The following is a 164,998-nucleotide window of genomic DNA, read 5'->3' on the forward strand; positions in this document are numbered from 1 at the left end:
AATTCCTCGGCCGCCTCCTCCCCGAACTCATCGGCACCAAGGGCGCCGGACTCGGACGCACCGCCCTGCGCACCGGCCTCAAGGAGGGACTGGAGAGCAGCGCGGCTCAGGGCGCCAAGTACGGTGACGAACTCGCGGACGCGCAGAAGGCGGCCAAGGCCGGGGACACGCCGAAGGACTGGAGCGGCCTCGCCAAATCCACGGACCACGTCGGGGAAAAGGCGATTCACGCCGACTCCGTGGATCCGAAAGCGGCCCAGGAATTCCTGGACAGCGAGTATCCGTGGCTGAAGGACGTCAACCAGACCGGTATGCCGGGTTACACCCAGAACTGCAGCCATAACGTGGTCGCGGTGGACCGCAGGCTCGACGGTCAGGAAGTCGTCGCGACCCCGAGGGACAAGCCCGACCACGTCGAGCCGTCATACCTGGGCTCGTCGAGGGCGAAGGGCCACTACGACATGGTCAACAGCTACGATGACATCATCAAGGACCTCCAGTCCCGCGGAGACGGCTCCCGCAGTGTCGTGTACATCAGCCGCCCGGACGGCTCGGCGCACGTCTTCAACGCCGTGAACACCAAACACGGTGTCGTGTTCCTCGACGGCCAGAGCGGGACGCTCGGAAATCTGGAGAAGAACGTCTCGTCCATCGGCCATATCCCTTATCGCGACGGAGTCAAATAAATGGTGACCAAAGATCAGGCCGTCTCGGCGGGCGCCCATTTCCTGAAGACATCCGCTTATCCGGAGCAGGCGGATTCCGTGGTCATGCTCCCGGACACGGCCATCGAATTCCCCTACGGGTGGACCGTCCGCTTCGATTTCAAGGAGCACATCGAGACGGGCAACCCCGCGGCGGCCCCGTTCACCTCGGTCATCGTCGTCCCGCACTCCGGCGCGGCCGCGCACTTCCCCCCGTCCCACCTCCCCGTGGCCGACTACATGGAGTTGTGCGCCGCGGGCAACTGGCCCCCCAAGAAGGGATAGCGAGGTGTCCGTCCCTCACGACCGCGCCGCCGCCTGGCTGAACGCCACCTACGGCGGCCTCGTCGCGCCGGCCGCCCCGCACCCGGTGCACGAGACGTCCACCGCCTGGCTGGTCGCGTGCCGGGCGGTGCCGCAGCCCGGCTACCCCGACACGCCGATGCTGGCGGCCTCCGTGGTGGTGCCCAAGGACGGCGGTTCCCCGTTCCACCCCGCGCCGAGCGACCCGCTCGCCGACCTGGCCCCGGCCGCCTCACCCGAGGAGGCGGCGCGCCGGGTCGAGGGACAGTCCCTCCGGATCAACTCCCGGGGCAGCACGGTCGCCCTGCACAGCGCGATCAGCGGCGCCCCGTCGGTGCCGCTGCCCTGGCGGCCCTCCGACGAGGCACCGGGCTGGGTGGCGCGCTTGAAGCGCCGCTACTTCCCCGACTTCACGCGGGTGCCCGTCGACAGCTGGGACGACGTGGTCAGGGCCGTCACCGAGCCGGGCCCGGACACGCGGGGCGTGGTGTGGGTACGACGGGAGATCGGCGGCCGGGAGGCGACCGGCAACCTGCTGTACGCGCACAACAACAAGGGCCAGGTCGTCCTGCTGGACGCCCTGACGTCGTCGCTCGCCCGGCTCGACACGGATCTGGTGCGCGAGCTGGTGCTGCTCCGGGCCCTTCCCGCGGCGCAGACACCCCGGCGGCTGCCCTGGGAGCGGCCGGCGACGGACTTCGCGTCGGCGGTCGACAAGGCCCGGCTCTGGCTCGACGACGCCTACCACGGCCAGGTCGTCCTGGACGCGCCGACGCCGCAGGACGAGACCGCGCGTGGCTGGGTCTTCTCCTGCAACACGGTCCGCTTCCTGCGCGACGGCCGCTGGCAGGACGCCCTCCTCGACGCCACCGTCGTCGTCCCCAGGGACGACACCGCGCCGTTCGGCCTGCCCTACTCGGATCCCTGGGCGTGGCTGGCCCGTTGGGACGCGGGTGAGAACCCGGGATCGGCGGGCCTGCCCGTGGCGCCCCAGCCCGGCCGCGCCTCCTGGTTCGAGCCGACGCTCTCGGAGCTGGGCTCGGTCCTCTCCACCTCCGAGCACGAGGACTGGGACGGCGCGCTGGAGGCCCTGTCCGTCCTGCCCGACGAAGCGCGCGCGCTGGTCTGGGTGCGCCGCACGGACGGCCGGTCCCGGGAGGCCGTGGGGTGGCTGGTGACCGCGCGCAAGATCGCGGGCGGCCTGATGCTGATCGACGGGGCGACCGGCTCTCCCGCGAAACCCGATCCGACGGGCGTGCACCGGCTGCACGTGATCCGGTACCGCTGAGGCGGGGCGCGGTACGGACACTTCCGTTCGGACGGCATCGCGCACCCCACCCCCGTACGCGTTCCTGGTCTGCGTGGACACCCCCGTGCCGGTGGCCGGTCCGCGGGCACCGGGGCTGCCGCCCGACGCCGGCATGCGGTCGACGATCCGGTCGTCGACCGCCCGCCGCCCGGAGGACGTCCCGCTGGCCCGCGTCTTCGCACCGCGCACCGAGCAGCGGTGGGGGCGCGGGACGCCACGGCCCCTCCGGATCCACGACGGGCACGGGCGGCAGGCCGCGGTGCTCCGTCCACCCGGCCGCTGCGGACACCATGACGTGCACGCCGCCGACGGCACCGTCCTCGCCAGGATCACCCGCCGCCCCGGCCGGCTCCTGACCTGGCCCCGCCGCGTCCGCTGGTCCGCGCGCCTCGCCACCGCGGCGCATCCCGTCACGGGCAGGGAGGGCACCTGGTACGTCTGCCTCACCTACGGGGTGACGGCCCCCTCGTGGTTCCCCCACGCGCTCCGCGCGACCCTGTACGCGCTCATCGACGGCACCACGGACGACCCCGCGTTCAGCAGACCCGTCCGCGCCCACCGGCGCGCGCAGGGCACCGGCACGGTCCTGGACCACCGGGGCGTCAGCGAGGTCCACCGCCTCGACCCACGCCACCTGGACGCCCGGGTCGCCTATGCCCTGGCGGTCCTGCAGATCCGGGAAGGCGGGGGCCGGTCCGTCACCCCGCTCCGACGGGCCCTCCGTCGCCCGCCCGTCACCACTTGCCCAGCACCCCCCGCCAGGTCCACCCCGAGCTGAGGACCACCTTCAGCAGCGGGTTGCGCATGTCCCGCGAGTCGAAGCGGAACGTCTCGACCTTGCGGCGGCGGCCGTCGGGGCCCCGCTCATAGGCCCACTTGCGGGAGACCGCGGTCGAGGGCCCACGGCCGTACCGCTTGCCGCCGGTTTCGGGTGCCCTGTCCCACCGCTCGTCGAGCGTCAGCACCTCGCCCTTCTCGGCCACGAAGCGCATCCGGGTCTTCAGGGTCATCCTCAGCTCGGGCACCTGCCACTCCGCCACCAGGTCGGCCTTCTCCTGGGGGAGGGCGTTGCGCACGCGGAACGGCGTGCCCGCCCCGTTGAGCGCGAGCAGCGCGGCGCGGACCTCCGTGGCCGGCAGCCGTTCGACCCCGCTCTCGGGGTACCGGGTACCGGTGCGCTTGTCCCGGTACCTGCTCCAAAGGCCCATCACCGGCGCTCCGTTCGCGTTTCCGGCCGTACCGTGCGCAGGAAGTCCTGGAAGTCCCCGAGGACGGTGTCGTGCTCGGCCGCCGTGGCGGTCAGGGCCAGCCGGATCACCGCCCGCTTGTGCGGATCCGCCACGTCCGACAGGGTCAGGTACACCTGCGACTGGACGAGGTCGCGTCGCGTGTCGCCGGTGACGGCCGAGAAGAGCAGCCGCTGCGTCAGCGCGGGCGCGTCCTCGGAACCGACCTCCTGCCGGCCGGTCACCTCCACCGGCCCGGCGACCTGGCGCAGGTGCTCCACCGACGCGTCCGCGAGGTCGGCGAGGGTCGCCGTGGCCGGCGGGACCTCGCCGTCGATGGTGATGTTGGCGCTGAACCCGGCGTCCGCCTGCGGACGCACGGCGGCGAAGGCCACTCCCTGCGCTTCGAGCACCTCAGGACTGGCCGGGAGCCAGCCGTCGGGCAGCCGGAACTCGATCGGCACCGGCAGTGTCGCGGGCATGTCGTGCCCTCCTTCCGTGGGGGACGTGGGCGAGTACATCAGAACCAGCTGGTGACGGTGTCCTTGACCGAACCGGCGGCGTCGCCGACCACGTCGAGACCGTCGCCCACCGCGTCGGCGGCGGCACCGACGCTCTTGGCCACCTTCTCCGGGTCGACGGTGATCTCCAGTCCCAGGCTGCCGCCGACCGGGAGGGAGGCGCCCGCGTCCGCGCCGATCGTCCACACCCCGGTCTGCTCGTCCTTCTTCCAGCCCGCCCAGGCCTCCGCACCCGGCCCCTTCCATGCCTCGGCCGTCCCGCCGATGCCGATCCCGGCGACCTCCACACCGCCGGCGACCCCGGCCTTCCCCCCGGCGAAGGCCTTCGCGCCCACGGTGACCTCGTTGCGGGTCAGATTGAGGTTGGTGCTGGCCTCGGCTCCGGCGAATCCCTCGGTCCGCCCGTAGACACCGGCGTACGGCCCGTACTCGGCCCGGCCCTCGGCCAGGGCCCGGATGCCCACGGACGCCTCGGCCTTGGCGGTGAAGCCCTTCTCCGTGAACCCCCCGGTCGCGGTGGCTCTGGCTCCCCCGTAGACGTCGGCGATCCCGGAGAGCTTCCACTGGCCGTTGGTCAGGGTGCCTTCCGCGGTCGCGTGGAAGAGGTCGGCGTACGCCTTGAACGACGCCTCCTTGCCGTACTTGGGCCCGGTGACGGTGTAGCCGACATCCGGTCCGGTCACCGTGAACGTGCTCTCCGAGACCCACCCGGAGATCTTCAGGCCCTCCTTGGCCGCCGCGGCCTCGGCCTCGTACCTCTCGATGTCGCCGTAGGCCTTGCCGTTGAAGCCGGTGAGGGTGCCGTCGTTGAGGTCGGAGTCGACCACCACGGCAGCGAGGGCGATCTCGACGCCCTTGTCTGCCTCCCCCACGTCCTTCACGAGCTGGTCGACGCGCTGCTGCCAGGAGGCCACCGCCTTGCGGACGCTCTCCTGGTAGTCGGGGTCGTGGACGTAGGCGGTGCGTTCGCCCTGGGTCAGCTTCTCGGTGTCGAAGGTGACCACGCCCTGGTCCGACACCTTCATGCCGGCCTCGACGGCGTCCTGGCGGGCCGACCGGAGCTTGCCGCGCAGGTCGACGAACTGCGTGTGCGCGTCCCGCAGCAGCGAGGCGATCCCCTTGGCCTCGACCTGGGCGTTCTGGAACTCCTTGAGTGTGGTGTCGAAACGCCGGTTGGCCGCGTACGCGCTCAGCCCCACCCAGGAGTCGCCCAGCGTGATGCCGTGCACATCCCGCTGGTAGGCCTTCTCCTGTTTGGCGAACTCCTCGGCCATCCCGTCCCAGCGGTCGGCGGCCGCGGTGAGCGTCGACAGGTCGGTCGTCATGATCTCGTGGTACGTCGGCATGGGGCCCCCGTCATGCGTGGTCGGACTCGGTCGGAGTCGGTTCGCGGAGTCGGTTCGCGCAGGCGGTACGCGCAGGCGTCGCGCGACCGGACGCGCGGACTCAGTACCCGTCGAGGTTCGACGACTGACGGATGCCGTTGCCGACGCCGAGGTCCGTGCCCTGCAGCACGGTGTTGGTGCCGCGCAGCGCCGCCTTCTCCGACGCGAGCCGGTTCATCAGGTTCGTCACCTGCTCCCCCCACGTCGTGTGGGCCTTCTTGAGCGCCCCGGAGGTGAGCCACCCGTCGCCGTCCTTCGGCTGGAACGCCTTGACGGCCGTGTCCGTCTCGGTGTCCGCCCAGTCACCGGCCTTGCGCGTGTCGGGCTCGATGTTCTCCTCGATGGCCTTGGCCGCGGCCCTCTTCTGGGCGGGCGACGAGGCGAGGTCCTTCCGGCCCCCGGTGGGTGAACCCCCCGGATCGAGCGGAATCTGGTTCAGCCGCATGCCCAGGGGGCCCTCGGCCCCACCGACGCCTGTGTGCTGTTCCCCTGTCGGCTGTGTCATGACTGCCTTCCCCCGTGCGCTCGGCCGGCGTACGGCGGGCAGACTAGCAACCGTTTCTTTCATCGCGTTCGCATACCTGTGCCTGTGACACGAGTGCTACACGAGTCCTACGGGACCACCCCGCATTCGGCATGCGAAAGGGCCCGTACGACCGAAGTCGTACGGGCCCCTTCAGGCCTCTTCAGGTCAACTGACCCGGGTCAGGCCGACCCTCAAGCGAGTGGACTCACTTGGTGATCTTGGTGACCTGGCCGGCGCCCACGGTGCGACCACCCTCACGGATGGCGAACTTCAGGCCCTCTTCCATGGCGACGGGCTGGATGAGCTCCACCTTCATCTCGGTGTTGTCACCCGGCATGACCATCTCGGTGCCCTCGGGGAGGGTCACGACGCCGGTCACGTCCGTCGTACGGAAGTAGAACTGCGGACGGTAGTTGTTGAAGAACGGCGTGTGGCGGCCACCCTCGTCCTTGGACAGGATGTAGGCCTGCGCCTCGAACTCGGTGTGCGGGGTGACCGAGCCCGGCTTGATGATGACCTGGCCGCGCTCGACGTCCTCGCGCTTGATGCCGCGGAGCAGCAGACCGACGTTCTCACCGGCCTGGCCCTCGTCGAGCAGCTTGCGGAACATCTCGATGCCGGTGACCGTGGTGGAGGTCTTCTCGGTCTTGATGCCGATGATGTCGACGGTCTCGTTGACCTTCAGGACACCACGCTCGATACGGCCGGTGACGACCGTACCGCGACCGGTGATCGTGAAGACGTCCTCGATCGGCATGAGGAACGGCTTGTCGACGTCGCGCTCCGGCTCCGGGATCGCGCTGTCGACGGCGTCCATCAGCTCCAGGACGGACTTGCCCCACTCGGCGTCGCCCTCGAGCGCCTTGAGCGCCGAGACCTTGACGACCGGGACGTCGTCGCCCGGGAACTCGTACTCGGAGAGGAGCTCACGAACCTCGAGCTCGACGAGCTCCAGGATCTCCTCGTCGTCCACCATGTCGGCCTTGTTCAGGGCGACCACGATGTACGGAACACCGACCTGGCGGGCCAGGAGCACGTGCTCCTTGGTCTGCGGCATCGGGCCGTCGGTGGCGGCGACCACCAGGATCGCGCCGTCCATCTGCGCGGCACCGGTGATCATGTTCTTGATGTAGTCCGCGTGACCCGGGCAGTCGACGTGGGCGTAGTGACGCGCCTCCGTCTGGTACTCGACGTGCGCGATGGAGATGGTGATACCGCGCTGACGCTCCTCAGGAGCCTTGTCGATCTGGTCGAAGGCCGAGGCCTCGTTCAGGTCCGGGTACTTGTCGTGCAGCACCTTGGTAATGGCGGCCGTGAGGGTCGTCTTACCGTGGTCGATGTGACCGATGGTGCCGATGTTGACGTGCGGCTTAGTCCGCTCGAACTTCGCCTTCGCCACTGGGGTCCTCCTGTGGAGTGGTTCTGTACGCCTTACTTCATCGGCGCCAGGTGATCTTTGCTGGAAAGCCCGGGCCTCGGGGCAAACATCCAGGAATGCGGGTGTTTGCCCCGTGAGGCTCCGGAGTCAAGCCTACGGCGTGGAAACGGAGTGCGTTACTCGCCCTTGGCCTTCGCGATGATCTCCTCGGCGACGTTCCGCGGAACCTCGGCGTAGGAGTCGAACTGCATCGAGTAGCTGGCGCGACCCGACGTCTTGCTGCGGAGGTCGCCGACGTAGCCGAACATCTCCGACAGGGGCACGAGGCCCTTGACGACACGGGCACCCGCCCGCTCCTCCATGGCCTGGATCTGGCCACGGCGGGAGTTGATGTCACCGATGACCTCGCCCATGTAGTCCTCGGGCGTGGTGACCTCGACGGCCATCATCGGCTCGAGCAGCACGGGGCTGGCCTTGCGCGCGGCCTCCTTGAAGGCCTGCGAACCGGCGATCTTGAACGCGAGCTCGGAGGAGTCGACCTCGTGGTAGGCACCGTCGAGCAGCGTGACGCGCACGCCGGTCATCTCGTACCCGGCGAGGATGCCGAACTGCATGGCCTCCTGCGCACCGGCGTCCACCGAGGGGATGTACTCCTTCGGCACACGGCCACCGGTCACCTGGTTGACGAACTCGTAGGACGTGTCGCCACCCTCGATGGGCTCGATCGCGATGATGACGCGAGCGAACTGGCCGGTACCACCCGTCTGCTTCTTGTGGGTGTACTCGACCTTCTCGACGGCCTTGCGGATCGTCTCGCGGTAGGCGACCTGCGGCTTGCCGACGTTGGCCTCGACCTTGAACTCACGGCGCATCCGGTCGACCAGCACCTCGAGGTGCAGCTCGCCCATACCACCGATGATGGTCTGGCCGGTCTCCTCGTCCGAGTGGACCTGGAAGGACGGGTCCTCCTCGGCCAGGCGCTGGATGGCGACACCCAGCTTCTCCTGGTCGCCCTTGGACTTGGGCTCGATGGCGACCTGGATCACCGGCGCCGGGAAGTCCATGGACTCCAGGATGACCGGCTGCTTCTCGTCGCAGAGCGTCTCACCGGTGGTGGTCTGCTTCAGGCCCATGACGGCGACGATGTCGCCGGCGCCCACCGAGTCGATCTCCTCACGCTTGTTGGCGTGCATGCGGTAGATCTTGCCGATGCGCTCCTTGCGGCCCTTGACCGAGTTGAGCACGGCGGAGCCGGACTCGAGGCGGCCGGAGTAGACGCGCACGAAGGTGAGCTTGCCGAGGTGCGGGTCGCTCATGATCTTGAACGCCAGCGCCGACAGCGGCTCGTCGTCGGACGGCTTGCGCTTGATGACCGTCTCCGGGTCCTTGACGTCGTGGCCCTCGATGGCCTCGATGTCGACCGGGGACGGCAGGTAGCGCACGACCGCGTCGAGCAGGGGCTGAACACCCTTGTTCTTGAACGCGGTACCGCAGAACACCGGGGTCACGGTGGTGCCGGTGCCCTTGCCGGACGCGATGGTGATACGACGGATCGCCGCGTAGAGCTGCTCCTCGGAGGGCTCCTCGCCCTCGAGGTACAGCTCCATGAGCTCCTCGTCGTTCTCGGCGACGGCCTCGAGCAGCTTGCCGCGCCACTCCTCGGCGGCCTCGGCGTGGGTGGCCGGGATGTCGACGGTGTCGTACATCTCACCCTTGGTCGCCTCGGCGGACCAGACGAGGGCCTTCATCTTCACGAGGTCGATGACGCCCTTGAAGTCGGCCTCGGCACCGATCGGCAGCTGCATGACCAGCGGCTGGGCACCCAGACGGTCGCTGATCATGTCGACGCAGCGGTGGAACTCGGCACCGGTACGGTCGAGCTTGTTGACGAAGCAGATACGCGGAACGCCGTAGCGGTCCGCCTGACGCCACACCGTCTCGGACTGGGGCTCGACGCCGGCGACGCCGTCGAACACCGTCACGGCACCGTCGAGCACGCGCAGGGAGCGCTCCACCTCGACGGTGAAGTCGACGTGACCCGGGGTGTCGATGATGTTGATGGTGTGGTCGACGTCTTCCAGCGGCCAGTGACAGGTGGTGGCAGCAGAGGTGATCGTGATGCCACGCTCCTGCTCCTGCTCCATCCAGTCCATGGTGGCAGCGCCGTCGTGGACCTCACCGATCTTGTACGAGACACCGGTGTAGAACAGGATCCGCTCGGTGGTGGTCGTCTTGCCCGCGTCGATGTGGGCCATGATGCCGATGTTGCGCACCTTGGCCAGGTCAAGCGAAGTGGTAGCCATAAGGCTTCAGTCTTCTCTCGGTCTCGATGTGGACTGCGACTACCAGCGGTAGTGCGCGAAGGCCTTGTTGGACTCGGCCATCTTGTGCGTGTCCTCGCGCTTCTTCACGGCCGCACCGAGGCCGTTGGAGGCGTCGAGCAGCTCGTTGAGCAGACGCTCGGTCATGGTCTTCTCGCGACGGGCGCGGGAGTAACCGACCAGCCAGCGCAGCGCCAGGGTGTTGGCACGGCCGGGCTTGACCTCGACCGGGACCTGGTAGGTGGCGCCACCGACACGGCGGGACTTGACCTCGATGGTCGGCTTGATGTTCTCGAGAGCGCGCTTGAGCGTGATGACCGGGTCGTTGCCGGTCTTGTCGCGCAGGCCCTCCATGGCGCCGTAAACGATCCGCTCGGCGGTCGAGCGCTTGCCGTTCAGCAGCACCTTGTTGATCAGGGAGGTCACCAGAGGAGAACCGTAGACCGGGTCGATGATGACCGGGCGCTTCGGGGCGGGGCCCTTACGAGGCATTCTTACTTCTCCTTCTTGGCGCCGTAACGGCTGCGAGCCTGCTTGCGGTTCTTGACACCCTGGGTGTCGAGCGAGCCGCGGATGATCTTGTAGCGAACACCCGGCAGGTCCTTCACACGGCCGCCGCGCACGAGCACGATGGAGTGCTCCTGCAGGTTGTGTCCCTCACCCGGAATGTAAGCGGTGACCTCGATCCCGCTGGTCAGACGCACACGCGCGACCTTACGCAGGGCCGAGTTCGGCTTCTTCGGGGTGGTCGTGAACACACGCGTGCAGACGCCGCGACGCTGAGGGGAACCCTCGAGTGCGGGCGTCTTGTTCTTCTCGACCTTGTCCTGCCGGCCCTTGCGGACCAGCTGCTGGATCGTAGGCACTACTTCTCCGGTTTCTGTGTGCCGATGGGTACAGCTAACCTGGAACGTCGCCGACCCACGCGGTCGGGTGTGTCGAATCCCGCGGACTCTCGCCGCCAGGCAGAAAGAGGCGCAGATTACGGTGGCCGCTCTCGGGCCCCGGTGCGGTCGAAGGCACGCACGAGGGCCAGGGCACACCCCAGGCACAAGGTCTGAGCGTACCCAGCGCACTCACTCCGGTCAAAACAGAGGCAACGCCACCGGCGCATGGGGGCTGCGGGCCGGGTGACCTGCGCTCCCGCGAGGGTGTGCGCCTATATCACGGGACCAGTGGGCCCGCAAGCGGAACGCCCACCGCCGCGGAGGTCCTGTGCTGTCCCCGGGCGTGCGTGTGTTGTGGGGGTCGGCTACCCGCGCAGGGTGCTTTCATGCGCCGCCGGGGTCTCCGGAGGCGCCGCCGGGTTCCTCGCGGGAGGCGCCGGGTCGGTGGTGGGAGGTCTCGGGTTCGCGGCGGGAGACGCCGGGTTCTGCGGGGGCGGCGCCGTCGCCGTGTCGTGGCCCACGAAGTACGTCGGCCGGTTCTGTACGGCCGTGTAGATGCGGCCCACGTACTCGCCGAGCAGGCCCACGCAGATCAGCTGGACCGCTCCGATGAACAGGACGCCGGTGAAGAGGGAGGTCCAGCCGGGGACCGTGTGGTCGAACGCGTGGGCGCCGAGGGTGTAGACCATCAGGCCCAGGCAGACCAGGAAGGCGAAGCCGCCGAGCCAGGTGGCGATCCGCAGCGGGGCCGCGGAGAAGCCGGTGACGCTGTCGACGGCGAGGCGGATCATCCGGCCGAGGGGGTACTTGCTCTGGCCGGCCGGGCGCGGGGCGCGCTCGTACGTCACGTGGCCGCTGGGGAAGCCCAGCCAGGGCACGAGCAGCCGGTACACCCGCTGCTGGTCCGGCAGCGCCTTCAGCGCGTCCACGGCCGCCCGGCTGAGCAGCCGGAAGTCGCCGGCCTGGGCGGGGACCGAGGGCCCGGCCAGGCGGCGCACGAGGCGGTAGTACAGACCGGCCGTCCACCGCTTGAACCCGGTGTCGCTGGCCCGGTCGGCCCGGATGCCGTAGACGATGTCGAGCCCCTCGCCGCGGGCCAGGGCCAGCATGTCGGGGATCTTCTCGGGCGGGTCCTGGAGGTCGGCGTCGATGCTCACCACGTAGGCGCCGACCGCCCGGTCCAGGCCGGCGGTGAGGGCGGCCTGGTGGCCGGAGTTGCGGCGCAGGCCGATCACCCGCAGCTCGGGCCAGCCGAGCCGGAAGGCCGCGAGCAGGTCGGCGGTACGGTCGGTGCTGCCGTCGTCCACGGCCACCACCTCGTAGCCGACGCCGAGGTCCGCGAGGACCGGGCGCAATCTGCTGACCAGCGCCGGAAGGACCTCTTCCTCGTTGTACATCGGTATGACGACCGACAAGACGGTCGGAGGAGTTGTTGTATCCATTGCCTCAGCCACCCGCCCCTCCCCCAACCCCTGGTGCGAATGTGCGACTCTGTTGTGATCTTATGACAGACACTTCACGATCATCCGGACAGTCGTTCCTCCCCGGGTTCCGGTGATCGGGGCCGAGGGGGACCACTCTCATGAGCACGGCTTCCAGTGACGCGGCGACGGATTCCGCCGTGCCCGGCGAGCAGGAGGCACGGCCACGCCGTGTCCGCCGCCTCGCCCTGCCGGCCGGTGTACGACCGTACCTTGCCCCGCTGATCCTGTACGGCGTCACGAAACTCGTCGGGCTCACCGTCTTCGCGTTCCTGCTGGAGGCCGCCGGGGACTACCGCAAGAAGGAGCCGCGGTTCGGCGGTGGCGCCCACTGGTGGGACGTCCTCGCCACCTGGGACGGCTGGTGGTACCTCCAGGTGGCCGAGAAGGGGTACGACCCGCGCCCGCTGGAGCGGCTCGATCCCGGGGGCCTGTTCACGGTCAAGCAGAACTCCGTGGCCTTCTTCCCGCTGTACCCGGGCCTGATCCGGGGGGTGTCGGAGGTGACGGGGCTCGGGCTGTTCGGGTCCGGGATCCTCGTCTCGGTCGTCGCCTCCTTCGTCGCGGCCGCCGGGATCTACGCCGTGGTCTCGCTGCTCGCGGGCGCCCGCGCGGGCACGATCGCCGCCGGGCTGTGGGCGGTGGCGCCCGGCGCGGGCGTCGAGTGGGCGGTGTACTCGGAGTCCCTGTTCGTGGCGATAGCGGCCTGGTGCTGCTACTGCGTGATGAAGCGCCGCTGGGTGGCGGCAGGACTGCTCGCCTTCGTGGCCGGACTGAACCGGCCGACCTCCGCCGCGCTCATCGGCGCGGTCGGGCTCGCGGCGCTGGTGACGCTGGCGCGGCGGGAGAGCAGACGCGAGCACGGAGTGGCGGGACCGGTGTACGCCATGGTCGCCGCGCCGCTCGGGCTGCTCACCTACGTCACCTGGGTGGGCCTGAGCATGGGCGACCTGACGGCGTACTTCACGCTCCAGCGCGAGGGCTGGGCGCACTACTTCGACTTCGGCGCCTACACCCTGGACGTCCTGGGCAACACGGCTGTCGGCCACCACAACTACCTGTTCGCCTTCTCCGTGCCCGACCTGCTCGCCGTCCAGCTGGTGCTGGCGCTGCCCTTCCTGATCGCGCTGATGCTGCGCAAGAAGCCGCCGCTGGTGCTGGTCGCGTACACGCTGGCGAGCATCGTCACCGTGCTGGGCACCCAGCAGATGTTCGGCAACACCCCGCGCTATCTGCTGCCCTGCTTCCCGCTGCTGCTGGCCCCGGCGGCGGCGATGAGCCGGCTGAAGCTGCCGAGCCTGGTGGTGTTCTTCTCGACGGCGGCGCTGGCGTCGGGGTGGTACGCGCACTACGTGATGTTCGAGCTGGGGATCCCGTAGGCCGGCCGCTGGTGCGTGGCCCGGCCGGCCCGGCCCGGAGGGACAGACGGCCCGGGCCGACGGGCTCGGTTTCCCGCGGGAGGTCCCGTGGGAGACCTGCCCGGTAGGAGGCCTGCCCATGGCACGGCCGGCTGGGCTCGGCTCCCCGCGGGAGGCGAACCCGCTGCGGGACCGGCGGTCAGCTTCCGGCGACCGCCGCCAGGAACAGGATCGCCAGGACGAGCGCCCAGCCCGCCACGGACAGCCAGCCCAGGACGAGGCCGGCCATGGCGAAGCCGTCGCCGCCCTCGCCGGTCCGGCGGATCTCGGCGCGGGCCGAGTGGCCGAGGATCACCGCGGGGACACCGGTCAGGCCCATGGTCATCGTGGTGAGGACACCGCAGACCATGGAGCCGACCGCCTTGCCGTTGGTGGGCGGGGGCGGTGCGGGCAGGAACGTGCGCGGCACGGGCGGGCCACCGAACGCCTGCGCCGGCGCGGCGGAGGGCTGTACGGCCACCGGCCCCTGCGGCAGGTCGGCGATGAGCAGGGACAGCTCGGCGACCGTACGGGCCTCGTAGGCCCGGCCCACCCGCCGGTCGAACTCGGCCTGCTGGAGACGCCCCTCGGCGAACCCGGCTCTGAGCACGTCCACGGCGCGCTCGCGATCCGCGTGGGACGCGAGCATCGACGGACCGCTCTGCGCCTGCCACGGCTGCCATGGCGACGGATACGACACGGACACCTCCCCCGGACGGCTTGAATGCCTCCATCATTCCCCTACGCTCCGGGTGCCGCGATGGTTCCCCCGCACGAACCGCCGATTCCGTCAGGTGATGTGGCGGGGCTCACCTCGCCCGGCGGGGCGTCCCACGGGCCTCGCGTTCGGCCGCGAAGACGTCCTCCAGGCGGAAGAGCTGGGCACGGCCCGCCTTGCCGGCCGGTTTGAGGCGGCCCAGCTGGACCCACTTGCGGATGGTCGCGGGGGCGACCCCGGCCTCCTGGGCGGCCAGCGGGCCGGGGATGAGCGTCGGCCGTTCGGGGTGGTTCCTCGCGTCGCTCACCGGACCGCCGCCTTCCACTCGCCCTCGTCCCAGGTGTGCCGGTAGGCGGGATCGTCGTGGCAGCCGCAGTCCGGCTCCGGACAGCGGCAGGCCGGATTGATGCAGAGGACGGCGCCCCGGTCGGGGAAGGCCCGCAGCGACACCGAGTCGCACCAGGGACAGCGCCCGGGCATCCGCACCACGGTCTCGGTGTCCCCCAGCGCGCGGGCGCACCGGCGCGCCATCCGCCGCGTCTCGTCGCGCACGTGCGCGGCCAGGACGGGGTCGGCGGCGATGCCGTCGAGCAGGGCGGCGATCCGTTTCAGCCGCTCCGGCACGGGCGCCCGGCGCGGGCGGGGCAGCCCGAGGCGGTCCCGCACGGCCTCCTCCAGCTCCACGACGCCGTCGGATATGTCACGGATGGCGTCGGAGATGTGCAGCCGCAGGGGCGCGGCGCTGTGCCCGGGGGCGACGAGTCCGTGCTGCTGCTGGAGCAGCAGCGCCTCTTCCCGCTCCTGCCGCAGTCGGGCGGCGAGGTCGGCGGGGGGTGGGGGCGGCGCCGGGCGGTGGGCGGGGGCCGCACGGCCGGGGACCAGCTCGGCGGCGAGCTCCGGAAGTTGCCGGAGCAGATGGGTGATCCAGAGGGCGGCCTGGGTGGCGGTGGGATGGGAGTCGGCGAGGTGGGGGTCGGTGGGGTGGGGGGCTGGGGGGCGGGAGTCGGTGTGGCGGGAGCCGGTGGGGTCCGGGGCCGTGGGGTGCGGCCCGGCGGCGGGCGGGTCCGTCGGGTGCGGTTTTGCCACGCGCGGGTCCGTCGGGTGCGGCTTGGCCACATGCGGGTCCGTGGGGTGCGGCCTGGCCGAGTCGGCGTCGGCGGGGTGGCTTCCGGGAGCCCGGTGGGCGGCCGGGCGCTCCCCGGACACTCGGTCTGTCGGCGGGCGACCCGCGCTCGGTCGGTTCTCAGCCAAGGAGGCCTCCCTGAAGGGCGGTCGCGGTGGTCGGACCCGGCACAGGGGCTGGAGCCGGCGGGGTGGTCGGACCCGGCACAAGGGCGGCAGCCGACGGGGTGGTCAGGCCCGCCATAGCGGTCGAGGCCGACGCTGTGGTCAGGCCCGTCGTACCGGTCGAGGCCGACGCGTCGGCGCGCCCGGGGACGGCGGCGCGGCCGGAGACGGCGGCGCGGCCGGAGACGGCGGGGCGCCCAGCGGCGGCCGGAGCGGACACGCCTGCCGGAGCGGAGGACGGCCGCGGCGCGAGGGCGGGGCGGACCGGTACGGCGACCGGGCGGCCCGAGCGCCAGAGGCGGCCTCCGCAGACCCCGTCGAACCAGTTCTCCGCCGGGGCCACCGCCTCCTCACAGGCGCGACGCACCGTGCAGCCGGCGCAGGCCCGCAGCGCGGGGGCGGCCTCCTTGGCCTTCTTGGAGAAGACGATCCGCGGGGAGAGCCCGGCACAGGCGGCGGCGGACTGCCAGCCGACGGCACGGGACGGGCGTGGGCGATCCGGTGGGCAGGAACGGGTTTCGGGCATGGACATGGGACCCCCCTGTCGGTTCGGAAGACGGTCCGTGAGCGAGCCGTACGAAGTGAACGTCCCCCAGGGTTACAGATTGCGTGCGCGCCCGCAACGAGTTCTGGATCACCGAGCTCCGCCACCCTCGCGAAATCTCCACGAAGCTCCACGAAAAACACCCACCTTCTTCAGTGCTTGCACGAGAGCACGTAATTCCGCGCGCGCAAGCAAGCTAAACTCTTGCCACCCCCGAAGGAAGCGAGCAGAGACATGACCAGCCAGGATCTGGACGCGTTCGCCGCGTGGGTCGAAGACCTCATGCGCGACCGCGGCTACGACATCGACAGTCCACGCGGCGGCGGAAAGTCGCGGATCGCGGACGAGGCGGGCGTGCACCGCGCGGCCGTCACCCGTCTGCTGCAGCGCCAGAGCATGCCCGACCTCGAGACCACGCGCCGCCTCGCGCGTGTGCTCGGCGTCCCGGTCCGCGACATGCTCATCCGCTCCGGCCGGCTGACCGCCGAGGAACTCGCCGACCCCCACGACTACTTGGCCACCCCCGCGCCCAACGCGGAGTTCGGCCGCCGCCCCACGCTGGAGGAGGTCGCCGACCTGCTCGGCGTGCCCGCGGACCGACGGGAGATGTTCGTCAGAGTGGTGGAGCAGTTCCTGCCCAATGACGACGAGATCGCGGGGCAGCAGGAGCGCGAGGAGCGGCGGGTCCTGATGGAGGCGGCGACGGCGGCGTCCACCAGCGCCGACTGATCCCCCTCGGCCGATCCCCACCACGGCCGCAGGAGACGCCGACTACGGGCACCCGTGGGCCGACGGGTGCACCTCGTGGACGCCGTACGCCCAAGAGACGGGGACACGTCATGGACGTCGGGGGACGTCCGACGCAGTCCCGCTCCCGCCCCAGCCTCGTCATGGACGCCGGGCACCGTCCGACGCGGTCCAGCTCCTGCCCGGCCTGTGACGGTGGGCACCCTTCCCCGCGTAACGCACGCGCCGCGCGCCGCCGCCTACGCACGCGCGCGCAACCCTCCCTCGACAGCGCACCGCGGGTCCCCTCCCCAGCCATCGCAGCGCACCCCCTTCCCCCGCGCCCCGACCTCCCCCCACAACCCCGGCCCCCACGAGCCCCCACGTCTCCCCCACTCCCACCGCGTGCTTCCGCCCCTCCCGCGCCTCTCGGCGCGATTGCCTCGCCGATTTAGTTGCGTGCGCGCACGCTCGTCTGTCACAGTTGGTGCAGCGGCGGAGCTGTGCCCGCGGCCCCCCAGCGGGCCGCACCCGCCGCCGCACGCCGGGCCGAGGCGCCGCGCGCCTCCCCTGACCGCCCCCGCGCGGCGCCCGCCCGGCGGCTCTCCCCTTCTTCCCGGCGAGGTGACCCGGCATGACCACACCCACCCCACCGAGCGCCTTCCCGGACGTCGAGGCCCTGGTCGTCGACATCCTGGAGGCCGACTCGGCCCTCTCCACGGCGCTCGTGACCGTCGATCCGCCGTCGGACTTCGACGGCAGGACCGCCGCCGTGCTCGTCAACCGGCGCGGCGGCGCCTGGGTCGGCGAGCTCCACGTCGACCAGCCGCTGATCGAGCTGGAGGTGTACGGCCCGACCAAGCAGGCCGCGCACGTCCTGGCCAACTCCGCCCGCCGCGCGCTGATGGCCGCGGCCGGCAACCGCTACGGCACCAACCTCATCACCGAGGTGGAGGAGCAGGACGGCCCGCGCTGGCTGCCCGACTACCTGTACAGCGCGGCCAACCGGTACGTGACCGTGCTCAAGGTGTTCATCGACGTCTACTGACGCACCCCGCGCGGCCCGGCCCGCCCGTACGCCGCGCCCCACAGACCGAAGGCCCCGCCCGTCCCCGACCGGCGGGGCCTTCGCCGTACCCGGAGAGGCCGGGGACGGCACCCCGCATCACCACCCCTCTAAAAGGAGACCCACCCATGGCAGGCACCAACTCCTCCGAGATCCGCATCGCCGGAGTCGGCCGGCTCTACGTCGCCACGGCCGACACCGACATCCCGACCACCTTCTCCTCCGACACCTCCACCGACTGGGCCGGCTGGAAGAACCTCGGCTTCACCTCCGGTGAGGGCGTCACCTTCAGCAAGAAGGACAAGCTGGAGCCGGTCGACGTGTGGCAGGCCGTCAGCCCGGTGCACTTCGTGTACTCGGACCGCGACCTGACGCTGAAGTTCTCGCTGCTGCAGTTCAACGAGGACACGCTGCCGTTCTTCATGGGCGGCGGCGGCGTCACCGCCGTGACCGGCGCCACGGGCGTCTACCAGTACGACATCGCCGACCGTCCGTACGCCGACGTGCGCGCCCTCGGCCTGGAGTTCACCGACGTCCGGGCGAGCGACGGCACCACCCCGGTGACCTACCGCTTCGGCATCCCGCGCGGCCAGGTCACGGCGGCCGACGACATCAAGCTGGCCCGCAAGTCGCCGGCCCAGCTCGGCATCACCTTCACGGCGATGGCCTCCGGCGACGGCTCGGCGCTGGCCAGCTTCGTGATGAAGGACGCCTCGTACGCCGCGTCCTGACCCACCGGGGTGGGGCGGGCCCTCCGCCCGCCCCACCCCGGGCCCCCTCCCGCTCACCCGCTCACCTTCGACATCCGGCTTCACGGACCCGAGGAGTACCCATCACCATGGCCCGTTTCGACGTCAACGCCGCCCGCGCCCAACGCCTGGAAGCCCTCGGCCGCACCTGGTCGTTCGAGCTCGACGGCGAGAGCTTCACCCTGCCCACGGAGCTGACCCGCGCCACCGCGAAGGCGCTGCGCAAGCTCGACGACAACGACGTGGACGGGCTGCTCGGGCTGCTCATGGGCGAGCAGCAGTTCGCCCGCTTCGAGCGGCACGAGGTCACCATGCAGGACATCGCCGCCATCCTGGAGGCCTACGGCAAGGAGACCGGGCTCGGCCTGGGGGAAGGCTGAGCCTCGTCGGGTTCGTGGACGAACACGCCGAGGCCCTCGAAGCGGACCTGCTCCGCTACTACGGCATCGACCTGCTCGACTGGCACCGGGACCGCCTCTCCGCGCGGCGGCTCTCGGTGCTCATCAAGCACCTGCCGCGGGACAGCGCCCTCAACCGCGACCTGTACGGCGAGGCCGCCGAATGGTCGGTGACGGACCATCTGCTGGCCGCCGCCGTGGACCATCTGGCGGCGGCGAACTGGATGTTCGCCTGCGTCAACTCGGACGAGCACGACCAGCCGGAGCCTCCGGCGCCCGTGCCGCGCCCGGGTGACGGGCCGGGGCCGACGGACGAGGACGGTCCCTGGAACGACGGGACCGACGGGACCGACGGCAAAGACGCCGGCCGGACAGCGGGCGGGGCGGGTGCGGGGACCGGGGCCGGCACGGCCACCGGACCCTCGACCGGCGTCGCTCCGCACGGCGCCCAGGCCGACGCCCAGGCACCGTCCGCGGTCCAGCTGGCCCGGTTCTTCGCCTGAGCCGGGGCGGGACCGGTGGTGACGCTCACCGGGATCCCGGTGCCCCCGGCTGCTCGTCCCGGCGCCGGCCGGCCGCCCGGCCCTCCATTTCGTCGGCGAGGGCCCGGGCCCGGTCCGACAGCCGGCGGCGTTCGTCGCCTCCGGCCCCGGACGGGTCGGCCGGATCCTGCGCGGAGCGCTCCGCGGCTTCCGTACGGCGTCCCCTGTCCCGCCCGGCGGCTCCCGTGTCGCCGGGCCGGTCCAGCGGGGGAACGCTGGGGCGGCCGTTACGGCGGACCACCGGACGCCGCTCCGCGGGTGCCGACCGCTTCTCCCGCACCTCACGGGCGGAGAGGAGGAAGTCACCCGAGGACTCACCCGAGGGGCCTGCGGACTCGTCCCCGGCGCCTCCGAGCCCGTCGGGTCCGTCGCCGTCGCGTCCGTCCTGTCCTTCCCGTCCGTCCTCGTCCTCCCGCCGGTCCGAGGCCGGCCGGAGCACGTTGCTCCTGCTCCCCCGCGGGGGCGCGGTCACGGGGACCGGCGCGCCGTCCGCCACGGACCGCTCGCGTTCGCCGCGCTGCTCCACTCGTGTCACCTCGGAAGGGGGCCGCAGCAGCTGGACGTACGGGAGCTGGATGACCTCGCCGCCGGGCTCGCCCTCCGCCCGTCGTGCCCTGCGCGGGCGGCGGCCGGTGCGGGCGTCCTCCTGGCCCTGGAGGTAGGCGGCGGTGATCCGTTCCTCGTAGGCCCGGCGGATCGCGGGGAGCTGCTCGGCGACGACGTCGGCCCAACCCGCGCTGTAGGCGGCCGTTTCGCGGCGGTCGAGCTCGGCTCGCGGCAGGGTCACGAGGTCTTCCGGGTCGTAGCCGTGACGGAGGACGAGCTCGGAGACGCGGGCGATGAGATGTGGAAGATCGGGAGACTGTTCCAGCCAGTCGATCAGATGATCATGTCGCGCATTGTTGGCGTCGCCGTCCACCCCGTTGGCCTTGCTCTCGTCCCCTGTCTCTCCGCGCCCCCCGCGCGCGGACGGCCACCCGTCGCCGTCCACCGTCGTCCGACGGGCCCTCAGGTCGCTTGCGGGGCCCTGTAGTTCGTGCGTTCCCTTACCGACGGGAGAACGGCCGGATCCTACTCCACGAACCTGACACAAAATTCAGTGCACCCTGCATCGCCGCAGGTCCGGACCGCAGAATCACGGAGAGTCCTCGGCAAACACGGAACGGCACCACGTCATTACTCGTACACTAGTTCGAACGGACGCTTCGTACACCCCAGGAGCGTCATCAGCACCACAGCCCAGCGGACAGACCGGAAAGCAGGCCCGACATGGCGACTGGCACCAGCAACTCCCCGAAGCAGCCGATCGACACCTACACCCGCCTCGCCCATCTCCTGCACACCACGGCCCCCGACAGCGAGGCCCTGCTCGACCGGGTGTACGAAGAACTGCTCGCCCGGGAGTCGCGCGCCTACGCGGCGGGGTGGTCGGACGCGCTGACGGAAGCGCGGCGGGCGGGCCACCCACGACGCCCGTAGGGACAGGCCGGGGAGACGACGCCGGATCTCCGGCGAGCGGGGACCGGCGCACCCGGAACGCCGTAACCGTCAGAACAACAGAGCGACCACTTGGCCCACGGTCATGGCGAGCCCGAGCAGCAGGACCGGCACCCCGAAAAGGACGACCCCGGCACCTCTCCAGACCAGGGTCCGCGCCGCCAGTGTGCAGACCGCGACGTCCGGGTTCTCCGGGTCGTGGACGACCTCGATGCGCCGCGGATCGCCGCCGATCCCCGGCGCCGCGTAGTCGGCCCTGATCTCGTGTGCGCCGCCCTCCAGGTCGGTGTAGCGGAAGTACTTCCGCCGACCGGTCCCGCGGTCGAACAGCGCCACGACCGCGACCCCCCGCTTTCTCAGCACCCAGCGTCGGCGCGCCGCCACGGCCGCCGGCCCGACGAGAAGGATGCCGAGGGCGAGCGGCATCACTCCCGTCGCCCACAGCAGCGCCCGGAACGGCCTTCCCGCCAGGGCCAGCCCGGCGATACCGGCGAGATAGACCGCGAGGACAGCGAACTCCTGCGCGCGCATGCGCCGATTCCGGCGCCGGGCGGTCTCCGACGTGCCCGTCGGCAGCACGTCGACCAGAGACGCCCCGCCCTGTGGCGGTCCCGTCTCCGACCGCTCCCGGTTGATCACCTCGACGAGGCGCGCCGCCGCTGAGGCGTCCCGGCCTTCCACCACGAACACCGGCCCCGGCCCGCCGTCACCGCCCCACAGCGCCACCTCGACCGACCGGCCGCCGCGCCCCGTCACCCGGGCCCCTTCGACAGCCGCCATCGGTATCCGCCGACGCGCTCCCTTCTGCAGCAGCCAGACGGCCCTGGCCTCGAGCCAGATGCTCTCGCCCTGTCCACGGAGCGTGATCGACGGCAGCGGGGCGGGCGACGGCGACGGCTCGGACCGACGGGGCATGACTACCTCTTTCCCAAGGCCAGTGGGCGGTCGTGCTCGCTGCACAGAGTCCCACAACCCTCCCGGCCGGGCACTGCGTTCGCGCAGCCGGCACCCAAGCGAGGAGAAGCCCGTGTCCACACCGTCCGAACCCGTCGACCTGAAGGAACTCAAGAAGAAGCAGGACGACCAGCAGACCCAGATCGACAACCTGACCTCGTCACTCGACGGCAAGCTGACCTCCGCCGAGTTCGGAACAAAATGGGACGAGAAGAAGGAGCAGGCCGACAAGCAGGCGAAGAAGGAGAACAACAAGTTCCTCGACGATTACGAGGGCTTTCAGGCCACGGCGCTCACCGGCCAGAAGTCGGAAGCGAACATCGCCAAGGAAGAGGTCAACGGCCTCAACGCCGCGGTCAACACCCTGGCCCTGTCGTTGGTCGCACTCGAGTTCTCCTGGAGCCTGTTCAAGATCGAGTTCAAGCCGCTGTTCACCCCCCGGTGGGTCGACAAGGTCAACCAGGCCATCGGCCGGTTGCAGGACCGGCGCGGCTGGAACAACCCCGAGGGCGACGCCCAGCGGGAGCTCGACCAGATCAAACTCGCCACGAGGCACCTTCAGAACCGAGCCCACGACGCACACGTCCGGATCGCCAAGACGAACCTGCGCATCGACAAGCTCCAGGGAAAGATCAACGCGGACCGGCGCGCGCTGCGGGAGACCCTGCGGACCAACGACAGGTCGGCCCGTTCCATGCCGCTCGGAAACCTCTCCGGGACGGAAGCCGACATCCGGCGGCTCGAAATCCGCGTCCAGGCCCTGGTGCGTGCCCTCTGACACCCTCGCGGCCCTTCATCTGACCGCCGACACCAGGGAGCTCCGTATCCATGTCCCTTTCCCGTTCACTGCAGAACACGTCGTCGACACTCAAGAACTTCAAGACCCAGGCGGACGGCGCCGGCCGCGCCGTCGACACCCTGAAGAGCAAGGCAGGTTCCGGCGCGGGCGAACTCAAGCGCCTGAAGAGCTCGGCCCAGGAGGCCGAGAAGGAACTGAAGGACCTCAAGACCGCCTCCGACCAGGCCGAGAAGTCCATCTCCAAAGCCGGGAAGACCGGTTCCACGGCCGGCAAGAACCTCGGCAAGTACGAGTCCGGGGCGAGCAAGGCGGCCAAAGGCCAGGACAAGATGAACAAGTCGATGAAGGGCAACTTCTTCGGCATGCTCATGGACCTGCTCATGCCGCTCATCGAGAAGGTCGTCGAGATGGCGACCAGGTCGAAGACCATGCAGAAGGTCCTGCAGACCGCCTTCGGCGTGATCAAGTCGGTGATCAGCAGCGTCATGAAGGCCATCGGGCCGATCATGAAGAACGCCGCCAAGCTGATCAAGTCGGTCTGGAACGGCATCAAGACGGCGATCTCCAAGGTCGTGAAGGCCGTCGCCACCGTCATCAAGACCTACGTCAACATCTGGAAGAAGGTCATCAGCACCGCGCTGAAGGCGATCAAGACGGTCGTCTCCAGCGTCTGGAAGGGCATCAAGGCCGTCATCTCCCCGGTCGTCAACTGGGTCAAGTCGGCGATCCCGAACGCCTTCCGGGCCGTCAAGGACAAGCTGTCCAGCATCTGGGGCGGCCTCAAGGGCATCGCGAGCCGGGCCTTCGACGGCATCAAGAGCGCGGTGAAGGGCCCGATCAACGCGGTCATCGGCATCATCAACCGCGCCATCGGCGCCCTCAACGGCATCAAGGTCTCGATCCCCGGCTGGGTCCCGGGCGTCGGCGGCAAGACCTTCGGCGTCAGCCTGCCGAAGATCCCCATGCTGGCCACCGGCGGTGTCGTCATGCCCCGCTCCGGCGGTGTCCCGGCGATCCTCGCCGAGGCCGGTGAGGCGGAGGCCGTCCTGCCGCTGAGCAAGCTCGACCGGCTGCTGCGGCGGGCCGCCGCCCAGGGTTCGGCGTACGCCGGGGCCGCCGGGAGGGGTGGCGGCGCGCTGCACATCGAGCACTACCACGCGGCGGAGAACAGCAGCCCGCAGCGGACCGCCGACGCGCTGATGTTCCTGGCGAAGGCACGCGGATGAGTGCCGTCGTGACAGCGGCGGGGCCCGCCGACCTGTTCGCCGGCGTCGCCTCGGCCCTCCGTTCCTTCCGGGCCGGCGTCGCGGGGAGCGGCAACACGCTGCGCTCGCTGACCGAGGGCGTCAAGAAGGCCGCCACCGGCACCGCCGGCGTCCGCTCCGCCACCGACCAGACCGCCACCGCCGTACGCCGGACCAAGGCCAACGCCGACGCCGCCGCCCGCTCAGTGGCCAAGGCCGGCAAGACCGCGACCACCGCGGCCACCGGTGTGAAGTCCGTCGGCGGCAAGGCCAGGGGCTCCACCCGTTCCGTCCGCAAGCTCCTGGCGGCGGCAGGCGGCGTGGTGGCCCTGGTAGGCGGCCTCATCGGCGTCGCCGGGCTCCTCGGCCCCGCCCTCGGCGCCTTCGGCACCGCCATGACCATCGGCGCGGGCGTCATGCTCGTCATCAACGCCCTCACCCGCGCCAACCCCATCGGCTTCGTCACCGGGCTCCTTCTCCCGGTCGCCGGCTGGCTGATCGCTCTCGCGATGAACTCCGAGACCGGGCAACGGCTGATGGAACAGCTCGCCACCCTCGTCCTGAAGTACGTCGAGGGCTATCTGACCGTCATGACCCCGCTGCTCAAGGGCATCGCGAGCGCGCTGAACACGTACGTCACCGGCTACCTCGGGGTGATCACCACCGCGCTCACCGCCATCGGTGCCCTCGTCGGCACCGGGTTCGCCGTGCTGAAGGCGCTGACCACCGGGGACACCCGGGCACTCAGCGGCAAGGTGTCGTCGGTCTGGCGGGGGTTCAAGGACGCGGTCAAGCCCGCCCTGCGGTGGATCACCCAGGACATCCCCCGGATGTTCACCCGGGTCAAGGAGGCCACCTCCAGCACCCTGGACGCGCTGGGGAAGTTCGTCACCACCGGCGCGCAGACCGTCGCCGGCGTGGTCAAGGGCCCGATCCAGGGGCTGATCGCCTTCGCCAACTGGGTCATCGACAAGCTCAACTCCCTGAGCTTCTCGATCCTCGGCAAGAAGTTCGGCGTGGACCTGGACAGGATCCCGATGCTCGCCGAGGGCGGTGTCGCCGTCCCCGGCGCCTCCCGCCAGGCCGGCAAGGTGCTGCCGCTGAGCGCGCTGGAACGCCGGCGGGAGCTCGCCCGCAGACACCGGACCGCCGGTGAACACCGGTACCACATCAAGGAGTTCCACGAGAGCCGGGGCGCCGGCGCCCGAGGCACCGCGGAAGACCTGCTCTTCCTCGCATCCGCTCACGCCTGCACATGACAGTGAGGTGACGGCCCCATGGCCGAGACGACGACAACCGCATACACCGAAGACGTGGCCCCCGGCTCACTCATCACCCGCGACGGGCAGATGCAGTGGGCCGGACTGCTGATGGGCCCCGGCACCCCGTACGAGATCGACCGTGCGGGCCTGAGCGGCTGGGAGGACCTGCCGGAGTACGACGCCTCCGACGCCGACCACCCCACCGCGCACGGCGCCTGGCCCGGTGCCCGCTACGCCAGGCCGCGCAAGATCGGCGGCACGGTGTGGACCGTCCCCCAGCAGGACGAGGCCGCCTCCTCGCTCGCCGCGATGCGCGCCCTGCGCCAGGCGCTGATGCTCGGCGACTCCGAGCGCTGGCTGGCGGTACGGCTGCACGGCGAGACCCTGGCCGTGCGGGCCCGGGTCAGCCAGCGCGTGCTGGCCGCCGACCGGACGTACACCACGCAGGGCGTCTCCCGGGCGTCCGTGCAGTGGTACGCCACCGACCCGCGCCGCTACTCGGTCACCGAGCAGACCGCGGTCACCGGCGCCCCGCAGCCGGAAAGCGGTCTGACCTGGCCGCTGACCTGGCCGCTGTACTGGGGCCAGACGGCCTCCACCGGTGATGTGAACGCCGACAACACCGGCTCCGCGCCCACCCATCCAGTGATCGCCTTCACCGGTCCGTGCGTCAACCCGACGGTGACCGACCGCGCCTCCGCCCGCCGGCTGCGCTACCTGATCACCCTCACCGCCGGCGACGAGCTCGTCGTCGACACCGCCGCCGGCACGGTCACGCTCAACGGCACCGCCTCCCGCCGCAACACCGCCGACGCCGACAGCAGCCCCGAGGAACTGTTCGCCTTCGAGCCGGGCCGTGCCCAGCTGGCGTTCCGGCCGGACACGTACGACACGGGCGCCCGGATGACCGTCCGCTGGCGCGGGGCGGAGTGGTGATCCGATGACCGTACGAGCATCCTGGCTCACCGAGATCGGCCAGACCCGGGAGGACACCCGGGTCACGCTGTCCGGTCTGCTCACCCCGAACGGCCTGGTGGCGGAGAACATCCCGCTCAAGGCCCGGGGCGGCATCGTCCCCGGCGGCTTCGCCCTCACCGGCACCACCGGCGGCATGACCTTCACCGTCGGCACCGGCCGCGCCTTCGTACAGGGCGGCCGGACCGCCCAGGGCGCCTACCCGGTGGCCGTGACCGAGCCGGAGACCCTGACGGTCACCGACGGGGACGCCCTGTACAGCCGTATCGACCTCGTCGAACTGGTCGTGCGGGACGACGTCCACGACGGCACCGGCGCCACGGAGGCCGTCGTCCGCCTGGTCAGGGGCGCCCCGGCGGCCACCCCCGTGGCACCGAGCAGCCCCGACGGCAGCGCCCTGCCGCTCTACCAGATCAGGGTGCCCGCCGGGGCCTCCGCCGGTTCCGGCGGCCTGGCCTGGGAGAGCGCGGTCACCAGCCTGCGGTACCCGACGGTGGCCCTCGGCGGGATCGTCCCGGCGAGCGGCTTCGACGGCGCGTACGCCGGACAGTACCGGGACAACGCGGGCGTCCTGGAGCGCTGGTACGGCACCGCCTGGGTGCCGTACCCGAAGGGCGTCGGCGGCATCGCCCCGGCCGGCACGCTCACCACCGGAAGCTACGCCGGCCAGTACCGCGAGGACGCCGCCGGACTGCTCCAGCGCTGGGACGGCTCCGCCTGGCGGTACGCGGAGGGCCGTACGACCGTGCTGCTCAGCGTCTCGCAGACCACCGCGCAGTCGGTGCCCACCGGCGCGTGGACGCAGATCAGCATGCAGAGCACCGACGTGGACGACGCGGCCGGCTGGTCGGGCTCGAACACCTACACGGTGCCCAGGACCGGCTGGTGGCGGGTGTCCTGCTCCATCACCTGGTACACGGAGGCCACCTCCGGCAACCGCGGCGCGCGCATCTACCAGAACGGCTCCGGCGTCCCGCGGGGCACCTGGCTGATCGGCGCGGGTCCGGGCGCGACCAGCGTCGGCGGCAGCTGCCTGCTCCGGATGACCGCCGGAGACAAGCTCGCCCTCTACGGGCTGCAGCAGTCGGGCTCCACCATCACCACCCTCGGCGGCTCCGGCTACGCCACCAACCTCACGGCCGAATGGCTCAGGTCCTGACGGGCCTTCGGCTTCCCTGTCCCTTCCGCAGACCACAGGAGACCCGCAGATGAACCTGCGCAGCTCATGGGTGGCCGAGACCGGCCAGACCCGCGAGGACACCCGTCTGACCCAGATCGGCGCGACCACCCCGGCCAATCCCCTCCAGGTCCGTTCCGGCATCCTCCCCGGCTCCTACGACGGCCAGTACCGCCTGTCGGGCTTCTGGATGGAGGGCCACGCGGGCAGCATGTCCGCGACCGTCCACGAGGGCCGGGCCGTCATCCAGGCCGACGGCGGCCAGGGCGCCTACCCGGTCGCGCTGGCCGAGCCGTTCCCCCTCACCTTCGCCGCCGGCCAGGCGCAGGACCGCTACGACATGGTCGTCCTGCGGATCTATGACGACCTCTACGACGAGTCCGGTCTCACCAAGGCCGCCGTCGAGATCGTCCAGGGCACGCCGGACACCAACCCGGTGGAGCCCGCCCTGCCGGACATCGTGCTGCCGATCTACCGGGTCCGGGTCCGGGCCGGCGTCAGCGCCGGCAACGGCGGCATCAACTGGAACAACGACGCCCTGGACCTGCGCGTCCCGACCGTCGCGGTCGGCGGCATCCTGCCCGTGGTCGGCGACACCGGCAACGGCGCCTACCCGGGCCAGTACCGCGACGCCGGCGGCGCGCTCCAGCGCTGGGACGGCTCCGCCTGGGTGTCGTACCCGAGCGCGCTGGGCGGCATCGCCCCGGCCGGCACGGTCACCACGGCCAGCTACACCGGCCAGTACCGCGACAGCTCCACCGGGCAGCTCCAGCGCTGGAACGGCTCGACGTGGGTGCCGTACCAGCCGGTGCCGACCTGGACCGACTACACGCCCAAGTGGGGCGCGGAGACGGGCACCGCCCCCACCGTCGGCAACGGCACCCTCGCCGGCTCGTACGTGAAGATGGGCACCCTCGTGCACGTCCGGATCTACCTCAAGATCGGTTCGACGACCAACCTGGCGGCGCAGGCCGCCAACGGCAACTGGAACTTCACCCTGCCGGTCGCGCCGGTCTCCTCGACCTGGAAGCTGGACGGCCGGGTGCTGAACGTGCTCGGCTTCGACACCTCCACGGGCCTGCAGTACCCGGGCAGCGGGCTGCTGTCGGTCACGGGCGGCGGCACCGTGCGCAACCTGCGCGAGTCCCTGAAGCAGGCCAACGCCTTCTGGGACAAGGGCTTCCCGTTCGCGTGGGCGGCCGGCGACGTGCTCTCCATCCACGGCACCTACGAATCCGCCTCCTGATCCGGCCGCACCTCGAAGGACTCGCCATGAACGCACGCTCCGCCTGGCTGTCCCCCGACGGCCAGACCCGGCAGGACACCCGGGTCACCCAGGTCGGCGCCGTCACCCCGGTCACCGACATCAAGGGGCGCTCCGGCGTCCTGCCCGGCTCCGAGGGCGGCCAGTACCGGGTCACCGGCCTGTGGCTGGCCGGCACGGCCGGGACCATGTCCGCCACCGTCGGCGTCGGCCGGGCCGTGATCCAGTCGACGGTCGCCCGCGGCGCCTACCCGGTCGCCGTCACCGAACCGGTCCCGCTCACCTTCGCCGACGGCGACCCGCAGTACGGCCGGATCGACCTGGTCGTCCTGCGGATCCACGACCACGACCACGACGGCTCCGGCCGCTACGAGGCCGCCGTCGAGATCGTCCGGGGCCAGGCGGCGGCCCAGCCCGTCGCGCCCACGGCCCCCGACACCTCGCTGGCGCTGTTCACCGTCGCCGTCCCGGCCGGCCGGAGCGCCGGCAACGGCGGCATCGACTGGGACAGCGCCCGCGTCGACCTGCGCCCCACCACCGTCGCGGTCGGCGGCATCCTCCCGACCCGCTCCGACGACACCGCGCCCGGCGGCTACCCCGGCCAGTACCGGGACGTCAACGACACGCTCCAGCGCTGGAACGGCACCGCCTGGGTGCCGTACCCCAAGGGCGTCGGCGGCATCGCGCCCGCCGGCGCGGTCACCACCGGCAGCTACACCGGCCAGTACCGCGAGTCGTCCACCGGCGTCCTCCAGCGCTGGAACGGCTCGGTGTGGGTGCCGGCCGTGGTGACGCCCCTGTACACGGGGTCCCTGGACGCCGGGTACACCACGTCGACCACGTACACGGCCGCCCTGAGCGACACGGCGGTCACCGCGCTGTCCCTGAACTTCACCGCTCCGGGCACCGGCGCGGTCCTGCTGCACTTCGGCGCCCGCATGACGACGAAGGACAGCAGCACCGCCACCGCGTACATGGCCCCGCAGATCAGCCAGGGCGGCACGGTGACCTTCGCGCCGAACGACGAGTACGCGGCCGTGTACGGCGGCGCGGTCGGCGCCTCGGTCGCGACGATGTGGCGGCTGTACAACCTCACGCCCGGCACGGTCTACACGATGACCGCCATGCACCGCTCCAGCGACGCCGCGGTGGCCTGCTGGTTCGACAGCATCTTCCTGCGCGTCGACCCGATCAACTGATCCGCCCCCTCACGGAAAGGAGTCGACATGCCCGTACGCTCCGGATGGCTGTCCCCCGACGGCCAGTCCCGCGAGGACACCCGGCTCGTCTCGCTCGGCGCCCTCACCCCGACCTCGCCCGTCGCCACCCGCTCCGGCATCCTGCCGGGCTCGGCCGACGGCCAGTACCGCATCTCCGGCTTCACGCTGACCGGCACGACCGGCACCATGAGCGCCACGGTCAGCCCCGGCCGGGCCGTCGTGCAGAGCACCGACGCCCGGGGCGCCTACCCGGTCGCGCTGACCGAGTACCTGCCCCTCACCTTCGCCGACGGCAACGCCCAGTACAGCCGCATCGACCTGGTCGTCCTGCGCGTCCACGACGACACCTACGACGGCTCCGGCCGTCACGAGGCCGTCGTCGAGATCGTCGAGGGCACGGCCGCCGCCCTCCCGGCGGTTCCCGCCGCGCCCGGCCTGTCCCTTCCGCTGTACGAGGTCCTGGTGCCGGCGGGCGCGAGCGCGGGCGCGGGCGGCATCGCGTGGAACACGGCGGTCACCGGGCGCCGTACGGCCACGGTCGCGGTCGGCGGCATCCTGCCCGTCACCACCGACACCACCAACGGCTCCTATCCCGGCCAGTACCGCGACCTCGGCGGCCAGCTCCAGCGCTGGAACGGCACCGCCTGGGCCGACTACCCGGTCCTGCCCACCTGGCAGAGCTGGACCCCGGCGTGGACCACCAACTCCGGCGCCGCCACGCCCGCCTACGGCAACGCCTCGCTCAACTGCCGGTACGTGAAGTTCGGCACCACCGTGCACCTCCACTTCTCGATCACGTTCGGCAGCACCACCACCTACGGCACCAGCCCCACCACCTCGGACAACTGGCGCTTCTCGCTGCCGGTGGCCGCGTCGGCGACCCACCCGCAGATCGGCTTCGCCGAGCTGGGCGCCGCCAACGAGACCCGTGCGCTGGCACGGATGTACTGCGGCACCGCCACCACCTTCGAGATGCAGGTGTCCACGGGCCGGCCCAACGCCACCGCCTTCGCCAACACCGGCTCCGTGGACGCCCTGACGCCCTGGACCTGGGCGAGCGGCAACACCATCCGGGGCACCGCCACCTACGAGGCCGCGTCATGACGACCACCAGCCCCTACCGGGCGATCTTCTGCGACCTGCTCACCGACCGCACCATCGACATCCTGCCCCTGCGCGACGTCACCGTCGACGACTACATCGGCAAGGCCGGCTCGCTCTCGGGCACGATCCCCGTGCCCAACGAGGAGATGGCCGTCCGCGTCCGCCGCATCGAGGAGGGCCGCACCTCGGTCTACCTCCAGCGCGGCAACGACCTGTGGTGGGGCGGCATCATCTGGACGTCCACCCTGCAGAGCGACGACCGGGGCGTCCTCACCCTCGGCATCCAGGCGGCCACCTTCGAGTCCTACGCGGGCCGCCGCCGCATCCGGGCCGCCACCCCCGTCTACGACCCCCTGTACAAACTGGAGTTCAAGAACAGGTACCAGCTGGACATCGTCCGGGGCCTGTGGACCGACCTGCAGAACGCGCTGCCCGGCGGCAACATCGGCGTCACCTACGGCGACGAGCACTCCGGCGTGAAACGGACGGTCACCTACCGGGACGGCGACGAGACCGTCTACCTGGAGGCGATCGACGCGCTCGCCGGCCTGGAGAACGGCTTCGAGCACCACATCGCCGTCTACCGCGACCCGGCCACCGGCGCGCGCGTGCGCCGGCTGCGACTGGGCAGCCCGAAGATCGAGATCGGCACCAGCGACCTGGTCATGGACCGGCCGGGCACGATCCTGTCGTACTCCTTCCCGCGCGACGCCACCCGTGGCGGCACCACCGCCCGTGCCCGCGGCGCCTCCACCAACACCAACCAGGCCGAGGAGTCCCGGCCGCTGGCCTCCCGGGTCGCGGTCGCCACGGAGCTGATCGGCGATACCGGCGCCGGCTACCCGCGCATCGACCTGTCCTCCGACCACAACGAGATCACCGACGGCGCCACCCTGAACGCCCTGGCCGGCGCCGAACTCGCCTCGGCCACCGGCGCGGTGGTCATCCCCGAGATCACCGTCCGTCTCGACGACCTGGTGCCGCCCGCGCTGCTCGGCCGGACCGTGCGCATCCGGATCACCGACGAGTGGTGGACCGAGGGCCTCGACGCCCGCTACCGGATCATCGGGGTCAAGGTCAGCCCGGCCCAGCGCGGCCGGCCCGACACCGCCGAGCTCTACCTGGAGGAGGCCTGATGCCCCAGCTCCCCGAAGACATCATCGACCGGCTGACCCAGATGGAACGCCGGATCCAGCAGCTGTCGACGGCCGTCAACAGCCGGCCGGCACTCAACAAGGTCTCCGGCGGCGGGGTCGAGATCACCGACGGCGGCTACCTGGCCGTACGGCCGCCGGACGGCGGTCCGGCCGTGTTCGCCGTCGGATCGTGGAGCGGCGACGAGTACGGCCTGGCCATCCGCCGCCAGACCGGTTCCCTCGCCCTGAGCCTGCACAACGGCGACGGCTCCAGCACCTCGCTCCAGCCGCTGCGGATCTTCGACAACGGCGGCCGGGAGATCTTCGCCGACGACGTCAACACCGGCGGCATCGCCCGGCCCTGGATGACCATGCTGCCCCCGCAGGACAGCTCGACCGCCCGCTGGCCGCAGACCACGGCGACCGCCTGGACCACCGTCGCGATGTCGTACAACGTCGTCTGGCAGCCCAAGATGCGGCTCATCGTCAGCACCAAGGTCAGCTCCGGCGGCGCCGGCTCGGTCCAGGTGCTCGTCAACGGCGCCGAGTGGGGCACGGTCGTCGCCGCCGGCACGGACTTCGACCACACCGGGCCGATCAGCAGCGACTTCCCGTCGGTCTACGGCACGACGGTCAAGTTCGAGATCCAGGCCAGGGCCACGACCGGCACCGTCTACGCCAATCCCGTGCTCATGCACGGCCGCCAGAGCTGACCCCGAGGAAGGCACCGCACCATGGACATCGACACCAGCCAGCCCTGGGGCGTCGCGATCGACTACGCCGGCCGCGCCACCCTCACCGAGGCCGGCCACACCATCCACGTCAACGTCTCCGACACCAGCCTCAACAGCATCATCGCGCCGGACTCGATCACCGGGACCTACTCCCCCGTCAACATCACCGCCCAGTTCACCGAGACCGGCGACAACGGGGCCCTGCTGCGCGGCACCGGCAGGGTCACGGTCATGCCCGTCGGAACGGCCCCGGTCGTCCCCGACCAGACGGCCGTGCAGCGAGCGGTCGCCGCGGCACTGGCCGACTTCCGGGCCAACCGGGCGGCGTACGTCGCGCTGTGCGCCGCGTGGGCGACGGACGAGGGCGGCGACGACGGCGACCCGGACACCGGGGGCGGCGAGACCGACACGGGCACCGGCGACGAGACCGACACCGGCACCGGCGGTGACACCTCCACCGAGACCGGAGGTGAGACGGACCCCGGCACCGGCCTCTGACCCACGCCCCGGTCACCCCACGCACCCCGAGCCACTCCCGCGGCCGGGGTTTTCTCATGCCCGCACCGCCCCCAGGGAGGCACCGCCCATGGCCAACCCCCTCTCCGCCACCGCCCTCGCGTCCGCCCTGCGGGCCGAGGGCGTCACCGTCGTCGAACACGCCGGCTGGCGCACCAACAACCGCAACCACAAGGGAAGCTGGGGCCCCGTCAACGGCGTCATCGTCCACCACACCGTCACCACCGGCACCAGCGCCACCGTCAGCCTGTGCTTCAACGGCCACGCCGACCTGCCCGGCCCGCTCTGCCACGGCGTGATCGCCAAGGACGGCACGGTCCACCTCGTCGGCAACGGCCGGGCCAACCACGCCGGCGTCGGCGACCCCGACGTCCTCGCCGCGGTCGCCGCCGAACGCGCCACCCTGCCCGCCCCGAACCAGCGCACCACGGACGGCAACGCCCACTTCTACGGCTTCGAATGCGTCAACCTCGGCGACGGCAAGGACCCGTGGCCCGAGGCCCAGCTGGAGGCCATCGTGCGCGCCTGTGCCGCCCTGTGCCGGGCGCACGGCTGGAGCGCCCGTTCGGTCATCGGCCACAAGGAGTGGACCAGCGCCAAGATCGATCCGCGCGGCTTCGCCATGACGGATCTGCGCGCCCGCGTCGCCGCCCGGCTGACCAGGGCACCGGCCACCCCCGGCACCGGTGCCGTCCAGCCCGTCCACCAGCCCTTCCCGGGCGCCGCGTGGTTCCGGAAGCAGCCCCGGTCGGCGATCGTCACCGCCATGGGCAAGCGCCTGGTGGCGGTCGGCTGCTCCGCGTACGAGGACGGCCCCGGCCCGCAGTGGACCGAGGCCGACCGCAGGTCGTACGCCAAGTGGCAGCGCAGGCTCGGCTACACCGGCGCCGCCGCCGACGGCTGGCCCGGCGCCAAGTCCTGGGCGGCGCTCAAGGTCCCGTACAGCTCCTGAAGACACCCTGCCGAGCGCCCCGGCCCCGCCGGAAAGTCCCCCGAACGTCCTTCGAGAAACGAGGTCGCCGTGTCAGACGCCGCCAAGCGAACCCTCCGTACCGTCGTGCAGTCCGCTGTCGGCCTGTGCGTCCTGCTCCCGGCGGTCGTCGACGCCGTCGGCGTCCCCGCGACGCTGCCCTGGGTGGCCGGCGCCCTGACCGTGGCGGCGGGCGTCACCCGGGCCATGGCCGTCCCCGCGGTCCAGTCCCTGCTGCCCGCGTGGCTGCGCACGGACGCCCCACCGACCGAAAAGAGCAGCGCGTGAACGAATCCCCCTCCCTCTCCGACCCGGCCGTCGTCGCCGTCGAACTGGAGCGGCTGCGCGGCACCGTCGAGGCCGGCTTCGCCCGCGCCGACGGCCAGCTCGCGCTGCTGGTGCAGCGCAGCGACCAGACCGACAAGCAGCTCGCCGACCACGAACAGCGCCTCGACGCCCTGGAACGCTCCCGTTGGCCGATCGCCAGCATCGGCGCCCTGGCCGCGATGGCGACGGCGGCCGTCGCCCTCTGGGAGCTGACCGGACGGTGAACACGCCGAAGGGCGGTCCCCCCGTACGTCACGTACGGGGGGACCGCCCTTCGACTCATGCCCGCTTACTGGTTGTACGGACCGTAGTCGTAGTCCTCCAGCGGAACGGCCTGGCCGGAGCCCGTGCCGAACGGCGAGTAGTCGATGTCGTCGTAGCCGACGGCCGAGTACATCGCGGCCTTCGCCTCCTCGGTCGGCTCGACCCGGATGTTGCGGTAGCGGGACAGACCCGTACCGGCCGGGATGAGCTTACCGATGATGACGTTCTCCTTGAGGCCGATCAGGGAGTCGGACTTGGCGTTGATCGCCGCGTCCGTGAGCACCCTGGTCGTCTCCTGGAAGGACGCCGCCGACAGCCAGGACTCCGTGGCCAGCGAGGCCTTGGTGATACCCATGAGCTGCGGACGACCGGAGGCCGGGTGACCGCCCTCCTGGACCACACGACGGTTCTCCTGCTCGAACTTCGAGCGCTCGACCAGCTCGCCGGGCAGCAGCTCGGCGTCGCCGGACTCGATGATCGTCACGCGGCGCAGCATCTGCCGGATGATGATCTCGATGTGCTTGTCGTGGATCGACACACCCTGCGAGTTGTACACCTTCTGGACCTCGCCGACCAGGTGGACCTGGACGGCACGCTGGCCCAGGATGCGCAGCACGTCGTGCGGGTTGGTGGCACCCACGGTGAGCTTCTGACCCACCTCGACGTGCTCGCCCTCGCTGACCAGGAGTCGAGCACGCTTCGAGATCGGGTAGGCCGTCTCGTCGCTGCCGTCGTCCGGCGTGATGACGATCTTCTTGGTCTTCTCGGTCTCCTCGATCCGCACGCGGCCGGAGGCCTCGGAGATCGGGGCGACACCCTTCGGGGTACGGGCCTCGAAGAGCTCGACGACACGCGGCAGACCCTGGGTGATGTCGTCACCGGCCACACCACCGGTGTGGAAGGTACGCATCGTCAGCTGGGTACCGGGCTCACCGATGGACTGGGCGGCGATGATGCCGACCGCCTCACCGATGTCGACCAGCTTGCCGGTGGCCAGCGAGCGGCCGTAGCACATGGCGCAGGTGCCGACGGCGGACTCGCAGGTCAGGACCGAGCGGGTCTTGACCGTCTCCACGCCGTGCTTGACCAGCTCGTCGATGAGCACGTCGCCGAGGTCGGTACCGGCCGGGGCCAGCACCTTGCCGTCGACCACGATGTCCTCGGCGAGGCAGCGCGCGTACACCGACGTCTCGACGTTGCCCGTCTTGCGCAGGACACCGTCGTCGCCGCGCTCGGCGATCGCCAGCTTGAGGCCACGGTCGGTGCCGCAGTCCTCCTCGCGGATGATGACGTCCTGGGAGACGTCGACCAGACGACGGGTGAGGTAACCCGAGTCGGCGGTACGCAGAGCGGTGTCCGCCAGACCCTTACGGGCACCGTGGGTGGAGATGAAGTACTCCAGCACGGACAGACCCTCACGGAACGACGCCTTGATCGGACGCGGGATCGTCTCGTTCTTCGCGTTCGACACCAGACCACGCATACCGGCGATCTGACGCATCTGCATCATGTTGCCTCGTGCACCCGAGTTCACCATCATGAAGATCGGGTTGGTCTTCGGGAAGTTGTCGTTCATCGCCTCGGCGACCTCGTTGGTCGCCTTGGTCCAGATCGCGATGAGCTCCTGCGTGCGCTCGTCCTTGGTGATCAGACCGCGCTCGTACTGCTTCTGGACCTTCTCGTCCTGCGCCTCGTAGCCCTTGACGATCTCCTTCTTCGCCTCGGGAACGACGACGTCGGAGATGGCGACGGTGACGCCGGAACGGGTGGCCCAGTAGAAGCCGGCCGCCTTCAGGTTGTCGAGCGTCGCCGCCACGATGACCTTCGGGTAGCGCTCGGCGAGGTCGTTGACGATCTCGGAGAGCTGCTTCTTGCCGACCTCGTAGTCGACGAACGGGTAGTCCTCGGGCAGCAGCTCGTTGAAGAGCGCACGACCCAGCGTGGTCTTCAGACGGAAGCTGTCACCCTGCTGCCACTCCGGCTCGCCCTCCTCCTGCGCCGGCGGGGTCCAGCCGCGCGGCGGGATGGTGCCGACCGGGAAGCGGATGTCGATCCTCGACTGGAGCGAGAGCTCGCCCGCGTCGAAGGCCATGATCGCCTCGGCGACGGAGGAGAAGGAGCGGTCCTCACCCTTGACGTCCCGCATCTCACCGTCGGTGGTGAGGAAGAACAGACCGAGGACCATGTCCTGGGTCGGCATCGTCACCGGACGGCCGTCGGCGGGCTTGAGGATGTTGTTCGAGGACAGCATCAGGATGCGGGCCTCGGCCTGCGCCTCCGCGGACAGCGGCAGGTGCACGGCCATCTGGTCACCGTCGAAGTCCGCGTTGAACGCGGTGCAGACGAGCGGGTGGATCTGGATGGCCTTGCCCTCGACCAGCTGCGGCTCGAAGGCCTGGATGCCGAGGCGGTGCAGGGTGGGCGCACGGTTCAGCAGCACCGGGTGCTCGGCGATGACCTCTTCGAGGACGTCGTACACCACGGTGCGGCCGCGCTCGACCATGCGCTTGGCGCTCTTGATGTTCTGCGCGTGGTTCAGGTCGACCAGGCGCTTCATCACGAACGGCTTGAACAGCTCCAGCGCCATCGCCTTCGGCAGACCGCACTGGTGCAGCTTCAGCTGCGGACCGACGACGATCACGGAACGCGCGGAGTAGTCCACACGCTTGCCGAGCAGGTTCTGACGGAATCGACCCTGCTTGCCCTTCAGCATGTCGCTGAGGGACTTCAGCGGGCGGTTACCGGGACCGGTGACCGGACGGCCACGACGGCCGTTGTCGAACAGCGCGTCCACGGCCTCCTGGAGCATGCGCTTCTCGTTGTTCACGATGATCTCGGGCGCACCGAGGTCGAGAAGGCGCTTCAGGCGGTTGTTCCGGTTGATGACACGGCGGTACAGGTCGTTCAGGTCGGAGGTCGCGAAACGGCCACCGTCCAGCTGCACCATCGGACGCAGGTCCGGCGGGATGACCGGCACGCAGTCGAGCACCATGCCCTTGGGGCTGTTGCTGGTCTGCAGGAACGCGGAGACGACCTTGAGGCGCTTGAGCGCACGGGTCTTCTTCTGGCCCTTGCCGGTGCGGATGATCTCGCGGAGCCGCTCGGCCTCCTCGTCGAGGTCGAAGGACTCCAGGCGCTTCTGCAGCGCCGCGGCACCCATCGAGCCGTCGAAGTACGTGCCGAAGCGGTCACGCAGCTCGCGGTAGAGCAGCTCGTCGCCCTCGAGGTCCTGGACCTTGAGGTTCTTGAAGCGGGTCCACACCTCGTCGAGACGGTCGATCTCGCGCTGGGCGCGGTCGCGCAGCTGCTTCATCTCGCGCTCGGCGCCTTCGCGCACCTTGCGGCGCACGTCGGCCTTGGCGCCCTCGGCCTCGAGCTCGGCCAGGTCGGTCTCGAGCTTCTTGGCGCGGGCCTCCAGGTCGGCGTCCCGGCGGTTCTCGATCTGCTGCCGCTCGACGGAGACGTGCGCCTCCAGGGAGGGCAGGTCACGCGTACGGCGCTCCTCGTCGACGTACGTGATCATGTACGCCGCGAAGTAGATGACCTTCTCGAGGTCCTTGGGAGCCAGGTCGAGCAGGTAGCCCAGCCGGCTGGGGACGCCCTTGAAGTACCAGATGTGCGTGACGGGGGCGGCCAGCTCAATGTGGCCCATCCGCTCACGGCGCACCTTGGCGCGGGTCACCTCGACGCCGCAGCGCTCACAGATGATGCCCTTGAAGCGGACGCGCTTGTACTTGCCGCAGTAGCACTCCCAGTCCCGGGTCGGACCGAAGATCTTCTCGCAGAAGAGTCCGTCCTTCTCGGGCTTGAGGGTGCGGTAGTTGATGGTCTCGGGCTTCTTGACCTCGCCGTGGCTCCACTGACGGATGTCGTCAGCGGTAGCCAGACCGATCCGGAGCTCGTCGAAGAAGTTGACGTCGAGCACTATGCGTCAATCCCTCTCAGGGTTGTAAGTCTTGGGGTCTGAAACGGGGGTCCCGGGGCCGGCGGGCCTTGATCGCTCAAGGCCCGCCGGACTCCCGTCAGACCTCTTCGACGCTGCTCGGCTCGCGCCGGGACAGGTCGATGCCGAGCTCCTCCGCAGCGCGGAAGACGTCCTCGTCGGTGTCGCGCATCTCGATGGACATGCCGTCCGAGGACAGCACCTCCACGTTGAGGCACAGGGACTGCATCTCCTTGATGAGCACCTTGAAGGACTCGGGGATGCCGGGCTCAGGGATGTTCTCGCCCTTGACGATGGCCTCGTAGACCTTCACGCGGCCGGTGACGTCGTCGGACTTGATGGTCAGCAGTTCCTGGAGGGCGTACGCGGCGCCGTAGGCCTCGAGGGCCCACACCTCCATCTCACCGAACCGCTGGCCACCGAACTGGGCCTTACCACCCAGCGGCTGCTGGGTGATCATCGAGTACGGACCGGTCGAACGGGCGTGCAGCTTGTCGTCGACCAGGTGGTGCAGCTTCAGGATGTACATGTAGCCGACCGAGATCGGGTCCGGGAACGGCTCACCGCTACGGCCGTCGAACAGCCGCGCCTTGCCGGACGGGAGCACCATGCGCTCGCCGTCGCGGTTCGGGATGGTGTGCTGCAGCAGACCCGCCAGCTCGTCCTCACGCGCACCGTCGAACACCGGGGTGGCGACGTTGGTGCCCGGGGCGACCTGGTCGGCGCCGATGGCCTGCAGGCGCTGGGCCCACTCGTCGGCGAGACCGGAGACGTCCCAGCCGCGGCTGGCGAGCCAGCCGAGGTGGATCTCCAGCACCTGTCCCGGGTTCATTCGGGACGGCACACCGAGCGGGTTGAGGATGATGTCGACCGGGGTCCCGTCCTCGAGGAACGGCATGTCCTCGATGGGCAGGATCTTGGAGATGACACCCTTGTTGCCGTGACGGCCGGCGAGCTTGTCACCGTCGGTGATCTTGCGCTTCTGCGCGACGTAGACGCGCACCAGCTGGTTCACACCGGGGGGAAGCTCGTCGCCCTCCTCGCGGTCGAAGACGCGCACGCCGATGACCTTGCCGGTCTCGCCGTGCGGCACCTTCAGCGAGGTGTCACGGACCTCACGGGCCTTCTCACCGAAGATGGCGCGCAGCAGGCGCTCCTCGGGCGTCAGCTCGGTCTCACCCTTCGGGGTGACCTTGCCGACGAGGATGTCACCGGCGATGACCTCGGCACCGATACGGATGATGCCGCGCTCGTCGAGGTCGGCGAGGACCTCCTCGGAGACGTTCGGGATGTCCCGGGTGATCTCCTCGGGGCCGAGCTTGGTGTCACGGGCGTCGACCTCGTGCTCCTCGATGTGGATCGAGGAGAGGACGTCGTCCTGCACGAGGCGCTGCGACAGGATGATCGCGTCCTCGTAGTTGTGACCCTCCCACGGCATGAACGCCACGAGCAGGTTCTTGCCCAGCGCCATCTCGCCGTTCTGGGTGGCCGGACCGTCGGCGAGGACCTGGCCCTCGATGATCCGGTCGCCCTCGTTGACGATGACCTTCTGGTTGACCGAGGTGCCCTGGTTGGAGCGGGCGAACTTGGCCAGGCGGTACGTGATGTACGTGCCGTCGTCGTTGGCGGTGGTGATGTAGTCCGCGGAGACCTCCTGGACCACACCCGCCTTCTCGGCCTTGACCACGTCGCCGGCGTCGACGGCGGAGCGGTACTCCATGCCGGTGCCGACGAGCGGGGACTCGGACTTAATCAGCGGCACGGCCTGACGCATCATGTTCGCGCCCATGAGGGCACGGTTGGCGTCGTCGTGCTCGAGGAACGGGATCATGGCGGTCGCGACCGACACCATCTGGCGCGGCGAGACGTCCATGTAGTTCACGTCGTCGGGCGCGACGTAGTCGACCTCGCCACCACGGCGGCGGACCAGGACGCGGGCCTCGGCGAACCGCAGGTCATCGGTGAGCGTGGCGTTGGCCTGCGCGATGACGAAGCGGTCCTCCTCGTCGGCGGTCAGGTAGTCCACCTCGTCGGTGACCTGGCCCTCGACGACCTTGCGGTACGGGGTCTCGACGAAACCGAACGCGTTGACGCGACCGTAGGAGGCGAGCGAGCCGATCAGACCGATGTTCGGGCCTTCGGGGGTCTCGATCGGGCACATACGGCCGTAGTGCGACGGGTGCACGTCACGGACCTCGAAGCCGGCCCGCTCACGGGACAGACCACCCGGGCCGAGCGCGGACAGACGACGCTTGTGCGTCAGCCCGGACAGCGGGTTGTTCTGGTCCATGAACTGCGACAGCTGGCTGGTGCCGAAGAACTCCTTGATGGAGGCGACGACCGGCCGGATGTTGATCAGCGTCTGCGGCGTGATCGCCTCGACGTCCTGAGTCGTCATGCGCTCGCGGACGACGCGCTCCATACGCGCCAGGCCCGTACGGACCTGGTTCTGGATGAGCTCGCCGACGCTGCGCAGACGACGGTTGCCGAAGTGGTCGATGTCGTCGGTCTCGACGACGATCGACTCGCCGCTGTCGCCGACCGTCTCGGTCTCACCGGCGTGCAGCTTCACCAGGTACTTGATCGTCGAGATGATGTCCTCGACGGTCAGGATGCCCGCGTCGAGCGGGGCGTCCGCACCCAGCTTCTTGTTGACCTTGTAGCGGCCGACCTTCGCGAGGTCGTAGCGCTTGGGGTTGAAGTAGAGGTTCTCAAGGAGCGTCTGCGCGGCCTCACGCGTGGGGGGCTCGCCCGGACGCAGCTTGCGGTAGATGTCGAGCAGCGCGTCGTCCTGGCCCTGGGTGTGGTCCTTCTCCAGGGTGGCGCGCATGGACTCGTACTCGCCGAACTCCTCGAGGATCTGCTCGGTCGTCCAGCCGAGCGCCTTGAGGAGGACGGTCACCGACTGCTTGCGCTTGCGGTCGATACGGACGCCGACCATGTCGCGCTTGTCGATCTCCATCTCCAGCCAGGCACCCCGGGACGGGATGATCTTGGCGGAGAAGATGTCCTTGTCGGACGTCTTGTCGATGCTGGAGTCGAAGTAGACACCCGGGGAACGGACCAACTGCGACACGACGACACGCTCGGTGCCGTTGATGACGAAGGTGCCCTTGTTGGTCATGAGCGGGAAGTCGCCCATGAAGACCGTCTGGGACTTGATCTCGCCGGTCTCGTTGTTGGTGAACTCGGCCGTCACGAAGAGCGGAGCCGCGTACGTGAAGTCGCGCTCCTTGCACTCGTCGATGCTGTTCTTCGGCGGCTCGAAACGGTGGTCGCGGAAGGTCAGCGACATCGACCCGGAGAAGTCCTCGATCGGGGAGATCTCCTCGAAGATCTCCTCGAGGCCGGACTTGGTGGGGACATCCTGACCGTTCTCGAGAGCCTCCTCGACGCGAGCCTTCCACGCGTCGTTGCCGAGCAGCCAGTCGAAGCTCTCGGTTTGCAGCGCGAGAAGGTTCGGAACCTCGAGGGGCTCCTTGATCTTTGCAAAGGAGATGCGCAGCGGGGCGGTGCTGGCAGCGTTGTTCGTATTCGCGGTCGAGGCGTTGCGCGAGGCGGCCAAGAGGGGGTCCTTCCGAGGGCTCGGACTCACTACGCGCGTACCGGCCCCTCCCCCCACACAGAGACAGAGATCCCAGGTCAGAGATGTCTGTAGTCGGTGTCAAGGCGAGGGCATGCCCCTGGTGACGGGCAGGGGACAGCTAACAGGCAGCGCAAAGGGTCAGTGTAGCCACTTGGCACACTGATGTCCAGTGCGGGTTCTTTGCGACCCTCGTTGCTCTCAACGCCCTCGGTCTGCTGGCCCTCAACGCACGGTGATACTGCCCTCTTCGCCGTCGATCCATGCCTCGGATTCGGATCCTTGTGACGACGCGTCCTGAGAATTGCGCGCTGCGTGCGGTTCGTCAAGGCCCCCTTGCCCGAACGGGGGTTCCCGGAGACACGACGAAGATCACCATACCCCCCGCGTACGCGGGTGCAAGGCAACCGTGGCCACGCCCCCGGAACGCCGAAGAGCGACCACCCGGATGGATGATCGCTCTTCGGTGCGCGGGCGTTACAGCCCCCAGGGGACTGTTTCAGCCTTTGCTCGCGGCCGTCGCCGGCCGCAGGGTGTTACTTGACCTCGACGGAGGCGCCGGCGCCCTTGAGGGCCTCGGCGGCCTTCTCCGCGGCGTCCTTGGCGACCTTCTCGAGGACGGGCTTCGGGGCGCCGTCCACGAGGTCCTTGGCCTCCTTCAGGCCCAGGGAGGTCAGCTCACGCACGACCTTGATGACCTGGATCTTCTTGTCGCCGGCACCGGTGAGGACGACGTCGAACTCGTCCTTCTCCTCCTCGGCGGCGGCGGCCGGGGCACCCGGGGCGCCGGCGGCGGCAACGGCGACCGGGGCGGCGGCGGTGACGTCGAACTTCTCCTCGAACGCCTTCACGAACTCGGAGAGCTCGATGAGGGTCATCTCCTCGAACTGCGCGAGCAGGTCTTCCTGGCTGAGCTTCGCCATGACGGGCGATCCTTCCACTAATTCGGCTGGTGCCGGATGTACATGTCTGGCGGGCGTACGTTCGGCCCGCTACGACCGCTGCTCGAGACGGGCTGTCTCAGGCGGCGGTCAATGCGCGAGCCGAGTTACTCGGCACCGCCCTGCTCGTCCTGCTTGGCGCGCAGCGCGTCCACGGTGCGGACGAGCTTCGACGGCAGCGCCTGGAAGACAGCGGCAGCCTGCGACTGCTTGCCCTTCAGAGCACCGGCCAGCTTGGAGAGCAGAACCTCGCGGGACTCGAGGTCCGCAAGCTTCTTGATGTCGTCGGCGGACAGCGCCTTGCCGTCAAGGACACCGCCCTTGATGACGAGGTTGGGGTTGTCCTTGGCGAAGTCACGAAGACCCTTCGCCGACTCCACCGGGTCACCGGTGACGAAGGCAACCGCCGTCGGACCGTTGAACAGGTCGTCGAGCGTCGAGATCCCGGCCTCGTTGGCCGCAATCTTGGTCAGCGTGTTCTTCACCACGGCGTACTGGGCGTTCTCACCGAGCGAACGGCGCAGCGTCTTCAGCTGCGCCACGGTGAGACCCCGGTACTCGGTCAGCACGGCGGCGTTCGAGCTGCGGAACTGCTCCGTCAGCTCGGCTACCGCGGCAGCCTTGTCGGGCCTTGCCATGAGCGTCGGCCTCCTTCCGGGTGATGACGACCGCTCGGAAGGGGCTGGGACAAACGAAACGCCCCGGCGCAGGCGCACGGGGCGTAGCTCGACCAAACGAATTCCATGGGGCGGAGTCCGTCCGGGAGCACTTCCACTGTCACCTGCGCGGGTCGTCCGCATTTCAGCGGATCCTTCGGCCACCGCACCCTCTCTCGAGTGCACGGCAACGACCAGCGGTCTTTGGCTTCGGTAGGAGCGTACGGGAACGGGGCGCTGTCAAGCAAATCCGCCCGTACGGGGCTCTCAGCCCCCTGCCTTCCTCATCTCCTCGGCCATGTCGACGGTGTCCGAGGCGGGCGGCGCCTTCACGGTCACCGGCTTGCCGAGGTCGCGCAGGGTGACGGTGACATCGAGCTCGCCGTGCCGCCCGAAGCCCCGCATGCGCAGCTGCCTGGTGTGCTCCGCGTCGTCGATCCACACGTCCATGGTCAGCTCGTCGACGCCCGCCTTCTCGTACTGCGCGAGGGCCTGCTCGCGCCGCTGGCGGACGTTCTTGTCCTCGTCCGCGTAGGAGGCCCGGATGGCGTCGAGGGTGGCCGTGCCCTGGTAGTGCGTGGTGCGCACGCCCCCGACGGTCTCGGTGCCGGTCTTCTCCAGGTCGTCGGCCGCGGTCAGGAAGGCGCTCTCCTGGGCCGGGTTCTGCCGGACCTTGTCGGCCATCGGACCGGAGTCGACCGCCAGGCCGCCCGGGGTCGTGGACCTGCCCGGCGCACCGAACTTGATCCAGTGCTTGCCGTCCTCGTTGGCCTCGTCGCTGCCCCAGTACACCGCCCCGCCGACCAGCCGGACCTCGCCGGTGCCCTTGTCGGGCCCACTCAGCACCACCGACTTCAGGCTCATGGCCGGCGGCTCGGTCGCGATCGCGCCCTCGGCCTCGATCCGGCCCTCCTCCGGCATGCGGCCGGTCATCCGGTAGCGCAGGGAGGTGAGCTTCTCCGTCTTGTCGGCGGCCCGGGCGACGGCGGCGGCCCCGGCGGACGCGTCGCCCCCGCCCTCCGTACCGCCGTCCGGGCCCCCCATCGCGCCGCAACCGGCGACGAGCAGCGCGGACAGCGCGAGGACACCGACAGAAGACCTCATGCAATTCCCCCCGGGAAACCAGCACAGTGAACACACGGTCGATTCACAGCAAGGGTGTGAAGGTATCCCAGAGGGGCGGGTGGGGTCCTGTGAATTCCCGCGGGGCTCAGCTGCCGCCCTGCTCCTTCAGCAGCACGGTGAAGTCCGCGGTGTCGCCCGCCGGAGGCGCCTCGACCCGAACCTCGGTGCCGTAGTCGCTGTAGTACGCGGTCTGGCGGTACTCCCCGGTCGCCGTCCGGCCCTTCTCGACCTTCTTGACGAGCAGGTCCCGGTCGTCGACCCAGATGTCGACGGTCTCGCTGCTGACGCCGGCCCGCTCCAGCTGCCGCCTCAGCGCGGCGTCGGCCACGTCCTCCACGTCCACCGTGCCGGAGTAGTGCGTGGTGGCCCGTCCGTCCACGCTCTCCGCACCGACCGTGTGCACGTCGTCGGAGTGCAGCAGCAGCTTCACCGACTGGTCGGGGGTGATGTTGCGCATCTGGTCCGCGAAGTCGGCGCCGGCGCCGAGGCCCGCCAGATCGTCGTACGCGTATCTGACCCAGTGCCTGCCGCCGGTCTTCGCGGCGAGTGCCTCGCCCGTCCGCGCGTAGTAGGCGTCGGTCAGGTAGCGGGCCTCCATGGTGGTGATGCCGAGCTCGCTCATCGCCTCGGCCGTCGTGCCGCCCGTGTACGTGATCGTGAGGGTGCCGGTGAGGCCCTCGTCCCAGCCGAGGGCGCCTGCGGCCCTCAGGGAGAGCGTGGTGCCCATGACGGCCGTGGACCTCACCCGGGCCGACGCGGCCCGTCCGGTGGCCCGCTCGGCGGATCGCAGGGCGGTGAGGGACGCGGGCGCCGCCCGGTGCTCCTCCTCGGACTGTCCCGGGGAGGAGCAGCCGGCCGACCCGGTCAGTACGGCCGCCACCACCAGCGCGATTCCCCCACGGCCCGTCGTCCACTTCATCGGTCCCCCTGTGCGATTCGCCGTGTCCGCACGCTAACCCAGGTCAGGGCACCCCCGTACGGGAACGGGAAACGGGCCCCGCACCTGAAGGTGCGAGGCCCGTGACCGACTTCGGTGAGCGCTGGGGCTCAGACCGCCGCCGGGTCCTCCTCGACGAGGAGGTTGCGGGTGCGGTTCGGGTCGACCGGAATGCCGGGGCCCATCGTGGTGGTGATGGCGGCCTTCTTGATGTAGCGACCCTTGGCGGCGGACGGCTTCAGACGGAGGATCTCCTCCAGGGCCGCGCCGTAGTTCTCCACCAGCTTGTCGTCGTCGAACGACGTCTTGCCGATGATGAAGTGCAGGTTCGAGTGCTTGTCGACGCGGAACTCGATCTTGCCGCCCTTGATCTCGGTGACGGCCTTGGCCACGTCGGGGGTGACGGTGCCGGTCTTCGGGTTCGGCATCAGACCACGCGGACCGAGCACGCGGCCGAGGCGGCCGACCTTGCCCATGAGGTCCGGGGTGGCGACGACGGCGTCGAAGTCCAGACGGCCCTTCGCGACCTCGTCGATCAGTTCGTCGGAGCCGACGATGTCGGCGCCCGCGGCCTCCGCGGCCGCAGCACGGTCACCGGTCGCGAAGACCAGGACCCGGGCGGTCTTGCCGGTGCCGTGCGGCAGGTTCACGGTGCCACGGACCATCTGGTCGGCCTTGCGCGGGTCGACACCCAGACGGAAGGCGACCTCGACGGTGCCGTCGAACTTGGTCGTGGAGGTCTCCTTGGCGAGACGGACGGCCTCGAGCGGGGCGTAGAGCTTCTCCCGGTCGACCTTGGCGTCCGCAGCGCGGAGAGACTTGCTGCGCTTGCTCACTACTGCTCCTGTGTGTTCTGAGGAGTCGTGGTCCGGGCCGAGCAGGCCCTCCCACGTGCGGCCGAGGCCGCGTTTCTACGAAGGTGCTACGGGGCTGGGGGTCAGCCCTCGACCGTGACGCCCATGGAACGCGCGGTGCCGGCGATGATCTTCGCGGCGGCGTCCAGGTCGTTGGCGTTGAGGTCGGGGAGCTTGGTCTGGGCGATCTCGCGGACCTGCGCCTCGGTGATCTTGGCGACCTTGGTCTTGTGCGGCTCGCCCGAGCCCTTCTCGATGCCCGCGGCCTTGAGGATCATCTTGGCGGCCGGCGGCGTCTTGGTGATGAAGGTGAAGGAACGGTCCTCGTAGACCGTGATCTCCACCGGGATCACCCAGCCACGCTGCGACTCGGTCGCGGCGTTGTAGGCCTTGCAGAACTCCATGATGTTGACGCCGTGCTGACCCAGCGCCGGGCCGACCGGCGGAGCCGGGTTGGCGGCGCCGGCCTGGATCTGGAGCTTGATGAGCCCCGTGACCTTCTTCTTCTTGGGAGGCATAGCTCTCCGGGTCCTTTCGGTTCGGGTCCTGCCCGCGCTCGGGGACCACCCGGACGCAGGCATACCGCACAACGATAACGGGTATAGATGCGCGGCTGAAAACCGAGCAGGTCAGACCGGCTGCGAAGAGCCTGTCTGACCTGCCCGGAAGCGGTAGTTCCAGAAAAGCGTCCCGTGCGGGACTAGTTCTTCTGGATCTGGTCGAAGCTCAGCTCGACCGGGGTCTCACGACCGAAGATCTCCACCAGACCCTTGACCTTCTTGGAGTCGGCGTTGATCTCGTTGATGGTGGCCTGCAGCGTGGCGAACGGGCCGTCGGTGACGGTGACCGAGTCGCCGACCTCGAAGTCCAGCACCTGGACCTCGACCTTGCGCTGCGGAGCCGGCTTGCCCTCGGCCTCGGCGGCCTCGCGGGCGGCCTTCTCCTCGGCCTCCGGGGCGAGCATCTTGACGATCTCGTCCAGGGTCAGCGGGTACGGGTCGTAGGCGTTGCCCACGAAGCCGGTGACGCCGGGGGTGTTGCGGACGACGCCCCAGGACTCGTTCGTCAGGTCCATGCGGACGAGGACGTAACCCGGCAGCTTGTTCTGCTTGATCGTCTTGCGGTCGCCGTTCTTGATCTGGACGACCTCTTCCTGCGGCACCTCGGCCTGGAAGATGTAGTCCTCGACGTTCAGCGAGACGGCGCGCTGCTCCAGGTTGGTCTTCACGCGGTTCTCGTAACCGGCGTAGGTGTGGATCACATACCACTCGCCGGGCAGCGTGCGCAGCTCCTCGCGCAGGGCGGCGACGGGGTCGACGGGCTCGGCCGGCTCTTCCTCGGTCTCGGCCTCGTCGGCTTCTTCCTCGTCCTCCGCGACGGCCTCGTCGGCCTCTTCCTCGTCCTCGACGTGGAGGGCGGCTTCCTCGGCGGGCTCCCCCGCCTCGGCGTCGGCAGCCTCGAACTCGTCCAGGTCCTCGTCCGCGCCCTCGACGATGTCGAGCTCGTCGGCAGCCGACTCGTCCGGCTCGATGGCGTCGTTCAGGTTCTGGTCAGACACGGTGGCTGCTTCTTCCTGGATACATAGGGGTGGAACACGCGAAAGGGGCGCCGATCACCCGGCGCCCTTCGCTCTCGGCTCAGCCGAAGACGTACTTGGCGGCGTGGCTGAGTCCATAGTCAATCACGGTCACCAGGCCGATCATGATGACGACGAAGATGATCACCACGGTCGTGTACGTCGTCAGCTGGCTCCGCGTCGGCCAGACGACCTTGCGAAGCTCCGCGACGATCTGGCGGTAGAAGAGTGCGAGCCGCTTCAGCGGACCCTTCTTGGCCCGCTTGCCGCCCTTACGGGTCTTTTTCTTGGCCTCAGGGACCTCGTCCTGGGCATCAGGCGTGTCGATGGAGCCCACGGCATCCGCCATTCGTCCTCACCTGTTCCCGGGTCGTGGCCGTGCCGCGCCCGGTCTGAGCCGCACGGCGGTGCATTGCTGTACGTACATGCGCACACATCCTGGCGAAGGTGTGTGTAGCAGGGCCGGAGGGACTTGAACCCCCAACCGCTGGTTTTGGAGACCAGTGCTCTACCAATTGAGCTACGACCCTTTGTGTGTCCCCCAACGTACCGCATCCGGCCGGATGCTCGGTGTGCACCGGTTGCGGCACGGCTGTTGAAGGCCAACGACGTAGGAGTGTACGTGGTCCGGGGCGCCTCGTCGAACGGAAAGTGCCCAGCGAGGCGCCCCTGGTGGAAGATCGTCGGGAAATCACCGGAAGATCACGCAGGCCACCACCGGGTTCATGGGCGGATACGGACGCGTGTTCAGCGGTTTGCCCGTGCATGTTCAGTCTGTGAAACCCGCGTGCCGGGCCGGTTTCCTGTCTGAAAACATGGGTTCCATGAGCGCTGCAACCCCTCCCACCGAGCGCCGGGTCTCCGCCCGCGTCGGCGCGATCTCCGAGTCCGCCACCCTCGCCGTGGACGCCAAGGCCAAGGCCCTGAAGGCCGCCGGACGTCCGGTGATCGGCTTTGGCGCCGGTGAGCCCGACTTCCCGACCCCGGACTACATCGTCCAGGCCGCGATCGAGGCCTGCAAGAACCCGAAGTACCACCGCTACACGCCGGCCGGCGGACTGCCCGAGCTGAAGGCCGCGATCGCCGCCAAGACCCTGCGCGACTCGAACTACGAGGTCGACCCGGCCCAGATCCTGGTCACCAACGGCGGCAAGCAGGCGATCTACGAGGCCTTCGCCGCGATCCTCGACCCGGGCGACGAGGTCATCGTCCCGGCGCCGTACTGGACGACGTACCCGGAGTCGATCCGGCTGGCCGGCGGTGTGCCGGTGGAGGTCGTCGCGGACGAGACGACCGGCTACCGGGTCTCGGTGGAGCAGCTGGAGGCGGCGCGCACGGAGAAGACGAAGGTCGTGCTCTTCGTCTCCCCCTCCAACCCGACCGGCGCGGTCTACAGCGCGGAGGAGGCCGAGGCGATCGGCCGCTGGGCCGTCGAGCACGGCCTGTGGGTCCTGACGGACGAGATCTACGAGCACCTGGTTTACGGCGACGCGACGTTCACCTCGCTCCCGGCGGTCCTGCCCGAGCTGCGCGACAAGTGCATCGTGGTCAACGGCGTCGCGAAGACGTACGCCATGACGGGCTGGCGGGTCGGCTGGATCATCGGCCCCAAGGACGTCGTGAAGGCCGCGACGAACCTCCAGTCGCACGCGACCTCCAACGTCTCCAACGTGGCGCAGGTCGCCGCGCTGGCCGCCGTCTCCGGTGACCTGGACGCCGTGGCGACGATGCGGGAGGCCTTCGACCGCCGCCGCAAGACCATCGTCCGGATGCTCAACGAGATCGACGGCGTGGTCTGCCCCGAGCCCGAGGGCGCCTTCTACGCGTACCCGTCGGTGAAGGCGCTGATCGGCAAGGAGATCCGCGGCAAGCGCCCGCAGGACTCGGTGGAGCTGGCCGCGCTCATCCTGGAGGAGGCCGAGGTCGCGGTCGTCCCGGGCGAGGCCTTCGGCACGCCGGGCTACCTGCGGCTGTCGTACGCGCTGGGTGACGAGGACCTCGTCGAGGGCGTGAGCCGGATTCAGAAGCTGCTGGCCGAGGCCAGGGACTGACACCTCACGCGCGGAGGGCCACCCCGGGACGTTCCGGGGTGGCCCTTCATCGTCCGTGCGAGCGAGACCGTTCGTGCGAGCAGGACCACGTTCGTGGATTCCGCTTCCGGGAGGGCCGGGACGTACGGCAGGATCCTGGGATGGAGCGTGTACGTGATGTCTCTGAGCTGCCGAAAGCCCATCTGCACCTGCACTTCACCGGATCGATGCGGCCGACCACCCTGCTGGAGCTGGCCGACAAGTACGGGGTCCACCTGCCGGAGGCGCTGACCGACGCGCTGAACAAGGGGGAGTCGCCGAAGCTGCGGGCGACGGACGAACGGGGCTGGTTCCGCTTCCAGCGCCTGTACGACGCGGCCCGCTCGTGCCTGAGGGAGCCCGAGGACATCCAGCGCCTGGTGCGGGAGGCCGCCGAGGAGGACGTGCGGGACGGCTCGGGCTGGCTGGAGATCCAGGTCGACCCCACGTCGTACGCCCCTCGGCTGGGCGGTCTGATCCCGGCGCTGGAGATCATCCTGGACGCGGTGGAGACCGCCTCGCGGGAAACCGGGCTCGGTATGCGCGTCCTGGTGGCCGCCAACCGTATGAAGCACCCTCTGGACGCCCGCACCCTGGCCCGCCTGGCCGTCCGTTACGCGGACCAGGGCGTGGTGGGCTTCGGCCTCTCCAACGACGAGCGCCGGGGCTTGGCGCGGGACTTCGACCGCGCCTTCGCCATCGCCCGGGAGGGCGGCCTGCTGTCCGCCCCGCACGGAGGCGAGCTCACCGGCCCCGCGTCGGTCCGCGACTGCCTGGACGACCTGCACGCCTCACGCATCGGCCACGGAGTACGCGCCGCCGAGGACCCCCGGCTCCTGAAACGCCTCGCCGACCGGGGCGTGACCTGCGAGGTGTGCCCCGCCTCGAACGTGGCCCTGGGCGTCTACGAGAAGCCGGAGGAGGTCCCCCTGCGCATCCTCTACGAGGCGGGCGTCCCCATGGCCCTGGGCGCGGACGACCCCCTCCTCTTCGGCTCCCGCCTGGCCGCCCAGTACGAACTGGCCCGTCGCCACCACGGCTTCACCGACGAGGAGCTGGCGGAACTGGCCCGCCAGTCGATCCGGGGCTCGGCGGCCCCCGAGGACGTCAGGCGCAAGCTCCTGGAGGGTGTGGACGCCTGGCTGGCCTGAGCGCCGCCCCGACTGTCCGGACAGGCCAGGCGCGGCCTCGGCCCTACAGGCCGACGCCCACCATCACCGGCTCGTTGACCAGCGTGATGCCGAACGCCTCCCGCACCCCGGCCACGACCTCCCGCGCCAGTGCGAGCAGGTCCTCGGTCGTCGCCTCGCCCCGGTTGGTGAGGGCGAGGGTGTGCTTGGTGGAGATGCGGGCGGGTCCGCTGCCGTAGCCCTTGGTGAAGCCCGCCTTGTCGATCAGCCAGGCCGCGGAGGTCTTGGTGTGGCCGTCGCCGGCCGGGTAGGCGGGCGGCTCCACGCCGTCGCCGAGCCGCTCCTTCACGCGCGCGTGGAACACGGCGAAGTCGGCGTCGGTGAGGATCGGGTTGGTGAAGAACGACCCGGCCGACCAGGTGTCGTGGTCCTCGGGGTCGAGGACCATGCCCTTGCCGGCCCGCAGCTTCAGCACGGTCTCCCGCGCCTCGGCGAGCGGCACACGGTCGCCGGGCTCCACGCCCAGCGCGCGGGCCGTCTCGGCGTACTTGAGGGGCGCCGAGAGCCCGTCCGCGTCCTCCAGCTCGAAGCGGACGTGCAGGACGACGTACCGGTCGGGGTCGGCCTTGAAACGGCTGTGCCGGTAGGAGAAGGCGCACTCGTCGTTGCCGAGGGTGACGGTCTCGCCGGCGCGGCGGTCGTACGCGATGACCTCGGTGATCGTGGAGGAGACCTCCTGGCCGTACGCGCCCACGTTCTGGATGGGGGTGGCGCCGGCCGAGCCGGGGATGCCGGCCAGGCATTCGACGCCGGCGAGTCCGGCCTCCACCGTGCGGGCGACGGCGTCGGTCCACACCTCGCCGGCCGCCAGCTCCAGCGTCGTACCGGTGAGCTCGAAGCCGGTGGTGGCGACGCGCAGGGCGGTGCCCGCGAAGCCCTTGTCGCCGATGACGAGGTTGGAGCCGCCGCCGACGACGAGCAGCGGTGTGCCGTCGGCGTCGGCCTCGCGCACGGCGGCGACCACCTCGGCGTCGGTCGTCGCGGTCACCAGCCGGGTGGCGGGACCGCCCAGCCGGAAGGTGGTCAGCGGGGCGAGCGGGGCGTCGTGGAGTTCCAGCACGCGCCCAAGCCTACGAGACGGCACCGACAGCCCCGCCCGCCCTCACGCACGCGTAAGGGGCGCCCCCCGAGGGGAGAACGCCCCTTACCCACACCACGGACGTCGCGGCTCAGGCCAGCCGCACGACGGCCCGCGACATCCCGAGCACCTTCTGCCCGCCGCTGGTCACCGTCAGGTCGACCCGCACGGTGTTGTCGTCGAGCTTGGCCGCGACCTTGCCGCCGACCTCGATCACGGCGCCCCGGTCGTCGTTCGGCACGACGACGGGCTTGGTGAAGCGGACGCCGTAGTCGACGACCGAGCCCGGGTCGCCGGTCCAGTCGGTGACGACGCGGATCGCCTCGGCCATGGTGAACATGCCGTGCGCGATGACGTCCGGCAGGCCCACCTCCTTGGCGAACCTCTCGTTCCAGTGGATCGGGTTGAAGTCCCCGGAGGCGCCCGCGTACTGCACGAGTGTGGCGCGGGTCACGGGGAACGACTGCGCCGGCAGCTCGGTGCCGACCTCGACGTCGTCGTAGGCGATCTTCGCCGTCATGTCAGCCCTCCTCGGCCGCGCGGGCGACCAGCTTCGTCCAGGCGGTCACGACGTGCTCGCCGGCCTCGTCGTGGACCTCGCCGCGGATGTCCAGGATGTCGTTGCCGGCCAGGGACTTGATGCCCTCGATGGTCGAGGTCACGGTGAGCCGGTCACCGGCGCGCACCGGCCGCCGGTAGGCGAACTTCTGGTCACCGTGCACCACCCGGCTGTAGTCCAGGCCGAGCTGCGGGTCCCGGACGACCTGTCCGGCGGCCTTGAAGGTGATGGAGAACACGAAGGTCGGCGGGGCGATCACATCGGGGTACCCGAGCGCCTTGGCGGCCTCCGGGTCCGTGTACGCCGGGTTGGTGTCCCCCACGGCCTCGGCGAACTCGCGGATCTTCTCCCGGCCCACCTCATAGGGGTCGGTGGGCGGGTAGGTCCGCCCCACGAAGGACTGGTCGAGCGCCATGGGCTCGGCACCTCCTGGATTGCTCTACTGACCGGTACTGGTCGCTCAACGACGCGAGGCCGCCCCCGATCACTCGGGGACGGCCTCGCATACGAGCCTGATTTATCGCGTTTCGCGGTGCGCGGTGTGCGCGTTGCAACGCGGGCAGTGCTTCTTCATCTCAAGACGGTCCGGGTTGTTACGCCGGTTCTTCTTGGTGATGTAGTTCCGCTCCTTGCACTCCACGCAGGCCAGCGTGATCTTCGGGCGGACGTCGGTGGCAGCCACGTGAGTGCTCCTTGACGAACGGATGGGACAATTCAACGCAAGAAAGAGTAGCCGATCGAAGGACCGACCCCACAATCGGCTACTGTCAGTAGCGGTGACCGGACTTGAACCGGTGACACAGCGATTATGAGCCGCTTGCTCTACCGACTGAGCTACACCGCTTTGATGCGATCGGACCCCGCCTTGCGGCGGGAACCTCTCACACCAGAGCCCCAATACGGAATCGAACCGTAGACCTTCTCCTTACCATGGAGACGCTCTGCCGACTGAGCTATTGGGGCGAGCGATGAAGACATTACACGGTCCGCCGCCGTTCACCCAAATCCGTTCCGGGGGCCCGGCCCCACCCCACCCGGGGCTCTCTGTCCGGGCCTGCCCAGGACCGTTTCCCATGGGTACCGCCGGGCCCGTGAGCCCCTCCGGCCCACCGGGGCACACCGGTACGACTATTGCGCTCCTCCCCGACAGCACCGGACGGCCGCCCTAGGCTCGACCCACTCTGCGTGATCTTGCCCCGAGCCCCGAGCCCGGGCCCCGAGCCCTCCTCACCGCCGAGCCACTGGAGCGCGATGCCCGACAGCCAGCCGCAGCCGCCCCACTCGCCGTCCGCGTCGTCGCACTCGTCCTCGTCCGCGTCGTCCTCGTCGCCGTCGTCCTCGCCGTCCGCTCCGTCGCCGGACGGCCGGCCGGACCCGGATGCCCTCCTGCTGTGCGGCGCACGCCTCACGGACGGCCGGACCGTGGACGTACGGCTGGGCCACGGGCGCATCGAGGCGGTCGGTACGGCCGGCAGCCTGGCACCCGGTCCCGGCGCCGGCGCCCGCGTGGACCTCGGCGGCTACCTGCTCCTGCCCGCACCCGCGGAACCCCACGCCCACGCCGACACCGCCCTGACCGCCGACACCGACGGGCCCGCCCCGAACGCCCCCGAGGACGTCCAGCGCCGTGCCACGGAGGCCGCGCTGCTGCAACTCGGCCACGGCGCGACCGCCCTGCGCGCCCACGTGCGGGTGGGCGACCTCCAGGGGCTCGGCGCGCTGGCCGCCGTTCTGCAGGCCCGGCGTGCGCTGCGCGGACTCGCCGAACTGGCGGCCGTGGCGATGCCCCGGGTGCTGACCGGGGCGGCCGGCGCCGACGGGCTCGCGATCCTGCGCGACGCGATGAAGATGGGCGCCTCCGTGGTGGGCGGCTGCCCGGACACGGACCCCGATCCGACCGGCTACGTGGAGACCGTCCTGGAGGTCGCCTCCGAGCACGGCTGCCCCGTCGACCTGCACACCGACGCCGCCGACCCGGCCCGCCTTGCCCGCCTGGCCGCGATGGCCGGCGGTCTGCGCCCGGGCGTCACCGTCGGCCCCTGCACCGCCCTCGCCCACCTCCCCGCCGAGGCCGCCACCCGCACCGCCGACCAACTGGCCGCCGCCGGCGTGACGGTGGTCTGCCTCCCCCAGGGCGGCTGCGGCGCGGTGGAACGCCGCGGCACCGCCCCCGTACGGCTGCTGCGCGCGGCCGGCGTCCGTGTCGCGGCCGGCAGCGGGGCCCTGCGGGACGTCTGCAACCCCGTCGGCCGCGGCGACCCCCTGGAGGCCGCCTACCTCCTCGCCTCCCGCCACGGTCTGCGCCCCGAGGACGCCTACGACGCCGTGAGCACCTCCGCCCGGGCGGCCCTGGGCCTCCCCGAGGTCCGCGTGGAGGCGGGGTTCCCCGCCGACCTCCTGGCGGTCCGCGGCGACCGCCTGCCGGCCGCGCTGTCCCTGGCGTACAGCCGCATCGTGATCCACCAGGGCCGGGTGGTGTCCCGCACGAGCGCGGTCCGTGAGTACTGCGACTCGGCGGCGACCGTGGTGCGCGGGCTGCCGCGGCAGGGGTGGGGTGAGGTGCCGTAGGGACCCGTGCCGGACCGCCTGGCGTCCGCTCAGGCGTTCGAGCTGGGCGGCGGGTGGGGTCGTCGGGGCGTACGGTCGGAAGCATGCGCATTGTCATCGCTGGGGGACACGGTCAGATCGCGCTGCGGCTGGAGCGCCTGCTCGCCGCGCGCGGGGACGAGGTCGCGGGGATCATCCGCAGGGACGAGCAGGGCGACGACCTGCGGGCCGTCGGCGCCGAACCGGTCGTACTGGACCTGGAGTCTGCGTCGGTCGAGGAGGTCACCGAGCGGTTGCGGGGCGCGGACGCGGCGGTGTTCGCGGCGGGCGCGGGCCCGGGCAGCGGAACGGCCCGCAAGGAGACCGTCGACAAGGGCGCGGCGGTGCTGTTCGCGGACGCGGCGGTCCGGGCGGGCGTACGGCGCTTCGTGGTCGTGTCGTCGTACGGCGCCGACCCCGGCCACCCGGGTGGGGAGGTCTTCGACGTGTACCTGCGCGCCAAGGGCGAGGCGGACGCGTACGTCCAGGGTCTGGAGGCCCTCGACTGGACGATCCTGCGCCCGGGTTCGCTGACGGACGACGCGGGCAGGGGGCTGGTCCGGCTGGAGGCGCACACGGGCCGCGGCTCGGTGCCGCGCGACGACGTGGCCGCGGTCCTGGCGGAGTTGCTGGACACCCCGGCGACGGCCGGCCTGACCCTGGAACTGGTCGGCGGGTCGACGCCGGTGTCGGTGGCGGTGAAGTCGGTCGCGGGGAACTGATGTTCGCCCGTACAGGTCGTCCGTACAGATCGTCCGTGCAGGTCGTCCGTGCAGGTCGTCCGGTCAGAACAGGGGCAGCTGACCGGGCATGTCGGGCACGACGTACCCGTCCAACGACGGCTGGACCGCGCCCAGTTGTGCCGCCCTGCGGGAGCCGGGGCAGGAGGTGAGCTGCCCGCTCTCCCGTGCCCCCGGTGGGTCGTGCCGGGCGAAGCGGCCGGCGACGACGGCGATCTCGCGACGGCACTCGGGGCACGTGCTGCGGCGGCTGGACATGGGGCAAGTCTGCCCCAGTGCGCCACGCGGGTGCGCCTCGCTACCGCGGGCCCCGCGCGCCCCGCTCGCCGCGCGGAAGTGCGCCCCTCTCCCTAGCATCCGTACATGTGGCACATACCTTCGAGGAACTCGTGGAGAAGCAGCGCGCGGCCGACGAGGCGCACGCGAGGGTCCTGCACCTGCGGGACACCTACGGCGCGCCCACGGCTGCCCCCTGGTCGGAAACCCAGACCGACACCTACGAAACCGCGTGGCGCGCCTGGCGCGACCTCGCCCGGGACGTCCAGGCCGCGGTGACCGAGTACGCCAAGGACGAGGGCAGATCGCGCACGGACGTCGAGGCGGACGTGAAGAGGACCGCGAAGAGCCCCGAGGAGGCGCCTTCCGGGCAGGACTGACGACCCAACTGACGACCCGCTCCACCCGGCCCCGAGCGGCCGAGCGGAAGCGGGCAGATCGAGCGGCGACGCCACCCGCGCCGTGACATCGTGATGCCATGACCGTCGAGGTGCGCCCCGCTTTTGTCTTCGAGGACGTCCGCACGGTGCTCGGCCCGAAGTCGCCGACGGCGAACGTCTGCTGGTGCCTGAGCTACCGGATCCCGTCCAGGCTCAACAACGAGCTCCGCGGACCGGCCCGGGGTGAGTACGTGGCCGAGCTGTGCCGTACCGGTCCCCCTCCGGGGGTCCTCGCCTACGACGGCGACGAGCCGGTCGGCTGGGCCGCGGTGGCACCGCGCTCGGAGACCTCCTTCGCACGCAACCGCAAGATCCCGCACGTCGACGGCCTGCCGGTCTGGTCACTGTGGTGCATCCGCGTACGCCCTGGACACCGGAAGAAGGGCATCTCGCACGCCCTCATCACCGGCGCGGTCGCGTTCGCCCGTTCCCAGGGCGCCCCGGCGATCGAGGCGTACCCCCTCGACAACGGCGATGCCAGGGTCGACCTCACGATGGCGTACGCCGGAATCCGCAGGAACTTCGAACGCGCCGGCTTCACCCACGCCGCCGACACCACCTCGGTCCTGGCCGGCCATCCCCGCATCCTGATGCGACGGGACCTGCGCTGACGATGAGGAGGCGTATCGGGGTACGACGAAGGGCCCGTGACCTGCTGGACAGCAGGTCACGGGCCCTTCGTTCCGTGTGGCGGCGCCAGGATTCGAACCTGGGAAGGCTGAGCCGGCAGATTTACAGTCTGCTCCCTTTGGCCGCTCGGGCACACCGCCGGGTTTGCTGCAGTTCGAACCGCTTTTTGGCGGTGCTCCCTGGCAACGACGTAAACGATACCCGATGGGGAGGGGTGCTCCGCCACCTGGATTCCGCGCCGCCGGGACCGAGCCGGGTGGCTAGGCTTGTCCGGATGCGGCCCGCGTCTTACGCCGGGCTCGGCGACAGCCCCACGGACGCCGACACGCACCCGATACGTCACCCGATACAAGGAGCCACAGGACATGGCCGACTCCAGTTTCGACATCGTCTCGAAGGTCGAGCGGCAGGAGGTCGACAACGCCCTCAACCAGGCCGCCAAGGAAATCTCGCAGCGCTACGACTTCAAGGGCGTCGGCGCCTCGATCTCGTGGTCCGGTGAGAAGATCCTCATGGAGGCGAACTCCGAGGACCGGGTGAAGGCTGTCCTCGACGTCTTCCAGTCGAAGCTGATCAAGCGCGGGATCTCGCTGAAGGCGCTGGACGCCGGTGAGCCCCAGCTCTCCGGCAAGGAGTACAAGCTCTTCGCGGAGATCAAGGAGGGCATCTCCCAGGAGAACGCGAAGAAGGTCGCCAAACTCATCCGCGACGAGGGCCCCAAGGGCGTGAAGGCCCAGGTGCAGGGCGACGAACTGCGCGTCAGCTCCAAGAGCCGCGACGACCTGCAGGCCGTCATCGCCCTGCTGAAGGGCCAGGACTTCGACTTCGCGCTGCAGTTCGTGAACTACCGGTAGGCACTCGTACCGGTCACCCGGTGCTGCCGGTGACGAGGAGCAAGAGGAAGGGTGGGCGCCGGCCAGGGCCCGCCCTTCCCGCCCGTCGGCAGCCGGTCAGGGGCGCGCTCAGTCGCGCGAATGGCCGAACAGGATGCGGTAGACGATCAGGAGCACGAGGGATCCGCCGATGGCGGCGGCCCAGGTGGCGCCGTCGTAGAAGTCCTTGGTGATGGGGTGGTCCAGCCAGCGGGCCGATATCCAGCCGCCGATGAACGCGCCCGCGATGCCGATGAAGGTCGTGCCGATGAAGCCGCCCGGGTCCCGGCCCGGCAGCAGGACCTTGGCGATGACTCCGGCCAACAGCCCCAGAATGATCCAGCTGATGATGCTCATGCCCTGAACCTGCCCTTCCGCGCTGTGCCCGCACTGTCCCGGTCCTGTGACGTCGCCCCGGACCGGCTGTGCGTTCGTGCGTCATGCGCCGTTCTCGTCGTGCGTGGGGAGCGCCTCGTGGTCTGTCGAGCCGCGCCCTGTCGATGCGTGCCCTGCGTTCCGGCGTACCGGTTCATGCCGTGTTGAGCTGGACGACGCCCTGGTGGCGTCCCATGGTTTCGCCGCTCAGTAAGGTGCGGCCCATGACACAGTCCGGTCCGGCCGCCGAACTGCGGCGCACCCTGGGTGTCGGGGACGCCGTGGTCGTCGGGCTCGGCTCGATGATCGGCGCCGGCATCTTCGCCGCCCTCGCTCCCGCCGCGCACGCCGCCGGCTCCGGACTGCTGCTCGGGCTCGCCCTCGCCGCACTGGTCGCCTACTGCAACGCCACGTCGTCGGCCCGTCTGGCCGCGCTCTACCCGGCCTCGGGCGGCACCTACGTGTACGGACGCGAGCGTCTCGGTCCGTTCTGGGGGTATCTCGCGGGTTGGTCGTTCGTGGTCGGGAAGACGGCCTCCTGTGCGGCGATGGCTCTGACGGTCGGGGCGTACGTCTGGCCGGGGCAGGCGCACGCGGTGGCGGTCGCGGCCGTGGTGGCGCTGACCGCGGTGAACTACGGCGGCATCCAGAAGTCGGCCTGGCTGACGCGGGCGATCGTGGCGGTGGTCCTGGCGGTCCTCGCCGCCGTGGTCGTGGTCTGTCTGGGGTCCGGGGAGTCCGACGCCGGGCGGCTGGACGTCGGGGCGTCCGGTGGCGTCGGCGGGGTGCTGCAGGCCGCCGGTCTGCTGTTCTTCGCGTTCGCCGGGTACGCGCGCATCGCGACCCTCGGCGAGGAGGTACGGGATCCGGCGCGCACCATCCCCCGCGCGATTCCGCTGGCGCTGGGCATCGCGCTGGCCGTGTACGCGGGTGTGGCCGTGGCTGTCCTTTCGGTGCTGGGGGCAGGGGACCTCGGGCGCGCGGCGGCGCCGCTGGCCGACGCGGTGCGGGCGGCCGGCGTGCCGGGGCTGGTGCCGGTGGTCCGGGTCGGGGCCGCCGTGGCAGCGCTGGGTTCGCTGCTCGCCCTCATCCTGGGCGTCTCGCGTACGACGCTGGCCATGGCGCGGGACCGCCATCTGCCCGGCGCGCTGTCCGCGGTGCATCCGCGCTTCCAGGTACCGCACCGGGCCGAACTGGCCGTGGGCGCGGTGGTCGCGGCCCTGGCCGCCACGGTGGACGTACGGGGCGCGATCGGATTCTCCTCCTTCGGTGTGCTGGCGTACTACGCGGTGGCCAACGCCTCGGCGTGGACCCTGGATCCGGCTCCCCTGAAGCGGGCGCTGCCCGCCGTGGGTCTCCTCGGGTGCGTGGTGCTGGCGTTCGCGCTGCCGGGGGCGTCGGTGATCGCGGGGGCGGGCGTGCTGGCGGTGGGTGTGGTCGCGTACGCGGTACGGGGGCGGATGGCCGCGGGGCGGCGGTAGGGCCGCCGAGGTGGGCGACCGCGCATCCGTACGGTGAGGTCGGCGCTCAGGCCGTCCCGGATATCGGAACGCGCGCCAGGGACGGGCGGGGGCCGTGCCTCCCGCCGGTCGGATGTGCGCCTGTTCGTTCTCGGTCATGCGTTCATGATGCGGGGCGCCACTGACATCCGGGGCCGGCCTGTGGACAACCGGCCGGTTGTGGACAACGGGAGGTCGAAGGGCCCGCGTCGGGGGTCGGTGGCGTCCGCGCCCGCCGGGGACGCGGCTGGGGTCAGCGGGCGGCGAACGGCTGGTCCGTGGGAACGATCTCGCGCCCCAGCGGGAGCAGGGAGACCGGGATCAGCTTGAAGTTGGCGATGCCGAACGGGATGCCGATGATCGTCAGGCAGAGAGCGACGCCGGTGACGATGTGGGCCAGGGCCAGCCACCAGCCGGCGAGGATCAGCCACAGCACGTTGCCGAGGCAGGAGGGGGCTCCGGCGTCGCGGCGCTCGACCGTGGTGTGGCCGAAGGGCCAGAGGGCGTAGACGCCGATACGGAACGCCGCGATGCCGAACGGGATGCCGATGATCGTCACGCAGAGCAGCAGGCCCGCCAGCATGTACCCGAGGAAGAGCCAGAAGCCGCTGAGGATGAGCCAGATGACGTTCAGGATGGTCTTCACTGGTGGTGTCCTGCCATCTTCTCGAGACGGGCGATGCGCTCCGCCATCGGCGGGTGCGTCGAGAACATCTTGGACAGTCCCTGGCCCGGCCGGAACGGGTTCGCGATCATCATGTGGCTCGCGGTCTCGATGCGGGGCTCGGGGGGCAGCGGGAGTTGTTTGGTGCCGAGTTCGAGCTTGCGCAGGGCACCGGCGAGGGCCAAGGGGTCGCCGGTGAGCTGGGCGCCGGAGGCGTCGGCCTCGTACTCGCGGGAACGGCTGATGGCGAGTTGGATGAGGGATGCGGCGAGCGGACCCAGCAGCATGATCAGGAGCATGCCGAAAAGGCCGGGGCCGTCGTCGTCGTCCGAGCGGCCGATGGGGATGAGCCAGGCGAAGTTGACCAGGAACATGATCACGGAGGCGAGGGCGCCGGCGACCGAGGCGATGAGGATGTCCCGGTTGTAGACGTGGCTCAGCTCGTGGCCGATGACGCCGCGCAGTTCGCGCTCGTCGAGGAGGCGCAGGATGCCCTCCGTGCAGCACACGGCCGCGTTGCGCGGGTTGCGGCCGGTGGCGAAGGCGTTGGGGGCCTCGGTCGGGGAGATGTACAGGCGGGGCATGGGCTGGCGGGCCTGGGTGGAGAGGTCGCGGACCATGCGGTAGAGGCCCGGGGCCTCGAACTCGCTCACGGGGCGGGCACGCATCGCGCGCAGGGCCAGCTTGTCGCTGTTCCAGTAGGCGTAGGCGTTGGTGCCGAGCGCGATCAGGACGGCGACCACGAGCCCGGCGCGTCCGAAGAAGCTGCCGATGACGATGATGAGTGCGGACAGTCCCCCGAGGAGTACTGCGGTCCTGAGCCCGTTGTGCCGGCGGTGCACGGTACGCCCTCCAAGTCGTGCGGCAGGGGAACCCTTCGCTTGCTGATCTTGCCTCTGGTCTGCGATGCCACTGGTGTCGTGGTGTCACGTCCAGTGGAACCTCCCGGTTTGGTCAACGCCAGGCGAACAGCACTAGTTCCCTTGTGCCTCCGAGGGCATGCGCGGGCCGTCCGGGTGAGGGGCGCCGGAACGGATCAGAAGAGGGCCGTGTCGGCGAAGCGCAGGACGAGCTGGGGTGCTCCGGAGAGGGCGAGGCCGACGATCGCGGTGAGGGTGAGGGCGGCCGTGAGGGGCGCGGGGACGCGGTGCTGGACGGGCTCGCCCTCGGGGGCGCGGAAGAGCAGCGCCGTCCACTGGAGGTAGTAGTACAGGGCGATGACCACGTTGACGGCCATGACGACCGCGAGCCAGCCCAGGTCCGCGTCGACGGCCGCCGAGAAGACGGTGACCTTGGCGAAGAGGCCGATGATGCCCGGGGGCAGTCCGGCGAGGCAGAGCAGGAAGAAGGCCAGGAGGAGGGCGGCCAGGGGGTTCCTCGCGTACAGGCCCCGGTAGTCCGTGAGGCGGTTCGCCGGACTCGTACGGCCGACCAGGGCGGCCACCGCGAAGGCGCCCAGGTTCACGGCGCCGTACATGAGCGCGTAGGCGACGGTGGAGCCGATGGCGTGGTCGGGGTCGTCGGTGTACGCGGCGGCGGCGATCGGGACGAGGAGGTAGCCGGCCTGGCCGACGGAGGACCAGGCGAGGAGGCGTACGGCGCTGTACGCGCGCGTGGCCTGCTGGCGGAGGGCGCCGACGTTGCCGACGGTCATGGTGAGGGCGGCCAGCGCGGCGAGGGCGGGGCCCCAGACGTCGGCGTACGAGGGGAAGCCGACGACCGTGACGAGGATGAGGCCGGAGAAGCCGACCGCCTTGCCGACGACGGACAGGTAGGCGGCGACGGGCAGGGGGGCGCCGATGTAGGTGTCGGGGACCCAGAAGTGGAAGGGGACGGCGGCCGTCTTGAAGGCGAAGCCGATGAGGGTGAGCACCACACCGGTCTGGGCGAGGATGTGCAGTTGGCCGTCCACGTCCTGGATGCGGTCGGCGATCCGGGTGAGGTGGAGGCTGCCGGTCGTGGCGTAGACGAAGCTGATGCCCAGGAGGCTGACGGCGGTCGCGGTGACGGAGGACAGGAAGAACTTCAGGGCCGCCTCGGACGACCTGCGGTCGCCGTGCCGGATGCCGACGAGGGCGAAGGCTGGCAGGGAGGCGACCTCCAGGGCGACGACGAGGGTGGCGAGGTCACGGGAGGCGGGCAGGAGGGCGGCGCCCGCGGCGGAGGAGAGCAGCAGGAACCAGAACTCCCCCTCGGGCAGGCGCCCCCGCGCGTCCTTCAGGGCGGTGACCGACAGAAGGGCGGCCAGCAGTGCGCCGCCGAGGACCAGGAACTGGATGACCAGGGTGAAGCGGTCGGCGGTGTAGCTGCACACGCGCGGGTCGCCGGTCAGGCAGAAGGTGGAGCGGTCGCCGTCCAGGAGGGGCAGCAGGAGGGCCGTGGACACGGCGAGCCCGGCGACGGAGAGCCGGCCGAGGAGCGGCTTCCTCGCCTCGGGCAGGAACAGGTCGGTGACGAGGACGGCGAGGCCGACGACCGCCGCGAGGGTGGGCGGGGCGATCGCGAGCCAGTCGACGGACTGGACCAGCGACTCGGACTGGGCCAGGGGCTGGGCCAGGGGCTGGGCCAGGGAGCTCATCGGGTGCCTCCTGCGAGGAGCTGCTGCACGGCCGGGTCGGTCAGGCCGAGGAGTGCCTTCGGCCAGAGGCCGGCGACGACGGTGAGGACGACGAGCGGCGTCCAGGCCGCGAACTCGTAGCCGCGGACGTCGGTGAGGCGCGGGGCGTCCTGGCGGACGGCGCCCATGCAGACGCGGCGGACCACGACGAGCAGGTAGGCGGCCGTCAGCAGGGTGCCGAACGCGCCGATCGCGGTGAAGGTGAGGAAGGCGGGGCGGCTGAGGCCGTCGGCGGGGTCGAAGGCGCCGAACAGGGCGAGCATCTCGCCCCAGAACCCGGCGAGGCCGGGCAGGCCGAGCGAGGCGACCGCCGCGAAGGCGAGGAGGCCGCCGAGGCGCGGGGCCCTGCCGTACAGGGCGGCGCCGGTCTCCTCGGCGAGGGTGTCGAGGTCGGTGGTGCCGGTGCGGTCCTTCAGGGCGCCGACCAGGAAGAACAGGAGGCCGGTGATGAGGCCGTGGGCGATGTTGGCGAACAGGGCGCCGTTGACGCCGGTCGGGGTCATGGAGGCGACGCCGAGGAGGACGAAGCCCATGTGGCCGACGGAGGAGTAGGCGATGAGGCGCTTGAGGTCGCCCTTGGCGCCGCGCTTGGCGAGGGCCAGGCAGGCCAGGGACCCGTAGATGATGCCGACGACGGCGAAGGCGGCGAGGTAGGGCGCGAAGGTGTGGAAGCCGTCGGGCGCGACCGGGAGGAGGATCCGGACGAATCCGTACGTACCCATCTTCAGCAGGACGCCGGCGAGGAGGACCGATCCGACGGTCGGGGCGGCGGTGTGGGCATCGGGCAGCCAGCTGTGCAGCGGCCACATCGGGGTCTTGACCGCGAGCCCGATCCCGATCGACGCAACGGCGATGACCTGCACGGATGTGGTCAGCGACCGGCCGTTGTCAGTGGCGAGTGCCACCATGTCGAACGTGCCCGCCGTGATTCCGACCAGGAGCAGGCCCAGCAGCATGACGACGGACCCGAGCAGCGTGTACAGGATGAACTTCCAGGCCGCCTGGGTCCGGCCCGCACCGCCCCAGCGGGCGATGAGGAAGTACATCGGGATCAGGACCGTCTCGAAGGCGAGGAAGAACAGCAGCAGGTCGAGGACGGCGAAGGTGGCGAGCGTGCCGGACTCGAGGACGAGCAGCAGCGCGACGAAGGCCTTCGGGCTCGGGCCCGCGGGCAGGTTGAAGTACGAGTAGAGCGCGCAGAGGAAGGTCAGCAGCGCGGTCAGGACCAGAAGGGGGAGGGAGATGCCGTCGATGCCGAGGTGGATGCGCACGTCGAGTGCGGGGATCCAGCTGATGTCGGTCGTGGCCTGCATCTTCGACGGCTGGTCGTGGTCGAAGCCGAGCGCGAGGACGAGCGCGGCGATGAGGATCGCGCCGGTCACGGTCACGCCGTGCCGCAGCACGGCCTGCTCGGGTGACTTCCCCCTCAGCCCGGGCGGGGCCGGCAGGAGAGCGGCGGCGGCGCCGAGGAGCGGGCCGACGACGATGAACGCCAGAAGGAACTGCATCACGGACTCGCTGATATCGATCACGCCTGCTCACGCTCCCGTGGCGACGAGGAGGACGGCGACCGCCAGGACGACGGTGCCGGCGAGCAGCGCGCTCACATAGGTCTGGACGTTGCCGGTCTGGGCGCGCCGTACGGCGGTGCCGAGCCAGCGGGGCAGGGTGCCCGCGCCGCGTACGTAGGTGTCGACGACCTCGCGGTCGAGGAACCGGACGAGGCTCGCTGCGGCCTGCACCGGGCGGACGAACAGGGCCCGGTAGACGGCGTCGAGGTGGAAGCCGACGGCCGCGTGGCGGTGCAGCGGGCCCAGCAGGAGCCGTCCGGGGTCGGCCGGGTCGGGGGCGGAGGCGATGTCTCCGTAGGCGGGCGTGTGGGTCGCGATGGCCTCGGCCTCGACCTGCCCGGCGTCACCCTCGGGGTGGGCGGCGACCGCGCCCAGGGGTGTGCGGGCGGTGAGCGCGGTGGTGTGCCGCCAGGCGGCGTGGACGGCGAGGCCGCCGACGAGGGCGGCGCCCGTACCGAGGACGGAGGTGGTGAGGGTCGGGGCGAGGTCCTGGCCGTCGAACCAGTCGGGGAGCGAGCGGTAGGCCAGCCCGCCGAGGGCGAGGGAGGGCACGGCGAGCACCCACAGGACGACGGTCATCGGCAGCGGCTGCCGGCCGTGGTCGGGGGCCTCGGTGCCCCGGCCGCGGAAGGCCAGCAGCCACAGTCGCGTCGCGTAGGCGGCGGTGAGGAGGGCGGTGAGCAGGCCCGCGGCGAGGACGATCCAGCCCGCGGCGGCGGGGGCGTGCTCGGTGTGGCCGGTGGAGACGTGCTCGGCGGCGCCGAGGACGGATTCCTTGGAGAAGAAGCCGCTGAAGGGCGGGATCGCGGCGAGCGCGAGGAGCGCCACGGTCATCGTCCAGAAGGCGTCGGGGACGCGGTCGCGCAGGTGGCTCATGCGGGACATGGCGGCCAGCGAGTTGGTGCCGGCGGCGTGGATGATCACGCCGGCGGCGAGGAACAGCAGCGCCTTGAAGGCGCCGTGCGAGAGGAGGTGGAAGACGGCGGCACCGCGGTCGCCGACGGCCAGGGCTCCGGTCATGTAGCCGAGCTGGCCGATCGTCGAGTAGGCGAGGACGCGCTTGATGTCGTCCTGGGCGAGCGCGGCGAGACCCGAGCCGGCCATCGTGACGGCGGCCATGACGGCGAGGACGACCATCGCGGCCTGGGAGGCCTCGAACACCGGGAGGAGACGGGCGATGAAGTAGACACCGGCGGCGACCATCGTCGCGGCGTGGATCAGCGCGGAGACGGGTGTCGGGCCCGCCATCGCGTCCGGAAGCCAGGAGTGCAGCGGGAACTGCGCGGACTTGCCGGCCACGCCGGCCAGGAGCAGCAGGGCGATGAGCGTCGGGTGGTCGAGTCCGCCGTGTGCGACGGCGCCGAGGACCCGCGTGACGCGGAAGGAGCCGGCGTCGGTGGCGAGGGCGAACAGGCCGATGAGGAAGGGTACGTCGCCGAGCTTGGTGACGAGGAAGGCCTTGATCGAGGCGGCGCGGGCCTCGGGGGTCTCCCAGTAGTGGCCGACCAGGAAGTAGGAGCAGATGCCCATGACCTCCCAGCCGACCAGCAGCACGATCAGGTCGCCGGAGTAGACGACGAGGAACATCGCGGAGGTGAACAGGGAGACGAGGGCCGCGTAGGAGGGGTAGCGAGGGTCGTCGCGGAGGTAGCCGGTGGAGTAGATCTGCACGCAGGTGGCGACGAGGCCGACCAGGACGGCGACGAGGGCGGCGAAGCCGTCGATGTGCAGGGCCAGCTCGATCGGGACCGAGCCGGTGGGCGTGAGTTCGGTGGCCGCGTCGACGGCCGCGTCGCCGCCCTGGCGGACGGCGACCAGGACGGCCACGACGAGGGAGGTGAGGGTCGGCAGGACGGCGAGCGGGCGGACGAAGCCGGGGGCCGTACGGCCGAGGAGCAGGCCGGCGACGGCGCCGAGGAACGGCAGGAGGGGGACGAGGACGGCGAGGGTGGTCGTGGTCACGCGGTGGCCTCAGCCTTCTCGGTCCGCTCGGTCGGCTCGGCCGTGTGGGTGTCGCTGTCGGGGCCGTCGCCCGGGTGGCTCTCGTGGCCCTCGGCGGTGTCGCGGAGCTTGTCGATGTCCGCGGTGCCCCGGTTGCGGTGGACGGCGAGGACGATCGCCAGGCCGATGCCGATCTCGGCGGCGGCGATGGCGATGGTGAACAGGGTCAGGGCCTGGCCGGAGTGCAGGGTCTCCTCGGCGGCCCTGCTGAGCCAGACGTCGAAGGCGACGAGGTTGAGGTTGACGGCGTTGAGCATCAGCTCGACCGACATCAGGACCAGGATGGCGTTGCGGCGGGCGAGGACGCCGTACAGGCCGGTGGAGAAGAGGAGGGCGGCGAGGACGGCGGGATAGGCGAGGTGCATCAGCGGACACCTTCCGTGTCGGCCTTGTCCTCGCCCGGGTTGCGCGCGCCGGACTTGCCCGGGCCGGGCTTCCCCGCGTCGGACTTGCCCGCGCCGGGCGTCTCCGCCTTGGCCTTGCGGGAGAGGACGATCGCGCCGACCAGGGCGGCGAGGAGGAGGACGGAGAGGGCCTCGAAGGGGAGGACCCAGTGCTGGAAGAGGCTCGCGCCGGTGACCTTCGTCGAGCCGGCGGCAGGCCCGTCGAGGTCGATCCAGGTGGCGCGGAAGGCGTCGACGACGACCCAGACCAGGGCGGCCGCGGCGGCGACGGCCACGGCGAGGGCGGCCCAGCGGTTGCCGGAGTCGGCGTCCGGGGAGCGGCCGATGGGGGCCCGGGTGAGCATCAGACCGAACAGGAGGAGGACGACGACGGAACCGACGTAGATGAGGACCTGCACCCAGGCGATGAACTCGGCGGTGAGCAGCAGGTACTCGACGGCCAGGCCGCCGAGGGCGACCACCAGCCACAGGGCGGCGTGGACCAGTTGCCGGGTGGTGACGGTGACGAGGGCGGCCCCGAAGGTGACCAGGCCGACGAGGACGAAGGCGATCTCGACGCCGGTCGGGGAGAGGAAGCCGTGGGCTTCGGCTGCGAGGCTCACGCGTCCCCCTCCTGTGGGTCGGCCTGGGCGGCGGCCAGCTTCTCGGCCGTCTTGCGGGCGGCGGCGATCTCCTTGGGTTCCTCCGCGCCGGGGTCGAGGGCGGGCGGGGCCGGGACGGTCCACATCCACTCGCGGAGCTTGTCGCGTTCGTGGGTGAGGTCGCGGATGTCGGTCTCGGCGTACTCGAACTCCGGGGACCAGAACAGGGCGTCGAAAGGACAGACCTCGATGCAGATACCGCAGTACATGCACAGGGAGAAGTCGATGGCGAAGCGGTCGAGGACGTTGCGGCTGCGTTCGCGGCCGCCGGGGGTCGCCGCCGGGATCGTCTCCTTGTGGGAGTCGATGTAGATGCACCAGTCGGGGCACTCACGCGCGCACAGCATGCAGACCGTGCAGTTCTCCTCGAACAGGCCGATCACACCGCGGGTTCGAGGCGGGAGGTCGGGCTGGGTGTCCGGGTACTGCTCGGTGACGGTCTTCCTCATCATCGTGCGCAGGGTGACGGCCAGACCTTTGGCGAGGCCGCTGCCGGGGATGCGGGGCCGGGTGGGCGGGACAGGCTCGGCCATGGCTACTGGATCACCACCTTGACGATGCCGGTGAGGGCGATCTGGGCGAGGGAGAGGGGGACGAGCAGGGTCCAGGACAGCTTCTGGAGCTGGTCCTCGCGCAGTCGGGGGTAGGTGACGCGGAGCCAGATGACCAGGAAGGCGAGCAGCGCCGTCTTCAGCAGGGTCCAGACCCAGCCGAGGCCGTCGGCACCCCAGGGGCCGTGCCAGCCGCCCAGGAAGAGGACGGTGGTCAGGCCGCAGAGGACGACGATCCCGGCGTACTCGGCGAGGAGGAAGAGGGCGAAGCGGAGACCGGTGTACTCGGTGTACGCGCCGAAGATGATCTCCGAGTCGGCGACGGGCATGTCGAAGGGGGGCCGCTGGAGTTCGGCGAGGCCGGCGACGAAGAAGACGATCGCGCCGACGATCTGCCAGGGCAGCCACCACCACTCGAAGGCGTCGAGGATGCCGGGGATCGACACCGTCCCGGCCGCCATCGCCACCGAGGCGGCGGCGAGGAGCATCGGGAGTTCGTAGGCGAGGAGCTGGGCGGCGGTGCGCAGGCCGCCGAGGAGGGAGAACTTGTTCGCGCTGGCCCAGCCGGCCATCAGCGAGCCGAGGACACCCACGCCCATCACGGCGAGGACGAAGAAGACACCCGCGTCGACGACCTCGCCGACCGCGCCCTCGCTCGGGCCGATCGGGATGGCGAGGAGGACGAGGAGGTACGGGAGGAGGGCGACGGCGGGGGCGAGCTGGAAGATACGGCGGTCCGCGCCCGCCGGGACGACGTCCTCCTTCTGCGCGAACTTCACGCCGTCCGCGATCAGCTGGGCCCAGCCGTGGAATCCGCCGGCGTACATCGGGCCGAGGCGGCCCTGCATGTGGGCCATCACCTTGTGCTCGGTCTGGCCGATGATCAGGGGGAAGGTGAGGAAGACGACGAAGACGACCAGGAGTCGCAGGGCGACGTCGAGAGCGTCGTTCACTGCGGGCCTCCTTGGGGGTTCGCCGGGGGTGTGGTGTCGGGGGTGTCGTCCGTGTCGGGGGTGGGTGCCTTCTGGGGAGACGGCGCCTTCTCGGGAGACGGCTCCGCCTCGGGGGACGGCGCCTTCCCGGGAGTCGGCTCCCTGTCCGGGGCCGACGCGGGCTCCGGCGCCGACCCGGCCTGCGGGGCCGACCGGGACTCCGGCACCGACCCGGACTCCGGCACCGGCTCGGACTCCGGCCGCTCGGGGACGGTCCCTGCCGGCTTCGGCCGCTCGGAGTCGGCCCCTGCCGGCTTCGGCCGCTCGGAGTCGGCCCCTGCCGGCTTCGGCCGCTCGGAGTCGGCCCCTGCCGGCTTCGGCCGCTCGGAGTCGGGCTCCTTCCGCTGTGGTTCGTCGAAGGCCGGGCGGGCGTGGTGCCAGGGGGCGTCGGAGCTGCGGGGGCCTGCCGGGGAGGGCGGGGGCGCCGGGGACTCTCCGGCAGGCGTCGCCTCAGCGGCCGGCGTCCGCTGCGATGACGACCCCTCGCTGACGCTTCGGGACCGGCGCGGTCCGGCCGTGCTCCGGGGCGGGCGCGAAGCCGACGGTGCCGGGGCCGACGCCGCCGGGGAAGCCGAAGCCCCCCAAGCTCCCGTACCCGCCGTACCCGTCGACGGCGCGGGCGTCGTGGCCCCTGCGGCCGTCGGAGCAGAGGTGCCCCCGGTCACCGCGCCCGACGTGGGTTCCGTGCCCGTCGCGGGTTCCGGCGTCGCCGCCTGGCTGACCGAGCCCTCGGCCGCCGTGCGCGTCCGCCGTACCGGGCGCTCTCCGGCTGCCCGCGCGGGACGTTCCGCGGTGCCCCGGGCCGGTCGTTCGCCGGCCGCGCGGCCCGCCGCCGCGCCCCGGGCCGGGCGGGCCGGGGCAGGCGGGAGCTGGCCCTTGAGGGGGCCCCACTCGTTCGGGTCGGGGACGCCAGGGGGGAGCATCTGGCGGCGCTTGGGGCCGCCGTGCTCGGACTCGCCGGGTTCCTTGGCGCCGGGCCAGGCCTTGGCGACGCGCGCCGCGAGGACGAAGTCCTTGCGGAGGGGGTGGCCTTCGAAGCCCTCCGGGAGCAGCAGGTGGTCCAGGGCCGGATGCCCCTCGAAGACGACGCCGAACATCTCGTGGGTCTCGCGTTCGTGCCAGGCGGCGCCCGCGTAGACGTCGACGGCTGAGGCGAGGGTGGGGGCCTCGTGCGGGACCGTCGTGCGCACCAGCAGCCGGCGGACCGGCGAGAGGGCGACGACGTGGGCGGAGACGCGGAAGCCGGTGCCCGGTTCGTCGACCGCGCTGAGCCAGTCGAAGTAGGTGCAGCCCAGACGGTCGCGGGCCGTCTCCAGCGCCGTGGTCCAGGCGGCCGGGGGGACGTCCACCGTCAGGACGTCGTACGCCTCCTCGGCCGTGGCGTCCGGGCCGAAGAGCTCCTCGGCGGGGGTGGGCAGCCAGCCGACGGAGGTCATCGGTCCGCCTCCCCGGAAACGCCGGACGGCGGCTGGACCAGACCGCTCTGCAGCGCGGCCGTCGACGGGCGGGACGTGCCGTACCGCTCGCCCAGCGACTCGCGGGCGATCTTCTCCTGGAGCTTGAGGATGCCCTGGAGCAGCGCTTCGGGGCGGGGCGGGCAGCCGGGGACGTAGACGTCCACCGGGATGATCTGGTCGACGCCCTTGGTGACGGAGTACGAGTCCCAGTAGGGGCCGCCGCAGTTGCTGCACGCGCCGAAGGAGATGACGTACTTCGGCTCGGGCATCTGCTCGTAGAGGCGCTTCACGGCCGGGGCCATCTTGTCCGTGACCGTGCCCGAGACGACCATGAGGTCGGCCTGGCGCGGGCCGGGGGCGAAGGGGATGACGCCCAGGCGGATGAAGTCGTGGCGGGCCATCGACGCGGCGATGAACTCGATCGCGCAGCAGGCGAGGCCGAAGTTGAAGACCCACAGGGAGTAGCGGCGGCCCCAGTTGAGGACGACCTTCATCGGCTCGGGGGCGAGGCGGGCGAGGGCGCCCAGCCGCTTGGGCTCCGGGAGGTACACGGGCTCGGAAGGAGCGGGGGTCACGTCCATGCCAGGACGCCCTTCTTGTAGGCGTACAGCAGGCCCACGGCCAGGAAGCCGAGGAAGAGGAACATCTCCACGAGGGTGGTGGCGCCGTAGCCGGGGGCCGCGAAGACCGTCGCCCAGGGGAAGAGGAAGATCGAGTCGACCGCGAAGATCACGTAGAGGAAGGCGTAGACGTAGTAGCGGACCTGGGTGTGGGCCCAGCCCTCGCCGACGGGGTCGACGCCGCACTCGTACGTCAGGAGCTTCTCGGGGGTCGGGACCACGGGGCGCAGCAGGCGGCCCGCGCCGAAGGCGACCGCGACGAACAGCACGCCGACAGCGGCGAGCAGTCCGACGACCGCGTAGGAGTGGAAGTAGTCCGACGCGACGACGACCGTGGAATCCCTCAACGTTTCGTGCGACGTCTGCGGCACCGTCCGTCCCTCGCTCCCCGACCTCGGCCTGTTCGACGATCTGTACGCACGGGAGTCTAGGGCCTGATAAAAGCACGGTAAGCAGCCCGTCTCGCCCGGGGCAACGGGGGTGGGGCTTTCCCCAGGCGACGGAAGGGGCGTACTGCATGGCGCGGCGGCGCGCCGCGCGGCACGCTAACCCATATGACCGCATCCCAGTCTGCCCCCGGAGCCGGGCAGCACCACTCCTCCCCCAGAGCCGGGCACCCGCCCGCTCCCGAAGCCGGACACCCGCCCCTTCCCGGATCCGGGTACCCGCCCGGCCCCGCCGCGGTGCGCCCGCCCGTCGTGTCCGTGCCGGTGGCCGTGCCGGTGCCCGGCCGGGGGGCGGTGGGGCGCGAGGACCGCCTGCCGCCGGCCCGTCTCGCCTACGACGCGCACACGTGGAAGGAGATCGCGCATCTCCTGGCGAACCTGCCGATGTCGCTCTTCGGCTTCACGTACGTGATGACGGTGCTGTTCACCGGCGCCACGTTGACGCTGACGGTGGTCGGACTGCCGCTGCTCGCGCTGGGGCTGCTGGGGGCGCGGCTGATCGGCCGGTTCGAGCGGGGGCGGGCGCGGCTGCTGCTCGGGGTACGGGTCGACGAGCCGAGCCCGCTGCCGTTACGCCGGGCGGGCAACGTCTTCCAGGGGATGTGGCTGGCGCTGAGGGACCCGGTGGCCTGGCGGACGGTCCTGTACGACTTCATCCGGCTGCCGTGGGGCCTCGTCACGTTCACGGTCGTCTTCACCTCGCTGTTCGTGCTGTGGCCGGTGCTGCCGTTCGTGGCGCGCGGGCTGGCCAACGCGGACCGCGCGATGGTCCGTGCCCTGCTGTCCCCGTCCGACGAGCTGGAGCGGCGGATCGCCGAACTGGAGTCCGACCGGGGGGTCGTGGTCGACACGGCCGCCGCCGACCTGCGGCGCATCGAGCGGGACCTGCACGACGGGGCGCAGGCCCGGCTCGTCAACCTGGCGATGGGCCTGGGCCTGGCCAAGGAGAAGCTGCTGGAGGACCCCGACGCGGCGTCGGCGATGGTCGAGGAGGCGCACGGCGAGGTGAAGCTCGCCCTGCAGGAGCTGCGGGACCTCGCCCGGGGCATCCATCCGGCCGTCCTGACCGACCGGGGCCTGGACGCGGCGCTGTCGTCGGTGGCGTCGCGGTGCACGGTGCCGGTGACGGTGACGGCCGACCTGCCGTCGAGGCCGGCGCAGGCCATCGAGGGCATCGCCTACTTCACCGTCTCCGAGCTGCTGCAGAACGTCAGCAAGCACAGCGGGGCGCGGTCGGCCTCCGTCGACGTGTGGCGGGTGGAGAACCGGCTGCTCATCCAGGTGTCGGACGACGGCCGGGGTGGTGCGCGGCTCGACGGCGGCACGGGGATGCGGGGGCTCGCGGAGCGGCTGGGCGCCGTGGACGGCCTGTTCGTCGTGGACTCGCCGCCGGGCGGCCCGACGACGGTGACCGCCGAGCTGCCCTGGCGGGACCGGACGGAGCAGCCGGGCCGGACGGATCAGCCGGACCGGCCGAGCCGGCCGAAGCGCGCGGGGTAGGGAAAACCCCCCGTCCAAGACGCCGACGGACTCCATGGTCCGTGCACCCGCCACCGAGCAGGCTGGAGGTAGGGGGCGACACCTGACGAACGCCCGGCTGCGACGGGCGGGCGGAACCCACGGTCCGCGGCCCACCGGGTCCGCGGCCCACCGTGACCAACCGGGAGCGGCCCACCGGGGCCGGCCCGCCGACCGTCGGGAACCCGCCGACACCCCGCGGACGAGACGAGTAGAACGGACGACGCCGATGGCCACGCAGTACAGCGAGTACGGGGAGTTCACCCGGTACACGGACGGGTCCGCGCACGGTCCCGGCGACGGACGCCGGCACCGGCTGCCGCTCGCGCTGCGGGCGCCGGTCGAGGCGCGGGCCTGGCGCGAGTTCGCCTATGTGCTGCTGGGCCTGCCGATCAGCGTCGTGCTGTTCGTGTTCGCGGTGACGATGCTGTCGCTGGGCGCGGGGCTGCTGGTGACGTTCCTCGGCATCCCGGTGCTGGCGGCGGGGCTGGCCGGCTGCCGGGGCTTCGGGGCGGTGGAGCGGACGCGGGCGCGGGCCCTGCTCGGCCTGGAGGTGGCCACGCCCGAGCCGCTGCGGCCGCGCGCGCGGGGCGCGCTGGCCTGGATGGGCGCGATGCTCAGGAGCGGCACGTCCTGGCGGCACGTGCTGTACGCGGTGCTGCACCTGCCGTGGGCGGTGTTCTCCTTCTCCGTCGCGGTCGCCTTCTGGGCGTACGGCTGGGCGATGCTGACGTATCCGCTGTGGTTCTGGCTGTTCCCGATGTACGGCGGGCAGGGCGGGCTCCAGCTGTACGGGGACGAGCAGCACCGGGTCTACCTCGACAACCCGTTCGAGATCACCGTGACCGCATTGGTGGGTCTGCTGTTCACGCTGGCCACGCCGTGGATCGTGCGGGCGCTGACCACCGTGGACCGGGTGATGGTGCACGGACTGCTGGGGCCGTCCCGGCTGGCGTCGCGGGTGGTGGAGCTGGAGTCCGACCGGGGGGTCGTGGTGGACGCGGCGGCGGCCGACCTGCGGCGCATCGAGCGGGACCTGCACGACGGGGCGCAGGCGCGGCTGGTGGCGCTGGCGATGGACCTGGGGCTGGCGAAGGAGAAGCTGCGCGAGGACCCGCAGGCGGCGGCACGGATGGTGGACGAGGCACACGGCGAGGTGAAGACGGCGTTGCAGGAACTGCGGGACCTGGCGCGGGGCATCCACCCGGCGGTGCTGACCGACCGGGGCCTGGACGCGGCGCTGTCGGCGGTGGCGTCCCGGTGCACCGTGCCGGTGCAGGTGGAGGTCGACCTCACGCAGCGGCCGGCGCCGGCCATCGAGGGCATCGCCTACTTCACCGTCTCCGAGCTGCTCCAGAACGTCAGCAAGCACAGCCGGGCGCGGTCGGCCTCGGTCGACGTGTGGCGGGTGGAGAACCGGCTGATGGTGCAGGTCGTCGACGACGGCGTGGGCGGCGCGGACACCTCCGCCGGGTCGGGCCTCGCGGGCCTGGCCGGCCGGCTGGACGCGGTGGACGGAATCCTGGTGGTGGACTCACCCGTGGGCGGCCCGACCCGGGTGACGGCGGAACTGCCGTGGCGGTCGGTCTAGCCGGGGACGGCGACCGGGTCCGGCCCCGGTAGGTGCTGCGGGCGGGGCGGCGATCGGGTCAGGCCCCGGTAGGTATCACCCGCCGAGGCCGCGATCGGGTCCGGTCCCGGTAGGCAGCACCACCCACCAGGACCGCGGTCGAGTCCCACCCCGGTAGGCACCACCCACCGGCACCGCGGCCTCCTCTCCGTCGGGCCGGTTGGCGATCGGGCACGCGCCCTGGCACGCTGCTTCCCCTTCGTGCGGATCGGGGGCGGTGCGGTGGCCGGGTACGGGATTCTCGGGCGGATGCGGGGGCGGGCGAACGGGCGGCGGGCGATGGCCCCCGGGCCGCTGCCGGTGGACGGCGGTGCGGCGACCGCGCCGCCGGCGACGGGTACGCCCTTCGACCACCGGGTGCGGGTCCTGGTGGAGATACGCGACGACCCCGACGAGATCGCGCTGGCGCAGGAGGTCGTCGGGGGGTTCGGGTGGCCGATGCGGGCGCCGAGGGCGGGTGAGGGCCCGGCGGGGGGTGTGGCCGCCTCGCACGTGGCCCGGGTGGTCGAGGTACGGCTGCTGGGGGCGCGGCGCGGGATCGCCGCGCAGGCGGCGCACGAGCTGGACCGGCTGGCCCGCGGCACCGGGCTCTCGCTGGTCGTGCGGGAGGCCGCGCTGATCCGCAGGGCGGAGGAGCCGGGGCAGGAGTGGGAGGTCGTGCCGGTCGCCGTCTCCCCGCGGGAGCGGGTGCGCGCCTTCTTCGCGGGCGGCGACAAGGACGACCGGCCAGAGCACGTCATCTGTGTGCCGGCCGGGTCGTCGTCCCCGACGCCGGACATCGCCTCCCTGTCCACCGCGCTCGACCCCCAGCCGTTCGTCGCGGCCGAGTACCGGCTGCGGCGCCTGACCTTCCGGCCGTCGATGGCGGCGCTGCTGGTCGTCGGCCTCGGTCTGCTGGGCACGGTGGGCCTCGGGAGCCTGATCCACGTGACCGACCTGACGCCGGGGACGGCCCGGAGCCTGATCCGGCCCCTCGCTCTCGCCCTCTGCCTGACGCTGGCCTGCAGCGTGGGCTCGTTCGGGCTGGCGCACGCCGTCCGCTACTCCACCGCGCTGCGCCTCGCCCTGCCGTGGACCCTCCCGCTGGCCCTGCCCGTCCTCCTGGCCGGCGTGCCCCGGGTCGGCGGTGTCGTCCAGGACAGGTACCTCGCGCACTTCGACCTCCCCGGCGATCCCGTGACCACCGGCTGGTGGGACTCACTGCGGGCCGGTGTGTTCACCTGTCTGTGCGCGCTGGCCGGTTTCCTCCTGCTCGTCGGGACAGCGGGCTTCGTGCACCGCCTCGGCGCGCGGGCCGGTGCCCCGTTCTCGCACTCCCTGCTGCTCGGCGCCCTGTACGGCACGGTCGCGGCGCTCCTGCTGTCGGTCGTGGCCGTCGGCCGGGTCGACGTCGTCGCCGCGGACGACCGGCACGCCCTCGCCGAGGGCCGCACCCCGGACGGCCTGTACGGCCTCGAACCCGAGTTCGTCTGCGTCCGCCCCACCACGAGGACACCCCCCGTCTACGGCACCCTCCCGCCCGCCACCCGCCCCGTCGTCACGTTCGGTCCGTCCGGTGACCGGGTCTCCCTCTGGGACCCGGAAACCGGCCAGTCCCTGAGCATGCGGCTGGAAGACGCCGTTTTCGTGCCGGCCGGGACGCAGAAGGGCCGGTCGGTCTGTCCACAGGCCCGGTAGAGAAGCGCGATTAGCGCGATACTGAGGGCCGACGACGGACGCGGGTGCGCTGGGGGGCCGGAATTCGTGGAGGACAGGGTGCGGGTGGTCATCGCCGAGGATTCGGTGCTGTTGCGGGAGGGGCTGACCCGGTTGCTGACCGACCGGGGGCACGAGGTGGTGGCGGGGGTCGGGGACGCCGAGGCGCTGGTGAAGACGATCAGCGAGCTGGACGCGGAGGGTGCGCTGCCCGACGTCGTGGTCGCCGATGTCCGGATGCCGCCCACGCACACCGACGAGGGGGTGCGGGCCGCCGTGCAGCTGCGCAGGGCGCACGCGGGGCTCGGGGTGCTGGTGCTGTCGCAGTACGTGGAGGAGAGGTACGCCACCGAACTGCTGGCCGGTTCCAGCCGGGGCGTGGGCTATCTGCTCAAGGACCGGGTGGCCGAGGTGCGGGAGTTCGTGGACGCGGTGGTGCGGGTCGCGCGCGGTGGTACGGCCCTGGACCCGGAGGTGGTGGCGCAGCTGCTCGGGCGCAGTCGTAAGCAGGACGTGCTCGCGGGGCTGACCCCGCGGGAGCGGGAGGTCCTGGGGCTGATGGCCGAGGGACGGACGAACTCGGCGATCGCCAGGCAGCTGGTGGTGAGCGACGGAGCGGTCGAGAAGCACGTCAGCAACATCTTCCTCAAGCTCGGCCTGTCCCCCAGCGACGGCGATCACCGGCGGGTGCTCGCGGTCCTCACGTACCTGAATTCCTGAAGCCGGTGCTGTCGGCGTGCGGTCGGCCGGCCGGTGTGTGACACGAGAACCGGCGGGTCGGCCGGAGCGTCTTTCCGGCACAGTGCCGGAGGGCGGGAAATCATGGCCAGTCGGGGCGCCGGGCCGTCTCGGGACGGTGTCCGTCATACGAATGGCCGAGGGAAGGCGACCCTTGCAGACGTAGGGTTGATCCAGGGAGGGCCTTCGGGAAGGCCCTCCCGGACAGCCACCTCGAGGGAGGTCCAGTTCAGTGACCAGTCAGGTCAGCAGCCCAGCGGAACAGGCCGACGAGACCGTCGTGGGAGAGCAGCGCAAACCGGGCGGGACGAAGGATGTCCGTCGTCTCGACCGGGTGATCATCAGGTTCGCGGGGGACTCCGGTGACGGTATGCAGCTCACCGGCGACCGCTTCACCTCCGAAACGGCGGCGTTCGGCAACGACCTGTCGACCTTGCCGAACTTCCCCGCCGAGATCCGCGCGCCCGCCGGCACCCTCCCCGGCGTCTCCTCGTTCCAGCTGCACTTCGCCGACCACGACATCCTCACCCCGGGTGACGCGCCCAATGTGCTGGTCGCCATGAACCCGGCGGCCCTGAAGGCGAACATCGGCGACGTGCCGCGCGGCGCGGAGATCATCGTCAACACCGACGAGTTCACCAAACGGGCGATGCAGAAGGTGGGCTACGACAGCTCACCGCTGGAGGACGGGTCACTCGACGGCTACCAGCTCCACCCGGTGCCGCTGACGACACTGACCGTCGAGGCTCTGAAGGACTTCGACCTCACCCGCAAGGAGGCCGAGCGCAGCAAGAACATGTTCGCGCTCGGCCTTTTGTCATGGATGTACCACCGGCCGACGGAGGGCACCGAGAGGTTCCTGAGGTCGAAGTTCGCGAAGAAGCCGGACATCGCGGCCGCCAACATCGCCGCCTTCCGCGCCGGCTGGAACTTCGGCGAGACCACCGAGGACTTCGCCGTCTCCTACGAGGTCGCCCCGGCGGCGAAGACCTTCCCGGTCGGCACGTACCGGAACATCTCCGGGAACCTCGCGCTGGCCTACGGCCTGATCACCGCCTCCCGTCAGGCGGATCTGCCGCTGTTCCTGGGCTCGTACCCGATCACCCCGGCCTCGGACATCCTGCACGAGCTGAGCAGGCACAAGAACTTCGGCGTGCGGACCTTCCAGGCCGAGGACGAGATCGCGGGCATCGGGGCGGCGCTGGGGGCGGCCTTCGGCGGGTCGCTCGCCGTGACCACGACGTCCGGTCCGGGGGTGGCGCTGAAGTCGGAGACCATCGGGCTCGCCGTCTCCCTGGAGCTGCCGCTGCTGGTCGTGGACATCCAGCGTGGCGGGCCGTCCACCGGGCTGCCGACCAAGACCGAGCAGGCCGACCTGCTCCAGGCGATGTACGGCCGCAACGGCGAGGCCCCGGTCCCGGTCGTCGCGCCGTGCACGCCGGCCGACTGCTTCGACGCGGCTGTGGAGGCCGCCCGGATCGCGCTCACCTACCGCACGCCGGTGATGCTGTTGTCCGACGGCTACCTCGCCAACGGCTCCGAGCCCTGGCGGATCCCGGAGCTGGACGAGCTCCCGGACCTCAGCGTGCAGTTCGCGCAGGGCCCCAACCACACCCTGGAGGACGGCACCGAGGTCTTCTGGCCGTACAAGCGCGATCCGCAGAGCCTGGCCCGGCCGTGGGCGGTCCCGGGCACACCGGGCCTGGAGCACCGCATCGGCGGCATCGAGAAGGAGGACGGCACGGGCAACATCTCGTACGCCCCCGCCAACCACGACTTCATGGTCCGCATCCGCCAGGCCAAGATCGACGGTATCGACGTCCCGGACGTCGAGGTCGACGACCCGCACGGGGCCGGAACCCTGGTCCTGGGCTGGGGATCCACCTACGGGCCCATCACCGCCGCCGTACGACGGCTGCGGGCGGCCGGGGAGTCCATCGGGCAGGCGCATCTGCGGCACCTGAACCCGTTCCCGAAGAACCTGGGCGCGGTGCTGAAGGCGTACGACAAGGTCGTGATCCCCGAGATGAACCTCGGCCAGCTCGCCACCCTGATCCGGGCCCGGTATCTGGTCGACGCGCGCTCGTACAACCAGGTCAACGGCATGCCGTTCAAGGCGGAACAGCTCGCCGCGGCGCTCAAGGAGGCCATCGATGGCTGAGACGTCCACGGAGGCCACGGGCACGATCGAGGCCCTCTCGCTCGTGCCGAAGGCCGAGGCCAGACAGTCCATGAAGGACTTCAAGTCCGACCAGGAAGTGCGCTGGTGCCCCGGCTGCGGCGACTACGCGATCCTCGCCGCGGTCCAGGGCTTCATGCCGCAGCTGGGCCTGGCCAGGGAGAACATCGTGTTCGTCTCCGGCATCGGCTGCTCCTCGCGCTTCCCGTACTACATGAACACCTACGGCATGCACTCCATCCACGGACGGGCACCCGCCATCGCGACGGGCCTGGCCGCCTCCCGGCGGGACCTGTCCGTCTGGGTGGTCACCGGCGACGGCGACGCCCTCTCCATCGGCGGCAACCACCTCATCCACGCCCTGCGCCGCAACGTCAACCTCAAGATCCTGCTGTTCAACAACCGGATCTACGGCCTCACCAAGGGCCAGTACTCCCCCACCTCCGAGGTCGGCAAGATCACCAAGTCCACGCCGATGGGCTCGCTGGACGCGCCCTTCAACCCCGTCTCCCTCGCCATCGGCGCCGAGGCGTCCTTCGTGGCACGCACCATCGACTCCGACCGCAAGCACCTCACGGAGGTACTGCGCCAGGCCGCCGCCCACCCGGGCACGGCACTGATCGAGATCTACCAGAACTGCAACATCTTCAACGACGGCGCCTTCGAGGCCCTCAAGGACAAGCGGTCGGCCGAGGAGGCCGTGATCCGGCTGGAACACGGCCGGCCGATCCGGTTCGGGAGCGACCTGTCGAAGGGGGTCGTGCGGGACACGTCCACCGGCGACCTGAGGGTCGTCACCGTAACCCCGGAGAACGAGGCCGAGGTGCTGGTCCACGACGCGCACTCCGCGTCCCCGACCACCGCCTTCGCGCTGTCCCGGCTGGCCGACCCGGACACCCTGCACAACACGCCGATCGGGGTCTTCCGCGCCGTCGAGCGGCCGGTCTACGACACGCAGATGGCCGAACAGCTGGACGCCGCGATCGAGCAGCGCGGCAAGGGCGACCTGGCGGCGCTGCTGGCCGGCGGGGACACCTGGACGGTCGTCGGCTGAGAGAGGCCGGACCCGTCGTGGATCACGAGGCCCGGGACGTCGGTTCCCGGGCCTCGTCGTATGCCCGGCGGGCCTTCTCGACGTCGGCCATGCGCTCCCGCGCCCATCCGGCGAGCCCGCGCACCTGTTCCGCCGCCTCACGGCCGAGGTCGGTGAGGGAGTAGTCGACGCGGGGCGGGATGACCGGCTTGGCGTCGCGGTGGACCAGGCCGTCGCGCTCCAGGGTCTGGAGGGTCTGGGTGAGCATCTTCTCGCTGACGGCCCGGCCGAACCGGCTGATCACCCGGCGCAGCTCGCTGAACCGATGCGGGCGGTCGAGCAGTTCGATCAGGACGAGGACGCCCCAGCGGCTGGTGACGTGCTCCAGGACGAGACGGGACGGGCACATGCCCCCGGAGTCCGGCGCTTCCCCCTGCATGCTTACGGTCATGCCAGTACCTTACTTCAAAGTGGGTACTTTCGCATAGTTAGCGCAACTCCTAGGGTTAGTGCCAGACCGCACCCCCCAAGGAGTTGTGAACCATGAGCATCGTCGTCACCGGAGCCACCGGCCACCTGGGCCGCCACGTCGTGGAGCAGTTGCTGGAGAAGGTTCCGGCCGAGCAGATCACCGCCGTCGTGCGGGACGAGGCGAAGGCCGCCGATCTCGCGGCCCGTGGGGTGAGGCTCGCGGTCGCCGACTACAACGCGCCCGAGACCTTCGACGGCCTGTTCGCCGCCGGGGACAAGGTGCTGCTGATCTCGGGCAACGAGTTCGACAAGGGCCGCCCGCGGCAGCACCAGGCCGTCATCGACGCCGCCGGGGCGGCCGGGGTCGCGCTGCTCGCGTACACCAGCGCTCCGGGTTCCCTGACCGCCGCGCTGGCCGACGACCACCGCGCCACCGAGGAGGCCCTGATCGCCTCCGGCCTGCCTTACACGCTCCTGCGCAACGGCTGGTACCACGAGAACTACACCGAGCAGCTCGCCCCGGTGCTCGAACACAACGCGGTCGTCGCGGCCGCCGGTGAGGGCCGGGTGTCCTCCGCCGCCCGCGCGGACTACGCCGCCGCCGCGGTGGCCGTACTGACCGGTGAGGGCCACGAGAACAAGACGTACGAGCTCGGCGGCGACGAGGCGTGGAGCTTCGCCGAGTACGCGGCGGAGCTGAGCCGGCAGACCGGCAGGGAGATCGGCTACAGCGCCGTGTCCACCGAGGCCCTGACCGGCATCCTGACCGGCGCCGGGCTGCCCGAGCCGCTCGCCGCGGTACTCGCCGGGGTCGACGCGTCGATCGAGAAGGGCGAACTGGTCGTCTCCACCGGCGACCTCTCCCGCCTGGCCGGCCGCCCGACCACCCCGCTCTCCGAGGCGATCACGGCGGCGCTCAAGGGCTGACCTCACGGGCCTCACGGGCTGACCTCACGGGAGCCCGGCCAAGGGGCCGGAACCCGTCCGGCTCCCGGGCGGCGTCCGCCCTGACGGCCCTCCGGCCCGAGCACCCCCGCCTGTCATGACCGTATGCCGATACGGGCATGACAGGCGGGGGTGCTCGGCGTTACCTTCGTGCACGCATGCCCACGCACCACGCATGCCTGTCGTCAGAAGGAGGGCCGATGGCCGGGACGTCTAAGGGTGAGGGCCGGACCGGCCTGCTGAACGGCTTCGCGGCCTACGGGATGTGGGGGCTCGTCCCCCTCTTCTGGCCCCTGCTCAAGCCCGCCGGGGCGGCGGAGATCCTCGCCCACCGGATGGTGTGGTCCCTGGTGTTCGTCGCCGTCGCGCTGGTCGTCGTGCGGCGCTGGGCGTGGGCGGGTGAGCTGCTGCGACAGCCGCGCCGGCTGGCACTGATCGCGGTCGCCGCCGCCGTGATCACCGTCAACTGGGGCGTCTACATCTGGGCCGTGAACAGCGGGCACGTCGTGGAGGCGTCCCTCGGCTACTTCATCAACCCCCTCGTCACCATCGCCATGGGCGTGCTGATCCTGAAGGAGCGGCTGCGGCCCGTGCAGTGGGCGGCGGTCGGCGTCGCCTTCGCCGCCGTGCTGGTCCTGACCGTCGCCTACGGCCGCCCGCCGTGGATCTCCCTCTGCCTCGCCTTCTCCTTCGCCCTCTACGGGCTGGTGAAGAAGAAGGTCAACCTCGGCGGCGTCGAGTCCCTGACCGCCGAGACCGCGATCCAGTTCCTGCCCGCCCTCGGCTACCTGCTGTGGCTGTCCGCCGACGGCGGCTCCACCTTCGCGAGCGAGGGCGCCGGGCACGCCGCCCTGCTCGCCTCCACCGGCATCGTCACCGCGCTCCCCCTCGTCTGCTTCGGCGCGGCGGCGATCCGCGTGCCGCTGTCCACGCTGGGCCTGCTGCAGTACCTGGCGCCGGTCTTCCAGTTCCTGCTCGGCGTCCTCTACTTCGGCGAGGCCATGCCGCCCGAGCGCTGGGCCGGGTTCGCGCTGGTCTGGCTGGCCCTGACCCTGCTCACCGGGGACGCGCTGCGCACCGCACGCCGGACGGCCCGCACGCTCGCCGCCGGGACCGGTACGCCCCGCGCCGTCCCGGCGACGGGCGTCGCCGACGCCGTACGGACGGCGGACAGCGCACCTTCCGGGCGGGAGGCACCCACGGCGCCCGCCCCGTCCTCCGTCACCGCCCCGTCACCGGTCACCGAGCCGTCCCGGAACACCGAGCCGCAGTCCGCCGAGCCGTCACCGATCGCCAAGCCGTAGCGGGAACTCGCGCCGACGGGCGGGAGGTTGTACGCGAGGACGCGCGGCGGCGGGTCGTGCACGACGACGCGCGGCAGGCGGAGGCGTGGGTTCAGGGCGCCCGGAGCCTATAACTGGTGGCATGACGCAGACACCCGCACCCGTGCACTGGAAGCTCGTCGTCGACAGCGCCGACCCGCACGCCCAGGCCGACTTCTGGGCCGCCGCGCTGCACTACGAGGTCGAGGACAACAGCGCGCTCGTCGAGCGGCTGCTGGAAGCCGGGGCACTGCCGGGCGAGGCGACGGTGGAGTTCCACGGCCGGCCCGCCTTCCGGGACCTGATCGCCGTACGGCATCCCGAGGACCCGTTCGACGCGGACAGCGGGACCGGGCTGGGGCGGCGGTTGCTGTTCCAGCGGGTGCCGGAGGCCAAGTCGGTGAAGAACCGGCTGCATCTCGATCTGCATCCCGGCGACGGGCGGCGCGAGACCGAGGTCGAACGGCTGACGGCGCTGGGGGCGAGCGTGCTGCGGGAGGTGAGGGAGCCGTCCGGGAGCTGGGTGGTGATGGCGGATCCGGAGGGCAACGAGTTCTGCGTGCAGTGAGCGCGTGCGCCCGGTGCGCGCACCCGGGGACGGGTACCGCGTGCGCGCGCCCAGGCACGTCCGGCGGGCACGTACCGGGCGCGTTCACCGGGCAGGCGGACGCGCTCCGCTATCTGAACTGACTGTCCAGATAGCCCTCTTGACGGAGAGTTGGCCACAGCTTCACCATCCAGGCACCCCATTCACTGCGGGTTCCCCGTGGCCACCCCATGGGGAGCCCCTGCGGAACTCGGAGCCCCCCACCATGAAGCTCTCCGTCTCCGGGCGGGCGACGGCGGCCGCCGTCGTCGCCGCCGCCACGCTGCTCGCCACCGGATCCACAGCCGGCGCGGCGCCCGCCCCCGAGCCCGCCACGGTCGCCGCGGCCCCCGACATCCCGGTGGCCGACGTCAAGGCGCACCTGACCCAGTTGCAGTCCATCGCCACCGCCAACGGCGGCAACCGCGCCCACGGCCGCACCGGCTACAAGGCCTCCCTCGACTACGTGAAGGCCAAGCTGGACGCCGCCGGATTCACCACCACCGTCCAGCAGTTCACCGCCTCCGGACGCGTCGGCTACAACCTCATCGCCGACTGGCCCGGCGGCGACGCCAACCAGGTCGTCATGGCCGGCTCGCACCTCGACAGCGTCAGCTCCGGCGCCGGCATCAACGACAACGGCACCGGCTCGGCGGCCGTCCTGGAGGCCGCGCTGACCGTGGCCCGTACCGACTACCAACCGACCAAGCACCTGCGGTTCGCCTGGTGGGGCGCGGAGGAACTCGGCCTGGTCGGCTCGCGGTACTACGTCAACAGCCTGTCCGCCGCGAACCGGGCCCGTATCAGCGGCTACCTCAACTTCGACATGATCGGCTCACCGAACCCCGGTTACTTCGTCTACGACGACGACCCGGCCATCGAGAAGACGTTCAAGGACTACTTCACCGGCCTCGGCGTCCCGACCGAGATCGAGACCGAGGGCGACGGCCGCTCCGACCACGCGCCCTTCAAGAGCGCGGGCGTCCCGGTCGGCGGCCTGTTCACCGGCGCCGGCCGCACGAAGACCGCGGCACAGGCGGCCAAGTGGGGCGGTACGGCCGGGCAGGCCTTCGACCGCTGCTACCACTCCTCCTGCGACACCACGGCCAACGTCAACGACACCGCGCTGAACCGCAACGCGGACGCGCTCGCGTACGCGGTGTGGACACTGTCGGCGTAGACCCGCGGGATGCACCGTCGGGGTGGAACGGCGGGTGACACCGTCGGCGTGGAACGCCGGGTCACTCCCGCGGAAGCGCCCCCGAGGCGCGGGCCCGCTCGGACAGCCGGGTCATGCGGGCGCGCGCCGACTCCAACTGCTCGGCCTCCTCGGCGGCCGGCCCCTCCTCGAGGGTCAACTCCGTCCACAGGGCCAGGAGTTCGGTCCCCAGATTGAGGCCCTGCAAGGGGTCGCGTACGGCACGCCAGGCCGCCACCGCGCTCTGGACGTTGCCGTACGCGGCCTCCGCGTCGTGGGAGCGGCGGTGGATCCGGGCCAGGTCGAGGGAGAGATGGAAGGAGCGGAGCGGGTCACCGGCCAGGTAGGCGATGTACGCGGTGAGTTCGCGCAGCCGCAGTACCTCCGGGTGCTCCGGCCCCAGCGTCCCCGAGGCCTCCGTCACGGTCCGCTCCGCGAGCGCCGCCGCCGCGTCTATGCGGCCCGCCCGCACGGCCTCGTTGATCTGCGCGATCGGCTCCCCGAGGACGGCGGGCGCGCCGCCGCCCCCCGGAAGCGTGCGCGGGTCGTCCCCGAGCACGGCCTCCGCCACGGCGTCGAAGCCGCGGGCGGGAGTGGGCTTGGGGTCGGGGTCGAGGTCGGGTCCGGACCCGGCGTTCAGGCCGGCTTCGGGGAAGAGGACGGGGGCGGGAGCGGACTCGGGGACGGGGGCGGGGACGGGCGTCGGCTCGTCAGCGGGACCAGGGGCAGGGGCCGGCTCGGCGTCCGTGGTGAGGCCGGTGTCCGGGGCCGGCGGCGCGTCCATCGGGGGCGGCGGTCCGAAGACGCCCGTCGGGGCGGTGACCGTGCCGGGAGCCGGGACGTCGTCCTGCGGCTGCGGCTCGCTGACCGCGCGCAACGGGAAGGTGGGAGCCGTGTCCCTCACCGGTTCCTGCACCGGTTCCTGCACCGGTTCCGGCACGGACCGCAGGAGGTGCGTGGGCTGGTCCCGCTTCTCCGGCTCCCTCTGCGGAGCCACCCCCAGCGGTTTCCCCGCGAAGTGGCTGGAACCGTCCGGGTCGACGCGCAGCGGAACGACGTAGCCGATGCGCTCGTCGTGGACCGTGGCGGCGACCGAGTGCCCGGTGGCGAGGGCGATGCGGTGGAGGTGGGCGAGGACGGCGTGCTGGACCTCCTGGCCCTCGGCCGTCACGACGGGGACGCCGCCGATCGTCGCCGGCCCGCCCCCGGGGACGTGCACGTCGAGCGGCGCCACCACGGCGGCCGGACCCCCGGCGTGCTGCTGTTCCCGCTTCTTCTCGCGGCTGAGTCGCGACATGGGTTCCCTCACTCGAACACGTCTCCCGTGCACGTACCTCGTGCTCATAACCCGTGCACCGGTACGTACACGTACTGTTGAGTCTCTCCGCCCGCTCCCCGTCCTGACGTCACCGCGACGTCACAGCCTCGTTGCAAGGGCCGGCCGTCCCGAGGGGGAGGACCCGGCGGGGCGACGGGGCCGAGCCGGAGCCGGGCCGGGGACGGAGCCGGGCCGGGGCCGGGCGCGGACGAGGAGGAGCACGGATCATGCGGACGACGGACGGGCAGCGCGGACCGGAGATCTGGATCCGCGGGCCGGTGGCCGCACCGGAGCCGGCTCCGGGACCGGGGCCGTACGGGTCCGTGGCCGCCTCCGCCGCCACGCCCCGGCGCTTCTCGTGGCTCGCCACCCACGGCGGGGCCGGCACCTCCACGCTCGCCACCGTCTACGGCGGCCATGACTGCGGACGCGACTGGCCCGGCCCGGACGCCCCCGTGTCCGTGCTGCTGGTCGCCCGGACGCACGCGACCGGTCTGGAGTCCGCCCTGCGGGCCCTGGAGGTCTTCCGTCGCGGGCAGGCCCCGCCCGGCCTCGACCTGGACGCGGTCGTCCTGGTCGCGGACGCCCCGGGCCGTCTGCCCCGCCCGCTCGTCCAGCGGGTACGGCTGATCGAGTCGGTCATCGACGTGTACCGCGTCCCCTGGGTCACGTCCTGGCGCCTCGGCGACCTCTCCGGGGCGCCGCCCCGCGCGACGGAACCGCTGTCCCGCCTCACCGGCGCGAGCACGCGGCGGGCGCGCTGAACCCGCCCGCGCCCACGGCGCCGTCCTCGCACCCGGCACCGCCTCCCGCGTCCGCCGCCGGGACCGCCGCCGCCGTACGGGAGGGGCGGCTGCGGGCCGTCGACGTCGTCGCGGGTGCGCTGGAGCGGATCCGGCGGGCCGACCGTGCGGTGTGCGCGTTCGCCGAGGTGTGGGAGGAGACGGCGGTGGCGTCGGCGGGTGAGGTCGACGCGCGGGTCGCCGCGGGTGAGCGGCTGCCGCTGGCCGGAGTGCCGATCGGCGTCAAGGGGCGGTACGGGCTGCGGGCGGCGGGGCCGCTGATCGACGCCGGGTGTGTTCCGGTGGGGGCGACCGCCGTGCCCGGTCCCGGAACTCCCTGGCAGACCTGGGGACTCGGTGCGCACGGCCGTACCGTCAATCCCTGGCGGGCCGACCGTACGCCGGGCGGCTCCTCGGCCGGCTCCGCGGCGGCGGTCGCGGCCGGTCTCGTCCCGCTCGCGACCGGCAGTGACGGGGCGGGTTCGGTGCGGATCCCGGCGGCGTGGTGCGGGATCGTCGGCCTGAAGGTCACCAACGGCCGGTTCCCGTCGGCCGACCGTACGGGGCTGGCGGCGCCGGGGGTGCTCGCGCGGTACGCGGCGGACGCCGAGGCGTACTGGCGGGTGATGACCGGGGAGCCGTCGGCCGTCTCCCCGCCGCGGGGCCCTCGTCCGCCGACCGCCGTCTTCTCCGCCGACCTCGGTTTCGCCGATCCCGACCCGGGGCTCCTGGCCCTGGCGCGCGCCGCCGCCGTGCGTCTCGCGGACGCCGGTGCCGTACGGCTGCCGCGGCCCGGAGCACCGGTACGGCTGGTGGACCCCGCACCCGCCTGGCTCGCGCTGCGTGCCCCACGCGCCGCCGACGCCGGTACCGGGACCGGCCCCGCAGCGGCCGTGCGGGAGGTCAACGACCGGCGGCTGGCCGACGTCTTCGCGCGGGCCGACCTGCTGCTGACCCCCACGACCCCTTATCCCCCGCACGGCCACGAAGGGCCCGGTGAGCGTTACTCGACGGCGCTCACCTGGGCGTTCAACCTGAGCGGGCATCCGGCGATCAGCATCCCGGCCGGGGTCGGCACGGACGGGTGCCCGGTCGGGCTCCAGGTGGTGGCGGCGCACGGGAGGGAGGCGCTGTTGCTGGCCGTGGCGGCGGCCGCCGAGGCGGAGGGCGGGGTCCCGGTACCGCCGACGGAAACCACTGGCGCACCTGGTTGCACACGCATATAATGCACATGCGCTTTATCGTCGTACGCCGACAATTTGGGGGATCACCATGAGCACCCGCCGTTTCCTGTTCGTGCTGGGCAGCGCTCGCAGCGAGGGCAACACCGAGCTGCTGGCCCGCCGGGCCGCCGAGCAGCTGCCCGCCGATGTGGAGCAGGAGTGGCTCGACCTCACCGAGCACCCGCTGCCCGACTTCGAGGACCTGCGCCACGACGAGGACCACGTCCGCCCGTCCGGGGGCAGCGCGGCACTGCTGCTCGACGCCACGCTCGCGGCGACGGACATCGTGATCGCCTCGCCGCTGTACTGGTACACGCTCTCCGGCCAGACCAAGCGCTACCTGGACTACTGGTCGGGCTGGCTGCGCACGCCCGGCCTCGACTTCAAGGCGACGCTCGCCGGGCGCACCCTGTGGGGTGTCAGCGCCCTCGCCCACGAGGAGGAGGTGGTCGCCGAGCCGCTGATCGGGGCGCTGCACAACTCGGCCGCGTACATGGGGATGCGGTTCGGCGGGGTGCTGCTCGGCAACGGCAGCAAGCCCGGTGACGTTCTGAAGGACACGGAGGCGCTGACGCGCGCGAAGACCTTCTTCGCGCAGGAGGCGCCCCTCGCCCGCTTCCCCTACGAGACCGAGTGACGGCAGCGGCTACGCGGTGATGTCCTTCGCCGTGAAGCGCGCCCAGGCCGCCGAGCCGAAGACGGCCACGTACAGGGCCTGGAGGCCGAGGTTCTTCTGGAGTTCCTCCCAGCGGACCGGGTCGCGCATCAGGTCGGCGAAGGACAGCCAGTAGTGCGGGAAGAGGTACGGCTGGATGGCGTGCAGCTGCGGGATCTGGTCGAGGATCTGCACAGTGGTCAGCAGGCCCACGGTCGTCGCCATCGCCGCGATCCCGCTGTTGGTGAGCGTGGAGACGAACAGGCCGAGCGCGGCCACGCCCAGCAGGGACGCGGCGACGACCAGGGCGATCAGCAGGGTTCTGAGCAGGCCGTCGGCGAAGCTGATGCGCGTCCCGGAGATGGTCGTGAGGTCGCCGAGGGGGAACAGCAGCGCTCCGACCGCGAGCGCCGAGACCGCGACGACGAGGGTGGCCAGCAGGCAGAACGCCGCCATGGTCACGTACTTGGCGAGCAGGAGGCGGGTGCGGCCGGCGGGGGCGACCAGGAGGTAGCGCAGGGTGCCGGCGTTCGCCTCGCCGGCGACCGCGTCACCCGCCACGACGCCGACGGCCATCGGCAGGAAGAACGGGAGCGTCGCGGCCAGCGCGGTGAACACCAGGAACAGGCCGTTGTTGGTGATCTGCGCCATGAACGCCGGCCCCTCGCCACCGCCGCCCTGGGGGCCGGCCGTCGAACCGTCACCGGTCTCGATCCGGACGGCGATCCCGACGAGGACCGGCACGGCCGCCAGCACGCCCAGCAGGGCGAGGGTGCGCCAGCGCCGCAGGGTGATGAGGAACTCGCTGCGGAAGAGGCCGAGGGTCCACAAGGGGCCGGCCGTCCGGACGGCTTCGGTGTGCGCCGGTGCCGGTGTCGTCGTGTCAGCCCGCGACATCGAACCCCTCCCCGGTCAGGGCCACGAACGCGTCCTCCAGGGAGGCCCGTTCCACGCCGAAGCCGCGGACGCGGACGCCCGCCGTCACCAGAGCGGCGTTGAGGTCGGCCGGCTCGCGGTCGGTGGGCTCGCCCGTGACCCGGTCCTCACCGACGACGACGTCGCCCACGCCCTGTTCCTTCAGCACCCGGGCCGCGTCCACCGTGTCCGGGGTGGTCACGACGAGCCGGCCCCGCGCCCGGGCGGCGAGGTCGCCCACCGGGCCCTGGATGAGAAGACGCCCGCGTGCCATCACGGCCGCGTGCGTGCAGACCTGCTCGATCTCGTCGAGGAGGTGGGAGGAGAGGAAGACGGTGGTGCCGTCGGCGGCCAGCTCCCGGACCAGGACACGGATCTCGCGCATGCCCTGCGGGTCCAGACCGTTGGTCGGCTCGTCGAGGACGAGCAGGCGGCGGGGCTGGAGGAGCGCGGCGGCCAGGCCCAGTCGCTGCTTCATGCCGAGCGAGTACGCCTTCGCCTTCTTGCCGGCGGCGGCCGTCAGCCCCACCCGCTCCAGCGCCTGCGCCACGCGGTCACGCCGGGTGCGCGGGTCGGCGGTCGGGTCGGCGGCGTCGTAGCGCAGGAGGTTGTCGCGGCCGGAGAGGAAGCCGTAGAGGGCGGGGCCCTCGATGAGGGCCCCGACGTGCGGCAGGACGGCGCGGGAGGCGTGCGGCATGGGCCGCCCCAGCACCCGCGCCGTGCCGGAGGTGGGCTCGATCAGGCCCATCAGCATGCGGATCGTGGTGGTCTTGCCCGAGCCGTTCGGACCGAGGAAGCCGAAGACGCTGCCCGCCGGGACGGCCAGGTCGAGGCCGTCGACGGCGAGCTGTCCGCCGCGGTAGCGCTTGGTGAGGGCGCGGGTGTGGATGACGGTGTCCTCCGCACCCGGCGCCGCTGCGGGCGCCTCCGCCGCGCCGTCGTCCATCGGCTCCCCCGATCGTCGCTTCTCGTCAGGGTACTTACTGCCCCGCGTCGGCCGCCTTGACGAGGGCTTCCTTGGTGACGGCGCCGACGTAGACCTTGCCGTCGTCCGTGACCAGGGCGTTGATCAGACGGGTGGAGAAGACGGTGCCGGAGCCGAACTTGCCGGTGACCTTGTCGCCGAAGGAGTCCAGGAAGCCGCCGAGACCGCCCGCGTCGGGGAGGTCGCCGGAGGACGGAACGCCTTCACCGCCGGTGTCGAAGGTGGCCACCGAGGTCCAGCCCTCGCCGAGGACGTCGAGACCGGCGAGGTCCCGGCCGAGGTCCTCCTCGGGGAGCTTGCCCGAGGGCTCGGGCACCTCGGCCGTGTCGTCGGCGTCCCCCTCGGTGACCTCCGCGCCCTTGGGCGGGGTGAAGTCGAAGGTCGAGGCGGCCGGCCTGGCGAAGCTGACCTGGGTGAAGCCGGCGTCCACGACGGCGGCACCGCCGCTCGCCGGGGTCAGGGTGAACTTCAGCGGCAGCCCGGTGCTCGCGTCCACGGCCACGCTGATCGCGCCGACGGTGGACCCGGACTGCCTGGGCTTGACCAGCAGCCTGTAGGCGTCGCGGCCGGCCACCTGGACGGTGCCGTCGACGGTGACGGACGTGGTGTCGTCGACGGCCTTCAGGGCCTCCTCGGCGAGCTCCTTGGGCGTGGCGGGGACGGGCGTCCCGGCGTCCTTCGCGCCCTCCTCGACGGTGGAGTGGTACACCTCGTTCGAGGCGCTGTCGTACCCCCACACGTCCTTGCCGTTGTGGATGACGCTGTACTCGGCGGCGTTCTCCAGCAGCGAGAGCTTCTGCCTGTCCGGACCGTCGGCGGCGACGCGCAGGGTGTGCGTGCCGGAGGCGAGTTCGGTGAGCTTGGCGGACGGGTCGGCGGACGAGCCGCCCTTCTCCCCCGTGGCGCCGGAGAGCAGCCCGCTCTCCAGTCCGCCCAGGTCCGGCAGGCCCAGATCGGTGCTGATCTTCACGGTGCCGGAGAGCTGCTGGACGTCCGAGGCGGCCATCTTCTCGATGAGCTGCTGTGCGCTGATCTTCGGCAGATCGGGGTCGCCCGAGTCGGCCAGCGCCGGGACGAGCCCGATCGTCGCCGCCGCGACGCCCGCCACGGTGACCGGAACGACGTACCGCACGGCCTTGCGCCGTCCGACACGCGGGTCGTCGGCCTCCCCGGCGTGCGTGCTGTCGTCGGATGCGTACGGTGCCATGTGTGCCTTACCTCCGTCGTCGGCGGCGGCTGGTCATCTCGCGAGGGTCCCCACCCCGAGCCGCCATTCTCACCCGAATCGGTGAGGAGTGGTGATTTCCGTGGTTTCCATCTGACCAAATCGGCCGGCCACATACGTCAACCCGAGGACTCAACTCCGCGTACGCCTGCGGTATGACACGGGGTGGGGCGGGCGGGGGTTACCCGTAGGGGTGGGGGCGGAAGCGGGGACGGGACGGGGGCTGGAGACGACTCGGCCCGACGGCTGACCACCTCACCCGGCCCGGTGCACCACCGCGTCGCACAGTTCCATGAGCGCCGCCTTGGCCGCGCACTCGCGCAGCGGCGCCAGCGCGGACCGCGCCTCCTTCGCGTACCGCACGGTGTCCCGCCGGGCCTGTTCCAGCGCCGGGTGGGCCCGGAGGGCCGTCAGCGCCTCGGCGTGCCGGGCGTCGTCGCTCAGGTCGGAGTCCAGCAGCTCGCAGAGCGCGATGTCCTCGGGCAGGGACAGCCGGGCCGCCCGCTCCCGCAGCCGCAGCACCGGCAGCGTGGGGATGCCCTCCCGAAGGTCCGTGCCCGGCGTCTTGCCCGACTCGTGCGAGTCCGACGCGATGTCCAGCACGTCGTCCGCGAGCTGGAAGGCGACCCCGAGCCGCTCGCCGTACTGCGTCAGCACGTCCACGACCGTCTCGTCGGCGCCGGACATCATCGCCCCGAACCGGCACGAGACCGCCACCAGCGACCCGGTCTTCCCGCCGAGCACGTCGAGGTAGTGCTCGACCGGGTCCCGGCCGTCCGTCGGCCCCGCCGTCTCCAGGATCTGGCCGGTGACCAGCCGCTCGAACGCCTGCGCCTGCACCCGCACCGCCTCGGGCCCGAGGTCGGCGAGGATGTGCGAGGCGCGGGCGAAGAGGAAGTCGCCGGTGAGGACGGCCACCGAGTTGCCCCAGCGGGTGTTCGCGCTCGGCACCCCCCGCCGGACCGCCGCCTCGTCCATCACGTCGTCGTGGTACAGCGTGGCCAGGTGGGTGAGCTCCACCACCACGGCCGAGGGCACCACGCCCGGCCCGTACGGATCACCGAACTGCGCCGCGAGCATCACGAGCAACGGCCGGAACCGCTTTCCGCCCGCCCGCACCAGGTGCTGGGCGGCCTCCGTGATGAAGGGAACCTCACTCTTGGTGGCCTCGAGCAAGCCTTCCTCGACAGCCGCCAATCCGGCCTGGACATCGGCTTCCAGAGCCTGGTCCCGCACGCTCAGCCCGAACGGCCCGACGACGGTCACGAGGGGTCTCCTGTCTGCTGGTGTCTACTGGCGATTACACGGTTTGTCGATAGGTCGCTGCCATCACTCGAGTCAGCGTATCCGGTCACGTTTCGATCACCGATAAGCCCCCACGTCCTCCGGGTCCCCCCGTCGCCCGACCGGGAGGCGCCGGGAGGTGTCCGGATGAGCCCGGGCGGCTTCGGATCACGACCGGTATGTTTCCGATCAATCGATACGAACGGACATTCATCGACTGACCGGGAAGTCTCGATTCATGTCCCGGGCGGCGGCGCACGTCGCGTCCGGCGACCGGCGTCCTCCCGGCCGTGCCCATGCCGCTCCGGCCGGCCGGAATCTCCGCCTCCGCCTCGGTGGCCCGCGGCGCCGCGGTCGCCCACCCGACCGCCGTCACCCGGCCGAGCGAAGGCACGCCGCGGACCACGCGGTCGCCCCTGCCGCGGTCGACCCAGTCGCGGTCGGCCCAGTCGCGGTCGACCGAGTCGCGGTCGCCCCCACCGCGGTCACGCCTGCCGCGGTCACCTCCGCCGCGGCAGCCGCCGGTCCGGCCGCACCGGCCGCCGCACCCCGGCCGCACCGCGTGACGGACCCCGCCCACCGGCCTCTCCGGGGTCCCACTGCCGCACATCCGCACGCCCTCGACAACGACGCCCACGGGAGCGGGGGTTCCGTTCTCGTCGTAGAGCCGTCGAGGCATCGAGCCGTGCGGCCGTGGAGCCGTGGGCATACGTGGTCGGCGGAGACGGGCTCCCGCGTGACCGGAATCACGGAGGGCGGTCGCCCCGGAGCAGGGAAGCCGGGGTGCCGGGATCTCCCGCGAGGGTCCGCGCACCCGTGCCGCCCGTCGCGAGCGCCCGACCGTGCTCCACGAGCCGCACACCTCTCCTTGTCGCGCCCCTTAAAAGGGACTTGATGTTTATTGTCCGATTCACCCCTCTTGTTAGGGCGGGTGACTTGGCTCACTCGGCGGTCGATGGGGCGACCCGTATCGGACGCTGTTATTCCGCTTTTCCCGTACGTGAGTTGACGTTTGCCGACAGCAAAGGATCAAGCACCCCATAGACCTCTGATCAAGGTCAATACGGGTGTTCTGTGAATCCGGTACTTGTTCCGGACATGTGCTCTCGCATACGTTCCCGGCCAGTCGGGCGGACGCCTAATCCTGCCGCCGCCCTTCACCACCCATCGACGAACACTCGCGCACGGCAGGAGCGGGGGAACCAGGCAGGACGCCGGGGCCGTACGTCACGCACGTACCGGACCCGGCTCGGGGTGAAGTCGCGCCGCCGTACCCCACGGTGGCCGGCCGGGCACCTCCCGCCCGAACCCGACAGCTCACCTCGCAGGCGCCGGAGAGGAACCTCGCCATGTCCGCCACCGCTCAGCCCCGCCGCGTCCGCACCCGTCTCGCCCGCACCGTCGCCGTCGTCTGCACCGGCGCCGCCGTGCTCGCCCTCCCGCTGGTCGGCGCGACCAGCGCCTCCGCGGCCACCACGTCCTCGTCCACCACGATCGCCGGGTACCCCAACAACCTCGACGGCTGGATCCGCGAGTCGCTCGCGATCATGGCTGAGCGGGGCATTCCGGGCACCTACAACGGCATCTACCGCAACATCATGCGCGAGTCGTCGGGCAACCCGAAGGCCATCAACCTGTGGGACTCCAACGCGGCCGCCGGCACCCCGTCCAAGGGCCTGCTCCAGGTCATCGACCCGACCTTCGCCGCCTACCACGTGCCCGGCACCCTGTACGACCCGTACGACCCGGTCGCCAACATCACCGCGGCCTGCAACTACGCGGCCGATCGCTACGGCTCGATCGACAACGTCTTCGGCGCCTACTGATCCCGGCTCCCCCAGCGGCACTCGGCGCTGCCCAGCGCCGCCCAACGTTGCTCAGCGGCGCGCGGTGGCGCTCCTGAGTGCTCGCTCGCGGGCACTCAGGGGAAGAGGCGTTCGAGGACGACGGCCACGCCGTCGTCCTCGTTCGACGTCGTCACCTCGTCGGCCACCGCTTTCAGTTCGGGATGGGCGTTGGCCATCGCGACGCCGCGTGCCGCCCAGTCGAACATCGGGATGTCGTTGGGCATGTCCCCGAAGGCGAGCGTGTCCTGCGCCCTCAGGCCCAGGTGTTCGGCGGCCAGCGCCAGACCCGTCGCCTTGGTGATGCCGCACGGCTGGAGCTCCACCGTGCCGGGCCCCGACATGGTGACGGTCGCGAGCGAGCCGACCACCGAGCGGGCCGTCGCCGCCAACTCGTCGTCGCACAGGGTGGGATGACGCAGCAGCACCTTGCTGATCGGCGCGCACCACAGGTCGGCGCGCGAGGCGACGCGCAGGGCCGGCAGGGTCGGGTGCGGCATCCGGTAGCCCGGCTCGATGAGCGTCAGCCCGTCGACGCCGTCCTGGTCGACGGCCGCGTACACCTCCCCGACCTCCGCCTCGATCTTGCCGAGCGCGGTCTCGGCCAGTTCCCGGTCCAGGGTGACCGACCACAGCAGGCGGTCCGCGCCGGCGTCGTACAGCTGCGCGCCCTGTCCGCACACCGCGAGCCCCCTGCTGTGCAGGTTCTCCAGCAGCGGCCGTACCCGGGGTGCCGGGCGGCCCGTCACCACGAGGTGGCGGGCCCCGGCGGCCGCCACCCGCGCGAGCGCGTCGAGCGACCGGTCGGAGAACGTGTCGTCGCCGCGGAGCAGCGTTCCGTCCAGGTCGGTGGCGACGAGGGAGTACGCGCAGCGCGCGGCATGTGCGAGGGAGGCGGCCATGATCAGAGAATACGGATCCCGGCGGCCCCCAACTCACCGTCGGTTCAGTCCGAAGCGGCGCCCCCGGGCTCCTTCGGGGGACCGCGGGAGAACAGCGCGGGCGAGGACTCGGCGGGGTCGCGGCGGGCGAGAAACGGCTTTCTGCCGCAACGCCGGGTACGGACCGGTTAAAGGCGTCTGCACCGGTTGGCAACAACTTGCTCCGCTACCTACCGCCCGAACTGCCTGGAGCGGTACCGTCCAAGAGTCCAGGGGGGACTTGATCGGGGGGTCAGGTTGAGCAGTGGACGTATTCGTGTGCTGAGGGCGGACGACCTCGGCGAGGGGGAACGGGAGCGGTGGCGGGCGCTGCGCGCCGCGTCCACGGTTGCGCGCAATCCGTTCATGGAACCGGAGTTCACCGACGCCGTGGGCCGCGTACGGTCCCGCGCGCGGGTGGCGGTGGTGTACGAGGGGCGTGAGCCGGTCGGCTTCCTGCCCCACGAGCGGGGCCGGCTCGGCCAGGGCCAGGCCCTCGCGTACGGCGTCTCGGACGCCCAGGGAGCCGTGCTGAGCCCGGGAATCGGACTGAACGCGGACGAACTGATGCGGGCCTGTTCCCTGTCGAGCTTCGCCTTCGACAACCTGGAGGCGGAACAGGGGCTGTTCGTCCCGCACGCGGCCGCCGAGTACGCGGCCTACGTCATCGACGTGGAGAAGGGGTACGAGACCTACGAGTCCGTCCTGCGCGCGCAGTCGCCGAAGTTCCTGAAGACGACGCTCGCCAAGGAACGCAGGCTCGGCCGCCAGGTGGGCCCGTTGCGGTTCGTGTTCGACGAGCGTGACCCGGCCGCGCTGCGCACGCTCATGGCGTGGAAGTCGGCGCAGTACCGCAGGACGGGCCGCCGGGACCGGTTCGCGCAGGACTGGATCATCCGGCTCGTGCACGCGCTCGCCGAGACGCGCGCCCCGGAGTGCTCCGGCACGCTGTCCGTCCTGTACGCCGGTGAGCGGCCGATCGCCGCGCACTTCGGACTGCGCTCGGCGACCGTCCTGGCCTGCTGGTTCCCGGCGTACGACCCGGAGTTCTCCAAGTACTCGCCCGGCCTGGTGCTGCATCTGCGGATGGCCGAGGCGTCGGCCGCCGAGGGCGTCGGCCTGCTCGACCTGGGGCGGGGCGCGGCCGAGTACAAGGACTCGCTGAAGACGGGTGAGCTGCCCGTCTACGAGGGCGCGTGGACGCGTCCGGGGGCGGGCGCCGCGCTCTACTGGCTCAGCCGTGAGCCAGCGCGCCGGGCGCACCACTTCGTCCGGAACCGGCCGGGGCTCGCGTCGGTGGCCGCCCGGATCCTGAAGAACGCGGGCCGGCTGCGACGGTCGTGACCCGGTTCGTGGCGGGGAGGCGCCGGGGCGGGAGAGAGGCCGTGGCGGGCAGAGGTGTCGTGCTCGGGGAGAGCTGTCGTGCACGGGCAGAGGTCATGGCAGGGGAGGTGTCGTGGCAGGAAGTGGAGCCGTGGCGGGTCAGGAGCCGTGGCGGGGAGAGGTGTCATGGCAGGGGGACAGTCGATGAGATCAGGGGGGTTCATGTCCCGCGCACGTGTGGAGCAGGAGATCCGGCGGTTCCTCGCCATCAAGCCTGTTCAGGTCGCCGAGCTGGACCTGGAGGGCGCCGAGGCCGTCCTCAGGCCCGGTCCCGGCAGCCCGCCCGTCACCGACGGGGAGGTGTTCCTCCTGGTCAGAAGGGGTGGCCGACCGGTCGGCACGCTGCTCGGGCGGGTCCCGGAGGGCGCCGACCCGAAGACGGTCCTGGCCGGTCCGGCCCGGGAGCGGTTCGCCGAGGAGCCCGCGGGGGCGAACGCCGCGGGCTCCACGGCCGCGCCCCCGCCTCCCGTCCCGGACACCACGGTCGTCATCGCCACCCGTGAACGCACCGACCGGCTGGCCCACGCGCTCGACTCGATGCTCGCCCAGGACCACCCGGACTTCGAGATCGTCGTCGTCGACAACGCGCCGGTGACGGACGCCACCCGGGACCTGATCGAGCGCAAGTACGCCGAGCGCGTGCGGTACGTGACCGAGCCGGTGCCCGGTCTCGCCGTCGCGCACAACAGGGGTGTCGAGGCCGCGCGCGGCGAGGTGATCGCCTTCACCGACGACGACGTGGTCGCCGACCCGCGCTGGCTGACCGAACTCACCGCGCCCTTCGCCGCCGACCCCGGCCTCGGCTGCGCCACCGGCCTGATCCTGCCCGCCCGGCTGCGCACACCGGCCCAGGTGCTGCTGGAGAGCCACGGCGGCTTCGCGAAGGGCTTCACGGCCCGCACGTACGACCCGCACGACCCGCCCGCCGACGATCCCCTGTTCCCGTTCACGGCCGGCCGGTTCGGCTCCGGCGCCAACATGGCCTTCCGGACCGGCGTACTGCGCGCGGTCGGCGGCTTCGACCCGGCGACCGGCGCCGGCACGCTCGCCCGCGGCGGCGACGACCTCTACGGCTTCGTCCGCGTCCTCGCCCAGGGCCATCGCCTGCGCTACACCCCGCAGGCCCTGGTCTGGCACCACCACCGGGAGACCTGGCGGGACCTGGAGACCCAGGCGTACGGCTACGGCGCCGGCCTCACCGCCTACCTCACCGCGATCCTCGTCAACCGCCCCGCCCTGCTGCCCGCGTTCCTCGCCCGCCTGCCCCGGGGTCTGGCCTACGCCCGGGCCCTGACCGCGACGCGGGAGACGGACGCCGGGGGCGCGCCGGGCGACCACGACGACCGGACCCACCCCTGGCCACGACGCCTGTCCAGGCTCCAGCGCCGCGGAATGGCCTACGGCCCCGTCGGCTACCTCCGGGCCCGCCGCGCCCTGCGTACGGGCCCGGCCTCCGGGGGCTCACGATGAGGGGGGCGGAGGGGGGCAGAGACGGTATAGGCGAGGCGAACGAGCCGGTGACCGGGGCGGGGAGCCTCGGGGCCGGGGCGGGTGGCTTCCCTGTCGGGGAAGGCGAACCGGAGACCGGGGCGGGCGGCCTCGGGGGCGGGGTGTTCGGGGCGGACCGGGGTGGTGGCTCGGTGGGTGGGGTGGAGGGCTCGCGGGTGCGGGCGGGGATTCCGGTGTTGCTCTACCACGCCGTGATGGAGGACCCGCCCGACTGGATCGCCGAGTTCACGGTCACTCCGCGGCAGTTCGCGGCGCATCTCGATGCCGTCGTCGACAGTGGTCGCACACCCGTGACGGTGGGTGCGCTCGCCGACCACCTGGCCGGGCGGGCGCCGTTGCCCACCCGGCCGGTGCTGCTGACCTTCGACGACGGTTTCGCCGACCTGCCGGGTCCGACCGCCGAGGCGCTGGCCGGGCGGGGACTGACCGCCACCGCCTACCTCACCACCGGTGCCATCGCGCCGGGTGGACGCAGTCTGCTGCCGCCCGCCCCGATGATGACCCTGCAGCAGGCGCCGGCACTGGAGCAGTACGGCATGGAGGTCGGCAGCCACACCGTCACCCACGCCCAGCTCGACACCCTCGCGCCCCGGGACCTCGCGCGCGAACTGCGCGACTCCCGGGCCGTACTGCAGGACGCGCTCGGGCACGACGTCCGCCATCTCGCCTACCCGCACGGCTACAACAGCGGGCGGGTACGCCGTACGGCGGCCGCCGCCGGTTACGAGACGGCCACCGCCGTACGGCACGCGCTCAGTTCGGACCGGGACGAGCGGTACCGCATCGCCCGGCTCATCGTGCGCCGAAGTCACACCGTCGCCGACGTCGAGAGCTGGCTGGCGGGCGAGGGGGCCCGCGTCGCGCCCTACCGGGACGGCGCGAAGACGGTCGCGTGGCGGTGGTACCGGCGGGCCCGCGCGGTGGTGCGCGGGCCCGTGTTCGCGGGATGAGCTCGCCGGCTGCGTTCGCGGGAAGCTCGGGCCTGCATGCGCGGGCTGCGTTCTCGGGATGAGTTCGCGGGGCGGCCCCGCGGCCCCTGTCCGGCAGGCGGTCTCCGGCCCCGCTCCCTACCCCAACGGCTGGTTGAGGTAGGGATCGGAGACCGCCGTGCGCAGGCTGTCCCACGCCTGGTCGTTGGCCAGGGCCAGATCGCAGTGGGGTCCGGGGTCGCGGTAGTTCCACTGGAGCGCGGCCTTGACCCCCGTCAGGCCTTTCAGGACCGCCGGGACCCGCGCGTACCACTCGGCCTGGCGGCCGGGCCGTGACGGGTCGTTCGCGGTGCCGAACTCGGACAGCATCAGCGGCTTGTCGTCGGAGATGTTCCCGCGGATCCAGTCGTGTGTGGCCCGCTGGGTCTGGGCGAAGGTCAGCCAGCCCGCCTGGTGGCAGCGGTAGTAGTTGTACTGGTTGTAGGCGACCCAGTCGACGTAGTCGTCGCCGGGATACATCCGCTTGATCAGGTCGGCGTGCTCCAGGTAACCGGTGGTGATCCAGGTCCACACCACGTTGGTCACGCCCAGCTGCCGGAACCGGTCGTGGATGTGCCGGTAGGCCCGGACGTAGTCCTCCGGGGTGCCGTTGGCCGGCGTGCGGGTGTCCATCTCCAGGTCGAAGGAGAGGAAGACCTTCTTGCCGAACCGCTGGACGCGCCGGGCCTGCACGTCGATGACGGACGCGTCGAGGTCGCCGTCGGCTATCTGCTTCCAGGTGGGCTGCTGGGCCTTCGTGCCGCCCCACCACTTGCTCTCCCAGGACAGCAGCAGCAAGTGGTCGTCGGCGGCGACCCGCTGCTCCTCCTCGGTGAGCAACTGCCCCTCCACGCGTTCGCCCTGGACCAGGGACATGTCGTGGTACGTGTACACGATGTCGAGCTTGCGGCCGATGCGTTCCTCGTAGGCGCGGACCTTGCGCCCGAGGTCGGTCTTGCTGTGCGGGACGAAGGCGCCGAACCAGGCGCCGCAGGGCGGTTCGAGGAGCGCCGTCGGAGCGCACTCCCCGCCCAGGGCGGAGGGCCGCGACCCGGACGCCCGGCCGTCACCGGAGCCGGCGTCCTTTGGGCCGACGGCGTCCCGCAGGAGCAGCACGGCCGTCAGGACGGCGCACAGGACCGTGGCGACGGCGAGCAGGAGGTGGCGGGGGCGGTCAGGAATGCGGGGCCGACGGGGGTCGCGAGGTCGGGGCACGGGGAGTCGGAGAACTCGGAGTCGGGACACGGGGATTCGGGACACGGGAAGTCGGCGCGGGCGTCGGTGGCGGCGACGGTGTCCACGGCGGTCGTCGCCGAGAGGGCGGTCGTCGCCGACAAGGCGGTCGTCGCCGACAAGGCAGTCGTCGCCGACAAGGCGGTCGTCGCCCGGCGGACGGTCGTCGCCGGAAGGGTGGGGCAACCTCACAGAGCAGAACCCTTCCCAGTCCTCGTCGGGGAGACGCGCAGCCGCGGGCAGAACGCGGCGACCGTGGTCAGCAGCGTGAGCGTGAGCAGGACGCGCTGCGCGCTGAAGGCTTGCGTGGCGATGAACACCGTCGCCGCGAGCAGCACGAGGGCCAGGCTCACGAAGACGGTCAGCATCAGCCGTTCCAGCAGGTCGGAGTGGCGTTCGAAGGCCGGGTCCCGGAGCTCGACGGGCCCCGCGGCGGGGGCCGTGGCCAGCGCGGGCCCGCAGATTCTGAGCAGGGCGGCGCCCGGCCCGGCCGCCAGGAAGGCGATCATCGCCGTGCCCCGCAGCGGGGAGCCGTCGGGCAGCGCCAGGGCGGACAGGGCGAGCCAGCCGCCGAACGGGGGCAGCATCCGCACGACGAGTTCCTGCGGGGTCACCGGACCGCCTCCCTCAGTACGTACGCCGACCCGGCGTCATTGGCGGCCACCCGTTCGAACAGGGGTGACGTGGCGACGGACCGCTCGACGCGGTCCAACTGGCCGTCGGTCAGCAGCCCGTTCATCTCGGCGTCGGCGAACTGTCCTCGGGTGAACAGCAGATAGGCCCGGCCGGGCGACTCCACGGCGGACATGTCGCGTGCGAGGGTGGCGGCCGGGTCGCGCACGATCCGGTCGACGTGCTCACGCGCGTCGTCGAGGAACCAGTAGTGGTCCACTCTCCAGTACTGGTCGAAGGCGAGCGGGTAGTTGCGGTCGGCCGCGACGACGAGGGAGTTGTCGGGCGCCTGGTCGAAGACCTGCTGGACGAGGTCCACTTCGGCGGGCGGGAAGTAGCTGATGCGGTCCTTGCCGGAGTAGCTCGGCACGAAGGCGAGGGCGCCGGCGAGGAGGGCGAGCAGGGGGAGCCAGACGTAGCGGCGGGGCTCGGGCTGCCCGCCGCGCTGATGGCCGCGGTGGGGCTCGGGCTGGTCGCCGCGGTGGGGGCCGGGCAGGCCGCCGCGGTGGAGTTCGGCCCGCCCGCTGTTCTGCAGTGCCGTCAGCGTGCGCACCTGCGGCAGCAGGGCCGCCGCGGCGAAGAAGGCGGCGCCGGGCAGCGTGAACATCAGCACCCGGAAGATCATCTCGCTGCCGTAGCTGCTCGCGCCGAGCATCGGCAGCGGCGCGGCCGCGAGCAGCAGCAGCGGCATCGCGCGGTGGCGCAGCACCGGCCGGCGCAGCACGCCCACCACGGCGAGCAGCAGCACCGACGCCGACAGCAGCCGGGCCACCCAGGACGTCGTCACCGCGCCCGTGCCGGTCGGGGTCGCCCCGTATCCGGTGGAGACGTTGCCGCCGATGTCGCCGATCGAGCGGATCATCTCGGGCATCGTCGCGGAGAGGAAGGGCAGCGCGGCCGTCAGGCACCAGGCCAGGAAGATCACCGCGGTGGCGATCAGCGGGACCTTGTCGCGGTAGCGGCGGACGAGGAGCAGGGCGGCCAGCGAGACGATCAGCATGGCCGGGGTGAGCTGGTGCGAGATGACGATGGCGACGACCAGCACGGTCAGCAGGACCGTCCAGACCGCCCGGCGCTGCCGCGCCACGGTCTGGCCGGGGCGGCCGTAGCGGCGCAGGACGACGGCCAGCACACCGAGGTGGAGGGCGAAGGCGACGGACTGGGGGGAGAAGTAGTCCTGGCCCACCCAGTTGGCGACGTAGAAGAGCCAGACCGCGGTCCAGATCAGGCGCCGGTCCTCGGTGAACGTGCGGTAGACCAGCAGCAGCGGGAGCAGCAGCATCAGGCTGGAGACCAGCGGCCACCAGGCCATGAACTGCGCGGCGGCGTCCACGCCGAGCAGCTTGACGAGGGTGGCCTGGGCGGCGAAGAAGCCCGGCCACTGGTCGTAGACGGCGAGGTCCCCGAGCACGTCCTCGCTCTGCAGCCGGCCCGCGGTCAGCAGGTGGTCGATGATCGCGTCGTGCTTCCACGCCCACGCGTACAGCGGCGTCGGGTACACCACGGCCTGGGTGGCGCGCTCCATCACCAGCAGGCCGAGTACGTACGCCGGCGCCCAGACGGGGTGGCGGCGCGGGCCGCGGAGGGTGAGCCAGAAGCCGGCCGTGAGCAGCGTAAGGCCCGCCCAGAAGGCGGGGTGCACCGCGGTGAACAGGCCGAAGTCGTCCAGGTCGGAGACGTCGGTGTGGGTCACCGCCCAGCCCCACAGGGCGAGGGCGACGAGCAGCGCGAGGGCCGGGTGCAGGGCGGCGTTGCGCCAGGGGCGTACGGGCGGGAGGTCGGCGAGGTCGCTCACCGGCTCATCACCTGCCGGAGCGGGCACATCCGCAACGGGTGCATCCGCAACGGTCGCGGTCGCGGAGGCGGGCTCCGGCTGGGACGCGGTGGCCACGTCGGCTCCCGGGCCCGGTACGGGCTCCGGTTCGGATCTCTCCCGTGGAGTGGTTGGCGGACGCACGACGGTTCCCCCCTGGCGTTCGGCTCTGAGCTTGATCAGTCGCTGGACGGGTCTCGGCTTCGGTCGGTGCAACGGGTGTTCCCGTACGCGGCGTGCGGACCTCGCGCGGGCTCCGGCGGTGGCGAGCGGCGCGCGTCCTCGGCCGAGGACGGCCGGTGCGCGGACCCCGCCGGCCCCGGGTGCGTGGGGGCCGCCGACGCCGGACCGTGGGCGGACTGCGGCGAGGTCGGGCGGTGGGCGGACTCCGGCGGTGGCGGGTGGTGGGCGGACTCCTCTGCCGCCGGGCGGTGAGCGGACTCCGTCGGCGTCGAGCCGTGGGCGGACTCCGCCGACGTCAGACGGTGGGCGGACTCCCCCGCCGCCGGACCGTGGGCGGACTCCGTCGGTGGCTCGGCGCGACGGAGTGACAGGAGCAGGACGAGCAGGAACAGCACGGCGAGCACCGGCAGCGCGAGGGGCGCGAGCGCCTCTCTCCCCGCCCAGCCCCCCACGGCGGCGAGATAGACGACCCCCCAGCGCGCCGCCCACGGCAGCCGCCCGCCCGGACGGTCGCCGAAGCGGTGTCCCACGCGGTCGAGCAGCAGCCACAGCAGGACCAGGCACAGCAGCTGACAGACGGGCGGCACCCAGCGCAGCAGCGGGTCCGGGCCGGGCAGGCCCAGTGTCTGCGCGAAGAACGCGGCCGTCTCCCCGTAGAACGTCCCGCCCAGCGGCCTTGGTTCCCGGCCGAGGGCGACGGGGACGGAGTACAGGGCGAGCGCGACGACGCCCAGGGCGGTACCGGGCAGCCGGGTGTCGTGCCGCACGTCCAGTGTCACGGCGGCGACGAACAGCACGAGCAGCAGGACGCCGGCGACGATCGCCGGGCCGGGCAGCCGGCCGAGCATCCCGCCGCCGCTCAGGGGAGCGGCGAGGCCGTCCTCGACGTACCCGCCGAGCCACGGCAGGTTCCGCAGCGCCGCCCAGAACACGACGGCGGTGACGCCGATCAGGCTCCACAGCCCGGCGCGCAGCCACCGCTGGCCGCGCTCGGACCAGATGCCGTTGCCCTCGTAACCGGGAGCCGGCGCACGCGACACCCCGTCGGGGCTCTCCGCGGGCGCGGCTCCCTTGGGGGGCCGGACGATGACGGCGAGCGTGTCCGCCTCCAGGGCCTCCCGCTCGTATCCGGGACGCCCTATGAACAACGCGACGGTGTCCTGGTCGGAGGGCTCGTGGGCGGCCCGGCGGGCCCAGCTCGTGCCGTAGCCGGCGGTGGCGTTCAGCCGGGACCAGCCAGAACCGTCCCCGGGGAGCGCGTCGGCGGGGACGGCGTCCGCCGGGGCGGGGGCGGTCTGTTCGACGGGGGGCGCGGCGGTCACGGCGGCCGTCTCGCGCAGCGCCGCCCGCAGCCCGACCACCGAGACGACGGCGATCAGCGACATGCTCAGCAGCACCGCCCAACCCGCGCCCGCGATGCCCGCGGGGGTGAACAGGACGGCCGCGCTGCCCAGGACCAGCGTGCACATGGCGCCCTGGAGCGCGGCGAGCACACCGGTGCGGCCCTGGACGCGCAGCACCCCGATGTACAGCTCCACCACGACCCGCGGCAGCGCTCCGGCGGCCAGCAGCCGCAGCACGGTCGTGCCGTGCTCGGCGTAGTCCTCGCTGAACGGCAGCAGGATCTGCGGGGCGAACAGCACCAGCACCAGCACCACCGGCACCAGCAGCAGGATCATGCGGCGCAGCGCCCCGCGGACACCGTCGGCCAGGTGGCGCGGGTCGTGCGAGGCGTGCGCGGTGAGGGAGGAGGCCATGTTGATGGCCATGAACTCCATCGTGCCGCCGACGGTGTACGCCACGTAGAAGTAGCCGTTCTCGGCGGCGCTGAAGCGGACCGCGACCATCACCGGCAGCAGGTTGATCATCGCCAGGCTGAACAGCGCGCCCAGCGAGTCCCCGGCGAGGAAGCGGCCCATCTCCGTCAGCCGGGGCGGCTCCAGGTCACGGTCGGCGGCGGCCTGGCGCGGGATGAGTCTGCGGAAGATCAGCCAGCCGAGCGGCAGGGTCGAGAAGGCGATGGCGACGGCCCAGGACACGAAGATGCCGAGCACCGGCAACGCGCCCGCGAACACGACCAGCAGGATCAGCTTGCCGACGGAGAACACCGCGTTGCCGACCGGCACCCACCCCGACCTGCGCAGTCCGGTCAACACCCCGTCCTGGAGCGTGAGCAGCGCCCACGCCACGCAGGCGACGACGAACGCCGCCCCCGCGACCGGCGTGCCGAGCGGCGCGTACGTCGCCCCCCACAGGTCGAGCGTGAGCAGGAAGACGAACGCGGCGATGGCCACGACCACCGAGCTCGCCGCGTACGCCCGCCACACCAGGGAGCCGGTCGCCCGTCCCGCGCGCGGGACGAAACGGACCACGGCACCGATCATCGTCGTCGCCGTGATGCTGGCGAGCAGACGCATCGCGGCGATCGCGGCGGAGCCCTGGCCCACGGCCTCCTCCGCGTAGTAGCGGGCGGCCACCAGCCAGAACCCCAGGCCGAGCACGGCGGACACGCCGGTGCTGAGCATGAGGAAGTAGGCGTTCCGGAACAGGGAGTCGGAGCCGTGGCCCTCCCGCTCGGGCTCGGCCACGCCCTTCCCGGCGGAGCCGGTCGGGCCGGCGGGCGGTGCGCCGGCCGGCGCGAGGGGCTCGTGCAGCTGAATCCCCGCCTGTCTGCCGGCCGGCGACCCGTTCCGGCTCCCGGCCTGCGCGTCGGTGTGTGTCCCGGCGTGTGTCCCGGCCCGTGTCTCAGCCACGCGTCGGCTCCAGCCCTCCCGGCGCGTCGGCCGGCCGCACGCCGGACTCCTGAAGCACCTCGACGACCTGCCGCGCCCGCAGCGGATCCACGGGCAGCGCGTGCCGCGCGAACCAGCGGGCCCCGGCCGGATCGGGCGAGGGGTCCGTGAAGGCCGCCCCCGCGTAGTCGTCCAGGGGCGGGTCATAGAGGTACCCGACGACGATCCCCCGCCGCGCGAGCGCCGCGATCGCGGCCTCCCGGTCGGCGACGAACAGGGGCACACGGAAGAGTGGTTGGACACCGGACGCGGCCCCGGCGGAAGCCCCGTCCTGGGAGCTCGTGCGCGCCGGGGAGCCCGGACGGACCGAGGAGCCCGGACGCGCCGAGGAACCCGTGCGCGCCGAGGAACCCGGAAGGAGCGAGGAGCCCGAACGGGCGGGCCCCGGCCCGGACGAAAAGCCCCTCCCGGGCGAGGACCCCGGACGAGTCGACAAGTCCGAAGAGGCGGAGGAGTCAGAAGGGGCTGAAGGGGCGGAGGAGTCAGAAGGGGCCGAGGAGTCAGAAGGGAACGCCGAGCCCTGTCGTGAGGCCGACAGCGTCCCCCGCTGGGCGCGCCCCGTTCCCGGGACAGCGCCCGAGCCGGTCGGGGAGCCGAGGCCGGCCCGCTCCCCGTCCGGCGCCGCGCTCCCCCCGCCGTGCCCGACCGACCTCGCCCACGGCGTCGACAGCAGCAGCCCGGTGCCCGCCCGGCAGGCGTCCAGCACCCCGTCCAGTCGGTCGAGCCTGCGCCCGACGCGGCCCAGGCGCAGCGGGCCGGACCGCAGCCGGTAGTCGTGCATGTCGACGCGGACCCAGGCGTCGTGCGCGGTGAGGTCCGGCGCCCTCTCGACGGCCCGCGCCAGTTCCCGCGCCCGCAAGGGCATCCTGATCTCCTCGCGCTCCATCAGCCCGAGCAGCCGCATCGTGGCCCACGCGGCCCGCCGAAGCCGTAGTCCCCGCACGGCCGCCTCGGCGTACGGCCGTACCGTGAAGGCGATTTCGGCGGTGAGCCGGCCGGGCAGCAGCAGGTCCTCGCAGGTCTTCGCCAGGGTCTCGCGCAGACCCGGGTCGGCACAGGACAGGAAGCCCCCCGCCTGGGCCCCGACATGCTTGGACAGGCTGAAGACGGAGGCGTCCCCCCAGGCGCCGACCGGCCGACCGCCCACCTCGCTGCCGATGGCGTGCGCCCCGTCCTCCAACAGCGGGATCCCCAGGGCGTCGCACGTGTCCCGCAGGCGCGGCGCGTCGTCCGGATTGCCGTACAGGTTGGTCGTGAGCACCGCGGACAGCGAGCCCCACACCTCGGCGGGCACCGCGTCGACGTCGATCGACGCGTCCAGCGGGTTCAACGGCGCCTGCACCGGCCTGAGTCCGGCCGCGAGCACCACGAAGAAGATCACGTCGTCGTTGACCGGCGACATCAACACCCGTCCGCCGGGCGGGCACCAGTGGCGCAAGGCCACGAACAGCCCGAACCGGCACGACGGCACGTACACGCATTCCCGGCCGAGTCTGCCGCGCATGGTCTCTTCCAGCCGTTTCGGCCGTGCACCACGCCGCGCCGACCCGAGGCCGGCCTCCCCAATGGCCATCCGCCCCCCAGGTGTGCCAGGGGAAAGCCCTCTCCCCGAGGCCTTCCAGCACCCGCCCAGAGTCTCCCTGTTCGCACCGCTCCGTCAAGAATGCGGTCCGGCCCGTGGACAACGTGCCGTACACGACCGGATGCGGAGCGCTGCGAGTCGGCCACCCCGTCTCCCGCCTCCCGAGTCACGTGCGTGTCGCCGCGGTGTCTTCCCCGCGAGGTCAGCCGTAACGTGTGCGGCGGCTCGGCACACCGGCGGAGCGCCTCCGGAGCGGCCGCGCCACACCCGCACATGGCGAGCATCCGGCCACGGCGAACACATGTGCATATTGGGCGCATGCGCGGCGCACACGCGGCGCATCCACGGCGAGCACGAAAGCGAGGCAGCACCCGATGCCCCCCTTGGCCCCGTTCGACCTCCCCGAGGGCGACCCCTTCGGCCCGCACAACCTCCCGTACGGCGTCTTCTCCCTCCCCGGATCCGGGCAGCGCACCGTCGGCGTCCGGCTCGGCGACCACGTCCTGGACGCGGGCGCCGCCGCCCGGGCCCTCGGCTCCCCGCACGCCGCCCTGCTCACCGCCCCGACCCTCAACCCGCTGCTGGCTGCGGGCCGCACGACCTGGTTCGAGGTCCGCGGCTCCCTCACCGAGTGGGTCACGGACCCGTCCCGCCACGACACCCTCGCCCCGCTGCTGCACCCCCTCTCCGCGGTGACCCTGCACCTGCCCTTCGAGGTCGCCGACTACGTCGACTTCTACGCCTCCGAGCACCACGCCCGGAACGCGGGCGCCATCTTCCGCCCGGACGCCACGGACACCCTCCTGCCCAACTGGAAGCACCTGCCCATCGGCTACCACGGCCGGGCCGGCACGGTCGTGGTGTCCGGCACGGACGTCGTCCGCCCGTCGGGCCAGCGCAAGGCGCCCACGGAGCCCACCCCCGTCTTCGGTCCGTCCGCACGGCTCGACATCGAGGCCGAGGTCGGCTTCGTGGTGGGCGTGCCGTCCCGGCAGGGCCGCCCGGTCCCGCTCGCCGACTTCCGCGAGCACGTCTTCGGCCTGTGCCTCCTCAACGACTGGTCGGCCCGCGACATCCAGGCCTGGGAGTACGTGCCCCTCGGCCCGTTCCTCGCGAAGTCCTTCGCCACGTCGGTCTCCGCGTGGATCACCCCGCTGGAAGCGCTGGAGGCGGCACGGATCTCACCCCCCGAACGCACCCACCCCCTGCTGCCCTACCTGGACGACGCGTCCACCGAACCCGCCGGCTACGACCTGCGCATCTCCGTCGCCCTCAACGGTCACGTCATCTCCGAACCCCCCTTCTCCACCATGTACTGGACGGCCGCGCAGCAACTCGCCCACATGACGGTCAACGGCGCCTGCCTGCGCACCGGTGACCTGTACGGCTCGGGCACGGTGAGCGGCCCGGCCGCAGACCAGCGGGGCTCCCTCCTGGAGCTGACCTGGAACGGCCGTGACCCCCTGGAACTCCCCGACGGCAAGCGCACCTACCTTGAGGACGGGGACGTGGTGACCCTGTCGGCCTGGGCCCCGGGGCCGGACGGTCTGCGCGTCGGCCTGGGAGAGGTGAGCGGGCGGGTTCTCGCGGGCTGACTCCGGCGGTTCCCGCCGTCATACTGGCGGCGGGAACGGTCCTCGCGCCGGACCCGCCGCACACACCACGCACCACACACCCCGCACCACGCACCGCGCACCCGGAGCACGGCCGCCCGGCCCGGCACCGCCGGTCCGTCAGGTCCGGCAGATCCGACCGGTCCGTCAGGACGGCCGGCCCGTCCGCTCCGACCCGTTCTCCATCCGTCCTCTCCGACCAGGATCCGGAGCCCGTGGCATGACTCTCTGCCTGCTCCTGCTGAGCGTCGTCGCGCTGGCCGCCGCCGTGCCGGCCCCGCGTGCGCTGACCCGGGCCGAGTGGCCCGAGCGGGAACCGGTGGTCGCGCTGTGGGTGTGGCAGTGCCTGGTCGCCACGGTCCTGCTGTGTTGTCTGACGGCCCTGGTGCTGGGTGCCGCAGCCGTCTTCCACACCGTCCGCCGTCAGGTCTTCGCCCCCGCACCGCCCGCCGTGACCGAGGCCTACGACCTCTCCACCAGCCCGGTGTGGACGACGGCCCTGACCCTGCTGCTGGCCTGCGGGGCCGCCTGGACCACCGCGATGCTCGCCCGCGAGCTGGTCGAGGCACGCCGCCGCCGCGGCCGGGCCCGCGCGCACCTGCGGGAACGCGCCCCGGACCTGCCCGCGGGCCTGCCCCCGGCCCGGGGCCCGCTGCTGGTCCTGGAGGACGAGTACCCGGACGCCTGGTGGATGCCCGGCAACCCTCCCCAACTGATCGTGACCACCGGTGCCCTCCACCGCCTCACCTCCCCTCAACTCGACGCGGTCCTCACCCACGAACGCGGTCACGCCCGCGCCCACCACGACTGGCTGCTGCACCTGTCGACGGCCCTGGCGACCGGCTTCCCGCGCGTCCCGCTGTTCGCCCACTTCTGCGACCAGACCCACCGGCTGGTCGAACTCGCCGCCGACGACACGGCGTCCCGCCGCTGCGGCCACCTCACCACGGCGCTGGCCCTGATCGAGCTGAACCAGCACCGGGGCGTCCTGTCCTGCGCGTCCAGCCGCCGCCTCCTGGGCGAACGCGTGGACCGTCTCCTCCAGCCGCCCCCACGGCTGCTCCGCCGGCACCGCGCGCTGACGACGACGGTGGCGGCGCTGGTCCCGCTGCTGCCCCTGCTGATCACCTTCGCCCCGGGGCTGACGGCACTGACCTGAACCCCACCCACCGGCCCCCTCAACTGCCTTGCACCGTGCGAACCTTGACGTGTTCACATGGTCGGCGCGGCACTAGAGTGGGACGGTGACCCCTCCGCCGGAAGACCCGCCGTCGCTGATCGGCGAAGACGACCGCGACGCGGCCGTGCAGCGCCTGCAGGAGGCGTACGCCGAAGGGCACATCTCCCACGAGGAGATGGACGAAGGCCTCGATCAGGTGCTCACGGCCAAGACGCACAGCGAGCTCGTGTCGGCCCTGGCCTCGCTCCCGGAGCAGAATGCCGGCACCACGTCCACGATCGCCGCCGTCAGCGGACGGATCAAGCGGCGCGGCACATGGCGCGTGCCCCGGGTCCTCAAGGTCGAGTCCGCGTTCGGAAGGGTCCACCTCGACCTGTCCCGGGCCGTCATCGAGCATCCGGTGGTCGACATCGAGCTGCGCATCGGCACCGGAAAAGCCAAGATCACGGTGCCTCGCGACGCGATCGTCGATGTCGAGGGTCTGCGCAACGGGTGGAAGGACACCCTCTACAGGGCGCGGCGGCGCTCGGGTCCCGGCGGGCCGAGGATCCGGATATCCGGGGCCATGGGCTTCGGACGGCTGAAGATCCGCCACGCGCGGCGTTGAGGCCCCGTCCGGTACCAGGATCACCTGTCCGGCGATTCACGGCGTCAGATCCAGTCATCGGACTCCGGCTCCGGCTCCGTCTCGGGCCAGTCGTGCGGGCCGTGGGGGTCGTCGGGGTCCTCCTGGCCGTGTGCTTGCGGTGTCGCCCCCGGAGTCGGGCCGGGGGCGTCGCTCAGCGACGCCAGCACCGCGACCACGCCTTCCCCGTACGTCGCCAGCTTCTTCTCGCCGACGCCGCTGATGCCGCCGAGCTGCTGCACCGACGTCGGCCACACCGTGGCGATCTCCCGCAGGGTGGCGTCGTGGAAGATCACGTACGCCGGGACGCCCTGCTCGCGGGCCTGTTCGGCGCGCCAGGCGCGCAGGGCCTCGAAGGCGGGGAGCAGTTCCTCCGGCAGCTCGGCGGCGGCCGTTCTGGCCTTGCGGTCGCCGCGGCCGGAGGACGACGAGCCCGACTTCGCGGCGGCCGGCTTCTTCGGCTCCTTGCGCAGCGGCACCTCGCGCTCGCGCCGGAGCACCGCACCGCTGGCCTCCGTCAGGACGAGCGTGCCGTAGTCCCCTTCGACCGCGAGCAGTCCCTGCGCCAGCAACTGCCGTACGACGCCCCGCCACTGGCCCTCGGACAGGTCCTCGCCGATGCCGAAGACGGACAACTGGTCGTGGTCGAACTGGATCACCTTGGCGGTGCGCTTGCCCATCAGGATGTCGACGATCTGTACGGCGCCGAACTTCTGTCCGCGTTCCCGCTGCAGCCGGACCACCGTCGACAGCACCTTCTGGGCGGCGATCGTGCCGTCCCAGGTCTCCGGTGGCGCGAGGCAGGTGTCGCAGTTGCCGCAGCCCGCCGGGTCGGGCTCCTGTCCGAAATAGGCGAGGAGCTGTCCGCGGCGGCAGCGGGCCGTCTCGCACAGCGCCAGCATCGAGTCCAGGTGGGCCGCGGCCCGCCTCCGGAAGGCCTCGTCGCCCTCTCCGGACTGGATCAGCTTGCGCTGCTGGATGACGTCGTTGAGGCCGTACGCCATCCAGGCTGTCGACGGCAGTCCGTCACGGCCGGCGCGGCCGGTCTCCTGGTAGTAGCCCTCGATCGACTTGGGCAGGTCCAGGTGGGCGACGAACCGCACGTCCGGCTTGTCGATGCCCATGCCGAAGGCGATGGTCGCGACCACGACCAGGCCTTCCTCCCGGAGGAACCGGGACTGGTGTGCCGCGCGTGTGCCCGCGTCGAGGCCCGCGTGGTACGGCACCGCCTCGATGCCGTTGCGGGAGAGGAACTCGGCGGTCTTGTCCACGGAGTTGCGGGAGAGGCAGTAGACGATGCCCGCGTCGCCGGCGTGTTCCTCGCGCAGGAAGCCGAGGAGCTGTTTCTTGGGGTCGGCCTTCGGCACGATCCGGTACTGGATGTTGGGCCGGTCGAAGCTCGCCACGAAGTGCCGGGCCGTCGGCATGTTGAGCCGCTGGGTGATCTCCTGGTGCGTGGCGCGCGTGGCCGTCGCCGTGAGCGCGATGCGCGGGACGTCGGGCCAGCGGTCGCCGAGCAGGGACAGGGTGAGGTAGTCGGGGCGGAAGTCGTGGCCCCACTGGGACACGCAGTGGGCCTCGTCGATCGCGAAGACCGCGATCTTGCCGCGGGAGAGCAGGTCCAGCGTGGAGTCCAGGCGCAGCCGCTCCGGGGCGAGATAGAGCAGGTCCAGCTCGCCGGCGAGGAACTCGGCCTCGACCGTACGCCGCTCGTCGAAGTCCTGCGTGGAGTTCATGAACCCGGCGCGCACGCCGAGCGCCCGCAGGGCGTCCACCTGGTCCTGCATCAGCGCGATGAGGGGGGAGACGACGACACCGGTGCCTGGCCTGACCAGGGCCGGGATCTGATAGCACAGTGACTTGCCGCCGCCGGTGGGCATGAGGACGACGGCGTCTCCGCCGGCCACCACGTGGTCGATGACGGCTTCCTGCTCGCCGCGGAAGGCGTCGTACCCGAAGACGCGGTGCAGCGTGGCCAGCGCCTCGCTGTCCGTCCCCGGTGTCCCGGTGGTTCCTGGCATCTCGATGATCCCGCCTGTCCCGCGCATAGTCCCGTCCCCCGTGTGTCGTCCCTCGACCACTGCCTCCACGATAGGGGCCCGGACTGACACGGCCGGAGTTATCCACAGGCTTCCGCATCCGCAGGCGCCGCCCGTGCGCTCCTCACCGTCCGGCACGCCGTCGCCGTCGGCACCGGGAGCCGTTCCGCCTCGGTCTCCGTATCCGTCTCCGTATCCGTCCGTCTCCGTTCCGTATCCGTGACCGTTCCTTCTCCGCCTCCGCCTCCCGTCAGCGGCACCCGCGCCGCTCCCGGTACACAGGTCGGCCCGGCACCCCGCGTACGGGTGCCGGGCCGGTCTGCTTGCTCGGTCCGGGGTGCTCAGCGCACGAAGACTCCCGCCTGTCCGGCCAGGTCCAGGAAGTACTGCGGCGCCACACCGAGCACCAGCGTCACCGCCACGCCGACCGCGATCGCCGTCGTCGTCAGCGGCGACGGCACGGCGACGGTGGGGCCCTCGGCCCTCGGCTCGCTGAAGAACATCAGCACGATGACCCGGATGTAGAAGAACGCCGCGATCGCCGAGGAGATCACACCGACCACGACCAGCGGCGCCGCGCCGCCCTCCGCGGCCGCCTTGAACACGGCGAACTTCCCGGCGAAGCCGGAGGTCAGCGGGATGCCGGCGAAGGCCAGCAGGAACACCGCGAAGACGGCCGCCACCAGGGGGGACCGACGGCCCAGCCCGGCCCACTTGGACAGGTGGGTGGCCTCCCCGCCCGCGTCCCGCACCAGCGTGACCACCGCGAACGCGCCGATCGTCACGAAGGAGTACGCCGCCAGGTAGAAGAGGACGGAGGACACACCGTCGGGGGTGGTGGCGATGACACCCGCGAGGATGAATCCGGCGTGCGCGATGGACGAGTACGCCAGCAGTCGCTTGATGTCGGTCTGGGTGATCGCGACGATCGCGCCGCCCAGCATGGTGACGATCGCGACGCCCCACATGACCGGCCGCCAGTCCCAGCGCAGACCGGGCAGCACGACGTACAGGATGCGCAGCAGCGCGCCGAAGGCGGCGACCTTGGTGGCGGCGGCCATGAAGCCGGTGACCGGGGTGGGCGCGCCCTGGTAGACGTCGGGTGTCCACATGTGGAAGGGGACCGCGCCGACCTTGAACAGCAGGCCCATGACGATCATCGCGGCGCCGATGAGGAGCAGCGCGTCGTTGCCCATGGTGTCGGCGAGGGCGGGGCTGACGTTGGTGACGGTGCCGTCGACGACCTGCGCGATGGTGGCGTAGGAGACGGAGCCCGCGTAGCCGTAGAGCAGGGCGATGCCGAAGAGGGTGAACGCGGAGGCGAAGGCGCCGAGCAGGAAGTACTTGACGGCTGCCTCCTGCGACATGAGCCGCTTGCGGCGGGCCAGCGCGCACAGCAGGTACAGCGGGAGCGAGAAGACTTCCAGGGCGATGAAGAGGGTCAGCAGGTCGTTGGCCGACGGGAAGATCAGCATGCCCGCGACCGCGAAGAGCAGCAGCGGGAAGACCTCGGTGGTCGTGAACCCGGCCTTGACGGCGGCCTTCTCGCTGTCGCTGCCGGGCACGGACGCGGCCTGGGCGGCGAAGGAGTCGACGCGATTGCCGTGGGCCACCGGGTCGAGCCGTCGTTCGGCGAAGGTGAACAGACCGACGAGGGCGGCCAGCAGGATGGTGCCCTGGAGGAACAGGGCCGGCCCGTCGACGGCGATCGCGCCCATCGCGGCGATGCGCGCCTTGGTGGTGCCGTATCCGTCCGCCGCCAGCGCCACCACGGCGGCGAACGCGGCGGTCAACGCGACGACGGAGACGAAGAGTTGGGCGTAGTAGCGGGACTTGCGCGGCACGAAGGCCTCGACCAGGATCCCGATGATCGCCGCGCCGACGACGATCAGCGTGGGCGACAATTGCGCGTATTCGATCTTCGGCGCGTCGATCTTCGAGATCGGGTCGGCCGCGGTTGTCCACAGGCTGTGGACGGCTGCTGTGCTCACTTGGCCGCCTCCACCTCGGGCTGGGGATCCTTCTTCTGTACGTCGGACAGCGTCTGCTTGACCGCGGGGTCGACGATGTCCGTGACGGGCTTGGGGTAGACGCCCAGGAAGATCAACAACACGATCAGCGGGGCGACGACCAGGAGCTCACGCGGGCGCAGGTCGGGCATCGTGGAGACCTCGGGTTTCACCGGGCCGGTCATCGTCCTCTGGTAGAGGACGAGGGTGTAGAGCGCGGCGAGGACGATGCCGAAGGTGGCGATGATGCCGATCGCCGGGTACCGCGCGAACGTGCCGACCAGGACCAGGAACTCGCTGACGAAGGGCGCCAGGCCCGGAAGCGAGAGGGTCGCGAGTCCGCCGATCAGGAACGTGCCGGCGAGCACGGGGGCGACCTTCTGCACACCGCCGTAGTCGGCGATGAGCCGCGAGCCGCGCCGGGAGATCAGGAAGCCGGCGACCAGCATCAGCGCGGCCGTCGAGATCCCGTGGTTGACCATGTAGAGCGTCGCGCCCGACTGGCCCTGGCTGGTCATCGCGAAGATGCCCATGATGATGAACCCGAAGTGCGAGATCGACGCGTACGCCACCAGTCGCTTGATGTCCCGCTGGCCGACGGCGAGCAGCGCCCCGTAGATGATGCTGATCAGTGCCAGGACGAGGATGGCGGGCGTCGCCCACTTCGACGCCTCCGGGAAGAGCTGGAGGCAGAAGCGGAGCATCGCGAAGGTGCCGACCTTGTCGACGACCGCCGTGATCAGGACGGCGACGGGGGCGGTGGACTCGCCCATGGCGTTGGGCAGCCAGGTGTGCAGCGGCCACAGGGGCGCCTTCACCGCGAAGGCGAAGAAGAAGCCCAGGAACAGCCAGCGTTCGGTGGTGGTCGCCATGTCGAGCGAACCGTTGGCCCGGGCTTCGGCGATCTCCGTGAGGGAGAAGTTCCCCGCGACCACGTACAGCCCGATCACCGCGGCCAGCATGATCAGCCCGCCGACCAGGTTGTAGAGGAGGAACTTCACGGCCGCGTACGACCGTTGCGTGGACGCCGTCTCCTCGCCGTGCTCGTGGGCACGGTCGCCGAAGCCGCCGATGAGGAAGTACATCGGGATCAGCATGGCTTCGAAGAAGATGTAGAAGAGGAAGACGTCGGTGGCCTCGAAGGAGAGGATCACCATCGCCTCGACGGCCAGGATCAGGGCGAAGAAGCCCTGCGTCGGCCGCCACCGCTTGCTGCCCGTCTCCAGCGGGTCGGCGTCGTGCCAGCCCGCCAGGATGATGAACGGGATCAGCAGCGCCGTGAGCGCGATGAGCGCCACCGCGATGCCGTCCACGCCCAGCTCGTACCTGACCCCGAAGTCGGCGATCCAGGAGTGGGACTCCGTGAGCTGGTAGCGGTCGCCGCCCGGGTCGAAGCGGACCAGGACGACGATCGCCAGGGCGAGCGTGGCGAGCGAGAAGAACAGCGCCAGGGATTTGGCGGCGTTGCGCCGCGCGGCCGGGACGGCGGCTGTGGCGACCGCCCCGAGCGCGGGGAGCGCCGCCGTCGCTGTCAGCAGGGGAAAGGACATCGGTATCAGACCGCCCTCATCAGCAGGGTCGCGGCGATGAGGACCGCCGCACCGCCGAACATCGAGACCGCGTAGGAACGCGCGAAGCCGTTCTGGAGCTTGCGCATGCGTCCGGAGAGGCCGCCGACCGAGGCCGCCGTGCCGTTGACGACGCCGTCGACCAGGGTGTGGTCGACGTACACCAGGGAGCGGGTGAGGTGCTCGCCGCCGCGGACGAGGACGACGTGGTTGAAGTCGTCCTGGAGCAGGTCGCGCCGGGCGGCACGGGTGAGCAGCGACCCGCGCGGGGCGACGGCCGGGACCGGGCGGCGGCCGTACTGGGCGTAGGCGAGTGCCACGCCGATGACCATCACGGCCACCGTGGACAGCGTGACCGTCAGGGCGCTGACCGGAGGGTGCCCGTGCTCGTGTCCGGTGACGGGCTCCAGCCAGTGCACGAAGCGGTCGCCGATGCTGAAGAAGGCACCGCCGAAGACGGATCCGACGGCCAGCACGATCATCGGGATCGTCATGACCCTGGGCGACTCGTGCGGGTGCGGCTCGGCGTGGTCGCCGCCGTGGGCCGCGGCGGGCTCCGCGCTGGGCGCCTTGGGGGAGCGCGTGGGCTGGTTCCTCCAGCGCTCCTCGCCGAAGAACGTCATCAGCATCACGCGCGTCATGTAGTAGGCGGTGATGGCCGCGCCGAGCAGCGCGCAGCCGCCGAGGATCCAGCCCTCGGTGCCGCCCTTGGCGAACGCCGCCTCGATGATCTTGTCCTTGGAGAAGAAGCCGGACAGGCCCGGGAAGCCGATGATGGCCAGGTAGCCGAGGCCGAAGGTGACGAAGGTGATCGGCATGTACGTGCGCAGGCCGCCGTACTTGCGCATGTCGACCTCGTCGTTCATGCCGTGCATGACCGAGCCGGCGCCGAGGAACAGGCCGGCCTTGAAGAAGCCGTGCGTCACCAGGTGCATGATGGCGAAGACGTAGCCGATGGGGCCGAGGCCCGCGGCCAGCACCATGTAGCCGATCTGCGACATGGTCGAGCCGGCCAGCGCCTTCTTGATGTCGTCCTTCGCGCAACCGACGATCGCACCGAACAGGAGCGTGACGGCGCCGACGACGGTGACGACGAGCTGTGCGTCGGGAGCCGCGTTGAAGATCGCTCCGGAGCGGACGATCAGGTAGACGCCCGCGGTCACCATGGTCGCCGCGTGGATGAGGGCGGAGACCGGGGTGGGGCCCTCCATCGCGTCGCCGAGCCAGGACTGCAGCGGCACCTGGGCGGACTTGCCGCAGGCGGCGAGCAGCAGCATCAGGGCGATGGCCGTGAGCTGGCCCTCCGTCGCGTCGCCGGCGAGCCCCGCCTCCTCGTGCGTGCCGAGCAGCGGGCCGAAGGCGAAGGTGCCGAAGGTGGTGAACATCAGCATGATGGCGATCGACAGGCCCATGTCGCCGACGCGGTTGACCAGGAAGGCCTTCTTCGCGGCGGTGGCGGCGCTGGGCTTGTGCTGCCAGAAGCCGATGAGCAGGTAGGAGGCGAGACCGACGCCCTCCCAGCCGACGTACAGCAGCAGGTAGTTGTCGGCGAGGACGAGCAGCAGCATCGCCGCGAGGAACAGGTTCAGGTAGCCGAAGAAGCGGCGGCGCCGCTCGTCGTGCTCCATGTACCCGATCGAGTACAGGTGGATCAGCGAGCCGACGCCCGTGATCAGCAGCACGAACGTCATCGACAGCTGGTCGACGCGGAAGGCGACGTCCGCCTGGAAGCCGCCGACCGGGATCCAGCTGAACAGGTGCTGCGTCAGCGTCCGGTCGTCGGCGTCCTTGCCGAGCAGGTCGGCGAAGAGGACGAGGCCGAGCACGAAGGAGACGGCGGCGAGCAGGGTGCCGATCCAGTGGCCGACGGCGTCGAGCCGGCGGCCGCCGACCAGGAGGACGGCCGCTCCGAGCAGGGGCGCCGCGATCAGCAGCGCAATCAGGTTCTCCACGATTCTTCCGACCCCTTACAGCTTCATCAGGCTGGCGTCGTCGACCGAGGCCGAGTGGCGGGAACGGAAAAGCGACACGATGATCGCGAGTCCGACCACGACCTCCGCGGCGGCGACGACCATCGTGAAGAAGGCGATGATCTGGCCGTCGAGATTGCCGTGCATCCGGGAGAAGGCGACGAAGGCGAGGTTGCAGGCGTTGAGCATCAGCTCGACGCACATGAACACGACGATCGCGTTGCGCCTGATCAGCACGCCCGTCGCGCCGATCGTGAACAGCAGGGCGGCGAGGTACAGGTAGTTGACCGGGTTCACTTCGACGCCTCCTCGGTCCGCTGGGACTTCCGCTTGAAGAGCGGCGACTCGATCGCGGTCCGGTCCAGGCGCTCCTCCGCGCGCTGTTCCAGCGCCTTGAGGTCGTTGAGCGCCTCGGTGGACACGTCACGGACCTGGCCGCGCTCGCGCAGCGTCTTGCTGACCGTGAGCTCCGACGGGGTGCCGTCGGGCAGCAGGCCCGCGATGTCCACGGCATTGTGCCGCGCGTACACCCCGGGTGCCGGCAGCGGCGGTACGTGCTTGCCCTCGCGGACGCGCTGTTCGGCCAGCTCGCGCTGGGTCCTGGCCCGCTCGGTGCGCTCGCGGTGGGTGAGCACCATGGCGCCGACGGCGGCCGTGATGAGCAGGGCGCCGGTGATCTCGAAGGCGAAGACGTACTTGGTGAAGATGAGGGCCGCGAGGCCCTGCACGTTGCCGCCCGCGTTGGCCTCGGTGAGGCCGTTGAACTCCGTCAGGGAGGCGTTGCCGATGCCGGCGACGAGCAGGATGCCGAAGCCGAGCCCGCACAGGAGGGCCAGCCAGCGCTGGCCCTTGATGGTCTCCTTCAGGGAGTCCGCCGCGGTGACGCCGACGAGCATCACCACGAACAGGAACAGCATCATGATCGCGCCGGTGTAGACGACGATCTGCACGATGCCCAGGAAGTAGGCGCCGTTGGCGAGGTAGAACACCGCCAGGACGATCATGGTGCCGGCGAGGCAGAGCGCGCTGTGCACGGCCCTCTTCATGAAGACGGTGCACAGGGCGCCGATCACCGCGACGGTGCCGAGCACCCAGAACTGGAACGCCTCGCCGGTGGAGGTGGAGTAGGCGGCGAGCTGCGCGCTCATCGGCCGATCACCTCCCCGGAGGCGGGCTCGTCCTCGCCGAACGTCGAGGCGGCCTCCTGCGGGGCCTCGCCCTTGGAGACGGCGACCTGCCGCTCGGTGCCCGGCGCGGCCTCCGTGACCAGGCCCCGGTAGTAGTCCTGCTCGTCAGTCCCGGGGTAGATGGCGTGCGGCGTGTCGACCATGCCGTCCTCGAGGCCGGCCAGCAGCTGTTCCTTGGTGTAGATCAGGTTGGCGCGGCTGGAGTCGGCGAGCTCGAACTCGTTGGTCATCGTGAGCGCGCGCGTGGGGCACGCCTCGATGCACAGGCCGCACAGGATGCAGCGGGCGTAGTTGATCTGGTAGACGCGCCCGTACCGCTCGCCCGGCGAGTAGCGCTCCTCGTCGGTGTTGTCCGCGCCCTCGACGTAGATGGCGTCGGCGGGGCAGGCCCAGGCGCACAGCTCGCAGCCGACGCACTTCTCCAGGCCGTCCGGATGGCGGTTGAGCTGGTGCCGTCCGTGGAACCGCGGAGCCGTGGTCTTCCTCTGCTCCGGGTACTGCTCGGTCAGCCGCTTCTTGAACATGGCCTTGAAGGTCACGCCGAAGCCGGCCACGGGGTTCTGGAAACCGGGCTCGGTCTCCTTGGGCTCCTCAGCCATCGGACGCCTCCTTTCCATCCAGCGATCCGTCACTGACAGTGTCCGTCCCGCCACTGACAATCAGCTCCCGCTCCCGGCGCGGGCGGCGCCTCGGGACCGGCGGCAGCTCCTGTCCCGGCAGTGGCGGCACGGGGAATCCACCCGCCATCGGGTCGAAGCCGGCGGGTTCGGCGGGGACCTCGGCCTGCTTGCCGCGGTCGCGGAACATGTCCGCGACGAAGGAGAGCAGCAGCAGGACCAGGACGGCGCCGCCGACGTAGAGGGCGATGTCGGCGAAGTCGTAGTTCTCGTTGCGCAGGGTGCGCACGGTGGCGACGAGCATCAGCCACGTCACCGAGACGGGGATGAGGACCTTCCAGCCGAGCTTCATCAGCTGGTCGTAGCGGACCCGCGGGAGCGTGCCGCGCAGCCAGATGAAGAAGAACAGCAGCAGCTGCACCTTGACCGTGAACCAGAGCATCGGCCACCAGCCGTGGTTCGCGCCCTCCCAGAAGCCGCTGACCGGCCAGGGTGCCCGCCAGCCGCCGAGGAACAGCGTCACCGACACGGCCGACACCGTCACCATGTTCACGTACTCGGCGAGCATGAACATCGCGAACTTGATCGACGAGTACTCGGTGTTGAAGCCGCCGACCAGGTCGCCCTCGGACTCCGGCATGTCGAAGGGGGCGCGGTTGGTCTCCCCGACCATCGTGACGATGTAGAGGATGAAGGAGACCGGCAGCAGCAGGATGTACCAGCGGTCCTGCTGCTGCTCGACGATCGTCGACGTCGACATCGACCCGGAGTAGAGGAACACCGAGGCGAACGCGGCGCCCATGGCGATCTCGTAGGAGATCATCTGCGCGCAGGAGCGCAGGCCGCCCAGCAGCGGATAGGTGGATCCTGAGCTCCAGCCCGCCAGCACGATGCCGTAGATGCCGACCGAGGCGACCGCGAGGATGTAGAGCATCGCGATCGGCAGGTCGGTGAGCTGCATCGTGGTGCGCTGGCCGAAGATCGAGATCTCGTTGCCGGCCGGGCCGAAGGGGATCACCGCGATCGCCATGAAGGCCGGGATGGCCGCGACGATCGGTGCGAGGACGTAGACGACCTTGTCCGCGCGTTTGACGACGAGGTCTTCCTTCAGCATCAGCTTCACGCCGTCGGCGAGCGACTGGAGCATGCCCCAGGGGCCGTGCCGGTTGGGGCCGATGCGCAGCTGCATCCAGGCGACGACCTTGCGCTCCCAGACGATGGAGAACAGCACGGTCACCATCAGGAAGGCGAAGCAGAAGACCGCCTTGACGACGACCAGCCACCAGGGGTCGCGGCCGAACATCGAGAGGTCTTCCACGGCGAGGTACGGGCTCATGCCTCCACCTCCTGGGGGGCTTCGGCGGCCGGCGCCGCCGGGCCGATGCGGACGAGGGAACCGGGCCGGGCCCCGGTGTCGGAGGCGACGCCCCCGCCCACGGAGTTCAGCGGGAGCCACACCACCCGGTCGGGCATCTCGGTGATCCTCACGGGGAGTTCCGCCGTTCCGGCGGTGCCGGTGACGGCGAGTACGTCGCCGTCCTCGACGCCGGCCTCGGCGGCCGTGGCCGCGGAGACGCGCGCGTACGCGGCGTGCCGCGTCCCGGCGAGCGCCTCGTCGCCCTGCTGGAGGACGCCCTGGTCGAGCAGCAGCCGGTGCCCGGCGAGCACGGCCTCACCGGCGGCGGGCCGCGGCAGGACGCCCGCGCTCTCCAGCGGTTCGGTGGCCCGCGGCCCGTCCCAGGCGCCGAGCCGGTCCAGCTCCGCGCGCACGGTGCGCAGGTCCGGCAGGCCCAGGTGGACGTCCATGGCGTCGGCCAGCATCTGGAGCACGCGCGCGTCGCCCGGCGCCAGGCGGCGGGTCATCTGGTCCGGCTTGAGCGCGGCCTCGAAGAAGCGCACCCGGCCTTCCCAGTTGAGGAAGGCGCCCGCCTTCTCGGCGACCGCGGCCACGGGCAGGACGACGTCGGCGTGCTCGGTGATCTCACTGGGCCGCAGTTCCAGCGACACCAGGAAGCCGACCTCGGCGAGCGCCTCACGCGCGCGTGCCGGGTCGGGCAGGTCGGCGACCTCCACGCCCGCGACGAGCAGCGCCTGAAGCTCGCCGCCCCGGGCGGCCTCGACGATCTGCCCGGTGTCGCGGCCGTAGCGGTGCGGGAGTTCGGCGACACCCCAGACCGCCGCGACCTCGTCCCGCGCGCGCGGGTCGGTGGCCGGACGTCCGCCCGGCAGCAGCGACGGCAGGGCGCCGGCCTCGATCGCGCCCCGCTCACCGGCCCGGCGTGGAATCCACACCAGGTCGGCTCCGGTCGCGGTCGCGGCCCGTACGGCCGCGGTGAGGCCACCGGCCACGGCGGCCAGTCGCTCGCCGACGACGAGCACCGCGCCCTCGGTGCGCAGCGCCTCGGCGGCCCTGCTGCCCGCTCCCTCCAGGCCGACCCCGGCGGACAGCGCGTCCAGCCACTCGGTCTCGGTGCCCGGAGCGGCCGGCAGCAGCGTGCCGCCCGCCTTCTCCAGGCCGCGGGTGGCGTGCGTGGCCAGCGAGAACACCTGCTGACCGTGCTTGCGCCAGGCCTTGCGCAGCCGCAGGAAGACGCCGGGTGCCTCCTCCTCGGACTCGAAGCCGACCAGCAGGACGGCGGGTGCCTTCTCCAGCGAGGTGTACGTGACGCCGCCGCCGTCGAGGTCGCGGCCGTGCCCGGCCACCGCCGCCGCCAGGAAGTCGGCCTCCTCGCTGCTGTGCACGCGCGCGCGGAAGTCGATGTCGTTGGTGGCGAGCGCCACGCGGGCGAACTTGCTGTACGCGTAGGCGTCCTCGATGGTGAGGCGGCCGCCGGTCAGGACACCGGTCCGGCCGCGCGAGGCGAGCAGACCCTGCGCCGCGATCTGCAGCGCCTCCGGCCAGGACGCCGGTACGAGGGCGCCTTCGGCGTTCCGCACGAGGGGCGTCTCGAGCCGGTCGCGCTGCTGCGCGTACCGGAACGCGAAGCGCCCCTTGTCGCAGATCCACTCCTCGTTGACCTCGGGGTCCGGGGCGGCCAGGCGCCGCATGACCTTGCCGCGCCGGTGGTCGGTGCGGGTGGCGCAGCCGCCGGAGCAGTGCTCGCACACGGAGTGCGAGGAGATCAGGTCGAAGGGCCGGGAGCGGAACCGGTACGCCGCCGACGTCAGCGCGCCCACCGGGCAGATCTGGATGGTGTTGCCGGAGAAGTACGACTCGAAGGGGTCGCCCTCACCGGTGCCGACCTGTTGCAGCGCGCCCCGCTCGATCAGCTCGATCATCGGGTCGCCGGCGATCTGGTTGGAGAAGCGGGTGCAGCGGGCGCACAGCACGCACCGCTCGCGGTCGAGCAGCACCTGTGTGGAGATGGGGACGGGCTTCTCGTACGTGCGTTTGCGGCCCTCGAAGCGGGACTCGGCGTTGCCGTGCGACATGGCCTGGTTCTGCAGGGGGCACTCGCCGCCCTTGTCGCAGACGGGGCAGTCCAGCGGGTGGTTGATGAGGAGCAGTTCCATCACACCGTGCTGGGCCTTCTCGGCGACCGGCGAGGTGAGGTGGGTCCTCACCACCATGCCGTCCGTGCACGTGATCGTGCAGGAGGCCATGGGCTTGCGCTGGCCCTCGACCTCGACGATGCACTGGCGGCAGGCACCGGCGGGGTCGAGGAGGGGGTGGTCGCAGAAGCGCGGGATCTCGATGCCGAGCTGTTCGGCGGCCCGGATGACCAGGGTGCCCTTGGGCACGCTGATCTCGGCGCCGTCGATCGTCAGTGTGACGAGATCCTGCGGCGGGACCGCCGCCTCTCCCCCACCGGCGGGAGCGTTGGTGGTCACGGTCATGCGTTCACCTCCGTGCGGTCGGCCCAGGCCGTCGACTTGGCCGGGTCGAAGGGGCAGCCGCGGCCCGTGATGTGCTCCACGTACTCCTCGCGGAAGTACTCGAGCGAGGAGAAGATCGGCGAGGCGGCACCGTCGCCGAGGGCGCAGAAGGACTTGCCGTTGATGTTGTCGGCGATGTCGTTGAGCTTGTCGAGGTCGGACATCGCGCCCTTGCCGGCCTCGATGTCCCGCAGCAGCTGCACCAGCCAGTACGTGCCCTCGCGGCACGGCGTGCACTTGCCGCAGGACTCGTGTGCGTAGAACTCGGTCCAGCGGGTGACGGCACGCACGACGCAGGTCGTCTCGTCGAAGCACTGGAGGGCTTTCGTGCCGAGCATGGAACCCGCGGCGCCCACTCCTTCGTAGTCGAGAGGGACGTCGAGGTGCTCGTCGGTGAACATCGGGGTCGAGGAGCCGCCCGGCGTCCAGAACTTGAGGCGGTGCCCCGGTCGCATGCCGCCGCTCATCTCGAGGAGCTGACGGAGGGTGATGCCGAGCGGGGCCTCGTACTGGCCGGGGCTGGCGACGTGCCCGCTGAGCGAGTACAGCGTGAAGCCCGGGGACTTCTCGCTGCCCATCGACCTGAACCATTCCTTGCCGTTGTTCAGGATCGCGGGAACCGACGCGATCGACTCGACGTTGTTCACCACAGTCGGGCACGCGTAGAGGCCCGCGACAGCAGGGAAAGGAGGGCGCAGCCGCGGTTGACCACGGCGGCCTTCTAGCGAGTCGAGCAGCGCGGTCTCCTCGCCGCAGATGTACGCGCCGGCGCCGGCGTGCACGGTGAGTTCGAGGTCGAGTCCGCTGCCCAGGATGTTCTCGCCGAGGTAACCCGCCGCGTAGGCCTCGCGCACGGCCTCGTGCAACCGCCGCAGAACGGGGACGACCTCACCACGCAGATAGATGAAGGCATGCGACGACCTGATGGCGTAGCACGCGATGACGATGCCCTCGATGAGGCTGTGCGGGTTCGCGAAGAGGAGCGGGATGTCCTTGCAGGTCCCCGGCTCCGACTCGTCGGCGTTGACAACCAGATAGTGCGGTTTTCCATCACCCTGCGGGATGAACTGCCACTTCATGCCCGTCGGGAATCCCGCGCCGCCGCGCCCGCGCAGGCCGGAGTCCTTGACGTACGCGATCACGTCGTCGGGTGACATGGCGAGCGCCTTGCGGAGCCCCTCGTACCCCTCGTGCCTCCGGTAGACGTCCAGCGTCCAGGACCTGTCCTCGTCCCAGAAGGCCGACAGCACGGGTGCGAGCAGCTTCTCGGGGCTGGTGTCTTTCAGCTCGGTTGCCAAGGTCATCACTCCCCCTCCTCGGCGGTAGGCCCTGCCGGGTGGGCGGGGTCGGAGGCCGAGGTGTCCTGCGGCGCGTCATGCGAACTGAGGTGCTCGGACGGCGACGGCTCGTGCACGGCCCTGTCCTGCGGCTCGTCGTGCGGTCCGCCGTCGCGCGGGTGGACCACGCGCGCGGGTGCGGCCTCTCCCTTCGCCAGGCGGAGGCCCACCAGCGACGCCGGTCCGGCGCTGCCGCTCGCCTCGACGGCGCCCTCGCGCTCGTCGGGGAAGCCCGCCAGGATGCGGGCGGTCTCCTTGAAGGTGCACAGCGGCGCCCCGCGGGTGGGCGAGACCGTACGTCCGGTCCGCAGGTCGTCCACCAGTCGCTTGGCGCTCTGCACGGTCTGGTTGTCGAAGAACTCCCAGTTGACCATCACGACCGGCGCGAAGTCGCAGGCCGCGTTGCACTCGATGTGCTCCAGGGTGATCTTGCCGTCGTCGGTGGTCTCGCCGTTGCCGACGCCGAGGTACTCCTGGAGCTCCTCGAAGATGGCGTCGCCGCCCATCACCGCGCAGAGGGTGTTGGTGCAGACGCCCACCTGGTAGTCACCGCTCGGGCGGCGCCGGTACATGGTGTAGAAGGTGGCGACCGCGGTGACCTCGGCGGTGGTCAGGTCCAGCACGTCCGCGCAGAAGCGCATCCCGGTGCGCGTGACGTGTCCCTCCTCCGACTGCACGAGGTGCAGCAACGGCAGGAGGGCGGACCGGGAGTCGGGGTAGCGGGCGATGATCTCGCGCGCGTCCCGCTCGAGCCGGGCTCGGACGTCGTCCGGGTAGGCGGGCGCGGGCAGCTCGGGCATACCGAGGCTGACGCCGCGCTCCGAAGATGAGGTGGTCACCGGTCGACGCCTCCCATCACGGGGTCGATGGACGCGACGGCGACGATGACGTCGGCGACCTGGCCGCCCTCGCACATCGCCGCCATGGCCTGCAGGTTGGTGAAGGACGGGTCGCGGAAGTGGACCCGGTAGGGCCGGGTGCCGCCGTCGGACACGGCGTGCACCCCGAGCTCGCCCTTGGGCGACTCGACGGCCGCGTACGCCTGTCCCGGCGGGACGCGGAAGCCCTCGGTGACCAGCTTGAAGTGGTGGATCAGGGCCTCCATGGAGGTGCCCATGATCTTCTTGATGTGGTCGAGGGAGTTGCCGAGGCCGTCCGGGCCCAGGGCGAGCTGGGCGGGCCAGGCGATCTTCTTGTCGCCGACCATGACCGGGCCGGGCTGCAGCCGGTCCAGGCACTGCTCGACGATCCTGAGGGACTGGCGCATCTCCTCGAGGCGGACCAGGAAGCGGCCGTAGGCGTCGCAGGAGTCGGCGGTCGGGACGTCGAAGTCGTAGGTCTCGTAGTCGCAGTACGGCTGTGTCTTGCGCAGGTCGTGCGGCAGGCCGGTGGAGCGCAGGATCGGGCCGGTGGCGCCGAGGGCCATGCAGCCCGCCAGGTCGAGGTAGCCGATGTCCTGCATGCGCGCCTTGAAGATGGGGTTCCCGGTGGCGAGCTTGTCGTACTCCGGGAGGTTCTTCTTCATCTTCTTCACGAACTCGCGGATCTGGTCCACCGCGCCGGGCGGCAGGTCCTGGGCGAGTCCGCCGGGGCGGATGTACGCGTGGTTCATCCTGAGGCCCGTGATGAGCTCGTAGATGTCGAGGATCATTTCGCGATCACGGAATCCGTAGATCATGATCGTGGTGGCGCCCAGTTCCATCCCGCCGGTGGCGATGCACACCAGGTGGGAGGACATCCGGTTCAGCTCCATCAGGAGCACCCGGATGATCTTGGCGCGTTCGGTGATCTGGTCCTCGATGCCGAGGAGCTTCTCCACGGCGAGGCAGTAGGCGGTCTCGTTGAAGAAGGACGTCAGGTAGTCCATGCGCGTCACGAACGTGGTGCCCTGCGTCCAGGTCCGGTACTCGAGGTTCTTCTCGATGCCGGTGTGCAGGTAGCCGATGCCGCAGCGGGCCTCGGTGACCGTCTCGCCCTCGATCTCCAGGATCAGGCGGAGCACCCCGTGGGTGGAGGGGTGCTGGGGGCCCATGTTGACGACGATGCGCTCGTCGTCGGCGCGGGCCGCGGACTGGACGACCTCGTCCCAGTCGCCACCGGTGACCGTGTAGACGGTCCCCTCGGTGGTCTCGCGTGCCGATGCTGACTGCGTGCTCACGAGTACGACCTCCGCTGGTCCGGAGCCGGGATCTGGGCGCCCTTGTACTCGACGGGGATGCCGCCGAGGGGATAGTCCTTGCGCTGCGGATGGCCCTGCCAGTCGTCCGGCATCATGATCCGCGTCAGGGCCGGGTGACCGTCGAAGACGATTCCGAAGAAGTCGTAGGTCTCGCGCTCGTGCCAGTCGTTGGTGGGATAGACGGACACCAGGGACGGGACGTGCGGGTCGCCGTCCGGGGCGCTGACCTCGAGGCGGATCAGCCGGTTGTGGGTGATCGAGCGCAGGTGGTAGACGGCGTGCAGCTCGCGGCCCTTGTCGTTCGGGTAGTGGACGCCGCTGACGCCGGTGCACAGTTCGAAGCGCAGGGCCGGGTCGTCGCGCAGGGTGCGGGCGACGCGCGGCAGGTGCTCGCGTTCGATGTGGAAGGTCAGTTCGCCTCGGTCGACGACCGTCTTCTCGATCGCGTTCTCGGGGAGGAGGCCCTGCTCCTCCAGCGCGCCCTCCAGTTCGTCGGCGACCTCGTCGAACCAGCCGCCGTAGGGCCGGCTCGCCGGTCCCGGGAGCCGGACCGAGCGGACCAGGCCGCCGTAGCCGGAGGTGTCGCCGCCGTTGTCGGCGCCGAACATGCCGCGCTGGACGCGGATCTCCTCGCCGCCCTGGCCGCGCCGACCGGGGAGGTTGGACGCGGAGAGGTCCTTCTCGGGGTTGGTCCCGTTCGCCCCTCCGCCGGTGCCGTTCGCGTCGCTCACCGCAGCAGCCCCTTCATCTCGATCGTGGGCAGGGCCTTGAGCGCCGCTTCCTCCGCCTCGCGGGCCGCCTCCTCGGCGTTCACGCCCAGCTTGGAGTTCTGGATCTTGTGGTGGAGCTTGAGGATCGCGTCCATGAGCATCTCCGGGCGCGGTGGGCAGCCGGGGAGGTAGATGTCGACGGGGACGATGTGGTCGACGCCCTGGACGATCGCGTAGTTGTTGAACATGCCGCCCGAGGACGCGCACACGCCCATGGAGATCACCCACTTGGGGTTCGGCATCTGGTCGTAGACCTGCCGGAGCACCGGCGCCATCTTCTGGCTGACCCGGCCCGCGACGATCATCAGGTCCGCCTGGCGGGGCGAACCGCGGAAGACCTCCATGCCGAAGCGCGCCAGGTCGTAGCGGCCGGCACCGGTGGTCATCATCTCGATGGCGCAGCAGGCGAGGCCGAACGTGGCGGGGAAGACGGACGCCTTGCGCACCCAGCCCGCGGCCTGCTCGACGGTGGTCAGCAGGAAACCGCTCGGCAGCTTTTCTTCGAGTCCCATGACTAAAGGCCCCTCAGTCCCATTCCAGGCCGCCGCGCCGCCACACGTACGCGTAGGCGACGAAGACGGTGAGCACGAAGAGCAGCATCTCCACGAGCCCGAAAAGCCCCAGGGCGTCGAAGGTGACGGCCCAGGGGTAGAGGAAGACGATCTCGATGTCGAAGACGATGAAGAGCATCGCCGTCAGGTAGTACTTGATGGGGAAGCGCCCGCCGCCGGCCGGCGTGGGGGTCGGCTCGATACCGCACTCGTAGGCCTCGAGCTTGGCGCGGTTGTACCGCTTCGGCCCGATCAACGTGGCCATGACCACGGAGAAGATCGCAAAGCCTGCCCCGAGGGCTCCCAGTACGAGGATGGGCGCATACGCGTTCACCGCTCCTCGCTCCTCTCAGTCGGCACTGACTGCTGGCGATGGCATGGACTCACTTCCGTCCCACATGACCCGCGAGCCCCGCTGGTCCCGGCGAAGATCGCGAACATGTGAAGCAGGTCACAAGCCCAACTGCCTCGCATCTTATGCCTGCCACTCTGTGATCTGCGACACGGGGTATTGCACAAGCTTTGTGATCTCCACCACCTGACGAAGGATCATGAAGTCATATCAGTAGTGATCTTCGTACGGGAAGCGTCAGAGTGATCACAAGAAGTGACATTTACGCTCGTCGCCGCAGGCCAGGCAGGCGCGTCTCCATATCAAGAAACTTCCCTTGCATGCAAATTGGCGCTGGACGCGGAGCCCTGCTAGAGGACGCGATCATGCGCCGGGAGGGGGCGGTAAGGCGGCTGCGGGCACGTGCACGCGTTCACGAGCGGAGTCGGTCGTTCCGTTCGCGCGGGACGCGGGTGGACCGGTGACCGTTCCGTGACCTCCGCCACATCCGCGAGGGGCGCCCAAGAACCGGGCTTGGCCAACGGCCCCAACCAGTGGTAGGCGCGGGGCAATTCGGGCGTAACAGCGAAAGCCCATGATCACAGGCTTGATCACTTGCGTCCGCAATGTCCGTTAAGGCGTCAATAAAGAAGGACGGGACCGGTGTTCGGGGCCGCCATTGAGCAAATGTGGCGCACCACACGTTTCTTGAAGGTATGAAGGAGCCCCTGGTACCGGTTGTACCCATGTCCCACACCGCTCACATACGCAGCCACCGGAAACCCCGCCGCAGCGCGTCGACGATCGCGATGCGGGCCGGAGTCGCCAGTGGTGTCCTCGGCACGCTGGCCGTCGCCACGGCGGCCGGTTCGGCCAACGCCGCCGAGCCGGTGACGCAGACGCTCGAACTGCCCGTCCTCACGGGTGACGTGGCCGCTCAGGTCGCGCAGTCCGCCCAGGCCACGCAGCAGGCCGCGGCGAACTACCAGCTGGAGGCCGAGCGTGACGCGGCCGCCGCCGCGGCCGCCAAGGAGGCGAAGAAGGACCTCGCCGCCGCCAAGAAGGCCGAGGCGAAGAAGAAGGCCGAGGAGGCCCGCAGGGCGGCCGCCGAAGCCGCCGCCTCCCGCTCCTCGGAGCGGACCACCCTCTTGGCGTCCGCCTCCACCACCACCTCCGTCTCCGCTCCCGCCAGCGGCAGCGTGGCGACCGTCATCGCCTTCCTCAAGGCGCAGGTGGGCGACGCCTACGTCATGGGCGCCACCGGGCCCAACGCGTGGGACTGCTCCTCGCTCGTCCAGGCCGCGTTCAAGCAGGTCGGCGTCGACCTGCCGCGTGTCTCGCAGGACCAGTCGATGGTCGGCACCGACGTGTCCCTGTCCAACCTCCAGGTCGGCGACATCCTGTACTGGGGCGGCAAGGGTTCCGCCTACCACGTGGGCGTCTACATCGGTGACGGCCAGTACCTGGACGCGGCCAACCCGTCCAAGGGCGTCGTCATCCAGGACCTCTCCGGCTACCCGGCGTCGGGTGCGGTGCGCGTGCTCTGACGCGCGCCCGCGCCCAGCGCGGGGGACGGAGACGAAGGGCCGCGGCCGCTCGGGGGCAGCGGCCCTTCCGGCTGCCCTGCGCCGCCCCGGGCCCCTGCCCCCGGTTTCCGGGCCTCTGGACCCGGCGCACGCCGGTTACCGGCCTCCCGACCTCCCGACCCGGCGCATGCCGTTACCGGCCTCCTGGTCCCCGCGGCCCGACCCAGCCGCGCCAGTCGGCGAAATGGTCACCGTACGGCTCGTGTCCGGCATGTCGGACACATCGTCGACCCGGTGCCGACGCGGTCATCCCCGCCGGACCGCCGGGGAACAGGCTTCCCCCGCCGGGCAGCAGGCGGACGTGCCCTCACCGCGTGACCGAGCCGGCCCACCACCCGGTCAGCCCGCGTGCCGGTCACACCCGCGTGCCGGTCACACCCGCTCGCCGGTCACGCCCCCCTGCCGGCCGCACCGCCCCCGTGCACGCCCCCCGGTGCGCGCCACCGAGGGGGTCACCGTTTCTCACGCCTTCGGCGCCACCTTGCTCAGGCCGTTGATGATGCGGTCCATCGCGTCACCGCCCGTCGGGTCGGTGAGGTTGGCGAGCATCTTCAGGGTGAACTTCATCAGCAGGGGGTGCGTCAGGCCGCGCTGGGCCGCGATCTTCATGACCTTCGGGTTGCCGATGAGCTTCACGAAGGCGCGGCCCAGCGTGTAGTAGCCGCCGTAGGTGTCCTTGAGGATCCGCGGGTAGCGCTGCAGGGCCAGTTCGCGCTGGCCGGGGGTGGCGCGGGCGTGGGCCTGGACGATGACGTCGGCGGCGATCTGGCCGGACTCCATGGCGTAGGCGATGCCCTCGCCGTTGAAGGGGTTCACCAGGCCGCCGGCGTCGCCGACGAGGAGCAGGCCCTTGGTGTAGTGCGGCTGGCGGTTGAAGGCCATGGGGAGGGCCGCGCCGCGGATGGGGCCCGTCATGTTGTCCGGGGTGTAGCCCCAGTCCTCGGGCATGGAGGCGCACCAGGCCTTCAGGACCTCGCGCCAGTCGAGTTCCTTGAAGGAGTCGGAGGTGTTGAGGACGCCCAGGCCGACGTTGGAGGTGCCGTCGCCCATGCCGAAGATCCAGCCGTAGCCCGGGAGGAGGCGGTCCTCGCCCGGCCCCCGCCGGTCCCACAGCTCCAGCCAGGACTCCAGGTAGTCGTCCTCGTGGCGCGGGGAGGTGAAGTACGTGCGCACCGCGACGCCCATCGGGCGGTCCTCGCGGCGGTGCAGGCCCATCGCCAGGGACAGCCGGGTGGAGTTGCCGTCGGCGGCGACGACGAGCGGGGCGTGGAAGGTGACCTCGCGCTTCTCCTCGCCCAGTTTGGCGTGCACGCCGGTGATGCGGCCGGTGCGGTCGTCGATGACGGGGGCGCCGACGTTGCAGCGCTCGTACAGCCGGGCGCCCGCCTTCTGGGCCTGGCGGGCCAGCTGCTCGTCGAAGTCGTCGCGCTTGCGGACGAGTCCGTAGTCGGGGAAGGAGGCGAGGTCCGGCCAGTCGAGCCGGAGGCGGACACCGCCGCCGATGATGCGCAGGCCCTTGTTGCGCAGCCAGCCGGCCTCCTCGGAGATGTCGATGCCCATGGCCACGAGCTGCTTGACGGCGCGCGGGGTGAGGCCGTCGCCGCAGACCTTCTCGCGCGGGAACTCGGTCTTCTCGAGCAGGAGTACGTCGAGTCCCGCCTTGGCGAGGTGGTACGCGGTCGTGGAGCCGGCCGGCCCCGCCCCGACGACGATCACATCGGCGGTGTTTTCGGAGAGGGGCTCGGTCACGGTCACGGCGGGATCTCCCCAAGTTCGACATCTGTGTGCCGCCCGGCACTGGACACGGGCAGTCTATTCAGCAGAATTGATCACCCGGCTGAAGGGCTGCCCCCGTGAACCGAGCACTCCCCGCAGTACGGCTGCGTGTCCCGACGGACGAGGACGCGGTCGCGTGGCACCGGGTCTTCGACCACCCGGACGTCATGGAGTTCCACGGCGGCAGGTCCGCCGGGCTGTCGGTCTACGAGGAGCTCACCGCCCGCCAGCGCCGGCACGACGCCGAGCGCGGCTTCTGTCTGTGGACCGTGCTCGACGAGTCGGGCCGGGTCATCGGCTTCACCGGTGCCCAGCCCTGGGAGCGGGACTGGGGTCCCACGGGGGAGATCGAGATCGGCTGGCGGCTCGGCCGGGAGCACTGGGGTCAGGGGTATGTCACCGCGGCCGCGCGGATGACGCTGGAGCGGGTGCGGGCGGCCGGGGTGCCGGGCGTCGTGGCCATGGTCGACGCGCGCAACACCCGTTCCATCGCGGTCACGCGGCGGCTCGGCATGCGGCTGGCCGAGGTCTTCACGACGCCCGAGTCACAGCGGGAAGGGCACTGTTACCGCCTCGACCTCCACAGCGGTGACACGGTGTGACCGATCGTCACTGATGGGCACCGAACGCTTACGGTGGCACCCCCGAGGCGGTCCCCCCCGTGGCCCGACTCCGCCGAGGGCGAGGGCGAGGGCGAGGACGGCGGGGTACGGGCGTACGCGAGCCGCGGCTGCCCAAGCCCGGTGGGGGTGGGCCGGCACACGAGCGGGACCGGCCGGGGGATCACGTCGAGGCGTCCCCGGCCGGCCCCGGCGGGAAGGCCGGGGTCAGCTCTCCTTGAAGCCCCGGTGCAGGGTCACCACGCCGCCGGTCAGGTTGCGCCAGGCGACCTTGGACCAGCCGGCCTTGCGCAGGTGCTCGGCCAGGGCGGGCTGGTCGGGCCAGGCGCGGATGGACTCGGCGAGGTAGACGTACGCGTCGGGGTTCGAGGACACCGCGCGCGCGACCGGGGGCAGGGCGCGCATCAGGTACTCGGTGTAGACGGTGCGGAAGGGCGCCCAGGTCGGGTGCGAGAACTCGCAGATCACGACCCGGCCGCCGGGCCGCGTCACCCGGTACATCTCCCGCAGGGCGGCGTCGAAGTCCTGCACGTTGCGCAGCCCGAAGGAGATGGTGACGGCGTCGAAGGTGTCGTCCTTGAACGGCAGCCTCGTCGCGTCGCCCGCGGTGAACGGCAGCCAGGTGTGCTTCCTCTTGCCGACCTGGAGCATGCCCAGGGAGAAGTCGCAGGGGACGACGTAGGCGCCGGTCCGCGCGAACGGCAGCGAGGAGGTGGCCGTGCCCGCCGCCAGGTCCAGGATCTTCTGCGCGGGACGGGCGTCGACCGCCCGGGCGACCTCCTTGCGCCATCTCCGGTCCTGACCGAGCGACAGGACGTCGTTGGTCAGGTCGTACCGTTCCGCCACGTCGTCGAACATCGAGGCGACTTCGTGCGGCTGCTTGTTCAGGGAAGCGCGGGTCACCCGCCCATTGTGGCAGGGCGGCCCGGAGGGTCACGGCAGCAGCCTCGGCCTCTTTCGCGCCGCCACGTCCTCGACCCACCCGCACAGCAGCACGAAGACCACGATCAGCAGCCAGCCGACGCCGAACATGAACCACTGGCTTTCCAGCGGCAGGTACCTCACGAACGCGGGCACGTTCCAGAAGCGGTCGATCAGCGGTACCGCCAGGATCAGGGCGATCTCGTGCCAGAGGTAGATCGTCACCGCCCGCGCGTTGAAGACGGTGACGATCCGGTTCGTGCGCCGCAGGCGGGTGAGCCAGGCGAAGTCGATCCGGAAGTACGCCTTCGCCCACATCAGCAGCATCACGAAGCCGGCCGACCAGAAGGCCTGCGCGAGGGGGTCCTCGTCCAGGTCGTAGGTGCCGTACTCGGCCTGGTGGGAGAAGGCGTACCAGCCGCCGTAGGCCATCGCGGCGAGCGAGAGGACGACCACCAGGGCCGGCTTCGTCCGCTGGAGGACGCCGTCGCGGTGGGCGAAGCCGAGCATCCAGCAGAAGAGGTACGTCGACAGGTCCCACAGGGCGGTGCCGGCCCGGTTGTCCGGTCCGGCCCAGACGAAGTTCAGGACGAGGACCGGGGCGAGGGAGAGGGCGAGTACGAGGACCGGGGCGAGGCGGAACACCCGCAGCAGCAGCGGGGAGAGCAGGACGAACCAGAGGTAGGTGCGCAGGTACCAGAGGATCTCCCAGGCCTGCTCGCCCCAGGCGTTGCCCGGGGGGTCGCCCAGCGGGACGATCCAGTAGACGATCTGCCAGCCCGGCATCCAGTCGTGGACCAGCATCGCCCCGACCACGAAGACGCCCCAGAACCAGAAGGGGGGCAGGAGCCGGCGGAGCCTGCTCCTCACCACCGTGAGCGCGGGGCGCTCCAGGGACTTCGCCATCAGGGTGCCGGCCAGGCCGAACATGATGCCCATGGACGGGAAGACCAGACCGGCCCAGGCCCACCCGAAGGTGTGGTAGCCGACGACCCGGATCAGCGCGAGGGCGCGGAGGGTGTCGAAGTAGCGGTCCCGGGCCGGGGGTCTCACCTGCGGCAGCGGGGCCGTGTCCGAGGAGGCGGCCGGCGTGGCCGGCCGGACCGTCCCCGGGGCCGGCCGGACCGCTCCCTTGCTGTGCGCCCCCACTCAGCTCACCCCCGCCGGGGTCCCCACCTCGCCCGTCCGCTTCAGCTTCTGCCAGCGGAGGCGGCCGCCGGTGAGGGCGGTGATGCAGGAGTGGATGAGGACGAGGTACATCATCTGGCGGTAGGCGAGCTGCTGGAGCGGCATCATCAGCAGGTAGCGGTACTTCTCCCGGTCGAGGCGGAAGGCGTACGCGGCGCAGACGAGCTGGATGCCCAGCACCGCCAGCCACGCCAGCAGGGCCGCCTTGAAGTCGATGAAGATCATCGAGTAGGCGGTGAACACGTCGATGAGCGGGGCGAAGACCGGCGTGATGATCTGGAAGAGGACCACCAGCGGCATGCCGACGCGGCCGAAGCGGCCCGAGGCGCCCTTGTCCGTCAGGGACTTGCGGTGCTTCCACAGCGCCTGCATGGTGCCGTAGGACCACCGGTAGCGCTGGGACCACAGCTGCTTCAGGGAGCCGGGCGCCTCCGTCCAGGCCCTGGCGTGCTCCTGGTAGACGACGTGCCACCCGGCGCGGTGCATGGCGATGGTGATGTCGGTGTCCTCGGCGAGGGTGTCCTCGCTCATGCCGCCGACCTCCAGGACCGCGTCGCGGCGGAACGCGCCGATCGCGCCGGGGATGGTCGGCATGCAGCGCAGCAGGTCGTACATGCGGCGGTCGAGGTTGAAGCCCATCACGTACTCGATGTGCTGCCAGGCGCCGATGACGGTGTTGCGGTTGCCGACCTTGGCGTTGCCGGCGACCGCGCCGACCCTCGGGTCGGCGAAGGGCTGCACCAGCTGGTGCACGGCGTCCGGCTCGAAGACGGTGTCGCCGTCCATCATGATGACGATGTCGTGGCCGGCGTTGCGGACACCGTTGTTGAGGGCGGCCGGCTTGCCGGCGTTCTCCTGGCGGATCACGCGGACGTTCGTCATGCCGAGCTTCTCGGCCGCGGCGCGGGCGATCTCGGAGGTGCCGTCGGTGGAGCCGTCGTCCACGACGAGGATCTCGATCGGGTGGGTGCTCCGCGCCAGCGACTCCAGGGTGTTGGCGATGCACTCCTTCTCGTTGTACGCCGGGACGATCACGCTGACCGGCCGGGTGATCCTCGGCCCCCAGCTGAAGCGGCGTTTGTTGCGGATCCGGTAGTGGCGGCGGGCGAGGATGAGCATCATCCCGAAGCGGCCCATGACGGCCACGCCCACCACCATCAGGCCGACCGAGAGCGCCGGGACCGTCCACTCGGCGAAGGCGACCGCCGCGACCAGGGCCTTGCCCTCGTACAGGGTGAGTCCGGTGGCCTCGCGGTGGGACGCCTGGAGGGCGTTCACGGCGGTGCCGTCGCCCTGGCCGTTCGGCACGGTGCCACCGGGCTGCGCGCCCGTGGAACCGGCCGTGCCCGCGGCGCCCGCGCCGGCGGCAGCGGCCCCGGTGGACCCGTCGGTCGCTTCGGCGGTCGCTTCGGCGGTCGCTTCGGTCCCGGCTCCCGCGGCCGCCTCGGCGGTCTGCTGTCCGGCGGCTCCGGGCGCGGCCCCCAGCTGTTGCCCCATCACGCCGCTGACGGTGGTGAAGGTGTACCCGGCCGCCTTCATCTTCTCGATGTACGTCGGCAGCGCCTTGATCGTCTGCGAGCGCTCGCCGCCCGCGTCGTGGAAGAGCACCGACGCGCCCTTGCCGTCCTCCGGCGTGGCCCACTTGATGATCTTCGAGACGCCGGGACGCTTCCAGTCGTCGCTGTCGGTGTCGATGAAGACGCTGGTGTAGCCCTCTTCGCCGAGCTTCTCGTACACGGGCCAGCTGTAGTTGTCGATGGCGTCCGTCTCGGAGGAGTAGGGCGCGCGGAACAGCGTGGTGGTGATGCCTGCCGCGCCCGCGAGCGCGAGCTGGGTCTGCTGCATCTCGCGGTCGACGCGGGCGTCGCTCTGGTAGGAGAGGTCGACGTGGGTGAAGGTGTGGATGCCCACCTCGTGGCCCTGCTCGACCATGTCCTTCACGATGTCGGGGTAGCGCGAGACCATCGAGCCGACCACGAAGAACGTGGCGGGCACGTCGTACTCCTCGAGGATCTCCAGCACCTGGGGGCTCCAGGTGGGGTTGGGACCGTCGTCGAAGGTGAGCGCGATCGTCTTGTCGGGCACCGAGACGGTGGTGGCCTGCCCGCCCCGGAAGGTGAGGATCGGGCCGCCCTCGAGGATGTCGTCGGGCACCTTGCTGGCGCTGGCCCCGGTGCGCACGCGCTGGTCGCCGCCGACCTCGGCGCGCAGGTATCCGTCGAGGAGCATCACGCTGGTCAGCGCGAGCAGGAGCAGCAGGGCGAGGATGACCCGCGGTTTCTGCAGCGCCGCGGCCTTGCCCGCCGCCCGCTCGATGCGGGAGGGGGCGCGGCGCCGGCCGCGGGAGGGAGTCGTCGTCATGGGGGTGGCCTGCGTTCCGGTCGGTGGCGTCAGTCGGCGGTCGCCGAGGCGGAGGGGGACGGGGAGGCGGTGCCCGAGGGCTGGGTGGCGCCCGGCAGGCCGACCTGGTTGCCCATGCCGCCGTCCGGTCGCAGACCGCCGGGGCCCTGGCCGCCCTGGCCGTCGGCGCCGAACGGCAGCAGCGAGGACGGGGTCAGCGACGTGCCCCAGCCCATGAAGGCGGCGCCGATGACGGCCGCGTAGGCGAGGCAGCCGACGCCGAGGAAGAGGCCGATCCGGCGCAGCAGCTTGGACCTGCGTCCGGAGTTGTCGACGAACACGGGGCCTTCGGCGGAGTCGTGCTCGCGTTTGCGACGGCGACCGCGAGCGGTCGCCCGGCTTTCGATGGCAGGCTCGGAATGCATTCCCCAGACATTAGGGAGTCTTTATGTGCCATAAACTCTGGACTTCATGTGAGGCAACCATGAGAAACGGCCGAACCTGTGGCCTGACTGAGAGATCCGGGAAATCACCGCACACTCATCTCCCCACACGGCGAGACGTAATGTCCCTTTTGGGTGGCGAATCATCCCTTTTTGTACCTTTACGGCAGTGAGCTGTCTGTCTGTTCACCGCCCCCGCGCCGATCGCCCGCATGTGAGACATTTCCACTTCGGAAACGCAGTTTGTTTCCAGCCTGAGACAGAAATCACGAGAGCGGGTGCATGCGCAATGAGGAGTTTCCTGAAGCCGGTGGCCGGGCTCTGTTGTCTGTTTGCCCTGGCCACGGCGGGATGCTCCGCGGGGTCCGACGGCACGTCGGACGCGGCACCCTCGTCCCCGCGGCAGAGCAGCAGCGCCTCCCCGTCAAAGAGCGCCACGTCGGGCAGCGGTACCTCCTACGCCCCCTACGTGAGCGCCACGGAGGCCTCCGCCAACGACTCGGCGGGCTCCCCCACGACGTACAACCTGGCCTTCGTCGTCTCCGACGGCAGCGGCTGCACGCCGGAGTGGAACGGGGCCTACGCGATCGGTGACACGACCGTGAAGTCCCGCATCTCCGCGCTCAGGGAGTCGGGCGCCTCCGTCCGCGTCTCCTTCGGCGGGGCCTCCGGGAAGGAGCTGGCGGCGACCTGTGACAGCGCGTCGGAGCTGGCGGCGGCGTACGGCGCGGCCCTCGACGCGGCCGGCTCCACGCAGGCCGACTTCGACGTCGAGGGCGACGAGCTGACCGACTCGGCCTCGGTCGCCCTGCGTTCGCAGGCCATCGCCGAGCTCCAGCGGGACCGGCCCGGCCTCCAGGTCTCCTTCACCCTCCCGGTGATGCCCTCCGGGCTGGACGCGGACAGCCTCGCGCTGCTGACGTCGGCGAACAAGTACGACGTCCAGGTCTCCACCGTCAACCTGATGACGATGAACTACGGCGAGTCGTACACCGGCGACATGGGCGGGTACGCGATCACCTCGGCCACCGCCGCGCACACGCAGCTGAAGGAGATGTTCGGCACGACGGACGCCGCGGCCTGGAAGGGCATGGCGCTCACCTCGATGATCGGCGTCAACGACGTCGACAACGAGACGTTCACGCTCGCCGACGCGGCGCAGGTGCGGACGTTCGCCGAGGGGAAGGGCATCTCCTGGGTGTCGATGTGGTCGACCTTCCGCGACCAGCGGTGCGAGGAGGGTTCCTCCGCGGACGACGCGCTGACCACGTGCAGCGGGGTGGAGCAGGAGGACGGGGCGTTCGCGGAGGCGTTCTCGGAGTAGGACGCGGCCCCGCGGGGCGCGTTCAGCGCCGCCGGTAGACCAGGCGCCCCTCGACCACCGTGGCCACGCAGGTGGCGACCCCGCGTTCGGCGAGCGCGGCCTCGTCCGGGACGTCGAAGACGGCGAACCGGGCGGCGGATCCGGCCTCCCTCGGTTCGGCGAACATCACCGGCCGGCCGGAGGCGTACGGGTCGAGCGAGGGCACCCCGCCGGGACGCCCGAGGCGCCCCACGACCCCCAGGCCGGAGCGGCGCACGGCGTCGCGTACCGCGCGGTTGCGCAGTTCCTCGCAGGCCGCCGCGACCGTGCCGTTCGCCAGCATGCGCTGCACCCCGCGCCGGGCGCTCGCCCCCCAGCGGGCGTCGTCCATGGCGAGGGCCTCGAGCGCGTCCCCGGTCAGCGGCTCGGTGCCCAGCTCGTCGGCCTCGCGCGGGTCCGGGTGGTAGGCCTGCTCCAGCAGCTCGTCGCCGTGCGGGTTGACGAGGCCGGGGCTGAGGATGCCGGGCCACTGGCGCACCCGGGCCCGGGGGTGGGCGGCGAGCAGTTCCTCCAGGGGGCCCGCCCCGGCGATCCACGCGCCCTTGACGGCGAGCGCCCGGCCCGTGGAGTCCGCGTGGATCGTGAGCATCGGGCGGCTAGTTGGACGCGAGGATCTTCAGTTCGGGGTGTGCCGTGCCGCCCGCGATCGCCGTCGAGGAGATGTGGGAGGCGACCCGCTCGTCGACGGGGTCGTTCGCCGGGTCGTCGTGGACGACCAGGTGCTCGTACGTCGTGGAGCGCTGCGCCGGGACGCGGCCCGCCTTCCGGATCAGGTCGATGATCTCCAGGCGGTTGGAGCGGTGCTTGGCGCCGGCCGAGGAGACGACGTTCTCCTCGAGCATGATCGAGCCGAGGTCGTCCGCGCCGTAGTGCAGGGAGAGCTGGCCGACCTCCTTGCCGGTCGTCAGCCAGGAGCCCTGGATGTGGCGGACGTTGTCGAGGAAGAGGCGGGCGACCGCGATCATCCGCAGGTACTCGAAGAGGGTCGCCTGGGTGCGGCCCTTCAGGTGGTTGTTCTCGGGCTGGTAGGTGTACGGGATGAAGGCCCGGAAGCCGCCCGTGCGGTCCTGCACGTCACGGATCATCCGCAGGTGCTCGATGCGCTCGGCGTTCGTCTCGCCCGTGCCCATCAGCATGGTGGAGGTGGACTCGACGCCGAGGGTGTGCGCGGTCTCCATGATCTCCAGCCAGCGCTCGCCGGACTCCTTCAGCGGCGCGATGGCCTTGCGCGGGCGCTCCGGCAGCAGTTCGGCGCCGGCGCCGGCGAAGGAGTCCAGGCCCGCGGCGTGGATGCGCTGGATCGCCTCCTCCACGGACACCTTCGAGATCCGCGCCATGTGCTCGACCTCGCTCGCCCCCAGGCTGTGGATGACGAGCTGCGGGAACTCCTTCTTGATGGCGGAGAAGTGCTTCTCGTAGTACTCGACGCCGTAGTCCGGGTGGTGTCCGCCCTGGAACATGATCTGGGTCCCGCCCAGTTCCACGGTCTCCGCGCACCGGCGCAGAATGTCCTCCAGGTCGCGCGTCCAGCCCTTGGCGGTGTCCTTCGGGGCCGCGTAGAAGGCGCAGAACTTGCACGCCGTGACGCACACGTTCGTGTAGTTGATGTTCCGCTCGATGATGTACGTCGCGATGTGCTCGATCCCGGCGTACTGACGGCGGCGTACGGCGTCGGCGGCGGCGCCCAGCGCGTGCAGGGGCGCGTCGCGGTAGAGGGCGAGCGCCTCCTCGGGCGTGATCCGTCCGCCCGCGGCGGCTCGGTCGAGGACGGCTGTGACATCAACAGAGGTGAGGTCGGCCTTCTCGGTCACCGGAGCGTCCCTTTCGTCAAGGGTGTGGATCGTCAAGGGTTGACGCACGGACCGAACCAGCCTACGCCAGCCGTTTTCGCCGTCGGCCGTCAGGCCGTGTACGCGCCGATCAGCAGCCCCACGAGGACGCCCGCGATCAGGAACGGCCCGAACGGGATCGCCGTCCCGCGCCCGGCCCTGCCCGTCACGAGGAGCACGCCGCCGTACAGCGCGCCGAGCAGGAACCCGGCGAACGTGCCCAGCATGACCGCGGCCCAGCCGTACCAGCCGAGGACGACGCCCGCGCCGAGCGCCAGTTTCACGTCTCCGAGGCCCATGCCGTCGGAGTTGAGGAGGTGCAGCACGAGGTAGCCGGCGCTCAGCGCGAGCGAGCCCAGCAGGGCCGTCGTCCACCGCCCGGCGTGCTCGGGCAGCAGCGCGGCCACGCCGAGCAGGGCGATCGCGGCGGCGGCGAGCGGCAGGGTCAGCGGGTCGGGCAGCCGCCGCACCCGCAGGTCGACCACCGCGAGCAGCACGCCGACGGGCGCGAGCGCCAGCCAGACGGCCAGCTCGGGGCGGGCGCCGGTGGCGAGGGCGAGGGTGACGCAGAGGAGGGCGGTCAGGGTGGCGAGGAGGGGGGTGCCGGGGCCGTACGGCGCGGCCGCGCCGGCGCACGCGGGGCAGCGGGCGGGGCCGATCCAGCCGCGGAGCGGATGCCCGCCCGGACAGGCACTCCGCCAGCCCGCCGGGGTGTCGTCGACGGACACCGGATCCTCAACCGGATCCTTCCCCTTGACGGACACCGGGTCCCCGACCCGGCCCTGACCCTCGCCGGTCCCCGGATCCCCGACCGGGCCCTGGCCTTCGCCGGTCCCCGGATCCCCGACCCGGCCCTGACCCTCGCCGGACGCCGGGTCCTCGCCCGAGGCCCCGCTCTCCTCCTCGTGCTCGTGCTGGTGCGGCACGGAGAAGCGGTAGACCGCCCGGGGCAGCAGCGCGCCCGTCACCGCGCCCCACAGCGCCGCGAGGGCGAGCAGCACGGCGTCGACCGGTGTGAGCTCGCTCATCGGGGACCCGCCGGGCTTCCCGTGGAGCGTGCGGTGCGGTGTCGCGCCATGGCGGTGTCCTGGGTCGGGTGCGGGCGGGGTCGTCACCGGGGCCGGTGCTCAGGCGCATGGAGCTTACCGAGACACAGCGATACTGCGGACGGCGCCCGACCGGATCACACGCTCACCCAAGGACACACCCGCTCATGCCCCGTACGACCCCACCACGCCCCCTCGACGTCGAGGCGGAGTTTCCCGAACTGGCCGCCCACCGTGGCCTGTCCACCCGTCTCCATCCCCGCCCCGGGGACCCGGGGCCGACGGAGAGTTCCGTGGGCGGTCCCCTCCTCTGGCCCGCGGACGAGCCCTGGCCGGTCTGCCGGACACCCCATCGCCGTGACCGGGGGCGGCGCATCGAGGACGTCCACGAGGAGCGCCGCGTCCTGGCGCGGGCCTGGCTGCGGACGACCGGCACCGGACCCTCGGACGAGGAGCGGGAGACGGTGACGGCCCTGCGCCGCAGGCACCGCGTCCCCGGCCTGGACGACACGACGCCCCTCCCTCTCCTCCCCCTGGCCCAGTTGTTCGCCAGGGACGTCCCCGGCCTCGGTGCCCCCGAGGGCAGTGACCTCCTCCAGGTCCTGTGGTGTCCCTTCGACGCCCATGCCGGCCACGGCCCCGGTCTCCGCCTGGTGTGGCGTCGCGCGGCCGACGTCGGCGCGCTCCTGACCGAGCCGCCACGCCCGCCGGTGGTCGGCAGCGCCGACTACGTGCCGGAGCCGTGCGTGCTCGACCCCGAGCCGGTCGTGGAGCACCAGTACCAGGAGCTTCTCGGCGCGGAACTGTGCGAGCGGATCGAGGAGTGGGAGGAAGCGGCGGAGGAGGCGGCCGAGGACGACGACGAAGCCGACGACGAGGCCGACTGCGTCACGTACCACCACGACCTCTCCCTCGCCCCCGGCTGGAAGGTCGGCGGGTTCGCGAGCTGGAGCGTGACCGGACCGGCCGACCTGGTCTGCTCCTGCGGCGCACCGACGCGACTGCTGCTGACGGTGGCCGGCAGCGAGTGGGACCGGGGCAGCCTCAGCTGGGTCCCCGTGGAGGACCGCGAGCGGATCGACACCTACGACGCGAACGTCCCCACCCGGGTCGTCGTGGGCCGGGGAGGTTCCCTCAACGTCTTCGTCTGCACGGCCGACCCGACCCACGAGCACCGGGTCAGCCTCCAGTGATGCGGTGGGACGCCCCGCCGCTCCCGGACGCTGACGTCACGTCACCCAGCCCGCCCGGGAGGGAAGCCCTCACCGTCCCCTGACGAGCCGGCCACCCCTCCGGCTACTTCACCCGGGACAACCGTGCCACCGGCTTGCCCTCCGCCGTGCTGTCCGAGGTGTAGGTGAGGTCGTCTCCGGTCGGGGTGAGGCGGATCGTGTGGGGGGCCGGGTTGCAGCCGCTGTGGTTGGTCCTCGCGCCGACCGACGTGGCGACGACCTCGTCCGGCTGCACCTGCTTCAGGGTGAGCACGTCGAGGCAGACCGCGCCGAGCAGGTCCGTCTGGCGCAGCTGCCCCAGTTCCTCGCCCACCTTCGCCTGGCGGACCGTCACCCGGAACGTGCCCATGGGCAGTCTGCCGTCGAGGCCGCTGCCCTCGCCCTCCCAGGTGCCGACGTAACGGGAGGGCAGTGCGGTGGCCGTGCCGCCGTCGCCCGCGGTCGGGGCGGCGGTGGGGGCCGGGGAGTAGGCGCCGCCGGCGGAGTCGTTGTCGCCGTCGGCGGGCTGCTTCGGCAGCAGGTCGGACACGAACACCGACCCCACCGTCACCGCGGCCATGGCTCCCGCGACCGCCAGCGCGACGGTGCAGCTCAGCCGCCGTCCGCGGCCGCCCTCCCCGGGCGTCGCGGCGGCCGCCACCGTCACGGAGACCTTCCCGGGCCGCTCCCTGTTCTCCCCGCCCTCCCGAGGCGCGGGAATCGCGTCCGCCGGCGCCGGCATCACGGGCGGCGGCCCGAACTCCCCCACCGTCGGGGGCGGGGGCGGCCACCCGCCCGCCCCCGCCGTCACCGGCGCCTGCGGAGTGCCAAACCCGGGCTCCCCGGACGCCGGCCGCGCTCGCGGCTCCCCGGGCTCCCCGGACGTCACCGGCACGCGAGGCGTCCCGGAGTCCCCGGTCCGCACCGGGACCCGGGGTGCCCCGGGCCCGCCCGCCGTCACCGACGGGCTGCTGAAGCCCACCGGCCCGGAGAGCGGGTCGGCTCCCGTCGCCTCCAGGTTCAGCAGTTCCACGGCGCCGCGGCTCACCCGTTCCACCAGGGGCCCCGGCAGCCATCCGCCCGCCACCAGCCGCGCCGCCCCCTGGGGGGCGAGCCGCCGGGCGACCTCTGCGGGAGTCGGGCGTGCCGCCGGTTCCTTCGCCAGGCAGGCCTCGACCACCTCGCGCAGCTCGCCGTCCAGCGCCCCGAGGACCGGCTCCTCGTGGACGACCTTGTAGAGGAGGGCGGCCGAGGAGTCCCCGGGGAACGGGGCTTCCCCCGTCGCCGCGTACGCCAGCACCGCGCCCAGGGAGAAGACGTCGGCCGCTCCGGTGGCGCCCTTGCCGAGGATCTGCTCGGGGGCCATGTAGCCGGGCGAGCCGACGGACACCCCGGTGGACGTCAGCGACGCCGTACCGTCCGTGGCCCGTGCGATGCCGAAGTCGATGAGGAGGGGCCCGTCGAGGGTCAGCAGGATGTTGGACGGCTTGACGTCCCGGTGGACGAGTCCCAGTCCGTGGACGTTCGCGAGCGCTTCCGCCAGCCCCGCCCCCAGCACCCGGACGGTGTGCGCCGGGAGCGCGCCCCCGCCCGGGGACCCGCCCCCGCCCGCGACGGCCGACGCCAGTGAGGGGCCGGCCGCGTACGCCGTGGCGACCCAGGGCACGCTCGCCTCCGGGTCGGCGTCCAGCACCGGCGCGGTCCAGGCGCCGCCCACCCGCCGGGCGGCCTCTACCTCGCGCCGGAAGCGGGCGCGGAACTCCTCGTCGAGCGCGAGGTGGGGGTGCACGATCTTCACGGCGACCGTGCGGCCGCCGGCACTGCGCCCCAGGTAGACGCGGCCCATCCCGCCGGACCCGAGCCGGCCGAGCAGCCGGTAGGGTCCCACGCCGGTGGGTTCGTCCGCTCCGAGCTGCTGCATGACGTCCATCCCTCCCCCGTACGTCCCGCTGGCAGACTACGGCGCTACGGCTGGAGCAGCCGCACCTTCACGTCCGCCGGGAAGCCCGTCGTCGGCCCGACCCGCCGCGCGAACTCGGTGACCGCCTCCAGTTGCGGTGCTCCGAAGCGGAAGTCGAGCGTGGTGAAGTACTCCTCCAGGACGCGCTCGTCGAAGGCCTCCCAACGGGCCGCCTGCTCGGCGACCTTGGCGACCTCCTCCAGGGAGAGGTTGCGGGAGTCGAGGAAGGCCTCGTGGACCTTGCGCGTGATGAACGGCTCGCGTTCGGCGTAGTCGCGGCGCGCGGCCCAGACCGCGAAGACGAACGGCAGTCCGGTCCACTCCTTCCAGAGCGCCCCGAGGTCGTGCACCTCCAGGCCGTACTTCGGCCCGTCCAGCAGGTTGGCCCGCAGTGCGGCGTCGCCGATGAGGACGCCCGCCTCCGCCTCCTGCATCATCAGGCTCAGGTCGGGCGGGCAGGTGTAGTAGTCGGGCTGGACGCCGAAGCGGTCGGAGAGCAGCAACTGGGCCAGGCGCACGGAGGTGCGCGAGGTGGAGCCGAGGGCGACCCGGGCGCCGTCGAGCCGCTCCAGCGGGACCTGGGAGACGATCACGCAGGACATGACCGGGCCGTCGCAGCCGACGGCGATGTCCGGGAAGGCGACCAGGTCGTCCGCGTTCCTCAGGAACTCCACGAGGGTGACGGGCCCGATGTCGAGGTCTCCCCGCACCAGCTGCTCGCTGAGCTTCTCCGGGGTGTCCTTGGTCAGCTCGAAGTCGAGGAGCGTGCCGGTTCTCGCGAGCCCCCAGTACAGGGGCAGGCAGTTCAGGAACTGGATGTGGCCGACGCGCGGCCGGGTGCGAGAAATGTCCACATCGCGAGACTAGACCCCGGCGAGCACGCCGCGGGGTCCACCCCCCGGGTCAACCGCTTCCCCGGATGTTCAAACATTCGGGTGACGTGATCTTGACCTCTATTGCATTCGGCTGCCCGCGTGCTAGGCTCGCCGCAAGTTGCAGTTTGGTTTCCCTTGCAGTACAGAGCCTGCGGAGCATGTGACCGCGGGCTCTCGTCGTTTTCAGAAGTATGCAGTTGTGCAGCACTGTTTTCACACTTGCAGGTTCTGGAGCAGGGCAACCCTTTGGGCCCAAGGAGGGCTTATGGCTACCGGAACCGTGAAGTGGTTCAACGCCGAAAAGGGCTTTGGCTTCATCGCCCAGGAGGGCGGCGGCCCCGACGTCTTCGTCCACTACTCCGCGATCAACGCCTCGGGTTTCCGTTCCCTCGAGGAGAACCAGCAGGTCTCCTTCGACGTGACCCAGGGCCCGAAGGGCCCGCAGGCGGAGAACGTCACCCCCGTGTGATCGTCGCACCTCGTGTGATCGCAGTCTGAGAGCAGTACCCAAGGAGCCCCGCGCCGTACGGCCGGGGCTCCTGCCTTTCCGGCGGGCGGGCCCGGCCTTTCCGCGCCCCAGCCCCTCCCGCGGCCCGATCCCTTTCCGCCGCCCGCCGCCTTTCGGCCACCGGAGCCCCTTTCCGCCATTCGGCGATGAATTCCCGGCGAACCCTTCCGGTCCCTCGCGTGTCTCACAGGTGCTGCATGACGAGCACGAAGGTCGTTCCCGGCACCAGCGCCTCGTACGAGTGCGGCACATCACCCCGGTACGTCATGTAGTCGCCGGGCTCCAGCTCGACCGTCTCCCCGGCCGGTCCCGCCTTCACCCTCCCCGTGCTCACGATCAGGTGCTCGACCGTGCCCGGGATGTGCGGCTCCGACACCCGGGCGGCCCCCGGTTCGGCCCGCAGGTGGTAGATGTCGCGCCGGGCGCCCGGCGGGCTGGCCGACAGCAGGGTCGCCACGTACGGCGCCTGCTCCGAGGCGACCGCCGGCCCCTGCCCCGCGCGGATCACCTGGACCGCGGGCACGGGCGGCTCCACCAGCGCGCTGAACGGCACGCCCAGCGCCACACCCAGCGCCCAGAGCGTCTCCACGCTCGGATTGCCGCTCGCCGCCTCCAGCTGCGACAGCGTGGACTTGGCGATGCCGGCCCGTTTGGCCAGCTCGGACAGGGACAGCCCGGCCCGGGTGCGCTCGCGCCGCAGGGAGGCGGCGATCCAGTCGAGGGGGAGACGGGAGGGGGTATCAGACATGCCGTTCGCTCCATCGGTACGCTCGTTCGCCTTGACGAACACAGTCCGGCTTGTTCATTGTAGAAAACATGCGTTCGCCTCAACGAACATCCCCGGCCTCGGCCCACGCGGTCCGGACGGCGCTCGTCCGGGACAGTTCACTCGTCTGGCTCGCCAGTGGGGTGGTCGGCGTCTCCTTCGGCGCGATCTCCGTCGCGGGCGGGCTGCCGGTCTGGGTGCCGGTGGTGATGTCGCTGGTGGTGTACGCGGGCTCGGCACAGTTCAGCGCGGTCGGCGTGCTGCTGGCCGGGGGCGGCCCGTTCGCCGCGGCGGCCACCGGTCTGCTCCTCAACACCCGCACGGCCGCCTTCAGCCTCGCCGTCGCCGAGCTCCTCGGCCCCGGCCGCGCGGCCCGTCTCCTCGGGGCGCACCTGGTGACCGACGAGACGGTCGCCTTCGCCCTGGCCCAGCCGGACCCGGCGCGCCGCCGCGCCGCCTTCTGGATCTCCGGGCTCGGCCTGTTCGCCGTGTGGAACGCGGGCGTCCTGGCCGGCGCGCTCGCCGGCACCGCCCTCGGTGACACCGCCGCCTACGGCCTGGACGCCGCCTTCCCCGCGGTCCTGGTGGCCCTGGTCCTCCCCGCGCTGCGCGAGGACCGGTCGCTGCGACGCTCGGCGGCCGTCGGCGCGCTCCTCGCCCTGGCGGCGACGCCCGTCGTCCCCGCCGGGGTGCCGGTGCTGCTGGCGCTCGCCGGGCTGTTTCTGTACGGCCGCGCGAGGGCCGCCGTATGAGTGCGTCGGTCGCCGTGATCCTGGTGCTGGCGGTGGGCACGTACGCCTTCCGGCTGGTCGGGCCCGCGCTGCACGGGCGGGTCGAGCTGCCCGCCCGGGTCCAGGAGCTGCTGTCGGCGGGTGCGGTGGTCCTGCTGGTCGCGCTGCTGGCGACGGGCGCGCTGACCGAGGGCGGCGGCTTCGCCGGGTGGGCCCGCCCGGCCGGGGTGCTGGTGGGCGGCGTCCTGGCGTGGCGGCGGGCGCCGTTCCCGGTGGTGGTGCTGGGCGCGGCGCTGGTCACGGCGGGGCTGCGGGCGGCGGGCGTGGCGTGAAAAGCTGATCATGTGGACAACGCTGAACAGGACAGCCCCGCGCCCGCACCGAACACTCCGGTGAACTGGCTCGCGCTCGGCCTCTCGACCGGTACGGCCCTGGGCACCGCGCTCGGGATGACCGTCTTCGACAACCTCGCCACCGGTCTCGCCGTGGGTCTGGGACTGGGCACGGCGATCGGCGCGGGCCTCGCCGCCCGCGCGCGCCGCGAAGAGGGCGAGGAGACCCCGGGACGTCCTGAGTAGGCTCCGGCCATGACCCACGCCGACCACCTCACCGCCACCCGCGCCTTCTACGACGCCATCGCCGACGACTACGCCGAGCGCTTCCACGACGCGCTCACCGCGAGGCCGTTGGACCGGGCCCTGCTCACCGCGTACGCCGAACTCGTCGGCGCGGGCGGGAAGGTGGCCGACCTGGGCTGCGGGCCGGGCCTGGTGACGGGTTTCCTCGCCTCGCTCGGCCTGTCGGTGTCCGGGCTCGACCTCTCGGAGTCGATGCTGGCGATCGCGCGCCGGGAGAACCCGGGGATCCGGTTCGAGCACGGCTCGATGCTGGAGCTGGAGGGGTCCGCGGACGGCTCCCTGGACGGGGTGGTCTCCTGGTACTCCTCCATCCACCTGCCGGTGGACGAACTGCCCGCCCTCTTCGCCGAGTTCCACCGCGTCCTGGTCCCGGGCGGGCACCTGCTGCTCGCCTTCCAGGTCGGCGACGAGCCCCGGCGCCACGACCGGCCGTGGGGCCACCCGGTGGCGCTGGACTTCCTGCGGCGCAGGCCGGAGCGGATGGCGGAGCTGCTGGCGGCGGCCGGTTTCGACGTCCGGGTCCGGACGGTACGCGAACCGGAACCGGATCTCGGCGAGGGCGTCCCGCAGGCCTGCCTCGTCGCGAGGTCGGCGTCTACGCGGCGGTGAGGACCCGTCGGCATTCGTCCCAGGCGGCCCGGCTCAGCAGCGGCCGGAGACGGGTGAAGAGGGCGAGGAGGTCCGGGCCGCACCGCTCGCGGAACGCGGGGTCGTGCTCGGCGAGGTCGAGTTCGTTGGCGGCGGTGAGGTCGGCGAAGTCGCGGAGCATGTGCGGGGCCGGGCTCCATCGGACGCCCGAGAAACGGTCGTGGAAGCAGGGGGCGGGCCCGGCGAGGGTCGGGTAGGTGGCCCGGCGGTCACAGCTCGCGTAGAAGTACACGATCTCCTCGGCCTCCCGGCCGATGACGTGCGCCAGTTCGGCACGGCGGGCCAGGGGGAGCAGGGGCTCGGGGAAGCCGTCGGTGCCGTAGAAGGCGTGGCAGAGGCCGGCGATCCGCAGGGCGGGGCGGGCCTCCCAGCCGGCGAGCCGGGAGCGTACGCGGCGCAGGTGGGCGAGGAGGGTGCCGCCCGGGTGGGCCAGGGCGCCCGCGCCCAGGTCCCGCAGCAGCGCCTCGGCTCTCAGCAGCGCCTCGTCTTCAGGCATGGCGGTGCCCTTCGTCGGATGCGGACGTGTCGTCGTGCGGGGTCGGCACCCGCTCCCGTCCCGGACGTCCGGATCGTCCACGGGAGCGGGAGCGGGTTGCCGCCCAGGGCCCTGAGGAGATCGTCGTACGGGCTCACAGCCCAGTCAATCCTAAGATTTTCTGCCCAACCCCAAGGCTAGGCTTGGGTCTTGTGACTCTTGAGGACCTGCGGGTGTTCGTCGCCGTGTGCCGGGCCGGGAGCCTCAGCGCCGTGGCCCGCGACCTGGGGTGTACGCAGTCGGCGGTGAGCCAGCACGTGAAGCGGCTGGAACGGGAGACGGGCGTCGGCCTGCTGGAACGCCAGCCGAGGGGGGTCGTGCCGACCCAGGCCGGCCGGATCCTGGAGGCGGCGGCCACCGAGGGCATCTCCGGACTCGACCTGGCGGTACGGCGGTTGCGCGACCTGGCCGACGGCGCGAGCGGGTTCGTCCGGGTCGCCACCGGGGCGACGACCGTTCGGCACTTCATGTCGGACGCCCTCGTCGCGTACCGGCGGCGCCACCCCGGGGTCCATCTGGAGTTCCGGACGGTGAGTTCGGGGCGGGGCAGTTTCGACGCGCTCGCCGACGGCACGCTCGACCTCGCCTGGATCACCCTCGGCCCGCCGGTGCGCGGCATCGAGCAGCGGCGGGTGGTCGACCTGCCCTGGATGCTGGCCGTCCCCGCCGACGACCCGCTCGCCGGCCACACCCGCGTGGACGTCACCGACCTGCGGGACGTCCGTGTGATCCGCCTCCCGCCGAACTCCGCCTCCGCCGCGCACCTGGAGGCGTGCTGCGCCGAGTTGGGCGTCCGCTTCACCTACGACACCGGCGTCGCCGACTGGGACACGGCCCTGCTCCTCGCCGAACTGGGCGTGGGCCGGGCGATCGTCCCGGCACTCCCGGGTCTGTCCGTCCCCGGCGACGGCGTCCTGCGCCTGATCCGCGTGCCCGCCCTGCGCCCCCTCCCGGTCGGCTGGGCCGTGCGCCGCTGGGACGCGCTCAGCCCGCCGGCGCGGGCGTTCGCGGACATGGTGACGGAGTGGCGGCGGGGAGGTGCCACGACGGTCGGCTGAGGGTCACGTGCCGCTCGTCGGCCGGGACCGGCCGGCAGGACGGCCCCGGCCGTCGTCCGGACCGGTCACGGCGGCCATGTCCTCGCCGGCCGCCGCCCCGTCGACCTCTCCGGAACGACGGCCACGCAAGGCCCGCACCGCGACGACCAGGCCCACGACGGCGGCGAGGGAACCGGCCAGCGCGCCCATCCCCTCGATCGTGCCTTTCAGCCACGCGAACGCGTCCCCGACCCAGGAGAACCGCCCCCGGCTCTCGGCGGGCCTCGGAGACACCTCGGCATGGCTGACGACGGGCTTCTCGAACAGCACGGTGGCCGTGTCGAGGTAGTAGGCGGTCATGGTGAGGGCGAACTCGGCCGTGCCCTCCCTCCGGGCGGTCACCTTCCACGTCCACTCCACCGGCTCCTCGTCCTTCGTCAGCACGTTCTGGCGTTCCGACGAGAGCGGGGTGCAGGTGACGGATCCCGAGCAGCGCAGCTTCATGCCGATCTGGGCTCCGGCCCGGACCTCCGTGACGGTCCGGCCGGCGGCCGGAGCCCGCTGCCAGCCGCCCTTCACGTAGGCCGTGAACAGGTCCGACTCCCCGGCCTCGAGGTCATAGGCGACCGCCGGGTCGGTGGAGGTGAGGGTGCCCTCGAAGAGCTCCTTGCGGGCGCGGTCCAACTTCTCCGCGAAGTCGTGCTGTTCGCTGTGCGGAAGGCGGGACACGGTCGGCGACTGCAAGGAATCGATCAGGAGCAGTGCGAGGGCAGCACTCGCCAGGAGACTGACTATCCACCACACCCTGACACCACGTCGCACCACGGCCCCCGTCCCTCGCCGTACCGGTCCGGCACTTCGACGAGCGTAGGTCTCAACGGACCAACGGTGCTCGGCCCAGCGGAAGTTCCGCCCATACCGTCTTGCCGACGTCCCGCCCGGCGACGCCCCAGGTTCGGGAGAGGACGGCGACGAGGACCAGCCCCCGACCGCCCTCCGCGTCCGCGTCCGTCACGATCCGCAGCCTCCGGTCCCCCCGCGCGTCACTCACCTCGATCCGCAGCGTGCCCTCCGGGAGCAGCAGCAGCCGCAGCTCGAAGTCCCGTCCCGGCACCCGGCCGTGCGTGACGGCGTTGGCGGCCAGCTCCGCGACGACGTGCTGCGCGGTGTCGCTCGCCTCGCTGTCGTGCGGGTAGCCCCAGGCGTCGAGCTGCTGCGCCGCCAGCCGCCGGGCGAGGCGGGCGCCCCGTGGCGTCGAGCTGAGGCGCAGGGTCAGTTCCCCGAGGGGGGTGGAGATCTGGGGGGAGATTTCGGAGTTCACCCGACCGAGCCTGGTCCGTTGTATCTACGCTGGCCAGGGGCGACTCGGCGACTCTGCGTAGCCGTACGGACGCGCAGAGGTGGCCGTACGGGCGTGTCGGCTGTGACCACGGGGACATGAAGGCGGTGCGGTGCATTGAGGGACGAACAGGAGCGGCGGCCGGAGACACCGGCGGAGGCCGACGGGACGACGGGGCTGTTCACGGCACTGGGCAAGATGCTCAAGCGGCTGAGGGAGCGCAAGGGGCTGACCCAGAAGGAGTTCGGCCAGCTGGTGGGGTACGGGCCGGATGCCATCTCGTCGATGGAGCGGGGAGTACGGCTCATCCGGCCCGAGGTGCTGGAGCGGGCGGACGCGCTGCTGGACGCGGGCGGGATGCTCGCGGACGCGATTCCCGAGGTGCGGGAGGCGATGGGGCGGACCCGGACGCGGCATCCGGAGTGGTATCGAAGCTACGCGGCCTTGGAGGCGGAGGCGCGGGAACTGCACTTCTACGCCAACCAAGGCGTGCCGGGGTTATTGCAGACGGAGAATTACGCGCGGGCGGTGTTCTCCCGTCGGCGTCCGCTGCTGGACGAGGAAACGATCGAGAAGCGCATCGCTGACCGACTGTCGCGTCAGCAGGTTCTCGACAAGTGGCCCCCGCCCATGTGCAGTTTCGTACTGGAGGAGGTGGTCCTTGATCGACCGATCGGCGGTCGGGCCGTCCGCGAGGCCCAGTTGAAGCAGCTGCTGCGCATTAGTGACCTGCGGAACGTGGAGATCCAGGTGATGCCGACCAGCATCGAGGACCACCCCAACATGGGCGGGGCGTTCAACCTGCTCACTCCTCAGAGGCACCCACAGGTTGCGTACACGGAGATCCAGGAGTACCCCCGCCTGATCACCGATCCGGAAGAGGTCCGCAAGATCGTCGACCGCCATGGGATGATCCGGGCGATGGCCCTCCCACCCAGGGATTCCCGGGCGTTGATCGACAAGAAGCTGGGGGAGTTGTGAGCAGCCAAGAACTCAACTGGTTCAAGTCCAGCTACAGCGACGGCGGCGGCGGCGAATGCCTGGAAACCGCCTACACCTGGCGCAAGTCGACGTACAGCGGCGGCGAAGGCGGCGAATGCCTGGAGGTGGCCGCCTGCCCCGCCACCATCCACGTCCGTGACTCCAAGAACCCCGCCGGCCCCCACCTCCGCCTCTCCCCCGCCGCCTGGGCCCATTTCCTCACCTACGGCAGTGGGTCCTCGTCCAGCGCCACCGGCTCCGCCAGCGCCGTCTCGTAACGGTCCCGGGGGAACGCGTACGGGCCCATCGCGAGTTCCCCCCACTCCTCCCGGTACGGCTGCCGGAAGGACGACCAGGTCACCGTCGTGGGCGTCACGGTGACGCGGGCCAGGAGGGGCCAGCAGCCCCAGATGCCGCACGGGCAGCCGAGGAGGGGCGTGGCATCGGCGGGGGTCAGGAAGTGGCCGGGGCGGTCCTCGAAGTCCCGTACGCCCAGCCCGCCGTGCTGGTCGCGGACGTGCTCCTCGATCTCCCTCTCGTCGTCCTCGAACTCCCCCTCCAGCTCCGCCCGCCACAGGCCCCGCGTCGCGTCCGCCACGGACGTGCGCAGGTCGGTGCCGTCGATCCGGATGCCCCAGAGGGGGTACGACGGGTGGTCGGCCGAGGGGTAGTGGAAGAACTCGATGCCGTTGAGGATGCCGTTCACGAAACGGCATCCTCCCCGGGCGCGGCCCGGCCCGCGAGCCCTTTACCGCTGCGCGTACAGCCCTTCCACCGTCTCCGCGAAGTCCCGCATGACCGCGTCGCGCCGCAGCTTCATGGACGGGGTGAGGTGGCCGTCCATCTCCGTGAAGTCGCGGGGCAGCACGGCGAACCGGCGGATCGACTCGGGGCGGGAGACCAGCTTGTTGGCCTCGTCGATCGCCCGCTGGAGGACCGCGTTCAACTCCTCGTCGCCGATCAGCAGCTCCGGCGGTACCGGGTGCTTGCCGTTCATCTGGCGCCAGTGGGTGAGACCGTCGGGGTCGAGGGTGAGGAGGGCGGAGACGTAGGGCCGGCCGTCGCCGACGACCATGGCCTGGGAGATCAGGGGGTGGGAGCGCAGCCAGTTCTCCAGCGGGGCGGGGGCGACGCTCTTGCCGCCCGCCGTGATGATCATCTCCTTCTTGCGGCCGGTGATGGTCAGGTAGCCCTCGTCGTCGAGTTCGCCGATGTCACCGGTGGCGAGCCAGCCGTCCGGGGCGGCGGGGACGACGCCGCCGGCCGCCGGGTCCCAGTAGCCGCGCAGCACGTGGTCGCCGGCGATGAGGATCTCGCCGTCCGCCGCGATGCGGATCTTCGTACCGGGCAGGGGCCAGCCCACCGTGCCCAGGCGGGGCTTGAGCGGCGGGGTGACCGTCGAGGCGCCGGTGGTCTCCGTGAGGCCGTAGCCCTCGTAGATCTCGATGCCGGCGCCCAGGTAGAACGCGGCCAGGCGGCGGCCCAGTGGGGAGCCGCCGCAGATGGCGTGGCGGACGCGGCCGCCCATGGCGTTGCGCAGGCGGCGGTAGACCAGCGGGTCGTAGAAGGTGCGGGCGGCGCGGAGGGTGGCGCCGGGGCCGGGTCCGGTGCCGGTCTTGTGGGCCTCGACCGCCTCGCCGTAGCGGACGGCCGTGTTCACCGCGCGGTCGAAGGAGGAGAGCCGGCCGCTCGCCTCCGCCTTCGCGCGGGCCGTGTTGAAGATCTTCTCCAGCATGTACGGGATCGCCAGGAGGCAAGTGGGTCTGAACGCGGCCAGGTCCGGCAGGAGGTCCTCGGACCTGAGGCTCGGGGCGTGGCCGAGGCGGACGCGGGCGCGGACGCAGGCGACGGCGACCATCCGGCCGAAGACGTGGGACATGGGGAGGAAGAGGAGGACGGAGAGGTCCTCGGTGTCCGACTTGAAGACCGGGTAGAGGAGTTCGATCGCGTTGTCGACCTCGGCGAAGAAGTTGCCGTGGGTGAGCGCGCAGCCCTTGGGGCGACCGGTGGTGCCGGAGGTGTAGATGAGGGTCGCGAGGGTGTCGGGGACCAGCATGCCCCGGCGGATGTCGACCTCGGCGTCGGGGGTGTGCTCGCCCAGTTCCGCGAGGCGCTCCACATGGCCCTTCTCCATCACCCACATGTGCTGGAGGTCGGGCAGCCGGTCGCGTTCGGGGCCGACGGCCGCCGCCTGGGCGACCGTCTCGGTGACCAGGGCGACCGCGCCGGAGTCCTGGAGGATCCAGCGGGTCTGGAAGACGGAGGAGGTGGGGTAGACGGGGACGGTGACCAGGCCGGCCGCCCAGGCGGCGAAGTCGAGCAGCGTCCACTCGTACCTCGTGCGGGCCATGATGGCGATCCGGTCGCCCGGCACCAGGCCCTCGGCTATCAGCCCCTTGGCCACGGCGTGCACCTGGGCGGCGAACCGCTCGGCGGTCACGTCCGTCCACCGGCCGTCCTGCGTCTTGCGGCTGAGGACCACCGCGTGGGGGGACGCCTCCGCGTTCTCGAAGGGCAGGTCGGCGAGCGACCCGTACGTCACCGGCCGCGCGAAGGCCGGTACGGACGCCTCCCGCACCGCCCCGTCCAGTCGCCGTGTCTCGGGTTCCACCAGGGCGGGGGGAGCGTCGTAGAAGTCGGTGGAGGCGGGGTACGGGGTGGACACGGGCGGCTCCCTGTGCGTGCAGCCGGAGAACTGCTTGCTGCATGAGATACGTGCCTCGTGTGCCGAGGCGTTCACCGGTTGGCCCCCAAGAAAGGGGTTACCACCGGTTAGGTAGGGGATCGTACGGCGTTCGCGTGTGCAGGCTGTGCGGTTTCGGGGGTGGTCCGGGGTCGGGCGTGTGCAATCTCGGGGGTTATGTGAAAAGAGTTCACCTTCGGCGGGTGCGGCCAACTCGCCGACGGGCCAACGGAACTGACGCACCGTCGATCCAGGGCGGGGCGGAAGGGGGCGGCCGGCCCCGAGTCCGCGCGGCGGGTCCGCCGGCGTCACGGCCGCTCCAGGATCGCCGTCACCCCCTGGCCGCCGGCCGCGCACACCGAGATCAGGCCGCGTGCGGGCCCCTCCCGCTCGGCGAGCAGCTTGGCGAGGGTGGCGACGATCCGGGCGCCCGTCGCCGCGAAGGGGTGGCCGGTCGCCAGGGACGAGCCCGCCACGTTCAGGCGGTCGCGGTCGACCGGCGCCAGACCCCGCTTCTCCCAGGCCGCCAGCGTCGCCAGCACCTGGGAGGCGAACGCCTCGTGGATCTCGACCAGGTCGAAGTCCTCGATACCGAGACCGGCCCGCTCCAGCATGCGCGGCACGGCGTACGCGGGCGCCATCAGCAGCCCGTCCTCGCCGCCGGCCACGTCACCGCGGACGAAGTCCACGGCCGCCGTCTCGTACGCGGTCAGGTAGGCGAGCGGCTCCAGGCCCCGCGCGTCGGCCCACTCCTCCGAGGCCAGGAGCACCACGGCGGCGCCGTCCGTCAGCGGGGTCGAGTTGCCCGCCGTCATCGTCGGGCCGGGGGCGTCGAGGCCGAACACCGGGTTGAGCAGGGCGAGTTTCTCCACCGTCGAGTCGGGGCGCAGGTTCTGGTCGCGGGTCAGGCCGCGGAAGGGAACGACGAGGTCCTGGAAGAAGCCGCGCTCGTAGGCGGCCGCCAGCCGCCGGTGGCTGGCCGCCGCCAGTTCGTCCTGCGCGGTGCGGCCGACGGCCCAGGCGCGGGCGGTGACCGCCGCGTGTTCGCCCATGGACAGGCCGGTACGCGGCTCGGCGTTGCGCGGGATGTCGGGGATCAGGTGGGAGGGGCGCACCTGCGCGAGGGCCTTCAGGCGGGCGCCCGCGCTCCTGGCCCTGCGGGCTTCGAGGAGGATGCGGCGCAGGCGGTCGTTGACCCCCAGGGGCGCGTCGCTGGCGGTGTCGGCGCCGCCCGCGACGGCCGACTCGGTCTGGCCGAGGGCGATCTTGTTGGCGGCGGCGACGACGGCCTGCAGCCCGGTCCCGCAGGCCTGCTGGATGTCGTACGCCGGGGTACGCGCGTCCAGGACCGAGCCGAGGACGGTCTCGCGGGCGAGGTTGAAGTCACGGCTGTGCTTGAGGACGGCGCCGGCGACCAGCTCGCCCACGGAGCCGGGCACGTCGAGTCCGTAGCGGGCGGCCAGACCGTCGACGGCCGCCGTGAGCATCTCCTGGTTGGAGGCGGTGGCGTACGGGCCGTCGGAGCGGGCGAACGGGACGCGGCTGCCGCCGACGATCGCGACCCGACGGGCCTCCGGTCGTTTCACGGGGCTCATCTCGACCTGCTCCTCACCTTTGACATAAGCTTACCGCCGGTAACCTTACTCCACAGTAAGAAGCCGGGGTAAGAACCGGGAACACTCCCGGAACAAGACACCGACACCGCCACCGGAACAGCCAGGCACTAGGAGTTGGACGTGGCCGACCGCTATCTGAGCTTCACCGCCACCGCACCCGGCCGCTTCCTCACCCGACGGCTCGGCCTCCCGCAACCGGCGACGCTCAGGCGCTGGTCACCGGGGCAGCCCTCCCTGCCGGGCGGCCTGCTGCACCTGACGGCCGGGACGTCCGGCCTCGACCTCACCCCGGTCCTCGCCCGTACGGGGCTGGAGAGCGGTACGCCGGAGCCGGCCGCCGTCGTCCTGGACGCCACCGGGGTGCGGGACGTGGACACGCTCGCCGAGGTGCACGCCCTGCTGCATCCCGCCGTGCGGTCGGTCGCGGTGAGCGGGCGGATCGTGGTGCTGGGCGCGCCCCTCGACCCCGACGACCACCACCAGGCGGCCGTCCAGCAGGCCCTGGAGGGCTTCATCCGCTCCCTGGGCAAGGAGATCGGCCGGGGCAGGACGGTGAACCTGGTCCGCCTCACCGACGCGGCCGCCGCCGAGTCCACCCTGCGCTTCCTGCTCTCCCCCAAGTCGGCCTACGTCAGCGGCCAGGTGATCGCCGTGGGCGCGCCGAGCGCGGGGACGTCCGGGGAGCCCGACGACCGGGACCGCCCCCTCGCCGGACGCACCGCCCTCGTCACCGGCGCCGCCCGGGGCATCGGCGAGGCCGTCGCCCGGACGCTGGCCCGGGACGGCGCCCGGGTCGTCGTCCTCGACGTACCGCGGGCCGAGGAGGACGCCCGCGCGGTCGCCGAGCGGCTCGGGGGCGGCGCCCTCGCCCTCCCCCTCGACATCACGGCCGCCGACGCGGGCGAGCGCATCGCCGCCGAACTCCCCGACGGGCTCGACGTGCTGGTCCACAACGCGGGCATCACCCGTGACCGCCGGCTGGTCAACATGCCCGCCGAGCGCTGGACCTCGGTGCTCGACGTCAACCTCGCGAGCGTGCTGCGGACCACCGACGCGCTGCTCGCCAAGGGCACCCTGCGGCCGGGCGGGCGGATCGTGGCCACCGCCTCCATCGCCGGGCTCGCGGGGAACGCGGGCCAGACGAACTACGGGGCGAGCAAGGCGGGCGTCGCCGGCCTGGTCCGCGCCCTCGCGCCCCGCGCGCTGGCCGAGCACGGGGTGACGGTGAACGCGGTCGCGCCGGGCTTCATCGAGACGCGGATGACGGCCGCGGTGCCGTTGTTCATCCGGGAGGCGGGACGCCGTATGAACTCCCTCGCCCAGGGCGGGCTGCCCGTCGACGTCGCCGAGACGACGGCCTGGCTCGCGCACCCGGGCTCCGGGGCGGTCAACGGACAGGTCGTGCGGGTGTGCGGCCAGAGCCTGCTGGGGGCCTGATGCCGACGCTGACGAGCCCGCCCGCGCTCGGCCCGCTCCTCGCCCGGGGCGCCCTGCTGTCGCCGTTCAAGCGCCCGCGCCCGGACGCCGACCACCCGCGCGCCCGCCTCCTCCTGCCCGGCCTGCGCATCGACCTGACCCGGCTGGCCGCCTACGAGCGGGTCTGCGGCTTCCCCACCGGCGAGGACGCCCTGCCGGTCACCTATCCGCACGTCCTCGGCTTCCCGCTGGCCATGCGGCTGATGAGCGCCCCGGACTTCCCGCTGCCCCTGCTCGGCCTCGTCCACACCTCGATCGACATCACCCGCCACCGGCCCCTGCCGGCCACCGGCACCTACGAACTCGCCGTCCACGTCGACCGGCTGGCCCCGCACCGGCGCGGCACCGAGGCGTCCGTCGTCACCGAGCTGCGGGACGGGGGCGAGACGGTGTGGGAGTCGCGCAGCACGTACCTGGCACGGCACCGCACCAGCGGGACACCCTCGGCCGAGCAGCCCGCACGGCACGTGCCCGGCCCCCTGCCCGTCCTCGACGAGTGGCGCCTCGCCGCCGACGTGGGCCGCCGCTACGGTGCCGCCTCCGGCGACCGCAACCCCATCCACCTGTACCCGCTCACCGCCCGCCTCTTCGGCTTCCCGCGCGCCATCGCCCACGGCATGTGGACCGCGGCCCGCTGCCTCGCCGCCCACGGCACCCCGCCGGCGGTGCGGATCAGCACGGAGTTCCGGGCACCGGTGCTGCTGCCGGGCACGGTGGCCTTCGCGGCGGACGGCAGCCGGTTCGAGCTGCGCGGGGTGGGGGACGCGGGGCGGGTGCACGTGAGCGGGCGGGTGGACCGGCTGGGGTGAGCTGGTGAACTCAGGCCGGGGGCCGGTGGGCCGGTGGGCTCGGCCCGGGAGACCTCGCGACCTGGGCTCGGGGGCCGTCCGGCGCCGGATCGTGGGCCGGGCACTACGCCTCCGGCGGTGACCAGGGACGGCCTGCCATGAGGTTCCCCAGGCCCGCCCACGCGAAGTTCATCAGGGTCGCCGCCGCCTGGCGGGCCGTGACGCCCTCGGTGGTGTTGGTCCAGGCGGCGAGGGACTCGGCGGCGCCGACCAGCGCCTCGGCGAGACCGGCCACCTCGCGCTCGGGCAGGTCGGGGTCGCGGTGCGCTTCCCGGGCGGCGACGGCGATCAGCTGGGTGACGAACGCGACGATCTCCGCGCGCATCGCCGCGACCTCGGCGGCGAACGGCTCGCCGTGGGTGCGGGCCTGGAGGTGCAGCACGGTCCAGGCGTGCGGGTGCTCGGCGGTGTGCGCGAAGAACGCCAGCAGGCCGTCCCAGAGCTGGCGGTCGGCGGGCAGGCCGGTGTCGACACCCGCGCGCACCGCCTCGACGAGCGCCTTGGCCTCCCGCCGGATGCAGGCGGTGAACAGGTCTTCCTTGGAGTTCAGGTACAGGTAGACCAACGGCTTGGACACGCCCGCCAGTTCGGCGATCTCGTCCATCGACGCGGCCATGTACCCCCGCCGCCCGAAGATCTCCACGGCTGCGTCCAGCATCTGCTGCTCGCGGACCGCACGCGGCATCCGCTTGGTCTTCACGGCACCCATGTGGGCCAGCCTAGTTGGGGCCGGCCGCGGGGAACTCCGTTACGACGCCTGCTCCTGGGCGCGGCCCTGGGCGTGGGCGGCGTCCACGGCGTCGTCCTCCTGCGCGCGGTTGGCCTCCAGACCGGCCTTCATCCGGTCCACCCGGCGCACGATCGTCTCCGAGGCGCGGTCGCGCTCCCTGCGCAGGGCGACGAAGCTGATCGGGGCGGAGATCACGAGCGCGAGCAGGATGATCCACATGCCGTTGGAGGAGCCGAGGCCGCGCGGGACCACACCGAAGTAGACGAGCCCCCAGACGGCCACGAGGCAGCCTGCGAAGACACCGAGGCGCATCAACGTGTAGCGGAGCATCTCAATCCACTCTTCCGATTCCAAAAGGGGCCGTCGTCCAGTGAAGCACGCCGGACCGCGGATCTTGGAGGGGGGTGTGTCCCCCCGGCGCCGTCAGCACAGGGGCAGCAGCAGGGTGATGTCGTCCCGTTCGTCCCCCGGCGCCACGCGTATCGCGCCGGGGACGCGGCCGACCTCCTTGTACCCGCAGGAGCCGTAGAAGTGCTCCAGGCCGAGGCCGCCCCGGCAGGTGAGGCGTATCGCCTCGATGCCGTCGAAGGTCCGGGCCGCGTCCGCGGCGGCGGCCAGCAGGTCGCGGCCGTAGCCCCTGCCCTGGTGGCGGGGGTGGACCATCACCGTGTAGAGCCACACCCAGTGCGTCATCAGCCGGTGCGTGTTGAAGGTGAGGAACCCGGTCGCGGCGACCTCCCCGGCCCCGTCGTGCCCGACGAGCAGCCGGGTGCGCCCCTCGGCCATCTGCGCCAGGTACCTGACCACCTCGGGGCGGATCTCCTCCCGCGTCACCGGGGGCACGAAGCCGACGGCGCCGCCCGCGTTGGTGACGTCCGTCCACAGGTCGAGGAGGCCGTCGCGCAGGGCGGGGGTGACGGCCGGGTCGAGAGTGAAGGTAAGGGACACGCAAGGATCGTATCCCTTACGCCTCCTGCGCTCACCGTGATGCTCACGACAGTGTGCTCACCGGTGCTCACGACAGGTGTGCTCGCCGTGAAGCTCACGACAGGACGCGGGCCGCCACCCTCAGGTCGGTGACCAGCCCCTGGTACGCGGCCTCGCGGTCGTCGGCGCGCAGCACCGAGGACGGGTGCACGGTCGGGACCAGCCGCTCCGGGCGGCCGTGGATCTCCCGCTCCAGGACCGTCCCGCGCACCTCGGTGACCCGGAACGACGAACCCAGCAGCGCCTTGCCCGCCGTGGCCCCCAGCACCACGATCAGCTCGGGCTCCACCACCGCGAGCTCGGCGGCCAGCCAGGGGCCGCACGCCGTCATCTCGCGCAGCGTGGGCGCCTTGTGGATCCGGCGCTTGCGCGGCTCGGCCCGCGTGAACTTGAAGTGCTTCACGGCGTTCGTGACGTAGGCCTCGCCGGGGTCGAGGCCGGCCTCGGCGAGCGCCCGGTCGAGCAGCTTCCCCGCGGGGCCGACGAAGGGCTTGCCCTGCCGGTCCTCCTGGTCGCCGGGCTGCTCGCCGACGAGCATGATCCGCGCGTGCGCGTCCCCCGCGCCGAAGACGGTCTGCGTGGCGTCCCGGTGCAGCGGGCAGCCGCGGCAGCCGGCGGCGGCCCGGCGGAGGGCGGGGAGAGCGGCGCCGTCAGGGACGAAGGGCGCGGCGGTGTAGGCGTCCTCGGGGGCCTTCGTGACAGCCATGCGGGACGAGTACCCCGGCCCGAGGACGGCGAACGAGGGGCGCTCAGGCCGTGGCCGACCCCGGGGCGTGGGGCTTCGCGCGCGGTTCCCCGCGCCCCTGAGGTCAGGACACTCCCGTCGGCCGAGAGGTCACACCCGCATCGGCTGCGGCGATTCCCTGCGGGCCGGGTCCGGGCCGTCGTACTCGCGGATGATCTCGTAGCGCGTGTTGCGCTCGACCGGGCGGAAGCCCGCGTCCCGGATCAGGTCCAGCAGGTCCTCGCGGGTCAGCTTGTTCGGCGTGCCGTAGTTGTCGGCGTCGTGGGTGATCTTGTACTCGACGACCGAGCCGTCCATGTCGTCCGCGCCGTGCTG

At 71.6% G+C, this 164,998-nt stretch carries 157 protein-coding genes, 4 tRNA genes and 2 pseudogenes; 67 read left to right on the forward strand and 96 right to left on the reverse strand.

Going from position 1 to position 164,998, the window contains the following annotated elements:
• From ACIBBD_RS31730 to ACIBBD_RS31745, 4 genes are all read left to right on the forward strand, one after another.
• On the forward strand, positions 1-686 hold a 686-nt coding region (locus ACIBBD_RS31730; RefSeq protein ID WP_399423016.1), incomplete at its 5' end, for a toxin glutamine deamidase domain-containing protein.
• A complete protein-coding gene (locus ACIBBD_RS31735) occupies positions 687-989 on the forward strand; it encodes a serine protease (RefSeq protein WP_399423017.1) in 303 nt (100 codons plus the stop codon).
• A gap of 4 nt (positions 990-993) precedes the next feature.
• A complete protein-coding gene (locus tag ACIBBD_RS31740; RefSeq protein ID WP_399423018.1) occupies positions 994-2,295 on the forward strand; it encodes a YrhB domain-containing protein in 1,302 nt (433 codons plus the stop codon).
• Positions 2,296-2,368: 73 nt separating this feature from the next.
• Positions 2,369-3,094: a hypothetical protein gene (locus ACIBBD_RS31745; protein ID WP_399423019.1), complete on the forward strand. Its 726-nt coding sequence runs from the start codon at positions 2,369-2,371 to the stop codon at positions 3,092-3,094.
• On the opposite strand, the gene ACIBBD_RS31750 is transcribed toward ACIBBD_RS31745, so the two are convergent.
• From ACIBBD_RS31750 to ACIBBD_RS31790, 9 genes are all read right to left on the reverse strand, one after another.
• A complete protein-coding gene (locus ACIBBD_RS31750; RefSeq protein WP_399423020.1) occupies positions 3,051-3,524 on the reverse strand; it encodes a hypothetical protein in 474 nt (157 codons plus the stop codon). The two genes, ACIBBD_RS31745 and ACIBBD_RS31750, sit on opposite strands and share 44 nt — an antisense overlap.
• Positions 3,524-4,024: a hypothetical protein gene (locus tag ACIBBD_RS31755; RefSeq protein ID WP_399423021.1), complete on the reverse strand. Its 501-nt coding sequence runs from the start codon at positions 4,022-4,024 to the stop codon at positions 3,524-3,526. The genes ACIBBD_RS31750 and ACIBBD_RS31755 overlap by 1 nt, the downstream gene beginning before the upstream one ends.
• 38 nt (positions 4,025-4,062) lie before the next feature.
• The gene (locus ACIBBD_RS31760) at positions 4,063-5,409 is read right to left on the reverse strand and encodes a hypothetical protein (protein ID WP_399423022.1); all 1,347 of its coding nucleotides are present in this window, start codon (positions 5,407-5,409) and stop codon (positions 4,063-4,065) included.
• Positions 5,410-5,509: 100 nt separating this feature from the next.
• Positions 5,510-5,953 (reverse strand): hypothetical protein, encoded by a 444-nt coding sequence (locus tag ACIBBD_RS31765; protein WP_399423023.1) that lies wholly within the window; start codon positions 5,951-5,953, stop codon positions 5,510-5,512.
• Between the two features lie 226 nt (positions 5,954-6,179).
• Positions 6,180-7,373, reverse strand: a complete 1,194-nt coding sequence (tuf, locus tag ACIBBD_RS31770) for an elongation factor Tu (RefSeq protein WP_399423024.1) — start codon at positions 7,371-7,373, stop codon at positions 6,180-6,182.
• A gap of 155 nt (positions 7,374-7,528) precedes the next feature.
• Complete coding sequence (gene fusA / locus ACIBBD_RS31775; protein ID WP_399423025.1) at positions 7,529-9,655, reverse strand: elongation factor G; 2,127 nt, start codon at positions 9,653-9,655, stop codon at positions 7,529-7,531.
• 39 nt (positions 9,656-9,694) lie between these two features.
• Positions 9,695-10,165, reverse strand: coding sequence for a 30S ribosomal protein S7 (gene rpsG / locus ACIBBD_RS31780; protein ID WP_168371942.1), 471 nt, complete (start codon positions 10,163-10,165; stop codon positions 9,695-9,697).
• A gap of 2 nt (positions 10,166-10,167) precedes the next feature.
• Positions 10,168-10,539 carry a 30S ribosomal protein S12 gene (rpsL, locus tag ACIBBD_RS31785; RefSeq protein WP_003948652.1) on the reverse strand — a complete coding sequence of 124 codons (372 nt, stop codon included), beginning with the start codon at positions 10,537-10,539 and terminating at the stop codon, positions 10,168-10,170.
• Between the two features lie 386 nt (positions 10,540-10,925).
• Positions 10,926-12,002 (reverse strand): glycosyltransferase family 2 protein, encoded by a 1,077-nt coding sequence (locus tag ACIBBD_RS31790; RefSeq protein WP_399423026.1) that lies wholly within the window; start codon positions 12,000-12,002, stop codon positions 10,926-10,928.
• 140 nt (positions 12,003-12,142) lie between these two features.
• Between ACIBBD_RS31790 and ACIBBD_RS31795 the strand changes: the two genes are divergently transcribed.
• A complete protein-coding gene (locus tag ACIBBD_RS31795) occupies positions 12,143-13,420 on the forward strand; it encodes a hypothetical protein (RefSeq protein ID WP_399423027.1) in 1,278 nt (425 codons plus the stop codon).
• Between the two features lie 178 nt (positions 13,421-13,598).
• Here ACIBBD_RS31795 and ACIBBD_RS31800 read toward each other — a convergent pair whose 3' ends face one another.
• The 4 genes from ACIBBD_RS31800 to ACIBBD_RS31815 form a co-directional block, all read right to left on the reverse strand.
• Complete coding sequence (locus ACIBBD_RS31800) at positions 13,599-14,087, reverse strand: DUF1707 and DUF4190 domain-containing protein (RefSeq protein ID WP_399423154.1); 489 nt, start codon at positions 14,085-14,087, stop codon at positions 13,599-13,601.
• A gap of 160 nt (positions 14,088-14,247) precedes the next feature.
• Positions 14,248-14,463 carry a hypothetical protein gene (locus tag ACIBBD_RS31805; protein WP_399423028.1) on the reverse strand — a complete coding sequence of 72 codons (216 nt, stop codon included), beginning with the start codon at positions 14,461-14,463 and terminating at the stop codon, positions 14,248-14,250.
• Positions 14,460-15,242 carry a hypothetical protein gene (locus ACIBBD_RS31810; protein ID WP_399423029.1) on the reverse strand — a complete coding sequence of 261 codons (783 nt, stop codon included), beginning with the start codon at positions 15,240-15,242 and terminating at the stop codon, positions 14,460-14,462. Before ACIBBD_RS31810 ends, ACIBBD_RS31805 begins: the two co-directional genes overlap by 4 nt.
• Before the next feature lie 157 nt (positions 15,243-15,399).
• Positions 15,400-15,975: a WhiB family transcriptional regulator gene (locus tag ACIBBD_RS31815; RefSeq protein WP_399423030.1), complete on the reverse strand. Its 576-nt coding sequence runs from the start codon at positions 15,973-15,975 to the stop codon at positions 15,400-15,402.
• A 246-nt stretch (positions 15,976-16,221) separates the two neighbouring features.
• Between ACIBBD_RS31815 and ACIBBD_RS31820 the strand changes: the two genes are divergently transcribed.
• The 5 genes and pseudogenes from ACIBBD_RS31820 to ACIBBD_RS31840 all read left to right on the forward strand — a co-directional run.
• Positions 16,222-16,716: a helix-turn-helix domain-containing protein gene (locus ACIBBD_RS31820; RefSeq protein WP_399423031.1), complete on the forward strand. Its 495-nt coding sequence runs from the start codon at positions 16,222-16,224 to the stop codon at positions 16,714-16,716.
• 631 nt (positions 16,717-17,347) lie between these two features.
• A complete protein-coding gene (locus tag ACIBBD_RS31825; protein ID WP_399423032.1) occupies positions 17,348-17,761 on the forward strand; it encodes a hypothetical protein in 414 nt (137 codons plus the stop codon).
• 146 nt (positions 17,762-17,907) lie between these two features.
• Positions 17,908-18,510: a phage tail protein gene (locus ACIBBD_RS31830; protein WP_384654082.1), complete on the forward strand. Its 603-nt coding sequence runs from the start codon at positions 17,908-17,910 to the stop codon at positions 18,508-18,510.
• A gap of 107 nt (positions 18,511-18,617) precedes the next feature.
• Positions 18,618-18,908, forward strand: a complete 291-nt coding sequence (locus ACIBBD_RS31835; protein ID WP_360332101.1) for a hypothetical protein — start codon at positions 18,618-18,620, stop codon at positions 18,906-18,908.
• A 65-nt stretch (positions 18,909-18,973) separates the two neighbouring features.
• Positions 18,974-19,243 (forward strand): annotated as a pseudogene (locus ACIBBD_RS31840) (hypothetical protein); the annotation flags it as partial.
• Between the two features lie 211 nt (positions 19,244-19,454).
• On the opposite strand, the gene ACIBBD_RS31845 reads toward ACIBBD_RS31840, so the two are convergent.
• The gene (locus ACIBBD_RS31845; RefSeq protein WP_399423033.1) at positions 19,455-20,255 is read right to left on the reverse strand and encodes a hypothetical protein; all 801 of its coding nucleotides are present in this window, start codon (positions 20,253-20,255) and stop codon (positions 19,455-19,457) included.
• Positions 20,256-20,737: 482 nt separating this feature from the next.
• Between ACIBBD_RS31845 and ACIBBD_RS31850 the strand changes: the two genes are divergently transcribed.
• Positions 20,738-20,947, forward strand: coding sequence for a hypothetical protein (locus tag ACIBBD_RS31850; RefSeq protein ID WP_399423034.1), 210 nt, complete (start codon positions 20,738-20,740; stop codon positions 20,945-20,947).
• 69 nt (positions 20,948-21,016) lie between these two features.
• On the opposite strand, the gene ACIBBD_RS31855 is transcribed toward ACIBBD_RS31850, so the two are convergent.
• On the reverse strand, positions 21,017-21,880 hold the full coding sequence (locus ACIBBD_RS31855) for a hypothetical protein (RefSeq protein ID WP_399423035.1): 864 nt from the start codon (positions 21,878-21,880) through the stop codon (positions 21,017-21,019).
• A gap of 112 nt (positions 21,881-21,992) precedes the next feature.
• Between ACIBBD_RS31855 and ACIBBD_RS31860 the strand changes: the two genes are divergently transcribed.
• The 14 genes from ACIBBD_RS31860 (at position 21,993) to ACIBBD_RS31925 (ending at position 34,871) form a co-directional block, all read left to right on the forward strand.
• Positions 21,993-22,697 carry a hypothetical protein gene (locus tag ACIBBD_RS31860; protein WP_399423036.1) on the forward strand — a complete coding sequence of 235 codons (705 nt, stop codon included), beginning with the start codon at positions 21,993-21,995 and terminating at the stop codon, positions 22,695-22,697.
• A 50-nt stretch (positions 22,698-22,747) separates the two neighbouring features.
• Positions 22,748-23,944 (forward strand): phage tail protein, encoded by a 1,197-nt coding sequence (locus ACIBBD_RS31865; RefSeq protein ID WP_399423037.1) that lies wholly within the window; start codon positions 22,748-22,750, stop codon positions 23,942-23,944.
• The gene (locus ACIBBD_RS31870) at positions 23,941-25,221 is read left to right on the forward strand and encodes a tape-measure protein (RefSeq protein ID WP_399423038.1); all 1,281 of its coding nucleotides are present in this window, start codon (positions 23,941-23,943) and stop codon (positions 25,219-25,221) included. Before ACIBBD_RS31865 ends, ACIBBD_RS31870 begins: the two co-directional genes overlap by 4 nt.
• A gap of 18 nt (positions 25,222-25,239) precedes the next feature.
• The gene (locus tag ACIBBD_RS31875; protein WP_399423039.1) at positions 25,240-26,160 is read left to right on the forward strand and encodes a phage distal tail protein; all 921 of its coding nucleotides are present in this window, start codon (positions 25,240-25,242) and stop codon (positions 26,158-26,160) included.
• 4 nt (positions 26,161-26,164) lie between these two features.
• A complete protein-coding gene (locus tag ACIBBD_RS31880) occupies positions 26,165-27,358 on the forward strand; it encodes a hypothetical protein (RefSeq protein WP_399423040.1) in 1,194 nt (397 codons plus the stop codon).
• A gap of 49 nt (positions 27,359-27,407) precedes the next feature.
• A complete protein-coding gene (locus ACIBBD_RS31885; RefSeq protein WP_399423041.1) occupies positions 27,408-28,622 on the forward strand; it encodes a hypothetical protein in 1,215 nt (404 codons plus the stop codon).
• A gap of 26 nt (positions 28,623-28,648) precedes the next feature.
• Positions 28,649-29,839, forward strand: a complete 1,191-nt coding sequence (locus ACIBBD_RS31890) for a hypothetical protein (protein ID WP_399423042.1) — start codon at positions 28,649-28,651, stop codon at positions 29,837-29,839.
• 27 nt (positions 29,840-29,866) lie between these two features.
• Positions 29,867-30,964 (forward strand): hypothetical protein, encoded by a 1,098-nt coding sequence (locus ACIBBD_RS31895; RefSeq protein WP_399423043.1) that lies wholly within the window; start codon positions 29,867-29,869, stop codon positions 30,962-30,964.
• Positions 30,961-32,100, forward strand: a complete 1,140-nt coding sequence (locus ACIBBD_RS31900) for a hypothetical protein (RefSeq protein ID WP_399423044.1) — start codon at positions 30,961-30,963, stop codon at positions 32,098-32,100. The genes ACIBBD_RS31895 and ACIBBD_RS31900 overlap by 4 nt, the downstream gene beginning before the upstream one ends.
• Positions 32,100-32,813 carry a hypothetical protein gene (locus ACIBBD_RS31905; protein WP_399423045.1) on the forward strand — a complete coding sequence of 238 codons (714 nt, stop codon included), beginning with the start codon at positions 32,100-32,102 and terminating at the stop codon, positions 32,811-32,813. The genes ACIBBD_RS31900 and ACIBBD_RS31905 overlap by 1 nt, the downstream gene beginning before the upstream one ends.
• Before the next feature lie 21 nt (positions 32,814-32,834).
• Complete coding sequence (locus tag ACIBBD_RS31910) at positions 32,835-33,332, forward strand: ATP-binding protein (RefSeq protein WP_399423046.1); 498 nt, start codon at positions 32,835-32,837, stop codon at positions 33,330-33,332.
• Positions 33,333-33,420: 88 nt separating this feature from the next.
• Positions 33,421-34,302, forward strand: coding sequence for a peptidoglycan-binding protein (locus ACIBBD_RS31915; protein ID WP_399423047.1), 882 nt, complete (start codon positions 33,421-33,423; stop codon positions 34,300-34,302).
• Positions 34,303-34,371: 69 nt separating this feature from the next.
• Positions 34,372-34,608: a hypothetical protein gene (locus ACIBBD_RS31920; RefSeq protein ID WP_399423048.1), complete on the forward strand. Its 237-nt coding sequence runs from the start codon at positions 34,372-34,374 to the stop codon at positions 34,606-34,608.
• Complete coding sequence (locus tag ACIBBD_RS31925) at positions 34,605-34,871, forward strand: hypothetical protein (RefSeq protein WP_399423049.1); 267 nt, start codon at positions 34,605-34,607, stop codon at positions 34,869-34,871. The genes ACIBBD_RS31920 and ACIBBD_RS31925 overlap by 4 nt, the downstream gene beginning before the upstream one ends.
• Positions 34,872-34,936: 65 nt before the next feature.
• Here the strand turns inward: ACIBBD_RS31925 and ACIBBD_RS31930 are convergent, their stop codons facing one another.
• The 11 genes from ACIBBD_RS31930 to ACIBBD_RS31980 all read right to left on the reverse strand — a co-directional run bounded on the left by ACIBBD_RS31930 (position 34,937) and on the right by ACIBBD_RS31980 (position 49,056).
• Complete coding sequence (locus ACIBBD_RS31930) at positions 34,937-38,836, reverse strand: DNA-directed RNA polymerase subunit beta' (RefSeq protein ID WP_399423050.1); 3,900 nt, start codon at positions 38,834-38,836, stop codon at positions 34,937-34,939.
• 97 nt (positions 38,837-38,933) lie between these two features.
• The gene (gene rpoB / locus ACIBBD_RS31935) at positions 38,934-42,419 is read right to left on the reverse strand and encodes a DNA-directed RNA polymerase subunit beta (protein WP_399423051.1); all 3,486 of its coding nucleotides are present in this window, start codon (positions 42,417-42,419) and stop codon (positions 38,934-38,936) included.
• 554 nt (positions 42,420-42,973) lie between these two features.
• Positions 42,974-43,360, reverse strand: coding sequence for a 50S ribosomal protein L7/L12 (gene rplL / locus ACIBBD_RS31940; RefSeq protein WP_391998828.1), 387 nt, complete (start codon positions 43,358-43,360; stop codon positions 42,974-42,976).
• Between the two features lie 125 nt (positions 43,361-43,485).
• A complete protein-coding gene (gene rplJ / locus ACIBBD_RS31945) occupies positions 43,486-44,016 on the reverse strand; it encodes a 50S ribosomal protein L10 (protein ID WP_399423052.1) in 531 nt (176 codons plus the stop codon).
• 285 nt (positions 44,017-44,301) lie between these two features.
• Positions 44,302-45,138, reverse strand: coding sequence for a hypothetical protein (locus tag ACIBBD_RS31950; protein WP_399423053.1), 837 nt, complete (start codon positions 45,136-45,138; stop codon positions 44,302-44,304).
• Positions 45,139-45,244: 106 nt separating this feature from the next.
• Positions 45,245-46,078: an LppX_LprAFG lipoprotein gene (locus ACIBBD_RS31955; protein ID WP_399423054.1), complete on the reverse strand. Its 834-nt coding sequence runs from the start codon at positions 46,076-46,078 to the stop codon at positions 45,245-45,247.
• 128 nt (positions 46,079-46,206) lie between these two features.
• Entirely contained in the window at positions 46,207-46,932 is a 726-nt protein-coding gene (rplA, locus tag ACIBBD_RS31960; protein WP_399423055.1) for a 50S ribosomal protein L1, read from the reverse strand.
• Between the two features lie 101 nt (positions 46,933-47,033).
• On the reverse strand, positions 47,034-47,468 hold the full coding sequence (gene rplK / locus ACIBBD_RS31965; protein WP_003998857.1) for a 50S ribosomal protein L11: 435 nt from the start codon (positions 47,466-47,468) through the stop codon (positions 47,034-47,036).
• Positions 47,469-47,650: 182 nt separating this feature from the next.
• On the reverse strand, positions 47,651-48,508 hold the full coding sequence (nusG, locus tag ACIBBD_RS31970; RefSeq protein WP_399423056.1) for a transcription termination/antitermination protein NusG: 858 nt from the start codon (positions 48,506-48,508) through the stop codon (positions 47,651-47,653).
• A 79-nt stretch (positions 48,509-48,587) separates the two neighbouring features.
• Positions 48,588-48,875 carry a preprotein translocase subunit SecE gene (gene secE, locus ACIBBD_RS31975; RefSeq protein ID WP_397962209.1) on the reverse strand — a complete coding sequence of 96 codons (288 nt, stop codon included), beginning with the start codon at positions 48,873-48,875 and terminating at the stop codon, positions 48,588-48,590.
• 108 nt (positions 48,876-48,983) lie between these two features.
• A tRNA-Trp gene (locus tag ACIBBD_RS31980) sits at positions 48,984-49,056 on the reverse strand.
• Between the two features lie 294 nt (positions 49,057-49,350).
• Here ACIBBD_RS31980 and ACIBBD_RS31985 point away from each other — a divergent pair.
• On the forward strand, positions 49,351-50,577 hold the full coding sequence (locus tag ACIBBD_RS31985) for a pyridoxal phosphate-dependent aminotransferase (protein ID WP_399423057.1): 1,227 nt from the start codon (positions 49,351-49,353) through the stop codon (positions 50,575-50,577).
• A 140-nt stretch (positions 50,578-50,717) separates the two neighbouring features.
• Positions 50,718-51,746, forward strand: coding sequence for an adenosine deaminase (locus ACIBBD_RS31990; RefSeq protein WP_399423058.1), 1,029 nt, complete (start codon positions 50,718-50,720; stop codon positions 51,744-51,746).
• Between the two features lie 43 nt (positions 51,747-51,789).
• Here ACIBBD_RS31990 and ACIBBD_RS31995 read toward each other — a convergent pair whose 3' ends face one another.
• The 6 genes from ACIBBD_RS31995 to ACIBBD_RS32020 all read right to left on the reverse strand — a co-directional run bounded on the left by ACIBBD_RS31995 (position 51,790) and on the right by ACIBBD_RS32020 (position 54,385).
• Positions 51,790-52,845, reverse strand: a complete 1,056-nt coding sequence (locus ACIBBD_RS31995; RefSeq protein WP_399423059.1) for a UDP-N-acetylmuramate dehydrogenase — start codon at positions 52,843-52,845, stop codon at positions 51,790-51,792.
• A 109-nt stretch (positions 52,846-52,954) separates the two neighbouring features.
• Positions 52,955-53,383 carry a MaoC family dehydratase gene (locus tag ACIBBD_RS32000; protein WP_399423060.1) on the reverse strand — a complete coding sequence of 143 codons (429 nt, stop codon included), beginning with the start codon at positions 53,381-53,383 and terminating at the stop codon, positions 52,955-52,957.
• Position 53,384: 1 nt separating this feature from the next.
• A complete protein-coding gene (locus ACIBBD_RS32005; RefSeq protein WP_399423061.1) occupies positions 53,385-53,837 on the reverse strand; it encodes a MaoC family dehydratase N-terminal domain-containing protein in 453 nt (150 codons plus the stop codon).
• Between the two features lie 102 nt (positions 53,838-53,939).
• Positions 53,940-54,104, reverse strand: a complete 165-nt coding sequence (rpmG, locus tag ACIBBD_RS32010; protein WP_003948671.1) for a 50S ribosomal protein L33 — start codon at positions 54,102-54,104, stop codon at positions 53,940-53,942.
• Between the two features lie 89 nt (positions 54,105-54,193).
• Positions 54,194-54,266, reverse strand: a tRNA-Met gene (locus tag ACIBBD_RS32015).
• 46 nt (positions 54,267-54,312) lie between these two features.
• Positions 54,313-54,385, reverse strand: a tRNA-Thr gene (locus ACIBBD_RS32020).
• A 288-nt stretch (positions 54,386-54,673) separates the two neighbouring features.
• On the opposite strand from ACIBBD_RS32020, the gene ACIBBD_RS32025 reads away from it, so the two are divergent.
• Together ACIBBD_RS32025 and ACIBBD_RS32030 are read left to right on the forward strand one after the other, a co-directional pair.
• Positions 54,674-55,990: an amidohydrolase family protein gene (locus ACIBBD_RS32025; protein WP_399423062.1), complete on the forward strand. Its 1,317-nt coding sequence runs from the start codon at positions 54,674-54,676 to the stop codon at positions 55,988-55,990.
• Between the two features lie 83 nt (positions 55,991-56,073).
• On the forward strand, positions 56,074-56,730 hold the full coding sequence (locus ACIBBD_RS32030; protein WP_399423063.1) for an SDR family oxidoreductase: 657 nt from the start codon (positions 56,074-56,076) through the stop codon (positions 56,728-56,730).
• A 63-nt stretch (positions 56,731-56,793) separates the two neighbouring features.
• Here the strand turns inward: ACIBBD_RS32030 and ACIBBD_RS32035 are convergent, their stop codons facing one another.
• On the reverse strand, positions 56,794-57,006 hold the full coding sequence (locus ACIBBD_RS32035; protein ID WP_399423064.1) for a hypothetical protein: 213 nt from the start codon (positions 57,004-57,006) through the stop codon (positions 56,794-56,796).
• Between the two features lie 107 nt (positions 57,007-57,113).
• On the opposite strand from ACIBBD_RS32035, the gene ACIBBD_RS32040 reads away from it, so the two are divergent.
• Positions 57,114-57,404 carry a hypothetical protein gene (locus ACIBBD_RS32040; protein ID WP_399423065.1) on the forward strand — a complete coding sequence of 97 codons (291 nt, stop codon included), beginning with the start codon at positions 57,114-57,116 and terminating at the stop codon, positions 57,402-57,404.
• A 98-nt stretch (positions 57,405-57,502) separates the two neighbouring features.
• Entirely contained in the window at positions 57,503-58,075 is a 573-nt protein-coding gene (locus tag ACIBBD_RS32045) for a GNAT family N-acetyltransferase (RefSeq protein ID WP_399423066.1), read from the forward strand.
• A 77-nt stretch (positions 58,076-58,152) separates the two neighbouring features.
• On the opposite strand, the gene ACIBBD_RS32050 is transcribed toward ACIBBD_RS32045, so the two are convergent.
• Positions 58,153-58,234, reverse strand: a tRNA-Tyr gene (locus ACIBBD_RS32050).
• A 225-nt stretch (positions 58,235-58,459) separates the two neighbouring features.
• Between ACIBBD_RS32050 and ACIBBD_RS32055 the strand changes: the two genes are divergently transcribed.
• Positions 58,460-58,948 (forward strand): YajQ family cyclic di-GMP-binding protein, encoded by a 489-nt coding sequence (locus ACIBBD_RS32055; RefSeq protein ID WP_360332014.1) that lies wholly within the window; start codon positions 58,460-58,462, stop codon positions 58,946-58,948.
• A gap of 108 nt (positions 58,949-59,056) precedes the next feature.
• On the opposite strand, the gene ACIBBD_RS32060 is transcribed toward ACIBBD_RS32055, so the two are convergent.
• Entirely contained in the window at positions 59,057-59,323 is a 267-nt protein-coding gene (locus tag ACIBBD_RS32060) for a GlsB/YeaQ/YmgE family stress response membrane protein (protein ID WP_360332011.1), read from the reverse strand.
• A 242-nt stretch (positions 59,324-59,565) separates the two neighbouring features.
• Between ACIBBD_RS32060 and ACIBBD_RS32065 the strand changes: the two genes are divergently transcribed.
• Complete coding sequence (locus ACIBBD_RS32065) at positions 59,566-60,822, forward strand: APC family permease (protein WP_399423067.1); 1,257 nt, start codon at positions 59,566-59,568, stop codon at positions 60,820-60,822.
• 271 nt (positions 60,823-61,093) lie between these two features.
• On the opposite strand, the gene ACIBBD_RS32070 is transcribed toward ACIBBD_RS32065, so the two are convergent.
• The 12 genes from ACIBBD_RS32070 to ACIBBD_RS32125 form a co-directional block, all read right to left on the reverse strand.
• The gene (locus tag ACIBBD_RS32070; RefSeq protein ID WP_399423068.1) at positions 61,094-61,486 is read right to left on the reverse strand and encodes a YccF domain-containing protein; all 393 of its coding nucleotides are present in this window, start codon (positions 61,484-61,486) and stop codon (positions 61,094-61,096) included.
• Positions 61,483-62,346 carry a zinc metalloprotease HtpX gene (gene htpX / locus ACIBBD_RS32075; RefSeq protein ID WP_399423069.1) on the reverse strand — a complete coding sequence of 288 codons (864 nt, stop codon included), beginning with the start codon at positions 62,344-62,346 and terminating at the stop codon, positions 61,483-61,485. The genes ACIBBD_RS32070 and htpX overlap by 4 nt, the downstream gene beginning before the upstream one ends.
• A gap of 194 nt (positions 62,347-62,540) precedes the next feature.
• Complete coding sequence (locus ACIBBD_RS32080; protein WP_399423070.1) at positions 62,541-64,082, reverse strand: NADH-quinone oxidoreductase subunit N; 1,542 nt, start codon at positions 64,080-64,082, stop codon at positions 62,541-62,543.
• Positions 64,079-65,653 (reverse strand): NuoM family protein, encoded by a 1,575-nt coding sequence (locus ACIBBD_RS32085; protein ID WP_399423071.1) that lies wholly within the window; start codon positions 65,651-65,653, stop codon positions 64,079-64,081. The genes ACIBBD_RS32080 and ACIBBD_RS32085 overlap by 4 nt, the downstream gene beginning before the upstream one ends.
• A 6-nt stretch (positions 65,654-65,659) precedes the next feature.
• On the reverse strand, positions 65,660-67,654 hold the full coding sequence (locus ACIBBD_RS32090) for an NADH-quinone oxidoreductase subunit L (RefSeq protein ID WP_399423072.1): 1,995 nt from the start codon (positions 67,652-67,654) through the stop codon (positions 65,660-65,662).
• Positions 67,651-68,058: an NADH-quinone oxidoreductase subunit NuoK gene (gene nuoK, locus ACIBBD_RS32095; RefSeq protein ID WP_399423073.1), complete on the reverse strand. Its 408-nt coding sequence runs from the start codon at positions 68,056-68,058 to the stop codon at positions 67,651-67,653. Before nuoK (ACIBBD_RS32095) ends, ACIBBD_RS32090 begins: the two co-directional genes overlap by 4 nt.
• Complete coding sequence (locus ACIBBD_RS32100) at positions 68,058-68,699, reverse strand: NADH-quinone oxidoreductase subunit J (protein ID WP_399423074.1); 642 nt, start codon at positions 68,697-68,699, stop codon at positions 68,058-68,060. The genes nuoK (ACIBBD_RS32095) and ACIBBD_RS32100 overlap by 1 nt, the downstream gene beginning before the upstream one ends.
• Positions 68,696-69,271 (reverse strand): NuoI/complex I 23 kDa subunit family protein, encoded by a 576-nt coding sequence (locus tag ACIBBD_RS32105; protein ID WP_399423075.1) that lies wholly within the window; start codon positions 69,269-69,271, stop codon positions 68,696-68,698. The genes ACIBBD_RS32100 and ACIBBD_RS32105 overlap by 4 nt, the downstream gene beginning before the upstream one ends.
• A 2-nt stretch (positions 69,272-69,273) precedes the next feature.
• Positions 69,274-70,242: an NADH-quinone oxidoreductase subunit H gene (locus ACIBBD_RS32110; RefSeq protein WP_399423076.1), complete on the reverse strand. Its 969-nt coding sequence runs from the start codon at positions 70,240-70,242 to the stop codon at positions 69,274-69,276.
• Positions 70,239-71,717 carry an NADH-quinone oxidoreductase subunit C gene (locus ACIBBD_RS32115; protein WP_399423077.1) on the reverse strand — a complete coding sequence of 493 codons (1,479 nt, stop codon included), beginning with the start codon at positions 71,715-71,717 and terminating at the stop codon, positions 70,239-70,241. Before ACIBBD_RS32115 ends, ACIBBD_RS32110 begins: the two co-directional genes overlap by 4 nt.
• Entirely contained in the window at positions 71,714-72,319 is a 606-nt protein-coding gene (locus ACIBBD_RS32120) for an NADH-quinone oxidoreductase subunit B (protein WP_399423078.1), read from the reverse strand. Before ACIBBD_RS32120 ends, ACIBBD_RS32115 begins: the two co-directional genes overlap by 4 nt.
• Entirely contained in the window at positions 72,310-72,705 is a 396-nt protein-coding gene (locus ACIBBD_RS32125; RefSeq protein ID WP_399423079.1) for an NADH-quinone oxidoreductase subunit A, read from the reverse strand. Before ACIBBD_RS32125 ends, ACIBBD_RS32120 begins: the two co-directional genes overlap by 10 nt.
• Before the next feature lie 207 nt (positions 72,706-72,912).
• Between ACIBBD_RS32125 and ACIBBD_RS32130 the strand changes: the two genes are divergently transcribed.
• From ACIBBD_RS32130 to ACIBBD_RS32155, 6 genes are all read left to right on the forward strand, one after another.
• A complete protein-coding gene (locus ACIBBD_RS32130) occupies positions 72,913-74,304 on the forward strand; it encodes a sensor histidine kinase (protein ID WP_399423080.1) in 1,392 nt (463 codons plus the stop codon).
• Positions 74,305-74,551: 247 nt separating this feature from the next.
• The gene (locus tag ACIBBD_RS32135) at positions 74,552-75,913 is read left to right on the forward strand and encodes a sensor histidine kinase (RefSeq protein WP_399423081.1); all 1,362 of its coding nucleotides are present in this window, start codon (positions 74,552-74,554) and stop codon (positions 75,911-75,913) included.
• Positions 75,914-76,201: 288 nt separating this feature from the next.
• Complete coding sequence (locus tag ACIBBD_RS32140) at positions 76,202-77,629, forward strand: hypothetical protein (RefSeq protein ID WP_399423082.1); 1,428 nt, start codon at positions 76,202-76,204, stop codon at positions 77,627-77,629.
• Positions 77,630-77,695: 66 nt separating this feature from the next.
• Positions 77,696-78,367, forward strand: a complete 672-nt coding sequence (locus ACIBBD_RS32145) for a LuxR C-terminal-related transcriptional regulator (protein ID WP_399423083.1) — start codon at positions 77,696-77,698, stop codon at positions 78,365-78,367.
• A 250-nt stretch (positions 78,368-78,617) separates the two neighbouring features.
• Complete coding sequence (locus ACIBBD_RS32150) at positions 78,618-80,546, forward strand: 2-oxoacid:acceptor oxidoreductase subunit alpha (protein ID WP_399423084.1); 1,929 nt, start codon at positions 78,618-78,620, stop codon at positions 80,544-80,546.
• Complete coding sequence (locus tag ACIBBD_RS32155; protein ID WP_399423085.1) at positions 80,539-81,618, forward strand: 2-oxoacid:ferredoxin oxidoreductase subunit beta; 1,080 nt, start codon at positions 80,539-80,541, stop codon at positions 81,616-81,618. The genes ACIBBD_RS32150 and ACIBBD_RS32155 overlap by 8 nt, the downstream gene beginning before the upstream one ends.
• A gap of 22 nt (positions 81,619-81,640) precedes the next feature.
• Here the strand turns inward: ACIBBD_RS32155 and ACIBBD_RS32160 are convergent, their stop codons facing one another.
• On the reverse strand, positions 81,641-82,048 hold the full coding sequence (locus ACIBBD_RS32160) for a winged helix-turn-helix transcriptional regulator (RefSeq protein WP_399423086.1): 408 nt from the start codon (positions 82,046-82,048) through the stop codon (positions 81,641-81,643).
• A gap of 92 nt (positions 82,049-82,140) precedes the next feature.
• Between ACIBBD_RS32160 and ACIBBD_RS32165 the strand changes: the two genes are divergently transcribed.
• The 4 genes from ACIBBD_RS32165 to ACIBBD_RS32180 all read left to right on the forward strand — a co-directional run bounded on the left by ACIBBD_RS32165 (position 82,141) and on the right by ACIBBD_RS32180 (position 86,101).
• A complete protein-coding gene (locus ACIBBD_RS32165; RefSeq protein ID WP_399423087.1) occupies positions 82,141-82,995 on the forward strand; it encodes an SDR family oxidoreductase in 855 nt (284 codons plus the stop codon).
• 218 nt (positions 82,996-83,213) lie between these two features.
• Positions 83,214-84,317, forward strand: a complete 1,104-nt coding sequence (rarD, locus tag ACIBBD_RS32170) for an EamA family transporter RarD (protein ID WP_399423088.1) — start codon at positions 83,214-83,216, stop codon at positions 84,315-84,317.
• Between the two features lie 121 nt (positions 84,318-84,438).
• Positions 84,439-84,903 (forward strand): VOC family protein, encoded by a 465-nt coding sequence (locus ACIBBD_RS32175; protein WP_399423089.1) that lies wholly within the window; start codon positions 84,439-84,441, stop codon positions 84,901-84,903.
• A 244-nt stretch (positions 84,904-85,147) separates the two neighbouring features.
• The gene (locus tag ACIBBD_RS32180) at positions 85,148-86,101 is read left to right on the forward strand and encodes a M28 family metallopeptidase (protein WP_399423090.1); all 954 of its coding nucleotides are present in this window, start codon (positions 85,148-85,150) and stop codon (positions 86,099-86,101) included.
• 61 nt (positions 86,102-86,162) lie between these two features.
• Here ACIBBD_RS32180 and ACIBBD_RS32185 read toward each other — a convergent pair whose 3' ends face one another.
• Positions 86,163-87,416: a tetratricopeptide repeat protein gene (locus ACIBBD_RS32185; protein WP_399423091.1), complete on the reverse strand. Its 1,254-nt coding sequence runs from the start codon at positions 87,414-87,416 to the stop codon at positions 86,163-86,165.
• Between the two features lie 248 nt (positions 87,417-87,664).
• Between ACIBBD_RS32185 and ACIBBD_RS32190 the strand changes: the two genes are divergently transcribed.
• The 3 genes from ACIBBD_RS32190 (at position 87,665) to ACIBBD_RS32200 (ending at position 90,079) form a co-directional block, all read left to right on the forward strand.
• Positions 87,665-88,201: a DUF6668 family protein gene (locus ACIBBD_RS32190; protein WP_399423092.1), complete on the forward strand. Its 537-nt coding sequence runs from the start codon at positions 87,665-87,667 to the stop codon at positions 88,199-88,201.
• Positions 88,202-88,290: 89 nt separating this feature from the next.
• On the forward strand, positions 88,291-89,445 hold the full coding sequence (locus tag ACIBBD_RS32195) for an amidase family protein (protein WP_399423155.1): 1,155 nt from the start codon (positions 88,291-88,293) through the stop codon (positions 89,443-89,445).
• A 46-nt stretch (positions 89,446-89,491) separates the two neighbouring features.
• A complete protein-coding gene (locus ACIBBD_RS32200) occupies positions 89,492-90,079 on the forward strand; it encodes a flavodoxin family protein (protein WP_399423093.1) in 588 nt (195 codons plus the stop codon).
• Positions 90,080-90,088: 9 nt separating this feature from the next.
• On the opposite strand, the gene ACIBBD_RS32205 is transcribed toward ACIBBD_RS32200, so the two are convergent.
• The 4 genes from ACIBBD_RS32205 to ACIBBD_RS32220 all read right to left on the reverse strand — a co-directional run bounded on the left by ACIBBD_RS32205 (position 90,089) and on the right by ACIBBD_RS32220 (position 94,488).
• Positions 90,089-90,994 (reverse strand): ABC transporter permease, encoded by a 906-nt coding sequence (locus tag ACIBBD_RS32205; RefSeq protein WP_399423094.1) that lies wholly within the window; start codon positions 90,992-90,994, stop codon positions 90,089-90,091.
• Positions 90,981-91,958 (reverse strand): ABC transporter ATP-binding protein, encoded by a 978-nt coding sequence (locus ACIBBD_RS32210; protein ID WP_399423095.1) that lies wholly within the window; start codon positions 91,956-91,958, stop codon positions 90,981-90,983. Before ACIBBD_RS32210 ends, ACIBBD_RS32205 begins: the two co-directional genes overlap by 14 nt.
• Before the next feature lie 34 nt (positions 91,959-91,992).
• Positions 91,993-93,204: an outer membrane lipoprotein carrier protein LolA gene (locus tag ACIBBD_RS32215; RefSeq protein ID WP_399423096.1), complete on the reverse strand. Its 1,212-nt coding sequence runs from the start codon at positions 93,202-93,204 to the stop codon at positions 91,993-91,995.
• A 273-nt stretch (positions 93,205-93,477) separates the two neighbouring features.
• Positions 93,478-94,488 (reverse strand): polyprenyl synthetase family protein, encoded by a 1,011-nt coding sequence (locus ACIBBD_RS32220; protein ID WP_399423097.1) that lies wholly within the window; start codon positions 94,486-94,488, stop codon positions 93,478-93,480.
• 1,367 nt (positions 94,489-95,855) lie between these two features.
• On the opposite strand from ACIBBD_RS32220, the gene ACIBBD_RS32225 reads away from it, so the two are divergent.
• Positions 95,856-96,332: a transglycosylase SLT domain-containing protein gene (locus ACIBBD_RS32225; protein ID WP_399423098.1), complete on the forward strand. Its 477-nt coding sequence runs from the start codon at positions 95,856-95,858 to the stop codon at positions 96,330-96,332.
• Between the two features lie 95 nt (positions 96,333-96,427).
• Here the strand turns inward: ACIBBD_RS32225 and ACIBBD_RS32230 are convergent, their stop codons facing one another.
• Positions 96,428-97,252 carry an HAD family hydrolase gene (locus tag ACIBBD_RS32230; RefSeq protein WP_399423099.1) on the reverse strand — a complete coding sequence of 275 codons (825 nt, stop codon included), beginning with the start codon at positions 97,250-97,252 and terminating at the stop codon, positions 96,428-96,430.
• 276 nt (positions 97,253-97,528) lie between these two features.
• Here ACIBBD_RS32230 and ACIBBD_RS32235 point away from each other — a divergent pair, with 276 nt between their 5' ends.
• From ACIBBD_RS32235 to ACIBBD_RS32245, 3 genes are all read left to right on the forward strand, one after another.
• Positions 97,529-98,614 (forward strand): GNAT family N-acetyltransferase, encoded by a 1,086-nt coding sequence (locus ACIBBD_RS32235; RefSeq protein WP_399423100.1) that lies wholly within the window; start codon positions 97,529-97,531, stop codon positions 98,612-98,614.
• A 201-nt stretch (positions 98,615-98,815) separates the two neighbouring features.
• Entirely contained in the window at positions 98,816-100,123 is a 1,308-nt protein-coding gene (locus tag ACIBBD_RS32240; protein WP_399423101.1) for a glycosyltransferase, read from the forward strand.
• 233 nt (positions 100,124-100,356) lie between these two features.
• Positions 100,357-101,112 carry a polysaccharide deacetylase family protein gene (locus tag ACIBBD_RS32245; RefSeq protein WP_399423102.1) on the forward strand — a complete coding sequence of 252 codons (756 nt, stop codon included), beginning with the start codon at positions 100,357-100,359 and terminating at the stop codon, positions 101,110-101,112.
• Between the two features lie 117 nt (positions 101,113-101,229).
• Here the strand turns inward: ACIBBD_RS32245 and ACIBBD_RS32250 are convergent, their stop codons facing one another.
• The 5 genes from ACIBBD_RS32250 to ACIBBD_RS32270 all read right to left on the reverse strand — a co-directional run bounded on the left by ACIBBD_RS32250 (position 101,230) and on the right by ACIBBD_RS32270 (position 109,396).
• The gene (locus ACIBBD_RS32250; RefSeq protein WP_399423103.1) at positions 101,230-102,345 is read right to left on the reverse strand and encodes a glycosyl hydrolase; all 1,116 of its coding nucleotides are present in this window, start codon (positions 102,343-102,345) and stop codon (positions 101,230-101,232) included.
• Between the two features lie 206 nt (positions 102,346-102,551).
• On the reverse strand, positions 102,552-102,977 hold the full coding sequence (locus ACIBBD_RS32255; protein ID WP_399423104.1) for a hypothetical protein: 426 nt from the start codon (positions 102,975-102,977) through the stop codon (positions 102,552-102,554).
• Positions 102,974-104,830 (reverse strand): glycosyltransferase, encoded by a 1,857-nt coding sequence (locus tag ACIBBD_RS32260; RefSeq protein ID WP_399423105.1) that lies wholly within the window; start codon positions 104,828-104,830, stop codon positions 102,974-102,976. Before ACIBBD_RS32260 ends, ACIBBD_RS32255 begins: the two co-directional genes overlap by 4 nt.
• Before the next feature lie 197 nt (positions 104,831-105,027).
• Positions 105,028-107,685, reverse strand: a complete 2,658-nt coding sequence (locus tag ACIBBD_RS32265; RefSeq protein ID WP_399423156.1) for a lipopolysaccharide biosynthesis protein — start codon at positions 107,683-107,685, stop codon at positions 105,028-105,030.
• A 91-nt stretch (positions 107,686-107,776) separates the two neighbouring features.
• A complete protein-coding gene (locus tag ACIBBD_RS32270; protein ID WP_399423106.1) occupies positions 107,777-109,396 on the reverse strand; it encodes a DegT/DnrJ/EryC1/StrS family aminotransferase in 1,620 nt (539 codons plus the stop codon).
• A gap of 392 nt (positions 109,397-109,788) precedes the next feature.
• On the opposite strand from ACIBBD_RS32270, the gene fahA reads away from it, so the two are divergent.
• From fahA to ACIBBD_RS32285, 3 genes are all read left to right on the forward strand, one after another.
• Positions 109,789-111,000 (forward strand): fumarylacetoacetase, encoded by a 1,212-nt coding sequence (gene fahA, locus ACIBBD_RS32275; RefSeq protein ID WP_399423157.1) that lies wholly within the window; start codon positions 109,789-109,791, stop codon positions 110,998-111,000.
• Positions 111,001-111,238: 238 nt separating this feature from the next.
• Entirely contained in the window at positions 111,239-112,177 is a 939-nt protein-coding gene (locus tag ACIBBD_RS32280; protein ID WP_399423107.1) for a M56 family metallopeptidase, read from the forward strand.
• Between the two features lie 85 nt (positions 112,178-112,262).
• Positions 112,263-112,805, forward strand: a complete 543-nt coding sequence (locus tag ACIBBD_RS32285) for a DUF1707 domain-containing protein (protein WP_399423108.1) — start codon at positions 112,263-112,265, stop codon at positions 112,803-112,805.
• A gap of 44 nt (positions 112,806-112,849) precedes the next feature.
• On the opposite strand, the gene recQ is transcribed toward ACIBBD_RS32285, so the two are convergent.
• From recQ to ACIBBD_RS32360, 15 genes are all read right to left on the reverse strand, one after another.
• Positions 112,850-114,871 (reverse strand): DNA helicase RecQ, encoded by a 2,022-nt coding sequence (gene recQ / locus ACIBBD_RS32290; protein WP_399423109.1) that lies wholly within the window; start codon positions 114,869-114,871, stop codon positions 112,850-112,852.
• A gap of 332 nt (positions 114,872-115,203) precedes the next feature.
• Positions 115,204-116,853, reverse strand: coding sequence for an NADH-quinone oxidoreductase subunit NuoN (gene nuoN / locus ACIBBD_RS32295; protein WP_399423110.1), 1,650 nt, complete (start codon positions 116,851-116,853; stop codon positions 115,204-115,206).
• Positions 116,850-118,421, reverse strand: coding sequence for an NADH-quinone oxidoreductase subunit M (locus ACIBBD_RS32300; RefSeq protein WP_399423111.1), 1,572 nt, complete (start codon positions 118,419-118,421; stop codon positions 116,850-116,852). The genes nuoN and ACIBBD_RS32300 overlap by 4 nt, the downstream gene beginning before the upstream one ends.
• Before the next feature lie 5 nt (positions 118,422-118,426).
• A complete protein-coding gene (gene nuoL, locus ACIBBD_RS32305; protein WP_399423112.1) occupies positions 118,427-120,391 on the reverse strand; it encodes an NADH-quinone oxidoreductase subunit L in 1,965 nt (654 codons plus the stop codon).
• A 15-nt stretch (positions 120,392-120,406) separates the two neighbouring features.
• Positions 120,407-120,706 carry an NADH-quinone oxidoreductase subunit NuoK gene (nuoK, locus tag ACIBBD_RS32310; protein WP_004927567.1) on the reverse strand — a complete coding sequence of 100 codons (300 nt, stop codon included), beginning with the start codon at positions 120,704-120,706 and terminating at the stop codon, positions 120,407-120,409.
• The gene (locus ACIBBD_RS32315; RefSeq protein ID WP_399423113.1) at positions 120,703-121,557 is read right to left on the reverse strand and encodes an NADH-quinone oxidoreductase subunit J; all 855 of its coding nucleotides are present in this window, start codon (positions 121,555-121,557) and stop codon (positions 120,703-120,705) included. Before ACIBBD_RS32315 ends, nuoK (ACIBBD_RS32310) begins: the two co-directional genes overlap by 4 nt.
• On the reverse strand, positions 121,554-122,195 hold the full coding sequence (gene nuoI, locus ACIBBD_RS32320) for an NADH-quinone oxidoreductase subunit NuoI (RefSeq protein WP_399423114.1): 642 nt from the start codon (positions 122,193-122,195) through the stop codon (positions 121,554-121,556). Before nuoI ends, ACIBBD_RS32315 begins: the two co-directional genes overlap by 4 nt.
• Positions 122,188-123,549, reverse strand: coding sequence for an NADH-quinone oxidoreductase subunit NuoH (gene nuoH, locus ACIBBD_RS32325; protein WP_399423115.1), 1,362 nt, complete (start codon positions 123,547-123,549; stop codon positions 122,188-122,190). The genes nuoI and nuoH overlap by 8 nt, the downstream gene beginning before the upstream one ends.
• Positions 123,546-126,050 (reverse strand): NADH-quinone oxidoreductase subunit G, encoded by a 2,505-nt coding sequence (locus ACIBBD_RS32330; protein WP_399423116.1) that lies wholly within the window; start codon positions 126,048-126,050, stop codon positions 123,546-123,548. The genes nuoH and ACIBBD_RS32330 overlap by 4 nt, the downstream gene beginning before the upstream one ends.
• Entirely contained in the window at positions 126,047-127,393 is a 1,347-nt protein-coding gene (gene nuoF / locus ACIBBD_RS32335) for an NADH-quinone oxidoreductase subunit NuoF (RefSeq protein ID WP_399423117.1), read from the reverse strand. Before nuoF ends, ACIBBD_RS32330 begins: the two co-directional genes overlap by 4 nt.
• Positions 127,393-128,265 (reverse strand): NADH-quinone oxidoreductase subunit NuoE, encoded by an 873-nt coding sequence (gene nuoE / locus ACIBBD_RS32340; protein WP_399423118.1) that lies wholly within the window; start codon positions 128,263-128,265, stop codon positions 127,393-127,395. Before nuoE ends, nuoF begins: the two co-directional genes overlap by 1 nt.
• Positions 128,262-129,584, reverse strand: coding sequence for an NADH-quinone oxidoreductase subunit D (locus tag ACIBBD_RS32345; protein WP_399423119.1), 1,323 nt, complete (start codon positions 129,582-129,584; stop codon positions 128,262-128,264). The genes nuoE and ACIBBD_RS32345 overlap by 4 nt, the downstream gene beginning before the upstream one ends.
• Entirely contained in the window at positions 129,581-130,336 is a 756-nt protein-coding gene (locus ACIBBD_RS32350) for an NADH-quinone oxidoreductase subunit C (RefSeq protein WP_399423120.1), read from the reverse strand. Before ACIBBD_RS32350 ends, ACIBBD_RS32345 begins: the two co-directional genes overlap by 4 nt.
• Positions 130,333-130,887: an NADH-quinone oxidoreductase subunit B family protein gene (locus ACIBBD_RS32355; protein ID WP_055635348.1), complete on the reverse strand. Its 555-nt coding sequence runs from the start codon at positions 130,885-130,887 to the stop codon at positions 130,333-130,335. Before ACIBBD_RS32355 ends, ACIBBD_RS32350 begins: the two co-directional genes overlap by 4 nt.
• A 13-nt stretch (positions 130,888-130,900) precedes the next feature.
• Positions 130,901-131,260, reverse strand: a complete 360-nt coding sequence (locus ACIBBD_RS32360; protein WP_030494815.1) for an NADH-quinone oxidoreductase subunit A — start codon at positions 131,258-131,260, stop codon at positions 130,901-130,903.
• 713 nt (positions 131,261-131,973) lie between these two features.
• On the opposite strand from ACIBBD_RS32360, the gene ACIBBD_RS32365 reads away from it, so the two are divergent.
• Positions 131,974-132,804, forward strand: coding sequence for a C40 family peptidase (locus ACIBBD_RS32365; protein WP_399423121.1), 831 nt, complete (start codon positions 131,974-131,976; stop codon positions 132,802-132,804).
• Between the two features lie 501 nt (positions 132,805-133,305).
• Here ACIBBD_RS32365 and ACIBBD_RS32370 read toward each other — a convergent pair.
• A complete protein-coding gene (locus ACIBBD_RS32370; protein ID WP_399423158.1) occupies positions 133,306-134,592 on the reverse strand; it encodes a geranylgeranyl reductase family protein in 1,287 nt (428 codons plus the stop codon).
• 104 nt (positions 134,593-134,696) lie between these two features.
• On the opposite strand from ACIBBD_RS32370, the gene ACIBBD_RS32375 reads away from it, so the two are divergent.
• Positions 134,697-135,221: a GNAT family N-acetyltransferase gene (locus ACIBBD_RS32375; protein ID WP_399423122.1), complete on the forward strand. Its 525-nt coding sequence runs from the start codon at positions 134,697-134,699 to the stop codon at positions 135,219-135,221.
• 225 nt (positions 135,222-135,446) lie between these two features.
• Here the strand turns inward: ACIBBD_RS32375 and ACIBBD_RS32380 are convergent, their stop codons facing one another.
• Genes ACIBBD_RS32380 through ACIBBD_RS32395 form a run of 4 tightly spaced genes read right to left on the reverse strand, consistent with a single transcriptional unit; the run spans position 135,447 to position 140,113 of the window.
• Positions 135,447-136,142 (reverse strand): demethylmenaquinone methyltransferase, encoded by a 696-nt coding sequence (locus ACIBBD_RS32380; RefSeq protein WP_399423123.1) that lies wholly within the window; start codon positions 136,140-136,142, stop codon positions 135,447-135,449.
• A gap of 30 nt (positions 136,143-136,172) precedes the next feature.
• Positions 136,173-137,309, reverse strand: coding sequence for an acyltransferase (locus tag ACIBBD_RS32385; RefSeq protein ID WP_399423124.1), 1,137 nt, complete (start codon positions 137,307-137,309; stop codon positions 136,173-136,175).
• The gene (locus tag ACIBBD_RS32390; RefSeq protein WP_399423125.1) at positions 137,310-139,709 is read right to left on the reverse strand and encodes a bifunctional polysaccharide deacetylase/glycosyltransferase family 2 protein; all 2,400 of its coding nucleotides are present in this window, start codon (positions 139,707-139,709) and stop codon (positions 137,310-137,312) included.
• A gap of 29 nt (positions 139,710-139,738) precedes the next feature.
• The gene (locus ACIBBD_RS32395; protein ID WP_399423126.1) at positions 139,739-140,113 is read right to left on the reverse strand and encodes a hypothetical protein; all 375 of its coding nucleotides are present in this window, start codon (positions 140,111-140,113) and stop codon (positions 139,739-139,741) included.
• Between the two features lie 307 nt (positions 140,114-140,420).
• Here ACIBBD_RS32395 and ACIBBD_RS32400 point away from each other — a divergent pair, with 307 nt between their 5' ends.
• A complete protein-coding gene (locus ACIBBD_RS32400) occupies positions 140,421-141,455 on the forward strand; it encodes a chitinase (RefSeq protein ID WP_399423127.1) in 1,035 nt (344 codons plus the stop codon).
• Positions 141,456-141,477: 22 nt separating this feature from the next.
• Here the strand turns inward: ACIBBD_RS32400 and ACIBBD_RS32405 are convergent, their stop codons facing one another.
• The 3 genes from ACIBBD_RS32405 to ACIBBD_RS32415 form a co-directional block, all read right to left on the reverse strand.
• Positions 141,478-142,083, reverse strand: a complete 606-nt coding sequence (locus tag ACIBBD_RS32405; protein WP_399423128.1) for a hypothetical protein — start codon at positions 142,081-142,083, stop codon at positions 141,478-141,480.
• A gap of 7 nt (positions 142,084-142,090) precedes the next feature.
• On the reverse strand, positions 142,091-143,305 hold the full coding sequence (mqnC, locus tag ACIBBD_RS32410) for a cyclic dehypoxanthinyl futalosine synthase (RefSeq protein WP_399423129.1): 1,215 nt from the start codon (positions 143,303-143,305) through the stop codon (positions 142,091-142,093).
• Positions 143,306-143,394: 89 nt separating this feature from the next.
• Positions 143,395-144,351 (reverse strand): prepilin peptidase, encoded by a 957-nt coding sequence (locus tag ACIBBD_RS32415; RefSeq protein WP_399423130.1) that lies wholly within the window; start codon positions 144,349-144,351, stop codon positions 143,395-143,397.
• Positions 144,352-144,536: 185 nt separating this feature from the next.
• Here ACIBBD_RS32415 and ACIBBD_RS32420 point away from each other — a divergent pair, with 185 nt between their 5' ends.
• Positions 144,537-145,562: a hypothetical protein gene (locus ACIBBD_RS32420; RefSeq protein ID WP_399423131.1), complete on the forward strand. Its 1,026-nt coding sequence runs from the start codon at positions 144,537-144,539 to the stop codon at positions 145,560-145,562.
• 103 nt (positions 145,563-145,665) lie between these two features.
• Here the strand turns inward: ACIBBD_RS32420 and ACIBBD_RS32425 are convergent, their stop codons facing one another.
• Both ACIBBD_RS32425 and ACIBBD_RS32430 read right to left on the reverse strand, forming a co-directional pair.
• Positions 145,666-147,501 (reverse strand): serine/threonine-protein kinase, encoded by a 1,836-nt coding sequence (locus ACIBBD_RS32425; protein WP_399423132.1) that lies wholly within the window; start codon positions 147,499-147,501, stop codon positions 145,666-145,668.
• Positions 147,502-147,545: 44 nt separating this feature from the next.
• Positions 147,546-148,394, reverse strand: a complete 849-nt coding sequence (locus ACIBBD_RS32430; protein WP_399423133.1) for a menaquinone biosynthetic enzyme MqnA/MqnD family protein — start codon at positions 148,392-148,394, stop codon at positions 147,546-147,548.
• Between the two features lie 286 nt (positions 148,395-148,680).
• Here ACIBBD_RS32430 and ACIBBD_RS32435 point away from each other — a divergent pair, with 286 nt between their 5' ends.
• Complete coding sequence (locus tag ACIBBD_RS32435; protein WP_003992177.1) at positions 148,681-148,884, forward strand: cold-shock protein; 204 nt, start codon at positions 148,681-148,683, stop codon at positions 148,882-148,884.
• A gap of 223 nt (positions 148,885-149,107) precedes the next feature.
• Here the strand turns inward: ACIBBD_RS32435 and ACIBBD_RS32440 are convergent, their stop codons facing one another.
• Positions 149,108-149,671 carry a helix-turn-helix domain-containing protein gene (locus tag ACIBBD_RS32440; RefSeq protein ID WP_399423134.1) on the reverse strand — a complete coding sequence of 188 codons (564 nt, stop codon included), beginning with the start codon at positions 149,669-149,671 and terminating at the stop codon, positions 149,108-149,110.
• Positions 149,672-149,739: 68 nt separating this feature from the next.
• Here ACIBBD_RS32440 and ACIBBD_RS32445 point away from each other — a divergent pair, with 68 nt between their 5' ends.
• From ACIBBD_RS32445 to ACIBBD_RS32460, 4 genes are read left to right on the forward strand one after another with little or no spacing between them, the layout of a single operon-like run.
• Positions 149,740-150,441, forward strand: a complete 702-nt coding sequence (locus tag ACIBBD_RS32445; RefSeq protein ID WP_399423135.1) for an AzlC family ABC transporter permease — start codon at positions 149,740-149,742, stop codon at positions 150,439-150,441.
• A complete protein-coding gene (locus tag ACIBBD_RS32450) occupies positions 150,438-150,752 on the forward strand; it encodes an AzlD domain-containing protein (protein ID WP_399423136.1) in 315 nt (104 codons plus the stop codon). Before ACIBBD_RS32445 ends, ACIBBD_RS32450 begins: the two co-directional genes overlap by 4 nt.
• A 12-nt stretch (positions 150,753-150,764) precedes the next feature.
• Positions 150,765-150,998 (forward strand): hypothetical protein, encoded by a 234-nt coding sequence (locus ACIBBD_RS32455; protein WP_399423137.1) that lies wholly within the window; start codon positions 150,765-150,767, stop codon positions 150,996-150,998.
• A gap of 9 nt (positions 150,999-151,007) precedes the next feature.
• Positions 151,008-151,667: a class I SAM-dependent DNA methyltransferase gene (locus tag ACIBBD_RS32460; RefSeq protein ID WP_399423138.1), complete on the forward strand. Its 660-nt coding sequence runs from the start codon at positions 151,008-151,010 to the stop codon at positions 151,665-151,667.
• Here the strand turns inward: ACIBBD_RS32460 and ACIBBD_RS32465 are convergent.
• Positions 151,654-152,202, reverse strand: coding sequence for a DUF6817 domain-containing protein (locus tag ACIBBD_RS32465; RefSeq protein ID WP_399423139.1), 549 nt, complete (start codon positions 152,200-152,202; stop codon positions 151,654-151,656). The two genes, ACIBBD_RS32460 and ACIBBD_RS32465, sit on opposite strands and share 14 nt — an antisense overlap.
• A gap of 191 nt (positions 152,203-152,393) precedes the next feature.
• Between ACIBBD_RS32465 and ACIBBD_RS32470 the strand changes: the two genes are divergently transcribed.
• On the forward strand, positions 152,394-153,299 hold the full coding sequence (locus ACIBBD_RS32470) for a LysR family transcriptional regulator (RefSeq protein ID WP_399423140.1): 906 nt from the start codon (positions 152,394-152,396) through the stop codon (positions 153,297-153,299).
• A gap of 3 nt (positions 153,300-153,302) precedes the next feature.
• Here the strand turns inward: ACIBBD_RS32470 and ACIBBD_RS32475 are convergent, their stop codons facing one another.
• Positions 153,303-154,007 (reverse strand): hypothetical protein, encoded by a 705-nt coding sequence (locus ACIBBD_RS32475; protein ID WP_399423141.1) that lies wholly within the window; start codon positions 154,005-154,007, stop codon positions 153,303-153,305.
• 145 nt (positions 154,008-154,152) lie between these two features.
• Complete coding sequence (locus ACIBBD_RS32480) at positions 154,153-154,599, reverse strand: ATP-binding protein (RefSeq protein WP_399423142.1); 447 nt, start codon at positions 154,597-154,599, stop codon at positions 154,153-154,155.
• A gap of 135 nt (positions 154,600-154,734) precedes the next feature.
• Here ACIBBD_RS32480 and ACIBBD_RS32485 point away from each other — a divergent pair, with 135 nt between their 5' ends.
• Together ACIBBD_RS32485 and ACIBBD_RS32490 are read left to right on the forward strand one after the other, a co-directional pair.
• Positions 154,735-155,598, forward strand: a complete 864-nt coding sequence (locus ACIBBD_RS32485) for a helix-turn-helix domain-containing protein (RefSeq protein WP_399423143.1) — start codon at positions 154,735-154,737, stop codon at positions 155,596-155,598.
• A complete protein-coding gene (locus ACIBBD_RS32490) occupies positions 155,595-155,876 on the forward strand; it encodes a DUF397 domain-containing protein (protein WP_399423144.1) in 282 nt (93 codons plus the stop codon). The genes ACIBBD_RS32485 and ACIBBD_RS32490 overlap by 4 nt, the downstream gene beginning before the upstream one ends.
• Here the strand turns inward: ACIBBD_RS32490 and ACIBBD_RS32495 are convergent.
• The 3 genes from ACIBBD_RS32495 to ACIBBD_RS32505 form a co-directional block, all read right to left on the reverse strand.
• Positions 155,822-156,304, reverse strand: a complete 483-nt coding sequence (locus tag ACIBBD_RS32495; RefSeq protein ID WP_399423145.1) for a hypothetical protein — start codon at positions 156,302-156,304, stop codon at positions 155,822-155,824. The two genes, ACIBBD_RS32490 and ACIBBD_RS32495, sit on opposite strands and share 55 nt — an antisense overlap.
• A gap of 42 nt (positions 156,305-156,346) precedes the next feature.
• A complete protein-coding gene (locus ACIBBD_RS32500; RefSeq protein WP_399423146.1) occupies positions 156,347-158,263 on the reverse strand; it encodes an AMP-dependent synthetase/ligase in 1,917 nt (638 codons plus the stop codon).
• Positions 158,264-158,589: 326 nt separating this feature from the next.
• The gene (locus ACIBBD_RS32505; RefSeq protein ID WP_399423147.1) at positions 158,590-159,876 is read right to left on the reverse strand and encodes an acetyl-CoA C-acetyltransferase; all 1,287 of its coding nucleotides are present in this window, start codon (positions 159,874-159,876) and stop codon (positions 158,590-158,592) included.
• A gap of 141 nt (positions 159,877-160,017) precedes the next feature.
• On the opposite strand from ACIBBD_RS32505, the gene ACIBBD_RS32510 reads away from it, so the two are divergent.
• Both ACIBBD_RS32510 and ACIBBD_RS32515 read left to right on the forward strand, forming a co-directional pair.
• The gene (locus ACIBBD_RS32510; protein WP_399423148.1) at positions 160,018-161,334 is read left to right on the forward strand and encodes a 3-oxoacyl-ACP reductase; all 1,317 of its coding nucleotides are present in this window, start codon (positions 160,018-160,020) and stop codon (positions 161,332-161,334) included.
• On the forward strand, positions 161,334-162,182 hold the full coding sequence (locus tag ACIBBD_RS32515; protein ID WP_399423149.1) for a MaoC family dehydratase: 849 nt from the start codon (positions 161,334-161,336) through the stop codon (positions 162,180-162,182). Before ACIBBD_RS32510 ends, ACIBBD_RS32515 begins: the two co-directional genes overlap by 1 nt.
• Before the next feature lie 103 nt (positions 162,183-162,285).
• Here the strand turns inward: ACIBBD_RS32515 and ACIBBD_RS32520 are convergent, their stop codons facing one another.
• From ACIBBD_RS32520 to ACIBBD_RS32540, 5 genes and pseudogenes are all read right to left on the reverse strand, one after another.
• Positions 162,286-162,930, reverse strand: a complete 645-nt coding sequence (locus ACIBBD_RS32520; protein ID WP_399423150.1) for a TetR/AcrR family transcriptional regulator — start codon at positions 162,928-162,930, stop codon at positions 162,286-162,288.
• Between the two features lie 39 nt (positions 162,931-162,969).
• Entirely contained in the window at positions 162,970-163,281 is a 312-nt protein-coding gene (locus tag ACIBBD_RS32525; protein ID WP_399423151.1) for a DUF4229 domain-containing protein, read from the reverse strand.
• A 93-nt stretch (positions 163,282-163,374) separates the two neighbouring features.
• Complete coding sequence (locus ACIBBD_RS32530) at positions 163,375-163,899, reverse strand: GNAT family N-acetyltransferase (RefSeq protein WP_399423152.1); 525 nt, start codon at positions 163,897-163,899, stop codon at positions 163,375-163,377.
• Positions 163,900-163,993: 94 nt separating this feature from the next.
• On the reverse strand, positions 163,994-164,644 hold the full coding sequence (locus ACIBBD_RS32535; protein WP_399423153.1) for a UdgX family uracil-DNA binding protein: 651 nt from the start codon (positions 164,642-164,644) through the stop codon (positions 163,994-163,996).
• Between the two features lie 129 nt (positions 164,645-164,773).
• Positions 164,774-164,998, reverse strand: a pseudogene (locus ACIBBD_RS32540) (aminofutalosine synthase MqnE); the annotation flags it as partial.

Source organism: Streptomyces sp. NPDC051315 (assembly GCF_044455165.1).
GTDB lineage: Bacteria > Actinomycetota > Actinomycetes > Streptomycetales > Streptomycetaceae > Streptomyces.

What these genes read in the sequence shown, in the direction of transcription:
- ACIBBD_RS32300 (WP_399423111.1), bottom strand. Translation starts at nt 118,421, where the DNA reads ATGTCCTTTCCCCTGCTGACAGCGACGGCGGCGCTCCCCGCGCTCGGG.
- ACIBBD_RS32465 (WP_399423139.1), bottom strand. Translation starts at nt 152,202, where the DNA reads ATGCCTGAAGACGAGGCGCTGCTGAGAGCCGAGGCGCTGCTGCGGGAC.
- ACIBBD_RS32190 (WP_399423092.1), top strand. Translation starts at nt 87,665, where the DNA reads ATGCGGACGACGGACGGGCAGCGCGGACCGGAGATCTGGATCCGCGGG.
- ACIBBD_RS32060 (WP_360332011.1), bottom strand. Translation starts at nt 59,323, where the DNA reads ATGAGCATCATCAGCTGGATCATTCTGGGGCTGTTGGCCGGAGTCATC.
- ACIBBD_RS32270 (WP_399423106.1), bottom strand. Translation starts at nt 109,396, where the DNA reads ATGGCCATTGGGGAGGCCGGCCTCGGGTCGGCGCGGCGTGGTGCACGG.
- ACIBBD_RS31815 (WP_399423030.1), bottom strand. Translation starts at nt 15,975, where the DNA reads ATGTCCATGCCCGAAACCCGTTCCTGCCCACCGGATCGCCCACGCCCG.
- rarD (WP_399423088.1), top strand. Translation starts at nt 83,214, where the DNA reads ATGGCCGGGACGTCTAAGGGTGAGGGCCGGACCGGCCTGCTGAACGGC.
- ACIBBD_RS32205 (WP_399423094.1), bottom strand. Translation starts at nt 90,994, where the DNA reads ATGTCGCGGGCTGACACGACGACACCGGCACCGGCGCACACCGAAGCC.
- ACIBBD_RS32460 (WP_399423138.1), top strand. Translation starts at nt 151,008, where the DNA reads ATGACCCACGCCGACCACCTCACCGCCACCCGCGCCTTCTACGACGCC.
- ACIBBD_RS31825 (WP_399423032.1), top strand. Translation starts at nt 17,348, where the DNA reads ATGACCACACCCACCCCACCGAGCGCCTTCCCGGACGTCGAGGCCCTG.
- ACIBBD_RS32030 (WP_399423063.1), top strand. Translation starts at nt 56,074, where the DNA reads ATGCGCATTGTCATCGCTGGGGGACACGGTCAGATCGCGCTGCGGCTG.
- ACIBBD_RS32140 (WP_399423082.1), top strand. Translation starts at nt 76,202, where the DNA reads ATGCGGGGGCGGGCGAACGGGCGGCGGGCGATGGCCCCCGGGCCGCTG.
- ACIBBD_RS32315 (WP_399423113.1), bottom strand. Translation starts at nt 121,557, where the DNA reads ATGAGCGCGCAGCTCGCCGCCTACTCCACCTCCACCGGCGAGGCGTTC.
- ACIBBD_RS32330 (WP_399423116.1), bottom strand. Translation starts at nt 126,050, where the DNA reads ATGACCGTGACCACCAACGCTCCCGCCGGTGGGGGAGAGGCGGCGGTC.
- ACIBBD_RS31985 (WP_399423057.1), top strand. Translation starts at nt 49,351, where the DNA reads ATGAGCGCTGCAACCCCTCCCACCGAGCGCCGGGTCTCCGCCCGCGTC.
- ACIBBD_RS32440 (WP_399423134.1), bottom strand. Translation starts at nt 149,671, where the DNA reads ATGTCTGATACCCCCTCCCGTCTCCCCCTCGACTGGATCGCCGCCTCC.
- ACIBBD_RS31735 (WP_399423017.1), top strand. Translation starts at nt 687, where the DNA reads ATGGTGACCAAAGATCAGGCCGTCTCGGCGGGCGCCCATTTCCTGAAG.
- ACIBBD_RS31955 (WP_399423054.1), bottom strand. Translation starts at nt 46,078, where the DNA reads ATGAAGTGGACGACGGGCCGTGGGGGAATCGCGCTGGTGGTGGCGGCC.
- ACIBBD_RS32405 (WP_399423128.1), bottom strand. Translation starts at nt 142,083, where the DNA reads ATGCTCACGATCCACGCGGACTCCACGGGCCGGGCGCTCGCCGTCAAG.
- fusA (WP_399423025.1), bottom strand. Translation starts at nt 9,655, where the DNA reads ATGGCTACCACTTCGCTTGACCTGGCCAAGGTGCGCAACATCGGCATC.
- nuoI (WP_399423114.1), bottom strand. Translation starts at nt 122,195, where the DNA reads ATGGCTGAGGAGCCCAAGGAGACCGAGCCCGGTTTCCAGAACCCCGTG.
- ACIBBD_RS31855 (WP_399423035.1), bottom strand. Translation starts at nt 21,880, where the DNA reads ATGCCCCGTCGGTCCGAGCCGTCGCCGTCGCCCGCCCCGCTGCCGTCG.
- ACIBBD_RS32520 (WP_399423150.1), bottom strand. Translation starts at nt 162,930, where the DNA reads ATGGGTGCCGTGAAGACCAAGCGGATGCCGCGTGCGGTCCGCGAGCAG.
- ACIBBD_RS32035 (WP_399423064.1), bottom strand. Translation starts at nt 57,006, where the DNA reads ATGTCCAGCCGCCGCAGCACGTGCCCCGAGTGCCGTCGCGAGATCGCC.
- ACIBBD_RS31895 (WP_399423043.1), top strand. Translation starts at nt 29,867, where the DNA reads ATGCCCGTACGCTCCGGATGGCTGTCCCCCGACGGCCAGTCCCGCGAG.
- ACIBBD_RS31905 (WP_399423045.1), top strand. Translation starts at nt 32,100, where the DNA reads ATGCCCCAGCTCCCCGAAGACATCATCGACCGGCTGACCCAGATGGAA.
- ACIBBD_RS32175 (WP_399423089.1), top strand. Translation starts at nt 84,439, where the DNA reads ATGACGCAGACACCCGCACCCGTGCACTGGAAGCTCGTCGTCGACAGC.
- ACIBBD_RS32390 (WP_399423125.1), bottom strand. Translation starts at nt 139,709, where the DNA reads ATGACGACGACTCCCTCCCGCGGCCGGCGCCGCGCCCCCTCCCGCATC.
- ACIBBD_RS32215 (WP_399423096.1), bottom strand. Translation starts at nt 93,204, where the DNA reads ATGGCACCGTACGCATCCGACGACAGCACGCACGCCGGGGAGGCCGAC.
- ACIBBD_RS32045 (WP_399423066.1), top strand. Translation starts at nt 57,503, where the DNA reads ATGACCGTCGAGGTGCGCCCCGCTTTTGTCTTCGAGGACGTCCGCACG.
- ACIBBD_RS31865 (WP_399423037.1), top strand. Translation starts at nt 22,748, where the DNA reads ATGTCCCTTTCCCGTTCACTGCAGAACACGTCGTCGACACTCAAGAAC.
- rplJ (WP_399423052.1), bottom strand. Translation starts at nt 44,016, where the DNA reads ATGGCAAGGCCCGACAAGGCTGCCGCGGTAGCCGAGCTGACGGAGCAG.
- ACIBBD_RS31820 (WP_399423031.1), top strand. Translation starts at nt 16,222, where the DNA reads ATGACCAGCCAGGATCTGGACGCGTTCGCCGCGTGGGTCGAAGACCTC.
- ACIBBD_RS31910 (WP_399423046.1), top strand. Translation starts at nt 32,835, where the DNA reads ATGGACATCGACACCAGCCAGCCCTGGGGCGTCGCGATCGACTACGCC.
- ACIBBD_RS32395 (WP_399423126.1), bottom strand. Translation starts at nt 140,113, where the DNA reads ATGCATTCCGAGCCTGCCATCGAAAGCCGGGCGACCGCTCGCGGTCGC.
- ACIBBD_RS32415 (WP_399423130.1), bottom strand. Translation starts at nt 144,351, where the DNA reads ATGAGCGAGCTCACACCGGTCGACGCCGTGCTGCTCGCCCTCGCGGCG.
- rplK (WP_003998857.1), bottom strand. Translation starts at nt 47,468, where the DNA reads ATGCCTCCCAAGAAGAAGAAGGTCACGGGGCTCATCAAGCTCCAGATC.
- ACIBBD_RS32245 (WP_399423102.1), top strand. Translation starts at nt 100,357, where the DNA reads ATGGAGGACCCGCCCGACTGGATCGCCGAGTTCACGGTCACTCCGCGG.
- ACIBBD_RS32130 (WP_399423080.1), top strand. Translation starts at nt 72,913, where the DNA reads ATGACCGCATCCCAGTCTGCCCCCGGAGCCGGGCAGCACCACTCCTCC.
- ACIBBD_RS32425 (WP_399423132.1), bottom strand. Translation starts at nt 147,501, where the DNA reads ATGCAGCAGCTCGGAGCGGACGAACCCACCGGCGTGGGACCCTACCGG.
- ACIBBD_RS32535 (WP_399423153.1), bottom strand. Translation starts at nt 164,644, where the DNA reads ATGGCTGTCACGAAGGCCCCCGAGGACGCCTACACCGCCGCGCCCTTC.
- ACIBBD_RS31790 (WP_399423026.1), bottom strand. Translation starts at nt 12,002, where the DNA reads ATGGATACAACAACTCCTCCGACCGTCTTGTCGGTCGTCATACCGATG.
- ACIBBD_RS31900 (WP_399423044.1), top strand. Translation starts at nt 30,961, where the DNA reads ATGACGACCACCAGCCCCTACCGGGCGATCTTCTGCGACCTGCTCACC.
- ACIBBD_RS32180 (WP_399423090.1), top strand. Translation starts at nt 85,148, where the DNA reads ATGAAGCTCTCCGTCTCCGGGCGGGCGACGGCGGCCGCCGTCGTCGCC.
- ACIBBD_RS32240 (WP_399423101.1), top strand. Translation starts at nt 98,816, where the DNA reads ATGTCCCGCGCACGTGTGGAGCAGGAGATCCGGCGGTTCCTCGCCATC.
- ACIBBD_RS32400 (WP_399423127.1), top strand. Translation starts at nt 140,421, where the DNA reads ATGAGGAGTTTCCTGAAGCCGGTGGCCGGGCTCTGTTGTCTGTTTGCC.
- ACIBBD_RS32025 (WP_399423062.1), top strand. Translation starts at nt 54,674, where the DNA reads ATGCCCGACAGCCAGCCGCAGCCGCCCCACTCGCCGTCCGCGTCGTCG.
- nuoH (WP_399423115.1), bottom strand. Translation starts at nt 123,549, where the DNA reads ATGAGCCCGTACCTCGCCGTGGAAGACCTCTCGATGTTCGGCCGCGAC.
- ACIBBD_RS32515 (WP_399423149.1), top strand. Translation starts at nt 161,334, where the DNA reads ATGCCGACGCTGACGAGCCCGCCCGCGCTCGGCCCGCTCCTCGCCCGG.
- ACIBBD_RS31950 (WP_399423053.1), bottom strand. Translation starts at nt 45,138, where the DNA reads ATGAGGTCTTCTGTCGGTGTCCTCGCGCTGTCCGCGCTGCTCGTCGCC.
- ACIBBD_RS31885 (WP_399423041.1), top strand. Translation starts at nt 27,408, where the DNA reads ATGAACCTGCGCAGCTCATGGGTGGCCGAGACCGGCCAGACCCGCGAG.
- ACIBBD_RS32115 (WP_399423077.1), bottom strand. Translation starts at nt 71,717, where the DNA reads ATGACCTCCGTCGGCTGGCTGCCCACCCCCGCCGAGGAGCTCTTCGGC.
- ACIBBD_RS31880 (WP_399423040.1), top strand. Translation starts at nt 26,165, where the DNA reads ATGACCGTACGAGCATCCTGGCTCACCGAGATCGGCCAGACCCGGGAG.
- ACIBBD_RS32155 (WP_399423085.1), top strand. Translation starts at nt 80,539, where the DNA reads ATGGCTGAGACGTCCACGGAGGCCACGGGCACGATCGAGGCCCTCTCG.
- ACIBBD_RS31760 (WP_399423022.1), bottom strand. Translation starts at nt 5,409, where the DNA reads ATGCCGACGTACCACGAGATCATGACGACCGACCTGTCGACGCTCACC.
- ACIBBD_RS32230 (WP_399423099.1), bottom strand. Translation starts at nt 97,252, where the DNA reads ATGGCCGCCTCCCTCGCACATGCCGCGCGCTGCGCGTACTCCCTCGTC.
- ACIBBD_RS31990 (WP_399423058.1), top strand. Translation starts at nt 50,718, where the DNA reads ATGGAGCGTGTACGTGATGTCTCTGAGCTGCCGAAAGCCCATCTGCAC.
- ACIBBD_RS32525 (WP_399423151.1), bottom strand. Translation starts at nt 163,281, where the DNA reads ATGCTCCGCTACACGTTGATGCGCCTCGGTGTCTTCGCAGGCTGCCTC.
- ACIBBD_RS32185 (WP_399423091.1), bottom strand. Translation starts at nt 87,416, where the DNA reads ATGTCGCGACTCAGCCGCGAGAAGAAGCGGGAACAGCAGCACGCCGGG.
- ACIBBD_RS31890 (WP_399423042.1), top strand. Translation starts at nt 28,649, where the DNA reads ATGAACGCACGCTCCGCCTGGCTGTCCCCCGACGGCCAGACCCGGCAG.
- nuoF (WP_399423117.1), bottom strand. Translation starts at nt 127,393, where the DNA reads ATGACCTTGGCAACCGAGCTGAAAGACACCAGCCCCGAGAAGCTGCTC.
- ACIBBD_RS32450 (WP_399423136.1), top strand. Translation starts at nt 150,438, where the DNA reads ATGAGTGCGTCGGTCGCCGTGATCCTGGTGCTGGCGGTGGGCACGTAC.
- ACIBBD_RS31800 (WP_399423154.1), bottom strand. Translation starts at nt 14,087, where the DNA reads ATGCTCGCGTCCCACGCGGATCGCGAGCGCGCCGTGGACGTGCTCAGA.
- ACIBBD_RS31755 (WP_399423021.1), bottom strand. Translation starts at nt 4,024, where the DNA reads ATGCCCGCGACACTGCCGGTGCCGATCGAGTTCCGGCTGCCCGACGGC.
- rpsG (WP_168371942.1), bottom strand. Translation starts at nt 10,165, where the DNA reads ATGCCTCGTAAGGGCCCCGCCCCGAAGCGCCCGGTCATCATCGACCCG.
- ACIBBD_RS32225 (WP_399423098.1), top strand. Translation starts at nt 95,856, where the DNA reads ATGTCCGCCACCGCTCAGCCCCGCCGCGTCCGCACCCGTCTCGCCCGC.
- ACIBBD_RS32355 (WP_055635348.1), bottom strand. Translation starts at nt 130,887, where the DNA reads ATGGGACTCGAAGAAAAGCTGCCGAGCGGTTTCCTGCTGACCACCGTC.
- rplL (WP_391998828.1), bottom strand. Translation starts at nt 43,360, where the DNA reads ATGGCGAAGCTCAGCCAGGAAGACCTGCTCGCGCAGTTCGAGGAGATG.
- ACIBBD_RS32000 (WP_399423060.1), bottom strand. Translation starts at nt 53,383, where the DNA reads ATGACGGCGAAGATCGCCTACGACGACGTCGAGGTCGGCACCGAGCTG.
- ACIBBD_RS32445 (WP_399423135.1), top strand. Translation starts at nt 149,740, where the DNA reads ATGCGTTCGCCTCAACGAACATCCCCGGCCTCGGCCCACGCGGTCCGG.
- ACIBBD_RS32120 (WP_399423078.1), bottom strand. Translation starts at nt 72,319, where the DNA reads ATGGACGTGACCCCCGCTCCTTCCGAGCCCGTGTACCTCCCGGAGCCC.
- ACIBBD_RS32065 (WP_399423067.1), top strand. Translation starts at nt 59,566, where the DNA reads ATGACACAGTCCGGTCCGGCCGCCGAACTGCGGCGCACCCTGGGTGTC.
- ACIBBD_RS31795 (WP_399423027.1), top strand. Translation starts at nt 12,143, where the DNA reads ATGAGCACGGCTTCCAGTGACGCGGCGACGGATTCCGCCGTGCCCGGC.
- ACIBBD_RS32505 (WP_399423147.1), bottom strand. Translation starts at nt 159,876, where the DNA reads ATGAGCCCCGTGAAACGACCGGAGGCCCGTCGGGTCGCGATCGTCGGC.
- ACIBBD_RS32210 (WP_399423095.1), bottom strand. Translation starts at nt 91,958, where the DNA reads ATGGACGACGGCGCGGCGGAGGCGCCCGCAGCGGCGCCGGGTGCGGAG.
- secE (WP_397962209.1), bottom strand. Translation starts at nt 48,875, where the DNA reads ATGGCGGATGCCGTGGGCTCCATCGACACGCCTGATGCCCAGGACGAG.
- ACIBBD_RS32365 (WP_399423121.1), top strand. Translation starts at nt 131,974, where the DNA reads ATGAAGGAGCCCCTGGTACCGGTTGTACCCATGTCCCACACCGCTCAC.
- ACIBBD_RS32160 (WP_399423086.1), bottom strand. Translation starts at nt 82,048, where the DNA reads ATGACCGTAAGCATGCAGGGGGAAGCGCCGGACTCCGGGGGCATGTGC.
- recQ (WP_399423109.1), bottom strand. Translation starts at nt 114,871, where the DNA reads ATGCGCGGGACAGGCGGGATCATCGAGATGCCAGGAACCACCGGGACA.
- ACIBBD_RS32280 (WP_399423107.1), top strand. Translation starts at nt 111,239, where the DNA reads ATGACTCTCTGCCTGCTCCTGCTGAGCGTCGTCGCGCTGGCCGCCGCC.
- ACIBBD_RS31835 (WP_360332101.1), top strand. Translation starts at nt 18,618, where the DNA reads ATGGCCCGTTTCGACGTCAACGCCGCCCGCGCCCAACGCCTGGAAGCC.
- ACIBBD_RS31830 (WP_384654082.1), top strand. Translation starts at nt 17,908, where the DNA reads ATGGCAGGCACCAACTCCTCCGAGATCCGCATCGCCGGAGTCGGCCGG.
- ACIBBD_RS32165 (WP_399423087.1), top strand. Translation starts at nt 82,141, where the DNA reads ATGAGCATCGTCGTCACCGGAGCCACCGGCCACCTGGGCCGCCACGTC.
- ACIBBD_RS31750 (WP_399423020.1), bottom strand. Translation starts at nt 3,524, where the DNA reads ATGGGCCTTTGGAGCAGGTACCGGGACAAGCGCACCGGTACCCGGTAC.
- ACIBBD_RS32055 (WP_360332014.1), top strand. Translation starts at nt 58,460, where the DNA reads ATGGCCGACTCCAGTTTCGACATCGTCTCGAAGGTCGAGCGGCAGGAG.
- ACIBBD_RS32005 (WP_399423061.1), bottom strand. Translation starts at nt 53,837, where the DNA reads ATGGCGCTCGACCAGTCCTTCGTGGGGCGGACCTACCCGCCCACCGAC.
- ACIBBD_RS32135 (WP_399423081.1), top strand. Translation starts at nt 74,552, where the DNA reads ATGGCCACGCAGTACAGCGAGTACGGGGAGTTCACCCGGTACACGGAC.
- ACIBBD_RS31915 (WP_399423047.1), top strand. Translation starts at nt 33,421, where the DNA reads ATGGCCAACCCCCTCTCCGCCACCGCCCTCGCGTCCGCCCTGCGGGCC.
- ACIBBD_RS31875 (WP_399423039.1), top strand. Translation starts at nt 25,240, where the DNA reads ATGGCCGAGACGACGACAACCGCATACACCGAAGACGTGGCCCCCGGC.
- ACIBBD_RS31870 (WP_399423038.1), top strand. Translation starts at nt 23,941, where the DNA reads ATGAGTGCCGTCGTGACAGCGGCGGGGCCCGCCGACCTGTTCGCCGGC.
- ACIBBD_RS31850 (WP_399423034.1), top strand. Translation starts at nt 20,738, where the DNA reads ATGGCGACTGGCACCAGCAACTCCCCGAAGCAGCCGATCGACACCTAC.
- ACIBBD_RS32420 (WP_399423131.1), top strand. Translation starts at nt 144,537, where the DNA reads ATGCCCCGTACGACCCCACCACGCCCCCTCGACGTCGAGGCGGAGTTT.
- ACIBBD_RS32200 (WP_399423093.1), top strand. Translation starts at nt 89,492, where the DNA reads ATGAGCACCCGCCGTTTCCTGTTCGTGCTGGGCAGCGCTCGCAGCGAG.
- ACIBBD_RS32105 (WP_399423075.1), bottom strand. Translation starts at nt 69,271, where the DNA reads ATGGCCGAGCCTGTCCCGCCCACCCGGCCCCGCATCCCCGGCAGCGGC.
- ACIBBD_RS32435 (WP_003992177.1), top strand. Translation starts at nt 148,681, where the DNA reads ATGGCTACCGGAACCGTGAAGTGGTTCAACGCCGAAAAGGGCTTTGGC.
- nuoK (WP_399423073.1), bottom strand. Translation starts at nt 68,058, where the DNA reads ATGCACCTCGCCTATCCCGCCGTCCTCGCCGCCCTCCTCTTCTCCACC.
- ACIBBD_RS31765 (WP_399423023.1), bottom strand. Translation starts at nt 5,953, where the DNA reads ATGACACAGCCGACAGGGGAACAGCACACAGGCGTCGGTGGGGCCGAG.
- ACIBBD_RS32080 (WP_399423070.1), bottom strand. Translation starts at nt 64,082, where the DNA reads ATGAGCTCCCTGGCCCAGCCCCTGGCCCAGCCCCTGGCCCAGTCCGAG.